This is a genomic window from Streptomyces sp. NRRL S-1022 (genome assembly GCF_000720135.1).
Taxonomy (GTDB): Bacteria; Actinomycetota; Actinomycetes; order Streptomycetales; family Streptomycetaceae; genus Streptomyces.
Genome location: NZ_JOIU01000019.1, coordinates 1 through 230,686, shown reverse-complemented (window position 1 = coordinate 230,686; position 230,686 = coordinate 1). Strand labels below are relative to the sequence as shown.

The 230,686-nt window shown below is 72.1% G+C and carries 190 protein-coding genes, 5 tRNA genes, 2 pseudogenes and 1 riboswitch (1 of these 198 cut by a window edge); of the genes and pseudogenes, 132 read left to right on the top strand and 65 right to left on the bottom strand.

Annotated features, from left to right (window positions below; translation table 11 throughout):
- Positions 1 to 200, bottom strand: the 5' portion of a protein-coding gene (locus tag IG05_RS0126930) for a DUF397 domain-containing protein (RefSeq protein WP_030346581.1). 43 nt of this gene lie to the left of the window's left edge; the window shows 200 of its 243 coding nt (coding positions 1–200); the start codon lies at positions 198 to 200; its stop codon lies beyond the left edge, outside the window.
- A complete protein-coding gene (locus IG05_RS0126925) occupies positions 197 to 1,018 on the bottom strand; it encodes a helix-turn-helix domain-containing protein (RefSeq protein WP_030346579.1) in 822 nt (273 codons plus the stop codon). The genes IG05_RS0126930 and IG05_RS0126925 overlap by 4 nt, the downstream gene beginning before the upstream one ends.
- A 112-nt stretch (positions 1,019 to 1,130) precedes the next feature.
- Here IG05_RS0126925 and IG05_RS0126920 point away from each other — a divergent pair, with 112 nt between their 5' ends.
- The gene (locus IG05_RS0126920; protein ID WP_030346578.1) at positions 1,131 to 1,565 is read left to right on the top strand and encodes an ATP-binding protein; all 435 of its coding nucleotides are present in this window, start codon (positions 1,131 to 1,133) and stop codon (positions 1,563 to 1,565) included.
- Between the two features lie 1,409 nt (positions 1,566 to 2,974).
- Here IG05_RS0126920 and IG05_RS0126915 read toward each other — a convergent pair.
- Entirely contained in the window at positions 2,975 to 3,580 is a 606-nt protein-coding gene (locus IG05_RS0126915) for a YceI family protein (protein ID WP_030346577.1), read from the bottom strand.
- Between the two features lie 243 nt (positions 3,581 to 3,823).
- Here IG05_RS0126915 and IG05_RS0126910 point away from each other — a divergent pair, with 243 nt between their 5' ends.
- The 4 genes from IG05_RS0126910 to IG05_RS0126895 all read left to right on the top strand — a co-directional run bounded on the left by IG05_RS0126910 (position 3,824) and on the right by IG05_RS0126895 (position 8,647).
- A complete protein-coding gene (locus IG05_RS0126910) occupies positions 3,824 to 4,330 on the top strand; it encodes a hypothetical protein (protein WP_030346576.1) in 507 nt (168 codons plus the stop codon).
- Between the two features lie 36 nt (positions 4,331 to 4,366).
- The gene (locus IG05_RS0126905) at positions 4,367 to 6,670 is read left to right on the top strand and encodes a polysaccharide lyase 8 family protein (RefSeq protein ID WP_030346575.1); all 2,304 of its coding nucleotides are present in this window, start codon (positions 4,367 to 4,369) and stop codon (positions 6,668 to 6,670) included.
- Between the two features lie 154 nt (positions 6,671 to 6,824).
- Complete coding sequence (locus IG05_RS0126900) at positions 6,825 to 8,420, top strand: acyl-CoA carboxylase subunit beta (RefSeq protein ID WP_030346573.1); 1,596 nt, start codon at positions 6,825 to 6,827, stop codon at positions 8,418 to 8,420.
- A 35-nt stretch (positions 8,421 to 8,455) separates the two neighbouring features.
- On the top strand, positions 8,456 to 8,647 hold the full coding sequence (locus IG05_RS0126895; RefSeq protein ID WP_030346572.1) for an acyl-CoA carboxylase subunit epsilon: 192 nt from the start codon (positions 8,456 to 8,458) through the stop codon (positions 8,645 to 8,647).
- A gap of 60 nt (positions 8,648 to 8,707) precedes the next feature.
- On the opposite strand, the gene IG05_RS0126890 is transcribed toward IG05_RS0126895, so the two are convergent.
- From IG05_RS0126890 to IG05_RS0126850, 9 genes are all read right to left on the bottom strand, one after another.
- Complete coding sequence (locus tag IG05_RS0126890) at positions 8,708 to 11,788, bottom strand: NACHT domain-containing protein (RefSeq protein WP_030346571.1); 3,081 nt, start codon at positions 11,786 to 11,788, stop codon at positions 8,708 to 8,710.
- A gap of 91 nt (positions 11,789 to 11,879) precedes the next feature.
- On the bottom strand, positions 11,880 to 12,149 hold the full coding sequence (locus tag IG05_RS0126885; protein WP_030346570.1) for an ATP/GTP-binding protein: 270 nt from the start codon (positions 12,147 to 12,149) through the stop codon (positions 11,880 to 11,882).
- On the bottom strand, positions 12,130 to 12,705 hold the full coding sequence (locus IG05_RS0126880) for a DUF742 domain-containing protein (RefSeq protein WP_030346568.1): 576 nt from the start codon (positions 12,703 to 12,705) through the stop codon (positions 12,130 to 12,132). Before IG05_RS0126880 ends, IG05_RS0126885 begins: the two co-directional genes overlap by 20 nt.
- Before the next feature lie 94 nt (positions 12,706 to 12,799).
- The gene (locus IG05_RS0126875) at positions 12,800 to 13,213 is read right to left on the bottom strand and encodes a roadblock/LC7 domain-containing protein (protein WP_004983065.1); all 414 of its coding nucleotides are present in this window, start codon (positions 13,211 to 13,213) and stop codon (positions 12,800 to 12,802) included.
- A gap of 10 nt (positions 13,214 to 13,223) precedes the next feature.
- Complete coding sequence (locus IG05_RS0126870) at positions 13,224 to 16,442, bottom strand: nitrate- and nitrite sensing domain-containing protein (RefSeq protein WP_199808388.1); 3,219 nt, start codon at positions 16,440 to 16,442, stop codon at positions 13,224 to 13,226.
- 398 nt (positions 16,443 to 16,840) lie between these two features.
- Entirely contained in the window at positions 16,841 to 17,140 is a 300-nt protein-coding gene (locus IG05_RS0126865; RefSeq protein WP_051790297.1) for an ATP/GTP-binding protein, read from the bottom strand.
- Positions 17,121 to 17,519 carry a DUF742 domain-containing protein gene (locus IG05_RS0126860; RefSeq protein WP_009190816.1) on the bottom strand — a complete coding sequence of 133 codons (399 nt, stop codon included), beginning with the start codon at positions 17,517 to 17,519 and terminating at the stop codon, positions 17,121 to 17,123. Before IG05_RS0126860 ends, IG05_RS0126865 begins: the two co-directional genes overlap by 20 nt.
- A 111-nt stretch (positions 17,520 to 17,630) precedes the next feature.
- The gene (locus IG05_RS0126855; RefSeq protein ID WP_030346561.1) at positions 17,631 to 18,044 is read right to left on the bottom strand and encodes a roadblock/LC7 domain-containing protein; all 414 of its coding nucleotides are present in this window, start codon (positions 18,042 to 18,044) and stop codon (positions 17,631 to 17,633) included.
- Between the two features lie 9 nt (positions 18,045 to 18,053).
- Complete coding sequence (locus IG05_RS0126850; RefSeq protein ID WP_030346559.1) at positions 18,054 to 21,830, bottom strand: nitrate- and nitrite sensing domain-containing protein; 3,777 nt, start codon at positions 21,828 to 21,830, stop codon at positions 18,054 to 18,056.
- A 571-nt stretch (positions 21,831 to 22,401) separates the two neighbouring features.
- Here IG05_RS0126850 and IG05_RS0126845 point away from each other — a divergent pair.
- The 10 genes from IG05_RS0126845 (at position 22,402) to IG05_RS0126800 (ending at position 27,195) form a co-directional block, all read left to right on the top strand.
- On the top strand, positions 22,402 to 22,596 hold the full coding sequence (locus tag IG05_RS0126845) for a hypothetical protein (protein WP_030346557.1): 195 nt from the start codon (positions 22,402 to 22,404) through the stop codon (positions 22,594 to 22,596).
- A 237-nt stretch (positions 22,597 to 22,833) separates the two neighbouring features.
- The gene (locus IG05_RS0126840) at positions 22,834 to 23,619 is read left to right on the top strand and encodes a fumarylacetoacetate hydrolase family protein (RefSeq protein ID WP_030346555.1); all 786 of its coding nucleotides are present in this window, start codon (positions 22,834 to 22,836) and stop codon (positions 23,617 to 23,619) included.
- The gene (gene gltX, locus IG05_RS0126835; RefSeq protein ID WP_078894505.1) at positions 23,612 to 25,096 is read left to right on the top strand and encodes a glutamate--tRNA ligase; all 1,485 of its coding nucleotides are present in this window, start codon (positions 23,612 to 23,614) and stop codon (positions 25,094 to 25,096) included. Before IG05_RS0126840 ends, gltX begins: the two co-directional genes overlap by 8 nt.
- Before the next feature lie 116 nt (positions 25,097 to 25,212).
- Positions 25,213 to 25,875: a DUF4241 domain-containing protein gene (locus IG05_RS0126830; protein ID WP_030346552.1), complete on the top strand. Its 663-nt coding sequence runs from the start codon at positions 25,213 to 25,215 to the stop codon at positions 25,873 to 25,875.
- A gap of 35 nt (positions 25,876 to 25,910) precedes the next feature.
- Positions 25,911 to 26,642 carry an HAD family hydrolase gene (locus IG05_RS0126825; protein WP_030346551.1) on the top strand — a complete coding sequence of 244 codons (732 nt, stop codon included), beginning with the start codon at positions 25,911 to 25,913 and terminating at the stop codon, positions 26,640 to 26,642.
- 91 nt (positions 26,643 to 26,733) lie between these two features.
- Positions 26,734 to 26,805, top strand: a tRNA-Gln gene (locus IG05_RS0126820).
- A 21-nt stretch (positions 26,806 to 26,826) separates the two neighbouring features.
- Positions 26,827 to 26,899: transfer RNA gene (locus IG05_RS0126815), tRNA-Glu, on the top strand.
- Positions 26,900 to 26,928: 29 nt separating this feature from the next.
- Positions 26,929 to 27,001 (top strand) — tRNA-Glu (locus tag IG05_RS0126810).
- Positions 27,002 to 27,022: 21 nt separating this feature from the next.
- Positions 27,023 to 27,094 (top strand) — tRNA-Gln (locus IG05_RS0126805).
- A gap of 28 nt (positions 27,095 to 27,122) precedes the next feature.
- Positions 27,123 to 27,195, top strand: a tRNA-Glu gene (locus tag IG05_RS0126800).
- Between the two features lie 51 nt (positions 27,196 to 27,246).
- Here IG05_RS0126800 and IG05_RS0126795 read toward each other — a convergent pair.
- Positions 27,247 to 27,891, bottom strand: coding sequence for a MerR family transcriptional regulator (locus IG05_RS0126795; RefSeq protein WP_030346549.1), 645 nt, complete (start codon positions 27,889 to 27,891; stop codon positions 27,247 to 27,249).
- Between the two features lie 80 nt (positions 27,892 to 27,971).
- Here IG05_RS0126795 and IG05_RS0126790 point away from each other — a divergent pair, with 80 nt between their 5' ends.
- Positions 27,972 to 28,469, top strand: coding sequence for a DUF4188 domain-containing protein (locus IG05_RS0126790; RefSeq protein ID WP_030346548.1), 498 nt, complete (start codon positions 27,972 to 27,974; stop codon positions 28,467 to 28,469).
- Positions 28,470 to 28,594: 125 nt separating this feature from the next.
- Here IG05_RS0126790 and ndgR read toward each other — a convergent pair whose 3' ends face one another.
- Positions 28,595 to 29,311, bottom strand: coding sequence for an IclR family transcriptional regulator NdgR (gene ndgR, locus IG05_RS0126785; protein ID WP_009320373.1), 717 nt, complete (start codon positions 29,309 to 29,311; stop codon positions 28,595 to 28,597).
- A 206-nt stretch (positions 29,312 to 29,517) separates the two neighbouring features.
- On the opposite strand from ndgR, the gene leuC reads away from it, so the two are divergent.
- The 4 genes from leuC to IG05_RS0126765 all read left to right on the top strand — a co-directional run bounded on the left by leuC (position 29,518) and on the right by IG05_RS0126765 (position 32,849).
- Positions 29,518 to 30,945, top strand: a complete 1,428-nt coding sequence (leuC, locus tag IG05_RS0126780) for a 3-isopropylmalate dehydratase large subunit (protein WP_030346545.1) — start codon at positions 29,518 to 29,520, stop codon at positions 30,943 to 30,945.
- Positions 30,946 to 30,947: 2 nt separating this feature from the next.
- Positions 30,948 to 31,541 (top strand): 3-isopropylmalate dehydratase small subunit, encoded by a 594-nt coding sequence (gene leuD / locus IG05_RS0126775; protein ID WP_030346543.1) that lies wholly within the window; start codon positions 30,948 to 30,950, stop codon positions 31,539 to 31,541.
- A gap of 275 nt (positions 31,542 to 31,816) precedes the next feature.
- Positions 31,817 to 32,047 (top strand): hypothetical protein, encoded by a 231-nt coding sequence (locus tag IG05_RS0126770; protein WP_030346541.1) that lies wholly within the window; start codon positions 31,817 to 31,819, stop codon positions 32,045 to 32,047.
- A gap of 136 nt (positions 32,048 to 32,183) precedes the next feature.
- Positions 32,184 to 32,849, top strand: coding sequence for an HU family DNA-binding protein (locus IG05_RS0126765; protein ID WP_030346540.1), 666 nt, complete (start codon positions 32,184 to 32,186; stop codon positions 32,847 to 32,849).
- Positions 32,850 to 32,920: 71 nt separating this feature from the next.
- Here the strand turns inward: IG05_RS0126765 and IG05_RS49490 are convergent, their stop codons facing one another.
- Entirely contained in the window at positions 32,921 to 33,124 is a 204-nt protein-coding gene (locus IG05_RS49490) for a hypothetical protein (protein WP_030346539.1), read from the bottom strand.
- 5 nt (positions 33,125 to 33,129) lie between these two features.
- Positions 33,130 to 33,834 (bottom strand): 2-phospho-L-lactate guanylyltransferase, encoded by a 705-nt coding sequence (gene cofC, locus IG05_RS0126755; protein WP_051790293.1) that lies wholly within the window; start codon positions 33,832 to 33,834, stop codon positions 33,130 to 33,132.
- A gap of 152 nt (positions 33,835 to 33,986) precedes the next feature.
- Between cofC and IG05_RS0126750 the strand changes: the two genes are divergently transcribed.
- From IG05_RS0126750 to IG05_RS0126740, 3 genes are all read left to right on the top strand, one after another.
- Positions 33,987 to 34,766, top strand: coding sequence for a lysophospholipid acyltransferase family protein (locus tag IG05_RS0126750; protein WP_030346536.1), 780 nt, complete (start codon positions 33,987 to 33,989; stop codon positions 34,764 to 34,766).
- Positions 34,763 to 35,773 carry an NAD(P)H-dependent glycerol-3-phosphate dehydrogenase gene (locus tag IG05_RS0126745; protein ID WP_030346534.1) on the top strand — a complete coding sequence of 337 codons (1,011 nt, stop codon included), beginning with the start codon at positions 34,763 to 34,765 and terminating at the stop codon, positions 35,771 to 35,773. The genes IG05_RS0126750 and IG05_RS0126745 overlap by 4 nt, the downstream gene beginning before the upstream one ends.
- A 126-nt stretch (positions 35,774 to 35,899) precedes the next feature.
- Positions 35,900 to 37,057 (top strand): D-alanine--D-alanine ligase family protein, encoded by a 1,158-nt coding sequence (locus IG05_RS0126740; RefSeq protein WP_030346532.1) that lies wholly within the window; start codon positions 35,900 to 35,902, stop codon positions 37,055 to 37,057.
- Between the two features lie 11 nt (positions 37,058 to 37,068).
- Here IG05_RS0126740 and IG05_RS0126735 read toward each other — a convergent pair whose 3' ends face one another.
- Both IG05_RS0126735 and IG05_RS0126730 read right to left on the bottom strand, forming a co-directional pair.
- On the bottom strand, positions 37,069 to 37,590 hold the full coding sequence (locus IG05_RS0126735) for a DUF3515 domain-containing protein (RefSeq protein ID WP_030346531.1): 522 nt from the start codon (positions 37,588 to 37,590) through the stop codon (positions 37,069 to 37,071).
- A 20-nt stretch (positions 37,591 to 37,610) separates the two neighbouring features.
- The gene (locus tag IG05_RS0126730; protein WP_030346529.1) at positions 37,611 to 37,844 is read right to left on the bottom strand and encodes an Lrp/AsnC family transcriptional regulator; all 234 of its coding nucleotides are present in this window, start codon (positions 37,842 to 37,844) and stop codon (positions 37,611 to 37,613) included.
- A 204-nt stretch (positions 37,845 to 38,048) separates the two neighbouring features.
- On the opposite strand from IG05_RS0126730, the gene IG05_RS0126725 reads away from it, so the two are divergent.
- Together IG05_RS0126725 and thiD are read left to right on the top strand one after the other, a co-directional pair.
- On the top strand, positions 38,049 to 39,014 hold the full coding sequence (locus tag IG05_RS0126725; RefSeq protein WP_030346526.1) for a thiamine-phosphate kinase: 966 nt from the start codon (positions 38,049 to 38,051) through the stop codon (positions 39,012 to 39,014).
- Positions 39,011 to 39,805, top strand: a complete 795-nt coding sequence (thiD, locus tag IG05_RS0126720; protein ID WP_030346524.1) for a bifunctional hydroxymethylpyrimidine kinase/phosphomethylpyrimidine kinase — start codon at positions 39,011 to 39,013, stop codon at positions 39,803 to 39,805. Before IG05_RS0126725 ends, thiD begins: the two co-directional genes overlap by 4 nt.
- 4 nt (positions 39,806 to 39,809) lie before the next feature.
- Here thiD and IG05_RS0126715 read toward each other — a convergent pair whose 3' ends face one another.
- The 3 genes from IG05_RS0126715 to rpmB form a co-directional block, all read right to left on the bottom strand.
- Positions 39,810 to 41,012 carry an FAD-dependent monooxygenase gene (locus IG05_RS0126715; protein ID WP_030346523.1) on the bottom strand — a complete coding sequence of 401 codons (1,203 nt, stop codon included), beginning with the start codon at positions 41,010 to 41,012 and terminating at the stop codon, positions 39,810 to 39,812.
- A gap of 35 nt (positions 41,013 to 41,047) precedes the next feature.
- Positions 41,048 to 44,074 (bottom strand): ATP-binding protein, encoded by a 3,027-nt coding sequence (locus IG05_RS0126710; protein ID WP_030346522.1) that lies wholly within the window; start codon positions 44,072 to 44,074, stop codon positions 41,048 to 41,050.
- A gap of 116 nt (positions 44,075 to 44,190) precedes the next feature.
- A complete protein-coding gene (gene rpmB, locus IG05_RS0126705) occupies positions 44,191 to 44,376 on the bottom strand; it encodes a 50S ribosomal protein L28 (RefSeq protein WP_004924906.1) in 186 nt (61 codons plus the stop codon).
- 258 nt (positions 44,377 to 44,634) lie between these two features.
- On the opposite strand from rpmB, the gene IG05_RS0126700 reads away from it, so the two are divergent.
- Positions 44,635 to 46,338: a DAK2 domain-containing protein gene (locus tag IG05_RS0126700; RefSeq protein WP_030346519.1), complete on the top strand. Its 1,704-nt coding sequence runs from the start codon at positions 44,635 to 44,637 to the stop codon at positions 46,336 to 46,338.
- Between the two features lie 58 nt (positions 46,339 to 46,396).
- On the opposite strand, the gene IG05_RS0126695 is transcribed toward IG05_RS0126700, so the two are convergent.
- Positions 46,397 to 49,351, bottom strand: a complete 2,955-nt coding sequence (locus IG05_RS0126695) for a hypothetical protein (RefSeq protein ID WP_030346517.1) — start codon at positions 49,349 to 49,351, stop codon at positions 46,397 to 46,399.
- Positions 49,348 to 51,186, bottom strand: coding sequence for an HSP90 family protein (locus IG05_RS0126690; protein WP_078894503.1), 1,839 nt, complete (start codon positions 51,184 to 51,186; stop codon positions 49,348 to 49,350). Before IG05_RS0126690 ends, IG05_RS0126695 begins: the two co-directional genes overlap by 4 nt.
- 198 nt (positions 51,187 to 51,384) lie before the next feature.
- On the opposite strand from IG05_RS0126690, the gene recG reads away from it, so the two are divergent.
- From recG to mutM, 8 genes are all read left to right on the top strand, one after another.
- Positions 51,385 to 53,592 carry an ATP-dependent DNA helicase RecG gene (gene recG / locus IG05_RS0126685; RefSeq protein WP_030346514.1) on the top strand — a complete coding sequence of 736 codons (2,208 nt, stop codon included), beginning with the start codon at positions 51,385 to 51,387 and terminating at the stop codon, positions 53,590 to 53,592.
- A 100-nt stretch (positions 53,593 to 53,692) separates the two neighbouring features.
- Positions 53,693 to 54,280, top strand: a complete 588-nt coding sequence (rsmD, locus tag IG05_RS0126680) for a 16S rRNA (guanine(966)-N(2))-methyltransferase RsmD (RefSeq protein ID WP_030346512.1) — start codon at positions 53,693 to 53,695, stop codon at positions 54,278 to 54,280.
- A 26-nt stretch (positions 54,281 to 54,306) separates the two neighbouring features.
- A complete protein-coding gene (gene coaD, locus IG05_RS0126675) occupies positions 54,307 to 54,786 on the top strand; it encodes a pantetheine-phosphate adenylyltransferase (protein ID WP_030346511.1) in 480 nt (159 codons plus the stop codon).
- A gap of 57 nt (positions 54,787 to 54,843) precedes the next feature.
- Positions 54,844 to 55,944 carry an ATP synthase F0 subunit B gene (locus IG05_RS0126670; protein ID WP_030346509.1) on the top strand — a complete coding sequence of 367 codons (1,101 nt, stop codon included), beginning with the start codon at positions 54,844 to 54,846 and terminating at the stop codon, positions 55,942 to 55,944.
- Positions 55,945 to 56,073: 129 nt separating this feature from the next.
- Positions 56,074 to 56,718 (top strand): YceD family protein, encoded by a 645-nt coding sequence (locus IG05_RS0126665; RefSeq protein ID WP_030346507.1) that lies wholly within the window; start codon positions 56,074 to 56,076, stop codon positions 56,716 to 56,718.
- Between the two features lie 2 nt (positions 56,719 to 56,720).
- Positions 56,721 to 56,894, top strand: coding sequence for a 50S ribosomal protein L32 (rpmF, locus tag IG05_RS0126660; protein ID WP_003951102.1), 174 nt, complete (start codon positions 56,721 to 56,723; stop codon positions 56,892 to 56,894).
- Between the two features lie 19 nt (positions 56,895 to 56,913).
- Positions 56,914 to 57,753, top strand: a complete 840-nt coding sequence (rnc, locus tag IG05_RS0126655; protein WP_030346505.1) for a ribonuclease III — start codon at positions 56,914 to 56,916, stop codon at positions 57,751 to 57,753.
- 91 nt (positions 57,754 to 57,844) lie between these two features.
- Positions 57,845 to 58,705 carry a bifunctional DNA-formamidopyrimidine glycosylase/DNA-(apurinic or apyrimidinic site) lyase gene (gene mutM, locus IG05_RS0126650; RefSeq protein WP_030346503.1) on the top strand — a complete coding sequence of 287 codons (861 nt, stop codon included), beginning with the start codon at positions 57,845 to 57,847 and terminating at the stop codon, positions 58,703 to 58,705.
- Here the strand turns inward: mutM and IG05_RS0126645 are convergent.
- Positions 58,678 to 59,073, bottom strand: coding sequence for a winged helix-turn-helix transcriptional regulator (locus IG05_RS0126645; protein WP_030346501.1), 396 nt, complete (start codon positions 59,071 to 59,073; stop codon positions 58,678 to 58,680). The two genes, mutM and IG05_RS0126645, sit on opposite strands and share 28 nt — an antisense overlap.
- A 137-nt stretch (positions 59,074 to 59,210) precedes the next feature.
- Between IG05_RS0126645 and IG05_RS0126640 the strand changes: the two genes are divergently transcribed.
- Positions 59,211 to 59,795 carry a flavodoxin family protein gene (locus IG05_RS0126640; RefSeq protein ID WP_030346499.1) on the top strand — a complete coding sequence of 195 codons (585 nt, stop codon included), beginning with the start codon at positions 59,211 to 59,213 and terminating at the stop codon, positions 59,793 to 59,795.
- Positions 59,796 to 59,946: 151 nt separating this feature from the next.
- Here the strand turns inward: IG05_RS0126640 and IG05_RS43850 are convergent, their stop codons facing one another.
- Both IG05_RS43850 and IG05_RS0126630 read right to left on the bottom strand, forming a co-directional pair.
- Entirely contained in the window at positions 59,947 to 60,555 is a 609-nt protein-coding gene (locus tag IG05_RS43850; protein WP_030346497.1) for a DUF3566 domain-containing protein, read from the bottom strand.
- Positions 60,556 to 60,997: 442 nt separating this feature from the next.
- Positions 60,998 to 62,218: a CAP domain-containing protein gene (locus IG05_RS0126630; RefSeq protein WP_030346496.1), complete on the bottom strand. Its 1,221-nt coding sequence runs from the start codon at positions 62,216 to 62,218 to the stop codon at positions 60,998 to 61,000.
- 196 nt (positions 62,219 to 62,414) lie between these two features.
- Between IG05_RS0126630 and IG05_RS0126625 the strand changes: the two genes are divergently transcribed.
- The 4 genes from IG05_RS0126625 to IG05_RS0126610 all read left to right on the top strand — a co-directional run bounded on the left by IG05_RS0126625 (position 62,415) and on the right by IG05_RS0126610 (position 68,842).
- Complete coding sequence (locus IG05_RS0126625; protein WP_030346495.1) at positions 62,415 to 62,696, top strand: acylphosphatase; 282 nt, start codon at positions 62,415 to 62,417, stop codon at positions 62,694 to 62,696.
- Positions 62,697 to 63,075: 379 nt separating this feature from the next.
- Entirely contained in the window at positions 63,076 to 63,279 is a 204-nt protein-coding gene (locus IG05_RS0126620; protein ID WP_030346494.1) for a hypothetical protein, read from the top strand.
- Positions 63,280 to 63,524: 245 nt separating this feature from the next.
- Positions 63,525 to 67,247 (top strand): AAA family ATPase, encoded by a 3,723-nt coding sequence (locus IG05_RS0126615; RefSeq protein ID WP_030346492.1) that lies wholly within the window; start codon positions 63,525 to 63,527, stop codon positions 67,245 to 67,247.
- Between the two features lie 179 nt (positions 67,248 to 67,426).
- On the top strand, positions 67,427 to 68,842 hold the full coding sequence (locus IG05_RS0126610) for a sugar porter family MFS transporter (RefSeq protein ID WP_030346490.1): 1,416 nt from the start codon (positions 67,427 to 67,429) through the stop codon (positions 68,840 to 68,842).
- 170 nt (positions 68,843 to 69,012) lie between these two features.
- Here the strand turns inward: IG05_RS0126610 and IG05_RS0126605 are convergent, their stop codons facing one another.
- Positions 69,013 to 69,984, bottom strand: a complete 972-nt coding sequence (locus tag IG05_RS0126605) for an LLM class flavin-dependent oxidoreductase (RefSeq protein ID WP_030346488.1) — start codon at positions 69,982 to 69,984, stop codon at positions 69,013 to 69,015.
- 145 nt (positions 69,985 to 70,129) lie between these two features.
- Positions 70,130 to 71,587 (bottom strand): cytosine permease, encoded by a 1,458-nt coding sequence (locus IG05_RS0126600; protein WP_030346485.1) that lies wholly within the window; start codon positions 71,585 to 71,587, stop codon positions 70,130 to 70,132.
- 170 nt (positions 71,588 to 71,757) lie between these two features.
- Here IG05_RS0126600 and ftsY point away from each other — a divergent pair, with 170 nt between their 5' ends.
- A complete protein-coding gene (gene ftsY, locus IG05_RS0126595) occupies positions 71,758 to 72,960 on the top strand; it encodes a signal recognition particle-docking protein FtsY (RefSeq protein ID WP_030346484.1) in 1,203 nt (400 codons plus the stop codon).
- A gap of 92 nt (positions 72,961 to 73,052) precedes the next feature.
- On the opposite strand, the gene IG05_RS0126590 is transcribed toward ftsY, so the two are convergent.
- Positions 73,053 to 73,709 carry a bifunctional DNA primase/polymerase gene (locus IG05_RS0126590; protein WP_030346482.1) on the bottom strand — a complete coding sequence of 219 codons (657 nt, stop codon included), beginning with the start codon at positions 73,707 to 73,709 and terminating at the stop codon, positions 73,053 to 73,055.
- A gap of 456 nt (positions 73,710 to 74,165) precedes the next feature.
- Between IG05_RS0126590 and IG05_RS0126585 the strand changes: the two genes are divergently transcribed.
- The 6 genes from IG05_RS0126585 (at position 74,166) to ftsH (ending at position 83,943) form a co-directional block, all read left to right on the top strand.
- Positions 74,166 to 75,644 carry a hypothetical protein gene (locus IG05_RS0126585; RefSeq protein WP_030346479.1) on the top strand — a complete coding sequence of 493 codons (1,479 nt, stop codon included), beginning with the start codon at positions 74,166 to 74,168 and terminating at the stop codon, positions 75,642 to 75,644.
- Positions 75,645 to 76,046: 402 nt separating this feature from the next.
- Complete coding sequence (locus tag IG05_RS0126580) at positions 76,047 to 77,387, top strand: ammonium transporter (RefSeq protein WP_030346477.1); 1,341 nt, start codon at positions 76,047 to 76,049, stop codon at positions 77,385 to 77,387.
- Positions 77,384 to 77,722 (top strand): P-II family nitrogen regulator, encoded by a 339-nt coding sequence (locus IG05_RS0126575; RefSeq protein WP_030346475.1) that lies wholly within the window; start codon positions 77,384 to 77,386, stop codon positions 77,720 to 77,722. The genes IG05_RS0126580 and IG05_RS0126575 overlap by 4 nt, the downstream gene beginning before the upstream one ends.
- A gap of 55 nt (positions 77,723 to 77,777) precedes the next feature.
- Positions 77,778 to 80,237, top strand: coding sequence for a [protein-PII] uridylyltransferase (locus IG05_RS0126570; protein ID WP_030346472.1), 2,460 nt, complete (start codon positions 77,778 to 77,780; stop codon positions 80,235 to 80,237).
- A 127-nt stretch (positions 80,238 to 80,364) separates the two neighbouring features.
- Complete coding sequence (gene ffh / locus IG05_RS0126565) at positions 80,365 to 81,918, top strand: signal recognition particle protein (RefSeq protein WP_030346471.1); 1,554 nt, start codon at positions 80,365 to 80,367, stop codon at positions 81,916 to 81,918.
- Positions 81,919 to 82,008: 90 nt separating this feature from the next.
- Entirely contained in the window at positions 82,009 to 83,943 is a 1,935-nt protein-coding gene (gene ftsH / locus IG05_RS0126560; RefSeq protein ID WP_030346470.1) for an ATP-dependent zinc metalloprotease FtsH, read from the top strand.
- Positions 83,944 to 83,950: 7 nt separating this feature from the next.
- On the opposite strand, the gene IG05_RS0126555 is transcribed toward ftsH, so the two are convergent.
- Positions 83,951 to 84,835, bottom strand: a complete 885-nt coding sequence (locus IG05_RS0126555) for a class I SAM-dependent methyltransferase (protein WP_199808387.1) — start codon at positions 84,833 to 84,835, stop codon at positions 83,951 to 83,953.
- A gap of 542 nt (positions 84,836 to 85,377) precedes the next feature.
- Between IG05_RS0126555 and IG05_RS0126550 the strand changes: the two genes are divergently transcribed.
- From IG05_RS0126550 to IG05_RS0126470, 17 genes are all read left to right on the top strand, one after another.
- On the top strand, positions 85,378 to 85,974 hold the full coding sequence (locus tag IG05_RS0126550; protein ID WP_030346467.1) for a hypothetical protein: 597 nt from the start codon (positions 85,378 to 85,380) through the stop codon (positions 85,972 to 85,974).
- Between the two features lie 296 nt (positions 85,975 to 86,270).
- Positions 86,271 to 86,699, top strand: coding sequence for a 30S ribosomal protein S16 (rpsP, locus tag IG05_RS0126545; protein ID WP_030346465.1), 429 nt, complete (start codon positions 86,271 to 86,273; stop codon positions 86,697 to 86,699).
- A 5-nt stretch (positions 86,700 to 86,704) separates the two neighbouring features.
- Complete coding sequence (locus tag IG05_RS0126540) at positions 86,705 to 86,944, top strand: RNA-binding protein (protein ID WP_005479813.1); 240 nt, start codon at positions 86,705 to 86,707, stop codon at positions 86,942 to 86,944.
- Positions 86,945 to 87,077: 133 nt separating this feature from the next.
- Positions 87,078 to 87,623, top strand: coding sequence for a ribosome maturation factor RimM (gene rimM / locus IG05_RS0126535; RefSeq protein WP_030346462.1), 546 nt, complete (start codon positions 87,078 to 87,080; stop codon positions 87,621 to 87,623).
- On the top strand, positions 87,620 to 88,453 hold the full coding sequence (gene trmD, locus IG05_RS0126530; RefSeq protein ID WP_030346461.1) for a tRNA (guanosine(37)-N1)-methyltransferase TrmD: 834 nt from the start codon (positions 87,620 to 87,622) through the stop codon (positions 88,451 to 88,453). Before rimM ends, trmD begins: the two co-directional genes overlap by 4 nt.
- Before the next feature lie 135 nt (positions 88,454 to 88,588).
- A complete protein-coding gene (gene rplS / locus IG05_RS0126525; protein WP_030346458.1) occupies positions 88,589 to 88,939 on the top strand; it encodes a 50S ribosomal protein L19 in 351 nt (116 codons plus the stop codon).
- Between the two features lie 45 nt (positions 88,940 to 88,984).
- Positions 88,985 to 89,686, top strand: a complete 702-nt coding sequence (gene lepB, locus IG05_RS0126520) for a signal peptidase I (RefSeq protein WP_030346455.1) — start codon at positions 88,985 to 88,987, stop codon at positions 89,684 to 89,686.
- Positions 89,679 to 90,770, top strand: coding sequence for a signal peptidase I (lepB, locus tag IG05_RS0126515; protein WP_030346453.1), 1,092 nt, complete (start codon positions 89,679 to 89,681; stop codon positions 90,768 to 90,770). The genes lepB (IG05_RS0126520) and lepB (IG05_RS0126515) overlap by 8 nt, the downstream gene beginning before the upstream one ends.
- A complete protein-coding gene (lepB, locus tag IG05_RS0126510; protein WP_107051422.1) occupies positions 90,658 to 91,641 on the top strand; it encodes a signal peptidase I in 984 nt (327 codons plus the stop codon). Before lepB (IG05_RS0126515) ends, lepB (IG05_RS0126510) begins: the two co-directional genes overlap by 113 nt.
- A gap of 63 nt (positions 91,642 to 91,704) precedes the next feature.
- Positions 91,705 to 92,487: a signal peptidase I gene (lepB, locus tag IG05_RS0126505; protein WP_030346449.1), complete on the top strand. Its 783-nt coding sequence runs from the start codon at positions 91,705 to 91,707 to the stop codon at positions 92,485 to 92,487.
- Complete coding sequence (locus tag IG05_RS0126500; protein ID WP_030346447.1) at positions 92,477 to 93,007, top strand: NUDIX hydrolase; 531 nt, start codon at positions 92,477 to 92,479, stop codon at positions 93,005 to 93,007. Before lepB (IG05_RS0126505) ends, IG05_RS0126500 begins: the two co-directional genes overlap by 11 nt.
- Positions 93,008 to 93,063: 56 nt before the next feature.
- The gene (locus IG05_RS0126495) at positions 93,064 to 93,372 is read left to right on the top strand and encodes a DUF2469 domain-containing protein (RefSeq protein WP_014675276.1); all 309 of its coding nucleotides are present in this window, start codon (positions 93,064 to 93,066) and stop codon (positions 93,370 to 93,372) included.
- Between the two features lie 126 nt (positions 93,373 to 93,498).
- Complete coding sequence (locus IG05_RS0126490) at positions 93,499 to 93,861, top strand: YraN family protein (protein WP_030346445.1); 363 nt, start codon at positions 93,499 to 93,501, stop codon at positions 93,859 to 93,861.
- Complete coding sequence (locus tag IG05_RS0126485) at positions 93,862 to 95,487, top strand: YifB family Mg chelatase-like AAA ATPase (RefSeq protein WP_030346443.1); 1,626 nt, start codon at positions 93,862 to 93,864, stop codon at positions 95,485 to 95,487.
- Positions 95,484 to 96,644 carry a DNA-processing protein DprA gene (gene dprA / locus IG05_RS0126480; protein WP_030346441.1) on the top strand — a complete coding sequence of 387 codons (1,161 nt, stop codon included), beginning with the start codon at positions 95,484 to 95,486 and terminating at the stop codon, positions 96,642 to 96,644. Before IG05_RS0126485 ends, dprA begins: the two co-directional genes overlap by 4 nt.
- Before the next feature lie 312 nt (positions 96,645 to 96,956).
- The gene (whiG, locus tag IG05_RS0126475) at positions 96,957 to 97,799 is read left to right on the top strand and encodes an RNA polymerase sigma factor WhiG (RefSeq protein WP_030346440.1); all 843 of its coding nucleotides are present in this window, start codon (positions 96,957 to 96,959) and stop codon (positions 97,797 to 97,799) included.
- Between the two features lie 64 nt (positions 97,800 to 97,863).
- A complete protein-coding gene (locus IG05_RS0126470; RefSeq protein ID WP_030346438.1) occupies positions 97,864 to 98,421 on the top strand; it encodes a TetR/AcrR family transcriptional regulator in 558 nt (185 codons plus the stop codon).
- Positions 98,422 to 98,508: 87 nt separating this feature from the next.
- Here IG05_RS0126470 and IG05_RS0126465 read toward each other — a convergent pair whose 3' ends face one another.
- Positions 98,509 to 99,054: a murein hydrolase activator EnvC family protein gene (locus tag IG05_RS0126465; RefSeq protein WP_030346436.1), complete on the bottom strand. Its 546-nt coding sequence runs from the start codon at positions 99,052 to 99,054 to the stop codon at positions 98,509 to 98,511.
- 274 nt (positions 99,055 to 99,328) lie between these two features.
- Between IG05_RS0126465 and rpsB the strand changes: the two genes are divergently transcribed.
- From rpsB to IG05_RS0126400, 13 genes are all read left to right on the top strand, one after another.
- Positions 99,329 to 100,234, top strand: coding sequence for a 30S ribosomal protein S2 (gene rpsB, locus IG05_RS0126460; RefSeq protein ID WP_030346435.1), 906 nt, complete (start codon positions 99,329 to 99,331; stop codon positions 100,232 to 100,234).
- Positions 100,235 to 100,418: 184 nt separating this feature from the next.
- Positions 100,419 to 101,255, top strand: a complete 837-nt coding sequence (gene tsf / locus IG05_RS0126455; RefSeq protein WP_030346434.1) for a translation elongation factor Ts — start codon at positions 100,419 to 100,421, stop codon at positions 101,253 to 101,255.
- A 204-nt stretch (positions 101,256 to 101,459) separates the two neighbouring features.
- Positions 101,460 to 102,218: a UMP kinase gene (gene pyrH, locus IG05_RS0126450; RefSeq protein ID WP_030346433.1), complete on the top strand. Its 759-nt coding sequence runs from the start codon at positions 101,460 to 101,462 to the stop codon at positions 102,216 to 102,218.
- Positions 102,219 to 102,392: 174 nt separating this feature from the next.
- Positions 102,393 to 102,950: a ribosome recycling factor gene (frr, locus tag IG05_RS0126445; protein WP_030346432.1), complete on the top strand. Its 558-nt coding sequence runs from the start codon at positions 102,393 to 102,395 to the stop codon at positions 102,948 to 102,950.
- Positions 102,950 to 104,104, top strand: a complete 1,155-nt coding sequence (locus tag IG05_RS0126440) for a phosphatidate cytidylyltransferase (RefSeq protein ID WP_078894497.1) — start codon at positions 102,950 to 102,952, stop codon at positions 104,102 to 104,104. Before frr ends, IG05_RS0126440 begins: the two co-directional genes overlap by 1 nt.
- Positions 104,105 to 104,326: 222 nt before the next feature.
- On the top strand, positions 104,327 to 105,565 hold the full coding sequence (locus IG05_RS0126435) for a cytochrome P450 (RefSeq protein WP_030346429.1): 1,239 nt from the start codon (positions 104,327 to 104,329) through the stop codon (positions 105,563 to 105,565).
- 40 nt (positions 105,566 to 105,605) lie between these two features.
- Complete coding sequence (locus tag IG05_RS0126430) at positions 105,606 to 105,794, top strand: hypothetical protein (RefSeq protein WP_030346428.1); 189 nt, start codon at positions 105,606 to 105,608, stop codon at positions 105,792 to 105,794.
- A 490-nt stretch (positions 105,795 to 106,284) separates the two neighbouring features.
- Positions 106,285 to 106,911, top strand: a complete 627-nt coding sequence (locus IG05_RS0126425; RefSeq protein WP_030346426.1) for a hypothetical protein — start codon at positions 106,285 to 106,287, stop codon at positions 106,909 to 106,911.
- Between the two features lie 169 nt (positions 106,912 to 107,080).
- Positions 107,081 to 108,187, top strand: a complete 1,107-nt coding sequence (gene rlmN, locus IG05_RS0126420) for a 23S rRNA (adenine(2503)-C(2))-methyltransferase RlmN (protein ID WP_030346424.1) — start codon at positions 107,081 to 107,083, stop codon at positions 108,185 to 108,187.
- A gap of 41 nt (positions 108,188 to 108,228) precedes the next feature.
- A riboswitch (TPP riboswitch) is annotated at positions 108,229 to 108,335 on the top strand.
- An 81-nt stretch (positions 108,336 to 108,416) separates the two neighbouring features.
- Positions 108,417 to 109,490: a thiamine ABC transporter substrate-binding protein gene (locus IG05_RS0126415; RefSeq protein WP_030346422.1), complete on the top strand. Its 1,074-nt coding sequence runs from the start codon at positions 108,417 to 108,419 to the stop codon at positions 109,488 to 109,490.
- Between the two features lie 47 nt (positions 109,491 to 109,537).
- Positions 109,538 to 111,139, top strand: coding sequence for an ABC transporter permease (locus IG05_RS0126410; protein ID WP_030346420.1), 1,602 nt, complete (start codon positions 109,538 to 109,540; stop codon positions 111,137 to 111,139).
- The gene (locus IG05_RS0126405) at positions 111,140 to 112,159 is read left to right on the top strand and encodes an ABC transporter ATP-binding protein (protein WP_030346418.1); all 1,020 of its coding nucleotides are present in this window, start codon (positions 111,140 to 111,142) and stop codon (positions 112,157 to 112,159) included.
- A 23-nt stretch (positions 112,160 to 112,182) separates the two neighbouring features.
- Positions 112,183 to 112,980 carry a maleylpyruvate isomerase family mycothiol-dependent enzyme gene (locus IG05_RS0126400; protein ID WP_030346417.1) on the top strand — a complete coding sequence of 266 codons (798 nt, stop codon included), beginning with the start codon at positions 112,183 to 112,185 and terminating at the stop codon, positions 112,978 to 112,980.
- A 75-nt stretch (positions 112,981 to 113,055) separates the two neighbouring features.
- Here IG05_RS0126400 and IG05_RS0126395 read toward each other — a convergent pair whose 3' ends face one another.
- The 6 genes from IG05_RS0126395 to IG05_RS0126370 form a co-directional block, all read right to left on the bottom strand.
- Positions 113,056 to 113,754, bottom strand: a complete 699-nt coding sequence (locus IG05_RS0126395) for an LAETG motif-containing sortase-dependent surface protein (RefSeq protein ID WP_199808386.1) — start codon at positions 113,752 to 113,754, stop codon at positions 113,056 to 113,058.
- A gap of 198 nt (positions 113,755 to 113,952) precedes the next feature.
- Entirely contained in the window at positions 113,953 to 114,360 is a 408-nt protein-coding gene (locus tag IG05_RS0126390; RefSeq protein WP_030346414.1) for a VOC family protein, read from the bottom strand.
- A gap of 124 nt (positions 114,361 to 114,484) precedes the next feature.
- Positions 114,485 to 116,116, bottom strand: coding sequence for a hypothetical protein (locus IG05_RS0126385; RefSeq protein ID WP_030346413.1), 1,632 nt, complete (start codon positions 116,114 to 116,116; stop codon positions 114,485 to 114,487).
- Positions 116,098 to 116,838 (bottom strand): ABC transporter ATP-binding protein, encoded by a 741-nt coding sequence (locus IG05_RS0126380; protein ID WP_030346412.1) that lies wholly within the window; start codon positions 116,836 to 116,838, stop codon positions 116,098 to 116,100. The genes IG05_RS0126385 and IG05_RS0126380 overlap by 19 nt, the downstream gene beginning before the upstream one ends.
- Positions 116,839 to 117,047: 209 nt before the next feature.
- On the bottom strand, positions 117,048 to 118,412 hold the full coding sequence (locus tag IG05_RS0126375) for an aspartate aminotransferase family protein (protein WP_030346411.1): 1,365 nt from the start codon (positions 118,410 to 118,412) through the stop codon (positions 117,048 to 117,050).
- A gap of 19 nt (positions 118,413 to 118,431) precedes the next feature.
- The gene (locus IG05_RS0126370; RefSeq protein WP_030346409.1) at positions 118,432 to 118,953 is read right to left on the bottom strand and encodes an Lrp/AsnC family transcriptional regulator; all 522 of its coding nucleotides are present in this window, start codon (positions 118,951 to 118,953) and stop codon (positions 118,432 to 118,434) included.
- Between the two features lie 170 nt (positions 118,954 to 119,123).
- Between IG05_RS0126370 and IG05_RS0126365 the strand changes: the two genes are divergently transcribed.
- Both IG05_RS0126365 and IG05_RS0126360 read left to right on the top strand, forming a co-directional pair.
- Positions 119,124 to 120,563: a gamma-aminobutyraldehyde dehydrogenase gene (locus tag IG05_RS0126365; protein WP_030346407.1), complete on the top strand. Its 1,440-nt coding sequence runs from the start codon at positions 119,124 to 119,126 to the stop codon at positions 120,561 to 120,563.
- Between the two features lie 158 nt (positions 120,564 to 120,721).
- Positions 120,722 to 121,921 carry a polyamine ABC transporter substrate-binding protein gene (locus IG05_RS0126360; protein WP_030346405.1) on the top strand — a complete coding sequence of 400 codons (1,200 nt, stop codon included), beginning with the start codon at positions 120,722 to 120,724 and terminating at the stop codon, positions 121,919 to 121,921.
- Between the two features lie 6 nt (positions 121,922 to 121,927).
- Here the strand turns inward: IG05_RS0126360 and IG05_RS0126355 are convergent, their stop codons facing one another.
- From IG05_RS0126355 to IG05_RS0126315, 8 genes are all read right to left on the bottom strand, one after another.
- On the bottom strand, positions 121,928 to 122,797 hold the full coding sequence (locus IG05_RS0126355) for a carbohydrate ABC transporter permease (protein ID WP_030346404.1): 870 nt from the start codon (positions 122,795 to 122,797) through the stop codon (positions 121,928 to 121,930).
- On the bottom strand, positions 122,794 to 123,756 hold the full coding sequence (locus IG05_RS0126350; protein ID WP_030346402.1) for a carbohydrate ABC transporter permease: 963 nt from the start codon (positions 123,754 to 123,756) through the stop codon (positions 122,794 to 122,796). The genes IG05_RS0126355 and IG05_RS0126350 overlap by 4 nt, the downstream gene beginning before the upstream one ends.
- On the bottom strand, positions 123,750 to 125,084 hold the full coding sequence (locus IG05_RS0126345; protein WP_234336038.1) for an ABC transporter substrate-binding protein: 1,335 nt from the start codon (positions 125,082 to 125,084) through the stop codon (positions 123,750 to 123,752). Before IG05_RS0126345 ends, IG05_RS0126350 begins: the two co-directional genes overlap by 7 nt.
- On the bottom strand, positions 125,081 to 126,061 hold the full coding sequence (locus tag IG05_RS0126340) for a GNAT family N-acetyltransferase (protein ID WP_030346398.1): 981 nt from the start codon (positions 126,059 to 126,061) through the stop codon (positions 125,081 to 125,083). The genes IG05_RS0126345 and IG05_RS0126340 overlap by 4 nt, the downstream gene beginning before the upstream one ends.
- Before the next feature lie 21 nt (positions 126,062 to 126,082).
- Entirely contained in the window at positions 126,083 to 127,267 is a 1,185-nt protein-coding gene (locus tag IG05_RS0126335) for an exo-beta-N-acetylmuramidase NamZ domain-containing protein (RefSeq protein ID WP_030346396.1), read from the bottom strand.
- Between the two features lie 310 nt (positions 127,268 to 127,577).
- Positions 127,578 to 128,714 (bottom strand): serine hydrolase domain-containing protein, encoded by a 1,137-nt coding sequence (locus IG05_RS0126325; RefSeq protein WP_030346393.1) that lies wholly within the window; start codon positions 128,712 to 128,714, stop codon positions 127,578 to 127,580.
- A gap of 158 nt (positions 128,715 to 128,872) precedes the next feature.
- Positions 128,873 to 129,589, bottom strand: a complete 717-nt coding sequence (locus IG05_RS0126320; protein WP_037814808.1) for a glycerophosphodiester phosphodiesterase — start codon at positions 129,587 to 129,589, stop codon at positions 128,873 to 128,875.
- A gap of 20 nt (positions 129,590 to 129,609) precedes the next feature.
- The gene (locus IG05_RS0126315; RefSeq protein WP_107051428.1) at positions 129,610 to 130,827 is read right to left on the bottom strand and encodes an adenosine deaminase; all 1,218 of its coding nucleotides are present in this window, start codon (positions 130,825 to 130,827) and stop codon (positions 129,610 to 129,612) included.
- A 663-nt stretch (positions 130,828 to 131,490) separates the two neighbouring features.
- Here IG05_RS0126315 and IG05_RS0126310 point away from each other — a divergent pair.
- A complete protein-coding gene (locus IG05_RS0126310; RefSeq protein ID WP_030346388.1) occupies positions 131,491 to 131,892 on the top strand; it encodes a DUF4190 domain-containing protein in 402 nt (133 codons plus the stop codon).
- A gap of 280 nt (positions 131,893 to 132,172) precedes the next feature.
- Here the strand turns inward: IG05_RS0126310 and IG05_RS0126300 are convergent, their stop codons facing one another.
- Positions 132,173 to 132,736, bottom strand: coding sequence for an NADAR family protein (locus IG05_RS0126300; protein WP_037814776.1), 564 nt, complete (start codon positions 132,734 to 132,736; stop codon positions 132,173 to 132,175).
- Between the two features lie 209 nt (positions 132,737 to 132,945).
- Here IG05_RS0126300 and IG05_RS0126295 point away from each other — a divergent pair, with 209 nt between their 5' ends.
- From IG05_RS0126295 to IG05_RS0126260, 8 genes are all read left to right on the top strand, one after another.
- Positions 132,946 to 134,481, top strand: coding sequence for a gamma-aminobutyraldehyde dehydrogenase (locus IG05_RS0126295; RefSeq protein WP_030346385.1), 1,536 nt, complete (start codon positions 132,946 to 132,948; stop codon positions 134,479 to 134,481).
- A 53-nt stretch (positions 134,482 to 134,534) separates the two neighbouring features.
- Complete coding sequence (locus tag IG05_RS0126290) at positions 134,535 to 135,782, top strand: polyamine ABC transporter substrate-binding protein (RefSeq protein WP_030346383.1); 1,248 nt, start codon at positions 134,535 to 134,537, stop codon at positions 135,780 to 135,782.
- A complete protein-coding gene (locus IG05_RS0126285) occupies positions 135,779 to 136,939 on the top strand; it encodes an ABC transporter ATP-binding protein (protein ID WP_030346381.1) in 1,161 nt (386 codons plus the stop codon). The genes IG05_RS0126290 and IG05_RS0126285 overlap by 4 nt, the downstream gene beginning before the upstream one ends.
- Complete coding sequence (locus IG05_RS0126280) at positions 136,939 to 137,868, top strand: ABC transporter permease (protein WP_030346380.1); 930 nt, start codon at positions 136,939 to 136,941, stop codon at positions 137,866 to 137,868. Before IG05_RS0126285 ends, IG05_RS0126280 begins: the two co-directional genes overlap by 1 nt.
- Entirely contained in the window at positions 137,869 to 138,669 is an 801-nt protein-coding gene (locus tag IG05_RS0126275) for an ABC transporter permease (protein ID WP_030346378.1), read from the top strand. It begins immediately after the preceding gene.
- A gap of 38 nt (positions 138,670 to 138,707) precedes the next feature.
- Positions 138,708 to 140,138 (top strand): NAD(P)/FAD-dependent oxidoreductase, encoded by a 1,431-nt coding sequence (locus tag IG05_RS0126270; RefSeq protein WP_030346376.1) that lies wholly within the window; start codon positions 138,708 to 138,710, stop codon positions 140,136 to 140,138.
- 144 nt (positions 140,139 to 140,282) lie between these two features.
- Entirely contained in the window at positions 140,283 to 140,789 is a 507-nt protein-coding gene (locus IG05_RS0126265) for a hypothetical protein (protein WP_051790289.1), read from the top strand.
- A gap of 83 nt (positions 140,790 to 140,872) precedes the next feature.
- Positions 140,873 to 142,681 (top strand): chitinase, encoded by a 1,809-nt coding sequence (locus tag IG05_RS0126260; protein WP_030346373.1) that lies wholly within the window; start codon positions 140,873 to 140,875, stop codon positions 142,679 to 142,681.
- On the opposite strand, the pseudogene IG05_RS45720 reads toward IG05_RS0126260, so the two are convergent.
- Together IG05_RS45720 and gabT are read right to left on the bottom strand one after the other, a co-directional pair.
- Positions 142,623 to 143,285, bottom strand: a pseudogene (locus IG05_RS45720) (phosphatase PAP2 family protein); the annotation flags it as partial. The gene IG05_RS0126260 and the pseudogene IG05_RS45720 overlap by 59 nt on opposite strands.
- A gap of 385 nt (positions 143,286 to 143,670) precedes the next feature.
- On the bottom strand, positions 143,671 to 145,005 hold the full coding sequence (gene gabT, locus IG05_RS0126255) for a 4-aminobutyrate--2-oxoglutarate transaminase (protein ID WP_030346371.1): 1,335 nt from the start codon (positions 145,003 to 145,005) through the stop codon (positions 143,671 to 143,673).
- A 291-nt stretch (positions 145,006 to 145,296) separates the two neighbouring features.
- On the opposite strand from gabT, the gene IG05_RS0126250 reads away from it, so the two are divergent.
- The 3 genes from IG05_RS0126250 to IG05_RS0126240 all read left to right on the top strand — a co-directional run bounded on the left by IG05_RS0126250 (position 145,297) and on the right by IG05_RS0126240 (position 150,758).
- A complete protein-coding gene (locus IG05_RS0126250; RefSeq protein WP_030346370.1) occupies positions 145,297 to 147,444 on the top strand; it encodes a hypothetical protein in 2,148 nt (715 codons plus the stop codon).
- 120 nt (positions 147,445 to 147,564) lie between these two features.
- Positions 147,565 to 149,142 carry a PucR family transcriptional regulator gene (locus tag IG05_RS0126245; protein WP_030346369.1) on the top strand — a complete coding sequence of 526 codons (1,578 nt, stop codon included), beginning with the start codon at positions 147,565 to 147,567 and terminating at the stop codon, positions 149,140 to 149,142.
- Between the two features lie 170 nt (positions 149,143 to 149,312).
- The gene (locus IG05_RS0126240; RefSeq protein ID WP_030346368.1) at positions 149,313 to 150,758 is read left to right on the top strand and encodes an aldehyde dehydrogenase family protein; all 1,446 of its coding nucleotides are present in this window, start codon (positions 149,313 to 149,315) and stop codon (positions 150,756 to 150,758) included.
- Between the two features lie 160 nt (positions 150,759 to 150,918).
- Here IG05_RS0126240 and IG05_RS0126235 read toward each other — a convergent pair whose 3' ends face one another.
- Positions 150,919 to 153,753: a glycoside hydrolase family 3 C-terminal domain-containing protein gene (locus IG05_RS0126235; protein WP_030346367.1), complete on the bottom strand. Its 2,835-nt coding sequence runs from the start codon at positions 153,751 to 153,753 to the stop codon at positions 150,919 to 150,921.
- 334 nt (positions 153,754 to 154,087) lie between these two features.
- Here IG05_RS0126235 and IG05_RS0126230 point away from each other — a divergent pair, with 334 nt between their 5' ends.
- Genes IG05_RS0126230 through IG05_RS0126205 form a run of 6 tightly spaced genes read left to right on the top strand, consistent with a single transcriptional unit; the run spans position 154,088 to position 162,711 of the window.
- A complete protein-coding gene (locus IG05_RS0126230) occupies positions 154,088 to 155,785 on the top strand; it encodes an extracellular solute-binding protein (RefSeq protein WP_030346366.1) in 1,698 nt (565 codons plus the stop codon).
- A 27-nt stretch (positions 155,786 to 155,812) separates the two neighbouring features.
- Positions 155,813 to 156,847, top strand: coding sequence for an ABC transporter permease (locus IG05_RS0126225; RefSeq protein WP_030346364.1), 1,035 nt, complete (start codon positions 155,813 to 155,815; stop codon positions 156,845 to 156,847).
- A complete protein-coding gene (locus IG05_RS0126220; RefSeq protein WP_030346362.1) occupies positions 156,844 to 157,779 on the top strand; it encodes a carbohydrate ABC transporter permease in 936 nt (311 codons plus the stop codon). The genes IG05_RS0126225 and IG05_RS0126220 overlap by 4 nt, the downstream gene beginning before the upstream one ends.
- Positions 157,776 to 159,773 (top strand): beta-galactosidase, encoded by a 1,998-nt coding sequence (locus tag IG05_RS0126215; protein ID WP_030346361.1) that lies wholly within the window; start codon positions 157,776 to 157,778, stop codon positions 159,771 to 159,773. Before IG05_RS0126220 ends, IG05_RS0126215 begins: the two co-directional genes overlap by 4 nt.
- Positions 159,770 to 161,962, top strand: coding sequence for a glycosyl hydrolase family 95 catalytic domain-containing protein (locus tag IG05_RS0126210; protein ID WP_030346359.1), 2,193 nt, complete (start codon positions 159,770 to 159,772; stop codon positions 161,960 to 161,962). Before IG05_RS0126215 ends, IG05_RS0126210 begins: the two co-directional genes overlap by 4 nt.
- A gap of 35 nt (positions 161,963 to 161,997) precedes the next feature.
- A complete protein-coding gene (locus IG05_RS0126205) occupies positions 161,998 to 162,711 on the top strand; it encodes a glycoside hydrolase family 12 protein (protein ID WP_030346357.1) in 714 nt (237 codons plus the stop codon).
- A 60-nt stretch (positions 162,712 to 162,771) separates the two neighbouring features.
- Here IG05_RS0126205 and IG05_RS0126200 read toward each other — a convergent pair whose 3' ends face one another.
- Positions 162,772 to 163,785 carry a LacI family DNA-binding transcriptional regulator gene (locus tag IG05_RS0126200; protein ID WP_030346356.1) on the bottom strand — a complete coding sequence of 338 codons (1,014 nt, stop codon included), beginning with the start codon at positions 163,783 to 163,785 and terminating at the stop codon, positions 162,772 to 162,774.
- A gap of 399 nt (positions 163,786 to 164,184) precedes the next feature.
- On the opposite strand from IG05_RS0126200, the gene IG05_RS0126195 reads away from it, so the two are divergent.
- Positions 164,185 to 166,119: an acyl-CoA dehydrogenase family protein gene (locus IG05_RS0126195; protein ID WP_030346354.1), complete on the top strand. Its 1,935-nt coding sequence runs from the start codon at positions 164,185 to 164,187 to the stop codon at positions 166,117 to 166,119.
- On the opposite strand, the gene IG05_RS0126190 is transcribed toward IG05_RS0126195, so the two are convergent.
- Entirely contained in the window at positions 166,116 to 166,574 is a 459-nt protein-coding gene (locus IG05_RS0126190; protein WP_030346352.1) for a lamin tail domain-containing protein, read from the bottom strand. The genes IG05_RS0126195 and IG05_RS0126190 overlap by 4 nt on opposite strands.
- Positions 166,575 to 166,722: 148 nt before the next feature.
- Here IG05_RS0126190 and dxr point away from each other — a divergent pair, with 148 nt between their 5' ends.
- The 6 genes and pseudogenes from dxr (at position 166,723) to IG05_RS0126160 (ending at position 173,448) form a co-directional block, all read left to right on the top strand.
- Positions 166,723 to 167,994: a 1-deoxy-D-xylulose-5-phosphate reductoisomerase gene (gene dxr, locus IG05_RS0126185; protein WP_030346351.1), complete on the top strand. Its 1,272-nt coding sequence runs from the start codon at positions 166,723 to 166,725 to the stop codon at positions 167,992 to 167,994.
- Entirely contained in the window at positions 167,991 to 169,295 is a 1,305-nt protein-coding gene (locus tag IG05_RS0126180) for a M50 family metallopeptidase (protein WP_030346349.1), read from the top strand. The genes dxr and IG05_RS0126180 overlap by 4 nt, the downstream gene beginning before the upstream one ends.
- Before the next feature lie 205 nt (positions 169,296 to 169,500).
- Positions 169,501 to 170,154, top strand: a pseudogene (locus IG05_RS0126175) (flavodoxin-dependent (E)-4-hydroxy-3-methylbut-2-enyl-diphosphate synthase); the annotation flags it as partial.
- Between the two features lie 118 nt (positions 170,155 to 170,272).
- On the top strand, positions 170,273 to 171,121 hold the full coding sequence (locus tag IG05_RS0126170) for a GNAT family N-acetyltransferase (RefSeq protein WP_030346346.1): 849 nt from the start codon (positions 170,273 to 170,275) through the stop codon (positions 171,119 to 171,121).
- Positions 171,122 to 171,141: 20 nt separating this feature from the next.
- Positions 171,142 to 171,672 (top strand): GNAT family N-acetyltransferase, encoded by a 531-nt coding sequence (locus IG05_RS0126165; RefSeq protein ID WP_030346344.1) that lies wholly within the window; start codon positions 171,142 to 171,144, stop codon positions 171,670 to 171,672.
- 72 nt (positions 171,673 to 171,744) lie between these two features.
- Positions 171,745 to 173,448, top strand: coding sequence for a proline--tRNA ligase (locus IG05_RS0126160; RefSeq protein WP_030346343.1), 1,704 nt, complete (start codon positions 171,745 to 171,747; stop codon positions 173,446 to 173,448).
- Positions 173,449 to 174,183: 735 nt separating this feature from the next.
- Here IG05_RS0126160 and IG05_RS0126155 read toward each other — a convergent pair.
- From IG05_RS0126155 to IG05_RS0126145, 3 genes are all read right to left on the bottom strand, one after another.
- Positions 174,184 to 175,092, bottom strand: a complete 909-nt coding sequence (locus IG05_RS0126155; RefSeq protein WP_030346341.1) for an aminoglycoside phosphotransferase family protein — start codon at positions 175,090 to 175,092, stop codon at positions 174,184 to 174,186.
- Positions 175,093 to 175,335: 243 nt separating this feature from the next.
- Positions 175,336 to 175,818, bottom strand: a complete 483-nt coding sequence (locus IG05_RS0126150; RefSeq protein WP_030346339.1) for a ferritin-like domain-containing protein — start codon at positions 175,816 to 175,818, stop codon at positions 175,336 to 175,338.
- Positions 175,815 to 176,348 carry a hypothetical protein gene (locus IG05_RS0126145; protein ID WP_030346338.1) on the bottom strand — a complete coding sequence of 178 codons (534 nt, stop codon included), beginning with the start codon at positions 176,346 to 176,348 and terminating at the stop codon, positions 175,815 to 175,817. The genes IG05_RS0126150 and IG05_RS0126145 overlap by 4 nt, the downstream gene beginning before the upstream one ends.
- 249 nt (positions 176,349 to 176,597) lie before the next feature.
- Between IG05_RS0126145 and rimP the strand changes: the two genes are divergently transcribed.
- From rimP to IG05_RS0126100, 9 genes are all read left to right on the top strand, one after another.
- Positions 176,598 to 177,116, top strand: a complete 519-nt coding sequence (rimP, locus tag IG05_RS0126140) for a ribosome maturation factor RimP (RefSeq protein ID WP_030346336.1) — start codon at positions 176,598 to 176,600, stop codon at positions 177,114 to 177,116.
- Positions 177,117 to 177,118: 2 nt separating this feature from the next.
- Complete coding sequence (nusA, locus tag IG05_RS0126135) at positions 177,119 to 178,105, top strand: transcription termination factor NusA (RefSeq protein ID WP_030346335.1); 987 nt, start codon at positions 177,119 to 177,121, stop codon at positions 178,103 to 178,105.
- A 110-nt stretch (positions 178,106 to 178,215) separates the two neighbouring features.
- On the top strand, positions 178,216 to 178,512 hold the full coding sequence (locus tag IG05_RS0126130) for a YlxR family protein (RefSeq protein ID WP_037814771.1): 297 nt from the start codon (positions 178,216 to 178,218) through the stop codon (positions 178,510 to 178,512).
- A 145-nt stretch (positions 178,513 to 178,657) separates the two neighbouring features.
- A complete protein-coding gene (infB, locus tag IG05_RS45705) occupies positions 178,658 to 181,744 on the top strand; it encodes a translation initiation factor IF-2 (protein ID WP_078894493.1) in 3,087 nt (1,028 codons plus the stop codon).
- A 210-nt stretch (positions 181,745 to 181,954) separates the two neighbouring features.
- Positions 181,955 to 182,248 (top strand): DUF503 domain-containing protein, encoded by a 294-nt coding sequence (locus IG05_RS0126120; RefSeq protein WP_030346330.1) that lies wholly within the window; start codon positions 181,955 to 181,957, stop codon positions 182,246 to 182,248.
- 41 nt (positions 182,249 to 182,289) lie between these two features.
- Complete coding sequence (gene rbfA, locus IG05_RS0126115) at positions 182,290 to 182,745, top strand: 30S ribosome-binding factor RbfA (RefSeq protein WP_030346328.1); 456 nt, start codon at positions 182,290 to 182,292, stop codon at positions 182,743 to 182,745.
- Complete coding sequence (truB, locus tag IG05_RS0126110) at positions 182,742 to 183,647, top strand: tRNA pseudouridine(55) synthase TruB (protein WP_030346327.1); 906 nt, start codon at positions 182,742 to 182,744, stop codon at positions 183,645 to 183,647. Before rbfA ends, truB begins: the two co-directional genes overlap by 4 nt.
- 264 nt (positions 183,648 to 183,911) lie before the next feature.
- Positions 183,912 to 188,108: a serine protease gene (locus IG05_RS47080; RefSeq protein WP_107051421.1), complete on the top strand. Its 4,197-nt coding sequence runs from the start codon at positions 183,912 to 183,914 to the stop codon at positions 188,106 to 188,108.
- A gap of 130 nt (positions 188,109 to 188,238) precedes the next feature.
- The gene (locus tag IG05_RS0126100) at positions 188,239 to 189,186 is read left to right on the top strand and encodes a bifunctional riboflavin kinase/FAD synthetase (RefSeq protein ID WP_030346324.1); all 948 of its coding nucleotides are present in this window, start codon (positions 188,239 to 188,241) and stop codon (positions 189,184 to 189,186) included.
- A 72-nt stretch (positions 189,187 to 189,258) separates the two neighbouring features.
- Here the strand turns inward: IG05_RS0126100 and IG05_RS0126095 are convergent, their stop codons facing one another.
- From IG05_RS0126095 to eccE, 3 genes are all read right to left on the bottom strand, one after another.
- Positions 189,259 to 192,615: an SCO5717 family growth-regulating ATPase gene (locus IG05_RS0126095; protein WP_030346322.1), complete on the bottom strand. Its 3,357-nt coding sequence runs from the start codon at positions 192,613 to 192,615 to the stop codon at positions 189,259 to 189,261.
- Positions 192,616 to 192,914: 299 nt separating this feature from the next.
- Positions 192,915 to 193,694, bottom strand: a complete 780-nt coding sequence (locus tag IG05_RS0126090) for a hypothetical protein (protein WP_420707628.1) — start codon at positions 193,692 to 193,694, stop codon at positions 192,915 to 192,917.
- 2 nt (positions 193,695 to 193,696) lie between these two features.
- The gene (gene eccE / locus IG05_RS0126085) at positions 193,697 to 195,034 is read right to left on the bottom strand and encodes a type VII secretion protein EccE (RefSeq protein ID WP_078894489.1); all 1,338 of its coding nucleotides are present in this window, start codon (positions 195,032 to 195,034) and stop codon (positions 193,697 to 193,699) included.
- A gap of 197 nt (positions 195,035 to 195,231) precedes the next feature.
- Between eccE and eccB the strand changes: the two genes are divergently transcribed.
- From eccB to IG05_RS0126070, 3 genes are read left to right on the top strand one after another with little or no spacing between them, the layout of a single operon-like run.
- Positions 195,232 to 196,761 carry a type VII secretion protein EccB gene (gene eccB, locus IG05_RS0126080; RefSeq protein ID WP_030346318.1) on the top strand — a complete coding sequence of 510 codons (1,530 nt, stop codon included), beginning with the start codon at positions 195,232 to 195,234 and terminating at the stop codon, positions 196,759 to 196,761.
- Between the two features lie 11 nt (positions 196,762 to 196,772).
- Positions 196,773 to 198,014 (top strand): type VII secretion-associated serine protease mycosin, encoded by a 1,242-nt coding sequence (gene mycP / locus IG05_RS0126075; RefSeq protein WP_030346316.1) that lies wholly within the window; start codon positions 196,773 to 196,775, stop codon positions 198,012 to 198,014.
- Positions 198,014 to 198,622: a hypothetical protein gene (locus IG05_RS0126070; RefSeq protein WP_051790286.1), complete on the top strand. Its 609-nt coding sequence runs from the start codon at positions 198,014 to 198,016 to the stop codon at positions 198,620 to 198,622. The genes mycP and IG05_RS0126070 overlap by 1 nt, the downstream gene beginning before the upstream one ends.
- A 70-nt stretch (positions 198,623 to 198,692) precedes the next feature.
- Here the strand turns inward: IG05_RS0126070 and IG05_RS0126065 are convergent, their stop codons facing one another.
- The 4 genes from IG05_RS0126065 to IG05_RS0126050 all read right to left on the bottom strand — a co-directional run bounded on the left by IG05_RS0126065 (position 198,693) and on the right by IG05_RS0126050 (position 202,771).
- The gene (locus tag IG05_RS0126065; RefSeq protein ID WP_030346313.1) at positions 198,693 to 199,229 is read right to left on the bottom strand and encodes a hypothetical protein; all 537 of its coding nucleotides are present in this window, start codon (positions 199,227 to 199,229) and stop codon (positions 198,693 to 198,695) included.
- 100 nt (positions 199,230 to 199,329) lie between these two features.
- A complete protein-coding gene (locus tag IG05_RS0126060; protein ID WP_158839026.1) occupies positions 199,330 to 199,914 on the bottom strand; it encodes a hypothetical protein in 585 nt (194 codons plus the stop codon).
- A complete protein-coding gene (locus IG05_RS0126055) occupies positions 199,889 to 202,180 on the bottom strand; it encodes a hypothetical protein (protein ID WP_030346310.1) in 2,292 nt (763 codons plus the stop codon). The genes IG05_RS0126060 and IG05_RS0126055 overlap by 26 nt, the downstream gene beginning before the upstream one ends.
- A gap of 69 nt (positions 202,181 to 202,249) precedes the next feature.
- The gene (locus IG05_RS0126050) at positions 202,250 to 202,771 is read right to left on the bottom strand and encodes a hypothetical protein (protein WP_030346308.1); all 522 of its coding nucleotides are present in this window, start codon (positions 202,769 to 202,771) and stop codon (positions 202,250 to 202,252) included.
- A 518-nt stretch (positions 202,772 to 203,289) separates the two neighbouring features.
- Between IG05_RS0126050 and IG05_RS0126045 the strand changes: the two genes are divergently transcribed.
- The 8 genes from IG05_RS0126045 (at position 203,290) to IG05_RS0126010 (ending at position 213,260) form a co-directional block, all read left to right on the top strand.
- Positions 203,290 to 203,757 carry a hypothetical protein gene (locus IG05_RS0126045; RefSeq protein ID WP_234336036.1) on the top strand — a complete coding sequence of 156 codons (468 nt, stop codon included), beginning with the start codon at positions 203,290 to 203,292 and terminating at the stop codon, positions 203,755 to 203,757.
- Positions 203,750 to 205,555 carry a WXG100 family type VII secretion target gene (locus IG05_RS0126040; RefSeq protein WP_030346305.1) on the top strand — a complete coding sequence of 602 codons (1,806 nt, stop codon included), beginning with the start codon at positions 203,750 to 203,752 and terminating at the stop codon, positions 205,553 to 205,555. Before IG05_RS0126045 ends, IG05_RS0126040 begins: the two co-directional genes overlap by 8 nt.
- A gap of 151 nt (positions 205,556 to 205,706) precedes the next feature.
- Entirely contained in the window at positions 205,707 to 206,870 is a 1,164-nt protein-coding gene (locus tag IG05_RS0126035) for a S8 family serine peptidase (protein ID WP_030346304.1), read from the top strand.
- A gap of 118 nt (positions 206,871 to 206,988) precedes the next feature.
- Positions 206,989 to 207,330 (top strand): WXG100 family type VII secretion target, encoded by a 342-nt coding sequence (locus IG05_RS0126030; protein WP_030346302.1) that lies wholly within the window; start codon positions 206,989 to 206,991, stop codon positions 207,328 to 207,330.
- Positions 207,331 to 207,368: 38 nt separating this feature from the next.
- On the top strand, positions 207,369 to 207,671 hold the full coding sequence (locus IG05_RS0126025; protein ID WP_030346300.1) for a WXG100 family type VII secretion target: 303 nt from the start codon (positions 207,369 to 207,371) through the stop codon (positions 207,669 to 207,671).
- Positions 207,672 to 207,929: 258 nt separating this feature from the next.
- Complete coding sequence (locus IG05_RS0126020) at positions 207,930 to 208,880, top strand: serine/threonine protein kinase (RefSeq protein ID WP_051790283.1); 951 nt, start codon at positions 207,930 to 207,932, stop codon at positions 208,878 to 208,880.
- A gap of 5 nt (positions 208,881 to 208,885) precedes the next feature.
- A complete protein-coding gene (locus tag IG05_RS0126015) occupies positions 208,886 to 211,093 on the top strand; it encodes a protein kinase domain-containing protein (RefSeq protein WP_030346296.1) in 2,208 nt (735 codons plus the stop codon).
- A gap of 37 nt (positions 211,094 to 211,130) precedes the next feature.
- Entirely contained in the window at positions 211,131 to 213,260 is a 2,130-nt protein-coding gene (locus IG05_RS0126010) for a protein kinase domain-containing protein (RefSeq protein ID WP_030346295.1), read from the top strand.
- An 84-nt stretch (positions 213,261 to 213,344) separates the two neighbouring features.
- Here IG05_RS0126010 and eccCa read toward each other — a convergent pair whose 3' ends face one another.
- Positions 213,345 to 217,310: a type VII secretion protein EccCa gene (eccCa, locus tag IG05_RS0126005; protein ID WP_030346293.1), complete on the bottom strand. Its 3,966-nt coding sequence runs from the start codon at positions 217,308 to 217,310 to the stop codon at positions 213,345 to 213,347.
- A 344-nt stretch (positions 217,311 to 217,654) separates the two neighbouring features.
- Between eccCa and eccD the strand changes: the two genes are divergently transcribed.
- Positions 217,655 to 219,166, top strand: a complete 1,512-nt coding sequence (gene eccD / locus IG05_RS0126000; protein WP_037814763.1) for a type VII secretion integral membrane protein EccD — start codon at positions 217,655 to 217,657, stop codon at positions 219,164 to 219,166.
- A 75-nt stretch (positions 219,167 to 219,241) separates the two neighbouring features.
- On the opposite strand, the gene IG05_RS0125995 is transcribed toward eccD, so the two are convergent.
- Complete coding sequence (locus tag IG05_RS0125995) at positions 219,242 to 219,535, bottom strand: DUF397 domain-containing protein (RefSeq protein WP_030346287.1); 294 nt, start codon at positions 219,533 to 219,535, stop codon at positions 219,242 to 219,244.
- 267 nt (positions 219,536 to 219,802) lie between these two features.
- Between IG05_RS0125995 and rpsO the strand changes: the two genes are divergently transcribed.
- The 5 genes from rpsO (at position 219,803) to IG05_RS0125970 (ending at position 225,319) form a co-directional block, all read left to right on the top strand.
- The gene (rpsO, locus tag IG05_RS0125990) at positions 219,803 to 220,090 is read left to right on the top strand and encodes a 30S ribosomal protein S15 (RefSeq protein WP_030041128.1); all 288 of its coding nucleotides are present in this window, start codon (positions 219,803 to 219,805) and stop codon (positions 220,088 to 220,090) included.
- Between the two features lie 390 nt (positions 220,091 to 220,480).
- A complete protein-coding gene (locus IG05_RS0125985; protein ID WP_030346286.1) occupies positions 220,481 to 222,700 on the top strand; it encodes a polyribonucleotide nucleotidyltransferase in 2,220 nt (739 codons plus the stop codon).
- A complete protein-coding gene (locus tag IG05_RS0125980) occupies positions 222,697 to 224,076 on the top strand; it encodes a M16 family metallopeptidase (RefSeq protein WP_030346285.1) in 1,380 nt (459 codons plus the stop codon). The genes IG05_RS0125985 and IG05_RS0125980 overlap by 4 nt, the downstream gene beginning before the upstream one ends.
- A gap of 26 nt (positions 224,077 to 224,102) precedes the next feature.
- Positions 224,103 to 224,855: a 4-hydroxy-tetrahydrodipicolinate reductase gene (gene dapB / locus IG05_RS0125975; protein ID WP_030346284.1), complete on the top strand. Its 753-nt coding sequence runs from the start codon at positions 224,103 to 224,105 to the stop codon at positions 224,853 to 224,855.
- 11 nt (positions 224,856 to 224,866) lie between these two features.
- On the top strand, positions 224,867 to 225,319 hold the full coding sequence (locus IG05_RS0125970; RefSeq protein ID WP_030346282.1) for a tetratricopeptide repeat protein: 453 nt from the start codon (positions 224,867 to 224,869) through the stop codon (positions 225,317 to 225,319).
- 361 nt (positions 225,320 to 225,680) lie between these two features.
- On the opposite strand, the gene IG05_RS0125965 is transcribed toward IG05_RS0125970, so the two are convergent.
- Positions 225,681 to 226,235, bottom strand: coding sequence for a hypothetical protein (locus IG05_RS0125965; RefSeq protein WP_030346280.1), 555 nt, complete (start codon positions 226,233 to 226,235; stop codon positions 225,681 to 225,683).
- A gap of 91 nt (positions 226,236 to 226,326) precedes the next feature.
- Positions 226,327 to 226,563, bottom strand: coding sequence for a hypothetical protein (locus IG05_RS0125960; protein ID WP_030346279.1), 237 nt, complete (start codon positions 226,561 to 226,563; stop codon positions 226,327 to 226,329).
- A gap of 174 nt (positions 226,564 to 226,737) precedes the next feature.
- Here IG05_RS0125960 and thyX point away from each other — a divergent pair, with 174 nt between their 5' ends.
- The 3 genes from thyX to IG05_RS0125945 all read left to right on the top strand — a co-directional run bounded on the left by thyX (position 226,738) and on the right by IG05_RS0125945 (position 230,439).
- A complete protein-coding gene (gene thyX / locus IG05_RS0125955; RefSeq protein WP_030346277.1) occupies positions 226,738 to 227,487 on the top strand; it encodes an FAD-dependent thymidylate synthase in 750 nt (249 codons plus the stop codon).
- Positions 227,488 to 227,697: 210 nt separating this feature from the next.
- Complete coding sequence (dapA, locus tag IG05_RS0125950; protein ID WP_030346275.1) at positions 227,698 to 228,597, top strand: 4-hydroxy-tetrahydrodipicolinate synthase; 900 nt, start codon at positions 227,698 to 227,700, stop codon at positions 228,595 to 228,597.
- Positions 228,598 to 228,753: 156 nt separating this feature from the next.
- A complete protein-coding gene (locus IG05_RS0125945) occupies positions 228,754 to 230,439 on the top strand; it encodes a ribonuclease J (RefSeq protein ID WP_030346274.1) in 1,686 nt (561 codons plus the stop codon).
- Positions 230,440 to 230,686 lie beyond the last annotated feature (247 nt).

Here is a 230,686-nt window from a genome sequence, read left to right as displayed (position 1 = left end):
GAGAGGGTGAGGGTGGGGCCGGCGGGGGTCTTGGAGTCACGGATGTGGATGGTGGAGGCGGTGGTGGCTACTTCCAGGCAGTTGCCGCCTTCGCTGCCGCTGTGGCTGGACTTGCGCCAGGTGTAGGCGAGTTCGAGGCAGTCGCCGCCCTCACTGCCGCTGTAGCTGGACTTGAACCACGCCAGTGCTGCGGTGTTCATGACTCTCCTAGCAGTCCCGTCAGGAAGCGCTCGCGCTCGTCGCAGGAGAGCGCCTGAGTCCGCAGCATCCCATACTTGTGGTGGTAGTCGCTGACCTCTTCTGGGTCATCGATGAGGAAGCTGGCGCGCTGAACTTCCAGGTAGACGAGTCGTTCGTGTTCCGGAGTCTCCAAGAGCACCATGGGTCCGTCGAGGGCTGCGTGAGGAGTCGGATGCGTCGGCATGATCTGGAAGCTCATGTGCGCCGGGGTGGTGTACTCCAGGATCTGCCGAAACTGCTCACGTATGACGTCCGGCCCACCTACCGGCCGCCGCAAGATGCCTTCCTCCATGATGAAGTGCCCCACGGGAGGCCTCTCCCGCTGCCAGATCAGCTGCCGTTCCATGCGGGCCTGAACCCACTGTTCAGCCGTCTCGGTCCCCAGCGCCGGGTAGCGATAGTTGAACACTGCGCGGCAGTACTCGGGAGTCTGCAGCAGCCCGGGAACCGCCAGGCTCTGGTACGACAGGATCCCGACCGCCTCCTGCTCGTGATCGATGAGCCCCTGCGCGAACTGCACGATCCGATCCCGTACCGGCAGCTTGGCGACGACCACCGTTAACGCCCCGCCCGTGCCGAGGAGTTCATCGAACTGCTCGGCCCGGTCCGGCTGGAGGGCGAGCCTCCCCTGCTCGATGGAGCGCACCGTGTCCCCGGCGAGGTTCGCCGCCTCCGCGAACTGTTCCTGCGTGAGACGCGCCTTCTTCCGGAAGTGCGCCACCAGCGCACCGACCGCGTACCACGAACCGACCTTCTTGGGCCTCGTCGCCACGTGCATGGCCGTACCTTTCCCCCGTACGCACCCGCAGCTCTCGTAGTGGACTCGTAGCGATGAGGACTACGACTTCACTCACTGACCCAGTGTAGTGACGCACAGTGACACTCGCGTCATGGACGAGGAACCCCAACACCCCCGGACGCGCCAGACGTTCTACCGCCGCGACCGCAGGTCGGTGCGGCTCGCGAGGGAGTTCGCACGGGAGACACTGACCGACTGGACCAGGACCGAGCGCAGCGACGAGCTGCTGTGCGTGAGCGAGTTGGCGACCAACGCCCTCGTCCACGGCGTCCCCGCCGGCTGCGGCTTCCACCCCCGACTGACGCTGCACGGGGACGGTGTCTTGAGGGTGGAGGTGCACGACAGCGGCCCGGGTGAGGTCCGCGCCCCGGAGACGTCCCCGGAAGCGGAACGCGGCCGGGGCCTGCTGCTGGTGGCGGCCTTGGCGGACAAGTGGGGGGTGGGGGAGCGGAACCCGGGGAAATTCGTGTGGTGCGAGTTCGCGGCGCGGGGGGAGGGGGTGACCGTTCCGGGTCGGCTGCGGTGACCCGGTGCGGTGGCGTGACCGTGGGGCCGCCCGCTTCTCGGCGATTGTCGTGCTTCCGCGAGCCGAGTCAAGGGCGCTACGCGTCGCCTGCGGCGATCGGCCTACGGCCGCCCCTTGACACGACTCGCTCCAGCACAAGGGAGAAGCGAGCGGGCGGCCCGGAAAGACGGTGGCCGGCGGGGTCGGCGACTTCCCGGCACTGTGACGGCACCGCCACCGGCCGGACGCGTCCGCGCCTCGCCCGCACGCCGGGTGGGCTAAGCGGCTTCCGGCTCGGTGGGTGTGGCGCGCTCGCGCCTCGCCTGCACGCCGAGACGGCTTGGCGGCTCCGGCCCGGCGGGTGAAAGGGGGGGTGGGGCAGTGGAGGCGGGCGGAAGGAGGGGCGACGGCGCCCCAACGGCCTCGCTGGTCAAGCGGGGACGACCCATCAGCCCCTCTGGTCACACGGCTGAGGTGATTGGCGGATTCGGGCCACTCCGCCGACCGGCACTGCCCGCTCACCTGGCCCATTGCCGCCAGTCCCGACAGTTGCTTGCCAATGACGGTGGGAGGGGCGATCTCCCGAAGGGAGGTTGCTGGACTGCCCTCACCGGACGGCCCAAGCGCGCCCACGACGGCCCTCCGGGCCCCATCCCCCGGCCGCTCGCCGCCAAGCCCACCCGGCGTGCTGGCGAGGTGCGACCGCGCACCCCGCCCACCGGGCGTTCGCCGCCAATCTCACCCGGCGTGCTGGGGAGGTGCGACCGCGCCCCACCCTCCGGGCGGGGAGCCGCCAAGCCCGCCCGGCGTGCCGGCGAGGTGCGATCGCGCACCCCGCCCACCGGGCGTTCGTCGCCAGTCTCGCCCGGCGTGCCGGCGAGGTGCGACCGCGCACCCCGCCCACCGGCCGCTCGCCGCCAATCTCGCCCGGCGTGCTGGCGAGGCGCGACCGCGCACCCCGCCCCCCGGGCGTTCGCCCCCAATCGCGCCCGGCATCCATGCCAGGCGCGACCGCGCCCCACCCTCCGGGTGGGGAGCCGCTTAGCCCGCCCGGCGTGCCGGCGAGGTGCGACCGCGCCCCACCCTCCGGGCCGGAAGTCGCTTAGCCGACCCGGCGTCCTTGCGAGGCGCGGCTGCGCACCCCCGCCGACGGTGCTGGGCGGCATGCCCGAGGGCCCGGTGCCGGGCTGGGCCACTGCTCTTTCGGGTCGCTCGCTCGCTTCTGATCCGGGCTGGAGCGGGCCGGGTCAAGGGTGGGCCGGAGGGCCATCGCCGAAGGCGACGCGCAGCGCCCTTGACGCGGACCGCGGAAGCACGACACTGGCCCAGAAGCGAGCGGCCCCACGGCCACTTGTCGCCGCCCGGGGGCTCGCCCACCCCCGGTCGCCCATCCCCACGGCCACCTGCCCCTGACGCCCCCCCCGAGCACCTCACGCCTGCTTGATGGCCGAGATGTCGAAGACCAGCTTGATCTTGTCGGAGACCAGGACGCCGCCCGTCTCCAGGGCCGCGTTCCAGGTCAGGCCCCACTCGGAGCGCAGGATCTCGGCCTTGCCCTCGAAGCCGACGCGCTGGTTGCCGAAGGGGTCCTGGGCGGAGCCGTTGAACTCCAGGTCGATGGTGAGCGGCTTGGTGACGCCGAGCAGGGAGAGGTCGCCGGTGATGCGGTAGTCGTCGCCGCCGAGGGACTCCGCCTTGGTGGAGCGGAACGTCATCGTCGGGAACTCGTCGATCTTGAAGAAGTCGGAGGACTTCAGGTGGCCGTCGCGGTCGGCGTTGCCGGTCTCGATGCTCGCCACCTGGACGTCGAGCGTGGCGGTGGACTTCGCGGGGTCGGCGCCGTCCAGGTGCAGCGTGCCGGTGAAGTCCTGGAAGCTGCCCTTGACGTTGGTGACCATGGCGTGCCGGGCGACGAAACCGATCGAGCTGTGGGCCGGGTCGATCGTGTAGTCGCCGGTCAGCGCGGTCAGATCGGGGGCGGCCGCGGCCTGCGCGGCGGGGGCGGGGGTGGTGTCCTTGCGGCTGAAGATGCCCATGACGTGCTCCTACGGATGACGAGTGCGGTACGAAACGGCTTGTTGAACGTTGAACGAACCCCGTGACTCAGAAGGTAGACCCATTCGGTTCAAAATTCAACATCATCCGCAACGTGTTCACATCCTTACCTGAAGTCACCACGCGCGGCACCCTGGCGCACGTCCCACGCACTCGGGCACCATCTGCCTGCACCACCTGCACAGCCGACCCCAGCAAGCATGGCCCACCGCAGGAAGGTCCCCATGAACCCGCTGAAGCCCCGCGCGCTCCTCACCGCGCTCGCCCTCGTCGTCGCCCCGGGCGTCGCCGTCCTCGGCACCGCGACCGACGCCTTCGCCGTCACCAAGATCAGTCACGCCACCGCCACCCAGATGTTCCGCGATGTCGGCATCACGTGGTCGTCCTCCGGCAACTGCTCCGACCGCTACAACTCCACCTGTACGTCCTTCGAGCAGCTCAACCTCGCCACCGCCCAGGGTGCCCAGACGCTCAAGCGGTCCAGCGGCTGCGCGCTCAACATCACCGGCGGCACCGAGACCGGCCACGCCTCCGGCACCTACTCCCACTGGAACGGCTACAAGCTCGACTACGGCAAGAACACGTGCGTGACGTCGTACATCAAGAACAACTTCGGCTACATCGGCCTCCGCGGCGACGGCGCCCCGCAGTACCAGTCCGGCTCCGGCAACATCTACGCCGACGAGGGCAGCCACTGGGACGTCCTCTACTACAACTGCGGCGGCTGCTGAGCCGGGAGCCGAGGAGAGAGGGCGGTGACCGGCCCCATGGGCATGACCCGACGCGCACTGCTGCTGGCCGCCGCCCTCGCCGCCACCGCGGCGCCGGGCGCCCGGGCGGCCGACGACCCGTACGACACCCTGCGCCGCCGCTGGCTCGGCATCTCCCTGGGCACGGGGTACGACCCGGCCGCCGAGCCGTACGCCTCCCGGCTCGCCCAACTCGGCGCGCGCGCAAGGGAATACCGGGAGAGCATGGTCCCCGCTCCCGCGTCGCTCTGGCCGGGGCACCCCTTCGACCCGCCCTCCGGCATCACCTTCAGCTACGGCCGGCTGTGGACCATGACCCAGGCCTACGTCCAGGCCGGCACGGGCACCACCGGCGACCCGGGCCTCCTCGCCGACGTCCTGCGCGGGCTCGACCACCTCTCGGCCACCGTCTACCACCCCGCCACCACCCGCTACGGCAACTGGTGGGAGTGGCAGATCGGCAGCCCCCGGCTGCTGACGGACATCACCGCCGCCCTGTACGAGCGCCTCGGCGCGGAGAGGATCGCCGCGGCCTGCGCGGCCGTCGACCACTTCGTGCCGGACGCCGTGCTCACCGACTACTCTGGCACCTCCACCGGTGCCAACCGCGTCGACCTGTGCCGCTCGGTCGCCCTGCGCGGCATCCTCGGCCGCAGCCCGCAGAAGATCACCCTCGCCCGCGACGCCCTCTCGCCCGTCTTCCCGTACGTCACGAAGGGCGACGGCCTCTACGCCGACGGCTCCTTCGTCCAGCACACCTGGGTCTCCTACTCGGGCACGTACGGCCAGGTCCTGCTCGACGGCCTCGGGCGGCTGTTCGCGCTGCTCGCCGGGTCGGCCTGGGAGATCACCGACCCCGCCCGGCAGAACGTCCTGGACAGCGTCGAGCACGCCTACGCCCCCCTGATCCACGACGGGCTGGTGGCGGACTGCGTCAACGGCCGCGCGATCAGCCGGGGTCACCAGCGCTCCGACGACCTGCACGTGCTGCGCAGCGACCACTACCACGGGCAGGCCCTGATCGCCGACATCGCCCTCCTCGCCGCCGGCGCGAGCGAGGCCGAGCGCGAGCGCTGGTACGGCCGTATCAAGGGCTGGATCCAACGGGACACCGTGGTACCGGTGCTGACGTCGGACCAGTTCGAGGTCGCCGATCTGGCACGGCTGCACGCCGTCGCGGCCTCGCCCGCGCCCGCCGCCCCCGAACCCCTCGGCCACCGCCTCTTCCCGGCCATGGACCGTGCCGTCCACCGCACCCCCCGGTTCACCGCCGCCCTCGCCATGGCCAGCGACCGCATCGCCCACTACGAGTGCGGCAACGGCGAGAACCCGCGCGGCTGGCACACCGGTTCGGGCATGCTCTCCTGGTGGCCGCGGGGCCGCGGCGACCAGTACACCGACTGGTACTGGCCCACCGTCGACTGGTACCGGCTGCCCGGCACCACCGTCTCGACCAAGCGGCTGCCCGACCGGGCCGGCGGCGAGTGGGGCGCGCCCAAGCCGGACGTGCGCTGGGTCGGCGGCACCACCGACGGCACGTACGCCGCGGTCGGCCAGCACCTCAAGGGCCTCGGCTCCACCCTTGAGGCCCGCAAGTCCTGGTTCTTCCTCGACGACGCCGTGGTCTGCCTGGGCGCCGGGATCAGCTGCGCCGACGGCGTGCCCGTCGAGACCGTCGTGGACAACCGCAACCTGGGCGAGAACGGCACCGAGACCTTCGTGCGCGCCGCACGCTGGGCCCACCTGGAGGGCCACGGCGGCTGGCTCCTGCCCTGCGGGGGCGAACTGCGCACCCTGCGCGAGGACCGCACCGGCGCCTGGTCCGACATCAACACCGCCGGCACCGACGAGCGGCGCACCCGGCGCTGGCAGACCCTCTGGCTCGACCACGGTACCGACCCGGCGGCCGCCGGCTACGCCTACGTCCTGCTGCCCGGCGCCTCCCGCGCGCGGACCGCCGCCCGGGCCGCCGACCGGCACTGGCTGTCCGTCCTCGCCAACGACACCACCGCCCAGGCCGTCGCCGTACCCCGCCTGGGCCTGACCGCGTGCACCTTCTGGCGGGCCGGTACGGTGGGGGACGTGGCCGCCTCGGCCGGCGCGAGCGTGCTCGTGGTCCGGCGGGGCCGTACGGCCACCCTCCACATCAGCGAGCCGCCCCGCAGCGGGGCTCCGCTGGAGCTGGTCTGGAACCATCCGGTGCGCGCGGTGATCCGGGCCGACGACAGCGTCCAGGTCCGGTCGGCTGACGGCCGTCTGAGGCTCCTTGTCACTCCGGGGATGGCATGTGCCACCCATGAATGTGAGGTGGCTCTCAGCTGATGACTTTGTCGCTCCCCTACAACGAGTCGGCCTCCTGAGCAGTCGGAACGGCTGCATGTCGCCACGGTTCTGTTCACTGGCACCAGGAAAACGGCCCGGAGACTGTACAGAGTCGACGGCTCGCTTTTCTTGATGTCCTTCGTAAGGTCGCTACATGACCGTTTTGGAAGAGACGACGGGTGAGCCGACCGGTGAGCCGACGGACGCACGCGGACGGGTCGCCGAACTGCACGAGATCCGTGCCCGGGCCGTGGCCGGCCCGAGCGGGAAGGCGACCGAGGCGCAGCACGCCAAGGGCAAGCTGACGGCGCGGGAGCGGATCGAGCTGCTCCTCGACCCCGGGTCCTTCCAGGAGGTCGAGCAGCTGCGCCGGCACCGGGCGACCGGCTTCGGCCTGGAGGCGAAGAAGCCGTACACCGACGGTGTCATCACCGGCTGGGGCACGGTCGAGGGCCGTACGGTCTTCGTCTACGCCCACGACTTCCGGATCTTCGGCGGCGCGCTGGGCGAGGCCCACGCCACCAAGATCCACAAGATCATGGACATGGCCATCGCGGCCGGGGCCCCGCTGGTGTCGCTGAACGACGGCGCGGGCGCCCGCATCCAGGAGGGCGTCTCGGCCCTCGCCGGCTACGGCGGCATCTTCCAGCGCAACACCAAGGCGTCCGGTGTCATCCCGCAGATCTCGGTGATGCTCGGCCCGTGCGCGGGCGGCGCGGCCTACAGTCCCGCCCTCACGGACTTCGTCTTCATGGTCCGTGAGACCTCCCAGATGTTCATCACCGGCCCCGACGTGGTCAAGGCCGTGACGGGCGAGGAGATCACCCAGAACGGCCTGGGCGGCGCCGACGTCCACGCGGAGACCTCCGGCGTCTGCCACTTCGCGTACGACGACGAGGAGACGTGCATCGCCGAGGTGCGCTACCTCCTCTCGCTGCTCCCGCAGAACAACCGCGAGAACCCGCCGCGGGCCGAGTCCACGGACCCGGTCGACCGCCGCAGCGACGTGCTGCTGGACCTGGTCCCCGCGGACGGCAACCGGCCGTACGACATGGCCAAGGTCATCGAGGAGATCGTCGACGACGGCGAGTACCTGGAGGTCCACGAGCGCTGGGCGCGCAACATCATCTGCGCCCTGGCCCGGCTGGACGGCCAGGTCGTCGGCATCATCGCCAACCAGCCGCAGGTGCTGGCGGGCGTGCTGGACATCGAGGCCTCGGAAAAAGCTGCGCGCTTTGTCCAGATGTGTGACGCTTTCAACATCCCGATCGTCACCTTCCTGGACGTCCCCGGGTTCCTCCCCGGTGTCGACCAGGAGCACGGCGGAATCATCCGCCACGGCGCGAAGCTGCTGTACGCCTACTGCAACGCGACCGTGCCGAGGATCTCGCTCATCCTGCGCAAGGCGTACGGAGGTGCCTACATCGTCATGGACTCCCAGTCGATCGGCGCCGACCTCACCTACGCCTGGCCGACGAACGAGATCGCCGTCATGGGCGCGGAGGGCGCGGCCAACGTCATCTTCCGCCGGCAGATCGCCGACGCCGAGGACCCCGAGGCCATGCGGCAGAAGATGGTCAAGGAGTACAAGGCCGAGCTGATGCACCCGTACTACGCGGCCGAGCGGGGCCTGGTCGACGACGTGATCGACCCCGCCGAGACCCGCGAGGTGCTCGTGAAGTCCCTGGCGATGCTGCACACCAAGCACGCCGACCTGCCTTCCCGCAAGCACGGCAACCCCCCGCAGTAACCCAGCGGACACCTCTCTCACGGAGACTGACACCCATGAGCACTCCTGACATCCGCGTCGAGAAGGGCCACGCCGAGCCCGAGGAAGTCGCCGCCATCACGGCCATCCTCATGGCCCGCGCCGCCGCCCGCCCCGAGCCTTCGGCGACCCACCGGATCCGCGCGAAGGCAGGCTGGCGCCGCCTGGAGCGCGAGCCCGGCTTCCGGGCCCCGCACAGCTGGCACTGAGGTCCAGCGCTTGACCTACGGCCCCGCCACTCCGTTCGGGAGGGCGGGGCTGCGGTGTGCTCAGGTCGAAGTCACGGTGACGCCTGCGAGGTCGGGGGCGGCGACGGGGCCTTCAGGGGTCTCGCACTCACGTAGCTCCAGCCTCCTCAGGCGGGTCAGCGTGCGCATGCCGTCGAGGCCGTCCCGCAGGAGGCAGCGGGTCAGTCTGAGGAGGCTGAGTTCTGGGCAGGCCGAAACCAGGCGGCGGGGCAGGTCCCGAGTCTCGAAGTCGTGGAGCAGCAGGCCACGCAACCTGGCCAGAGGGGCGAGTTCGGGCAGGTCGCTGCGGACTACACCGAAGAGGTGCAAGTACTCGACGCCGCTGAACCGGCTCAGGAAGCCCAGCCCGGTTCCCGCTGTGACGTGGGTGAGGGCCAGCGAGGACAGCTGCGGCAGGACCGGGAAACCGTCAACGGCATCGGGGTCCGACAGAGGTAGCTGCAGCAGTTGCAGGGCGGGCAGGGCGGCCAGAGCTTCCGGATGCCGGATCGACGCTTCACCGACCAGCTGGAAGAACTCCAGCTCAGGATGCTCCTTCAGCGCAGACAGGTCAGCTGTGTCGCGGACGCTGCACGCGACTTCGCGGAGCGGGGGGAATGCACTGAGAGCGGACAGGTCCTGGAGGGGGAACTTGATCCACAGCGAGGTCAGCGATCTGAACCGTACCGCCGCCTGCAGCTGGGCCGAGTGCGTGAGCACCACCGAATGCTGCTCCAGCGGAAGCCCGCTCATCACCCGATCGGCGTAAGCGTCCGCGTCGAAATACGCCCACGCGTCGATGAGCGCGGACACCACGTCCCGACGACCGTCCTGCGCGTAGCCCTCCAGCAGACCCAGGGCCTGCTCCCCGCCGATCAGCGCCACCGTCCGTACCGTCTGTACCGCCGCCTTCGACGACAGCTCGGCCAGTGACCGCGGCAGCCTGCGCAGCAGACCCGTGCCGACCGCCGCCAGCGCCGGCGGGTCCGTCTGCCGGCGCGGCGGCAGCAGCGCGGACACCGCCTCCTCCAGGCGCCCGGCCAGCCCCTCGGAGGCCTCCGGCACCGTCTCCTGGCAGGCCGCCGCCAGCAGCCGCAGCTTCCTGCCGTACCGGGGCTCCTCCCGGGCCCGGTCCAGGATGCCGCCCAGCAGTTCCTCCCGCTGGGGGCGGTTCGCGTGGCCCGCCGCCATGACGATGGTCTCGCGCCACAGGTCCAGGTGGGCCCGCTCGACCAGGTTGCCGATGCGGTCCTCCTCCGTCGCCTCCTCGGCGGCCAGGTACTCCTGGAAGGTGCGGTGGACGAAGTCCAGGCGGCCCTCGGCGGGGGAGCGCAGGATCCCCGAGCGGTCCCGCAGCTGTTCCAGGACCGTGCCGCCGTCCTGTTCGTCCAGGTGCCGCATGCCCGCGAGCCGCCTGCCGACGTGCACGGCCGCCTGCTCCAGCCCGATCTCGCTGCGGTTGTTGTCGGACAGCCGCCACGCCAGGTCCCGGAGCAGCACCAGCTTGTCGTTGAGGCTCAGCCGGCCGTCCATCGCGCTCGGCACGTTCCGGTCCGCGTCCCGTTCGTGGACCAGCGCGTGCAGGGCGTTGCGGTACAGCTCCATCCGGTCCCGCGGGAGCCGGCTGCCCCGGTTCAGGTGCATCGCGCACAGCATGGCCGCGAGCAACGGCGTACCCGCGAGGGACTGGAGGTGCGGGCGGTCCTTCAGGCTGGTCAGCAACGACTGCTCGTAGCGCGGGAGTTCCTCCACCGCGCACGGGAGGTCGTCGTCCAGCTCCCGTACCGCCCGGTGCCACTGCCGTACGAAAGCCGCCAGGTCCGGCGGCGCCATGCGGTCCAGGTGGAGCGCGGTGAACCCCTCGCGCCGCAACCAGTCGGCACGCGCCGCCGCCGGACGCGAGGTGACGACGACGCGGACATCGCCGTACGCCGCCAGCAGCCGGCGCAGCCACTCCCGCACGCCCCGCCGCTCGCCGTCCAGCAGTTCATCGACGCCGTCGATCAGCAGCAGGGCGTTGCCGTCGGCGAGCCTGCGTTCGACCCAGGCCTTCGGCATCACCCCGGTGATCTGGCCGGCCACCGAGTCCAGCATCGCCTCGGGCCTCGGCAGCTCCCGGCCGCTGTACTCGCGCAGCTTCACCAACACCGGTGTCAGGCCGTTCCAGTCGGCCAGCTCGCCGGTGAACGCGCCGCGCGCCGCCGTCACCGCCAGCCAGCGCAGCAGCGTCGTCTTGCCCGAACCCGCCTCGCCGCGCAGCAGCACGCGGGTGGCTCCGCCCAGGGCCGCCTCCGCCCGCATGCCGGCGCTCTCACCGCCGGGCTCCTCCCAGTCGCTCATGTCGGGCCGCAGCACCGGCAGGGAGCGGGCCGGGCCGCGCCGGCTGCCGTCGTCACCCGTGGCGCGCAGGCTGACGTACGCCACCGACAGCCGTACCTGCGCGCCCGCCCGGTCCGACGTGCGCCGGAACAGCTCCACCTCGTCCAGGGTCGTGCTGAGCAGCTCCAGGTAGCGGCGCCGGAAGTCGCCGTCCCGGTCCGTCCCCTCGGGGGCGAACAGGGACCGGTCGGGCAGCCGCTCCAGCACCCGCGCGATCTCCGCGCCCAGGGACGTCGTACGGCCCAGCAGTTCGGTCAGCGCGCGTTCCTCGAAGACCGGCAGTCCCTGCACGATGCGCACGTAGTACTCGACGCACTCCGCGAACAGCACCTCGAACAGCCGGCTCTCCGCCTCGCCGAGCCCCGCGGGCGGCGCCACGGCTTCCGTCACCCGCCGCACGATCTGCGCCGGACTCACGTCCGCGGCCAGCACCGCCTCGTCCGACAGGTCCGCCGCCGCGAACGTGTCGCACACCGCGTCGACCACGGCCTGCCGGCCGCTCTCCTCCAGGCCGGGGAACTCCCGCTCCAGGAACGGCGCCAGCCGGTCGTACACCGCGTCCGCCATCTCCTCGAACTGCCGCTGCACGCCCCGCTGGAAGCGGAGCCCCGACACCCGCAGCCGGATCAGCTCGGCCATGTCCATGCGGCGTTCCTGCTCCCGCCGCCTGCCCCCGAGCCACATCTGGGCCGCGGCCTTCGCCACGGTCGACCCCAGCCGTAACGCAGCCGCTTCGGCGACCATCGCCACCCCCTCCCGTGCGTCGTCCAGTGTGGCACCGGGGTACGACGAAGGGGCCCTCTCCGTGGGAAAGGGCCCCTTCACACGGGAACGGCTAGCGCAGTCGGGCCATCAGGGCGTGCTCCACGAGCGTGATCAGTGCGCTCTTGGCGTCCGCGCGGTGGCGGGCGTCGGTCGTGATGATCGGGGTGTCCGGGCCGATCTGGAGCGCCTCGCGCACTTCCTCCGCCTCTGTGCGCAGCGGGTTGATCTCCGAGACGGCGCCGACGAACGTGGTCTTGCCCACGCCGAAGCCGCCCGCCACCACGATCTTCGCGGAGGTGGTGGAGCGGGAAGGACCGCCGCTAGAGCTTGCGAAGTCCACTGAGCACCCTTTCGAGCAGTGTCACGTCTGGCTGGCCGCCGGCGTTCTCGTCGCCGCCGGGCTGATGGATGGCGACCAGGCCCGCCTCCGCCAAGTCGGCGACGAGAATCCTGGCCACGCCGAGGGGGATGGTCAGCAGGGCCGAGACCTCGGCCACCGACTTGATCTCCCGGCACAGGTTGCAGATCCGCTGATGCTCGGGCAGCTGGCCCTGCATCTGGTGCGGAGCGGCGGTGGTGTGCACCAGCGCCTCGATGGCGAGCTGGTAGCGCGGGCGGGTCCGGCCGCCGGTCATGGCGTACGGCCGCACCAGGGGGTTGTTGGCCGCCGCGGCCGGAGCCGGCTCGGGGCGGCGCTGCGGCTGGACCGGCTGGATCCGCGGGGCCGGGGGCTGGTCGTACGGCGACGGGCCGGGTCCCTGCGGGGCGTACGGCTGCCGGTGGCTGGGTGCGGAGGGGAAGTTGTACCGGTTCGCCGAACCGTCGCCCTGGCCTTGGCCCTGGGCAGGGCCGTAAGACCAGTTGCCCGAAGACGAACCGCCTGGGGGTGTTGCCACTTTCTCCTCCTCCGACTGCGCCGGGCACCCATCCGTGTGGAGCCGCGTCCCGAAACCTTACGGCCCCGGGACGCGAATACGCACCGTCCGATAATTAGTTGAGAAGGCTTCCCTGGAGCTCCGCACGGAGATCCGGGGTGAGGACCGTGCCCGCGCGGTCCACCAGAAGTGCCATCTCGTACCCGATGAGACCGATGTCCGCCTCCGGATGGGCCAGCACGGCCAGCGAGGAACCGTCGGAGATGGACATGATGAAGAGGAATCCGCGCTCCATCTCCACAACCGTCTGATTCACGCTGCCCCCCTCGAAGATCCGGGAGGCGCCTGCCGTCAGAGACGTCAGACCGGAGGCGACGGCCGCGAGCTGGTCGGCGCGGTCGCGGGGAAAGCCTTCGGACATCGCCAGAAGGAGTCCGTCGGCGGAGACCACCACCGTGTGGGACACCCCCGGGGTGTTGTCCACGAAGTTGGTGATCAACCAGTTCAGGTTCTGTGCCGCCTGGCTCATCGGGCTCACACTAACGCTCCTGGTTGTAGGTGCTGTCAGGACCGAAGCCCTGGCCGTTCGTTTCACTGCCTGCGCTGCGTCCGCGCTGGACGCCCCGGCGCAGGTTGCTCAGCCTGCCCCGGACGTCCTCCGGGGCGCGGGAGACCTGCGGGCCTCCCTGGGGGGTGGTTTCGGCGGAACCCTCGACCAGATTGGCCTTGGGCACCCGCCGGGGCAGACCGGAGGCGGTGACCCCGCCTGCCTTGGGCTTGCGGAGCTGCGAGGCCTGCTGCCACCGCTCGTCGTTGGCCGAGCGCCAGTTGCTGTCGCCACTCGCCCCCGGCGCGTTGCCCGGTGCGGGAGCCGGCGCTTCCTGCTGCCCGCGCGCCGTGCCGTTCGCGGAGCCGGCGCCGTGGGAACCGCTCGCGTGGGATCCGCGGCGGGGCAGCCCGGCGTCGGTCAGCGCGTGTGCGGCGGGGGAGGCCGTTCCCGGACGGTCGAAGCCTACGCCGTTCCGCTCACTCGCGTCAGCGGCCTGCGGGGATTCCGTTTCCGGAGCGTACTGGGCCGGATAGCCGTTCTGGTAGCCGTCCTGCCGGGGCCAGTCGTCCTGGTAGGACGGCGCCTGGGCAGGCTCCGCATACGGGGCCGAGGGCTCCGGGTAACCGCCGTTCGGGGAGTAGCCCTCGTGCTGCGCGGGCTCCCCGCCCTGCGGGTAGTACTGCTCGTCGTACGACTGCTCGTACTGCTGCCGCTCGTACGACGGCTGCTGCTGCTCCTCGTACGCCGGCGCCTCGTACGCCTGCTGGGGCTGCTCCTCGTACGGCTGCCGCTGCTGCTCCTGGTACGCCGACGGCTCGTACGCCTGGCGCTGCTGCTCGTCGTACGCCTGCTGCTCGCCGGGCTCCTGGCCGTGGGTCTGGGCCTCCAGCGCTGCGCGGCGCCCCTCGCGCATCAGCGAGCGGCCGACGGGGTCCAGGTCGCGGGGGTCGTCGGGGACCTCCGTGTACCGGCTGTCGTCGAAGCCCAGCTCGGCGGCGGTGCGCAGCGGCGGCGGCTGCTGCTGGCCGAAGCTCTCACCCTGGAACTGCTGCTCCGGGATGATCTGCGAGACGGTGAACTCCTCGCGGTCCAGCGGGGCCTCGCCGCCACCGCCGTGCGTGATCGCGTCCGGCAGCATGACCAGGGAGGTCGTACCGGCCTGCTCGCCCGAGGGGCGCAGCTGGACCCGGATGCCGTGCCGGTCGGACAGCCGGCCGACCACGAACAGGCCCATGCGCTGGGAGATCGCGGCGTCCACGGTCGGCGGGTTGGCCAGCTTGTGGTTGATGTCCGCGAAGTCCTCGGCGGTCAGGCCGATGCCCTTGTCGTGGATCTCGATCATGACGCGGCCGTCGGGCAGCCGGGTCGCGGTGACGCGGACCTTGGTCTGCGGGGAGGAGAACGTGGTGGCGTTCTCCAGCAGCTCGGCCAGCAGGTGCACGAGGTCGGTGACCGCGCGGCCGTGGATCTCGGCCTCCGGGACGCCGGACAGCTCGATGCGCTCGTACTGCTCCACCTCGGAGGAGGCGGCGCGCAGCACGTCGACCAGCGGGACCGGCTGGTCCCAGCGGCGGCCGGGCTCCTCGCCGGCGAGGACCAGGAGGTTCTCGCCGTTGCGGCGCATACGGGTCGCCAGGTGGTCCAGCCTGAAGAGGTTCTCCAGCTGGTCCGGGTCGGCCTCGTTGTTCTCCAGGTCGGTGATCAGGGTCAGCTGGCCCTCGATCAGCGACTGGTTGCGGCGCGACAGGTTGGTGAAGATCGCGTTGATGTTGCCCCGCAGCAGCGCCTGCTCGGAGGCGAGCCGGACCGCCTCGCGGTGGACCTGGTCGAAGGCGCGGGCGACCTCGCCGATCTCGTCCTTGGTGGTGATCGGGATCGGCGCGACCCGGGTGTCGACCCGGCCGGGGTCGGTACGGGAGAGCTGGTCGACCAGCATCGGCAGCCGCTGCTCGGCGATGCCGAAGGCGGCATTGCGCAGCTGGCGCATCGCGCGGCTCATCTGGCGGGCGACCGCACCGGCCAGGATGAAGGCGAGCAGCAGGGCCACCACGACGACGGCACCGGTGATGAACGCCGAGGTCTTGGCGTCGTCGGCGATGTCCGAGGCCTCGTTCACCGCCTTGTCGGCCATGTCCGACTCGATCTGGCGGTAGGCCTTGTACTTGAGGGTGTTGACCGCCCACCAGTTGTCGGCGGTGACGCCCCCGGCGGCCAGCTCGTCACGGGTGAGCGTGCTGGTGTCCTTCATGGTGGCGAGCGCGCCCACCATCTTCGTCGGGTCGGCCGACGCGGCGCCCTTGCCGCCCTGGGACTTCTGGGCCATGGCCGCGGCGTCCGACTTGACCTTGTTCTCCAGGTCGGTCAGCTTCTGCGCGTCGGCCTCGGTGCCACCGCCGATGTACTCCTCGCGGGCGATGCGCTCCAGGTAGGCGTACGAGGACAGGGAGACCCGCTGGGTCGCCAGGTTCGGGGCGTCCGGGCCGGGCTTGACCAGCAGGTGCGTGCCGATCGACCGCTCCAGGGACAGCGCCGCCTTGGTCAGCGAGATCGCGTAGACGGTACGGCCGTAGGAGGTGATGTTGCCGGTGCCCAGACCGAGTTCGTTGGCGAACTCCATGAGGGGGTGGGCGAGCGCGACGTAGCCCTCTTCGGTCTTCACCCCGGTCATCGCGGGGGTGTACGCCGCCTGCCGCAGCTGGGCCAGCTTGGGCTCGACCTCGCGGAACAGCGTCAGCCGGCGCTTGAGGCCGGCCTCGGCCGGCATGTCCTTGGCCGCCTCGTCGAAGCCGTCGGCGGCCTGGTCGGTGGCCTTGCGGGCGTCGGCGACGGTCTGCTTGCTGGCCGCGTCCTTCTTGTTCAGCAGCAGCGGAGCCGCGGTGACGTCGCGCTCGCTCTCCAGCGCGTCGGCGTAGGTCAGGGCGGCGCGCACCAGACGGGCGGTGTTCTCGGCGTCGCGGGCCTGCTGCCAGGTGTCGATGGAGCTCTTCACCTGGAAGCCGCCCATGACCAGACCGACCGCCACGGGTATGAGCAGGATCGCGTTCAGCCGGGTCGGCACCCGCCAGTTGCGCGGGGAGAAACGGCCGCCGCTGGGCGCGGGAGTGGCCGCCGGTTCCGTTCCGGAAACGGGGGTGGGCGCCGCAGCGCGCGGCGGCGGGGTGAAGTTGCCCCGCGCCGACGGCTCGGGACCGTTCTTGCTTCGCCTCACTCGACCAACAACCTCTCGGCGGTCGGCACCTACGTCGTGCCGCAGTCTCTCAGAGCCCGGTTCGCCATCGACCACCAGTACGTACGCGGTACGTCCTCAGTACGTCTTCGACCATTGGGCAGTTCAGGCATTCCAGCACGTGGACCAGCGCACTTCCAAACAGTGGAAAGCCCGTGATGAAGCCGTTGTAAGCGCAAGATAAAACGGTCATAAAGAGCGAGCCCCGCCAAAACGCGGGGCGTTCGTGCGCACAGCGGCACCACGCGACCGCGTCGCGTGGCGATACCCGGGGATTCCTCTGCCGAACTGTTATGAACGCCGGAGCCGACCGTGTCAAAGGCCACAGTCGGCTCCGATCTCCTGACGGCAACTGCCGTAGGACCCGTCGTACTTGAGTGCTACTTCAAGCGCGCCATCAGGGCGTGCTCCACGAGCGTGATCAGCGCGCTCTTTGCATCCGCACGGTGTCGGGCGTCGGTCGTGATGATCGGGGTGTCCGGCCCGATCTGGAGCGCCTCGCGCACTTCCTCCGGGGCGTAGGGCTGCTGTCCGTCGAAGCCGTTGAGGGCCTCTGTGCGCAGCGGGTTGATCTCCGAGACGGCGCCGACGAACGTGGTCTTGCCCACGCCGAAGCCGCCCGCCACCACGATCTTCGCGGAGGTGGTGGCCCGGCCCGCGTCAGAGCTTGCGAAGTCCACTGAGCACCCTTTCGAGCAGCGTCACATCCGGAGCGCCGCCGTTGTTCTCGTCGCCACCCGGCTGGTGGATGGCGACCAGGCCGGCCTCGGCGAGGTCGGCCACCAGGATCCGGGCCACGCCCAGCGGCATGGCCAGCAGCGCCGAGACCTCCGCGACCGACTTGACCTCGCGGCACAGGTGGCAGATGCGCTGGTGCTCCGGAAGGAGCCCCATGAGTGCTGCCGGGTCGGCCGTGGTGCTGATCAGCGCCTCGATGGCGAGCTGGTAGCGGGGCCTGGTCCGGCCGCCGGTCATGGCGTAGGGCCTCACCAGCGGCTGGTCGCCCTCGTCCCCGTACGGCTCCGCGTACGGATCATGATGGGCGGTGGGCGGGGTCATGAATCCTCCGGGCGGGACAGCAAGTCGGTCAGTCAAGCCGTCTGACGGGGCCGGTGGGGGGATTGTGGCGGCCGGACGGTGTTTTGGTGAGGTGGGTGGTGCCGGGGGCGGTCAGTGGAGCAGACTGCCCTGGAGTTCGGCGCGCAGGTCCGGGGTGAGTACCGCACCCGCGCGGTCGACGAGCAGTGCCATCTCGTAGCCGACGAGACCGATGTCCGCATCGGGGTGGGCCAGTACCGCGAGGGACGACCCGTCCGAGATGGACATCAGGAAGAGGAACCCGCGCTCCATCTCGACGACCGTCTGCGCCACCGTGCCGCCCTCGAAGATCCGGGACGCCCCGGCCGTCAACGAGGTCAGCCCGGACGCGACGGCCGCCAGCTGGTCGGCGCGGTCCCGCGGGAAACCTTCGGACATCGCCAGCAGAAGGCCGTCGGCGGAGACCACCACTGTGTGCGACACCCCGGGGGTGTTGTCCACGAAGTTGGTGATCAACCAGTTCAGGTTCTGTGCCGCCTGGCTCATCGGACTCAACTAACGCTCCTGCTGGTGAGTGGGGCTCGGGAAGCTGCCGGTCTGGCCGCTGCCGGCCTGACGGCCCTGAGCGATGCCCCGACGAAGATTGGTCAGCCGTCCGCGTACGTCGTCAGGCGCACGCGAGACCTGCGGACCGGCTTGGTGCTGTTGCTGCTGGGCGGTGCCCGGGACGAGGTTCGCCCGGGGCACCCGGCGCGGCAGGCCGGAGGTGGTGACCCCGCCGGCCGCGGGCTGCCGGACGCGTTCTGCCTGCCGGACGAGTTCGTCGTTCGGCGAGGTGCGCCAGGAGCCGGTGTTCTGTGCGGACCGCTGCGGAGCCGGCGCGGGTGCCTGCTGCTGCCGCGGTGCGGGAGCGTTCTCCTGCCGCGGTGCGGGGGAGTTCTCCTGCTGACCGTGGAACCAGTTGGTCTCCAGTGTGTCGTACAGCGGGGTACGGCCGTCACCCGGGCTGCTGGCCGGCGGCAGCGCCTCCGGCTCCTGGCGGACCGGGCGCTGCTGCGGCGCGGGCGGGCGCGGGGCACCGAAGTCGCCCCGGCCGGCCGGCTGCGGACGGTCGAACTGGCCGGTGTGGCCGGGGTTCTGGCGGCCCGGGAGGGCGTGCTGCCCGGTGGAGCCGCCGTCGTAACCGCCGTCGTAAGCCTGCGGGGCCTGCGGGGCCGGGAACTGGCCCGTGCTCTGCGGGTCGTTGGCCGGCTGTCCGGGCGCCGGCGTGCCGAACACGTCGGAGCGGACGTACGCGTCGCCGCCCTGCTGGGTGCCGGGACCCTCGAAGGGACCCGGCTGCCTGCCCTGGTCGGGACGCGCGAACTGCCCGGTCTGCTGGAGGTTGTCGGGACGCGCGAACTGGCCCGTCTGCTGGGCGGTGTCCGGGCGGGCGAACTGGCCGGTGTGCGAGCCGCCCGCGCCGTTCGGCTCGGCGCGCGGGAACTCGCCCGTCGCGGCCGGGCCCTGGGCGTCGATCCGGGGCATCTCCGAGGTCGAGCCCGGACCCTGCCGGTCGTCCACCCGCGGCATGCGTGCGGTCTGCGTCGGGTCCTGCTCGTCGTGACCGCGGGGGGTGTCCATCGCGGCCCGCGACAGCGGGGCTTCGCTCCAGTCCGGGGTGCGGGACTGCGGGTCACCGCCGGGCAGCTCGGCCCGCGGGCCGCCGCGCGGCGGCAGCTGGGGCTGGCGGCCCTGGTCCGCGGGAGCGCCGGACCGCCTGCGGCCACGGCCGCCGCCGAAGGCGTCCTGCTGCGGCCCACCCGGGCCGGCGGCCTGCAGGCCCTGCGGGGCACCCGGCGCCTGACCGCCGAAGCCGGCCGGCGCGGGACGGTTCTGCTGGGGGCCGCCGGGGCCGCCCTGCGGACCGCGCGCTCCGCCCGGCGCACCGGGACGGCCGCCCTGGCCCGTGCCGGGCAGCGCGGCCCGGGGACCCTGGGCCGGGCCGACCTGGCCGCGCGGGCCGGGGCCGGAACCGAGCAGACCACCGCCGGCCGGGGCGCCGCCGGGGTTGCCGTTCTGCCGGCGGGCCGCTGCCGCACCGGCGGCGGCCTGCGCGGCGGCGGGACCACCGGTGGACCCGGGCGCGCCGGGCTTGCCGGGAACGGGCTTCCGGCCGCCCTGGGCGACGTCCACGGGGAGCATGACCAGCGCGGTCGTACCACCGGAGTCGGACGGGCGCAGCTGGATGCGGATGCCGTGGCGCTGGGACAGCCGGCCGACCACGAACAGACCCATGCGGCGGGAGACGGAGACGTCCACGGTGGGCGGCGAGGCGAGCCGCTCGTTGATCGCCGCGAGGTCCTCGGGGGAGAGGCCGATACCGGTGTCGTGGATCTCGATCAGCACGCGGCCGTCGGGCAGCGCGTGACCGGTGACCTTGACCTTGGTCTGCGGCGAGGAGAACGAGGTCGCGTTCTCCAGCAGCTCGGCGAGCAGGTGTACGAGGTCGTTGACCACGCGGCCGGCCACTTCGGTGGTCGGCACGGCGGCCAGCTCGATGCGCTCGTACTGCTCCACCTCGGACGCGGCGGCGCGGAGCACGTCGACCAGCGGGACCGGACGGGTCCAGCGGCGGCCCGGCTCCTCACCGGCGAGGACGAGGAGGTTCTCACCGTTACGGCGCATACGCGTGGCGAGGTGGTCCAGCTTGAACAGCGAGGACAGCTGGTCCGGGTCGGCCTCGCGGGACTCCAGCTCGGAGATCAGCGACAGCTGGCGCTGGATCAGACCCTGGGAGCGGCGCGAGAGGTTGGTGAACATCGCGTTGACGTTGCCCCGCAGCAGGGCCTGCTCGGCGGCGAGGCGGACCGCCTCGCGGTGCACGTCGTCGAAGGCCGCGGCCACCTGGCCGATCTCGTCCCGGGAGTGCACACCGACCGACTCCACCGAGGTGTCGACGTCCTGCGGGTCGGACTCGGAGAGCTGCTTGACCAGCTCGGGCAGCCGGTCCTGGGCGACCTTGGTCGCGGTCTCCTGGAGCCGGCGCAGCGAGCGGATCATGGACCGGGCCACGACGAACGCGCCGACGAGCGACACACCGAGGACGAGCAGGATCAGCGCACCGGAGATGATGGCGTCACGCTGGGTGGCGCTCTTCAGCTCACGCGCCTTCTGCTCCATCTCCTCCAGCAGCGTGTGCTCGATCTTCTTCATCTGCTCGATCTTGGACGAGCTGTCGTCCACCCAGTCCTTGTAGGACCGCGCCGGCAGCTGCTGCAGGCCGTCGGGGGACTCGAACGAGCGCTTGGCGTAGGTGTCCGCGGCCTCGATCGTCGGGTTGCCCTCGTCGATCGGCTTCAGCAGCTCCTCGGCGTTCTGGTCCGCGTAGATCTTCCGGAAGATCGCCAGCTCGGAGTTCTCGCTCTCGTACGCCGACTGGCCGTAGAGGCGGTCGTTCTCGGAGAGGTCGCCCTTGGTGTCGGTGGTCGCGGGCAGCGCGGCGGCGATCATCGCGCGCTGCACGGACGCGTACTCCTTGGCGGTGGAGAAGGCCGCCAGGGCGCGGGTGCGGGAGATCATCTCCGGGTTGCTGGACGCCTCGGCCATGTCCTGGGACAGGCCGATCAGCTGGCTGATGAGCCGGTGGTAGGACTCGACCGTCTGGGAGGCGTTCTCCTTGGACCCGTAGGCCTTCTGGCGGATCTTGGCGAGGTCGTCGAGCTGGTTGGCCAGGCCGACGAGCGCGTCGCGCACGCCCTGCAGGTTGCCGTCCTTGCTCGCGGCGTCGATCTCCTCGGAGGAGTCGAGGAAGTTCTCGCGGGCCCGGTCCGTCTTCTGCTGGTACGCCTTGATCTGGTAGTCGTTCTTCTTCAGACCGCCGTGGGCCAGCGGGCCGGCGGACTGGTCGCGCTCCTCCTGGAGCGCCATCGCCAGTTCGGTGGCCTGCTTGGTCATCTCCGTCAGCAGCTTCATGTTGTCGAGCTGCTGGATGTCGTTCATGTTCTCGTTGATGCGCAGCGCGCCCAGCGAGGTCGCCGCGACCACGGGCAGCGCGAGCAGCGACACCAGGCGCGTGGAGATGCGCCAGTTGCGCAGCGCCAGCCGCGAACCCGTGCTGGTCGGGCTCTGCGCGGGCTTCGCCGACGGCGTGGGGCCGGCCGAGGGCGTCGCGGTCGTGGAAGCCGATGCGGCGGACCCGCCCGGGCGTCCGCGCTCACCGCCGTCTCCGGCCTGGGCCTGGCCCGGGTTCTGGGCGTGCTGGGGCGAGGAGCTGACGGCCTTGGGGCCAGTCCCGCCGTGCGGCTCCGGCTCCGCCGAAGCGCTGCCATCCCTCTTGAAACGTCCCTGCACTAGCGTCGCAACCTCTGGACCAGGCGCCCCTCCGCGCGAACGGAGGGACACGGTGTCGGCGTTGTGGTGAGCGCCCTGAATACGCCCCCCGGGTGGTCTTGAGTGACCGGCCGCTGGTTCCCCCCTATCTCGCCGCCACTCGGCGCTGTACGCGCCCCCAGTGCGCCGGCTCGATCCTGCGGCGGTCCGTGGAATTCCAGCACAGTGCAGGATCTCCAACAAGGGCAGTGGACCGAGCTGTGACCTCCGTGACCCCCTGTGAGGGGTGTGTCACCGGCCGTGGAACCGGTTTCAGGGCATAACGGGCATACCCCGGTGAGTCGCTGCTCGGGGTCCGGTGTCCCAGTCGCCATGATCAGGAGCGGAATGGCCGCTTCAGGGGGTCAATGTCCGTTTCCGTGAGGCGAGTTGAGGGTCGGAATTGACCGATTTGCCCGTGAGGTCGTGAGCAAACTCACACGCACATCAGGGGGAGTTGGCGGCTTCGCCGGGGAATCGGATGTTTAGCCTGGCGCTTTACAAGAGGGACGACTCTGCCAACCACGCGACCAGAGGGCACAGGACGACAACGGTGAAGACGACGATGATGTTCCGCAACATAGCCAACCCGCGACGCACGACCCTGGCGCACCTGACGGACGCCGGCGAGCTGCACACGCCCGAGCTGCCGGAGCACTCCGTCGACCTCCCCGCCCAGACGGCCAACCCCCGCCGCACCGTCCTCATGGAGGTCCCGGCCGGCGCGGGCGTCCCGGCCGGCGAGTAATCCGGCGCCTCCCCGGGCCCGGGGAGGCGCCGACGGTTCCACCGAGCGCGGCCGAGGGATCGGGTGACTCCCTCCGGCCGCGCTCGCGTTTTTCCCGGCGTTTTCCGCACGGCGGCCCACAAGCTCCGATGACCCGCCTCTGACCTGCGCCGATGCCCCCAGAAGCGAACAACTTCGCATAGCTCCGTTAACCTGAGGCGTCAGTACGCCGGTTCTCAGTGAGGGGCGCAGGATCCCGTGCGCATCGCCAGGTTCTCCATCGACGGGAACGTAGCCTTCGGCGCGGTCGAGGGCGACAAGCAGGACGAACTCGTCCTCGACATCATCAAGGGCATTCCGTTCGCGGACTACGAGCTGTCCGGTACGAAGGTGCCGCTCGGCAAGGTCAGACTGCTCCCGCCGGTGCTCCCCAACAAGGTCGTGGCCTTCGGCCGCAACTACGCCGAGCACGCGCGCGAGCTGGGCAACGAGGTGCCGGACGCCCCCTTCGCCTTCTTCAAGCCGTCCACCTCGGTGATCGGCCCCGGCGACGACATCCAGTACCCCTCCTTCACCGAGGAACTGCACCACGAGGCCGAGCTGGCCGTGGTCATCGGCCGCATGTGCCGAGAGGTCCCGCGCGACCGCGTCAAGGACGTGATCTTCGGCTACACCTGCGCCAACGACGTCACCGCCCGCGATGTGCAGAAGCGCGAGAAGCAGTGGGCCCGGGCCAAGGGCTTCGACACCTCCTGCCCGCTCGGCCCCTGGGTGGAGACGGACATCGACCTCGCCCGCGCGAACGACCTCACCGTGCAGCTCACCGTCAACGGCGAACAGCGGCAGCTGGGACGCACGAGCGAGATGATCCACCGCATCGAGGACCTGATCGTCAACATCTCCGAGGCCATGACGCTGCTGCCCGGCGACGTCATCCTCACCGGCACCCCCGCGGGGGTCGGCCCCCTGCACGTCGGCGACGAGGTCGCCGTCACCATCGAAGGCATCGGCACTCTCACCAACAAGGTTGTCAAGCGTGGCTAGCGCACCCGGCTCCCCCGTACGCGTCCGTTTCTGTCCCTCGCCCACCGGTAATCCCCACGTGGGCCTGGTCCGCACCGCCCTGTTCAACTGGGCGTTCGCCCGGCACCACCAGGGCACCCTGGTCTTCCGCATCGAGGACACCGACGCGGCCCGCGACTCGGAGGAGTCGTACAACCAGCTGCTCGACGCGATGCGCTGGCTCGGCTTCGACTGGGACGAGGGCCCCGAGGTCGGCGGCCCGCACGCCCCGTACCGCCAGTCGCAGCGCATGGACATCTACGCGGACGTCGCCCGCAAGCTGCTGGACGCCGGCCACGCCTACCACTGCTACTGCTCCCAGGAGGAGCTGGACAGCCGCCGCGAGGCCGCCCGCGCCGCCGGCAAGCCGTCCGGCTACGACGGCCACTGCCGCGAGCTGACCGCCGAACAGGTCGAGGAGTACCAGGCCCAGGGCCGTACCCCGATCGTCCGCTTCCGGATGCCCGACGAGACGATCACCTTCACCGACCTGGTCCGCGGCGAGCTGACCTTCACCCCGGAGAACGTGCCCGACTACGGCATCGTCCGGGCGAACGGCGCCCCGCTGTACACGCTGGTCAACCCGGTCGACGACGCGCTGATGGACATCACCCACGTGCTGCGCGGCGAGGACCTGCTGTCCTCCACCCCGCGCCAGGTCGCCCTGTACAAGGCGCTGACGGAGCTGGGCATCGCCAAGCAGACCCCCGCCTTCGGCCACCTGCCGTACGTGATGGGCGAGGGCAACAAGAAGCTCTCCAAGCGCGACCCCCAGGCCTCCCTGAACCTCTACCGCGAGCGCGGCTTCCTGCCCGAGGGCCTGCTCAACTACCTGTCGCTGCTGGGCTGGTCGCTCTCGGCGGACCAGGACATCTTCTCGATCGAGGAGATGGTCGCGGCCTTCGACATCTCCGACGTGAACCCCAACCCGGCGCGCTTCGACCTGAAGAAGTGCGAGGCGATCAACGCCGACCACATCCGCATGCTGGACGTGAAGGAGTTCACCGAGCGCTGCCGCCCCTGGCTGAGGGCCCCGTTCGCCCCCTGGGCGCCGGAGGACTTCGACGAGTCGAAGTGGCAGGCGATCGCCCCGCACGCCCAGACCCGCGTGAAGGTCCTGTCGGAGATCACCGACAACGTCGACTTCCTCTTCCTGCCGGAGCCGGTCTTCGACGAGGCCTCGTGGACCAAGGCGATGAAGGAGGGCTCCGACGCCCTGCTGCGCACGGCCCGCGAGAAGCTGGAGTCCGCCGACTGGACCTCCCCCGAGTCCCTCAAGGAGGCCGTCCTGGCCGCCGGCGAGGCCCACGGCCTCAAGCTCGGCAAGGCCCAGGCCCCGGTCCGCGTGGCCGTCACCGGCCGCACGGTCGGCCTGCCGCTCTTCGAGTCGCTGGAGGTCCTGGGCAAGGAGAAGACGCTGGCCCGCGTCGACGCGGCGCTGGCCAGGCTGACGGCGTAGTCGCGCGCGCACCCGAGGGGGCGGTGGCCGTACCGGCTGCCGCCCCCTCGGGCTTGTCGGTGGGCCGCACTAGTGTTCCGGCCCACACGACGAGCAAGATCGAGAAGGGCGCCGTCATGCCGATGAGTCCGCGGGACTACACCTGGCTGTTCACACCGGGCAGCACTTTCAGCTTCGAGACCGGCACCCAGGGCGTGATCCACCTGGCCGACGGCGGCGAGCTGGACCTGCCCACCGGCCGGGTCGTCGCCTGCGACCCGTTCGTCCACCTCGGCAGCGGCGACGTGGAGCCCTTCACGGCCACCGTGGCGCCCGGCCGCTACCGCGTCGACGCGGCCGTCGCGACCCTCGCCCGGCCCGGCGAGCCCCCGTCCGGCCACCCGCACCTGCGCGTGGCCGCGGCCCGCCTGGTCATCCGCGACGAGCCGGCCGTCACCTGGGAACCGGCCCTGCGCCCCGGCCAGGACCCGGCCGGGCTCGACGACGACGAGTTCTTCGGGTACGGCGTCGACGCCGGCACCGGCTGCTTCTACGATGCCTCGGCCGAGGAGGCGTTCCCGGAGACCGAGGAGGAGGAAGGGCCGCTGTGGGACGCGTTCGAGAGCAGCGACTGGTCGCCGGGGCCGTTCCTGGTCACGTCCACCACCGGCGGTCACACCCTGGCCGCGTTCACCTCGGGCTGGGGCGACGGCTTCTATCCCACCTGGACGGGCCGCTCGGCCTCGGGTGAGATCACCTGCTTCGTGACGGACTTCTTCGTGGCCCCGGACCCCGCGTAGTCCGCCCCGGCCGGTCCGGCGGTACCGTCGGACCCATGACGATCCGAGCCGTGCTCTGGGACGTGGACGACACCCTGTTCGACTACACGACCGCGGACCGCGAGGGCATGCGGGCGCACCTGGCGGCCGAGGGGCTGCTCGCCGGGTACGACAGCCCGGAGCAGGCCCTGGTGCGCTGGCGGGAGATCACGGAGCGCCAGTGGGCGCGGTACGCGGCGGGGGAGTGCTCGTTCCAGGAGCAGCGGCGCGACCGCGTGCGGGTGTTCCTCGGCACGGAAGCGACCGACGCCGAGGCCGACGCCTGGTTCCAGCGGTACGCCGGGCACTACGAGGCCGCCTGGAGCGTCTTCCCGGACGTCCTGCCCGCCCTGGAGGCGCTCTCCGCCAGCCACCGGCACGCGGTGCTGTCCAACTCCAGCCTCGCCGTCCAGGAGCGCAAGCTGCGCACCCTCGGTCTGCTCGACCGGTTCGAGTCCGTGCTGTGCGCCGCCGAGCTGGGCGTCTCCAAGCCGGAGCCGGGCGCCTTCCTGGCGTCCTGCGAGGCACTGGGGCTGCCGCCGCACGAGGTGGCGTACGTCGGGGACCACCCCGAGATCGACGGCCGGGGCGCCGCCGAGGCCGGACTGCTGTCCGTGTGGATCGACCGCGGGACGGGCGTCGTACGGGCCGTCGGGGAGGTCGTCTGCCGCCGGATCTCCACCCTCGCCGAACTCCCGGCGCTCGTCCGCGCGGATACCCGTTTTGGAGCCCCGTCCACCTTCGGGTAATGTTCTTCCTGCGCCGAGGGGAGCGGGCCGAAAGGCCGGAGCCCTGAGGAGCAGACTAGAACGAGAACCCCGCAGGGGGATTGAGTTCCAGTGGCCTATGGTGTAATTGGCAGCACGACTGATTCTGGTTCAGTTAGTCTTGGTTCGAGTCCAGGTAGGCCAGCTCGCAGAGCTTATCTGCAAAGCCCCCGTTGTGTAGCGGCCTAGCACGCTGCCCTCTCAAGGCAGTAGCGCCGGTTCGAATCCGGTCGGGGGTACTGATCTCGATCTTGTCGGGATCGCTAGGGCCCCCGTTGTGTAGCGGCCTAGCACGCCGCCCTCTCAAGGCGGTAGCGCCGGTTCGAATCCGGTCGGGGGTACTGACTGGTCTAAACCATCATTGGTCTATGGTGTAATTGGCAGCACGACTGATTCTGGTTCAGTTAGTCTTGGTTCGAGTCCAGGTAGACCAGCTCGGACCTGCGGAAACGCAGAGTCCAGGCCCCCGTTGTGTAGCGGCCTAGCACGCCGCCCTCTCAAGGCGGTAGCGCCGGTTCGAATCCGGTCGGGGGTACGCAGAGGGAAGGCCCTCCACTTCGGTGGGGGGCCTTCGTCGTGCCGGACGCTACTCGAAGCCGTACCGCCGGGCCGACTCCTCCTCCTGGGCCAGCCGGCGCAGGGCCTGCAGCATCGGCTCGGTCAGCACCGCGCCCAGCACAGCCGTCTCCACCTTCTCCGCCTCCGACGGACGGGTCTCCACGAAGTCCAGGTCGAGCCTCGCCGCCCGGTGCATCAACTCGGCATAGGCGACGAGCAGTTCGCTGCCCCAGTCGTAGCCGAGCCGGCGGAACGCGGCCACCGCCACCACCAGGGAGCGGTACGCGGGGGAGATCGTCGTCAGCAGCCGCGCGTTCGACCAGCCCAGCCGGTCCAGCAGCTCGTCCGCCTCCCGGCGCGCGGCCCGGACGTACTCGTCGTCCTCGTCCGGCTCCGGCACCTGCGGCAGCGCCCACAGGGCCGCCCCCAGCCGGATCGTGCGGCCCAGGGACTCGTCGTCGACGTTGCGCAGCACCTCCCGGACCGTGGCCACCGGCAGCCCGCCGACCTGGATCATCGCGCGCACCAGCCGCAGCCGGCGCAGATGCCCGTCGTCGTACTCCGCCGTCGTCGTGTTGATCTGGCGGCCCGGCGGCAACAGGCCCTCGCGCAGGTAGTACTTGATCGTGGCGGTGGCCACACCGCTGCGTCTGCTCAGCTCGGCAAGCCGCATGTCTTGCGCGCCTCCTTGGATACCGCCACTATCCAAGCACCGGCCGTTGGATAGTGCCGCTCACCGACGAGGGGGAAGTCATGGTGTCCCGTACGACCGCCGACGCGAAGGGTGACGTCGTCGTCCTGCTGATAGGCATGCGCATCAACCGCTTCCGGGCCGTCCACCTGTGGCTGCCGGTGCTGTTCGCGATGCTGCGCATGCTGCGCGAGCTGGCGAAGGACCCCGCGCGCGGGCTGCGCGCCAAGGTGCTGCTGACGGCGTCACCGCGCACCTACTACGTCGTGCAGTACTGGGAGTCCAAGGAGAAGCTGTACGCCTACGCGACCGCGCCCGACGCCTTCCACCACGAGGTCTGGGCGCGGATCAACCGCAAGGAGCGGGCCGGGAAGCTGCGCGGCGAGGTCGGGATCTGGCACGAGTCGTACGTCGTGCCGGAGGGGTCGTACGAGGCGGTCTACGGGGACATGCCGGCGTTCGGGCTGGCCGCCGCGCACGGGCAGGTGCCGCTCGCGGCGCGCGGGCGGTACGCGAAGGACCGGTTCGCCTACCGGTCGGGGGAGGGCGCGGGCGCCTGAGTGCGGCGAAGCCGCACGTCGTACGGACGGCCTGGCGCCCCCGGTCTCACTGCCCCGCCCCCGGGAAGGAGCCGCCGCGGCGTTGAGGCGGGCCCTTCCCGGGGGCGGGGTTACTGCTCGCCGGCTCAGCCCGAGCGGCGCAGGGCCTCCGAGAGGCGGGCCGCGGCGTCGATGACCGCCTGGGCGTGCATGCGGCCCGGGTGACGGGTCAGGCGCTCGATGGGGCCCGAGACGGACACGGCGGCCACCACGCGGTTGGAGGGGCCGCGCACGGGCGCGGAGACGGACGCGACGCCCGGCTCGCGCTCGCCGATGGACTGGGCCCAGCCGCGCCGCCGTACGCCCGACAGGGCCGTCGCCGTGAAACGGGCGCCCTGAAGGCCCCGGTGCAGGCGCTCGGGCTCCTCCCAGGCCATCAGGATCTGCGCCGAGGAGCCGGCCTTCATGGTCAGCGTGGAGCCGACCGGGACGGTGTCCCGCAGGCCGGACAGGCGTTCCGCCGCGGCCACGCAGATCCGCATGTCGCCCTGGCGACGGTAGAGCTGCGCGCTCTCGCCGGTGACATCACGGAGGTGGGTGAGCACGGGGCCCGCCGTCGCGAGCAGGCGGTCCTCGCCCGCCGCCGCCGCGAGCTCCGCGAGGCGCGGGCCGAGGATGAACCGGCCCTGCATGTCGCGTGCCACCATGCGGTGGTGTTCCAGGGCCACGGCCAGGCGGTGGGCCGTGGGTCGTGCCAGTCCGGTGGCCCCGACCAGACCCGCGAGGGTGGCCGGACCGGACTCCAGAGCGCTCAGGACGAGGGCCGCCTTGTCCAGAACGCCGACGCCGCTACTGTTGTCCATGCAACGATACTCACGTCTCACTCTGTGAAACGCAAGTTCAATTTTCCGTGGAACGCGCCACCCTGGAATCACACAGCGGCCCGCAGACCAACGGGCCTGGCGGTGGACGCCCGGAATCACGACGTTCAGGGGCCCCGAGAAGGGCAGCCACCGTCCTCAAGATCTCTAGTTGGGTCGGTGGACGCTTGCCGGCCGGAGGGAAAGCGATGGGTAGGACACTCGCGGAGAAGGTCTGGGACGACCACGTCGTCCGGCGCGCCGAGGGCGAGCCCGACCTCCTCTACATCGATCTGCACCTGCTGCACGAGGTGACCAGCCCCCAGGCCTTCGACGGTCTGCGCAAGAGCGGCCGGACGGTGCGTCGCCTCGACCTCACCATCGCCACCGAGGACCACAACACCCCCACCCTCGACATCGACAAGCCCATCGCCGACCCGGTCTCCCGGGCCCAGCTGGAGACGCTGCGCAAGAACTGCGCCGAGTTCGGCGTGCGGCTGCACCCGCTCGGCGACGTCGAGCAGGGCGTCGTGCACGTCGTCGGCCCGCAGCTGGGTCTGACCCAGCCCGGCACCACCGTCGTCTGCGGCGACTCCCACACCTCCACGCACGGCGCCTTCGGCGCGCTGGCGTTCGGCATCGGCACCTCGCAGGTCGAGCACGTGCTGGCCACCCAGACGCTGCCGCTGGCCCGCCCGAAGACCATGGCGATCACGGTCGAAGGCGAGCTGCCCGACGGCGTCACCGCCAAGGACCTGATCCTGGCGATCATCGCGCGGATCGGCACCGGCGGCGGCCAGGGCTACATCCTGGAGTACCGCGGTTCCGCCATCGAGAAGCTCTCGATGGAGGCCCGGATGACCATCTGCAACATGTCGATCGAGGCCGGCGCCCGCGCGGGCATGATCGCCCCCGACGAGACCACCTTCGCCTACCTCAAGGGCCGCCCGCACGCCCCCGAGGGCGCCGACTGGGACGCCGCGGTCGCGTACTGGAAGACGCTGCGCACCGACGAGGACGCCGTCTTCGACGCCGAGGTCGTCATCGACGCCACCGAGCTGTCGCCGTTCGTCACCTGGGGCACCAACCCCGGGCAGGGCGCGCCGCTTTCGGCGGACGTCCCCGACCCGGCTTCGTACGAAGACGCTTCGGAGCGGTTCGCCGCCGAAAAGGCCCTGGAGTACATGGGGTTGGAGGCCGGCCAGCCGCTGCGCTCCATCGAGGTGGACACCGTCTTCGTAGGCTCCTGCACCAACGGCCGCATCGAGGACCTGCGCGCCGCCGCGGACCTGCTGCGGGGCCGCAAAGTCGCCGACGGGGTACGGATGCTGGTCGTCCCGGGCTCCGCGCGCGTGGGTCTGCAGGCCGTCTCCGAGGGCCTGGACGTGGTCTTCAAGGAGGCCGGCGCCGAATGGCGGCACGCGGGCTGCTCGATGTGCCTCGGCATGAACCCGGACCAGCTGGCCCCGGGCGAGCGCTCCGCCTCCACCTCCAACCGCAACTTCGAGGGCCGGCAGGGCAAGGGCGGTCGTACGCACCTGGTGTCGCCGCAGGTCGCGGCGGCCACCGCCGTCCTCGGCCACCTGGCCTCCCCGGCCGACCTGACCGACGTCCCCGCGCCCGCTGGAGCCCGATAACCATGGAAGCCTTCACCACCCACACCGGCCGGGCCGTCCCGCTGCGCCGCAGCAACGTCGACACCGACCAGATCATCCCTGCTCACTGGCTCAAGAAGGTCACCCGGGACGGCTTCGAGGACGGATTGTTCGAGGCCTGGCGCAAGGACCCGGAGTTCGTCCTCAACCGCCCCGAGCGGCAGGGCGCCACCGTCCTGGTCGCCGGCCCCGACTTCGGCACCGGCTCCTCCCGCGAGCACGCCGTCTGGGCGCTGCAGAACTACGGCTTCAAGGCCGTGATCTCCTCCCGCTTCGCCGACATCTTCCGCGGCAACTCGCTGAAGAACGGCCTGCTCACGGTCGTGCTCGACCAGCAGACCGTGGACGCGCTGTGGGAGCTGACCGAACAGGACCCCACTGCTGAGGTCACTGTGGACCTTGAGGCGCGTGAGGTCCGCGCCGAGGGCATCACCGCCTCCTTCGAGCTGGACGAGAACTCCCGCTGGCGGCTGCTGAACGGCCTGGACGACATCTCCATCACGCTCCAGAACGAGGCCGACATCGCCACCTACGAGTCGAAGCGCCCCGCCTACAAGCCGCGGACGCTCCAGGTCTGATCCGGGCCCCCGCGGACCCCCGGACCGGGTCGGATTTCGGCCACCGCAACACCCCCTCTGTACCCCCGATCGCCACGATTGGGGGTACAGCCATGTCTGCACCCGAACGGCCCTGCGACCAAGCCCAGCTCAGCCCAACTGCCCACGTTAGGACGGCCGTTGTTTGGGTACGTGAGTGCTGTGTTCGCGTCCACCGCAAGTGCCTGGAAGGCCATTTGAGGCGGCAGTTGCCCCCTGCGCAGGCGACAACTCGCCCCAGATGGCACAATCTGTGCATGGAACACGACGGCCAACTCCAGCTCTATACGGCGGTCGCGAACCAGCTCAAGGAAGCGCACGCAAAGGTGCGCGCACTGCAAGTCCCGGAGGGCGTACGGATGGCGCTGACCCGGAAGCTGCTGGTCATTACGGCCGCGGCCAAGCACGATCTCGCCGACGCGGCAAGGCGGCTCGATCGGTTCACGGCGGACCTCGACGCGGGTCGCATCCCCGAAGAGGACCGCTGAACCGTCCGGGACGGCCGAGTCCGTTGCGGCACGAGGGTGATAAGCCCGTTTCGTGTTTGATTTGCGGTATATATCTGCCTAACGTGCGAAAAAGCTTGAACACTTTCGTTCTGGCGAAGTCTCCGAAGGGGAAGACGTGAACAAGGCGCAGCTCGTAGAAGCGATTGCCGACAAGGTGGGTGGCCGCCAGCAGGCCGCCGACGCTGTCGATCATGTCCTGGACGCCATCGTCCGCGCGGTCGTCGCGGGCGAGCGGGTCTCGGTCACCGGCTTCGGGTCCTTCGAGAAGGTGGACCGTCCCGCCCGCTACGCCCGCAACCCCCAGACGGGCGAGCGGGTTCGGGTCAAGAAGACCTCCGTGCCGCGCTTCCGCGCCGGTCAGGGCTTCAAGGACCTGGTGAGCGGCTCGAAGAAGCTGCCGCGCGGTGGCGAGGTCGCCGTGAAGAAGGCGCCCAAGGGCAGCCTGTCCGGCCCGCCGCCCACCATCGCCAAGGCCGTCGGCAAGAAGGCCGCCGCCAAGAAGACGGCCGGTGCGGCCAAGAAGACCACGGCGGCGAAGAAGACGACGCCCGCGAAGAAGACCACGGCCACCGCCAAGAAGACCACGGCGAAGAAGGCGCCCGCCGCCAAGAAGACCACCACGGCGACCGCCAAGACCGCCGCGACGAAGACCGCCGCGAAGAAGACCACGGCGAAGAAGGCCCCGGCGAAGAAGGTGACCGCCAAGAAGGCCCCGGCGAAGAAGTCGACGGCCCGCAAGACCACCGCGAAGAAGACCACCGCCCGCAAGGCGACGTCGTAGGACCGCCAGGGCATTCACGCGCCGGGCCGGACTCCCCAGGGGAGCCCGGCCCGCGGTGTGTACAAGGGCGGTCAGAAGGTCTGGAGGGTGACGAGAGTGATCCGGAGGGTGCCCCCCTCGCCCTCCGTCTCGATCCGCACGCGTTGCCCGGGGCGCAGCAGCCGCAGGTCTCCGGCGTCGAACGCGGCGCGGTCGAACGGCACCGGGGTGCCGTCGTCGAGGAGCACCTGCCCGCTGCGGGTCTCCGGGTCGTAGGTGAACGCGGTGGCTTGCATGGCCGTCAGCGTAGTGGCTCCGGCCGCCGGCCGCCGGGGCCGCCCGCCGCCGGACGCGGGGCCGCCGGGGCCGGCCGGGCGCCCACCGCCAGGGCCGCCGACACCGCCGCCGTGTGCGGCCCCACCCCGAGGGCCAGCGCCGCCCGCAGATCCTGACCGGTGTCCACGTCCTGCCGGACGGAATCGACCCCAGCCAGCGCGAGTTCCGCCGCGCCCGACGCCCGGTGCCGCATGCGGGAATGCACGCCGAACACCGGACGCAATTCACGGTCACCGGCCGCCGCCAGCAAAGTCGTGCCCACCTCGGCCGCATCGGTGAGAAAAGCCCGGGGGAATTCCGCGGCGGCGCTCAGCACCCGGGACAGTTCCGCCGGACGCAGGGCCGGCAGATCGGCGTTCAGGGCCGCGACCGCAGCGCCGGGGCGTATGTCCCGTACGACCGCCGCGCCGTGCGCCAGGGCGGCGTTCAGGCCGCCGCCGGGGACGTCCGGGACGATCCGCGCCCCCAGCGCCGCCAGCTCCCGGCCGGCCAGCTCGTCGTCCGTGACGACCGCCACATCCGACACCGCCGGGCAGGCCAGGGCCGCGGCCACCGTGTCCTGCGCGAACGCCAGCGCCAGCGCCGGGCGTACCCCGTCGTCGGCGGTGTCCGCGAGCCTGCTCTTGGCCCGCGCCAAGGGCTTCAGGGGGATGACCAAGGTCCACTGCACCGGCGTACCGTCCCTCTCTCGTCCCGCACATTGTCCCCGGGTCATCCGGCGCCGCGGGGAGCGGGGCGTACGGTGTTCTCGACAGACCGGCGGCCCGGGGCCAGACTTGTGCGGCCCCCGCCGGGGTGGCAGCCCTAGAGGAAGGTGTCCTTGTGTCCCGCCGCAGAATCGGCTTCTGGTACCGCTTCGCCGCGGTGCTCTGCAAACCGCCGCTGGTGGTTCTGATCAAGCGGGACTGGCGTGGAATGGAGCACATTCCGGCCGAGGGCGGATTTATCACCGCGGTGAACCACAATTCCCACCTGGACCCCTTCGCGTACGCGCACTACCAGTACAACACCGGGCGGGTCCCGCGATTCCTGGCGAAGAGCGGGCTTTTCAAGAAGGGATTCGTCGGAGCCGCCATGCGCGGCACCGGACAGATCCCCGTCTACCGCGAGTCCACGGACGCCCTGAGCGCCTTCCGGGCCGCCATCGACGCCGTCGAGCGCGGCGAGTGCGTGGCCTTCTACCCCGAGGGCACCCTCACCCGCGACCCGGACGGCTGGCCCATGACCGGCAAGACCGGCGCCGCCCGCGTCGCCCTGCAGACCAAGTGCCCGGTCATCCCGGTCGCCCAGTGGGGCGCCAACGAACTGCTGCCGCCGTACGCCAGGAAGCCCAGCCTCTTCCCGCGCAAGACGCACCGCGTGCTGGCGGGCCCGCCGGTGGACCTCTCCCGTTTCTACGGCAAGGAGATGACGCCGGAGGTGCTGAAGGAGGCCACCGAGGTCATCATGGCCGCCATCACCCGCCAGCTGGAGCAGATCCGCGGCGAGAAGGCGCCCGAGAGGCCGTACGACCCGCGCCGTGAGCGGATCGAGCAGCGCCGCCGCACCCAGGCGCAGACGCAGGCAAGGCAGGCCAGGCAAGCGGAAGGGCAGAGCAAGTGAGCAAGCCTGTGCGGGCGGCCGTCATGGGCACCGGTTCGTGGGGCACCGCCTTCGGCATGGTCCTCGCCGACGCCGGCTGCGACGTGACCCTGTGGGCCCGCCGCGCGGAGCTGGCCGAGGCGGTCAACTCCACCCGGACCAACCCCGACTACCTGCCCGGCGTGGAACTCCCGGAGAACCTGCGCGCCACCGCCGACGCGGCCGAGGCGCTCCGGGACGCGGACTTCACCGTGCTCGCCATCCCCTCCCAGACCCTGCGCGCCAACCTCGCCGAGTGGTCCCCGCTGCTCGCCCCGGACACCGTCCTGGTCTCCCTGATGAAGGGCGTCGAACTCGGCTCCACCATGCGGATGAGCGAGGTCGTCGAGGACGTCGCCAAGGTGGGCGCAGACCGGATCGCGGTCGTCACCGGACCCAACCTGGCCCGCGAGATCGCCGCCCGCATGCCCGCCCTCGCCGTCGTGGCCTGCACCGACGAGCGGGTCGCCCAGCGGCTCCAGGCCGCCTGCCACACGCCGTACTTCCGGCCGTACACCAACACCGACGTGGTCGGCTGCGAACTGGCCGGCGCGGTCAAGAACGTCATCGGCCTCGCGGTCGGCATCGCCGACGGCATGGGACTCGGTGACAACGCCAAGGGCTCGCTCATCACCCGCGGCCTCGCCGAGACCACCCGGCTCGGCCTCGCGATGGGCGCAGACCCGCTGACCTTCTCCGGTCTGGCGGGACTGGGCGACCTGGTGGCCACCTGCTCCTCGCCGCTGTCCCGGAACCACACCTTCGGCACCAACCTCGGCAAGGGCATGTCCCTGGAGGAGACGATCGCGGTCACCCGGCAGACCGCCGAGGGCGTCAAGTCCTGCGAGTCCGTGCTGGATCTGGCCCGCCGGCACGGAGTCGAGATGCCGATCACCGAGACGGTCGTCGGCATCGTGCACGAGGGCAAGTCGCCGGTCGCCGCGCTCAAGGAGCTGATGGCGCGCAGCGCCAAGCCCGAACGCCGCTGAGAGCGGCCCCGGGCGGTCCGTCCCGGGCCCGTCGCGCGACGCTGTGCGACCGTCCGCGCGACGCTGAGCGACCGCCCGGGAGGGCGCGCTGACTTGGCCGCTACCTCCGGGTACTCTCAACGCGATATGAGCACCGAGAACCTTCCCCACAGCCCCGAGCAGCCGTCGCGCAAGCCGCGCGTGGCCGTCGTGTTCGGCGGGCGCAGCTCCGAACACGGGATCTCCGTGGTCACCGCGGGCGCCGTCCTCAAGGCCATCGACCGGACGAAGTACGACGTCCTGCCGATCGGCATCACCTCGGACGGCCGCTGGGCGCTGACGGCCGACGAGCCGGAGCGGATGGCCATCACCGACCGCCGTACCCCCAGCGTGGCCGAGCTGGCGGAGTCGCACGAGGGCGGCGTGGTGCTCCCCGTCGACCCCGCGAACCGCGAGGTCGTCTACAGCGAGCCCGGCTCCGTGCCCAAGGCCCTCGGCGAGGTCGACGTGGTCTTCCCGGTGCTCCACGGCCCCTACGGCGAGGACGGCACCCTGCAGGGCCTGCTGGAGCTGTCCGGGGTGCCGTACGTCGGCTCGGGCGTGCTCGCCTCGGCCGTCGGCCAGGACAAGGAGTACATGAAGCGGGTGTTCACCTCCTTCGGGCTCAAGGTCGGCCCGTACCTGGTGATCCGCCCCCGCGAGTGGGCGCAGGACGAGTCCGCCGCCCGCAAGCGGATCATCGACTTCGCCGGTGAGCACGGCTGGCCGCTGTTCGTGAAGCCCGCGCGCGCGGGTTCCTCCATCGGCATCACCAAGGTCGACGACCTGTCCGGGCTGGACGAGGCGATCGCCGAGGCGCAGTCCCACGACCCGAAGATCCTGATCGAGGCGGCCCTGCGGGGCCGCGAGATCGAGTGCGGCGTGCTGGAGTTCGAGGACGGGCCGCGCGCCTCCGTCCCGGCCGAGATCCCGCCGCCGGACGCGCACGCGTACTACGACTTCGAGGCCAAGTACATCGACTCCACGCCCGGCGTCGTCCCGGCCCCGCTCACTCCTGAGCAGACCGCCGAGGTGCAGGGGCTCGCCGTCGAGGCGTTCGAGGCGGCCTCCTGCGAGGGCCTGGTCCGCGCGGACTTCTTCCTCACCGAGGACGGCGAGTTCGTGATCAACGAGATCAACACCATGCCCGGCTTCACGCCGATCTCGATGTACCCGCAGATGTGGCAGGCGAGCGGGATCAGCTACCCCGAGCTGGTCGACCGCCTGGTGCAGGCGGCGCTGCGCCGCTCCACCGGACTGCGCTGACCCGCGGCCGTTCAGTACCGCATGGAGGCGAGCCCCTCGGGGATCGCCTTCTTGACGGCCGACGCCAGGTCCATCAGCACCTGGGCGCTGTCGTCCGCCCCGGACAGCTTCTTCGGCAGGGTCACCTGCACGTACGCGCGACGACCGGACGTGGTGAACCGCCACGTCCCGTCGTCCTCCTTCTCCATCAGCCACTCCACCCCGTTGACCCCGCCGCCGACCGCGTCCGGGTCGTCACCGAGGGCGACCTTGGGATCGACCATCTTCGGCGGCCGGACGATGCCGCAGCGCAGTATGATCGCCGGGCTTCCCCAGCCCGCCGTGTAGGCGGACCGGGGCTCGGGGTCCTGGCGGCTCGCGCCGTTCACCTTCCGCGGCAGCACCTTGTCCAGATCCCGGCAGAGCGGGGCGGTCTTCGCGTCGGGGGTGGGAACGGCCACGGTGTCGCTGTCGCCTGCGGAGGAGCAGCCCGCGACCACGACCAGCAGGGCCGGCGCGAGCAGGGCGAGAGGCCGGTGACGGAAGATGTTCACCGGCCAAGCGTAGACGGGGGCTACAGATGCACGACCGGACAGGTCAGGGTGCGCGTGATGCCGTCCACCTGCTGGACCTTGGCGACCACCATGCGACCGAGTTCGTCGACGGTGTCCGCCTGGGCGCGCACGATGACGTCGTACGGACCCGTCACGTCCTCGGCCTGGAGGACTCCGGAAATCTTGGCGATCGTCTCGGCGACGGTCGACGCCTTGCCGACCTCCGTCTGGATCAGGATGTACGCCTGTACCACGGAACCTCCAAGGCGGCCACGAGGATCATGTGGGGAAGAGGAACGCCACGGTATCGCGTTGCCGCACCCCGCGGGGAGACCCGCGGGGACCGGGCTTGCGCGCCAGGGTGCAGGCACGACAGGAGTTGACGGTCACCTCGACCGTATCGGGGACACTGGGGACGCGCTACCGGGCAGGGCACGGCACAGAAGGGGCTTGAGGCAATGAAGGGCACAGTGGGTGAGCTAGGTGAGTTCGGGCTCATCAGGGAGCTGACCTCCCGTCTCACCACCACCCCGGCGGTCCGGGTGGGCCCCGGCGACGACGCCGCGGTGGTCGCCGCCCCCGACCGCCGGGTGGTGGCGAGCACCGACATCCTGCTGGAGGGCCGGCACTTCCGCCGCGACTGGTCCACGGCCTACGACGTCGGCCGCAAGGCCGCCGCGCAGAACCTCGCCGACATCGCCGCGATGGGCGCCGTACCGACCGCCCTGCTGCTGGGCCTGGTCGTCCCGGCCGAGCTGCCGGTCACCTGGCCGACCGAGCTGATGGACGGCCTGCGCGACGAGTGCCAGGTCGCGGGCGCCTCCGTGGTCGGCGGGGACGTCGTACGCGGCGACACGATCATGGTGTCGATCACCGCGCTCGGCGATCTGCGCAACCAGGAGCCCGTCACGCGCGCGGGTGCCCAGCCCGGCGACCTGGTGGCCGTCACCGGCTGGCTCGGCTGGTCCGCGGCCGGGTACGCCGTGCTCGCCCGCGGTTTCCGTTCGCCGCGTGCCTTCGTGGAGGCCCACCGGCGCCCCGAGCCGCCGTACCACGCGGGCCCGGCCGCCGCCGCGCTCGGCGCCACCGCGATGTGCGACGTCAGCGACGGCCTGATCGCCGACCTCGGGCACATCGCCGAGGCCAGCAAGGTCCGCATCGACATCCGCTCCGGCGCCATCGACATCCCGACGCAGATGCACGACATCGGGCAGGCCGTCGGCGTGGACCCGCTGCAGTGGGTGCTGAGCGGGGGAGAGGACCACGCCATCGTGGCGACCTTCCCGCCGGACGCCAAGCTGCCGGCCCGCTGGAAGGTCATCGGCGAGGTCCTCAACCCCTCCGCGCTGCCCCAGGTGACCGTCGACGGGGCGCCCTGGACCAGCAAGGGCGGCTGGGACCACTTCGGGGACATCGAGTCGTGATCCCCCGTGTCCTGACCGTGGCCGGGTCGGACTCCGGCGGCGGCGCCGGCATCCAGGCCGACCTGAAGACCATGCTCGCCCTCGGCGTGCACGGCATGAGCGTGCTCACCGCGGTGACCGCGCAGAACTCCACGGGCGTCCAGGGCGCCTGGGAGCTGCCGGTGGAAGCGGTCCGGGCCCAGTACCGCAGCGTCGTGGACGACATCGGCGTCCAGGCCGTGAAGACCGGCATGCTGGCCTCCGCCGAACTGGTCGGGGCGGTCGCCGAGTTGATCTCCGGTACGGACGCGCCGGCCGTCGTCGACCCGGTCGGCGTCTCCAAGCACGGCGACCCGCTGCTGGCGGCCTCCGCCCTGGACTCCGTGCGGACCCGGCTGCTGCCGGTGGCGACCGTGGCCACCCCGAACCTCGACGAGGTCGCCCAACTCACCGGCGTCCGCGTCCGGTCCGAGGACGATCTGCGAACGGCCGCCGCGGCCGTGCTGGAGTTCGGGCCGCGCTGGGTGCTGATCAAGGGCGGACACCTCGCGGGCGACGCCGTGGACCTGCTCACCGACGGCACGGAGGAACACCTGCTGCGGGCCCCCCGCCTCGACAACCGGCACACCCACGGCACCGGCTGCACCCTCGCCTCCGCGATCGCCTGCGGTCTGGCGCGGGGGCGGTCCGTGCCGGAGGCGGTCGTCGCGGCCAAGGAGTACGTCACCGGGGCGATCGCGGCCGGGTTCGCCCTCGGCGCCGGCATCGGCCCCGTCGACCACGGGTGGGCGCTGCGGCGGGACGGCCGCTGAGGGCTCAGGCGGGATACTCCGGCAGTTCGATCGCGGTCGCCGCCTTCTGCGTCAGCCGCTTGAAGAACCCGGCCAGCGGCCGGGAGGCGAGCAGCCGGTACGTCCGGTCCCGGCTGCGGATGCGCCGCTCGGTGGGCGGGGCGAAGAACGGCCCCGCGTTGCCGGAGATCTTCTGGCAGCCCTTGGCGAAGTCCCGGATCCGGCTCTCGTAGGCGGCCAGCGCCACCCGGTGGTCGCCGTCCGCCAGGGCCAGCTCACCGGCGAGGACATGGGCGGCGACGATCGCCACGCCCGTCCCCATGCCGCCCATCGTCGCCCCGTACCCGGCGTCCCCGAGCAGCGCCACCCGGCCCCGGGTGAGCCGGTCGACGTGGATCTGCGCGATGGCGTCGAAGTACAGGTCGTCCGCCGCCGCGAGGCCCTTGAGCACGGCCGGCGTCTCCCAGCCCATCCCGGTGAACCGTTCGGTGAGGATCCGCTTCTGCGCCGCGACGTCCCGGCGGTCGTACGCCAGCCGCCCGGACCGGAACACCAGCAGCGCGCCGGCCCGCTCCGGATCGCCGTCGTAGTTGTTCATGCAGACGCAGCGGCCGGGCTCGCTGTAGAGGCGGCCGGTGCGGTTCAGGCCCAGGTGGTTGGGAAGGCTGAAGCCGGCCACGTAGTGGTCCAGGAAGCGCAGGTGGCCGGACTCGTCGCCGAAGACCAGGCGGCGGGTGTCCGAGTGCAGGCCGTCGGCGCCGACGACCAGGTCGAAGCGGCGGGGCGCGCCGCGCTCGAAGGCGGCCTCGACGCCCCGGCCGGTGTCGGTCAGCGCCGTGACGGAGTCGCCGAAGACGTACTCCACCGCGTCCTTGGTGCGCTCGTACATGATCCGCGCCAGGTCGCCGCGGAAGATCTCCACGTCGCCGCTCATCAGCTCCGCGGGCAGGTCCACGCGCGGAGTGCCGTCAGCGGCGACGACGCTCTGCCGGCCCATGTGCGTCCGGTGGGCCCACACCTCCTCCCAGATGCCCATCGAGGTGAGCACCGTGCGGTGCACGTGCCCGCGGAAGTCGACGGCGAAGCCGCCGGCGCGCAGGGCGGGCGCCTTCTCGACGACCGTGACCCGAGCGCCGTGGCGGACCAGGTTCAGGGCGAGGGCGGGACCGGCGACGCTGGCGCCGGAGATCAGGACGGACAGATGGCGGAGGCGGTGTGTCTTCGTCATGCCGGCCACTGTCCCGGGCCCCGCTTACCGTGCGCCTACCGTTCGCTGACCGCCGCCGACCGCAGGCCGCGGCCCTGTTCGTAGGCGGCGGCGTAGGCCGCCGCGGACAGGCAGGCGCGCGTGTGCCGCGTCGTCCGGGCGACGTCCGGGTCGCCGGGCAGGGCCGCGCCGCGCAGGCCCGCGGCGGCGCCGAGGAGTTCGGCCGCCCGCTCCGGGCGCGGGGCGAGGGCCGCGAGCGCGTCGGCGACATCGGCGAGCAGGAGCGTGTCGCGCGACTCCAGGGCCTGCGCACGGGCCTGGGCGAGCCGTTCCCCGGCGGTGTCCCGGTCGCCCTCGGCGGCGGCCGTACGGCCCAGCCCGATGAGGATCCGCACCGTCTCGCCGACGCTGAACCAGGTGGCCGCGCAGGCCTCCAGGGCGTTCTCGTAGTGCACGCGCGCGCGTGCCGTGTCCCCGGCCAGCCGGGCCGTGTCCCCCAGGCCGCGCAGCGCACCGGCCACCTTGTCGCCCGCCCCGGCGGTACGGGCCAGCTCGCCGGAGCGCGTGAAATGCGCGGCGGCCTCCTCAGGCGCCCCCTGGGCCAGCAGCACCACCGCCCGCGTGCGCAGCAGGTCCGCGGTCTCCTCCGGCGCGTCCAGCTCCCGGACGTGGACCAGGCCCTCGTCCAGCAGGGCCAGCGCCCGCGCGTACTCGCCCCGGCCGTACGCGAACCCGCCCAGCGGATCGAGGCAGTTGGCCATGCCCCAGCGGTCGCCGGTGCCGCAAAAGCCCTGCCACGCGCGCGTGAAGCCCGCCTCCGCGTCGGCGGGCCGCCCCGCGAACAGCGCCTGGTAGGCGAGGCCCACGTCCAGCAGGGCCAGGCCCCACGGCTCCCGGCCCAGCTGCACGCGCACGCCCTCGTCCGCGGTCGGCTGCGGACCGCCCGTGAGGGACCACAGGATCACCGTGAACGGCAGCCGCAGCGGGCGGTCGAACGAGTCCATGAGGGCGGCCACGCGCGCGATCAGACCGGCGTCCTCCGGGTCGTCGCCCCGCCCGGAGACGGCGTTCATCGCGCACAGCGCGTACTCCTCGGCCAGCCCGGGCGGCGGCTCCGCGCCGACCGCCGCGAGCAGTGCCCGGGCACCCGGCACGCGGTCGCCGTGCAGTCCGCGCAGCCGCCGGAACCAGGTCAGCGCGGCCGTCAGCCGCAGCGCGTCCCGCGGTGCCGTCCGCGTCAGGTACCGCAGCGCCGCGTCCAGGTTCTCCTGCTCGGCGGCCAGCCGCTCCAGCCAGCGCACCTGGTCCGCGCCCCGCAGCAACGGCTCCGCCCGCTCGGCCAGCCGCAGGTAGTAGGCGGCGTGCGCCGCGCGCAGGTGCTCGGGGTCCGGCTGCCGGCGGTCGGTGAGCGACTCCGCCGCGAAGGCGCGGATGGTCTCCAGCATGCGGTAGCGGCCGTCGGAGACCTCCAGGAAGGACTTCTCCACCAGGGACGCCAGCGGGTCCTCCGGGTACGGCACCCCACACACGGCCGCGACGGCGTCGAGGGTGGCGCCGCCCGCGAAGACGGTCAGTCTGCCCGCCAGGTCCCGTTCCCCGGCGTCCAGCAGCTCCCAGCTCCACTCGACCACCGCGCGCAGGGTGCGGTGCCGGGGCGCTTTGGCCCGGTCCCCGCGCGCGAGCACCCGGAACCGGTCGTGCAGCCGGTCCGCCAGCTCGTCCACGGAGAGGGTGCGCAGCCGCGCCGCGGCCAGCTCGATCGCCAGCGGGAGCCCGTCCAGCGCCCGGCAGATCTCCGGCACGCGCGCGTGGCCGCCGAAATCGGGCCGTACCGCGCGCGCCCGGTCCAGCAGCAGCCGTACCGCCGGCTCCTCGGGCAGCGGCGGCACCGGCACCAGCACCTCGCCGGTGATGCCCAGCGACTCCCGGCCGGTCGCCAGCACGCGGACCCCGGGACAGGCGGCCAGGAGCAGTGCGGCCGTCCGCGCGGCCGCCTCGACGAGGTGCTCGCAGTTGTCGAGCACCAGCAGCACCTCACGGTCCGCCAGTGCCTCCAGCAGCCGGTCCAGGGCGTTGGCCGCCGGGCTGCGGAAGCCGTCCCGCACCCCGAGCGCCGCCAGCACCGCGTACGGGATCCGGGCGCCGTCGGCGAGCGGCGCCAGCTCGACCAGACAGACCCCGGCGCCGGTGCGGGCACGGGCCGCCTCCAGCGCGAGCCGGGTCTTGCCGACGCCTCCGGGACCGGTCAGCGTCACCAGCCGGGACCCGGCCAGCGCCCGGTCGATCCGGGCCAGCTCCGTCTCGCGGCCCACGAAGCGGGTGAGCTGGGCCGGGAGCCGGGGCCGGGCCGGGGCGCCGGTGCCGTCCCGGAGCAGCCGGAGGTGGAGCGCGGACAGCCCGGGCGACGGGTCGGCGCCCAGCTCGTCGGCGAGCGTGCGCCGGGCCTCCCCGAACACGGCCAGCGCCTCGGCGGGCCGCCCGGCCGCGTGCAGGGCCCGCATCAGCTGCCCGTACAGCCGCTCGTCCAGCGGCCGCTCCCGCAGCAGCGCCCGCAGCTCGGGCACCAGCTCCGGGCCGCCCCCGGTGCCCAGCTCGGCCTCGATCCGGTCCTGTACGACGGCCAGCCGCAGCTCCTCCAGCCGGGCCCGGTCGGCGTGCGCGTCCGGCAGGTCGGGCAGCGCGGGGCCGCGCCACAGCGCGAGGGCGTCGCGCAGCAGGGCCGCCGCGCGCGGGTGGTCGCCGGCCGTGAGCGCGCCGCGGCCCTCGGTGGCCAGCCGGGCGAAACGGTGGGCGTCGACGGTGTCCGGGCCGACGGCGAGGGTGTAGCCCGCGGGGACGGCGTCGATGCGGGTGTGCGGCGCGAGCCGCCGGCGCAGCCGGGAGATCTGCGACTGGAGGGCGCCCAGGGCCCCGGCGGGCGGTTCGGCACCGTACAGGCCGTCCAGGAGGCGCTCGACGGGGACCGGGCGGCCGGCGTCGAGGAGCAGCAGGGTGAGCAGGGCGCGGGGCCGGGGGCCGCCGGGGTCGACGGGGGTGCCGTCGCCGGTGTGGATCTGGGTGGGGCCCAGGATGCCGAAGCGCATTCCGTGGATTCTGGCAGCCCGGAACCGTTCGCGGGTACGGCAAAAAGCCGGCCCACCCGGAGGTGGACCGGCTCAGTGCAGCGAACCAGGCAGTGGCCGCGCGCTCAGCTGTAGCGTCAGCGCGAGACCTTGCCGGCCTTGATGCACGAGGTGCAGGCGTTCACGCGCTTCGGCGTCCCGCCGACCACGGTACGCACACGCTGGATGTTCGGGTTCCAGCGGCGGGGCGTACGGCGGTGCGAGTGCGAGATGTTGTTGCCGAAGCCCGGCCCCTTGCCGCAGACGTCGCAGTTGGCAGCCACGGGTCACTCCAAAGACTTCAGATGCACTTACGGTTGATCCCGGCATGCCGGGATCGAGATCCTAAGACCTGAATCTGAGTGGCGTTGCCAGGGGGAATGGCCCGATCGGGATCGGGCAACCGGAGCAGCATACAACGACTGCGTCCGTACAGCGAAACTACCATGGCAGATCAGGCCCCCGCTCCCGGCCCTCCTCCGGAACCCGGCGATCCGGGGTCTACGCTGCGTCCCACGTCCAGCCAGCTCAGGGAGGCGCAGGTGGCGCAGGTGCCGCAGACATTCCTCGATGCTCTCGCGGTGCGCACCTGGTGCGGTCTGGCGCTCCGGGCCCTGGGGCGGGCCCGTGAGGAGATCGACGCGATCAACGTCTATCCGGTGGCCGACGGCGACACCGGGACCAATCTCTACCTGACGCTGGAGTCCGCGGCGACGGCCGTGGAGGCGGTGTTCGCCGGGTACGGGACCGGCTGCGCCGAGCCCGCACTGGCGGACGCGGTACGGGCCATGGCCCACGGGGCGCTCATCGGGGCCCGCGGCAACTCCGGGACGATCCTCGCGCAGCTGCTGCGCGGCATGGCGCAGGTCCTCGCGGACGCCGGTGACGCCGCTCACACCGACGGCCCGGCGCTGCGGCTGGCCCTGCGCCGGGCCGCCGACTCCGCCCGGCAGGCCGTGGCCCACCCCGTCGAGGGCACGGTGCTGACGGTCGCCTCGGCCGCCGCCGACGCCGCCGAGGGGGCCGGGGGCGACTGCGGGACGGTCGCGCGCGCCGCCTACGAGGGCGCGCGGGCCGCCCTGGCGGCGACCCCGGGCCAGCTGGCCGTGCTGGAGCGGGCCGGCGTGGTCGACGCGGGCGGGCGCGGGCTGGTGGCGGTGCTGGGCGCGCTGGTGGAGGCGGTCACGGGGGAGGCGGTGCGGGAGATCCCGTCGCGCGGGGTCCCGTGGTCCCCGGGGACCGCAGCGGAAGCCCACGCGCGCGTGGAGGAGGTCCCGGGGTGCGGGACCGAGGGCGGCCCGTGCGCCGACGCGGCCGGCGCGGACGGGCCCGCGTTCGAGGTGATCTACCTGCTGGAGGCCGACGACACGGCCGTGACCCGGCTGCGCGCGCGGCTGGACGCCCTCGGGGACTCCCTGGTCGTGGTCGGCGGCGACGGCCTGTGGAACGTCCATGTGCACGTCGACGACGCCGGCGCCGCCGTGGAGGCCGGCGTGGAGGCCGGGCGGCCGTACCGGATCCGGATCACCCACTTCGGGCTCGGGGACGTGCACACCGGCCGGGAGCGTCCGCCGCGCGAGCGGGCCCAGCGCGCGGTCGTCGCCGTAGTACCGGGTGAGGGCCTGGCCGGTTTGTACACCGAGGCCGGCGCGACCACCGTCCTCGCGCGCCCCGGGGAGCCGCCCGCCAGCGGGGAACTGGTGCAGGCGGTACGGCGCGCCCACGCGCGCGAGGTCGTCCTGCTGCCCAACGACGCCGAGCTGCGCCACACGGCCGCCGCCGCGGCCGAGCAGGCCCGCACCGAGGGCATCCGGGTGGCCCTGATCCCGACCCGCTCGGCGGTCCAGGGCATCGCCGCGCTCGCGGTGCACGAGCCGGAGCGCCGCTTCGACGAGGACGTCGTCCAGATGACCTCGGCGGCGGGCGCCACCCGGTACGCCGAGGTCGCCGTCGCCGAGCACGAGTCGTGGACGACGGCCGGCATCTGCCAGGCCGGGGACGTGCTCGGTCTGATCGACGGCGACGTGGCGGTGATCGGCACGGACGTCACCGCCACCGCCCGGACCGTCCTGGACCGCATGCTCCAGGCCGGCGGCGAGCTGGTCACGCTGGTCGTCGGCGACGAGGCGCCGCGGACCGTCGCCACCCACCTGGAGACCCACGTACGCGAGACCTACCTGGCCGTGGACACGGTGGTGTACCACGGCGGCCGGCAGGGAGCCCTGCTGCTCGTCGGCGTGGAGTGAGCCGCCCCCTGCTCCGGCCCGGCCGGACGAGGCCGCGTCGCGCGAGCCCGCCCCCGCGTCAGCCCTGTTCCGGCTCCTCCGGTGCCGACGCCTCTCGCACCGCCTCCAGCATCTGGGTCGCCTCCTCGCGCCGGGTGCGGACCGTCTCGTCGGTGTCGTCGGCGCCCTCGTAGGCCGCGAGCACCGCACGCGCGTGTGCCGCCGCCCGCGCCGGACGGCCGAGGTCCGCCTCCAGCCAGCCCGCGCCCAGTTCCGCTCCGGTACGGCCGTGCAGCCCGGCCGCGCCGAGCCCGGCGAACACCGACACGGCCCGGGTCATCTGCTCCAGCGCCGCCTCGAACGCGGCCCGGATCGCCGCGTCCTCGGCCTCCTCGGACGCCGAGCGGGCCAGCAGCTCCGCGAACTGCCGGTGGGTGCCGCCCAGTTCCGCGGCCGGCTCCTCCCGGTCCGCGCCCCGCGCCGCCGCCAGTGCCGCCTCGCCCTCCCGGACCGCCTCCGCCATCAGCGCGCGGGCGTGCCCCGCCCCGCGCTCCCCGCCCAGCGCCAGCCAGGCCCGGGCGCGCAGCGAGCGGACCAGGAACTGGGCGTTGCCGAGCGTGCGCCACAGATCGCCCGCGCGCGCGTAGGCCCGGTCCGCCTCCTCGTCCAGCCCCGCGCTGCCCAGCGACTCGGCCGCGAGGTGGGCGAGGGTGGCGTGGTCCTGCTGCTCCGGCCAGTGCCGGGCCAGCTCCGCGGCCTTGAGCCGCTGTTCCGCGGCGGCCCGGTGCTCGCCCAGCTCGCCCAGGCAGTCCCCGAGCCACCAGCGGGCCTGCACCACCAGCCCGTCACCGTGCGTCTCGGCGCTCAGGTCGGCCAGCGCGGACTCCAGCACCTCGGCGGCCTCCGCGTACCGGCCCCGGCGCAGCAGGAAACCGCCCAGCTGCTGCCGCGCCCACGCGCCCAGGGTGCCGCTCTCGCCGGCCTCGTCGGCCCAGTGCGCGGCCTCCAGCGCGTGCTCGGCCGCCTCGGCGGGCGCGTCCCGGCCGCCGAGCACCTCGGCGAGCTGGAGGTGCAGCTGGGCCCGCCCGACCGGCTCCACGTACGGCCCGCCGTGCTCCAGGGCCGCCCGCAGTGCCCGCTCGGCCCCGGCCGGGTCACCGGCCTGGTGGGCCAGGGCGGCGACCTGCACCTCGTACTCGACCGCGAACCACGGCAGCCCGGCCGTCACGTACCCGTCGGCGGCCCGCCGGAACAGGTCCGCCGCCCGCTCCGCGTCCCCGGTGAGCGCGGCGAGTTCGGCGAGCATCGCCCGCGCCTCGGCGGCCCGTGCCGCCAGCCGCACATCGTCCCCGCCGTGTCCCTCGACGAGCGCCAGCACCTCCCGCACCGCCGCCTCGGCGTCCCCGACGGCCTGCCCGGCCTCCCGTTCGGCGCCCCGGCCGGCGGCCTCGTGCACCCGCCGCATCAGGATCCGCGCCCGGCCCATCACCACCGACGCGGTCTGCCGCACCCCGGTGCCCCCGGCGGCGTACAGCGCGAGCACCTCGTCGTACAGGCCGGTGACCGCGGCGAGGGCCGCCTCCACCTCTCCTGCCAGCGCGCGGACGTACGCCCCACGCGCGCGTGCCGCCAGCGCCTCCCCGGGGTCGCCCGCCTCCGCGTACAGCTCCGCCGCCCGGTCGAACAGGGGGACTCCCTCGGGGCCGCGGGCCATCGCCTCGTGGTCGGCGATCTCCGCGCGGGCACGCGGTTCGAGACCGGCGCCGTCCGGTACGGCCCGCGCGAGGGCCGCCCACGCCTCCAGGGCGTGCGGCCGCAGGGTGTCCGACAGCCGCCGGGCCTCGGCGAGCAGGGCGGCCACGCCGGGCTCCTCGGGGGCCTCCGGTGCCGGGGGCGCGGCCACCGGCGCCGGAGCGGGGCGGACCGTACGCACGCCCAGCGGCAGCCGCTCCGCCAGCGGGCGCCGGGCCATCCGCGCGCGGATCCGGTCGCCGACCGCGGACGTGCCGTTGCGGCGGTCGAACCGCTCGGCGAGTTCCTCGGCCTCCGCGCGCGCGTGCTCACCGAGTTCCCGCGCGGTCCAGGTCCGCCCGGCCGGCCCCGGCACCCGCTGCCCGCCGAGACCCAGCTCGGTCAGCCGGTCCATGAGCAGCGTCACCACGGCCATGAAGTCCAGCCGGCTGCTCGGATGCCCGGTGTCCGTGAAGTACGCCGGCCGCTCGGCCAGCAGTTCGAGACCGCGCGCCTCGTTCCCGGTCAGCGCGCAGAACTCCACGTGGTCGGCGTACGCGCCGCGCATGCTCTCCATGGGCCGCACCAGCCGGACCCCGCGCAGATGGTGGGCCCGGGCCTCCTCGGTGCGGCCGAGGCGCAGCAGCGGGGCCAGCGAGGAGGCGAGCACCGTGTGCGGCTCGTGCGCGCAGGCGAACTCGCCCTCCAGCACCGGCCGCCACAGCTCCAGAGCCTCGGCGTCCCTGCCGCACCGCACCTGCCAGACGCCCTGCGCGTGCAGCTCGCAGGCGGGGCAGTCGGCCATCCGGTCCCGGTCGGCGGCCAGCCACGCCGCGTACGCCCGTTCCGCGCGCGGGAGGTCCCCGATGTGCGCGGCCACACTCAACTCGGCACTGCGCACCGCGCGTTCCGAGTACCCGGCGAGCCGGTAGCGGTGCTCCATCTCGCCGAGCCACTTCTCGACCGAGGCGAGCGGGACGTGCGGCTGGTCCAGCATGCCCGCCGACATCCACTTGAAGACCCAGTGCAGCGAGTGCGCCTCGTCCTCGTCGAAGTCCTCCGGCCGTTCGTCCCACAGGCGCAGCAGCCGCGCGAACGGGACGAACATCTTATCCTTCTCGGAGCTGTAGTTGTAGACCTTCAGCTGGTGCCCGAGCGCCTCGATCACGGCGAGCGGGACGTTCAACTGCTCGGCCTCGGCCAGCAGCTGCTCCGCGCGCGCGTTGCGGGCCGGCCCCTCCGGTTCCGCGGAGTTCGCCGCCAGCGCCCGGCGCAGCGCGTCGAAGTCGGTGATCCCGCTCATCGTCCGTCCTCCTCCCCGTGGGTCGCCCAGGCGAGCAGCCCGATGAACGCCCGGTTCAGCAGCGCCGAGTCGGCCGGCCGCAGCGGGCGCTGGGCCATCAGCAGGGCCTGTCCGTACAGCGACTCGGTGGCGGTGCCGATCAGGTCCGGGTCGCCGAGCGAACCGATGCGCCGGACCAGCGGGTTGAGGTGGTTGAGCACCAGACGCGCGCGCGGGGCGCCGCCGCGCAGCGAGCCCAGGATTCCCGCCCACAGGTCGTCGGCCTGCTCCTCGGCCGCCGCGCGGGCCTGCTCGTGCCGGGCGGCCCGGTCGTCCAGGTGCAGCGCGGGCACGGAGAGGGGGTGGAAGGCCCGCAGGACGACGTCACAGCCCAGGGGATCGAGGGTCGCGCGCGCGGTGGCCAGGAAACCGGCCAGCGCCAGCTCCTCGCCCGGGTCGACGGCGTCCAGGTGGGCGGTCACGGTGTCCGCGTCCAGCTCGGCGACCACCGTCCCCGGCCGCACCCGCGGCAGCGCCTCGACCAGCTCGCTGTCGTAGGTGTAGCCGCCGTTGACCACGCCGACGCCCTGCGCCGAGGCGATCGGCGCGACCTGCCGGTACTCCTCGACGGTCCGGGTGAAGTGCACCACCGGGTGCCGCCGCGCGAACTCCTCCAGGGACAGCTGCCCGTCGGTCGTCTCGAACGGCAGCCACGGCAGCATCGTGCGCAGCATCTCCCCGTCATGCCTGGCCAGGGACTTCACTCCCAGGTGGTGCACGGCGAGGAAGGCCGACAGCCGCTCCGGGTCACCGGCGGCGAGCCCGGTCAGCCACGACCGGATCCGCGTCCCGAGCGCGTCCCGCACGGCGGCGAGCGTCTCGTCCTCGTACAGCGCCTCGCGCGAGGCGGTGGGCCGCAGGCTGTCGGTGTCCAGGACGCAGCGCACGAAGAACGCCCAGTCGGGAAGCAGCTGTTCGGCCCGCTCGGTGAGCAGCATGCCCTTCAGGTGCACCCGGTGGCCGGCCCGCCGGGCCGGGCTGACCGCCGCCGGCAGCACGTACGCCACCCCGCGGATCCCGGCCAGCGGCACGTCCAGGTCGATCGAGTCCAGCGGGGTGAAGCCGAACAGCTCCCGGCAGTGCCGGGCCAGCGCCACCCGCCGCCCGGCGGGACTCGGGTGGGCCCGGTCCCAGGGCGCGGGCAGGTCGGTGACCGGCTCGTCGCCGACCCGGACGTCGTAGGGCAGCAGCGAGCCGAAGTCCCGGGCCAGGTCGCGGACCCGCTCGGGCGCCAGCCACTCGGCGGCGCCGGCCCGCGCCGTCAGGTACACCGTCGTGCCCGGCTCGGGCCGCTCGGCGTCGGGCAGCGTGCGCACGGTGTACGAGCCGTCGTCCCGGGCCGTCCACTCCACGGGCGGCGCCCCGGGCGTACGGGCGCTGCGGCTGACCACGCGGATCCGCTCGGCGACGACGAAGCAGGCCAGCAGTCCGATGCCGAACTGGCCGAGGAAGTCCGCCCGGGCCTCGTGCAGGCCCTCGGCCCGTTTGGAGCTGCGTCCGATGGTGGCCAGCAGGCTGTGCACGTCCGGCTCGGTGAGTCCGACGCCGGTGTCCTCCACGCGCAGGGCGCCGTCCGCCGCGTGCAGCCGGATCCGCGCCGGGGCGTCCGGTTCGGCGGCCCGGCGGGCGGTGACGGCGTCCACGGCGTTCTGCAGCAGCTCGCGCAGGTAGACCTTGGGGCTGGAGTAGAGGTGGTGGGAGAGCAGGTCCACCAGGCCGCGCAGGTCGACCTGGAAGCTGTGAGGTGGGTGGGGTGACTGGGATGCCTGGGGTGCCTGAGAGGTCTGGGAGTCCATCGTCACTGCGCCGGAGGGGGGCGTGCGTGCGGCGCGGGGTCGGGCGGTCCCGTCGGGGCGGTGACCGCGAAGGATGGCCGGAGCGCGCCATCCTAAGCCGGAAAAGCCCGCCTGACCAGGAGTTTCCCTGATGTTTACAGCGCCTCGGGCGGAACGGCCGGGACAGCGTCTACGGCATTGTCAGTGCCGTGGTGTGCAATGGATCTCGTGCCCGCACTGCAAGAACCGCTCAAGAAGGTGCTCGGCCCCGCCACCGCGAAGGTGATGGCCGAGCACCTCGGCCTGCACACCGTCGGCGACCTCCTGCACCACTATCCCCGCAGATACGAGGAGCGCGGCCAGCTCACCCACCTCGCCGACCTCCCCATGGACGAGCACGTCACGGTGGTCGCCCAGGTCGCCGACGCCCGCCTGCACACCTTCGCCTCGGCCAAGGCCCCCCGCGGCAAGGGCCAGCGCCTTGAGGTCACCATCACCGACGGCAGCGGCCGGCTCCAGCTCGTGTTCTTCGGCAACGGCGTCCACAAGCCGCACAAGGAGCTGCTGCCGGGCACCCGCGCGATGTTCGCCGGCAAGGTCTCCCTCTTCAACCGCCGCCTCCAACTCGCCCACCCGGCCTACGAGCTGCTCCGAGGGGAGGGCGAGGAGGCGATCGAGACCTGGGCCGGCGCCCTGATCCCCCTCTACCCCGCCACCGCCAAACTGGAGTCCTGGAAGATCGGCAAGGCGGTGCAGACGGTCCTGCCCAGCGCCCAGGAGGCCCTCGACCCGCTCCCGGACTCCCTCCGCGCCGGCCGCGGCCTGCTCCCGCTCCCCGAGGCCCTGCTCAAGATCCACCGCCCGCACACCAAGGCCGACGTCGCCGCCGCCCGCGACCGCCTGAAGTGGGACGAGGCCTTCGTCCTCCAGGTCGCCCTGGCCCGCCGCCGGCACGCCGACACCCTGCTGCCCGCCGTCCCCCGCGTCCCGGCGGCCGACGGTCTCCTCGCGGCCTTCGACGACCGCCTCCCGTTCACCCTCACCGAGGGCCAGCAGAAGGTCTCCGCGGAGATCTTCGCCGACCTGGCCGCCACCCACCCGATGCACCGGCTGCTGCAAGGAGAGGTCGGCTCCGGCAAGACCCTGGTGGCCCTGCGCGCCATGCTCGCCGTGGTCGACGCCGGCGGCCAGGCGGCCATGCTCGCGCCCACCGAGGTCCTCGCCCAGCAGCACCACCGCTCGGTCACCGAGATGATGGGCGAACTCGCCGAGGGCGGGATGCTGGGCGGCGCCGAGCACGCCACCAAGGTCACCCTGCTCACCGGCTCCATGGGCACCGCCGCCCGCCGTCAGGCCCTGCTCGACCTGGCCACCGGCGAGGCGGGCATCGTCATCGGCACCCACGCCCTCATCGAGGACAAGGTCCAGTTCCACGACCTCGGCCTGGTCGTGGTGGACGAACAGCACCGCTTCGGCGTCGAACAGCGCGACGCCCTGCGCGGCAAGGGCAAACAGCCCCCGCACCTGCTCGTCATGACGGCCACCCCGATCCCGCGCACGGTCGCGATGACGGTCTTCGGCGACCTGGAGACCTCGGTCCTCGACCAGCTCCCGGCCGGCCGCTCCCCGATCGCCAGCCATGTCGTCCCGGCCGCCGACAAGCCCCACTTCCTCGCCCGCGCCTGGGAGCGGGTGCGCGAGGAGGTGGCGAACGGCCACCAGGCGTACGTGGTGTGCCCGCGCATCGGCGACGAGGAGGACGACCCGAAGAAGGCCGGCAAGAAGAAGTCGGCCGAGGACGAGGCGGAGAAGCGCCCGCCGCTCGCGGTCCTCGACGTGGCCGACCAGCTGGGCCGCGGCCCCCTCAAGGGCCTGAGGGTCGAGGTGCTGCACGGCCGGATGCACCCGGACGACAAGGACGCCGTCATGCGCCGCTTCGCCGCCGGCGAGACCGACGTCCTGGTCGCCACCACCGTGATCGAGGTCGGCGTCAACGTCCCCAACGCCACGGCCATGGTCATCATGGACGCCGACCGCTTCGGCGTCTCCCAGCTCCACCAGCTGCGCGGCCGGGTCGGCCGCGGCTCCGCCCCCGGTCTGTGCCTCCTGGTCACCGAGATGCCCGAGGCCGCCGCCGCCCGCCAGCGCCTGGGAGCCGTCGCCTCCACCCTCGACGGCTTCGAACTCTCCCGCATCGACCTCGAACAGCGCCGCGAGGGCGACGTCCTCGGCCAGGCCCAGTCCGGCGCCCGCTCCAGCCTCCGGGTCCTGGCGGTCATCGAGGACGAGGAGGTCATCGCCGAGGCGAGGGAGGAAGCGGCGGCGGTCGTGGCGGCCGACCCCGAGCTGGAACGGCTCCCGGGTCTGCGGACGGCGTTGGAGGCCCTCCTGGACGAGGAGAGGGAGCAGTACCTGGAGAAGGGCTGAGGTGCCGCGTCCCCGAGGGGGACGCGGGCCACCTCGCGGGCGACCACGACGGACCGCCTGCCAGACTGAATCCCTAACCACCCCCGGACAAGGACTGAAGATGACCCGCGTGATCGCCGGCAGGGCAGGAGGCCGTCGCCTCGCGGTACCGCCCGGCACCGGAACCCGGCCGACGTCAGACCGTGCCCGCGAAGGTCTCTTCTCCACCTGGCAGTCCCTCCTCGGCGGCCCCCTGGACGGCGAGCGGGTCCTCGACCTCTACGCCGGCTCGGGCGCCGTGGGCCTGGAGGCCCTGTCCCGGGGCGCGGGCCACACCCTGCTGGTCGAGGCGGACGCCCGCGCCGCGCGGATCGTGAGGGAGAACGTGCGGAGCCTGGGCCTGCCCGGCGCCGAGGTCAGAGCGGGCAAAGCGGAACAGATCATCCGCCAGCCCGCCCCGGAGGCGCCGTACGACCTGGTCTTTCTCGACCCGCCGTACGCCGTCACGGACGACGATCTTCGGGAGATTCTGCTCACACTCGCCTCGGAAGGCTGGCTCGCTGAGCAAGCGCTCGTCACCGTGGAGCGCAGCACCAGAGGCGGCGCATTCCACTGGCCGGACGGTTTCGAGGCGATCAAGTCCCGTCGCTACGGCGAGGGAACGTTTTGGTACGGTCGCGCCGCCTCTACGTGCGAAGACGCACGATGACCGGACCGGAGAGCGAGGGATCACAAGTGCGCCGCGCCGTCTGTCCCGGGTCGTTCGACCCGATCACCAACGGACACCTCGACATCATCGCCCGGGCCTCCCGTCTCTATGACGAGGTCTACGTCGCGGTGATGATCAACAAGTCCAAGAAGGGCCTGTTCGAGATCGAGGAGCGGATCGAGCTGATCCGCCAGGTCACCACCGACTACACCAACGTCCGGGTCGAGGCCTTCCACGGCCTCCTCGTCGACTTCTGCAAGCAGCGCGACATCCCCGCCATCGTCAAGGGCCTGCGCGCCGTCAGCGACTTCGACTACGAACTCCAGATGGCCCAGATGAACGTCGGCCTCACCGGCGTCGAAACGCTGTTCGTGCCCACCAACCCCACCTACAGCTTCCTCTCCTCCTCCCTCGTCAAGGAGGTCGCGGCCTGGGGCGGCGACGTCTCCCACCTGGTGCCCGCCCCCGTGATGGAGGCCCTGAACGAACGCCTGCGCAAGGACTGATGGGGCTACAGTCGTCCCGTCCGTCTCCAACCCGGCTGTAGAGAGTGGCGAGCACAGGTGGACGTGCAGAAGAAGCTCGACGAGATCGTCTCCACGGTCTCGGGCGCCCGGTCCATGCCCATGTCGGCGTCGTGCGTGGTCAACCGCGCCGAGCTGCTCGCGATGCTCGAAGAGCTGCGCCAGGCGCTGCCCGGCTCCCTCGCCCAGGCGCAGGAGCTGATCGGCGGCCGTGAGCAGATGGTCGAGCAGGCCCGGCTGGAGGCCGAGCGGATCATCGAGAACGCGCACGCGGAGCGCGGTTCGCTGATCTCCGACACCGAGATCGCCCGCCGCTCCCAGGCCGAGGCCGACCGGATCCTCGCCGAGGCCCGCCAGGAGGCCGAGGAGATCCGCGCCGAGGCCGACGACTACGTCGACTCCAAGCTCGCCAACTTCGAGGTCGTCCTCACCAAGACCCTCGGCTCCGTCGGCCGCGGCCGCGAGAAGCTCCTCGGCACCGGCCCCGGCCTGGACGAGAACGGCTACGAGGACGACGACGCCCCCGAGCGCAGCCACGACCCGCAGACCCTGCGCCAGAACGCCGACCAGTACGTCGACGCCAAGCTCGGCGCCTTCGAGGCGGTCCTCGCCAAGACCCTGGAGGCCGTCGGCCGCGGCCGGCAGAAGCTGCACGGCCGGATCGCCACCGACGACCTCGGCGCCCTCGCCGACGACACAACGACCTTCCAGCACTCCAGTGACGCCGACTACCTCGCCGACCTCGCCGCCCTCGCGGACAGCGACCGCGCGGCGGAACGGCAGCAGGAGCGGCCGGAGCCGGCCCAGCCGTCGTACGCCCCGCAGCCCGCCTACGGCTACGAGCAGCAGCCGGACCCGTACGGGGGCTTCCCGCGGCAGCCGGAGTACGCCCCGCAGCAGGACCCGTACGGCTACCAGCAGGCCGACCCCTACGCGTACCCCGGCTACGAGCCCCAGCAGGCCGCCTACGACCCGCAGCAGACCCACGGGTCGCACCAGCCCCAGCCCCAGCAGCCCCAGCAGCAGGGCCGGCAGGAGGACCCGCAGCAGGGCTACGCCCTCGACGAGACCAGCCTCTTCGACACGAGCATGATCAGCGCGGAGCAGCTGAGGGCGTACGAGCAGGGCCGGGGCCTGTAGCCGCACCGGATTGGGCGCTGAGCGAAAGGTCAAGTATCCTGGCTCTTCGGTCGCGCGTATATCCGCGATCGCCGCTGCCCGGAACACCTGCGGGCGGCGTCCCTCCGAGTTCGCAGATCGAAAGCAGGAATGGCTTCCAACGCCCGCCTCGACCACCGCAACCCCCTCGTGTTCGATACGCACGAGCTGGGTCGGCGTCCTGGCGCGCTGCAGCGCCTGACCCGCGAGATCGACGCTCCGAGGGATCTCGGCATCCAGGGGGTCATCGGAGTGCCGGAGGGCGCCCCGGTGGAACTCGACCTCCGCCTCGAGTCGGTCCTGGAAGGGGTGCTTGTCACAGGCACCGCCCGTGCAGCGGCCGAGGGGGAGTGCGTAAGGTGTCTGGAGCCGGTCGAGCTGGAGCTCGAAGCGGACTTCCAGGAGCTGTTCTCGTACCCTGACGCCGACGACCGGGGCCGTGTGATCGCGGAACCGGGCGACGACGCCGAGGACGACGAGGACAGGTTCTTCATCGAGGACGGCCTGTTCGACCTCGAACCCGTGCTGCGTGATGCGGTGGTGCTCGCACTGCCGATGCAGCCGGTGTGCCAGGACGACTGCCCGGGCCTGTGCTCCGAGTGCGGAGTGCGGCTCGCGGACGACCCGGACCACCACCATGACGCCGTCGACATCCGTTGGGCGGCTTTGCAGGGACTCGCCGGTTCGACGACGGACGGCGAGAAGGACGAGATGAGCGGCGCCGAAGCGGGCGTCGACGAGAAGCAGGAGAAGTAGCCGTGGCTGTTCCGAAGCGGAAGATGTCGCGCAGCAACACGCGCCACCGCCGGTCGCAGTGGAAGGCTGCGGTCCCCACCCTGGTTGCGTGCGAGCGCTGCCACGAGCCCAAGCAGCAGCACATCGCGTGCCCGTCGTGCGGCACCTACAACAAGCGCCAGGTCCTCGAGGTCTGAGCGGCTGGTGAGAGGCACTGTGTCCACGCCGAAGAAGAACTCAGCGGACAACCAGGCCTCGTCCCACACGCTTCTGGAAGGGCGGCTCGGCTATCAGCTGGAGTCCGCCCTTCTGGTGCGTGCGCTGACCCACCGTTCCTACGCGTACGAGAACGGCGGTCTGCCGACGAACGAGCGGCTGGAGTTCCTCGGAGACTCCGTGCTCGGCCTCGTCGTCACGGACACGCTGTACCGCACCCACCCCGACCTGCCCGAAGGCCAGCTGGCCAAGTTGCGGGCCGCGGTGGTCAACTCGCGTGCGCTGGCGGAAGTGGGTCGCGGTCTCGACCTGGGCGCCTTCATCCGGCTCGGCCGGGGTGAAGAGGGCACGGGCGGCCGGGACAAGGCATCCATCCTCGCCGACACCCTGGAAGCGGTGATCGGTGCGGTCTATCTCGACCAGGGCCTCGACGCGGCCTCCGAACTGGTGCACCGCCTGTTCGACCCGCTGATCGAGAAGTCCTCCAACCTGGGCGCCGGCCTGGACTGGAAGACGTCGCTCCAGGAGCTGACCGCGATCGAGGGGCTCGGCGTGCCCGAGTACCTGGTCACGGAGACCGGCCCCGACCACGAGAAGACCTTCACTGCTGCCGCCCGCGTCGGAGGCGTCTCGTACGGCACCGGCACCGGCCGCAGCAAGAAGGAGGCGGAGCAGCAAGCCGCCGAGTCCGCCTGGCGGTCCATCCGGGCCGCCGCGGACGAGCGGGCCGAGGCGGCCAAGGAGGCGGCCACGGCGGCCAAGGAGCCGGCCGAGGAACCCGTGAGGGAGACGGCCGACGAAGCCCTCGCGGGCGGAGACCCGTCGTCCGCCACCGCCTGAGCAAGCAGGACGCGAGCGCCCGCCCGGCCGTCGACGCCGGGACGGGCGCTCGGTTCGTCCACCGGTCCGTACGGTTCTGACAGGGGGCCCGATGCCCGAGTTGCCCGAGGTCGAGGTCGTCCGGCGGGGCCTGGAGCGCTGGGTCGCGCACCGGACCGTCGCCGAGACCGAGGTGCTGCACCCGCGTGCCGTGCGCCGGCACGTCGCCGGCCCGGAGGACTTCGCGCACCGGCTCAAGGGGCACCACATCGGCACCCCCCGGCGGCGCGGCAAGTATCTCTGGCTGCCGCTGGAGGAGACGAACCAGTCCGTCCTCGCCCACCTCGGCATGAGCGGCCAGCTGCTGGTCCAGCCGCACGAGGCGCCGGACGAGAAGCACCTGCGCATCCGGGTCCGGTTCGCCGACACCGTCGGCACCGAACTCCGCTTCGTCGACCAGCGCACCTTCGGCGGTCTGTCGCTGCACGACAACACCCCCGAGGGCCTGCCCGACGTCATCGCGCACATCGCCCGCGACCCCCTCGACCCGCTCTTCGACGACGAGGCCTTCCACCAGGCGCTGCGCCGCAAGCGGACCACCATCAAGCGGGCCCTGCTGGACCAGTCGCTGATCAGCGGGGTCGGCAACATCTACGCGGACGAGGCCCTGTGGCGCGCCCGCCTGCACTACGAACGCCCGACGGCCACCTTCACCCGCCCGGCCACGGCGGAGCTGCTCGGGCACATCCGGGACGTGATGAACGCGGCCCTCGCCGTCGGCGGCACCAGCTTCGACAGCCTGTACGTCAACGTCAACGGCGAGTCCGGCTACTTCGACCGCTCCCTGGACGCGTACGGCCGCGAGGGCCTGCCCTGCAAGCGCTGCGGCACCCCCATGCGGCGCCGCCCCTGGATGAACCGGTCCAGCTACTTCTGCCCGAAGTGTCAGAGGGCGCCGCGCGTCTCGTCGTAACGCGCGCGGGACGCCAGGACGTCGTCCATCGCGCCCTCCACGCAGTGGATGAGCGCCAGCAGCCGTTCGGCGACCTGCCGACCGAGGGGCGTCAGCTCGTAGTCCACGCGGGGCGGGTTGGTCGGCTGGGCCTCGCGGTGCACCAGGCCGTCGCGCTCCAGCGCGTGCAGCGTCTGGGACAGCATCTTCTCGCTCACCCCGTCGACGCGCCGGCGCAGCTCGTTGAAGCGCAGCGAGCCCTCGTACAGCGCGCCGAGCGTCAGCCCGCCCCAGCGGCCCGTGACGTGCTCCAGCGTGACGCGCGAGGGGCAGGCCTTGGCGAAGACGTTGTAGGCGAGGTCGTCCTGGTCCTGGGTGGTGGCGCTCATAGCAGCAGAGTACGCCCGCGCAGCGCTCACTGCCAGGTTGCACTAACCAGAAGTTAGTGCTTTCCTTTCGTCATCGCTTACGAGCCGCTCGCTCCGCCGAGCTGCCGCCTTCCCTTGCTCTTTTCCGAGGAGTCCGCATGACCACGCCCGTCGTCTCCATCGCCTACCACTCCGGCTACGGCCACACCGCCGTGCTCGCCGAGGCCGTGCGCGCCGGCGCCCTCGACGCGGGAGCGGAGGTGCACCTGATCAAGGTCGACGAGATCACCGAGGAGCAGTGGGAGACGCTGGACCGCTCCGACGCGATCGTGTTCGGCTCGCCCACCTACATGGGCACCGCCTCCGGCGCCTTCCACGTCTTCGCCGAGGCCAGCTCCAAGCGCTGGTTCGGCCAGGACTGGCAGGACAAGCTGGCCGCCGGCTTCACCAACTCCGCCTCCAAGAGCGGCGACAAGCTGCACACCCTGCAGTTCTTCCAGACGCTCGCCGCCCAGCACGGCATGCACTGGGTCAACCTCGGTCTGCTCCCCGGCTGGAACAGCAGCACCGCCTCCGAGAACGACCTCAACCGCCTCGGCTTCTTCGCCGGCGCCGCCGCCCAGAGCAACAACGACCAGGGCCCGGAGGGTGTCCACAAGGCCGACGTGGCCACCGCCGAGCACCTGGGCCGCCGGGTGGCCGAGACGGCGAAGATCTTCACCCGCGGCCGCGCCGCCGCGTAACCCTCCCGCGAGCGGGCTCGGTGCCCGGAGGAGGGGCGGGCCGGTCCCGGCCCGCGGCGGGTGAGCGGCCGGCGTCGCGGTCAACGCCGCGGGCTGGGGCTCGGGCCGCGGCCGGGCCCGACGGCCGACGGCGCCGGAGAGCGGTCCGGTTTCACCCGGGCGGCTTCGCTCTTCGCCCGCTTTCATCCAGGTCCCCTCGGTTGCCCGCGAGACCGGGCGTGAGGGGGGCACGGGACGGGTCCGCGGCCGTCTTCCCGCCCCCGGACTGCCCGGGTGGGAGCCCGGACCGGAGGCTGCGGCGGGCGGGGAGCCGGCCGGCTTCGGCACCGGGCCGGAGGGTGTCGCCGTGACGCAGCCGGGAGAGGCGCCCCGCGGCGGTGAGGTCGACCGGAAGACGGGCGTGCAGCCGCTGCAGGACGCGGGTGTGCAGTCGCGTCATGAGCCGGAGCGCCCGGGCGGCCGGTGCCGCACCGCCCGGATCATCGGTCAGGGCCACCTCGACACCGCCGCTGAACTGGGCGGTGTAGTTGTACATGAAGCTGCACAGACATGCCAGGGCGGTGCCCAGGAAGACCTCCAGGGTGACGACCACGGCGGCGACGTACAGCGTCACGGAGGGCGTCGGCCACGCGCCCGGGATCAGGACGTCCAGAACGACCGACGCGGTGAGCACCGAGCCGAGGGCACCCGCCCCCAGCCCGCCCAGGAAGAGGAAACTCATCACCGTGACCGACCACGGGTTGGTCTCGACGATGCGCACGCGGGCGGACCGGCGCGGTGGGGGAGCGTGCGGGAGAATCCGCTCAGGGGCCGGCGCCCGCCGGGGCGACTGGGGTCCGGGTACCGTCGGGGTGCGCACCGTCGATGCCGTCACGCTGCGGGATCCGATCCTCGACGGCCGCGTACGGACTGTGCTGCGGGTCCTGATGCGCTGGGTTCGGCTCATGTCCACTCCCTGATTGGTCCGCACCTGCGACGGTAGGGGCAGATGTGCGGCCGCGCATCTCGATGGTGACTGTGAGTCACCATCGGACGGGCATGCGCCCGCCAGGCTCTCCGCCACTCCACGGGGACGGCCCGGACACGGCTCAGGCGGGCTCCTGGCCCCCCGGCCCGGGTCGCCTCAGAACCCGAACGTCCGCGGGCGTCTCAGTACCCGATCGTCCCCGGGCGTCTCGGGACCCGAACGTTCCGCGGGCGTCTCAGTACCCGAAGTCCTGCGTCCACCAAGGGCCGCCCGGGCCGAAGTGGACGCCGACGCCGAGGGTCTTGAAGTCGGGGTTCAGTATGTTGGCGCGGTGGCCGGGGCTGTTCATCCAGGACTGCATCACGGCCGCCGCGTCGGCCTGGCCGCGGGCTATGTTCTCGCCGCCGAGTTCGGTGATCCCGGCCGACGCGGCCCGGTCCCACGGCGTCCTGCCGTCCGGGTCGGTGTGGTCGAAGAAGCCCCGCGCGGCCATGTCGTCGCTGAACGACTCCGCCAGCCTCGTGAGTGAGGAGTTCGCCGCCAGCGGGCTGCGGCCGGCCTTCGCCCGCTCCTCGTTGACCAGCTTCAGCACCTCGGCCGCGACGGCGGCCTCCCGCGACACCGTCACCGGCGTCGAGGCCGGCGCCGGCGCCTTGGTGGCCGTACGGGACGGGGTGCTCCTCGGCTCGGCGGACGCGGCCGGGGTGGCGGGCGCGGCCGGGGTGGCGCGCCGGGCCGGCGTCTTCTTCGGCGCGGGCTTCGGGGCCGCCCTCTTCGACGGGGTCGCCGTGGCGGAAGGCCGCTTGGGCGCCGTCACCGGCGCCGACTTGGAAGCGGAGGGGGACGGGGCGGTGGACGGAGAGGTGGAGGCGGAGGCGGAGGGAGAGACCGAGGGAGAGGCCGAGGCGGACGGGCTCGGGGAGGTCCGGCGCCCGGCGTCGCCCCCGGCGGGCGTGGGGGCCGGGCTGTCGGCGCTGCCCGAGGTGCCGCCCTGCTCGCTGGCCGTGTTGCCGGGGGTGCGCGGGGCCTGCACCTGCTCGCCGCCGGTGGTCCGGCTCCCGCCGCCGAGCTGGTAGTGGCCCAGGCCCGGCACCACGCCGGCGGCCACCGCGGCCGTACCGAGGGCCACGGCCGCCGACACACCGAGCAGACCGGCGCGCACCGGCCGGCCGGACCCTCCGCGCCGGCGACGGCCGCTGGACGGCCCGCCGGAGCCGGAGTCCGAGGGGGAGGCGGGGCCGTCCTCCGTCGCGAACAGGTAGGCCTGCGCCTTGGCGGTGGCCTCGGCGTAGGCCTCCGGGTTCAGGTAGGGCGCGATGCCCGTGGGTATCTGCCGTCCCCCCGCGGACGAGAGCCAGGGGTCCTCGCTTCCGGAGCCGGAGCGCTGCGCGTGACCGACCCCCGTGGCGCGGCCCGTGGCGGCGCGGCCGGCGGCGGAGCGTCGGTGGCGTCCCATGTCCTTGCCCTCTTCCTCGTGCTCGCGGTCGAGCCGGTGCCGCAGGGCGAGCGACTCGCTGCTGAGTGACTCCCTCGGGCCGGCCCGGCTCACTCGATCGAGTGAGTTTCATATGCAATTCAGTGCGTCCGGACGGTACCCCATGGCGTCGCGGGGCGATGTGTCCCGAGCGACACCGGCCGGTTAGGTTGCACCCATGAGCGAGGAAGTACGACTGGTCGCCTGGGTCCGTGGACACGTGCAGGGCGTGGGTTTCCGCTGGTTCACGCGTGCCAAGGCGCTGGAGATCGGCGGGCTGAGTGGCTTTGCTCTCAATTTGGCCGACGGCCGGGTCCAGGTGGTCGCGGAGGGCGCGCGGGAGGGCTGCGAGGGCTTGCTGGACTGGCTCCAGGGCAGCGACACGCCCGGGCGCGTGGACGGCGTCACCGAGATCTGGGACACACCCCGTGGCGGTTACGACGGCTTCGCCGTCCGCTGAGCCGGGGCCGCACGGGCCCGCGTCCGGGCCCGCGGCAAGCTGCCGGGGGCATGTGCGGAAACGGAAACGCCCTGGTGGTTGCCAACAGAGGCGGGGCATGGCAGGCTCCGCTGGTACTGCTGGTCGCCACGCCCTGAGGGCCCGGAGGAGTCGCAGCGCCGCCGTTCTTCCGGCCGCGCACCCCGGTTCGCCCCCCAATACAGGGCGTGATCGTGTTGACCGTCAAACTTTTTGGTGAGACGCTGAAAGCCCCGCGCACCTTAGCTGTTTGGCATGGAACAACAGCAGAGCAACACCCGGATGTGCCAAGCACCGCGGGTGCGAATCCCTCACGACCCAACCGCATCGGTCGGTCACTCAGTGTGGAGGACCATCCATCATGGCAAAGGCGCTTCTCGGTTACGTCGGCGGCTCCGACCCTCGACTCCTCGCCGAGATGCGACGGCTGCAGCAGCGCGTGCAGGACCTGGAGTCCGAGCTTGGTCGGATCCAGGCGGAGAACGAAGCGCTGACGGCTGCCGCCTCTCAGGACAGGATCATGGAGAGCATCGACGCACACCAGGCGGAGCCTGCGCTCACCTGATTCGCTGCAAAGCTCCACAACAGCAGTCACAGCGATCTGTGCCCGTATCAACCGCTCAGTTGATCGGACGACTGAAACCCAGTCGTCAGAGTCTGCAAGGGACGCTTCGGCGTCCCTTCTTTCTTTCCCCCCGCATCCTTTCACCCTCTTCAACGTCTGGTGTGCCCTGCATGTTCAATGACGAAACCGCGGGGGTTGCGAGGGTTAATGGAGTGAGATAGCGGCGGCGGGTAGAGTCCAGCGGCGTGCACCTCAAGGCCCTGACCCTCCGCGGCTTCAAGTCGTTCGCCTCGGCGACCACGCTCCGGTTCGAACCAGGGATCACATGTGTCGTCGGACCGAACGGCTCGGGCAAGTCCAACGTCGTGGACGCGCTCAGCTGGGTCATGGGCGAGCAGGGCGCCAAGTCGCTGCGCGGCGGCAAGATGGAGGACGTCATCTTCGCCGGCACCACCGGCCGCCCGCCGCTGGGCCGCGCCGAGGTGTCCCTGACCATCGACAACTCCGACGGGGCGCTGCCCATCGAGTACGCCGAGGTCACCATCACGCGGATCATGTTCCGCAACGGCGGCAGCGAGTACCAGATCAACGGCGACACCTGCCGCCTCCTCGACATCCAGGAACTCCTCTCCGACTCCGGCATCGGCCGCGAGATGCATGTCATCGTCGGCCAGGGCCAGCTCGACTCCGTCCTGCACGCCGACCCCATGGGCCGCCGCGCCTTCATCGAGGAGGCGGCCGGCGTTCTCAAGCACCGCAAGCGCAAGGAGAAGGCGCTGCGGAAACTGGACGCGATGCAGGCCAACCTCGCGCGCGTCCAGGACCTCACCGACGAGCTGCGCCGCCAGCTCAAGCCCCTGGGCCGCCAGGCGGCGGTGGCCCGCCGGGCCGCCGTCATCCAGGCCGACCTCCGCGACGCCCGCCTGCGCCTCCTCGCCGACGACCTCGTCCGGCTGCGCGAAGCCCTCCGGGCCGAGATCGCCGACGAGGCCGCCCTGAAGGAGCGCAAGGAGACCGCCGAGCAGGAGCTGAAGAACGCCCTGCACCGCGAGTCCCTGCTGGAGGACGAGGTCCGCCGGCTCACCCCGCGCCTCCAGCGCGCCCAGCAGACCTGGTACGAGCTGTCCCAGCTGGCCGAGCGGGTGCGCGGCACCGTCTCGCTGGCCGACGCCCGGGTCAAGAGCGCCACCTCCGCCCCGCCCGAGGAACGGCGCGGCCGCGACCCGGAGGACCTGGAGCGCGAGGCCGCCCGCGTCCGTGAACAGGAGGCCGAGCTGGAGGCCGCCCTGGAAGCGGCCCAGCACGCGCTGGACGACACCGTCGCCCACCGCGCCGAACTGGAGCGCGAGCTGGCGGTCGAGGAGCGCCGGCTCAGGGACGTCGCCCGCGCCATCGCTGACCGCCGCGAAGGGCTGGCCCGCCTCTCCGGGCAGGTCAACGCGGCCCGCTCGCGCGCCGCCTCCGCCCAGGCCGAGATCGACCGGCTGGCCACGGCCCGCGACGAGGCACAGGAACGCGCGGTGCGCGCCCAGGAGGAGTACGAGACCCTGCAGACCGAGGTCGACGGCCTCGACGCCGGCGACGCCGACCTGGCCGAGCAGCATGAGCGCGCGAAACGGCAGCTCGCCGAGGCCGACACCGCCATGAGCGCGGCCCGCGAGGCGGTCACCGCGGCCGAACGCCGGCGCGCCGCGACCCAGGCCCGCCACGAGGCGCTGGCCCTGGGCCTCCGGCGCAAGGACGGCACCGGCATACTGCTGGGCGCCCGCGACCGGCTCACCGGGATCCTGGGACCGGCGGCCGAGCTGCTGAGCATCACCCCGGGCTACGAGATCCCCCTGGCCGCGGCCCTCGGCACGGCCGCGGACGCGATCGCCGTGACCACCCCCGCGGCAGCGGCCGAGGCGATCACCCTCCTGCGCAAACAGGACGGAGGCAGAGCGACCCTCCTCCTGTCGGGCACCCCGGAGGAAGCACCCCGCAGCGGCGCGGGGTACGGCGCGAGCAACCACGGCGGAGGGTCAGCCGACGGCGACGGCCGGACGCCCGGCAGGGGCGCGGGGTACGGCGCGATCAGCCACGACGCGCCCGCGGACAACCGACCGCCCGCAGACAGCCGACCGCCCGCAGACAGCCGACCGCCCGAGGACAGCCGGCCGCCCGCCGCCTCCCGGTACGCCGCCGACCTCGTCCGCGGCCCCGCCGACCTCATGCCCGCCGTACGCAGGCTGCTGCGCGGCATCGTCGTGGTGGGCACCCTGGACGACGCCGAGGCCCTGGTCTACGCCCACCCGGAGCTGACCGCCGTGACCGCCGAGGGCGACCTCCTCGGCGGCCACTTCGCGCACGGCGGCTCCGCCGGCGCCCCCAGCCTGCTGGAGGTGCAGGCCTCCGTGGACGAGGCCGCCGCCGAGCTGGCCGAGCTGGAGGTGCGCTGCCGGGAGCTGGCCGAAGCGCAGCGGACCGCGGCCGGGCAGCGCGAAGGGGCCGCGGCCCTCGTGGAAGAGCTCGCGGAGCGCCGGCGGGCCGCCGACCGGGAGAAGTCGGCCGTGGCCCAGCAGCTCGGCCGGCTGGCCGGGCAGGCGCGGGGTGCCGCCGGCGAGGCCGAGCGGTCTGCCGCGGCGGCGGCCCGTGCGCAGGAGGCGCTGGAGAAGGCCGTGCAGGAGGCCGAGGAGCTGGCCGAGCGGCTGGCCGTCGCCGAGGAGATGCCGGTGGAGGAGGAGCCGGACACCTCGGTGCGGGACCGGCTCGCCGCCGACGGCGCCAACGCCCGGCAGACCGAGATGGAGGCCCGCCTCCAGGTCCGTACGCACGAGGAGCGGGTCAAGGGGCTCGCCGGCCGCGCCGACGCGCTGGACCGGGCGGCCCGCGCGGAGCGCGAGGCACGCGCGCGTGCCGAGCAGCGGCGGGCCCGGCTGCGCCACGAGGCGGCGGTCGCCGAGGCCGTCGCCTCCGGCGCCCGGCAGCTGCTCGCGCACGTCGAGGTGTCCCTCGCCCGCGCCGGTCAGGAGCGCTCCGCCGCCGAGGCCGCCAAGGCCCGCGGCGAGCAGGAACTGGCCGCCGCCCGGACGGCGGGCCGTGAACTGAAGGCCGAACTCGACAAGTTGACGGATTCGGTTCACCGGGGCGAGGTACTCGGTGCGGAGAAGCGGCTGCGCATAGAGCAGCTGGAGACCAGGGCGCTGGAGGAGCTGGGTGTCGAACCGGAGGGACTGGTGGCGGAGTACGGCCCGTACCAGCTCGTGCCGCCCGCGCCCCCCGCCGACGGCGAGCAGCTGCCCGAGGACCCCGAGCACCCGCGGAACCAGCCGCGTCCCTTCGTCCGCGCCGAGCAGGAGAAACGGCTCAAGGCGGCCGAGCGGGCGTACCAGCAGCTGGGCAAGGTCAACCCGCTGGCGCTGGAGGAGTTCGCGGCGCTGGAGGAGCGGCACAAGTTCCTGAGCGAGCAGCTGGAGGACCTGAAGAAGACCCGCGCGGACCTGCTCCAGGTGGTCAAGGAGGTCGACGAGCGCGTCGAGCAGGTGTTCACGGAGGCCTACCGGGACACCGCCCGCGAGTTCGAGGGCGTCTTCAGCCGGCTGTTCCCGGGCGGTGAGGGCCGCCTGGTGCTGACCGACCCCGGCAACATGCTCACCACGGGCGTGGACGTCGAGGCGCGGCCGCCGGGCAAGAAGGTCAAGCGGCTCTCCCTGCTCTCGGGCGGCGAGCGCTCGCTGACGGCCGTCGCGCTGCTGGTGTCGATCTTCAAGGCCCGGCCGAGCCCGTTCTACGTCATGGACGAGGTCGAGGCGGCGCTGGACGACACCAACCTGCAGCGGCTGATCCGGATCATGCAGGAGCTGCAGGAGGCCTCCCAGCTGATCGTGATCACGCACCAGAAGCGCACGATGGAGGTCGCCGACGCGCTCTACGGCGTATCCATGCAGGGTGACGGTGTGTCGAAGGTCATCTCCCAGCGTCTGCGGTAACTGTCTGTTCAAGAAGTGAACACAACCCTCTCGGGCATATCTCAAAGCTCACAGTCATTGAACTATTGACTTCGAAACTTGAAGGCATAGTCTCTGCAACGTTGCTTTTACCTTCAGGTGTCACCACCTGAGAGGGCTCACCCCACACGGCAGCGTTGCCGTGGCCCGAGGAGAAACACGTGACCAGCACAGCGCAGGCACCTCAGCCAGGAGCCAGGACGGCTCACCCCGAACATCTCGGGCACGTCATCTTCATCGCAGCGGCCGCCGCCATGGGCGGTTTCCTCTTCGGCTACGACAGCTCCGTGATCAACGGCGCCGTCGAGGCCATCCGGGGCCGTTACGACATCGGATCCGCCGCCCTGGCCCAGGTCATCGCGATCGCCCTGATCGGCTGTGCCATCGGCGCCGCCACCGCGGGCCGCATCGCCGACCGCATCGGCCGCATCCGGTGCATGCAGATCGCCGCCGTCCTCTTCACGATCAGCGCCGTCGGCTCCGCACTGCCCTTCGCGCTGTGGGACCTCGCCTTCTGGCGCATCGTCGGCGGCTTCGCCATCGGCATGGCCTCCGTGATCGGCCCGGCCTACATCGCCGAGGTCGCCCCGCCCGCCTACCGCGGCCGGCTCGGCTCCTTCCAGCAGGCCGCGATCGTCGTCGGCATCGCCATCTCCCAGCTGGTCAACTGGGGCCTGCTCAACGCCGCCGGCGGCGACCAGCGCGGCAAGCTGATGGGCCTGGAGGCCTGGCAGGTCATGCTCGGTGTGATGGTCGTCCCGGCCGTCCTCTACGGCCTGCTCTCCTTCGCGATCCCCGAGTCCCCGCGCTTCCTGCTCTCCGTCGGCAAGCGGGACCGCGCCCGGGCGATCCTCGCCGAGGTCGAGGGTGACATCGACCTGGACGCCCGCGTGAGCGAGATCGAGCTCGCCATGAAGAGCGAGCACAGGTCGAGCTTCCGCGACCTGCTCGGCGGCGGCTTCTTCTTCAAGCCGATCGTCTGGGTCGGTATCGGCCTGTCGGTCTTCCAGCAGTTCGTCGGCATCAACGTCGCGTTCTACTACTCCTCGACGCTGTGGCAGTCGGTCGGTGTCGACCCGACGGACTCGTTCTTCTACTCCTTCACCACGTCGATCATCAACATCGTCGGCACCGTGATCGCGATGATCTTCGTGGACCGCGTCGGCCGCAAGCCGCTCGCGCTCATCGGCTCGGTCGGCATGGCCGTCGGCCTCGCGCTGGAGGCCTGGGCGTTCAGCTACGACCTGGTCGGCGGCAAGCTCCCGAGCGCGCAGGGCTGGACCGCCCTGATCGCCGCCCACGTGTTCGTCCTCTTCTTCGCCCTGTCCTGGGGTGTGGTCGTCTGGGTCATGCTCGGCGAGATGTTCCCGAACCGGCTCCGCGCCGCCGCCCTGGGCGTGGCCGCCGCCGCGCAGTGGATCGCCAACTGGGCCATCACCGCGAGCTTCCCGTCGCTGGCCGACTGGAGCCTCTCCGGCACCTACGTGATCTACACCGTCTTCGCCGCGCTCTCCGTCCCGTTCGTCCTGAAGTTCGTCAAGGAGACGAAGGGCAAGTCCCTGGAGGAGATGGGCTGAGCCTCGTAGCGAGGCCCCCCGCACTCGGGGAGAAGGGCCAAGTCCCCGCTGCCCCTCTCCTCGTACCGTCCGCCGCCCCCGGCCCGGCCACTGCCCGGACCGGGGGCGGCGGTGTCGTACGGCCCGGTGCCCGCGGCGGGAGGCGGGCGCCGGGCCGCCGCACGCGCGGCTCAGTCCGACAGGGCCGGCAGGACCCGCTCCGCGAAGAGCCTCAGGCTGCGCCAGCCCTCTGCCACCGGCATCCCGCCCGCCAGCGGGTGCAGTACCAGGCTGTCCAGGCCCTGGGCCACGCACTGCTCCGGGGTGAGGATCCGGTACACGCCCTCGGCGCGCAGCTCCGCCACGGTCGTGGCGGCGGACCGCACCGCCGAGCGGACACCGGCCGGCTGCCAGGAGGCGTAGGTCCGGGCCTCGTGCAGGAAGTGCCCGCCGTACGCGGCCCAGGCCCGGTCCGGGTCCTCGGCGAGGTGGAGCAGCGGGGTCTCGGCGGCCGGCATCATCGTCCAGCCCTCCGTGCCGTACGCGGTGAGCTGCTCCTTGTAGTACGCCTCCAGCTCCGGCAGGTGCGCGCTCGGGAAGAACGGCAGGCCCAGCCGGGCGGCCCGGCGGGCGGCGGCCTTCGAGGAACCGCCGACCAGCAGCAGCGGATGCGGATCGGTGTACGGGCGCGGGGTGAGCCGTACCCTGCGGCCCCGGTAGGTGAACTCCTCGCCGGTCCACGCCGCCAGCAGCGTCTCCAGCAGCTCGTCCTGGAGCCGGCCCCGGCGCTGCCAGTCCACGCCGAACAGGCCGTACTCCTCGGGCCGGTAGCCGATGCCCGCCACGGTCACCAGCCGGCCGCCGCTCAGCAGGTCGAGGACGGCGATGTCCTCGGCCAGCCGCAGCGGGTCGTGCAGCGGGCCGATCACCGCCGACACCGTCACCGCGATCCGGCGGGTCGCCCCGAACACCGCGCCCGCGAAGGTGAACGGCGACGGCAGCCAGTTGTTCTCCGCGCCGTGGTGCTCCTCGGTCTGCACGGTGGCGATCCCGTGGTCGTCGGCGTACGCGGCCATCTCCAGGGCGGCCCGGTAACGGGCGGAGAGGGCGGCGGGAGCGGCGCCGGGAGCGACGAGGTTGAAACGGACGACCGTGACGGGCATGGGAAGGTCCCCCTCCGGTGCGCTGCGATGGAGGGGGACCTTAGCTGACGAGGCGTCAGATCGCCAGGGGATCAGGGCTGCGGGACGACCGGTCCTGTGCACGCCGGGGAGGGGGCACGGGACCGGCGCGGCCGGCCGGGGTGTGTCACACGCCGGCGGTCTCGCGTTCCCCGGCCGGCTCGGCCGGTTCGGCCGTCCCGGACGGGCGGGCCACCGGCTTCGGCAGGACCAGGTAGAGCACGCCCGACACCACGATGGTCGCGACCCAGCCGAGGCCGTACTCGCCGATCACGTTGTTCGCCGCCAGCGGGCCGGTGAACCAGTCCGAGGTGGTGAACAGCAGGCCCGACACCAGGCCGATCGCCCAGGCGGCCACGGCCGCGGGGGAGAAGCCGCCCCGGTACCAGTAGGCGCTGGTGCGGCCGGTGTCGGCCATGGCCCGGCCGTCGTACTCGGTGCGGCGCAGCATGTCCGCGCCGAACACGCCGACCCAGGCGGAGAACGCGACGGCCAGCAGCGACAGGAAGGCGATGAACGAGCCCATGAAGCTCGTCGCCACCAGCATCAGCACCCCGCCGAAGACCAGCGAGATCACGGCGTTGACGGAGACCGCCCAGTGCCGCGGCACCTTGAAGCCGAGCGTCTGCGCGGTGAAGCCCGCCGAGTACATCGACATCGAGTTGATCAGCAGCATGCCGATCAGCGCGATGCACAGGTACGGCACGGCGATCCAGGTCGGCAGGATCTCGCCCAGGAAGGACACCGGGTCGCTCGCCGAGGCCAGGTCCGGCGTGCCGACCGCCATCACCGCGCCCATCAGGACCATCGGCAGCACGACGACACCGGCGCCGCCCACCGCCGTCCCCACGATCGCCCTGGAGGAGGCCGTGCGCGGCAGGTAGCGGGTGAAGTCCGGGGCGGACGGGATCCAGCTGACGCCGCCCGCCGCGATCATGCCGATGCCGGTGATCACCGCGGCCGTGGAGCCGGCGCTCTGGTCCAGCACCTTCGACCAGTCGGTGTTCGCCACCAGGTACCCCAGCACCAGCACCGAGAAGACGCCGAAGAGGTAGGTCGCGTACTTGTTGCACTTCTGCACGGCGTTGATGCCGAGCCCCGAGATCGCGAAGGTCGCGACGACGAACACCAGCAGCATCACCATGTCCAGCACGCTGTCGGCCTTCAGCCCGAACAGGATGTCCAGGATGGTGAGCATCGCGTAGGCGCCGGTCACCGCGTTGATGGTCTCCCAGCCCCAGCGCGCGACCCAGATCAGCGCACCGGGCAGCAGATTGCCGCGCTGCCCGAAGACCGCCCGCGACAGCGCCATGCCGGGCGCGCCGCCCCGCTTGCCCGCGATGCCGATCAGACCGACCAGGCCGTACGACACGATCGGCGCCGCCACCGCTACGACCAGCGCCTGCCAGATGTTCAGGTGGTACGCCACGACCAGGCTCGCGCCCATGGTCAGCAGCAGCACGCTGATGTTCGCGCCGACCCAGGTGGGGAACAGCTCCCGGGTCCGCGCGGTGCGCTCGTGGTCGGGGACCTGTTCGATGCCGCGGGTTTCGAGAGCGCCTTCGGTCTCGACGGTTTTGCTCATGAAAGAGGTGCCAGACGTGGGGGGACAGGGTGACGAGGGGACTCTACGCGCGTGGATGGAATCGCCACCATCGTACTTTGCTCCGAGTCCTTGCATTAAGTGGCCTTTGTCTCTCGGAGAAACCCACAAACGAGGCTCCGGGGAACCCCATGGCCGATACTGGTCGGGTTATGGAAACCGTCATCCTTGCTGTAGTCATCGCCGTGGTCGTGCTCGGCGCGCTCGGCGGGCTGATCGTGGGCAGCCGGCGCCGGAAGCCGCTGCCCCCGCCGCCCCCGAAGACGCCCGACATCACCGCGCCCCCGGCCGAGCCGCACGTCGGCGACGAGGCCGAGACGCCGCGCGACGAACCGCGCCGGACGATCGAGGAGGTGGATCTTCCCGGCGGCCCCGCACCGGTCGTCGTAGAGGAGCCCCCTGTTGTCGAGGTTCCCGGGATCGAGGTCCCGGAGCCCACCGCGGGCCGGCTCGTCCGGCTGCGCACCCGCCTGTCCCGCTCGCAGAACGCCCTCGGCAAGGGCCTGCTCACGCTGCTGTCCCGCGAGCACCTCGACGAGGACACCTGGGAGGAGATCGAGGACACGCTGCTCACCGCCGACGTCGGCGTGCAGCCCACCCAGGAACTGGTCGAGCGCCTGCGCGAACGCGTCAGGGTGCTCGGCACCCGCACCCCCGAGGAGCTGCGCGGCCTGCTGCGCGAAGAGCTGCTCACCCTGGTCGGCACCGACGCCGACCGCACGGTGAAGACCGAGCCCGAGGGCCGCAAGCCCGGCATCGTGATGGTCGTCGGCGTCAACGGCACCGGCAAGACCACCACCACCGGCAAGCTCGCCCGCGTGCTCGTCGCCGACGGCCGCACGGTCGTCCTCGGCGCCGCCGACACCTTCCGGGCCGCCGCCGCCGACCAGCTCCAGACCTGGGGCGAGCGCGTCGGCGCCTACACCGTGCGCGGACCGGAGGCCGGCGACCCCGCCTCCGTCGCCTTCGACGCGGTCAAGGAAGGCAAGGAGATGGGCGTCGACGTGGTGCTCATCGACACCGCGGGCCGCCTGCACACCAAGACCGGGCTCATGGACGAGCTGGGCAAGGTCAAGCGGGTCGTGGAGAAGCACGCGCCGCTCGACGAGGTGCTGCTCGTGCTGGACGCCACCACCGGCCAGAACGGCCTGGTGCAGGCCCGGGTCTTCGCCGAGGTCGTGGACATCACCGGCATCGTGCTGACCAAGCTGGACGGCACCGCGAAGGGCGGCATCGTCGTCGCGGTGCAGCGCGAGCTGGGCGTGCCGGTGAAGCTGATCGGGCTCGGCGAGGGCGCGGACGACCTCGCGCCGTTCGAGCCCGAGGCGTTCGTGGACGCCCTGATCGGTGACTGACCACCACCTCGGAACGCTTCGAGGTGGTCGGCGGAAAGCTCCCGCCCCCGCGGTGCAGTCGGGGACGGGAGCTTCGTCGTGTCCGGCCCCGCCTACGCCCGTGACCGGTGCGCCACGTACGCGAGCGTGCCCAGCAGCAGCCGGGCCGCCGGAGGCCGCGTCGCCGAGTCCAGCGCGGGCGGGCGCAGCCAGCGCACCGGGCCCAGGCCGCCCCGGTCGGAGGGCGGCGCGGTGATGTACGCGCCGGGGCCGAGGCCGCGCAGGTCCAGGGCGGCCGGGTCGTCCCAGCCCATGCGGTAGAGCAGCCGGGGGAGGCCGGCGGCGGCGCCGGGCGCGACGAAGAAGTGGGCGCGGCCGTCCGGGGTGGCGGTCACCGGGCCGAGGGGGAGGCCCATGCGCTCCAGCCGGACCAGCGCGCGACGGCCGGCCGGCTCCGCGACCTCCAGGACGTCGAAGGCCTGTCCCACCGGCAGCATCACCGAGGCGCCCGGGACCTCGGACCAGGCCTTGGTCACCTCGTCCAGCGTGGCCCCGGCCGGCACCGGTGGCGCGAACTCCAGCGGATGCGCGCCGGGCGCCGGGCAGTCGGACCGCCCGCAGGAGCAGACGCCCCCGGCGGCCCGCGCCCCCGGCACCACGTCCCAGCCCCACAGGCCGGTGAACTCGGCGACGGCGGTGCAGTCCGCGGTACGGCCGCGCCGACGCGTGCCGGAACGGATCTCGCGGATGCCGCCGATCGTGAAGCCCATGCCCCCTCCAACGGGTCCAGCGCGCCGGTGGTTACGACACGGAGTGAGACGGAAGCGGAACGTAACGCTACGGCTCCGCCTTCCCTTGGTGGTGCGGGGGCACGGCGGCGCCTTGAAGCGCGACCGGTGGCACAGCGGGGCATATGCGCCCCCGTGTGCGTCACTCCGCCCACTTCCGGCTGTCCTCTGTCAAGTGAATCGCGTGCCGGCCACCGTGAGTTCATTCGAAGGGGTGGCGAATGGTGGCGTTTCAGGGATTCCCGTGGCTGGACGGGTGATCGTAGGATTACTGTGAGTGTGCGAGCCCTGGGGGCACATGCCCCGCGGGTATGCCGGAGGCAAGTCGTCAACTCGTTCGAAGGGTGAGAACCGGCGGACGGGGAGCCGTATTTACCGGCATTCTGATAGGGCTTGGCGCACCAGGCGACAAGTGGTCTCAGGGATGGGGGCGTTCCAGTGGGCGGCAACGGCGGTAGCGGGACGAACGCTGACAAGCGCCCCAATGAGCTGCTCGGCTCGTGGTTCGTGCGCAGCGGCTGGTCCAAGGGCGAGCTGGCCCGCCAAGTGAACCGCCGGGCGCGCCAGCTGGGCGCCAACCACATCTCCACCGACACCTCGCGGGTGCGCCGCTGGCTGGACGGGGAGAACCCGCGTGAACCGATCCCGCGCATCCTCTCCGAGCTGTTCTCCGAGCGCTTCGGGTGCGTGGTCTCCATCGAGGACCTCGGCCTGCGCGCCGCCCGCCAGTCGCCCGCCGCCTCCGGAGTGGACCTGCCCTGGACGGCCCCGCAGACGGTCGCCCTGCTCGGCGAGTTCTCGCGCAGCGACCTGATGCTCGCCCGGCGCGGCTTCCTCGGCACCTCGCTCGCCCTGTCCGCCGGCCCCTCCCTCATCGAGCCCATGCAGCGCTGGCTCGTGCCCGCGTCGGCCTCCCCGGTCCCGCCCGAGCCCCAGCCCGCCCTGGACTCCCGGCGGCCGGGCCGGCTCTCCAAACCCGAGCTGGACCTGCTGGAGTCCACCACGCGCATGTTCCGCCAGTGGGACGCCCAGTGCGGCGGCGGCCTGCGCCGCAAGGCGGTCGTCGGCCAGCTGCACGAGGTCACCGACCTGCTCCAGGAACCCCAGCCCGAGTCCACCAGCCGCAAGCTGTTCCAGGTCGCCGCCGAGCTGGCCGAACTGGCCGGCTGGATGAGTTACGACGTCGGCCTCCAGGCCACCGCGCAGAAGTACTTCGTGCTCGCCCTGCACGCCGCCAAGGAAGCCGGCGACAAGCCGCTCGGCTCGTACGTCCTGTCCAGCATGAGCCGCCAGATGATCCACCTCGGCCGGCCCGAGGACGCCCTGGAACTGATCCACCTCGCGCAGTACGGCAGCCGCGACTGCGCGAGCCCGCGCACCCAGGCCATGCTGTATGCGATGGAGGCCCGCGCCTACGCCAACATGGGCCAGCCCGGCAAGACCAAGCGTGCCGTCCGGATGGCCGAGGACACCTTCGCCGAGGCCGACGAGTGGGACGAGCCGGATCCCGACTGGATCCGCTTCTTCTCCGAGGCCGAGCTGTACGGCGAGAACTCCCACTCCTACCGTGACCTCGCCTACGTCGCCGGCCGCAGCCCCACCTACGCCTCCCTGGCCGAGCCGCTGATGCGCAAGGCGGTGGAGAAGTTCGCCGAGGACGCGGAGCACCAGCGGTCGTACGCCCTCAACCTCATCGGCATGGCCACCGTGCACCTGCTCCAGCGCGAGCCCGAGCAGAGCACCGCCTACGCCTCGCGCGCCATGCAGATCGCCAAAAAGGTCCGCTCCGAGCGTGTGAACACTCGTATCCGAAAGACGGTCGACACGGCCGTCCGGGACTACGGCGACCTCGCCGCCGTGGTCGACCTCTCCGAGCAGCTCGCCGTCGACCTGCCGGAGAACGCCGAGGCCGTCTGACCCCGCGGCCCCCGGTCCCCGGCCGCGGCCGGTCCTCCCGAACTGCCCGACTCGGCTCCCCCATGCCAGGTCATCGGAAGGCCCGCCGCGGCCGGTCTCTTGTGTGCGCCCGAACCGGCGCCGCTCCCGCGGACGTGGTGCCGGCCGACGTGGTTCCCGCAGGAATGGTCGTGGTCGTGCTCATGATGGTTGCGTGACGATAACGATCGGCGGGCCCGGAATCCGGCGCTTCATCCACGCGTAACACGCACGGCGCCCTTGTCACCCCGGCGAAACAACGAGGGGCTTCCACCGAAACCGCGCTGCGCGAATCTCATGGCGCATAACCGGCCCACCCCCCGACCCGACCGGACCGCTCAGGCACCGCCCGCACGGGGCCGCACAACCGACGAGGAGACGCCGATGGCACCAGCCATCATGCTTGCGGCGGACGCACCCAAGTTGTCGTCCGCCAACACAGGCTTCATGCTCATCTGTTCCGCCCTGGTGATGCTCATGACTCCGGGACTGGCCTTCTTCTACGGGGGCATGGTCCGCGTCAAGAGCACGCTGAACATGCTGATGATGAGCTTCATCAGCCTCGGGATCGTCACCATCCTGTGGGTGCTGTACGGCTTCTCCCTCGCCTTCGGCACCGGCAGCAGCCTCCTCGGCTGGAACGCCGACTGGATCGGCCTCAGCAACATCGGCCTCACCGAGCTCTGGGACGGCTACACCATCCCGGTCTTCGTGTTCATGGTCTTCCAGCTGATGTTCGCGATCATCACCCCGGCCCTGATCAGCGGCGCCCTGGCCGACCGGGTCAAGTTCTCCGCCTGGGCCCTCTTCGTCGCCCTGTGGGTCACGATCGTCTACGTCCCGGTCGCCCACTGGGTCTGGGGCGCCGACGGCTGGGCCTACAAGCTCGGCGTGATCGACTTCGCGGGCGGTACGGCGGTCCACATCAACGCCGGTGCGGCGGCGCTCGGTGTCATCCTCGTCATCGGCAAGCGCGTCGGCTTCAAGCGTGACCCCATGCGCCCGCACAGCCTCCCGCTGGTCATGCTCGGCGCCGGTCTGCTCTGGTTCGGCTGGTTCGGTTTCAACGCCGGCTCCTGGCTCGGCAACGACGACGGCGTCGGCGCGCTGATGTTCGTCAACACCCAGGTCGCCACGGCCGCCGCCATGCTGGCCTGGCTCGCCTACGAGAAGATCCGGCACGGCGCGTTCACCACGCTCGGCGCCGCCTCCGGCGCGGTCGCCGGTCTGGTCGCCATCACCCCGTCGGGCGGCGCTGTCTCCCCGCTCGGCGCGATCGCCGTCGGCGCCATCGCCGGTGTCGCCTGCGCCGCGGCCGTGGGCCTGAAGTTCAAGTGGGGCTACGACGACTCCCTCGACGTCGTCGGCGTCCACATGGTCGGCGGCATCATCGGCTCCCTGCTGATCGGCTTCTTCGCCACCGGCAAGGGCCAGTCCACCGCCACGGGCGTGTTCTACGGCGACCACACCTTCACCCAGCTGTGGAAGCAGTGCGCCGGTGTCTTCGCGGTCCTCGCCTACTCCCTGATCGTCTCCGCCGTCCTCGCCTTCCTCCTCGACAGGACCCTCGGCATGCGGGTCACCGAGGACGAGGAGATCTCCGGCATCGACCAGGCCGAGCACGCCGAGACCGCATACGACTTCAGCGGCGCCGGCGGCGGCGTCACCGGGTCCCTCGCCGCCCCGGCCCCGGCCGCCGCGCAGAACAGGAAGGTGGACGCATGAAGCTCATCACCGCCGTCGTGAAGCCCCACCGGCTCGACGAGATCAAGGAAGCCCTCCAGGCCTTCGGCGTCCACGGCCTCACGGTCACCGAGGCCAGCGGCTACGGCCGGCAGCGCGGCCACACCGAGGTCTACCGCGGCGCCGAGTACACCGTCGACCTCGTCCCCAAGATCCGCATCGAGGTGCTGGCCGAGGACGACGACGCCGACCAGCTGATCGAGGTCGTCGTCAAGGCGGCCCGCACTGGCAAGATCGGGGACGGCAAGGTCTGGTCCCTGCCCGTGGAGACCGCCGTACGGGTCCGCACGGGCGAGCGGGGGCCGGACGCGCTCTGACGGAGCAGAATCCGAGTCAGGGGAAAGCCGGGGGAAACAGGACAGGAGTCGCCGGGTGACGGGTACGGATGTGCGCAAAGAGACGGAAGACTCGGGACCCGGCGGCTACGCGGCGGCCCGGCTGCGCCTCCTCACCGAGGGGGCGCGGTCCGGGCCGCCGCGCCGTACCGCCCTGTCGGAACTGACCGACGACTGGCTCGCCGGACTGTTCGGTGCGGCGGCGGGCGCGGCGCACGGCGTCTCGCTCGTGGCCGTCGGCGGCTACGGCCGCGGGGAGCTCTCCCCGCGCAGCGACCTCGACCTGGTCCTGCTGCACGACGGCTCCGACCCCGCCGCCGTGGCCGCCCTCGCCGACCGCATCTGGTACCCCGTCTGGGACCTCGGCCTCGCCCTCGACCACTCCGTGCGCACCCCCGCCGAGGCCCGCAGGACGGCCGGCGAGGACCTCAAGGTCCATCTCGGCCTGCTGGACGCCCGCCACCTCGCCGGCGACGCCGGGCTCACCGCCGGCCTGCGCACCGCCGCCCTCACCGACTGGCGCAACCAGGCCCCCGGACGCCTCCCCGAACTACAGGAGCTGTGCGCCGAACGCGCCGCCCGCCAGGGCGAACTGCAGTACCTGCTGGAACCCGACCTCAAGGAGGCCCGCGGAGGCCTGCGCGACGCCACCGCCCTGCGCGCCGTCGCCGCCTCCTGGCTCGCCGACGCCCCGCGCGAGGGCCTGGCGGACGCCCGCCGCCGCCTGCTCGACGTACGGGACGCCCTGCACCTGGCCACCGGCCGCGCCACCGACCGGCTCGCCCTCCAGGAACAGGACCAGGTCGCCGCCGAGCTGGACCTGCTCGACGCCGACACCCTGCTGCGGCAGGTCTACGAAGCGGCGCGCGTGATCGCGTACGCCAGCGACGTCACCTGGCGCGAAGTGGGGCGCGTCCTGCGCTCGCGCGCCGTCCGGCCGCGCCTGCGCGCCATGCTGGGCGGCGGCAAGCCGGTGACCGAGCGTTCCCCGCTCGCCGAGGGCGTGGTCGAACAGGACGGCGAGGTGGTGCTCGCCCGCGCCGCACGCCCCGAACGCGATCCCGTGCTCCCGCTGCGCGCCGCGGCCGCCGCCGCCCAGGCCGGCCTCCCGCTCTCCCTGCACGCCGTGCGTCGCATGGCCGCCACCGGGCGCCCGCTGCCCACGCCCTGGCCCGCCGAGGCCCGCGAACAGCTCGTCACCCTGCTCGGCTCCGGCCGCCCCACGATCGAGGTCTGGGAGGCGCTGGAGGCCGAGGGCCTGATCACCCGCCTGCTCCCCGACTGGGAACGGGTCCGCTGCCGCCCCCAGCGCAACGCCGTCCACATCTGGACGGTCGACCGGCACCTGATCGAGACCGCCGCCCGCGCCTCCGAACTCACCCGCCGGGTCAGCCGCCCCGACCTGCTCCTGGTCGCCGCCCTGCTGCACGACATCGGCAAGGGCTGGCCCGGTGACCACTCGGTGGCCGGCGAGATCATCGCCAGGGACGTCGCCGCGCGCATCGGCTTCGACCGGGCGGACGTGGCCGTGCTCTCGCTGCTGGTCCGCCACCACCTGCTGCTCGTCGAGACGGCCACCCGCCGTGACCTGGACGATCCCGCCACCGTCCGCTCCGTGGCCGAGGCGGTCGGCAGCCAGAGCACCCTGGAACTGCTGCACGCCCTCACCGAGGCCGACGCCCTCGCCACCGGCCCGGCAGCCTGGTCCTCCTGGCGCGGCTCCCTCGTCGCCGACCTCGTGCGGCGCGTCTCCGCCGTGCTCGCCGGGGCCGCCCCCGACGAGCCCGAGCCGGCCGCGCCCACCGCCGAGCAGGAACGCCTCGCCATCGAGGCCTTCCGCACCGGCGGCCCGGTCCTCGCCCTGCGCGCCCAGCCCGAACCGGTCACCGAGGAGCCGTCCGGCGACCCGGAACCCCTGGGTGTCGAACTCCTCATCGCCGTGCCCGACCAGCCCGGCGTCCTCCCCGCCGTCGCCGGCGTCCTCGCGGTGCACCGCCTCACCGTCCGCACGGCGGAACTGCGCGCCGTCAGCCTGCCGGACGACATGGACGACATGGACGACGAGGGCGCGGTCCTGCTGCTCAACTGGCGGGTCGCCGCCGAGTACGGCTCCCTGCCCCAGGCGGCCCGGCTCCGCAGCGACCTGGTCCGCGCCCTGGACGGCAGCCTCGACATCGCCGGCCGCCTCGCCGAGCGCGACGCGGCCTACCCGCGCCGCCGCGGCTGGACCGCCCCGCCGCCCCGCGTCACGGTCGCCCCGGCCGCCTCCCACCACGCCACGGTCATCGAGGTCCGCACCCAGGACGCCCCGGGCCTGCTCCACCGCATCGGCACGGCCCTGGAGAAGGCGGGCGTACGGGTCCGGAGCATGCACGTGAGCACCCTGGGTTCCAACGCGGTCGACGCGTTCTACGTCACCACGGGCGCCGGCACCCCCCTGCCGGCCGCGGACGCGTCCTCGCTGGCGCAGGTGCTGGAGGAGACCCTGCGGGCCTGACCTTCCGGTCCGTGCCCGTCGGCCCGGTCCCGCTCGCCGAACCGCGCAGGCGGGGACGATTTGCTTGCGGGGCCGGATACCCTGGAAGACGCTCAGACCGCCCCCGACACCGAGGACCGAAGCCGCCGTGTTCGATACTCTTTCCGACCGCCTCAGCGCGACTTTCAAAAACCTCCGCGGGAAGGGCCGGCTGAGCGAAGCGGACATCGACGCCACGGCCCGGGAAATCCGCATCGCTCTTCTCGAAGCCGACGTCGCTCTCCCCGTCGTCCGCGCGTTCATCAAGAACCTCAAGGAGCGCGCGCTCGGTGCCGAGGTCTCCAAGGCGCTGAACCCCGCCCAGCAGGTCCTCAAGATCGTCAACGAGGAACTGATCACCATCCTCGGCGGTGAGACCCGGCGGCTGCGGTTCGCCAAGCAGCCGCCCACCGTGATCATGCTGGCCGGCCTCCAGGGTGCCGGCAAGACCACCCTCGCGGGCAAGCTCGGCCGGTGGCTGAAGGAGCAGGGCCACTCGCCGCTGCTGGTCGCCGCCGACCTCCAGCGCCCGAACGCCGTCAACCAGCTGAGCGTCGTCGCCGAGCGCGCCGGCGTCGCGGTGTACGCGCCGGAGCCGGGCAACGGCGTGGGCGACCCGGTGAAGGTCGCCAAGGACTCCATCGACTTCGCGCGGTCCAAGGTCCACGACATCGTGATCGTGGACACCGCCGGCCGCCTCGGTATCGACGCCGAGATGATGCAGCAGGCCGCGGACATCCGCGACGCCGTCTCCCCGGACGAGATCCTGTTCGTCGTCGACGCGATGATCGGCCAGGACGCCGTCAACACCGCCGAGGCCTTCCGCGACGGCGTCGGCTTCGACGGCGTGGTCCTGTCCAAGCTCGACGGTGACGCCCGCGGTGGCGCCGCCCTGTCCATCCGGCAGGTCACCGGCAAGCCGATCATGTTCGCGTCGAACGGCGAGAAGCTGGACGACTTCGACGCGTTCCACCCGGACCGGATGGCCTCCCGCATCCTCGACATGGGTGACCTGCTCACCCTGATCGAGCAGGCGGAGAAGACGTTCAGCCAGGAAGAGGCCCAGAAGATGGCCTCCAAGCTGGCGTCGAAGAAGGGCCAGGACTTCACCCTGGACGACTTCCTGTCCCAGATGGAGCAGGTCAGGAAGATGGGCAGCATCTCGAAGCTGCTCGGGATGCTGCCCGGCATGGGCCAGATCAAGGACCAGATCAACAACATCGACGAGCGCGACGTGGACCGCACCGCCGCGATCATCAAGTCGATGACCCCGGCAGAGCGCCAGGACCCGACGATCATCAACGGCTCCCGCCGCGCCCGTATCGCCCGTGGTTCCGGCGTCGAGGTCAGCGCCGTGAAGAACCTGGTCGAGCGGTTCTTCGAGGCCCGCAAGATGATGTCCCGCATGGCCCAGGGCGGGATGCCGGGCATGCCGGGGATGCCGGGCATGGGCGGCGGCCCCGGCCGGCAGAAGAAGCAGCAGAAGAAGGCCAAGGGCAAGCAGCGCTCCGGCAACCCGATGAAGCGCAAGCAGCAGGAGCTGGAGGAGGCCGCCCGCCGGGCCGCCGCCGCGGTGGAGGGCGGCAACGCCTTCGGTCTGCCGGGCCAGCAGGGCGGCCAGGACTTCGAGCTGCCCGACGAGTTCAAGAAGTTCATGGGCTGAGTCCCGTGCGCACGGCCTGAGGGGCGCCTCCTTCCGCGGGGGGCGCCCCTTGCGCGTGCCGAGGGCCGCCGGGTGTCGTAACGTCCAGATATGAGCGATGCGGCGCCACCCCGCAAGACGCCTGATCAGCCGTGGCGCGCCGAGGGCACACCGGACGAGTCCCCCCGGCGGCCGGGCCGGCTCCGGGGCGGCAAGTGGTGGGGCCTGCTCGCCACCGCGGTGATCGTCTTCGTGCTGGCCTACGTCGGGCTGCACTACTTCGGCCAGGGCAACGAGCCGACGATCTCGTACACGGAGTTCAGCCGGCAGGTCGGCGCGGGCAACGTCGCCAAGATCTACTCCAAGGGCGACGCGATCCAGGGCGAGCTCAGGAGCGCCCGTGCCAACCCCGAGGGCGGCGGCGACTACACCAAGTTCAAGACGCAGCGGCCGGCCTTCGCCGCGGACCGGCTGTGGCAGAACCTGAGCAGCCACGGGGTCACGGTGACCGCGCAGCCGGTGGTGCAGGAACGCAGCTTCGTGGCCAACGCGCTGATCTCCCTGATCCCGATCGTGGTGCTGGTCGTGGTGTGGGTCCTCGTCTCACGGCGGCTCGGCGGGTCCCTGCCGGGCGCGGGCGGGCTGTTCGGGCGCCGGGCGCCACCCAGGCCGGTCGGGCTGCGGCCGGGCACCGGGCGTACGACCTTCGCGGACGTGGCCGGCATCGACGAGGTCAAGGGCGAACTGGACGACGTCGTCGACTTCCTGGAGCACCCGGACGTCTACCGCAGGATGGGCGCGAAGCTGCCCCGCGGTGTGCTGCTCTCCGGGCCGCCCGGCACCGGCAAGACCCTGCTCGCCCGGGCGGTCGCGGGGGAGGCCGGTGTGCCGTTCTTCTCGGCCTCGGCGTCGGAGTTCATCGAGATGATCGTGGGCGTCGGCGCGTCCCGCGTCCGCGAACTGTTCGCCGAGGCCCGCAAGGTGGCGCCCTCGATCATCTTCATCGACGAGATCGACACCATCGGACGCGCGCGCGGCGGCAGTTCCGCGATGAGCGGCCACGACGAGCGCGAACAGACGCTGAACCAGATCCTCACGGAGATGGACGGCTTCTCGGGCTCGGAGGGCGTGATCGTCATCGCGGCGACCAACCGCGCGGACATCCTGGACCCGGCGCTGACCCGTCCCGGCCGCTTCGACCGGGTGGTCACCGTGTCCCCGCCGGACCGCGGCGGCCGCGAGGCGATCCTGCGCATCCACACCCGGCAGATCCCGCTCGCACCCGACGTGGACCTGACCCAGGTGGCCCGGGTGACCCCGGGCATGACCGGCGCGGATCTGGCCAACCTCGCCAACGAGGCCGCTCTGCTCGCGGTCAAACGCAAGCAGGAGCAGGTGACCGGCGCCCATCTGTCCGAGGCGCTGGAGAAGGTGCAGCTGGGCGCCGAACGCACGCTGATCATGCCGGAGGACGACCGCCGCCGTACCGCGTACCACGAGAGCGGCCACGCCCTGCTCGGCATGCTGCAGCCCGGCGCCGACCCCGTCCGCAAGATCACCATCGTGCCGCGCGGCCGGGCGCTCGGCGTGACCATGTCCACCCCCGAGGTGGAGCGGTACGCGCACTCCGAGGAGTACCTGCGCGGGCGCATCATCGGCGCGCTCGGCGGCATGGCGGCGGAGGAGGTCGTCTACGGGGTCGTCACGACCGGTGCGGAGAACGACCTCGAACAGGTCACCAACATCGCGCGCGGGATGGTGGGCCGCTGGGGCATGAGCGAACGCGTCGGCCGGCTGTCCGCCCTGCCCAGCGACGCCCAGCAGGCCTACGGGCTGTCCGCCGCCCCGCAGACCCTGGACGTCATCGACTCCGAGATGCGGCGGATCGTGGACGAGTGCTACGCGGAGGCGTGCCACAAGCTCCGTGACCACCGGGGCCGGCTGGACGCGCTGGCGCAGGCGCTGCTGGAGACGGAGACGCTGGACGAGGCCGACGCGTACCGGATCGCCGGGATCACGCGCCTCACCAAGGGCGGCGAGAGCTGAAGCCCGGTCAGGGCACGCGGGCGATCAGGTAGCGGAAGACGTTCGGCATCCACACGGTGCCGTCCGGGCGCCGGTGCGGGTGCAGGGCCTCCGTCAGCTCCTTGTCCACCTGCTTGGCGTCGGTCGCGGCGATCGCGGCGTCGAAGAGACCGGTGGACAGCAGTCCGCGGACCGCGCTGTCGAGGTCGGCGTACCCGAACGGGCAGGCGACCCGCCCCGAGCCGTCCGGTTTCAGCCCGGCCCGTCCGGCGGCCTCCTCCAGGTCGTCGCGCCGGACGGCCCGCGGGCTGCGCGCGCCGCCCACCGGATCGGCCAGTTTGGTGGCTACGCGCAACACCGAGGCGGTGGCGCAGCGCTCCGGCGGTCCCCAGCCGGCCAGCACCACGGCGGCCCCGCGGCCGGCCAGCGGCAACGCGCCGGCGAGCAGCCCGGCGAGCCCCTCGGAGTCGCCCGCGAGGCCGCCGATCGGCTCGAAGGCGGTCACGAGCGTGTAGCCGGCCGGATCCGCGCCGGCCGCGTGCGCGGGCGGCCCGGCGGGCGGGCCGTCCAGGAGAGCCGCCGCCGTACGCGCGCGCGGGCCGCCGCTGCCGCCGGGCGGCGGCCCCGGCAGCAGGCGTTCGCGTGCCAGGGCGAGCCGTTCGGGGGAGGCCGGCTCGACACCGGTGACGGCGGCGCCCCTGGAGGCCGCCATCAGCAGGGCGAGCCCGGAACCGCAGCGCAGGCCCAGCAGACGGGTGGCGGGGCCCACGTCGAGTCGGTCGTACACGGCTTCGTAGAGCGGTACGAGCATCCGCTCCTGGATCTCCGACCAGTCACGCGCGCGTGCGCTCCGGTCCACGCGGGCCGCGGAGCCCGTATGAGACAGGTGCTGCCGCACGAGCGTAGGTGTCATAGGTATGCGCCCCAATCCGCCGACAGTTCGCCGCTGCGCCCGGTTGCGTGGCCCCCGTGCCGGGCGTGCGCCCTTCCCACGTATGCCAGGTAACTCCCGGCTCGCGGTGCCGTCCAGGGGTCGTGGGGCCCGGCTTGGGGTGCGGACACGGGTGTGGCGAGATTTCACGTCCCGGCAACCTGGAGGGCCCCGCGGTGTCCGGTCCGCGGGAGGGCCGGGGCGGAGCCGGGGACGGGCCGGTGACCGGGGGTGCGGGGGTGCCGGGTAACGTCACGGGCGCCGTGGACGCTGTCCGGAGTGGGGGCCGGTGCGGGAAGCGGCCGAAACACCTCTTGCGCAGCGGCCGGCCGTCGTCGCACCGGGACTCCCGGGCGGTGCGTAGCGCGGACTACGCACCAGCTTGGTACGAGCTGTAACGCTTCTCCGCAGATCAGCGCACCCGCCCTCGTCCAGACGCATCAGTGCCAACTGACGGGTACGTGCAAATTATTTGGGATGCCCCGGAATAGGAACACAGCGGCACCCCCGCTCGTTGTCATTACGTGAGCACGACACAGACACCACCTGTTCTCGCCGCAGAGCTGGCGCAGGCGTGGGCCGACATTCAGCGGTACCACCCCGAACTGCCGGACCTTGCCGCGCCAGAATCCCTGATCGGGGAGTCGTCGTCCGCGTGCGGTCACGAACTCTCCTTCGAGCGGCTCCTCCACGAGGCAGTCCACGGCATCGCCGCCGCCCGCGGTATCCGTGACACCTCCCGGGCGGGCCGCTACCACAACCGCCGTTTCCTCGCGATCGCCGAGGAACTGGGCCTGGACCACCCCGAGGAGCCGCACCCGAGCAGCGGTTTCTCGCTGGTCACGCTGAACGCCGAGGCGAAGCGGCGGTACCGCCCGACCATCGAGCGGCTGCAGCGCGCGCTGAAGGCCCACACCGTGGCGACCTCGGCCGACACCACCCGCACCTTCCGCGGCCCGGCCGCCCGGCACGGCTCCTCCGGCGGCGGTGTCCGGGTCAAGGCGGTGTGCGACTGCGGGCGCAACGTCCGGGTGGTGCCCTCGGTCCTGGCCCAGGCCCCCATCGTCTGCGGCGGCTGCGGCAAGCCGTTCCGGATCCCGGAGGTCATGGGGGCGGCATAGGCCCACGGCTGCTCGTGGCAGCCGTGAGCCGCGGCCGGTATCCGCACCGCACCGGGCGGCGCACCCGACGCGACTTCACCTCCGCGCCGGGTGCCGATCCGGCCTGCCCGCGTCCGGCTTGCTCCACCCTCGGCCCGGAGCGGCCCCCGGCGTGTGGCAGAATGGCTAGCTGTACTCGACAGCCGCACAGGACCCCTCTCTCCTCCGGCTGACGCGTCCATCGGGCACTCGGGTACCGCAACCCCACGCGGCAACTTGCCGTGCCCAACCACGTCAATCCAGGAGAACCCACTCCCGTGGCAGTCAAGATCAAGCTGAAGCGTCTGGGCAAGATCCGTTCGCCTCACTACCGCATCGTCGTCGCCGACTCCCGTACCCGCCGTGACGGCCGGGCCATCGAGGAGATCGGCAAGTACCACCCGACCTACAACCCGTCGGTCATCGAGGTGGACGCCGAGCGTGTGGCGTACTGGCTCGGTGTCGGCGCCCAGCCGACCGAGCCCGTGCTCGCCATCCTGAAGAAGACCGGCGACTGGCAGAAGTTCAAGGGCGAGCCGGCTCCCGCGCCGCTGCTCGTCGCCGAGCCGAAGCCGGCCCGTCCGTCGTTCGAGGCCTTCACCGGTGAGGACGAGGGCAAGGGTGAGGCGATCACCCAGAAGAAGAAGGCCGAGAAGAAGGACGAGGCGGCCGCCGAGTCGTCGGCGTCTGAGTCGACCGAGGCCTGAGCAGCATGCTCGAAGAGGCGCTTGAGCACCTCGTGAAGGGCATCGTCGACAACCCCGACGATGTGCAGGTCGCCTCGCGCGACCTGCGTCGCGGGCGTGTGCTTGAGGTCCGGGTGCATCCGGACGACCTCGGCAAGGTGATCGGCCGCAACGGCCGCACCGCGCGCGCCCTGCGCACCGTCGTGGGCGCCATCGGCGGTCGCGGTGTCCGCGTCGACCTCGTCGACGTGGACCACGTCCGCTGACGCTTCATCGCAACCGGCTCGGGCCGGGGAGGGCCACTGGCCGTCCCCGGCCCGCAGTCGTATGAGCAGGACGCACACGAGCAGGACGCGTACGAGCAGGACGCGAGCAGCAGATGACAGGAGAATTGGACACGTGCAGCTGGTAGTCGCACGGATCGGCCGTGCCCATGGCATCAAGGGCGAGGTCACCGTCGAGGTACGCACCGACGAGCCGGAGCTCCGGCTCGCGCCCGGCGCCGTACTCGCCACGGACCCCGCCTCCGCGGGACCGCTGACCATCGAGACGGGACGCGTCCACAGCGGTCGCCTCCTGCTGCGCTTCGAGGGCGTCACCGACCGCAACGCCGCCGAGGCACTGCGCAACACCCTGCTGATCGCCGAGGTGGACCCCGACGAGCTGCCGGAGGACGAGGACGAGTTCTACGACCACCAGCTGATCGACCTCGACGTGGTCACCGAGGACGGCACCGAGGTCGGCCGGATCACCGAGATCTCGCACCTGCCCACGCAGGACCTGTTCATCGTGGAGCGCCCGGACGGCAGCGAGGTGATGATCCCGTTCGTGGAGGAGATCGTCACCGAGATCGACCTGGAGGAGCAGAGGGCGGTCATCGCCCCGCCCCCGGGCCTGATCGACGACCGCGCGGAGATCGCCTCGTCGAGGGACGACAGCGCATGAGACTCGACGTCGTCACGATCTTCCCCGAGTACCTGGAGCCCCTGAACGTCTCCCTCGTCGGCAAGGCACGCGCGCGCGGCCAGCTGAACGTCCACGTGCACGACCTGCGGGACTGGACGTACGACCGGCACAACACGGTGGACGACACGCCTTACGGCGGCGGCCCCGGCATGGTCATGAAGACCGACCCGTGGGGCGACGCCCTGGACACGGTCCTCGCCGACGGCTACGAGACCGGCGCCGGTGCCCCCGCGCTCATCGTCCCCACCCCGAGCGGCCGGCCCTTCACCCAGGAACTGGCCGTCGAGCTGTCCGAGCGGCCCTGGCTGATCTTCACGCCGGCCCGCTACGAGGGCATCGACCGGCGCGTGACCGACGAGTACGCGACCCGGATGCCGGTCTACGAGGTCTCCATCGGCGACTACGTCCTCGCCGGCGGCGAGGCGGCCGTACTCGTCGTCACGGAGGCCGTCGCCCGGCTGCTGCCCGGGGTCCTCGGCAACGCCGAGTCCCACCGTGACGACTCCTTCGCGCCCGGCGCGATGGCCGGCCTCCTCGAAGGCCCCGTCTACACCAAGCCGCCCGTCTGGCGCGGCCGGGACATCCCCGAGGTGCTGCTGAGCGGCCACCACGGAAAGATCGCCCGCTGGCGCCGCGACGAGGCCCTGAAGCGCACCACCCTCAACCGTCCCGACCTGATCGAGCGCTGCGACCCCAAGGCCTTCGACAAGAAGGACCGCGAGATGCTCTCCATCCTGGGCTGGGAACCGGACCCGGACGGTGAACCGCACGGCCGATTTTGGCGGCGGGCCGGGGGCGTGGAAGAATAGACCGCTGTTGTGCGCCCGTCCGGTGTGCGCCCCTGCCACAGGGGGACACGACGCCCGCCCCGACCCGCACGGCAGACCTCTTGGAACCCTAGTTTCCGTTGATGACCTGTGGCATCAGCGAGGAAAGCAGACGAAATGTCTCACCTGCTCGACTCCGTCGACTCCGCGTCGCTGCGCAGCGACATCCCGGCCTTCCGTCCGGGTGACACCGTCAACGTCCACGTCCGCGTCATCGAGGGCAACCGCTCCCGTGTGCAGCAGTTCAAGGGCGTTGTCATCCGCCGCCAGGGCTCCGGTGTCCGCGAGACCTTCACGGTCCGCAAGGTCTCGTTCTCCGTCGGCGTCGAGCGCACCTTCCCGGTGCACACCCCGATCGTCGAGAAGATCGAGCTGGTCACCCGTGGTGACGTGCGCCGCGCCAAGCTGTACTACCTCCGTGACCTGCGCGGCAAGGCCGCGAAGATCAAGGAGAAGCGCGAGAACTGAGCGCTTTCCCGGGGTCACAGCGGAGCCGGATAGCATCTGGCTCCGATGGACACCGAAGCACAGCCGACGGAACGCGACCGCTCCTCCCCTCCCGGTACTCCGGGGCCGGAGGGCCGGTCGCGTTTCGCGTTGGTGTCGCGGGTCGCCGACCGGCTCCCGGGCGGCCGGATCACCCTCGCCGCCCTCGCCGGCCTGGCGTTCCTGCTGCTCCTCAACGCCTTCGTGGTGCAGCCGTTCGAGATTCCGAGCGGATCCATGGAGCGGGGTTTGAGGATCGGGGACCGCGTTCTCGTAAACAAGGTCGCGTACCGTTTCGGTGCCCAGCCCCGTCGCGGTGACGTGATTGTGTTCGACGGCACCGGGTATTTCGGGGACGCCGACTACATCAAGCGCGTGGTCGGTGTGGGGGGAGACCATGTGGTGTGCTGCGACAGGAACGGGAGGATCGAGGTGAACGGCCGGCCGGTCGACGAGACGGCGTTCCTCTATCCCGGGGACAGCGCCTCCAGTGTGCCCTTCGACGTCGCCGTGCCCCCCGGCCGTCTGTTCGTCCTCGGCGACCACCGCGGCGACTCCAGCGACTCCCGTGACCACCTCGGCTCGCCCGGCGGCGGCATGATCCCCGTCGGCGACGTCATCGGCCGGGCCGACTGGATCGTGTGGCCGTACTCCCACTGGACGCGTCTGACCCGGCCGTCCGCCTACGCGCGCGTGCCCGCCGCCCCCGCGGGGGGCGCCCATGGGTAACCGCGGCAAACCGCGCGGCGTGCCCGTCACGCCCGCCGACAACCTGCTGCCCACCGGCTCGCGCCGCACCTCCGCGCCCGGCGGTGGCCGCACGCGCGCGGAGCGCCGCAAACTCCAGCGCAAGGTCAAGCGCAAGCGCAGACGGTCGGCCGTCCGGGAGATCCCCCTGCTGGTCGGTGTCGCCGTCCTCATCGCGCTCGTGCTGAAGACGTTCCTCGTCCAGGCGTTCGTGATCCCGTCCGGGTCCATGGAACAGACCATCCGGATCGGTGACCGGGTCCTGGTCGACAAGTTCACCCCGTGGTTCGGCTCCAAGCCGCAGCGCGGGGACGTCGTCGTCTTCCACGACCCGGGCGGCTGGCTCGCGGGGGAGCAGACCGCCAAGAAGAACGACCCCGTCGTGGTCAAGCAGTTCAAAGAGGGCCTCACCTTCATCGGCCTGCTGCCGTCCGACAACGAGAAAGACCTGATCAAGCGGGTCATCGGAGTCGGCGGGGACCACGTCAAGTGCTGCGACGCGCAAGGCCGCGTCACCGTCAACGGCGTCCCGCTCACCGAGGGCGACTACCTGTACCCGGGGGACGTGCCGTCCACCATGCCCTTCGACATCACCGTCCCCAAGGGCCGGCTGTGGATGATGGGCGACCACCGGGGCAACTCCGCGGACTCCCGCTCCCACCAGGACACGCCCTACGGCGGCACGGTCTCCGAGGACTCGGTGGTCGGCCGGGCCATGGTCATTGGCTGGCCCCTCGGGCACTGGACGCGTCTGGAAGAACCTAAAACCTTTGCAAGCGTCACCGACTCGGTGTCGGGAACGACCGCTGCTCCCCAGCCGTCGCATAGGGTTGCCTACGAGAATCCGAACGGAACGACCCACCTCCCGACCCCTGCGGAACTCCCGCTCGTTATGGGAGTGGTGGGCCTGCACCGCGTGCGGGGCAGGCGGCGGCACAGAGTGAGGAGTTGGCGTGGGGGATGTGGCGGTTGGCGCACGGTCGGGACACGACGGCGAGGAGCACCGCGGGCACCCCGTGGAGCCGGACGTTCCCGTACCGGACGGCGCCATGACCTCCGGGAATGAGCAGGCCGCGGGCGACGACGGCACACCGGACGGCGAGCAGCGGCCCCGTGCCGCGGACACGGACGAGGCGGCACGCCGGTCCAGGAAGCCGCGCTCCTTCTGGAAGGAGCTGCCGATCCTGATCGGCATCGCGCTGGTCCTGGCGCTGCTGATCAAGACGTTCCTCGTCCAGGCGTTCTCGATCCCGTCCGACTCGATGCAGAACACCCTCCAGCAGGGTGACCGGGTCCTGGTCGACAAGCTCACCCCGTGGTTCGGCTCCAAGCCCGAGCGCGGCGAGGTCGTCGTCTTCCACGACCCGGACAACTGGCTCGCGGGCGAGCCGACGCCGACTCCGAACCCGGTGCAGAAGGTCCTCAGCTGGATCGGCCTGATGCCGTCGGCGGAGGAGAAGGACCTGATCAAGCGGGTGATCGGAGTCGGCGGCGACACGGTCGAGTGCAAGGGCAGCGGCCCGCTGAAGGTCAACGGCAAGGCGCTCAACGAGCCGTTCGTCTACCCGGGCAACACGCCGTGCAGTGTGGACGACCAGGGCGGCCAGTTCAAGGTGAAGGTCCCCAAGGGCTACATCTGGGTTATGGGCGACCACCGTCAGAACTCCCGCGACTCCCGGTACAACCAGTCCGACAGGAACCACGGCATGGTGCCCGTCGACAAGGTCGTGGGACGCGCCATCGTCAAGGCCTGGCCGATCAACCGCTGGGGCACCCTGCCGGTCCCGGACACCTTCGACCAGCCCGGCCTCGACCGGCAGTCCTCCGCGGCCGCATCCCTGACGGCGGCCCCGCAGGGCATCGCCGTCGCGGCGGTCCTCCCGGTGGCGCTGTGGCGGCGCCGGCGTACGGACCGGCCGGAGGCCGCGAACCGCTGACGGCCCCGGGCAGCGGAAAGAGGGGCTGCCCCGGTCCGGTACCGCCGGGTAGGGTGCGGGTCCATGGGTGGCGAGAGCATGACGCGTACGGCCCCGCAAGGCGGCGGCACCGGCACGGCACCGGCCGGCGGCCGGCTCGGGCAGCGGCTGTCCGGACTGGCGGTGGCGCTGGGTCTGGTGCTGTTCCTCGGCGGCTTCGCCTGGGGAGCGCTGGTCTACCGGCCGTACACCGTGCCCACCAGCTCCATGACCCCCACCATCGACGCCGGTGACCGGGTGCTCGCCCAGCGCGTCGACGGCGGCGAGGTGCGGCGCGGTGACGTGGTCGTCTTCGAGGACAAGACCTGGGTCACCAACGCCAAGGTGGTCAAGCGGGTGGTGGCCGTCGGCGGTGACACCGTCTCCTGTTGCACCGACGGCAAGCTGACCGTCAACGGCAAGCAGATCGACGAGCCGTACCTGCCCGAGGGCAGCCTGGCCGAGATCAAGAACTTCGGCACGGTGACCGTGCCCGAGGGCCGGCTGTTCCTGCTCGGCGACGAACGCCAGGGCTCCCTGGACTCCACCGCCCACCTCACCGACGCGGTCAAGGGGACCGTCGCGCGCACCGCCGTGTCCGCCCGCGTGGACGCCGTGGTCTGGCCCTGGAAGGGCATGCTCAAGCGCCCCACCGGCTTCGAGACGCTCGGCGCCCTCTCCCAGCCCGGTCCGCTGCGCACGATCGAGCTGCTGGTCGCGGCCGGCGCGGTCCTGGTGCTCGGTGGCGGCGCGTACGGCCCGATCGCCGGGCGCCTGCACCGCTCCCGCACCCGCACCGCCCGCCCGGAGGCGGCCGGTGCCCGCTGACGCCACACGGCCGGCGGGTCAGGCGCACGACACCGGAGGCGGGCTGCGCAAGGTGGCCCGGGTGGTACTCCTCGACCCGGACGACCGCATCCTGCTCCTGCACGGCCACGAGCCGGACGACCCGGCCGACGACTGGTGGTTCACGCCCGGCGGCGGCCTGGAGGGCGCCGAGACGCGCGAGGAGGCCGCGCTGCGGGAACTCGCCGAGGAGACCGGCATCACCGACGTCCGGCTGGGCCCCGTGCTCTGGCGGCGGCGGTGCTCGTTCCCGTTCGCGGGGCGCCGCTGGGACCAGGACGAGTGGTACTACCTGGCCCGTACGACCCAGACGGCGACCGCGGCCACGGGGCTGACGGAGCTGGAGCGGCGCAGTGTCGCCGGAGCGCGCTGGTGGACGTGTCAGGAACTGACCCGGGCACATGAGACGGTGTATCCGACCAGACTCGCCGAGCTGCTGCGCACGCTGCTCGTCGAAGGTCCCCCGGCCACGCCCGTGACCCTCGACACGGAAATCGTCTGAGGGGCACCGGGACTGGCGCACAATGGGGGGATCGCACGGCTGAAGGGGAACATGCCATGAGCGCCGAGGACCTCGAAAAGTACGAGACCGAGATGGAGCTGAAGCTCTACCGGGAGTACCGAGATGTCGTCGGTCTGTTCAAATACGTGATCGAGACCGAGCGACGGTTCTACCTCACCAACGACTACGAGATGCAGGTGCATTCGGTTCAGGGAGAGGTGTTCTTCGAGGTCACCATGGCCGATGCCTGGGTCTGGGACATGTACCGGCCGGCTCGCTTCGTCAAGCAGGTCCGGGTCCTTACGTTCAAGGACGTGAACATCGAGGAGCTGAACAAGAGCGACCTGGAGCTGCCGGGCGGGTGACGCCCGCTCTCCCGGGTGACGTCCGCCCTCCCGGGTGAGGGAGTTTTCCACAACCGCCGGGTCGTCCACCAAGATCAACACCGGTGGGCGGGATGCGTGACGGTTGGCGCCTGAGGAGGTGCCGACATGAACGCACGAGAAGCAATCGGCAGGTACGGCGAGGACCTGGCCGCCCGGCGGCTCGCCGAGGCCGGTATGACGATCCTGGAGCGCAACTGGCGCTGCGGACGGTCCGGCGAGATCGACATCGTGGCGCGGGACGGGGACGCGCTGGTCGTCTGCGAGGTGAAGACCCGCACGGGCGGGGAGTACGAACACCCGATGGCCGCGGTGACCCCCGAGAAGGCGGCCCGGCTCCGCGAACTGGCCGGGCGCTGGATCCAGGCCCACGGAGGAGCCCCGCCGGGTGGCGTCCGCATCGACCTCGTCGGCGTCCTCCTGCCCCGGCGCGGCGCCCCGTCCGTCGAACACGCGCGGGGGGTGGCCTGAATGGCCTTCGCCCGTACGTGCTCCGTGGCCCTGGTCGGCGTCGAGGGCGTGGTCGTCGAGGTCCAGGCCGACCTCGAACCCGGCGTCGCCGCCTTCACCCTGGTGGGCCTCCCGGACAAAAGCCTGACCGAAAGCCGGGACCGGGTGCGGGCGGCGGTGGTGAACTCGGGCGGCGAGTGGCCGCAGAAGAAGCTCACCGTCGGACTCAGCCCGGCCTCGGTCCCCAAAGCCGGCTCGGGCTTCGACCTCGCCGTCGCCTGCGCGGTGCTCGGCGCCGCCGAGCGGATCGATCCCCGGGTCCTCGCCGACATCGTCATGATCGGAGAGCTGGGCCTGGACGGCCGGGTGCGCCCCGTGCGGGGCATCCTGCCGGCCGTCCTCGCGGCGGCCGACGCGGGATACGAACAGGTGGTCGTTCCCCAATGCGCTGCCGCCGAGGCCGCGCTGGTCCCCGGCGTGTCCGTGCTGGGCGTGCGCAGTCTGCGGCAGCTCATCGCGGTCCTGACCGAGGAGCCCGTACCCGACGAGGCACCGGACGAACAGGGACGTCCCGATCCCCTCCTGGCCGGGCTTCGGGTACCGGGCACGGGCGCCGCCACCGGCATGCACAGCATCGGCGCCGCACAGCACGACCACGACCACGACCTGGCGGACGTCGTGGGACAGATCTCCGCCCGTACGGCCGTGGAGGTGGCCGCCGCCGGCGGACACCACCTCTTCCTGGAGGGGCCGCCCGGCGCGGGCAAGACCATGCTCGCCGAACGCCTGCCCGCCGTCCTCCCCCGGCTCAGCCGGGAAGACTCGCTGGAAGTCACGGCCGTGCACTCGGTCGCCGGACTGCTGCCCCCGGGCAAGCCGCTCATCGACGTCGCGCCCTACTGCGCCCCGCACCACTCGGCCACGATGCAGTCACTCGTCGGCGGCGGCCCGGGCGTCGCCCGCCCCGGGGCGGTGTCCCTCGCCCACCGCGGTGTGCTGTTCCTCGACGAGGCACCCGAGTTCCACGGCCAGACCCTCGACGCGCTGCGGCAGCCCCTGGAGTCGGGACACGTCGTCATCGCACGCAGCGCCGGCGTGGTCCGGTTCCCGGCCCGGTTCCTGATGGTCCTGGCCGCCAATCCCTGTCCCTGCGGACGGTTCTCCCTGCGCGACTCCCTGTGCGAGTGTCCGCCGTCGGCGATCCGCCGGTACCAGTCCCGGCTGTCCGGACCGCTGCTGGACCGGGTAGACCTGCGCGTCGAGGTCGACCCGGTCACCCGGGCCCAGCTCACCGAGCCCGGCGCCCGCGGAGAGTCCACGGCGACCGTGGCCGACCGGGTACGGCAGGCCCGCGAGCGGGCGGCGGCCCGTCTCGCCGGCACCCCGTGGCGCACCAACAGCGAGGTGCCGGGCCGCGAACTGCGCAGCCGGTACCACGCCGTCACCGGGGCGATGGACGAGGCGGAACGCAACCTGGAACGGGGCGTGCTCACCGCCCGCGGCATCGACCGCGTCCTGCGCGTCGCCTGGACGGTCGCCGACCTCGTCGGACACGACCGCCCGGACGCGACCGACGTCGCCCTGGCCCTGCAGCTGCGCACCGGAGTCCCCCGGGGGGTGCCGATGGCCATCGGGGCCCTGACATGACGGGCGAGGAGGAACCCGGCGCCGAGCGCCTCGGGCGGGTCTTTCTCGGGCGGGTGGTGGAGCCGGGGGACGAGGTTGGGGGGCGGTGGGTGCGGGAGTTCGGGGTGGGGGAGGTGGTGCGGCGGCTGCGGTGCGGTGGGGACGCGTTGCCGGGGGTGAGCGCGAGCCGGTGGGCGGGACTCGTCGCGCGGGCCCGGCGGGCCGAGCCGGAGCGGGACCTGGAGGCCGCCCGGGCCACCGGGGCGCGGTTCGTGTGCCCGGGGGACGGAGAGTGGCCCGCGCAGCTCGACGACCTGGGGGACGCCCGGCCCCTCGGACTGTGGGTGCGCGGCCGGCCGCACCTGCGGATGTGGGCGCTGCGCTCCGTGGCCGTCGTGGGCGCCCGCGCCTGCACCGAGTACGGCACCCACGCCGCGGCCACCCTCGCCTCCGGACTCGCCGAACGCGGCTGGGTCGTCGTGTCGGGCGGCGCCTACGGGATCGACGGGTCGGCCCACCGGGGCGCCCTCGCCGCCCGCGGTGCCACCGTCGCCGTCCTGGCCTGCGGTGTCGACCAGCCCTACCCCCGCGGCCACGCCGCCCTGATCGGCCGGATCGCCGACCAGGGGCTGGTCGTGGGCGAGCTGCCGCCGGGCGACCACCCGACCCCCAGCCGGTTCATCCTCCGCAACCGGGTCATCGCCGCGCTCACCAGGGGCACCGTCGTCGTGGAGGCGGCCTGCCGCAGCGGCTCGCTGGCCACCGCGCGGGCCGCCCAGCGCCTCGGCCGGTACACCATGGGCGTACCCGGCCCGGTCACCAGCGCCCTCTCCGCAGGCGTGCACGAACTGCTGCGCGGCGAGGCCACCCTGGTCACCGACGCCACGGAGGTCGTCGAACTCGTGGGCGAGATGGGTGATCTGGCGCCGCCCCGGCGGGGCCCCGTCCTCCCGCGTGACCTGCTGGAACCGGCCGCGCGAACCGTCCTCGCCGCCCTGCCCGGCAACCGCGCCGCCCCCGCCGACGAGATCGCGCTCGGCGCGCGCACCACCCGTGACGAGGCGATCGCGAGACTGTACGAACTCCGAGCACTTGGTTACGTCGAACGACATGGCGACGGCTGGAAGTTGACACGCCAGGCGATGACCTCGGTCCGGGGCGGCCGGCCGCCATGTTGACCCACCGTGTTCGGCCGTCCGGGGGAACCCCCGACGGCCTTGGGGTTTCCCGGAGTTGGTGCCCGCGACCGGTCACGCAGAGCGATTCGTGGCCCGTGGTCACCCTCCCGACGCGAGCGCCCCGCGCACGGGTGGTGCCGCACTGTTCGCGCACCGCGACACCTCAGTCACGCTACGCTCACAAAGGCGACGGCGCAGATCGCGCCAACCCGGCATCAGACAGTCACCTCACCCAAGCAGCCCACCTCCACCCACCCCACCCACCCCGCAGCACTTCACGGCACTTCACGGCAGAACGGCACAAGGCGACGAATGCCCCAGCACACCTCCGGGTCCGACCGGGCGGCGATCCCCCCAGCCGCCCGCGACGGTGGCAGCGTGCGACCGCCCGCACCCTCGACGCTCGACGAGCTGTGGCGGTCGTACAAGGCGACGGGGGACGACCGGCTGCGGGAGCAGCTGATCCTGCACTACTCGCCGCTGGTCAAGTACGTGGCGGGCCGGGTGAGCGTCGGGCTGCCGCCCAACGTGGAGCAGGCCGACTTCGTCTCCTCCGGGGTGTTCGGGCTGATCGACGCGATCGAGAAGTTCGACATCGACCGGGAGATCAAGTTCGAGACGTACGCCATCACCCGGATCCGCGGCGCGATGATCGACGAGCTGCGGGCGCTGGACTGGATCCCCCGCTCGGTCCGGCAGAAGGCGCGGAACGTCGAGCGGGCCTACGCCACCCTGGAGGCGCGGCTGCGGCGTACGCCGACCGAGGGGGAGGTCGCCGGCGAGCTGGGCATCGAGGTCGACGAACTGCACGCCGTGTTCAGCCAGTTGTCGCTGGCCAACGTGGTCGCGCTGGAGGAGCTGCTGCACGTCGGCGGCGAGGGCGGGGACCGGCTGAGCCTGATGGACACACTGGAGGACACCGCCGCCGACAACCCGGTGGAGGTGGCCGAGGACCGGGAGCTGCGGCGATTCCTGGCGCGGGCGATCAACACGCTGCCCGAGCGGGAGAAGACCGTGGTGACCCTGTACTACTACGAGGGGCTGACCCTCGCCGAGATCGGCAACGTGCTCGGTGTCACCGAGAGCCGGGTCAGCCAGATCCACACCAAGTCGGTGCTGCAGCTGCGGGCCAAGCTGGCGAGCTTCGGACGCTGAGTCCTCCCTTCCGGCGGAGCGCGTCCGTAAAGTGGGCGACGTGCCAAGGATTCGAGCGGCCTCCGTGGCCGAACACCGGTCGATGCAGCGAGCCGCCCTGCTGGACGCGGCTCGGTCCCTGCTGTCCGAGGGCGGGACGGACGCGCTGACCTTCCCCGCGCTGGCCGAGCGGACGGGGCTGGCGCGGTCGTCCGTGTACGAGTACTTCCGCTCCCGGGCCGCCGTGGTCGAGGAGCTGTGCGAGGTCGACTTCCCGGTGTGGGCGGCGGAGGTCGGGGCGGCGATGGAGGGTGCCGACTCGGCCGAGGGCAAGGTCGAGGCGTACGTGCGGCAGCAGCTGGCGCTGGTGGGGGACCGGCGGCACCGGGCGGTCGTGGCCATCTCGGCGAGTGAGCTGGACGCCGGCGCCCGGGAGAAGATCCGCGCGGCCCACGGCGGGCTGGTCGCGATGCTCGGCGAGGCGCTGGAGGAGCTGGGCCACGTACAGCCCCGGCTGGCGGCGATGCTGCTGCAGGGAGTGGTGGACGCCGCGGTGCGCAGGATCGAACTGGGCGCGGCGGAACATCCCGAGGCGGTGACGGAGGCGGCGGTGTCCATGGCCCTGCGGGGTGTGAAGGGCTGAGCGCTGCCTACGGGCGCCGTACACCGGCGCCCGCCGGTTGCCGCCCGGCCTGCCCGGCCCTGCCCCGCCCCAGCCCTCCGGCCTGCCCTAAGGGGTGACCGGCAGCAGTCTCGATGGCCCTCTCGCCAGCAGCCACGGGGGGAGCAGGGCCAAGGGGTCCAGGTAGGTCTCGCCGCGCAGCAGGCCCCAGTGGACGCACGGTGCCGGCCCGCAGTGGGAGCCGGCGGCCTCCACCGACCCCACCGCCTCGCCCGCCGCCACCTCGTCCCCCTTCGCCACCGACGGGCGCACCGGCTCGTACGTGGTCCGCAGGTCCGTGCCGGTCAGGGCCACCGAGACCACGCCCCGCCCGGCAACCCGCCCCGCGAACAGCACCCGGCCGGCCGCCACCGCCCGCACCGGCGCCCCGGGCGGGGCGCCGAGGTCCACCCCCCGGTGCCCGGGGCCGTACACCGTCGCCGGCGGCTCCCAGCCGCGCAGCACCGGCGGCCGTACGCCCACCGGCCAGGACCGGCCGAGGGCCGGGACCGGCCCCGCCACGGGCGGCGGCGGGGGGTCCGCCCGGGCCTGCGGGGCGAGCAGGGCCGCCGCCGACGCGAGCAGCAGAGCCGTCCACACCATCACGAATCGCATGTCCCCCACGGTCCCGCACCCCGCCGATCAGCACCGGAACCTGTGGACCACTCGCCGGTTGTGGACAGTGGCGTCACCCGGTACCTCGACGGTCCCGTACACTTCTTCTGGCGATCCGGGTCACCGGGTCGACTTCGCACGCCCCGGTACGGCAGCCGGCAACGGTTCGTACCAAGCGCCCCTCGGTCCTTTGTGGCACGGCGCATCGCGGGCGTCAGGCGCGACCGCCGTCCGGCGGGCGCGGCACAACCGAGAACAACGAGGAGAAACGGCCATGGCCGTCGTCACGATGCGGGAGCTGCTGGAGAGCGGCGTCCACTTCGGTCACCAGACCCGTCGCTGGAACCCGAAGATGAAGCGCTTCATCTTCACCGAGCGCAACGGCATCTACATCATCGACCTGCTCCAGTCGCTGTCGTACATCGACCGCGCCTACGAGTTCGTCAAGGAGACCGTCGCCCACGGCGGCACGGTCATGTTCGTCGGCACGAAGAAGCAGGCGCAGGAGGCCATCGCCGAGCAGGCCACCCGCGTCGGCATGCCCTACGTCAACCAGCGCTGGCTGGGCGGCATGCTCACCAACTTCTCGACCGTCTACAAGCGTCTGCAGCGCCTCAAGGAGCTTGAGCAGATCGACTTCGAGGACGTCGCCGCGTCCGGTCTGACCAAGAAGGAGCTTCTCGTGCTCTCGCGCGAGAAGGCCAAGCTGGAGAAGACCCTCGGTGGTATCCGCGAGATGCAGAAGGTGCCCAGCGCCGTCTGGATCGTGGACACCAAGAAGGAGCACATCGCCGTTGGTGAGGCCCGGAAGCTGAACATCCCGGTCGTCGCGATCCTCGACACCAACTGCGACCCCGACGAGGTCGACTACAAGATCCCGGGCAACGACGACGCGATCCGCTCCGTCACCCTGCTCACCCGCGTGATCGCCGACGCCGTCGCCGAGGGCCTCATCGCCCGCTCCGGCGTCGCCACCGGCGACAAGGGCGAGAAGGCCGCGGGCGAGCCGCTCGCCGAGTGGGAGCGCGACCTGCTCGAAGGTGAGAAGAAGGACGAGGCTCCGGCCGCCGAGGCTCCGGCTGCCGAGGCTCCGGCCGCCGAGGCCGCTCCGGCCGAGGCCGCTGCCGCCGAGGCTGCTCCGGCCGAGGCCGAGAAGGCCGCCGAGGGCGAGCAGGCCTGACGCAGGTCCGTCAGCGATCGACGGCGGGGGCGGCACCGCTTCACCAGCGCCTTCCGGCGCGGTGAAGTCCGCCCCCGCTGTTCACCCGTAGGTCGGCACGGCGTACGCGTTCCCCGTCTCCACGGGGAACGCACACGTGCGGATCCAGAAGATCTCCCAGACTTCGAGAAAGACTCACAGACTCATGGCGAACTACACCGCCGCCGACGTCAAGAAGCTCCGTGAGCTGACCGGCGCCGGCATGATGGACTGCAAGAAGGCGCTGGACGAGGCCGAGGGCAACGTCGAGAAGGCCGTCGAGGCGCTGCGCATCAAGGGCCAGAAGGGCGTCGCCAAGCGCGAGGGCCGCTCCGCCGAGAACGGCGCCGTGGTCTCCATCATCGCCGACGACAACTCCTCCGGCGTCCTCGTCGAGCTGAAGTGCGAGACGGACTTCGTCGCCAAGGGCGAGAAGTTCCAGGCCGTGGCCAACGCCATCGCCGAGCACGTCGCCAAGACGAACCCGGCCGACCTCGAGGCTCTGCTCGCCTCCGAGATCGAGTCCGGCAAGACCGTCCAGGCGTTCGTGGACGAGGCCAACGCCAACCTCGGCGAGAAGATCGTCCTGGACCGCTTCGCGCAGTTCGCCGACGGCTACGTCACCGCGTACATGCACCGCACCATGCCCGACCTGCCCCCGCAGATCGGTGTCCTGGTCGAGCTGGACAAGCCGAACGCCGAGGTCGCCAAGGGCGTCGCCCAGCACATCGCCGCCTTCGCGCCGAAGTACCTCTCCAAGGAGGAGATCCCGGCCGAGGTCGTCGAGTCCGAGCGCCGCATCGCCGAGGAGACCACCCGCGCCGAGGGCAAGCCCGAGGCCGCGATCGCCAAGATCGTCGAGGGTCGTCTGAACGGCTTCTTCAAGGACGCCACGCTGCTCGGCCAGCCGTACGCCCTCGACAACAAGAAGTCGGTCCAGAAGGTCCTGGACGAGGCCGGTGTCACCCTGAAGCGCTTCTCGCGCATCAAGGTCGGCATCTGAGTCCGTACCGCGATCGACCGCGACCCGGCGAGACATTCTCGATAGGGTCGAGAGCAGTCGTCCGCGCACACCGCCACACCCCGGCGTGAGGCGGACGGCAGCAGATCTGACGAGGAGGCCATTGCCGCGCATGGGAGCGAAAAGCAACCCCACCGGCAGTGGCCTTCTTCGTATGTGCAACACGTGAAAGAGGCGGGATCCCCCATGACGACCAAGGCCCAGAAGAGCGACGACGGCAAAGTACGCGGCCGGTTTCTGCTGAAGCTGTCCGGAGAGGCCTTCTCCGGTGGCGGGGGCCTGGGCGTCGACCCGGACGTGGTGCACAAGATCGCCCGTGAGATCGCGGCCGTCGTGCGTGACGGCGCCCAGGTCGCGGTCGTCATCGGCGGCGGCAACTTCTTCCGCGGCGCCGAACTCCAGCAGCGCGGCATGGACCGCGCCCGCTCCGACTACATGGGCATGCTCGGCACCGTGATGAACTGCCTCGCCCTCCAGGACTTCCTGGAGAAGGAGGGCATCCAGTCCCGCGTGCAGACCGCCATCACCATGGGCCAGGTCGCCGAGCCGTACATCCCGCTGCGCGCCGTGCGCCACCTGGAGAAGGGCCGCGTGGTCATCTTCGGCGCCGGTATGGGCATGCCCTACTTCTCCACCGACACCACCGCCGCCCAGCGCGCCCTGGAGATCGACGCCGAGGCACTGCTCATGGGCAAGAACGGCGTGGACGGGGTCTACGACTCCGACCCCAAGACCAACCCCGACGCCGTCAAGTTCGACGCCCTCGGCTACGGCGAGGTCATCACCCGTGACCTCAAGGTCGCCGACGCCACCGCCATCACGCTGTGCCGCGACAACAAGCTCCCGATCCTGGTCTTCGAGCTGCTCGCGGAGGGCAATATCGCCCGCGCCGTCAAGGGTGAGAAGATCGGCACCCTGGTGGGTGAAGCGGGCAGCCGGGACTGACCCGGGATCAACCCGGCCGGTCGGTGCGGCCCTGTGAGGGGCCGGACCCCGGCCGGGGGATGGACAATGTCCTGCCGGTCGGGAACCGTGCAGGAAGAAGACGCGACGCAGCCGGCCGCCGACCGACTTCAGGAACCGCAGCCGGGCCTTACTCAAGACACGCAGGAGCAAGTGGTGATCGAAGAGACCCTCCTCGAGGCCGAGGAGAAGATGGAGAAGGCCGTCGTGGTCGCCAAGGAGGACTTCGCCGCGATCCGCACCGGGCGTGCGCACCCGGCGATGTTCAACAAGATCGTGGCCGAGTACTACGGTGCCCCGACGCCGATCAACCAGCTGGCCTCGTTCTCCGTGCCGGAGCCGCGCATGGCGGTCGTGACCCCGTTCGACAAGACCGCGCTGCGCAACATCGAGCAGGCGATCCGCGACTCCGACCTGGGCGTCAACCCCAGCAACGACGGCAACATCATCCGAGTGGTGTTCCCCGAGCTGACCGAGGAGCGCCGCCGCGAGTACATCAAGGTCGCCAAGAGCAAGGGCGAGGACGCCAAGGTGTCGATCCGCTCCGTGCGCCGCAAGGCCAAGGACGCCATCGACAAGCTGATCAAGGACGGCGAGGTCGGCGAGGACGAGGGCCGTCGTGCGGAGAAGGAGCTCGACGACACCACGGCGAAGTACGTCGCCCAGGTGGACGAGCTGCTCAAGCACAAGGAAGCGGAGCTGCTCGAAGTCTGATGAGCGACTCTTCCTGGGGAGCGCCGCCAGCGGCGGGCCAGGCCGGGTACTGGGGGCCCACCGGGGGCGGCCCCGCCCAGCCTGTCCCGGGGGCTGTCCCGGCGGGTCCCGCGTACGATGCGCCTGAGGCGCAGCAGACTCGCCCCATGCCCATCGTGCCCGGTGTACCCGGCGTACCCGCGTACGGCGGAGACCAGGACGACGACCGGGGGGCCGCTCGGCTGATGAGCGGCCCCTTGTTCCGAGACGAGACGTTGCAGGCCCGGGAACTCCCGGCCGAGAAACAGAACCCGGAGCCCATGCCCGACGCCCCGCAGCCGGCGCCAGCGCCGCAGAAGAAGAGCGCGGGCCGTGACCTGAGCGCGGCCATAGGCGTCGGGGTCGGGCTCGGTGTGGTGATCGTCGCCTCGCTGTTCATCGTCAAGGCCGTGTTCGTCGGTGTGGTCGCGGTCGCCGTCGTCGTCGGCCTGTGGGAGCTGACCAGCAGGCTCCAGGAGCGCAAGGGCATCAAGGCACCGCTGGTGCCGCTCGCGCTCGGCGGTGCCGCGATGGTCGTCGCCGGCTATGTGCGCGGCGTCGAGGGCGCGTGGGTCGCCATGGCGCTGACGGCCCTGGCCACGCTGGTCTGGCGCATGACGGAACCACCGGAGGGCTACCTCAAGGACGTCACGGCCGGCGTCTTCGCGGCGTTCTACGTGCCCTTCCTGGCCACGTTCGTCGCGCTGATGCTCACCGCCGACGACGGCCCCTGGCGGGTGCTCACCTTCCTGCTGCTGACGGTCGTCAGCGACACCGGTGCCTACGCGGTCGGCTGGCGGTTCGGCAGGCACAAGCTCGCCCCGCGCATCAGCCCCGGCAAGACCCGCGAGGGTCTGATGGGCGCGGTGCTGTTCGCGATGGTCGCGGGCGCGCTGTGCATGCAGTTCCTGATCGACGACGGCAGCTGGTGGCAGGGCCTGGTGCTGGGCCTCGCGGTCGCGGCCAGCGCCACGCTGGGCGACCTCGGCGAGTCCATGATCAAGCGGGACCTCGGCATCAAGGACATGGGCACCCTGCTCCCCGGGCACGGCGGCATCATGGACCGGCTCGACTCGCTGCTGCCGACGGCTCCGGTGGTGTGGCTGCTCATGGTGGTCTTCGTCGGCTCGGCGTGAGCGGTACGGCACCACGCGGTACGGCCTCAGGCCCCCGCCCTGGACACAGGGCGGGGGCCGCCGTCGTACCGGGGACAACCCGTACCCGTACCCCCGCCCGGGCTCGACCGCGCCCGCACCCGGATGCCGCAGCACGAATCGGCGGCCGGAACCCGCGCACGGCAGACTCCCTCACAGGACGGCGGTACCACCGCCCCGGCGACGCAGCAGGGAGTGTGCCCCATGCCTCTCGACCCCGCCCCCGCCCCGCCCGGCCGGGCCGCCGCCCCGCCGGTGCGCTGCTGGGCCGTCGAGGACCTGCCCGGACTCGACCCCGACCCCTTCCTGGACGAGCTGCTGCGCGAGGAGCCGGTCACCCGGATCAGACTGCCGTACGGCGACGGGCACGCCTGGCTGGTCACCCGGTACGAGGACGTCCGCTTCGTCACCTCCGACCCGCGCTTCTCCCGGGAACGGGTCGTCGGCCGCGACGTCACCAGCATGCGCCCGGTGCCGGTGGCCTCCCAGACGGCGGCCCTGCAGTACATCGATCCGCCCCGGCACACGCGGCTGCGCCGGGTCGTGGCCCGCGCGTTCACCGGCGGGAGCATGCAGCGGATGCGGCCCCTCGCCGAGCGCCGGGCCGCCGAACTGCTGGACGGCATGCGGCGCGCCGGCCCGCCCGCCGACCTCATGGAACACCTGCACGGCCCGTTCCCGCTCGCCGTGCTCCGCGACTTCCTCGGGGTCGAGGAGCAGGACTGGCACCGCTGGGCGGAGACGGGCGAGGCCCTGCTGTCCGCGGGCGCCGAGGCCGGGGAGCGGGCCCGGGAGGCCGCCCGGACCACCCGCGCCCGGATCACCGAGCTGCTCCGGCGTCGCCGTACGGAACCCCGCGACGACCTGGCCGGAGTGCTGGCGCAGGCCGCGGCGGCGGGTGAGATCACCGACGACGAGGCCCTCTCCCTCGCCATCGCGGTGCAGGTCAGCGGCGGCCACGCGGTCCGCAGCAACAGCGGTTCGATGATGTACGCGCTGCTCACCCACCCCGAGCAGCTGGACCGGCTGCGCCGGGAGCCGGAGCTGCTGCCCCGGGCGGTGGAGGAACTGTTCCGCTACGTCCCGCACCGCAACGGCGTCGGCATCCCGCGGATCGCGACCGAGGACGTCAGGGTCGGCGGCCGGCTGATCCGGGCCGGTGACGTGGTCTACAACGCCTACGTCGCCGCCAACCGCGACCCCGCGGTGTTCCCCGAGCCCGACGCCCTGGACTTCGACCGCGACAGCCCCGCCCACCTGGCGTTCGGCCACGGCCCGCATCACTGCCTGGCCGCCGTCATGGCCCGTATGGAGGCCGAGGTCATGATCGGCTCGGTCCTCGCCGGCTTCCCCGGCATCCGGCTGGCCGTGCCACCGCAGGACGTCGCGTTCCAGCGCCGGGGCCTGATCCGCGGACCGAGGACACTGCCCGTGACGTGGTGAGGCGGTGTATGGCAAGGTACGCGTGTACCAAGGGGGGAACATGATCTTTCTGCTGCTCGGCATCCTGGCCCTCGCCATCGGCGGCTGCGTCTGCGTGGTCTGGGCGGAACGCGGCGGCCCCCGCTGGGTCCGCGTCGTCGCGATCATCATGCGCACGGCGGGCGAACTGCTGAGCAGCAGCACCCAGCAGAGCCGGCGCCGCAGGTCGAGCAGCAGCAGCGACGACTAGGACCCCTCGTCACCGCCTGGGAAAGCCCCTTACCAGCGCGTTCGGCGCGAACAGGGGGCTGGGTACGGGCACTGGGCCGTCAGACTCGCACAGCCGCCCTCTTCTTCTCAGCCGGGCCGCTCAGCGCCGTCGGGGGAACTTCCACCCGTTCTGACGGAGCTTGAAAAGGACGAACACTCCGCACAGCGCCCACACGCCCAGGAAGGCCCATCTGAACCACGGGGGGCCTTGCCAGCGCTCCGCCAGTTGAACCGATGCCGCGTAGTAAGGGGTCATCCCTCGCGCGTGCCCGGCTGCACCGGCAGGAACACGCGGTCGCTGGATGTTGAAGTTGCGCGTCGACAGGCGCCGACAGCTCGGCAGCAGGTCGGTTGTGGCTGTTCCGGGAACGAGCGTGCGCGGCAGTGCCCTGGCCGGATCGCCCCCTTGTGCGCCCTTCGTGTACGTGTCACACAGTTGAGAGGCGGGGCCTGGGGGAGGGGAGCACTGCATGTCGGTGTTGGGTGGCTACCCGGTTGGGCCGTCGGCCTGGGCCGTCGAGCGCTTCGGGCGGCATGCCGGCGCGCTTGCCGCTGCGATACCGGTGCAGCTGGCCAAGGCACACGGGAAGGCGCATGCCGCGCACCTCGCCGCGGGGCTGAAGAAGCGGAGCCCGTACGGTGTCGCCTTTGCGGGTCTGGTGCGCGAGAACCTGGCGGAAACGGCGCGTGAGCTGGGGGAAGCCGTCAGAGACGTACGCGGGTACGAGTATGCGGTGATCAACGATCACGCACTCTTCCCGTTCCGGTACGCGGACCGGCCGAGGCCCCCGGATCGGGCCCGGCTGCCGGCCAATGCGTCGCCCACTCGGCACCGGTTGCTCCGGGCGCACGGGCCGCAGCCTCCGGAAGCCCTGTTCGACGTCGACGAGGACCTTGTTACAGAGGAGTACCTGGGGCTGCACGGGGCGTTCGAGGAGCTGGGAGCTTCCACCAGGTTGGTCTGTGTCTTCTTCACGGCCGACGCCGAGAACGGCATCCACGCCATCCACTGGGGGGACGCCCACCTGGAGCCCGACCGGACCTTCACATGGCCCTACCGGGAACAGCTCCCCGTCGCTCCCGTCAAACCGGAGTGAGGGGTGGCCACCGCTGCCTGGACACGGCCGGTCGCGAGGTGACCGAGTCCTGAGCCGTCGGCTGGGCCGTCCGAAGCTGACCAACCCTGACGGTCGGCACCCGTGGGTGACCGTCCCCACCCCGCTCCGGCCGCGGCGGCCGGAGTCGATCTGCGACACTGGATGCACCATGCCCAAGCCCGGAGAACTCACATTTGTCGCGCCGCGCGGAGCCAAGAAGCCGCCGCGGCATCTCGCCGACCTCACGCCCGCTGAGCGCAAGGACGCGGTGGCCGGGATCGGTGAGAAGCCGTTCCGTGCCAAGCAGCTCTCGCAGCACTACTTCGCGCGGTACGCGCACGACCCGGAGCAGTGGACCGACATCCCCGCCGGTTCGCGTGCCAAGCTCCAGGAAGCGCTGTTCCCGGAGCTGATGACGGTCGTCCGGCACCTGTCGACCGACGAGGGGACGACCCGCAAGACGCTGTGGCGGCTGTTCGACGGGACGCTGGTCGAGTCCGTGCTGATGCGGTACCCGGACCGGGTCACCATGTGCATCAGCTCGCAGGCGGGCTGCGGGATGAACTGCCCGTTCTGCGCGACCGGGCAGGCGGGTCTGGACCGGAACCTGTCCACCGCCGAGATCGTCCACCAGATCGTCGACGGGATGCGGGCGCTGCGGGACGGCGAGGTGCCCGGCGGCCCCGCGCGGCTGTCGAACATCGTCTTCATGGGCATGGGTGAGCCGCTCGCGAACTACAAGCGGGTCGTCGGCGCGATCCGCGCGCTCACCGATCCCGCCCCGGACGGGCTGGGGCTGTCGCAGCGCGGGATCACCGTGTCCACGGTCGGGCTCGTGCCGGCCATCCACCGCTTCGCCGACGAGGGCTTCAAGTGCCGGCTGGCGATCTCCCTGCACGCCCCCGACGACGAGCTGCGCGACACCCTCGTCCCCGTGAACACGCGGTGGAAGGTGCGCGAGGTGCTCGACGCCGGGTTCGAGTACGTCGAGAAGAGCGGCCGGCGCCTGTCCATCGAGTACGCGCTGATCCGGGACATCAACGACCAGGCCTGGCGCGGTGACCGGCTCGGGCGGCTGCTCAAGGGCAGGCCCGTGCACGTCAACCTCATCCCGCTGAACCCGACCCCGGGGTCGAAGTGGACCGCGTCCCGGCCCGAGGACGAGAAGGCGTTCGTCGAGGCCATCGCGGCGCACGGGGTGCCCGTGACCGTCCGGGACACCCGTGGTCAGGAGATCGACGGGGCCTGCGGACAGCTCGCGGCCACCGAGCGGTAATCTGAGCCCGTCGGCACAACTTCATACCGGCCAACATCTGCATATTCCGACAGGGGAGCGCCACAGCGCTGAGAGTGCGGCAACCGGCCGCAGACCCTCTGAACCTCGCCCAGGTCATTCTGGGTAGGAAGTTCGGTCACCACTCAAGCTGTTGCGCCCTGCCCGGGCCTCCCTCGCGGAGCCCGGGCAGGGCCGCGTCTCTTCCTGGCCAACCCCAGGAGGACATCCAGTGCACAACAAGACCCTCGTGGCCGTCGCGGTCGGGCTCGGCCTGACCACACTGTCCGCGTGCGGCTCGTCGGACACCGCGAGCGGCCCGGACTCCAAGACCGTCACCCTGGTCAGCCACAACTCGTGGGCCGTCTCGAAGAAGGTCCTGAAGGACTTCGAGAAGCAGTCCGGCTACAAGGTCAGGGTCCTGGAGGACGGCGACGCCGGGCAGGCCGTCAACAAGGCGATCCTGACCAAGGACAACCCGCAGGGCGACGTCTTCTTCGGCGTCGACAACACGCTCCTCTCCCGCGCCCTGGACAACGGCCTGTTCCAGCCGTACACCGCCAAGGGCCTGGACAAGGTCGGCGCCCCCTACCAGCTCGACAAGGACAAGCACCGGGTGACGCCCGTCGACTACGGCGACATCTGCGTCAACTACGACAAGGCGTACTTCAGCGAGCACAAGCTGACCCCGCCGCGGTCCTTCGCCGACCTGGCCAAGCCGCAGTACAAGAACCTCCTCGTCACGGAGAACGCCGCCACCTCCTCGCCCGGCCTCGGCTTCCTGCTCGGCAGCGCCGCGACGTTCGGCGACCACGGGTGGCAGGACTACTGGAAGAAGCTCAAGGCCAACGGCGTCAAGGTCGTCGACGGCTGGGACCAGGCCTACTACCAGGAGTTCTCGGGATCGTCGGAGGGGAAGAAGGCCGGCGGTGACCGGCCGCTCGTGGTGTCGTACGCCTCCTCGCCGCCCGCCGAGGTGATCTACGCCAAGAAGCGGCCCAGCACCGCTCCGACCGGCGTCGCGACCGGCACCTGCTTCCGGCAGATCGAGTTCGCCGGGCTGCTGGGCAACGCGAGGAACCCCGAGGGCGCCAAGGCGTTCATCGACTTCCTGGTCTCCAGGGAGTTCCAGGAGGACATGCCGCTGAACATGTTCGTCTACCCGGTGCTGCGGGGCGCCGAGGTGCCCGCCGAGTTCACCGAGTACGGGCCGGCCGCGAAGGACCCCGGGACCATGGCCCCCGGCAAGATCGCCGCCAACCGTGACCAGTGGGTCAAGTCGTGGACCTCGCTCGTACTGAAGTAGCGGCCCGCAGGCGCCGGCGCAGGGGGAACGCGGCGCGGCTCGGCCTCATGGCCCTGCCCGTCGCGTTCTTCGCGCTGTTCTTCGCCTGGCCCGTCGCCGCGATCGTCGCGCGCGGGCTGAAGACGGACGGCACCTGGCGGTGGGGGCGGATCGCGGACGTCGTCAGCCAGCCGGACATCCGGCACGTGCTGTGGTTCACCACCTGGCAGGCGCTCGCCTCCACCGTGCTCACCCTGCTGCTCGCCCTGCCCGCCGCCTACGTCCTCGCCCGCCTGGACTTCCCCGGGAGGCAGCTGCTGCGGGCCGTGGTCACCGTCCCGTTCGTGCTGCCGACCGTCGTCGCCGGCAGCGCCTTCCTCGCCCTGGTCGGCCGCCACGGTCTGCTGGACCAGCTGTGGGGGGTGCGGCTGGACACCACGGTGTGGGCGATCCTGCTGGCCCACGTCTTCTTCAACTACGCGGTCGTCGTACGGACCGTCGGCGGGCTGTGGGCCCAGCTCGACCCCCGGCAGGAGGAGGCCGCCCGGATGCTGGGCGCCTCGCCCCTGCGGGCCTGGCGGAAGGTGACCCTGCCCGCGCTCGCGCCCGCCGTGGCCGCCGCCGCTCTCATGGTCTTCCTGTTCACCTTCACCTCCTTCGGTGTGGTGCAGATCCTCGGCGGTCCCACCTTCTCCACCGTCGAAGTGGAGATCTACCGGCAGACCTCCGAGGTCTTCGACCTGTCCACGGCCGCAGTGCTCACCCTGGTCCAGTTCGCGGCCGTCGGCGCGATCCTCGCCGTGCACGCCTGGACGGTACGGCGCCGGGAGACCGCCCTCCGGCTCGTGGACCCGAACACCACCGCCCGGCGCCCGCGCGGCGCCGGCCAGTGGGCGCTGCTCGCCGGCGTCCTCGTCACCATCGCCCTGCTGCTGGTCCTGCCGCCGGCCGTCCTGGTCCGCCGTTCCCTCGACGCCCCCGGCCTCGGCTACTACCGGGCGCTGACGAACGCCGACGGCGGTACGTTCCTGGTGGCGCCCGTGCACGCGGTGTGGACCTCGCTGGAGTACGCCGTCGCCGCCACCGCCATCGCCGTGGTGATCGGAGGTCTCGCCGCCGCCGCCCTGGCCCGCCGGGACGCCGGGCGGCTGGTGCGGGGCTTCGACGCGCTGCTGATGCTGCCGCTCGGGGTGTCCGCGGTGACCGTCGGCTTCGGTTTCCTGATCGCCCTGGACAAGCCGCCGCTGGACCTGCGCCAGACCTGGATCCTGGTGCCGCTCGCCCAGGCGCTGGTCGGCGCCCCCTTCGTCGTACGGACCATGCTGCCGGTGCTGCGCGCGGTGGACGTACGGCTCCGGGAGGCGGCGGCCGTGCTCGGGGCCTCGCCCTGGCGGGTGTGGCGGGAGGTGGACCTGCCGCTGGTGCGGCGGGCGCTGCTGGTCGCGGCCGGTTTCGCGTTCGCCGTGTCGCTGGGCGAGTTCGGGGCGACCGTGTTCATCGCCCGGCCCGACAACCCCACGCTCCCGGTCGCCGTGGCCCGGCTGCTGAGCCGCCCCGGTGACCTCAACTACGGTCAGGCGATGGCCCTTTCGACGATTCTGATGGTGGTGTGCGCGGTCGCGCTGCTGATCCTGGAGCGGCTGCGCACCGACCGGACGGGGGAGTTCTAGATGCTGCTGAGCCTGGATGGCGCGACCGTGCGCTTCGGCGGGCGGGCGGTGCTCGACGCCGTCGGCCTGGAGGTCGCCGAGCACGAGGTGGTGTGCGTCCTCGGGCCCAGTGGCAGCGGGAAGTCGACCCTGCTGCGGGTGGTGGCGGGGCTGCAACCCCTGCACGCCGGGCGGGTGTTGCTGGACGGCCGCGACCAGGCCGGGGTGCCCGCGCACCGGCGCGGGGTCGGCCTGATGTTCCAGGACCACCAGCTCTTCCCGCAGCGGGACGTCCGCGCGAACGTGGCGTTCGGGCCGCGCATGCACGGCGTCGCCAAGGGCGAACGGGACGCCGAGGTCGGCCAGTTGCTCCAGCTGGTCGGGCTGCCGGGGGCCGCCCGGCGGGCCGTGGCCTCCCTGTCCGGCGGCGAGCAGCAGCGGGTGGCCCTCGCCCGGGCGCTCGCGCCCCGGCCCCGGCTGCTCATGCTGGACGAGCCGCTCGGCCAGCTCGACCGCTCGCTGCGGGAGCGGCTGGTGGTCGAACTGCGGGAGCTGTTCGGCCGGCTGGGCACCACCGTGCTCGCCGTGACCCACGACCAGGGCGAGGCGTTCGCACTGGCCGACCGGGTGGTGGTGATGCGCGACGGGCGGATCGCGCAGACCGGGACGCCGCTGGAGGTGTGGCAGCGGCCCGCCGACGCGTTCGTGGCCCGCTTCCTCGGCTTCGAGAACGTGGTCCCGGCGACCGTCGCCGGTACGGCCGCCGACAGCCCGTGGGGCAAGCTGCCGGTGCCGGACGGCTCCGCGCAGGGCAGCCGCACGGTCCTCGTCCGGCCGGCCGGGGTCCGGCTGGTGCCGGCCGACCAGGGCCTGCCCTGCACGGTGACGGCGCGCACGTTCAAGGGCACCCATGTGGCCGTCCACCTCCAGCCGGCGGACGGCCCGCGGCTGGAGGCGGCCTGCGCGCTGCGGGACGCGCCCGAGCCCGGCGCCCCGGTCGGCGTGGAGTTCGACGTGGCGGAAACCCTCGTGCTGGACTGATCACCCGGCCCTAGGGTGAGGTCATGCCTGTGCTCACACATGACCGTTACTGTGACGAAATCGCCGACCAGGTCGACCGGTTGAGGGCCGTGGTGACCTCCGGTGCCGATCTGTCGGCGACCGTGCCGACCTGCCCGGACTGGTCGCTGGAGGACCTCGTACGGCACATGGGAGGCGCCCTGCGCTGGGTGGACGCCCTGGTGCGCACCCGGGCGCAGGAGAACATCCCGGAGGAGCAGGTGCCGCTCGCCGGCGGGCCGCCCGGGCGCGGTGACGCGGCGGCCCTGGACGAGTGGCTCGGGCAGAGCGGTGAGCTGGTCGTCGGCGCGCTGCGCGAGGCCGGTCCCGAGGCGGGGGTGTGGGCCTGGGCCGGGACGCCGACCTCCGGCTTCTGGGCCCGCCGTATGGCCCACGAGATCACCGTGCACCGGGCCGACGCCACGCTCGCCGCCGGGCTGCCCTACGAGGTGGCGCCGGACATCGCCGCCGACGCGCTGGACGAGTGGCTGCAGATCGTCGAGTGGGCGCAGCGAAACCTGCCGCGGGACCCGGCGAAGGACCTGCGCCGGCCGGGGGCCGGCATCCATCTGCACGCCACCGACGCCGGCCCGGAGCTGAACGCCGAGTGGCTGGTCGAGCTGGGCGCGGACGGGATGAGCTGGCGGCGCGGGCACGAGAAGGCCACGGTCGCCCTGCGCGGCCCGCTCACCTCGGTGCTGCTGGCCTTCTACCGCCGGCTGCCGCTGGACGCGCCCGGCCTCGAAGTGCTCGGTGAGCGGGAGGTGCTGGAGTTCTGGCTGGAGCGGGCCACCTTCGGCTGACGCACCCCGGCCCGCCCCCGGGGACAGCGGGGCGGGCCGGGGTGCGGCGGTACGGGCCGGGGTACGCGGTGCGGATCAGCCCTGGCGGCCCGTGCCGCGCCGGCGCATGCCGAACCAGACCGCGCCGCCGCCGACGGCGACCAGGGCCGCCGCGAGGCCGGCGATCAGGCCGGTGTTGGAGCCGGCACCGGTCTCGGCGAGGTTGGAGTCACCGGCCGCCGGGGACGGGGCGTTCCCGGAGCTGCCGGCCGGAGCGGAGCTGGACGCCGAGGCCGACGGGGCGGGGGGTGCGGGCTGCGCCGGGGCGGACTTGGACGGGGACGGGGACGCGGAGGGGGCCGGCGACGTGCTGGCCGTCGGCTTCGGTTTCTGGCTCTCCTCGGTCTTGCAGGCGGTGGACGGGGTCACCAGGTCGGGCTTGATGTCCTGGTCGACGTTGGCGGCCTTGATGTGGACCCGGTAGGTGGCGCTGGGCTTCCAGTTCTCGGGGAAGGAGACCTCGACGCCCTCCTTCGACCCCTTGACCGGCTGCTCGCCGACCTTCGTCTCGACCCCGCCGTCCCCCTGGAGGAAGACGCTGACCGTGCCTTCGGCGGCGGAGGGGTCGGTGTCGGTGACGACGATGAGGCCCTTGGCGCCGTCGCACCTGGCTTCGGCGGAGAAGTCCTTGATGTTGCATGCGAGGGCGGAGCCGGACAGGCCCAGCACCAGCGCCGCCGACCCGGAGGCGACACCCAGCACGCGCACGGAACGGCGTACGCTACGGCGAGTCATGGACAACGTTTGTCCTTTACAGAGAGCAATTGCGGGGGGTGGTGAGGGGCTTGGGGCGACGGATGAGGCTACGCCCCAGAACCCCCGGGAGGCTCACAGGTTTATAAGCGCCTCGTGAGCAGTGTCAACGCGTCCGCCGTCAACGGCTGTTGACTTTGCCGTCTTATTAACCACCCCGACGTTTGGCCCCCTTCCGCGTCAGCCCTGGACGGCCGCCGGGTCCATCCACACGACCTCCCAGCTGTGGCCGTCGAGGTCGTCGAAGGCCCGGCCGTACATGAAGCCGTGGTCCTGGGTGCGGCCGCTCGCGGTGCCGCCCGCCGCGACCGCCCTGTCGACCAGTTCGTCCACCTTCGCGCGGCTCTCGGCGCTCAGACAGATCAGCACCTCGCTGGTCGTCGTCGCGTCGGCGATCTCCTTCTTGGTGAAGGTCGCGTAGAACGGCTTGGTCAGCAGCATCGCCACGATGGTGTCGCTGATCACCACGGACGCCGCGTCCTCGTTGCTGAACTGCGGGTTGATCGAGTAGCCGAGTTCGGTGAAGAACTCCTTCGAGGCGTCGAGGTCGTTCACGGGCAGGTTCACGAAGATCATCTGCTGGTACATGCGGGGTCTCCCGTCCGGGTGGTGCGTGGTTCGTCGCGTTCGGTGGGTAGACCGGCGGCCCGCGCCGGACTCATCGGCGGTCGCCCCCCTTTTTTTCCCACTCAGCGGCTCAGGGCTCAGCGGTTCAGTGGCTCAGCGGCAGGGCCGACAGCACGGCGATCGCCAGGGTGAGCGGGCCGAACAGGGCCAGCAGGGCCGCCGCGCGCAGGACGGCGGCCCCGCGCAGCATGGCGGCGGGGGCGCCGAGGCCGAGCAGCGCGGCCGTGGTGCCGGCGCGGCACTGGCGGGCCTCCACGGCCGTGGTGAGCAGGGTGGCGAGCGTGGAGCCGGCGACGACGAGCGCGCCGAGGGCGGACAGCGGGCCGAAGACGGCGGCCGGCCCGCCGCGCAGGGCGGTCAGAGCGTAGCCGGCGGACGCCACCGCGCAGACCACGCCGAGGGGCCGGCCGATCCGGGCGGCCTCCGCCATCAGGACCCGGCCGGAGAGCAGCCGCAGCGCACCGGGGCGGCTGCACTGCACGAGCCGGCCGCACAGGTGGGTCAGACCGGGCGAGCCCAGCACGAGACCGGCGGCGGTGAGCAGCCAGCCGAGGAGTACGACGAGGGAGGGAGCGGGCTCGGTACGGCCGGCGTAGGCCTGCGCGGCCAGTCCGGCGGTGACGAGCGCGACCCCCCAGGGGAGGCCGACGGGCGTATCGGAGGCGGGTGCCTGCACGGCGTCCGGGGCGGCGGGCTCGGGCTCGGGCTCGGCCGCGGGGCCCGGCGCCATGGGGGCGCCGCCCGTCTGCCCCCACGCCCGGCTCCGCTCACGCACGGGCAGCCCCATCACCTCGACGACACGCCCGGTCACGGCCGGTGCGCCGCGGGCGGGACACGGATCGGCTGCGGCCGGTGCGCCACCCCCGGCCCCTGCGCCGTCAGTCCCTTCGGTCCCCTCGGTACCCTCGGCCGGTGCGGTGCCCTCGGCCGGTGCGGTGCCCGCCGGCCGGCGGCCGAAGCGGGCTCCGAACCTCCTGTACGTCCCGACCGCGGTGGTCGGTGCGCCGCCGCCGGAACGCGCACCGGTCCCGGCCGCACCCTCGGAAGACGCACCGGTCCCGCCGCCCTCCGTCGTTTCGCCGGCCGTCGGCCGGCGGCCGGAGCGGGCGCCGAACCTGCCGTACGTCCCGAACGTCTCCCGGCCCGTCGGGTCGCCGTGGGCGCCGAAGCGGCCGAAGCGGCGGGTGGCCCGCTGCGCGGGGCGGGGGTCTTTCGGGCGGAGGGCCAGGGCGACCGTCGTGGTGGCCGTGGCGGGGAGAAGCAGGAGGAGGGTCACGGTGCCCGGGACGGGGAGGGGGTGACCGGCGGCCAGGAAGCCCGCTGCCGCGCGGTCGAAGGGCAGGCCCGTGAGGTCGCCGCGCAGGTGCAGGAAGACCAGCAGGGCGAGCATCGAGCCCAGGGTGCAGGACAGGGCCGTCGTCAGCGCGGAGACCGCCATCAGGCGGGCCGGCCCCAGGCCCACGGCGGACAGGCCGGGCCGCGGCCGGGTGCCGGGGTCGGTGCGGGCGACCGCGACCGCGAGGTACACCGTGGCGGCGAGCGGCAGCACGCACCAGGCCAGCCGCAGCGCGGCGGCGTCCGCGGCCTCGGGGCGGCCGAGGGCGTGGCCGAGGCAGGACAGCAGGAGGAAACCGGTGCCCGCCGAGGCCGCGGCCACCAGCAGGCGGCGCAGCTGGACGGCGGGCCGGGCGGCGCGGGTCAGACGGAGAGCGAGCACGCGGCCCGGCCCTCCGTGTCGGGGGCGTCCGGCAGGTGCACGGTGTGCACGCGCCGCCCGTCCAGCAGGTGCACGGTCCGGTCGGCGAGGGCGGCGGTGTCGGGGTCGTGCGTGGCGAGGACGACCGTGATGCCGTGCGAGCGGGCCGCCGCGGTGAGCGTGCGCAGGACGTGGGCGCGGTCCGCGCGGTGCAGCGGGGCGGTGGGCTCGTCGGCGAAGAGGACCGAGGGCCCGGGGGCGAGCGCGCGGGCGATCGCGACCCGCTGGCGCTCGGCGTGCTGCAGCGCGTGCGGGCGGCTGCGGGCCTTGTCGCCGACGTCCAGGCGCTCCAGCCACTCCAGCGCGGCCACCTTGGCCCGGCGACGGCCGGCGCCGCGCAGCATCAGCGGGAGCGCGGCGTTCTCCCAGACGTTCAGCTCGGGGATGAGGACCGGTTCGGGGTCGATCCAGCCGAAGCGGTTCCGGCGCAGCCGCTCGCGGGCCATCGGGCCGAGCGTGTGCACGGGGGAGCTGTTGAACCAGACCTCGCCGGAGCCCACCGGCACCAGGCCGGACAGGCAGCGCAGCAGGGTGGTCTTGCCGCTGCCGCGCGGGCCGCTGACGGCGAGGATCTCGCCCTCCCGCACGCCGAGCGAGATCCCGGTGAGTCCGGGGGAGCCGTCGCGGTGCGTGAAGTGCAGGGAGCGTGCCCAGAGCACGTCGTTGTCCGGCGGGGCCTCCATGGCGTACACCTCGGTTCTGATCCGTTTTCCCGCTGTCCGTTCCCCCGTCCGGGGGAACGAGAGCTGGGCCGATCGGTCACAGGAACGCTAGGCAGCCGCAGGCGGGAGGCCGGACAGCACACGGCCCCGGGCCGCCGTTCTCACTCGAACGGAGGGCACCGGGGCCGGGGCGGTCATCCTGTCGGATGATCAGAGCTTCGACCGGATGATCAGAGCTTCGTCCACGCCTCCGTGAGGGTGGCGCGCAGGATCTGCTCGATCTCGTCGAACGTCTCCTGGTTGGAGATCAGCGGCGGGGCCAGCTGGATCACCGGGTCGCCGCGGTCGTCGGCACGGCAGTACAGGCCGTTGTCGAACAGCGCCTTGGAGAGGAAGCCGTACAGGACGCGCTCGGTCTCCTCGTCGTTGAAGGACTCCTTGGTGTTCTTGTCCTTCACCAGCTCGATGCCGTAGAAGAAGCCGTTGCCGCGGACGTCGCCGACGATCGGCAGGTCGTGCAGCTTCTGCAGCGTGGAGAGGAAGGCGCCCTCGTTGTCGAGGACGTGCTGGTTCAGCTTCTCCTTCTCGAACAGGTCGAGGTTGGCGAGGCCGACCGCCGCGGAGACCGGGTGGCCGCCGAAGGTGTAGCCGTGCAGGAAGGTGTTGTCGCCCTTGTAGAACGGCTCGGCGAGCCGGTCGGAGACGATGCACGCGCCGATCGGGGAGTAGCCCGAGGTCATGCCCTTGGCGCAGGTGATCATGTCCGGGACGTAGCCGAACTTGTCGCAGGCGAACGTCGTGCCGAGGCGGCCGAAGGCACAGATGACCTCGTCCGACACGAGCAGCACGTCGTACTGGTCGCAGATCTCGCGCACGCGCCGGAAGTAGCCGGGCGGCGGCGGGAAGCAGCCGCCGGCGTTCTGCACCGGCTCCAGGAACACCGCGGCGACGGTGTCCGGGCCCTCGAAGAGGATCTGCTGCTCGATCTGGTCGGCGGCCCAGCGGCCGAAGGCCTCCGGGTCGTCGCCGTGGATCGGGGCGCGGTAGATGTTGGTGTTCGGGACCTTGTGCGCGCCCGGCACCAGCGGCTCGAAGGGGGCCTTCAGCGCCGGCAGGCCGGTGATCGACAGGGCGCCCTGCGGGGTGCCGTGGTAGGCGACCGCGCGGGAGATGACCTTGTACTTGGTCGGCTTGCCCTGGAGCTTGAAGTACTGCTTGGCGAGCTTCCAGGCGGTCTCGACGGCCTCGCCGCCGCCGGTGGTGAAGAAGACCTTGTTCAGGTCGCCCGGGGCCTGGTCGGCGAGCCGCTCGGCCAGCTCGACGGCCTTCGGGTGGGCGTAGGACCACACCGGGAAGAAGGCCAGCTCCTGGGCCTGCTTGAACGCGGTCTCGGCGAGTTCCGTACGGCCGTGACCGGCCTGGACCACGAACAGACCCGCGAGACCGTCGAGGTAGCGCTTGCCCTTGTCGTCGTAGATGTAGGTGCCCTCACCCCGGACGATGGTCGGCACGGGTGAGTTCTCGTACGAGGACATGCGGGTGAAGTGCATCCACAGGTGGTCGTACGCGGTGCGGCTGAGGTCCTTGGTGCTCACGGTTATCGGGTCCTCACGGTTATCGGGTTCCCCACATGTAGGTCTGCTTCTTCAGCTTGAGGTAGACGAAGCTTTCGGTGGAGCGCACTCCGGGCAGGGACCGGATGCGTTTGTTGATGACGTCCAGCAGGTGGTCGTCGTCCTCGCAGACGATCTCGGCGAGGATGTCGAACGAGCCCGCGGTCATCACCACGTACTCGACTTCCGACATGTCGGTCAGCGCGTCCGCGATCTTCTCGACATCACCCTCGGCGTTGATCCCGACCATCGCCTGCCGGCGGAAGCCCACGGTGAGCGGGTCCGTGACGGCGACGATCTGCATCACACCCTGGTCCAGCAGCTTCTGCACGCGCTGGCGCACGGCCGCCTCGGACAGGCCGACGGCCTTGCCGATCGCTGCGTACGGCCGGCGGCCGTCCTCCTGGAGCTGCTGGATGATGGCGAGGGAGACGGCGTCCAGCTGGGGACTGCCGCCGTTCCTGGACTCGCGGGACGAGTCCCTCTGGTCTGCGCTTCGACTGGCCACGACCTCACTGTGCACGACGTATCGACAGTTTCGCAAGGCCCGATCGATGAAATTCGTTGTTTACGAGACCCGAGCTTGCGGATTTCGCAGAACCGACGGCGGTGGGGGTGTTGAAAACGTGGGTGCGGCGACTAGGGTGGGTGTCTCAGTGATTGGACAGCTTGAACCAGATCAGGAGGCCGGCAGTGAGCACCGAGCTGCGTCGTCTGCGCAACTACATCGACGGTGAGTTCCGGGACGCCGCCGACGGACGGACCACCGAGGTGGTCAACCCAGCGACGGGCGAGGCGTACGCGACCGCGCCGCTGTCCGGGCAGGCGGACGTGGACGCCGCCATGGAGGCCGCCGCCCGCGCCTTCCCGGGCTGGCGCGACACCACGCCGGCCGAGCGGCAGAAGGCCCTCCTGAAGATCGCGGACGCGTTCGAGGAGCGCGCCGAGGAGCTGATCGCGGCCGAGGTGGAGAACACCGGCAAGCCGGTCGGGCTCACCCGCTCCGAGGAGATCCCGCCGATGGTCGACCAGATCCGCTTCTTCGCGGGTGCGGCCCGGATGCTGGAGGGCCGCTCGGCCGGCGAGTACATGGACGGGATGACCTCGATCATCCGCCGCGAGCCGGTCGGCGTCTGCGCCCAGGTCGCGCCGTGGAACTACCCGATGATGATGGCCGTGTGGAAGTTCGCCCCGGCCATCGCCGCGGGCAACACGGTCGTCCTGAAGCCGTCGGACACCACCCCGGCCTCGACCGTCCTGATCGCCGACATCATCGGCTCGGTCCTGCCCAAGGGCGTCTTCAACGTCATCTGCGGCGACCGCGACACCGGCCGCATGATGGTCGAGCACGAGACCCCGGCGATGGCCTCCATCACCGGCTCCGTACGCGCCGGCATGTCCGTCGCCGAGTCCGCCTCCAAGGACCTCAAGCGGGTCCACCTGGAGCTGGGCGGCAAGGCCCCCGTCGTCGTCTTCGAGGACACCGACATCGCCAAGGCCGTCGAGGACATCTCGGTGGCGGGCTTCTTCAACGCCGGCCAGGACTGTACGGCCGCGACCCGCGTCCTCGTCCAGGAGTCCATCCACGACGAGTTCGTGGCCGCGCTCGCGAAGGCCGCGTCCGAGACGAAGACGGGTCAGCCGGACGACGAGGACGTGCTCTTCGGCCCGCTGAACAACCCGAACCAGCTGAAGCAGGTCGCCGGCTTCATCGACCGGCTGCCGGCCCACGCCAAGGTCGAGGCGGGCGGCCAGCAGGTCGGCGACAAGGGCTACTTCTACGCCCCGACCGTCGTCTCCGGCCTGAAGCAGGACGACGAGATCGTCCAGAACGAGGTCTTCGGCCCGGTCATCACCGTCCAGTCCTTCACCGACGAGGACCAGGCCGTCGAGTGGGCCAACGGCGTCGAGTACGCCCTCGCCTCCTCGGTGTGGACCAAGGACCACGCCCGCGCGATGCGCATGTCCAAGAAGCTCGACTTCGGCTGCGTGTGGATCAACACCCACATCCCGCTGGTCGCCGAGATGCCGCACGGCGGCTTCAAGAAGTCCGGCTACGGCAAGGACCTGTCGGCGTACGGCTTCGAGGACTACACGCGGATCAAGCACGTGATGACCTCGCTGGACGGCTGAGTGCCGTGAACACCCGGAGCGGCCCGGACAGGAGACCTCCCTGTCCGGGCCGCTCCGCGTCCGTGCCGCCGGGTGATCGACAGAGTGTCCCCGCGGCGGCGGTCCGCTCGACGCGGCGTCGATTGTCCCCCCGGGCGGCGGGGCGGCATCCTTCCGGGGTGCCCAAGACTTCCTCCCGTACGTCGCAGCCGTCCCGCCGTTCCTTCCTCGCCGCGCTCGGCGGCGCCGCCGGTGTCGGCGCCCTGGCCGGCTGCGGGGTGCCCGCCGCCTACGTCGAGCCCGGTGACCGGGCCGTCACCGACATGTCCGCGGCCGAACACAAGCTGACCTGGGCCAACTGGCCGCTCTACATCGACACCGCCGACGACGACCCCGGCCGGCGGCCCACGCTGGAGGCCTTCGGGAAGCGCACCGGCATCTCCGTCGACTACGTCGAGGAGATCAACGACAACGACGAGTTCTTCGGGAAGATCAGCCCCGCGCTGATGAACCACCGGTCCACCGGCCGCGACCTGATCGTCATCAGCGACTGGATGTGCGCCCGGTACGTCCGGCTGGGCTGGGTGCAGGAGATGGACCGCGCCCGCCAGCCGAACGTGGCCCGCCACCTCGACCCGCTGCTCCGCTCGCCCGCCTTCGACAAGGGCCGCCGCTTCACCGTGCCGTGGCAGTCCGGCATCACCGGCATCGCCTACGACCGCCGCAGGCTCGGCCGCGAGATACGCGGTGTCGCCGACCTGTGGGCGCCGGACCTCAAGGGCCGGGTGACCCTGCTGTCCGGTCTGGACGAGGCGTTCGCGCTGCTCATGCAGGGCAACGGCGTCGACGTCACCCGCTGGACCCCGGACGACTTCCACCGGGTCTGCGAGCGGGTGGAGCGCGAGGTCCGGCGCGGCCAGATCCGCCGGTTCACCGGCAACGACTACACCAAGGACCTGGTCAGCGGGGACGTCCTCGCCTGCCAGGCGTACTCCGGCGACGTCATCCAGCTCCAGGCGGACAACCCCGACATCCGCTTCGTCGTCCCCGAGGAGGGCGCCGAGCTGTGGTCGGACTCCCTGATGATCCCGAACCGGGCCCGCCACAAGGCCAACGCCGAGCGCCTGATCGACTACTACTACGACCCCGAGGTCGCCGCGGAGCTGGCCGCCTGGGTCACCTACGTCTGCCCGGTGCCGGCCGCCCGCGCGATCCTGGCCGCGGCCGGTGACAGGGACACCGCGGCCCTCGCCGACAACCCGCTGATCTTCCCCGAAGCCGACCGCGCCCTGCGCGAGCGGCTCGCCGTCGCCCGGGACATCACGGCCACGGAACGCGTCGAGTTCGCCGAGCGCTGGAACAGGATCGTGGGGCTGTAGACCGGCTCACTTCAGGCCGCTGAGCATCACACCGCGGATGTAGTGCTTCTGCAGCAGCAGGAAGAGCAGCAGGACCGGCAGGATGCTCAGGACGAGGCCGGCCATGACGACGGGCATGGTGCGGGCCGGGTCGACGTGGTCCTGCAGCAGCTGGATGCCGACCGGCAGCGTCATCACGTCCGGGTTCGCGGTCGAGACGAGCAGCGCCCAGATGTACTCGTTCCAGGCGTCGACGAAGGTCAGCAGCCCGAGCGTCACCAGGACCGGCCCGGTCTGCGGGACCACGATCCGCCACCACACGGTGAACTCCCCGGCGCCGTCGATGCGCGCGGCCTCCAGTACCTCGTCGGGGACCGCCACCATGAACTGGCGCATCAGGAAGATCCCGAAGCCGTTGACGAGGAACGGCACGGTGAGCGCCACGATGCTGACGGTCAGGCCCGCGCCGCCGCGCCCGAACAGGTCGTTGCCGCCCGCCAGCGGCCAGTGCACCAGGATCAGGAAGCGCGGGACGAAAAAGAGGAACGGCGGGAACATCATCGTGACCAGGACCAGGCGGAAGACGAAGTCCCGGCCCGGGAAGCGGAGTTTGGCCAGCGCGTAGCCGGCCAGCGAGGACGTGAGCAGGACCGAGCAGGTGATCACGGCGGTGGCGACGACGCTGTTGCGGAACAGCACCGGAAGGTCCAGCTGCTCGATGGCCGCCCGGTAGTTGGACAGGTCGAAGGCCTCCGGCAGGAACCGGTACGGCAGCGTCCCGGCCTCACCGGGGCCCTTGAAGGACGTCATCACCATGTCGAGGAACGGCACCACCGTGAGCACGGCGCCGGTCACCACCACCAGGTACGACAGCCACGGGAAACGGCGGCGGGTCATGCGTCCTCCCCCTTGCGCCGGAAGATCCACAACTGGGCCAGGGTGACCGCGAGGACCACCAGGAACAGCACGAAGGCCGCGGCGCTCGCGGCGCCCCAGTCGCCGTAGGAGAAGGCCTGTCGGTACATCTCCAGCGCGGCCACGTCGGTGGCGTCGCCCGGGCCGCCCTTGGTCATCACGATGATCAGCGCGAACGACTGCAGACCGGTGAGGAACTGGGTGACGCACACGAACAGCAGCGACGGCCGCAGCAGCGGCAGGGTGATGCAGAAGAAGACGGTGACCGCTCCGGCGCCGTCGAGCGCGGCGGCCTCGTAGTACGACTCGGGTACGGCCTTCAGCCCGGCGGTCAGGACGAGGATCGCCGAGCCCAGCGAGGCCCACGCCTGGACGACCACGACCGAGGGCAGTGCGGTGCCGGGGTCCGCGAGGAACGCCACCGAGCCGGCGCCGAGGGCGTTGAGGACGCCGTTGACCAGGCCGCCCGGCTCGTACATGTACTTCCACACGTTGCCGACGGCCACGACGGTCGTGACGATCGGCAGGAAGTACAGCGTGCGCCACAGCCCCTGGAACCGCAGCCGGTCGATGCAGCCGGCGACGAGCACGGACCCGGCGAGCGCGAGCGCCACGGTGCCGAGGGCGAACAGCAGCGTGTTGGTGAGGACCGGGGTGAGGAACGTCGATCCGGCCGCGAACAGGGCGGTGAAGTTGTCCATGCCGACCGGTTCGATGCCGCCCAGGTCGAAACCGGTCCAGCTGGACAGCGACAGCAGCAGCGCGAAGCCGAGCGGCAGGACGAGGAAGACGGCGAAGAACAGCAGCGCCGGCGCCAGGAACAGGTAGGCGACGACGCTCTGGCGGCGCCTGCGCCGACTGCCGCCGCCGGCCTCGGGCGCCGCCGGCCGCGCGCCCTGATCCGCCCGTCCGGTCGGCTCCGGCGCCAGGATGTTCACCACGCCCGCGACACCTCCTGGTCGACCTGGCGGCGGATGGTGCTCAGGGCCTGGGCGACCGACTGCTGCCCCGTCCACATCGCCTCGATGTTCGTGCGCAGCAGCGACTTGGCCCGCTGCGCACCCGGCACGTTCGGCTCCGGCACCGCGTACCCCAGCGCGTCCAGGAACGGGCGCAGATTCGGGTCCCGGCCGGTGCCGCCCGCGCCCAGCAGCCTGCGCATGTCGTCGGCCCGGCCGGTCAGCGAACCGACCGACACCTGGAGGGCGCTTATCCGGGTCGCCGGGACGCCCTTGACCGTCACTCTCCCGGTGTTCAGCCAGCGCAGGAACTCCCAGGCCTCGCGCGGGTGCCGGCTGGCCGTGTTGACCCCGAGCATGAAGCCGGTGCAGAGCGTGGCGGGCCGGTCGCCGGCCCGGGGGACCGGCACGGGCGCGACCCCGACGTCCCGGTAGTCCCGGCCCATCAGGGTCTTCAGGCTGCCCGACCACCAGCCGGCGCTCACCACCATCGCGACCTGCCCGGACGCGAACGCCCGGTAGACGTTGACGCCGGGATCGCTCGCCCCCTCGGCCACCAGGCGGTGCTCCAGAGCGAACACGGACCGCCCGGCCGGGGAGTCGATCGCGGTGCTCCGGCCGTCCTCGGACACGAACGTCCCGCCGGCCGCGTTGAGCAGGGCGAGGGTCTGGCCGACGGTGGTGGAGTCGTCGTACGTCGACAGCCCGAACCCCTGGACCAGCGTGTTGCCGTACCGGTCCCGGCGGGTGGTGCGGTACGCGGTGTCCTCCAGCTCCCGCCAGGTGCGCGGCGGGCCGTCGACGCCGGCCGCGCGCAGCAGCCGCTTGTTGTAGTACAGGGCGTACGTCTGCACCTCGGTCGGATAGCCGTAGACCGTGCCGCCCACCGAGGCGGCGCCGACCGCCGCCGTGCCGTAGCCGCGCCGGATCTCCGCGGCGTGCCCGGGCGGGGCGGGCCGCAGGACGCCGGCCTGCACCAGCTGGCCGTTCCACAGGCAGTACGGGTGGAGGATGTCGGCGCCCTGCCCGGCGGCCTGCCGGACCATGAACGTGGTCAGCAGGTCGGAGAACTCGACGGCCGTCGTCTCCACCTTGACCCGGTCGTGCGTGGCGTTCCACTCGTCCACCGGGCCGCGCAGCGCCTCCTTCAGCTCGCCGCTGGCGTAGTGGGAGAGCAGGGTGAGGACGACCGGGTCCCCGGGCCGCCCGGTGCCCCGGTGCGGCGCGGCGCAGCCGGCGGTGAGCAGCGCCGAGGGCAGCGCCAGCGCGAAGTGACGGCGGCTCAGACCGCCGCGGGGGGACGGTCTCACCGGGCGGTCTCCCGGCGCAGCACGCGGAACACCCGGGTCGTGCGGAAGCCGGCCGTGCGGTACAGGTGGGCCGCGGGGGAGCGCTCGCCGGTCCACAGGAACCACGCGGAGTGCGCGCCGCGCGCCCGCATCCGCTCCAGGACCAGGTGCAGCAGGACCTTGCCGAGTCCGGTGCCGCGCATCTCCTCCAGCACGCCGAACGGGCCGAACCGCTCGTCCGCCGACTCGTACGCGCCGTGCATCGCCCACCCGGCCAGCCGGCCCGAGGGGTCCCGGACGACCACGATCCGGTCGAGCGGTGTGCCCGCGGCCAGGCACTCCCGGATCGCCCGCGCCCAGTCGGCGCCGAAGTGCCTCCCGGCGAGCGCGACGAGGTCCACCAGGTCGTCGTCGCAGGGGGTGGCGAACCGGTGGCCCCGTGCCGCCAGTTCGTCCCGCCGGTGCGCCACGTCGTCCGGGAGGCGATAGCCGACCAGGGAGCGGTCCATCGCCGCCGCCTCGTACAGCGGGCGGAAGCCCAGGGAGGCGAGGAGCCCGGCCGCTTCCGGGTACGCCTCGGCGTCCAGGCCGGGCAGCACGTAGTTCGGGGTGTACGAGGAGAAGTCCACCCGGGTGCGGCCGTGGCCGTGCAGCCAGTCGAGGGCCTCGGTCAGCAGCCGGCGGCCGAGGCCGCGCCCGCGGGCGGCCGGGTCCACGAAGAAGAACGGGATCCACCCCTGTGCCGGCTCCAGGTCGGTGCCGGCCATCGGGGTCAGCCGCCGTACCGCGTAGGCGGCGCCGACGACCCGGTCCCCGTCGACGGCGACCCGCAGCCCTTCGGGGTCGAAGTTGGCGTCGAGCAGCACCAGGGAGCGGAAGCGGTCCGCGGCGACGGGGTCGGCCGGTGCGCTGCGGCGCCACGCCTCCACCAGCCGCGGGCCGTCGCCGACGCGGAAGCCGCGGATCCCGGTCCGGGGTGTCGTCGTGCGAACGGTCATCGACGGGGGTCCTTCCCGGTCTCAGGGGTAGAGCAGCGCGTCGTCGCCGGCCCACCGGCCCGGCGGTGCCGGCGGATCGCACAGCGGCAGCGGGTCCTCGCCCGCGTCGACGGCCCGCCGCAGCCGGTCGGACCCCCACAGCAGGTCGATGAAGTGCCGCCCGCCGGCCTCCGCGGGGGGCCGCCAGGCGAAGTCGTCCGGGTACAGCCGGCGCAGCGTGGCGAGCATCGCGACGGCGGTGCGTACGGGGGCGAAGGCGGTGCGGTCGGTGAGGTGGAGCTGGACCCCGCGCAGCGGCCGTCCGGCGTGCCGGTGGAAGGCCGGTGTGAACCGCAGTTCGCGGAAGCGCACTCCGGGCAGGCCCAGTGCGGCGAGCGCCGGCGCGAACCGGCCGTCGACGTACGGCGCCCCGATGATCTCGAACGGCTGCGTGGTGCCCCGGCCCTCGGAGAGGTTCGTCCCCTCGAACAGACAGGTGCCCGGGTAGACGGCGGCCGTGGCGGGTGTCGGCATGTTCGGCGAGGGCGCGACCCACGGCAGGCCGGTGGCCTCGGCGGTGGTGGCGCGCCGCCAGCCGGCCGCCTCGATCACCGTCAGGCCGGCCGCGCGGCCGGCCGCCTGGGGCACGACGGAGGCGTTGAGCCACCGGGCCAGTTCACCGCAGGTGAGGCCGTGCCGTACCGGGATCGGCGCCCGCCCGACGAAGCTCGCCCACGCCGGATCGAGCGGCGGGCCCTCGCTGACGAGCCCGCCCAGGGGATTGGGCCGGTCGGCGACCACGAACCGGACACCCGTACGGGCCGCCGAGACCATCAGGTCGGACATCGTCCACACGTAGGTGTAGAACCTCGCCCCGACGTCCTGGAGGTCGTACACCAGGGCGTCGACGCCGCTGCCGGTCAGCAGTTTGTCGAGGCGTTCGCCGTCGCACCGGTAGGTGTCGTGGACCGGCAGCCCTGTGACGGGGTCCGTGCGGGTGTCCTCGCTCTCGCCGGCCTGGCCGGTGCCGTGCAGCCCGTGCTCGGGACCGAACAGGGCGACCAGCCGCGCGCCGGCCTCCAGCAGCGCGGGCGCGGCCGGGCGCAGGTCGGGCAGGACGCCGGTGTGGTTGGTCACCAGCCCGAGCCGGCCGGGCCCGGCGAGCGAGGGCGCCGCGTGCAGGCGTGCGATCCCGGGCGTCACCGCGCAGCGGCCGTCCCTGCCCATGCCCTGCCCCCGTCTGCCGGTGACCTCTCGAAGCGGTGGGGGGAATGTACTGGCATGTCCGGTAATTCCGCAATAACGACGTGCCGTTCCATGGGTTTCGACGCCACCGCCTTCCCGCCGGTCCGCGAAGTGCGCCGGACCGAGGATGCCTTGCGGGCGCCGTCCGTCCCGGAGCACCTGCCCGGGCCGGCGGCGTGGATCACCCGGGTGCGGGAGGGCTGGACACGGCCGACGCCCGATACCCCTTCGCCCGGTACGGCACCGGTACGGAAGAGGATCGGGCGACCGGAGGACCTCGGCGCGCCGTCCGTCAGCGGTTGAACGCGGGGAACGCGAAGCGCTGGGCGACGGCCAGGCCGTCGCCCTTCGCGTCCGTGGAGTTCACCGAGTAGACCAGGGTGCGGGACAGGTCCGGCGTCGCCGCGATCACCGTCGCGTACCCCGGCCGGGAACCCGTCTTGCCCCAGATCACCTTGCCGTTCGCCTCGAACCGCTCCAGCGCCGCGCCGTACCGCGCCCCGGGCACGTCCGGCAGCGTGAACATCTCCCGCAACTGCGGCTCGGGCACCACCCGGCCCCGGAACAGCCCCACCAGCAGCCGCTCCAGGTCGGCGGTAGTGGAGATCAGGTCACCGGCTGCCCAGCGGTCGGACATGTTCCAGTCGGTCACGTCGACCAGCTTGCCGTCGATCCAGTCGTAACCCCGGTCGTGCGGCCCGTGGATCCGCGGGTCCGCGCCGGCCGGGAAGGAGCTGTGCCGCATGCCGAGCGGCCGGAAGACGCGCACCGCGGCCTGGTGCGCGTACGAGTCACCGGTCACCTTCTCGATGAGCATGCCGAGCACGGTGTAGTGGATGTTGCCGTAGCTCTGCTGCGTACCCGGCGCGGACGCCGGGCCCTCCGCCACGGAGGCCGCCACCACTTGGCGGGGCGTCAGCGTCTCGAAGCGGTGCGAATAACCGTCCTCCACGGTGTCGCCGAGGGACGCGCCCGGGCGCAGGCCGCTGGTGTAGTTCAGCAACTGCCGTACGGTGATCGGCGCGAACTCCTCCGTGAGCAGGCCCGGCAGGTACCGCTGCACGGTGCCGTCCAGGTCGATCCGGCCCTCCGCGGCCAGTTGCAGCACGATCGACGCCGTCACCACCTTCGTCACCGAACCGGCCCGGAACCGCGCGTTCTCCAGGGCCGGCGCCCCGGTCCGGACGTCGCGCACGCCGGCCGTCCCGCGCCAGGTCCCGTCGCCGCCGACGCGCAGCAGCGCCGCGGTGGCGTCGTGGTCGGGCAGCCCGGCGATCGCGGCGGCGAGGGCCTCGGAGTCCGGGCCGGCCGTGGCCCGGGCGGACGCCGGGGGCGCGGACGCGGCGAACGCCGGTGCGGCCAGCGGGCCGGCGGCCAGCGCGGTGACGACGGCGGTGGTCAGGAGGACGGAACGACGGGTGGGGCGCATACGGGGCTCCTCGAACGACGTTTCGGCGCCGGAAGACGCTTCGTGATCATCTTCCGGGGCCGGGAGCGGACCGCGGATCCTCACCGAGGAGGGCGCACGACCCTGGCCCGTCCCCGATCAACCAGCCCCAAAGCTAGGGGAGTTGTCCGGGACAGCCCCTACGGGTGGGCGGCACGCGGAGCGGCGGGCCGGTCCGCGGTGCGCAGGGCGTGCAGGACGTCGACCCGGTTCGTCGTGATCGAGTCGACGCCCAGATCCAGCAGGCGGCTCATCGAGCGGCGGGTGTCCGGGGTCCACACCGACAGCAGCAGGCCGTCGTGGTGGACGCGGGCCGTCAGCTCCCGGCTCACCAGGGGAAAGCGGTAGTTGAGCCAGCGCGGGCGGATCGCGGCCAGCAGTGCGGGCCGGGGCGGGGCCAGGGTCGTCCAGGTCAGGGCGATCTCGGCGGCCGGGTCGGCGGCGCGGACGGCCAGCATCGCCTCGGCGTGCGCGCAGTAGTAGACGCGGTCCTGGGCCCCGCTCTGCCGGACCGCGTCCAGGGTCCGCTCCACCGTGCGGCGGCCGACCGGCCCGCACAGGTCGACCATCACCCTGCTGTCCCCGGTCGCGGCCAGCGCCTCCGCCAGCGTCGGCACCCCGCCCGCCGTGAGCCCGCGCAGCTCGTCGGCGGACAGCGCGCCCAGCGGCCGGTCGACCTCCCACAGCCGCCGCAGCGTGTCGTCGTGCAGCAGCACGGGCACGCCGTCGCGGGTGAGCCGGACGTCGACCTCGACGGCGTCCGCGCCCCGGCCGAGCGCGGACCGCAGCGAGTCGAGGGTGTTCTCGGTGAAACGGTAGGGGTCGCCGCGGTGGGCCACGGCGGTCACGGTCTGCATGGCCCCCATTGTGCTGGGTGTCAGGCTGCCGGCCACGCGGCGGTGTAGGTGTCGATCTCCGCGATGATCCGCGCCTTGCCCGCCGGGTCCAGGAAGGAGGCCTCGACCGCGTTCCTGGCGAGGTCCGCCAGGCCGCGCTCGTCCAGGTCCAGCAGCCGGGCGGCCACCGCGTACTCGTTGTTCAGGTCGGTGCCGAACATCGGCGGGTCGTCGGAGTTGACCGTGACCGGCACGCCGGCCCGGACGAACTCCCTGATCGGGTGCTCTTCCAGGGCGCGGACCGCGCGGGTGGCGATGTTGGAGGTCGGGCACACCTCCAGCGCGATGCGGTGCTCGGCGAGGTGGGCGAGCAGCCGGGGGTCCCGGGCGGAGCTGGTGCCGTGCCCGATGCGCTCGGCGCGCAGGTCGGTCAGCGCGTCCCACACCGTCTCCGGGCCGGTCGTCTCCCCGGCGTGCGGGACGGAGCGCAGGCCGGCGGCGATGGCCCGGTCGAAGTACGGCTTGAACTGCGGCCGGGGTACGCCGATCTCCGGCCCGCCGAGCCCGAACGACACCAGGCCCTCCGGGCGGACCCGGTCCTCGGTGGCCAGCCGGGTGGTCTCCTCGGCCGCCTCCAGGCCCGCCTCGCCGGGGATGTCGAAGCACCAGCGCAGTACGGTCCCGAACTCGGCCTCGGCCGCCTTCCGGGCGTCCTCGATCGCGTCCATGAACGCGCGCTCGTCGATGCCGCGGCGGGTGGAGGAGAAGGGGGTGATGGTCAGCTCGGCGTACCGCACCTGCTGCCGGGCCATGTCACGGGCCACCTCGTAGGTGAGCAGCCGGACGTCCTCCGGGGTGCGGATGAGGTCCACGACCGAGAGGTACACCTCGATGAAGTGCGCGAAGTCGGTGAACGTGAAGTAGTCGGCCAGGGCCTCGGGGTCGGTGGGGACCATGGAGTCGGGGTGGCGGGCGGCCAGTTCCGAGACGATGCGGGGGGAGGCGGAGCCGACGTGGTGGACGTGCAGTTCGGCCTTGGGCAGCCCGGCGATGAAGGTGTGCAGATCGCGGTCGGCGGTGCCGGTGGCGGGTACGGAGCTGTCGGTCAAGGGGGCCTCCCCGGGACGGGCGCCCGCGGCGGAGACGGTGGCCCGTCGTCCGTGGTGCGGGCGCGGTGATCGGCTGATCGGTGACGCGGGATCATCGTAGGCCCCGGGCCACCGCCTCCCGCCCTGCCCGTAGCATGACGGGACGTCCAGCGAGGGGGTCCTTCCACCATGTCCGACGAGGCGCCGCAGCCCGTACCCGCCCCACACCCGACCGGACCCGACCAGGCGCGACCCCGCCTGTCCCTGGCGAAGGAAGGGGAACAGGGGCCGACGGGGGCGGAGCCGGCGGCGAGGGGCGGGTGGCAGCCGACGCCGGGGGACCAGCAGGCTCCGGGAGCGGGCCGGGCGGCACCGGTGGCGGACGCGGCCGTGCCGGCGGCGGGCCGGTGGACGCCGCCTGAGACGGGCGACGCGGTGCCGGGAGCGGACCGGGAATCGGCCCAGGACGCCGTTCCGGGCACCGGCTCCGTCCACGACGCGATACCGGGCACCGGTTCTGTCCACGCTCAGGACCAGGCAGCCGTCCCCCGATCCGTCCCGGCTCCCGGAACCGTGCACGATCAGCAGACGCTGACCTCCTTGCCGGCGGCCGCGCCGGCCGACGCCGGCCGTGCGGGCTGGGCCAGCCCGGCCGGCGGATTCGCACCCCCGGCTCCCGGGCCGACCGCGCAGCAGCCGAACCCGTTCACACCTCCCACCGCCGCGCCGCAGCCGAACCCCTTCGCGCCCCCGACTCCCGGGCCGACCGCACCGCAGCCGAACCCCTTCGCACCCCCGGTGCACCCCTTCCCCCCGCACGCGGGCACGGAAGCGGTGCCTCCGCCGCCCATCGCGCCGGACGGTCCCGGCCAGGTGCCCTACGGCTACCCGGGCCCCACGGCGGCGTACGGCTACCCGGCCCCGCAGCAGACCCCGTACGCGCCGTACCCCGTCGGCACCGGCTACGGCTGGCCCGGCATGCAGGCGCCTGCGAGCAACGGCATGGGGACCGCCTCGCTGGTGCTGGGCATCATCTCGGCGGTCGGCTTCATCGCGTGGCCCGTCGCCTTCGTGCTGGGCGTCCTGGCCCTGATCTTCGGCGGGATCGGGCGGGGCAAGGCCGCACGCGGCGAGGCGACGAACCCGGGCGTGGCCCTCGCCGGCATCATCTGCGGCGCCGTGGGGGTCGTCCTGGTGCTGGGCGTGTTCGCCGTGGTCATCGCGGCGCGCGGCTGACGCCGAGGCCAAGCGGCCGGGTCTGTCGAGGCCGGCCGACGAGGCCGGCCCGAAGGCCACGGGTGAGCTGCCCGACAGCAGGCAGCAGGCAGTCGGTACCGACAACCCGCAGCCGGCAGCTGGTCACCCGGCACCGAGCAGCTGCCGGTCGGCACCGGCACGGCACCGCACTGACACGCACCTGCCCGCTCTCTGCCCGCCTGTCCGCTCCCTGCCCGGCACCAGTCCCCAGCCCCACCCCGTCGCCCCGTGCCCCCCCGTCCGCCCAGGCCCCGCAGGGCTACGCGCCGGCCCCCGCCAGCCGTTCCCGTGCCTCCATCAGCGCGAAGCCCAGCAGGTTCTGGCCCCGCCAGCGCTCCGGGTCCGCGGCCGCCTCGTCGTCCGCCGCCAGGCCGATGCCCCATATACGGTCCAGGGGGCTCGCCTCCACCAGGACCCGGTCCCCGGTGCCCAGCAGGAACAGCCCGAGGTCGTCATGGGCGGCGAACTTGTGCAGGCTGCCCTCGACCACCAGCCGGAACCGCTCCCGCTCCCAGGTCCCCTCGTCGAAGCCCCGCACCAGCCGCCCCGCCTTCTTCGCCTCGGCGGGATGCTCCGCGGCCAGCACCTGCCGCTCCGCCTCCGCGTCCCCGAAGAGCCGGGCCTTGCCGGCCATCATCCAGTGCTCGGCCGTCGCGTACTCCACCCCGTCCACCACGAACGGTGCGGGCCACCACTGGCTGAGACAGCTCGCGCCGACCCCGCCGTCCGGCCGCGGCCGGTGCCCCCAGAAGTAGAGGTACCTGATCCGGGACCCCGCCCGGATCTCCCTGATCAGCGAGGCCACTCCGTCGATCTTTCCCATGCACGCGAGTCTGGCACGCACCACTGACACTCCGTCCGCCCTTTTCCGCGGCGACTCGACACCTGGTCGACAGATTCCGTCGCGTAACCAAAAGGCAACAACGGAATCCCTTGTTAGGGCCCTATGGCTCTGTCAGGATCGGCACTCAAATCGAGCTGGAGCTACGCCACCCGCCCCCCAGGACGGGGTGCACGGCGGAGGAGAGCGACATGCACAACCCGGGCACCGCCACCCCGGAACGATTTCCCGCGCAGGACCGTTTCGCGGACGGCGCGCAATTCATCGCCGGCCGGCCCGCCAAGGGCACTTCGGGCCGCCGTCACACCGTGATCGACCCCGCCACCGGCGCGGAGGTGTACACCTACGAGCTGGCCGGCACCGACGACGTCGACGCGGCCGTCGCCGCCGCACGCGCGGCCTTCCCGGAGTGGGCCGCCACCACCCCGGGCGAGCGCTCGGACGCCCTGCACCGGTTCGCAGCCGTGCTGGCCGACCGCGCGGAGGAGTTCGCCCGCGCGGAGTCCCTCCAGTGCGGCAAGCCGCTGAAGCTGACCCGCGAGTTCGACGTGCCGGGCACCATCGACAACACCGCCTTCTTCGCGGGTGCCGCCCGGCACCTGCAGGGGCAGTCGGCCGGGGAGTACTCGGGCGACCACACGTCGTACGTCCGGCGTGAGCCCATCGGTGTCGTCGGCTCCATCGCGCCCTGGAACTACCCGCTCCAGATGGCCGCCTGGAAGATCCTCCCGGCGGTCGCCGCGGGCAACACCGTCGTGCTGAAACCCGCCGAGACGACCCCGCTGACCTCGCTGCTGTTCGCGCAGGCCGCCACGGACGCGGGCATCCCGGACGGGGTGATCAACATCGTCACCGGCACCGGGAAGGAGGCCGGTGAGCACCTGGTCGGGCACCCCGACGTCGCCATGACCTCCTTCACGGGGTCCACCGCGGTCGGCAGGCGCGTCGCCGAGATCGCCACCGCCACCGTCAAGCGGCTGCACCTGGAGCTGGGCGGCAAGGCGCCCTTCGTCGTCTTCGACGACGCCGACCTGACCGCCGCCGTGCACGGCGCGGTCGCGGGCGCGCTCATCAACACCGGGCAGGACTGCACGGCCGCCACGCGCGCGTACGTGCAGCGCCCGCTGTACGAGGCGTTCGTGGAGCGGACGGCCGCGCTGATGGAGACGGTCCGGCTCGGGGACCCGTTCGCACCCGGTACCGACCTCGGCCCGCTGATCTCGCACGTCCAGCGCGACCGGGTCGCCGCCTTCGTGGACCGGGCGCGCGCCTACGCACGCGTGGTCACCGGCGGCGAGGCCCCGCAGGGGGACCTGAAGGACGGCGCCTACTACCGGCCCACGCTGATCGCCGACGCGGCCCAGGACAGCGAGATCGTCCAGTCGGAGATCTTCGGCCCCGTACTGGTCGTACTGCCGTTCGACGGCGATGATGAAGGAATCCGGCTGGCCAACGACACCCCCTACGGCCTCGCCGCCTCCGCGTGGAGCACGAACGTCTATCGCGCGAACCGGGCCACCCGCGAGATCAAGGCGGGCTGCGTCTGGGTCAACGACCACATCCCGATCATCAGCGAGATGCCGCACGGCGGCTACAAGGCCTCGGGCTTCGGCAAGGACATGTCGGCGTACTCCTTCGAGGAGTACACGCAGGTCAAACACGTAATGTTCGACAACACCGCGGTGGCCGAGAAGGACTGGCACCGCACCGTCTTCGGGGACCGCTAGAGACCGACCCGGCCACCGACCAGGCCGCTCCCTCCCGAAAGGGCACCACGCGCATGGAGCAGTACGAGCCCGACCGTCTGACCCCGCCCCAAGCGGCCGCCCTGCGGCGCAGCCTCCGCAATGGCAGGGCCGCCCTGACCCGCCGGTCGCTGCTGCGGGCCTCCGCGACCGGCGCGCTCGCAGCCGGCGGTCTCGGGGCGCTCAGCGGCTGCGGGATCCCCGCGGCCGGCAAGACGCAGGGCGGCACCTCCGCCCAGGACCACTCGGCGCGCGAGAAGACGGTGAACTTCTCCAACTGGACCGAGTACATCGACGTCGACGCCGGCGGCAAGCACCACCCGACGCTCGACACCTTCCGCCGGCGGACCGGGATCACGGTCGACTACACCGAGGACATCAACGACAACAACGAGTTCTTCGGCAAGATCAAGCCGCAGCTCGCCGCGGGCCAGGACACCGGCCGGGACATCATCGTCCTCACCGACTGGCTGGCCGCCCGGCTGATCCGCCTCGGCTGGGTGCAGAAGCTCGACCCGTCGAACCTGCCGCACGCGTACACCAACCTCTCGGCCCAGTTCCGCAACCCCGACTGGGACCCCGGGCGGGCGTACTCGTACCCCTGGCAGGGCATCTCCACCGTCATCGCCTACAACAAGAAGGCGCTCGACGGCATCGAGGTGAAGTCGGTCTCCGACCTGCTCGACAACCCCCGGCTCAAGGGGCGCGTCGGCTTCCTGTCGGAGATGCGGGACTCCGTCGGCATGACCCTGCTCGACATGGGCAAGGACCCGGCGAGGTTCACCGACGACGACTTCGACGCGGCGATCGCCCGCCTCCAGAAGGCCGTCGACAAGGGCCAGATCCGCCGCTTCACCGGCAACGACTACACCTCCGACCTGACCAAGGGCGACCTCGCGGCCTGCGTCGCCTGGGCGGGTGACGTGGTCCAGCTCAAGTCGGACAGCCCGGACGTCGACTTCGTCATCCCGGACAGCGGCTACATGACGTCGACCGACAACATGTGCGTCCCCAACAAGGCACGGCACAAGACGAACGCCGAGCGGCTCATCGACTTCTACTACGAGCCCGAGCAGGCCGCCGCGCTCGCCGCGTACATCAACTACGTGACGCCGGTCGACGGTGTGAAGCCCTACCTTGCGAAGATCGACAAGGACGCGGCGGAGAACCCGCTGATCGTCCCCGACAAGGCCATGCAGGCGAAGTCCCATGCCTTCCGCTCCCTGAGCCAGAAGGAAGAGACCGCCTACGAAGAGAAGTTCGCGAAGCTCACAGGGGCGTGACGACGATGAAGACGACACCGGACAACAGCGGCGACGTCCGCCTCTCCGGCATCTCCAAGACCTACGGCTCCTTCACCGCCGTACACCCGCTGGACCTGACCGTGCCCGAGGGCTCCTTCTTCGCCCTGCTCGGCGCCTCCGGCTGCGGCAAGACCACCACCCTGCGCATGATCGCCGGTCTGGAGGAACCTTCCTCCGGGACCGTGCGCCTCGGCGACCAGGACGTCACCCACCTGCCGCCGTACAAGCGGCCGGTCAACACGGTCTTCCAGTCCTACGCCCTCTTCCCGCACCTCGACATCTTCGAGAACGTCGCCTTCGGCCTGCGCCGGCGCGGCATCAAGAGCGTGAAGAAGCAGGTCGAGGAGATGCTGGAGCTGGTCCAGCTGGGCGAGCAGGCCCGCAAGAAGCCGCACCAGCTCTCCGGTGGCCAGCAGCAGCGGGTCGCGGTGGCCCGCGCACTGATCAACCACCCGAAGGTGCTCCTGCTCGACGAGCCGCTCGGCGCCCTCGACCTCAAGCTGCGCCGCCAGATGCAGCTGGAGCTCAAGCGCATCCAGACCGAGGTCGGCATCACCTTCGTGCACGTCACGCACGACCAGGAGGAGGCCATGACCATGGCCGACACGGTCGCCGTGATGAACGCGGGCCGGGTGGAGCAGCTCGGTTCGCCGGCCGACCTGTACGAGAACCCGCAGAGCACCTTCGTCGCGAACTTCCTCGGCACCTCCAACCTCATCGAGGCGGAGGTCGACACGAAGAACGGCGACGACCTCGTGCTCAAGGCGGGCGGCGGCAAGCTGGTGCTGCCCGAGGCGCGCTGTTCGGCCCCCACCACGGCCGGCGGCAAGGTCCTGGTCGGCATCCGCCCGGAGAAGATCTCCCTCACCCACGCCGACGACGCGGGCGACATCCCGGCGGGCCGCAACCGCCTCACCGGCAAGATCGCCGACGCCAGCTTCATCGGTGTCTCCACGCAGTACGTCATCGACAGCCCCGTCTGCGACGAACTCGCGGTGTACGTCCAGAACGTCGAGCGGGACGGCCGGCTCGTCCCCGGCGCCGACGTCGTCCTGCACTGGAGCCCGGCCCACACCTTCGGGCTGGACGCCACCCAGGACATCGATGCGGGCACCGAGGAAGAGGTCGCCGCCTGATGTCCACCCTCACCGAGGCGCCCCCGCCTCTCGCCCCCGCGACCCCGGAGAAGAAGCCCCCGCGCAGGCGCGGCCGGTTCACGCCGTACTGGCTGCTGCTGCCCGGCATGCTCTGGCTGATCGTCTTCTTCGCGCTGCCGATGCTCTACCAGGCCTCCACCTCCGTGCAGCAGGGCTCCCTGGAGGAGGGCTACAAGGTCACCTGGCACTTCGCGACCTACTGGGACGCGCTGTCCGCGTACTGGCCGCAGTTCCTGCGGTCCGTGTTCTACGCCGCCGCCGCGACCGTGCTGTGCCTGCTGCTCGGCTATCCGCTGGCCTACCTCATCGCCTTCCGCGCCGGCCGCTGGAAGAACCTGATCATGATCCTGGTGATCGCGCCGTTCTTCACCAGCTTCCTGATCCGCACCCTGGCCTGGAAGACGATCCTCGCCGACAACGGCGTGGTCGTGCACACACTGAACTCGCTGCACGTCCTGGACCTCACCGACTGGCTCGGCTGGACGGCCGGCGACCGCGTCCTCGCCACCCCGCTCGCGGTGGTGTGCGGCCTGACGTACAATTTCCTGCCGTTCATGATCCTGCCGCTGTACACCTCGCTGGAGCGGATCGACGGACGGCTGCACGAGGCGGCCGGCGACCTGTACGCCAGGCCGTGGACCACCTTCCGCAAGGTCACCTTCCCGCTGTCCATGCCGGGCGTGGTCTCCGGGACCCTGCTGACCTTCATCCCGGCGGCCGGTGACTACGTCAACGCCGAACTCCTCGGCTCCACCGACACCCGCATGATCGGCAACGTCATCCAGACGCAGTTCCTGCGCATCCTGGACTACCCGACGGCCGCGGCGCTGTCCTTCATCCTCATGGCCGCGATCCTGGCCATGGTCACGCTCTACATCCGCCGGTCCGGGACGGAGGACCTGGTCTAAATGCCCTTCGTCAACTGGCTCAAGCGCCGTCTCGTCGTCATCGCCGGACTGCTGACGCTCGCCTATCTGCTGCTGCCCAACGTCGTCGTCACGGTGTTCTCCTTCAACAGACCGAAGGGGCGCTTCAACTACGAGTGGCAGCAGTTCTCCACGGACGCCTGGCGGGACCCGTGCGGCGTCGCCGACATGTGCGGCTCGCTGTCCCTCAGCCTCCAGATCGCCGTGTGGGCCACGGTCGGCGCCACCGTCCTCGGCACGATGATCTCCTTCGCGCTGGTCCGCTACCGCTTCCGCGCGCGCGGCGCCGTCAACTCGCTGATCTTCCTGCCGATGGCGATGCCCGAGGTCGTCATGGCCGCCTCGCTGCTCACCCTGTTCCTCAACATGGGCGCCCAGCTGGGCTTCTGGACGATCCTGATCGCCCACATCATGTTCTGCCTGAGCTTCGTCGTCACCGCCGTCAAGGCGCGCGTGATGTCGATGGACCCGCGTCTCGAAGAGGCCGCCCGCGACCTGTACGCCGGTCCCGTGCAGACCTTCGTGCGGGTCACCCTGCCCATCGCGGCCCCCGGGATCGCCGCGGGCGCGCTGCTCTCCTTCGCGCTCTCCTTCGACGATTTCATCATCACCAATTTCAACGCCGGTTCCACCGTCACCTTCCCCATGTTCGTCTGGGGGTCGGCACAGCGCGGAACGCCCGTGCAGATCAATGTGATCGGTACGGCCATGTTCCTCGTCGCCGTGCTGCTCGTCCTGACCTCGATGCTCATCAACAATCGCCGGAACAAGCAAAAGGCATAGCGGCCTTTTCGGGAATTCCTCTGTAGGGAGTTGAAATCATGGCCCCAAGCGCCATGAGCCGTGGAAAAGACAACTGGATCGCCTCTCTCTCCGAAGCCCAGCCGGTCCCGTACTGGCTGGAAGACCCCGGAAAGCCGCACGCCGAGCCCGCCCTCACCGGCACCGAGACCTGCGACCTGCTGGTCGTCGGCGGCGGCTACAGCGGACTGTGGACCGCGCTGAACGCCAAGGAGCGCGACCCGCAGCGCGACGTGGTGCTGCTGGAAGGCCGCGAGGTGGGCTGGGCCGCCTCGGGCCGCAACGGCGGCTTCTGCGCCGCCTCCCTCACGCACGGCCTGCCCAACGGGCTGGCCCGCTGGCCCGACGAGATCCACGCGCTGGAGGAGCTGGGCCGGCGCAACCTCGACGAGATCGAGGCGGCGATCGCCCGGCACGGCATCGACTGCGAGTTCGAACGCACCGGCGAGATCGACGTCGCCACCGAGACCTACCAGGCCTGGGAGCTGCGCGACTGGCACCGGCAGCTGGAGGACAAGGGGCTCGCGGACGGCATCGAGTTCCTGGACGCCGACGCCGTGCGCGAGCAGGTGAACTCGCCCACCTTCGAGGCGGGCCTGTGGGACCGCCGGGGCGTTGCCATGCTGCACCCGGCCAAGCTGGCCTGGGGGCTGAAGAAGGCCTGCCTGGCGCTCGGGGTGCGGGTGTACGAGCACACACCCGCCCTGACCCTGAAGAGCTACGGCGCCGGAACGGCCGTACGCGCCCCGTACGGCGTCGTGCGCGCCCGCAAAGTCGCCCTCGCCACCAACGTCTTCCCGAGCCTGCTGCGCCGCGTGCGCTCGTACACCGTCCCGGTCTACGACTACGCGCTGATGACCGAGCCGCTCAGCACCGACCAGCTCGCCGCGATCGGCTGGAAGAACAGACAGGGCCTCGGGGATTCGGCGAACCAGTTCCACTACTTCCGGCTGTCCGCCGACAACCGCATCCTGTGGGGCGGCTACGACGCGATCTACCCCTACGGCGGCCGGGTCCGCGCCGAGTACGACGACCGGCCCGAGACCTACGCCAAGCTCGCGGGCCACTTCTTCACCTGCTTCCCGCAGCTGGAGGGCGTCCGCTTCACCCACGCCTGGGGCGGCGCGATCGACACCTGCTCCCGCTTCTCGGCGTTCTTCGGCACCGCCCACCAGGGCCGGGTGGCCTACGCGGCGGGCTACACGGGCCTCGGCGTCGGCGCGAGCCGGTTCGGGGCGGACGTGATGCTGGACCTGCTGGACGGGGAACGCACCGAGCGGACCGAGCTGGAGATGGTCCGCAAGAAGCCGCTGCCGTTCCCGCCGGAGCCGTTCGCCTGGACCGGGATCGCCCTCACCAAGTGGTCCCTGGCCCGCGCGGACGCCCACGGGGGCCGACGCAACCTGTGGCTGCGCACGATGGACCGCCTCGGGCTGGGCTTCGACAGCTGAGGGACTCGTACGCGCTCCTCGCGGTGCCGTCCCCTCCGGGGCCGGTCACCCGAAAAGGAGCCCGGAACCCGCGTAATGGCCGCCGTGAACCTCCCTCTCCCTCGTGACGCTAACCGCGTCCGCGAACGAGAGGGAGGCTTCTGGATGACTGGGGCGAAGACCGCGGTCGAATGGCTGGCATCCGCCGCACCGGACCCCGAGGCCTGCCGCCGGGAGTGGGAACGCAGCCCTCTCGGGGTCGCCCTGCTGCCCGCCGGCAAGGCGTGGGACGTCCTGATCCTGCCGGGGGACCTCGGCTACCCGACCCTGGACGTGCTCACCCGCGTCCTGGACCGACCCGGCCCGGTGCTCGCCGACTTCGGCGACAACCGGGTCGGGTTCTTCGTGCCCCCGGGCACCGCGGCCCGCTGGCTCGGAACCGGCATCCGTACCGCGGGGGCCGGCACCTGGATCGTCGTACCGTACCCGGGCCGGGCGGCCCGCGGTGTGCGCTGGCTGGTGCCGCCGGACGGCTCCGGCACGCTGACCGACCCGGCGCTGCTGGAACTGGCGATGCACGAGGCGGCCGCGGGGCCGGTCGGGCGGGGGGACGCAGGGCCGGGCGGGCGAGGGGACGCAGGGCCGGGCGGGCGAGGGGAGGGGGACGGGTAGCGCCCGGACGTCTTGACAAGAGGATTGGTCTGGACCAAGTTGTGTGCGCTCCGTCCCGCCACTCCCCGACCCCGGAGGCCCTCGTGGACCGCGCCCGACGTCCCAGATCCGTCCTAGCCGTGCTCACGGCCGCGCTGCTGGCCGTGCCCGGTGTCACCGCGCTCTCGTCGGCCGCCCGTGCGGCCGACGCGGACGTCGCGGTCAACGGCGGCTTCGAGTCCGGCCTGACCGGATGGACCTGCACGGCCGGCACGACCGTCGACTCCCCGGTGCACAGCGGACGTTCCGCGCTGCAGGCCACCCCGGCGGGCGGCGACAACGCCCAGTGCTCCCAGACGGTGGCCGTCCAGCCCGACGCGCAGTACACCCTGTCCGGCTACGTCCGCGGCTCCTACGTCTACCTCGGCGCGTCCGGCACCGGCACCACCGACGTCTCCGCCTGGACCCAGTCCGCCCCCGACTGGCAGAAACTGAGCACCACCTTCCGCACCGGCCCCTCCACCACCAAGGTCACCGTCTACACCCACGGCTGGTACGGCACCGGCGCCTACCAGGCCGACGACATCAGCCTGGTCGGCCCCGGCGGCAGCGGCACCGGACAGCCGCCCGCCGCTCCGGCCGGCCTCAAGACCACGTCCGTGACCTCGTCCTCCGTCGGCCTGTCCTGGTCGGCGGTGACCGGCGCGACGAGCTACGCCGTCTACCGCGACGGGACCCGGGTCCAGACGGTGACCGGCACCTCGGCGACCGTGTCCGGCCTCGCGGCCTCGACGGCGTACAGCTTCCAGGTGGCCGCGGTCAACACCGCCGGCGAGTCCGCGAAGTCCGCGGCCATCACCGCCACCACCGGCACCGGTACCGGCGGCGGCCCGTCCGACCTGCCCGCCCACGCCCTCGTCGGCTACCTGCACGCCGGCTTCGCCAACGGCGCCGGCTACACCCGCCTCGCCGACGTCCCCGACAGCTGGGACGTCATCGACCTGGCCTTCGGCGAGCCGACCTCGGTCACCTCCGGGGACATCCGCTTCGACCGCTGCCCGGTCACCGAGTGCCCCGGTGTGGAGAGCGACGCCGACTTCAAGGCCGCGATCAAGGCCAAGCAGGCCGCCGGCAAGAAGGTGCTGATCTCGATCGGCGGCCAGAACGGCCAGGTCCAGCTGACGACGACGGCAGCCCGGGACGCCTTCGTCTCCTCCGTCTCGAAGATCATCGACACCTGGGGCCTGGACGGCCTCGACATCGACTTCGAGGGCCACTCCCTGTCCCTGAACGCGAACGACACGGACTTCAGGAACCCCACCACGCCCGTGATCGTGAACCTGATCTCGGCCCTGAAGACCCTGAAGGCCAAGTACGGCGCGAAGTTCGTGCTGAGCATGGCCCCGGAGACCTTCTTCGTGCAGAACGGCTACCAGTACTACGGCACCGGCAAGTGGGGCGGCCAGGACCCCCGCTGCGGCGCGTACCTCCCGGTGATCCACGCCCTGCGCGACGATCTGACCCTCCTGCACGTCCAGGACTACAACTCGGGTCCGATCATGGGCCTGGACAACCAGTACCACTCCATGGGCGGCGCCGAGTTCCACATCGCCATGACCGACATGCTGCTCACCGGCTTCCCGGTGGCCGGCGACCCGGACAACGCCTTCCCGCCGCTGCGCCCCGACCAGGTCGCGATCGGCATGCCGGCGTCGACGAACGCGGGCAACGGCTACGTCTCGCCGGCCGAGGTCACCCGGACCCTGGACTGCCTGACGAAGAGGACGAACTGCGGCTCGTACGCCACCCACGAGACCTGGCCTGCGCTGCGGGGTCTGATGACGTGGTCGGTGAACTGGGACCGTTTCGCGAACTGGGAGTTCCAGAAGACCTTCGACGGCTACTTCGGCTGACACCCGGCACCAGGGACAGGGCGGCCAGCAGCACGGTGCACAGGCACCAGCTGGCCACGACGTCCAGCGGCCAGTGGTAGCCGTGCCGGACCAGTCCGTAGGACACCCCGAGGACCAGCACCGCACAGCCGGCCACCAGCGAGCGGCGGGCCGCGGGGGAGCGGAGCCAGGGCAGCAGGAGCAGGGCCGCCGAGCCGTAGGCGACCGCCGCCGTGGCCGTGTGACCGGACGGGAAGTAGCCGACGCCCGGGGGCATCACCGGTGTCCCCGGGCGCGCGGTCCAGTCCTTCAGCGGTACGACGATCGCCGGGACCAGCGCCATCAGCAGGGCCGCGGCGAGCGGCGGCAGCCACCACCGCCCGGCCCCGGCGGCCCGGCCCCGCCACAGGAGGTGGACGAGGACCAGCGCCAGGACCGGGACGGCGACCTGGACGTTCCCCAGGTCGGACAGCAGCTCGGCGAACCGGTCCGGACGGACCAGCGCCCGGCTCAGGCGGGCGTCCAGGCGCAGCAGCGGGCCGTGCGCCACGACCTGCCAGGTGATCAGCGCGAGGAGGACGGCCGGGAGGGCGAGGAGCGGGGCGCGGCGGACTACGGTCGACACGGCGCCCAGCTTGGCAGACGTACCCGTGAATACGGGGAAGGAGGTCGGCCGCCCCGGAACAGGGGGGGGTGGTTCCGAGGCGGCCGTCCGGACCGGAACGTCGCTCGCCCCGGGGGGTTTGGGGCGGCGACCGTCCGATCGGTGAGGAGATCCCGGAGCCGTCAGGCGCCGGTTGTGTGCGCGAGGGCACGACCAGGTCGAAGCTGGGGAGGCCCCGGCCCGGCGTCCGCCCACAGTCCCCTGTGAGCGGGTGTATCTCTCATCTGGAGAGAACCTACGGCAGGCCGGGGCGGTTCGGCAGGCGGAATCGGCTCCCGTCATCCACCCCGCACACCTTCTTCACACGGCCTGCCGCAGGCGCCCCTCAGCCGCGGGGGCCCGCCGCTCAGATGCGCGCGAAGGCCTGCTCGATGATGTCGAGGCCCTCGTTCAGGAGGTCCTCGCCGATGACCAGCGGGGGCAGGAAGCGGAGCACGTTGCCGTAGGTGCCGCAGGTGAGGACCAGCAGACCCTCGGCGTGGCAGGCCTTGGCGAGCGCGGCGGTGGCCTCCGGGTTCGGCTCCTTGGTGGCGCGGTCCTTGACCAGCTCGATCGCGATCATGGCACCGCGTCCGCGCACGTCACCGATGACGTCGAACTTCTCGGCCATGGCGGTGAGGCGACCCTTCATGATCTCCTCGATGCGCTTGGCCTTGCCGTTGAGGTCCAGCTCCTTCATCGTCTCGATGGCGCCGAGCGCACCGGCGCAGGCGACCGGGTTGCCGCCGTACGTACCACCGAGGCCGCCCGCGTGCGCGGCGTCCATGATCTCGGCGCGGCCGGTCACGGCGGCGAGCGGCAGACCGCCGGCGATGCCCTTGGCGGTGGTGATCAGGTCCGGGACGATGCCCTCGTCCTCACAGGCGAACCACTGCCCGGTCCGGCAGAAGCCGGACTGGATCTCGTCGGCGACGAAGACGATGCCGTTGTCGTTGGCGAACTTCACGATCTCCGGCAGGAAGCCCTTGGCCGGCTCGATGAAGCCGCCCTCGCCGAGGACCGGCTCGATGATGATCGCGGCGACGTTGTCCGGGCCGACCTGCTTGGTGATCTGGTCGATGGCCTGCGCGGCGGCCTCCGGGCCGGCGTTCTCCGGGCCGGTCGGCCAGCGGTACGCGTACGCGACGGGCACGCGGTACACCTCGGGCGCGAACGGCCCGAAGCCGTGCTTGTACGGCATGTTCTTCGCCGTCAGCGCCATGGTGAGGTTGGTCCGGCCGTGGTAACCGTGGTCGAACACGACCACGGCCTGCCGCTTGGTGTACGCACGCGCGATCTTGACGGCGTTCTCGACGGCCTCGGCGCCGGAGTTGAACAGCGCGGACTTCTTGGCGTGGTCACCCGGGGTCAGCTCGGCCAGCGCCTCCGCGACCTCCACGTAGCCCTCGTACGGGGTGACCATGAAACAGGTGTGGGTGAAGTCGGCGAGCTGGGCGGAGGCCCGGCGCACGACGGCCTCGGCGGAGGCGCCGACGCTCGTCACCGCGATACCGGAGCCGAAGTCGATGAGCCGGTTGCCGTCGACGTCCTCGATGATGCCGCCGCCCGCGCGCGCGGTGAACACGGGCAGCACGGAGCCCACGCCCTGCGCGACCACGGCGGTACGGCGGGCCTGAAGCTCCTGCGACTTCGGGCCGGGGATGGCGGTGACGACGCGGCGCTCCTGCGGAAGTGCGGTCATGGGGGGCTCCCTGATGATCTTGCGTACCGGGCGGTCCCGGGCGGTTCCGGGCGGTGCGTTTTCGGACGCATACCTTCTTTTCTCGCAGGCTAAGACCGGTTCCGGGGGGTGGGCATGCTCCATGTGGGCGTTGTCCGCGGCTCCCGTTGTCCGCCGTGGACATAGCCCACCCGGGCGGGCCCGGCCCCTTACGGCCACGTAAGCGGTGAACTCCCCTTGCGGGGGCGTTAGATTGGCTCGCTGATGACGGACGGAACGGCGGACGGACGCGCTGGTCAGGGGGCAAGGTCGATGGACAGCGACAGCACGCGGATCCCACGCGGCACGCACACGAACCCTGTACCACGCCCGACACCGCCACCCGCGGGGGCGGCGGTACCGCCCATGCCGGCGGGCGCACCGCCGGCGCCCTCGGCGCCGCCCGGCGCGCCGCCAAAACCGGATGGCTCTCCCTTCCTCACCTGGCTGCGGACCCCCCGCCCGGAGGCCGCGCTGGGTGTGTGGCGCCTCGGGCACCGCCCCCGGCCCGCACAGGAGCCCGAGCAGATCCCGACGCGGCAGCTGATCAGCGGTGCGCTGATCGCCTTCCTCGTGGGCTGGCTGGTGTGGTCCCTGCTGTGGAACGGCTACCTCGGCACCTGGTGGGTGCTGCCCCTGGAGCTGTTCACGCCCGACTCCTGGCGTCAGGGCAACGATCGCATCGGCAACGCGATCCTCTGGTACTCGTACTACTCCGTCATCGCCCTCGCCATCCTTCTGGTCGTCGGCCGCCTCGGCCGCTGGGGGGAGGTCTGGCGCCGCTACGGGCCGAGCGCCTGGCGCCCCTCCGTGCCCGCGGAAGCCCCCCAGCCCGCCCCCGACCAGGACCCCGTCGAATGGCCGCAGCTGCGGCAGGCCGGGGCGTATGAGGCTGCTGAGCGACTGGCTGCCGAGGCGAAGGCCGGGCTGATGCGGGACGTGGACCACGCGCGGATCAGCCGGGCCTGGCAGAGCGTACGGTCCGGCCGGCACACCCTGGCCGGCTTCACCGGCGCCGTACTGCAGAACGGCGCCGCCGCCTGCCCGCACCCCTCCGGCGACCGCGACCTGCCCGCCCGGCACGCCCGGCACGACCTGCTCACCGGCCAGGTCCGGCTCGGCACCACCGCCGACGACCCCCGCAACCCCTACCACTACCGCGGTGCCGGCCTCGCCCTCGGCCCCGAGCTGCTCGGCACCTCGCTGCTCGCCGTCGGCCCGGCCGGCTCGGGGAAGACCGGCGCGCTGGTCCGACCGCTCGCCGAGTCCCTGTGCCTGCACGCCCTGGCCGGCCGCGCGGCGGTCGTGGTGGTCGGCGCGGCGGGCACCGGCCTCGGCCCGGGGGAGGCCTACGACGTCGTCGTCCGCGTCGGCCACCCCGACTCCGTGTACGACCTCGACCTGTACGGCGGCACCACCGACCCCGACGAGGCCGCCGCCATACTCGCCGAGGCCCTCGTCGGCGACCTCGCCGACCCGCACCCCGGCAGCGACAGCCGCCGCTCCACCACCGTCCTGGCTCAGTTGCTCGGCCCCTTCCGAGCCGTCCACGACCGTTTCCCCTCCGTACCGGAGCTGCGGCAGCTGCTCGACGGCGCCCCCGGCCCGCTGGCCGCTCTGCGCAAGGGCCTGACCGACGCCGGGCAGGCCTCGCTGCTCAGGGAACTCGACGCCCGGGAGCGGCAGATGGCCCACCCGGGCGATGTCGGCACGGTCCTCGCCGACCGGATCGCCCTGCTCGACCGGCCCGCCTTCGCCGCCTTCTTCGACACCTCCGGGCAGAGCCGGCCGTTCTCGCTGCGGGCCCTCGACCACCCGGTGCGGGTCCGTATCGACCTGCCCCAGCGCGGCCACGCCGACGCCTCCCGGATCCTGGCCCGGCTGGTCCTCGCCCAGTTCACGGCCTCCGTGACGGTGCGGGAGGACCGGTCGCTCTTCGCCTGCCTGCTGCTCGACGACGCCACCGGGGTCGTCACGCCGGAGGCCGTGCGCGGTATCCAGCGGCTGCGCAGCGCCAACGCCGGCTCGGTGCTCACGCTGCGCACACTGGACGACGTACCCCGGCCGCTGCGCGGCCCGCTGCTCGGTGCCACCGGCTGCCGGATGGCGCTGTCCGGGCTCACCCCCTGGGACGGACAGGACTTCGCCGAGGTGTGGGGCAAGGAGTGGACCGAGACCCGGGACGTCACCGACCGGCAGATCATCGCCGAGACCCCGGCCGGCAAGGCCGTGCACATGCTGCGCCGGGTCATCACCGGCCAGGCGCCCACCGCGCGCGCCGTCACCGTGCGGCAGGTCGAGCGGGAGCGGTGGTCGGCTTCCGAGTTGGCTCACGGGGTGCCGCCGGGGCACGCCGTGTTGTCGTTGACCACCGTGCAGGGCGAGCACGCGCCGCCGTTGCTGGTGGACCTGCGGGGGTGAGAGGCGGGCGCGGGCTCGTACGGTGAGGCAGAATCGGGGTGGGCCGTTCATACACGACGGCCAAAAGATCACCGCCAGAGATCACCGGGATCGACGGATCTCCCTCACCGTGAAGGCCCCATGCCTCCGACTCTCACCTCGCTCGTCCACCACTCCGCGCTCAAGCTGACCGTGCGCGCGGGCGAGGACCGCCTGGACGTGCCCGTCCGCTGGGCGCACGTCAGCGAGCTGGCCGACCCCGTGCCCTACATGGAGGGCGGCGAGCTGCTCCTGATCACCGCGCTCAAGCTGGACGCGGAGGATCCGGAGGCCATGCGGCGGTACGTGCGGCGGCTCGTCGGCGCGGGGGTGGTCGGGCTCGGCTTCGCCGTCGGGGTGAACTACGAGGAGATCCCCGAGGCCCTGGTCGACGCCTGCGCGCAGGAGGGGCTGCCGCTGCTGGAGGTCCCCCGCCGCACCCCCTTCCTCGCCATCAGCAAGGCCGTCTCCGCGGCGATCGCCGCCGACCAGTACCGGGCGGTCACGGCGGGCTTCGCCGCCCAGCGCGAGCTGACCAGGCAGGCGCTGACCGCCGGCCCCGAGGGCGTGCTCACCGTGCTCGCCGCCCAGGTCGACGGCTGGGCCGCGCTGTACGACGCCTCGGGTGCCGTCGTCGCCGCGGCCCCGGAGTGGGCCGGCCGCCGCGCCGCCCGGCTCACCACCGAGGTGGAGCGGCTGCGGGAGCGGCCCGCCCCCGCGTCCTCCGTCGTCGGCGGCCCCGAGCACGAGGACCGGGTGGAGCTGCACAGCCTCGGCACCGGCCGGCGCCCGCGCGCCGCGCTCGCCGTGGGGACGGCCGCCGCGCTCGGCACCGCCGAGCGGTACGCCGTCCACTCCGCCATCGCCCTGCTGACCCTCACCACCGAACGCTCCCGCTCCCTGCACGCGGCCGAACAGCGCGTCGGCACGGCGGTGCTGCGCATGCTGCTCGCCGGGGAGCCCGACCACGCCCGGGCGGTCGCCGGGGACCTGTACGGCGGGCTGCTGGACGCCCCGTTCCGGATGATCGTCGCCGAGTCGGGGTCGGGTACGGCGGGCGAACCGCTGAGCGGACTCGCGGAGGCCGTGGAGTCCGCCGCGGCGCGCGCCGGAGAGGCCGTACTGGTGGTGCCGGAGGGGGAGCGGCTGGTGGTGCTGGCCGCGGACGAGGGCGCGGCGGTGGCCGCGTGCGCCGCGTACGCGGCGGCGCGGGAGGCCGAGCGCGCGGTGGCCGAGCAGGGCCGGGTGGAGGAGGACGCGCCGGTCGTCGGTCTGTCCGCGCCCGCCGGGCCGATCGCGGCGGCAGCGGCGTACAAGCAGGCCGAGCAGGCGCTGTCGGTGGCGCGGCGGCGGGGCCGGGTGTTCGTGGAGCACGAGCAGCTGGCCGCCGGGTCCGTCCTGCCGCTGCTGGCCGACGACGCGGTGAAGGCGTTCGCCGACGGGCTGCTGCGCGCGCTGCACGAGCACGACGCGACGGGCCGCGGGGACCTGGTCGCCTCGTTGCGCGCGTGGCTGTCCCGGCACGGGCAGTGGGACGCCGCCGCGGCCGACCTGGGGGTCCACCGGCACACCCTGCGCTACCGGATGCGGCGCGTGGAGGAGATCCTGGGGCGCAGCCTGGACGACCCGGACGTGCGGATGGAGCTGTGGCTGGCGCTGAAGGCGACCTCCACGGAGTAGTGCGCGAGCGGTGCGCAGCGCCGGGCCGTCCGAGCCGAGTAGTCCAAACAGTAGTGCCGCGGCCGTGTACTGCTACGACTCGGACAAGCGACCCCCGGCCGCCCCCGTCCTACCGTGGACCACGCAAGGCAAGCAGCACACCCCCAACGCGGAAGGGCCGGGACTCGTACATGACTTCCACCCATGCCTTCTGGCTCGCCGGCCGCCAGGTCACCGGCGAGGACACCTTCGACGTCACCTCCCCGTGGGACGGCCGGCTCGTCGGCAAGGTCAGCGTGCCGACCGACGCCCAGGTCGAGGAGGCCGTGGCCGCCGCGTACGCCGTCCGCGAGGACTTCGCCGCCACCCCGGCGCACGTCCGCGCCGCCGCGCTCGACCACGTCAGCAAGCGGCTGGCCGAGCGCACCGAGGAGATCGCCCAGCTGATCTCCGGCGAGAACGGCAAGCCGGTCAAGTGGGCCCGCGGCGAGGTCGGCCGCGCCGTCTCGGTGTTCCGGTTCGCCGCCGAGGAGGCCCGCCGGTTCAACGGCGGCGAGGCCCAGCGGCTGGACACGGACGCCGGCGGCCAGGGTCGGCTCGCGCTCACCCGCCGCTTCCCGAAGGGTGTCGTGCTCGGCATCGCGCCGTTCAACTTCCCGCTGAACCTGTGCGCCCACAAGGTCGCCCCGGCGATCGCGGCCGGCGCCCCGATCATCCTGAAGCCGGCCCCGGCCACCCCGCTGTCCGGCCTGATCCTCGGCGAGCTGCTCGCCGAGACCGACCTGCCGGCCGGGTCGTGGAGCATCCTGCCGGTGCCGAACGACAAGATGCCCGCCCTCGTCCAGGACGAGCGGCTGCCGGTCATCTCGTTCACGGGTTCCGAGAAGGTCGGCTACGCGATCATGGACTCGGTGCCGCGCAAGCACTGCACGCTGGAGCTGGGCGGCAACGGCGCCGCGGTCGTCCTCGGCGACTTCGCCTCCGACGCCGACCTGGACTGGGCCGCGACCCGCATCGCGACCTTCTCCAACTACCAGGGCGGCCAGTCCTGCATCTCCGTGCAGCGCGTCATCGCGGACGCCTCCGTCTACGACCGCCTGCTGCCCCGCATCGTCGCCGCCGTCGAGGCCCAGGTCACCGGCGATCCCACCGACGACAAGACCGACGTCGGCCCGCTGGTCAGCGAGGACGCCGCCCAGCGCGTCGAGTCCTGGGTCAAGGAGGCCGTGGAGGCCGGCGCCACCCTGCTCACCGGCGGTGACCGGGACGGTGCCTCCTACGCGCCGACCGTGCTCACCGACGTACCGGCGGACACCACCCTCGCCCGCGAGGAGGTCTTCGGGCCGGTCCTCACCGTGCAGAAGGTGAACGGCGAGGCCGAGGCGTTCGCCGCCGTCAACGACTCCAAGTACGGCCTCCAGGCGGGCGTGTTCACCCACGACCTGCAGGTCGCCTTCCGTGCCCACCGCGCCCTGGAGGTCGGCGGTGTGGTGATCGGCGACGTCCCGTCCTACCGCGCCGACCAGATGCCGTACGGCGGCGCCAAGCAGTCCGGCGTGGGCCGCGAAGGCGTCCGGTTCGCGATGGAGGACTACACCTACGAGCGCGTGCTGGTCCTCACCGGTCTCGCGCTCTGACCTGCCACGGACAGGTCGGCAACGGAACGGCCGCAGCCCACTGTGCGGGGGCTGCGGCCGTTCGCCGTTTCCGGGCCGGCGCGGTGACGGAGGCCGAAGGGGCCCGGCACCGCTGCCTTCCGGTGCCGGGCCCCTCCTGGTGTCGCGCCTTCGCGGACCCTCAACCGGAGAAGCCGACGTGCGCGAGCCGCAGCGGGCCGCGCAGTCTGAGATGGACGTCGTGGACGCCCTCGGCGACCAGGCCGGCGGCCAGGGTGGTGTACGTGTAGGCGTCGGCCGTGGGGGTCCGAAGGCCCAGGGACGCCACCACGGGACCGCCGTCCAGGGCGAGTTCCACGGTGCCCGCGCCCGCCACCCGCGCGGTCACCTCGCGCACGCCCGCGCCGAAGTCGCAGGCCCGGTAGACCACTTCGGCCGTGCCGTCGTGGGCCGGGGTCACCGCGTCGCCCGCCGTCCGCGTCCGGTCCACGATCGCGATGCCGGACTGCTCGTCGAAGCCGGCGCCGGGCAGGCCCCGTTCCACGACCGCGCGGGGAGCCGGGGCCGCCCCGTCCAGGTGCACCGTCGTCCGCAGGCGCACGTCCTCGCTTGAGGCGCCCACCAGCAGCTCGTACGGGCCCCGCTCCAGGCGCCGGCCGCCCTGCCGCACGTCCCAGAACTCCAGCGCGGTAAGCGGGACCTCGAAGGAGACGGCGGCCGTCCCGCCGGGGGCGAGCGTGATGCGGCGGTGCTCCAGCAGCTCGCGGCGCGGCCGGGGCACCGACGGGTCCACCGCCCGGCCGTAGAGCTGGACCACCTCGTCCGCCGTCCGTTCCCCGGTGTTGGTGACCGTGCAGCTGACCAGCACCGAGCCGGCCTCCACCCGGACCGCCAGTCCGGCGTACCCGAAGGACGCGTAGGACAGGCCGTGGCCGAAGGGGAAGAGCGGGGTGCCCTCGAAGTAGAGGTAGGTCTGGCGGCTGCCGATCACGTCGTAGTCGAGCAGGTCGGGCAGGTCGGCGTCGGCGGCGTACCAGGTCTGGGGCAGGCGGCCGGCCGGGGAGACGTCGCCGGCCAGCACCCGGGCCAGGGCCGTGCCCGCCGCCTGGCCGCCGTGCGCCGTCCACAGCGCGGCCGGCAGCCGGGCCGTGTCCACCGCGTACGGGTAGGCCGACACCAGCACCAGGACGGTGCGCGGGTTGGCGGCCCGGGCCGCGCGCAGCAGCCGCCGCTGGTGCTCCGGCAGCAGCAGGGTCGTACGGTCCTCGGTCTCCCGGCCGTTGATGTGCGGGTCGTTGCCCGCCATCACCAGGACGACGTCCGCCCCGGCCGCCGCCCGGGCCACGGCGTCCTCGCCCCGCTCGACCGTTACCACCTCGAAGACGTCGCCGGTCCCGGCAACCTTCACCCCGTCGGCGGCGACCCGGACATGGCGGCCCGTGCCCAGATGCCGGAGGAGGTGACCGCCGCGGTGCGGTTCGAGACGGAAGGTCTCCTGGACGACCCAGCCACCGGGCTGGTCGGCGGAGGCGCGCAGGAAGCCGTCCTCGGCGACCGAGAGGTAGCGGCCGTCGGGGGCGCGCAGGGTCAGCACCCCCTCGCCCCAGTCGGCCAGCGCGAACTCGGTGCCGGTCGCGTCGGTGGTGAGCGGGGGCAGATCGGTACGGCCGGACAGCAGCGCGGGGTCCAGCGCGCCCTCTGCGCCCCGCGCCCGGCCGGGGGCGTCCGCCGCCGGCACGGACAGGAAGGCGCCCGCCGCCGCCCGCAGCCGGACGCGGTCCACGCCCTCCGCGAACTCCACGCGCTCCGCGCCGAACCGCTCGTACAGGCCCTCCAGGGGGGTGGAGCGGTGCAGCAGGGTGCCGCTGTACCAGTCGAGTTTGCACTCGTCGGCGAGCAGGCCGACGACCGCGATCCGGGTATCCGGGGCGAGGGGCAGCAGGCCGTCGTCGTTCTTCAGCAGCACGACCGCCTGCTCGGCGGCCTCCCGCGCGAGGGCCCGGTGGGCGGGGGTGTCGAACTCGCCGGTGGCGGCGTGCGGGTCGTAGTGCGGGTCGAACTCGCCGAGCCGGAAGCGGACGGAGAGCTGGCGGCGGACCGCGGCGTCGAGGTCGGCCTCCGTCAGCAGGCCCTGCTCCAGGGCCCCCGCGACCCGCGCGGTGATCGTCGAGGAGTCCGTGCCGTGGTCGGTGAAGCTGTCCACGCCGGCCAGCAGGGCCGCCGCGGTGGCCTCCTCATGGGTGTCGTAGTAGTGCTCGGCGTCGACCAGGTTGGACGGCGCGCCCGCGTCCGAGCAGACCAGCAGCTCCTCGTCGGTCCAGGTGCGCAGATGCTCGCGCAGATACGGGGAGAGGTGGTTGGGGCGGCCGTTGACCAGGTTGTAGGCGGGCATCACCCCGGCCACCGCGCCCGCCTCGACCGTGTCCCGGAAGGCGCGCAGGTCGTACTCGTGCAGCACCCGGGGGCGGACGGAGGCGGACGAGGTGGCCCGGTCGGTCTCGTTGTTGTGCGCCAGCCAGTGCTTCAGCACGGGTGCGGTGCGCCAGTACCGGGGATGGTCGCCGCGCAGGCCGTGCGTGTACGCCGTGGCGATGGCCGAGGTCAGCTTCGGGTCCTCCGCGTAGCCCTCCTCGTTGCGGCCCCACAGGGGGTGGCGCAGCAGGTTGACCGTCGGCGACCAGACGTTGAGGCCGACCCGGTCGTCCCGGGTGCGCATCGCCCGGGCCTCCTTGGACACCGCCTCCCCGATCCGCCGCACCAGGTCCGGGTTCCAGGTCGCGCCGAGGCCGACGGCCTGCGGGAACACGGTCGCCGGTCCCATCCAGGCGACGCCGTGCAGGGCCTCCTGGCCGGTCCGCCAGGCGGCGATGCCCAGCCGCTGGACGGCGGGCGCGTACTGGTGCAGGAAGGAGATCTTCTCGGCCACGGTCAGCCGCGCCACCAGGTCGTCGATGCGCTTCGCGAACGGCAGCTGCGGATCCCGGAAAGGCGGGGTGGACGGCGGGTCAACGGTCACGAGTGGTTCCCCTTGCAAATGGAGCGGCGCGACATCTTCGAAGCGCTTCGATGCTCATTCGGCCGCAGCCCGGTGTCAAGGTGCCGACCCCGAAGCCGACGGACTTGCGCCCGAGATGCAAGGAGCCGTGGACAGTTCGGCGAACCGCCGGACCTCCCAGGAATCTTGGGAACGACCCTTGTGCGCCCCCAGGTGTTCACTTAACCTCGCAGCAACATCGAAGCGCTTCGACTGTCTCCTCGCAGACGCGCTTCCGCTCAGCCGGATCCACTGAAGACACCGCAGCCGACGGCCCACCGCCGGGTGTCCTGGTGCGCCATGAAGGGTTGACGCAATGACGCCGAACGCCGCCTCCTCCGCCTCCTCCGGCACCAGCCGGAGAAGCTTCCTCGCCTCCACGGCGGTCGCCGCCGCGGCGGTCGCGGGCGGGATGCCGCTGCTCTCCGCCTGCGGCGGTGCGGACAACGGCACGCGGGAAGGCACCACCTCGGGCAAGAACGCCAGGAAGATCCTGCCCGCCTACGTGGCCAGCGGCGTGGTGAAGCCGGACATCCCGGCCAAGAACGGCTCGGCGACGGGCTTCACGGCCAGGCTCGACGTCGGCACCCTCAAGTCCTCGGTCCCCACCAGGCTCGGCAAGGGCGGCAAGGTCACCGTCATGTCGCCGTTCTGGGGCTCGCCGCCGAAGCAGGGCAACCCGTACTACACGTCGATGAACGACCTGATCGGCGTCGACGTCCAGTGGCGCAACCAGGACGGCAACACCTACGACCAGAAGCTCGGCGCGGTCCTCGCCTCCAGCGACATCCCGGACGTGGTGGTGGTCCCCGGCTGGAACATGACCGGCAGGATCCCCAGCGCCGTCATCGGCAAGTTCGCCGATCTCGGCCCGTACCTGTCGGGGGACAAGGTCAAGGAGTACGCGAACCTCGCGGCGATCCCCAGCGACGCCTGGCAGCGGTCCATCTTCGGCGGCAGGCTGATGGGCCTGCCGATGCCCGCCCCCTACGTCCAGAACATCGTGCCCCTCTACCGGCAGGACATCTTCGACAAGGAGGGCTACGAGGTCCCGAAGTCCGCCGACGAGTTCACGGCCCTGTGCAAGGAGATCACCTCTCCCCGGGCCAAGCGGTGGGCCTGCGGTGACATGAAGTGGACCGCGTTCAACACCTTCGGCGTGATCAGCGGCGGGGAGAAGTCGCTCGGCTGGACCACGGCCGACGGCAAGATGATCAACCGCATCGAGACCCCGGAGTACCTGGAAGCCCTGGAGTGGGCGCGCAAGCTGATGGCCGCCGGCTACGTCCACCCCCAGTTCAAGCTGGGCAAGAGCCAGATCGGCGACCCGACCCCGCTGTTCACCTCCGGCGAGTTCCTGATCTGGAACAACGACATCTCCAACTGGTACGGGGTACAGGCCTCCCAGCTCACCCAGAACCCCGGCTTCAAGGTCTGGGGCATGGACCTGTGGGCCCACGACGGCGGTGACCCCGTGTTCTGGGCCGCGAACCCGGCCGGCATCTTCGCCTTCGTCAACAAGAAGGCCTCCGAGTCCGTCGTCCGCGACGTGCTGGCGGTGGCCAACGTCACCGCCGCGCCGTACGGCACCAAGGAGTGGATGATGACCAACTACGGCGTCGAGGGCACGCACTACACGCTCAAGAACGGACTGCCCGTCAAGAACGACAAGGGCAACAACGAGGTCACCAATGCCTTCGTCATGATCGCGAGCCCCGCCGCGACCATCGCGCACCCGGACCTCCCGGACTACACCAAGGGCATGGTCGAGTGGCAGCAGCGGGTCGGTTCCGCCACCAGGAAGTCGTCCTTCTGGGGCCTGCAGATCACCGAGCCCTCCCGTTACACCAACCTCAGCGACGACTTCGAGCAGCTTGAGGACGACATCGTCCGCGGCCACAAGAAGATCGGCGACATGCAGCAGGCCATCTCCGACTGGAGGAGCAGGGGCGGGGACAAGCTGCGCGACTGGTACAAGAAGCTGCTCGACGAGAACGGCCCGGCGGCGAGCTGACCAGGCTCCGGAGCAAGGAGAACAGCCGTGTCCCACAGCACGGTGCCTCGGAGCGGCGCCGAGGCCGATACGCCCGCGAAGACCCCGGTGGCGTCCGCCGGCACCCCCGGCGCCCGGGAGCGACGAGACCCGGGCAAGCCGGACCTCCGGCTCCGGTTCAGACGCGACCGGGCCCTGATCCTCATGACGCTGCCGGCCGTCGTGCTGCTCCTGGTCTTCAACTACCTGCCGGTCCTCGGCAACGTCGTCGCCTTCCAGGACTACGACCCCTACATCAGCGACAACGGCATCGTCTCCATCCTGCACAGCCCCTTCGTGGGCCTGGACAACTTCCAGCGGATCTTCGAGGACCCCGGCTTCCGCAACGCCGTCCAGAACACCCTGGTGCTGTTCTTCCTCCAGCTCGTGCTGTTCTTCCCGGTCCCGGTGCTGCTCGCGCTGCTCATCAACAGCGTGGTCCGGCCCCGGGTGCGGGCGGTCGCGCAGGCCGTGCTCTACCTGCCGCACTTCTTCTCCTGGGTGCTGGTCATCGCCGTCTTCCAGCAGATGTTCGGCGGCGCCGGGATGCTCTCCCAGCTGCTGCGGCAGCACGGGTACGACGGCCTCGACATCATGACCGACCCGCACACCTTCCCGTTCCTGGTCACCGCCCAGAGCGTGTGGAAGGACGCCGGGTGGGGGATCATCGTCTTCCTCGCCGCGCTGGCCTCGGTCCCCCAGGACCTCTACGAAGCCGCCGCGATGGACGGCGCCGGACGCCGGCGCCGCATGTGGCACGTCACCCTGCCCGCGCTGCGGCCGGTGATCGCCCTGCTCCTCGCGCTGCGCGTCGGCGACGCCCTGACCGTCGGCTTCGAACAGATCCTGCTGCAACGCGACGCCGTCGGACCGGACGCCGGGGAGATCCTCGACACCTTCGTGTGGTGGAACGGCGTGCGCAACCAGGACTTCGGCTACGCGGCCGCGGCCGGACTGGTCAAGGGCGTGGTCAGCATCGGCCTGGTCCTCGCCGCGAACAAGGTGGCCCATCTCATGGGCGAGCAGGGGGTGTACAAGAAGTGACCACCGTCGTCGACGAACCGGTGGGCAGGCCGAACCGATGGGCCGCGCCCGAGCGCCCGGCGTGGGAGGAGGAGCCCACGAAGGCCGGCCTCGTGGGCAAGGGCCTGGTCCTCTCGTTCGCCTGCCTGGCGGTCCTCTTCCCGCTGTGGATCGTGGTCGTCACCAGCCTCTCCTCCCGCAGGACCATCGACGAGGCGGGCGGCCTGGTGATCGTGCCCAAGGGCATCACCTTCATCGCCTACCGGGAGTTGCTCAGCGGCGGCCAGGTCACCCGCGCCACGATCGTCAGCGTCCTCGTCACCCTGGCCGGCACGCTGTTCTCGATGACGGTGTCCGTCCTGTGCGCCTACGGCCTGTCCCGCAGCGGCTCGCTCGCCCACCGCTGGATCCTGATGACGCTGCTCGCGACCATGTTCTTCAGCGCCGGCCTCATCCCCACCTATCTCCTGGTGCAGTCGCTCGGCCTGTCGGACACCTATCTCGCGCTGATCCTGCCGAGCGCGGTGAGCGTCTTCAACATCCTGGTGCTGCGCGGCTTCTTCATGGGGATCTCGCCGGAACTCACCGACAGCGCGCGCATCGACGGCGCCGGCGACTTCCGGATCCTCTGGCAGATCGTCATGCCGCTGTCCCGCGCCGTCCTGGCGGTGATCACGCTGTTCTACGCCGTCGGATACTGGAGCGCCTGGTTCAACGCCTCGATCTACCTGAACGACCAGGACAAGATGCCGTTGCAGAACGTCATGATCCAGCTCGTGCAGAGGCAGCAGCAGCCGGTCGGTCTCGGCCAGGCCATCCGGACCGGCCAGCTGTCGGGACTGGCCATCCAGATGGCGGTCATGGTGATGGCGCTGCTGCCGGTCGCCGTGCTGTCGCCGTTCGTCCAGAAGCACTTCAAGAAGGGGATGCTGACGGGGGCGGTGAAGGGGTGACACGAGCCGAACGGGGGGCCGGCGGGAAGCCGGCCCTCGCCGACGCCACCCGGGGCCGCATCCTCTTCGGCGGCGACTACAACCCCGAGCAGTGGCCGGAGGAGACCTGGCAGGACGACGTCCGGCTGATGAAGGACGCCGGCGTCAACTCCGTCACGCTCGGCGTGTTCTCCTGGGCCAGGCTCGAACCCGAGCCGGGAGCACGCGAGTTCGGCTGGCTGGACCGGCTGATGGACCTCATGCACGCCCACGGCATCGGCGTCGTCCTGGCCACGCCCACCAGCTCCCCGCCGCCCTGGATGGGCCGGCTGCACCCGGACACCCTGCCCCGGGACGCCGACGGCCGCATCGAGTGGTGGGGCGGCCGGCAGCACTTCTCGCACTCCAGCGCCACCTACCGGCGGTACGCCGCCGCCATCACCGAGGACCTGGCGGCCCGCTACGCCGGCCATCCGGCCCTCACCCTGTGGCACATCAACAACGAGTACTGCACCTTCGACCACGGCGACGAGGCCGCCGCCGCCTTCCGCCGCTGGCTGCGCGCGAGGTACGGCACCCTGGGCGCCCTCAACTCCGCCTGGGGCACAGCCTTCTGGAGCCAGGGCTACGACACCTGGGACGGCATCCTGCCCCCGCGCCGCGCCCACTACCTGAAGAACCCCGGCCAGGTGCTGGACTTCCGGCGGTTCACCTCCGACATGCTCCTGGAGTGCTTCACCGCCGAGCGGGAGATCGTCCGCCGGCACTCCCCGCACATCCCGGTCACCACCAACTTCATGCCGCTGTGGACGGGGCAGGACGGGTGGCGCTGGGCCGAGGAGGAGGACGTCGTCTCCGTCGACCTCTACCCCGACCCGCGCGATCCGCTGGGCGCGCAGCGCGGGGCGCTCGTGCAGGACCTCACCCGTTCACAGGCGCGCGGGCCGTGGATGCTGATGGAACAGGCCGCCGGACCGGTCAACTGGCGGGGCGTGAACCACCCCAAGCCGCGCGGCCTCAACCGCCTGTGGTCCTTCCAGGCCGTGGCCCGCGGCGCCGACGCCGTCTGCTACTTCCAGTGGCGCCAGTCCCGGCAGGGAGCGGAGAAGTTCCACTCCGGGATGGTCGGCCACGCGGGGGAGGAGGGGCGCACCTTCCAGGAGGTCAAGCAGCTGGGCGCCGAACTCGCGGACCTGTCGGCCGCGGTGGCGGGCGCGCGGATCACCGCCGACGTCGCGGTCCTGCACGACTGGCACTCCTGGTGGGCCGGTGACCACGAAGGCCGGCTGTCGGCCCTGGTCGACCTGCCCGAGGTGCTCACCGCCTGGCACCGGGCCCTGTGGGAGGCGCACCTCACCACCGACTTCGCCCACCCGGAACACGACCTGTCGGGCTACCGGCTCGTCGTCGCCCCCCAGCTGTACCTGCTCACCGACGCCGCCATCGCCAACCTCCTCGCGTACGTCCGCGGCGGCGGCACCCTCGTCTGCGGCTTCCACACCGGCGTCGCCGACGAGGACGACCGGGTCCGGGCCGGCGGCATGGACGCCCGGCTGCGCGAGCTGTTCGGCATCCGCACCCTGCACGAGTGGTGGCCGCTGGAGGCGGGGGAGACCGTGACGTGCGAGGGCTTCGACGGCACGCTGTGGTCGGAGGAGATCGAGCCGGAGCCCGGCGCCGCCGAGACCGTGCCGTACCGGGGCGGCGAACTGGACGGGCTGCCCGCCGTGCTGCACCGGGGCCGCGCCTGGTACCTCTCCACGCTGCCCGAACCCGGGGCGCTGCGCTCCCTGCTGGCCGGCATCGCCGCCGGGGCGGGGGTGCGGCCGGTGCTGGACGGGCTCCCGGCGGGCGTCGAGGCGGTACGCCGCGGCGAGCTGCTGTTCCTGCTCAACCACGGGCGGGAGCCGGTCACCGTGCCGGTGCCGGGCACCCACCGCGAGCTGCTCGGCGGCACGGACGTCACGGACACGGTCACCCTGGGCCGCTACGGCGTGGCGGTGCTGCGGCCATGAGCGGTACGCCGGTCCACGGCACCTGGGAGCCGGCCCCGGCCGCCCGCTGGGAGGACGCCTTCCTGAGCGGGAACGGCCACCACGGCGCCTTGGTGTTCGGTGACCCGAACGATGAACGGGTGATCGTCACCCAGCACACGCTGGTCCGGCCCAACGGCGGCGAGCACGCCCGGCCGCCCCGGCTGGCCGCCGCCCTGTCCGCGGTGCAGGACCGGCTGCTCGCCGGCGACCTCACCGCCGCCGAGAGCCTCACCGACGGCCGGCCGCTGCAGTGGGTGCAGCCCTTCCACCCCGCCTTCCAGGTCCGCGTGCGCCGCCGCACGGACGACGGCCGGTACGTCCGCCGTGCCCTCGACTTCACCACCGGCGAGGCCACGGCGGTCCGCGGCGACGCCCGCAGCCGCGTCTTCGTCTCCCGCGCGGACGACGTGATCGTCCACGAGATCACCGGCGGCGACCTCGACATCCGCCTGGACCACCGGCTGCCCGGCGCCCCGGCCGGACTGCGCGTCGGCCACGGCACGCTGCTCACCCCCGAGGGCGCCCTGCTGAGCCTGCGCGCCCGCTACCCGGACAGCGACCGCGCCTGCACCGGCGTGACCCTGGTCGCCGTCTGCGGCGGCCGGACCGAACTCGTCCCGCCGGGCGTCCGCGTCACCGGCGCCCGCTCGGTACTGCTGCTCACCCGGGTGCGCCGGCACACCGGCGAGGCCGACGTGGTCGCCGAGACCCGGCTGCTCCAGGCCCTGCCCGACGGCACCGGCCGGCCCTACGACCACCTCCTCGCCCGGCACCTGGACCGGCACCGCCCCGCCTACCTGCGGGTCGGCCTCGACCTCGGCGCCGACCCGGCCGAGCGCGCCCTGCCCGGCTCCGAGCTGCTGACCCGCCCGGACAGCCCGGCCCTGGTGGAGCGGCTCTTCGCCGCCGGCCGCTACCACCTGCTCTCCAGCAGCGGGCTCAACCCGCCCCGGCTCACCGGGCTGTGGACCGGCGACTGGGACACCGCCTGGTCGGGCGCGTTCACCACGAACGCCAACCTCAACCTCCAAACCGCCGCCGCGCCCGCCGCCGCCCTGCCCGAGGTCACGGAGGCACTGGCCGCGCTGGTCGAGCGGCAGCTGCCGGACTGGCGGGCCAACGCCCGCGCGATCTTCGGCACCCGGGGCGCGGTCGCGCCCACCCACACCGACGGCGAGTCGGGGTACACCTACCACTTCGACCGCGCCTACCCGCTCCAGCTGTGGACCGCCGGTGCCGACTGGCTGCTCAAACCGCTCGTCGACCACGACGAGATCCGCGGCGAGCAGGATCCGCGCACCGCCGCCGCCCTGGCCGAGGCGGCGCTCTTCTACGAGGACTTCCTCACCCGCACCGACGCCGACGGCCACCTGGTCGTCGTCCCCTCCTACTCGCCCGAGAACCGCCCCGCGAACGGCAGCTGGGGCGCGCTCAACGCGGCCATGGACCTCTCCGCCGCCCGCCACACCCTGCGCACGGCCGCCCGCTACCACCCCGGGCACGCCGACCGCTGGCGCGCCCTGGCCGACCGCGTACCCCCGCACCGCATCAACGCCGACGGCGCCCTCGCCGAATGGGCCTGGCCCGGCCTGGAGGACGCCTACGACCACCGCCACCTCAGCCACCTCTACGGCGTCTGGCCGTTGGAGGAGATCACCCCGTACGACACCCCGCGCCTGGCCGCCGCCGCCCACCGGGCGCTCGTCCTGCGCGGCACGGAGAACGACTCGGCCCACGGCCACCTGCACCAGGCCCTGATCGCCGCCCGCCTGCGGGACCCGGAACACGCCGGCCGGGCCCTGCGCCGGGTCCTCGGCGGCGACTTCTTCCACGCCTCCCTGATGAGCGCCCACTACCCGCACCGGGAGGTCTACAACGCGGACGCCGCGCACACCCTGCCGGGCGTGCTGATCGAACTGCTCGTGCAGTCCACGCCGGACCGGCTCGTCCTGCTGCCCGCCGTCCCGGACAGCTTCCCGCGCGGCGAACTGCGCGGAGTGCGCACCCGGTTCGGCGCGGAGGTCGACCTCGCCTGGGACCCGGCGGGCGCCCGGGCCGTCGTACGGCCGGGCCGCACCCTCCGCGTCGAACTGCGGACTTCCTCCGGCGCCGGGCCCCTCGACCTCGTCGCCGGAGAAGACCGCGTCCTCACCCTGGGGGCGCGGTGAACGGAACAACTCCCCCCACCCATGGAAGGGACACCATGGCAGCAAGCACGCTCGGCAGGGCCGTCAAGGTCCTGCTCGCCCCCGCCCTCGCCCTCGGCGCCACCGTCGGTCTCGCCTCGGCACCCGCCTCCGCCGCCGTCTGGAACTCCTGCGACCAGTGGGGCAGCACCAGCCTGAACGGCTACACCCTCTACAACAACATCTGGGGTTCGGGCGCCGGCAGCCAGTGCGTCTGGGCCAACTCCGGCACCAACTGGGGCGTCTGGGCGAACCACCCCGACACCGGCGGGATCAAGTCGTACCCCGACGCCAAGAAGACGGTCGGCAAGCAGGTCGCCTCGCTGACCTCGCTGACCAGCACCTACAACGTCACCGTCCCGTCGTCCGGCGCGTACAACACGTCCTACGACATCTGGGACACCGGCCACAAGTACGAGGTCATGCTCTGGGTCAACAAGACCGGGGCCGTCGGCCCGCTCGGCACCGCGCAGGGCACGGTCACCCTCGGGGGCGCCACCTGGACCGTCTACAAGGGCAACAACGGCTCCAACGACGTCTTCTCGTTCATCCGCAGCTCCAACTCCAGCTCCGGCACGGTGAACATCCTGCCGATCCTGAAGTGGATCAAGGACACCAAGGGCTGGTTCGGCAACGTCACCATCGGCGACGTCCAGTTCGGCTACGAGATCACGTCCGCCTCCGGAGGCCTGAACTTCACCACCAACAACCTGACCGTCAGCGGCAGTTGACCACGGGGGCCGGCTCCCTCACGGGGGCCGGCACCTCTGTTCGGGGCGCGAGGGGCGGGGTCAGGACGCGGCCGGCGCCGGTCCCGTACTGGTCCGCACCGTCAGCTCGGGCGCGAGCAGCACGACCTCGTCGCCACCCCGCCCGTCCAGCTTGGCCACCAGGTGCTCCACGGCCTGCCGGCCCATCTCCTGGGCGGGGATGGCGGCCGAGGTCAGCCGCACGGAGGCCTGGACGGCGACCTGGTCCGGGCAGATCGCGACCACGGAGACGTCCTCGGGCACGGCCCGGCCCTGCTGGCGCAGCAGCGCGAGCAGCGGCTCCACCGCCGACTCGTTCTGCACGACGAACCCGGTCGTGCCCGGGCGCTCGTCCAAGATCCGGGCCAGGGTGAGGGCCATCGCGTCGTACCCGCCCTCGCACGGCCGGTGCAGCAGCCGAAGGCCCCTCTCGCGGGCCCGGGTGCGCAGTCCGTCGAGGGTGCGCTCGGCGAAGCCGGTGTGCCGCTCGTAGACCGCCGGGGCCTCGCCGATGACGGCGACGTCACGGTGACCGAGCCGCGCGAGGTGCTCCACGCACAGCGCGCCGGTCGCGTTCCAGTCCAGGTCCACGCAGGTCAGGCCGGTGGTGTCGGCGGGCAGGCCGATGAGCACGCAGGGCTGGTCGGTTCCCCGCAGCAGTGGCAGCCGCTCGTCCTCCAGCTCGACGTCCATCAGGATCATCGCGTCGGCCAGCCCGCTGCCGGTGACCCGGCGCACCGCGTCGGGGCCCTCCTCGCCGGTGAGCAGCAGGACGTCGTAGCCGTGCGTGCGGGCCGTGGTGGCCACCGCGATGGCGATCTCCATCATCACCGGCACGTACATGTCGGTACGCAGCGGGATCATCAGCGCGATGATGTTCGACCGTTTGCCGGCCAGGGCGCGGGCGCCCGCGTTGGGGTGGTAGCCGAGTTCCCGGATGCTCTGCTCGACCCGCTGCCGGGTGGCGGCCGAGATGGACCGCTTGCCGCTGAGGACGTAGCTCACCGTGCTCGCCGAGACTCCGGCGTGCCGGGCGACCTCGGCAAGGGTGACCATCCAGCTCTCCAAGCTTGTGAAGCGCTTCGACACCGCGCGTATCCGACAGAGTAAGTGAGGGTGGGAATGACCTTAACGCCAAGGGAACCGAGGTGTCCATAGGCAGTCGAAGCGCTTCGACAGTGAACTATCCGACACAGCCGCCCGGGCCTGCCGTCCCGGACGCGTCCCGCCACCTGACCGGGCCACCCGTTCGGCCCAAGTCTCCGCCACGGGATCCGGCGCCGGGAGAATCCCGGGCCCGGGGCGCCCCGGCAGCGCCCCCCGCCCGGCCGGGATCGGCGGAGCGGACGCGCGAGGGGTGGTGGGCCCGGCCCGTTTCGGGTACCAACGATCCAGTAGCACTGGTCGGTAACGAACGGTCCCAGTCGTCCCTCTTTGCGGCGAGGTGAGCCTCACATGACCGCCACCACCCCACGCACCACCGTCACCGAGCGCGAGGCCCGCAGGGTGGCGGAGGCCGCCCGGGAACAGGACTGGCGCAAGCCCAGCTTCGCCAAGGAACTGTTCCTCGGGCGCTTCCGGCTCGACCTCATCCACCCCCACCCGCTCCCCGACGAGGAATCCGTCCGGCGCGGCGAGGAGTTCCTGGCGAAGCTGCGCGCCTTCTGCGAGACGGAGATCGACTCCGCCCGCATCGAGCGCGAGGCCCGCATCCCCGACGCGGTCGTGGCGGGCCTGAAGGAACTCGGCGCCCTCGGCATGAAGATCGACACCAAGTACGGCGGTCTCGGTCTCAGCCAGCTCTACTACAACAAGGCCCTCGCCCTGGTCGGCTCCGTCAGCCCCGCCGTCGGCGCGCTGCTCTCCGCCCACCAGTCGATCGGCGTCCCGCAGCCGCTGAAGCTGTTCGGCACCCAGGAGCAGAAGGACACCTTCCTGCCCCGCTGCGCCCGCACCGACATCTCCGCGTTCCTGCTCACCGAGCCGGACGTGGGCTCCGACCCGGCCCGCCTGGCCACCACGGCCGTACCCGACGGCGACGACTACGTCCTCGACGGCGTGAAGCTGTGGACCACCAACGGCGTGGCCGCCGACCTGCTCGTGGTCATGGCACGGGTGCCGAAGTCGGAGGGGCACAAGGGCGGCATCACCGCGTTCGTCGTGGAGGCCACCGCCCAGGGCGTCACCGTGGAGAACCGCAACGCCTTCATGGGGCTGCGCGGCATCGAGAACGGCGTCACCCGCTTCCACCGGGTGCGGGTCCCGGCTTCCGGCCGGATCGGCCCCGAGGGCGCCGGCCTGAAGATCGCGCTGACGACGCTGAACACCGGGCGGCTGTCGCTGCCCGCGATGTGCGCGGGCGCCGGCAAGTGGTGCCTGAAGATCGCCCGCGAGTGGTCGGCGGAGCGCGAGCAGTGGGGCAAGCCGGTCGCGCTGCACGAGGCCGTCGGCTCCAAGATCAGTTTCATCGCGGCCACCACGTTCGCGCTGGAGGCCGTGGTCGACCTGTCCTCGCAGATGGCCGACGAGGACCGCAACGACATCCGCATCGAGGCCGCCCTCGCCAAGCTCTACGGCTCCGAGATGGCCTGGACGATGGCCGACGAGCTGGTCCAGATCCGCGGCGGGCGCGGCTACGAGACGGCCGAGTCGCTGCGGGCGCGCGGCGAACGTCCGGTCCCGGCCGAGCAGATGCTGCGCGACCTGCGGATCAACCGCATCTTCGAGGGCTCCACGGAGATCATGCACCTGCTGATCGCCCGCGAGGCCGTCGACGCCCACCTCTCGGTCGCCGGCGACCTCATCGACCCCGACAAGCCGCTGTCCGCCAAGGCGAAGGCGGGCGCGAACGCGGGCGTCTTCTACGCCAGGTGGCTGCCGAAACTGGTCGCCGGACCGGGTCAGCTGCCCACGGCGTACGGCGAGTTCAAGCACGGCATCGACCTCTCCGGGCACCTGCGCTACGTCGAGCGCACGGCCCGCAAACTCGCCCGGTCCACCTTCTACGCCATGTCCCGCTGGCAGGGCCGGATGGAGACCAAGCAGGGCTTCCTCGGCCGGATCGTGGACATCGGCGCCGAACTGTTCGCGATGAGCGCGGCCTGTGTCCGCGCCGAGCGGCTGTGGCGGGAGGGCGAGCACGGCCGCGAGGCGTACCAGCTCGCCGACGCCTTCTGCCGCCAGGCCCGCATCCGGGTGGACGAACTCTTCGGCCGGCTGTGGAGCAACACCGACGACCTGGACCGCAAGGTGGTCCGGGGCGTCCTCGCCGGCGCCTACACCTGGCTGGAGGAGGGCGTCCTCGACCCGTCGGGCGAGGGCCCGTGGATCGCGGACGCGACCCCCGGACCCGCCACGCGCGAGAACGCCCGCCGTCCGTTCGGGAGCTAGCAGTACTTGTCGCTCGGGTCCCGCGTCGTCCAGGAGCAGGTGTCGGCCTTGCTGCCGCTCGCCTTGGTCAGGGTCGCCGTGTCCTTGTCGTTGTTCCAGACGTAGGCACGGCGGCCCTGGTACTTGTCCGACGCGGTGTCCGAGCCGCTGCCGGTGCGGACCTTCAGGTACTTCCCGGCGCCGATCCTGACGTTGCCGAAGACGTACCGGTGGTTGGAGGCGTCCTTCAGCACCCAGCCCTTGAGCGAGACCGCCGAGCCGCCGGTGTTCTTGAGCTGCACCCACTCGGCGTTCAGGCTCTTGTTGGAGCGGTTGTCGCTGCCGGGGCTGTCGAACCACACGTGGTGGATCTGCACGCCCCCGGCGGCCTCGGCCGGGGTGCTGAGCAGGGTGCCGGTGAGCAGGGCCGCGCCGGCGAGGGCGGGCAGGGCAGCGCGTATGCGCACAGTACGCATGGAGAGATCCCCCCAGGATGTCGTCCGCGAATCGTGTGAAACGAAGTGTTATCACATGATCTTCACGATGACTCCACAACGGCCGGAGAGGCACTCGGTCGAGGGACGCGCTGTCCGGGCCGCCGCCGCTTGCGGCCACAATGGGAGGATGACCGACAGTCCCGCCCGTCCGGCGCCCCTCGCCGACCCGCACCTCGTCTACGACCCCGCCCCCGGGGACGGCCCCAGGGACGTGGTGATCCTCGGCTCCACCGGATCCATCGGCACCCAGGCCATCGACCTCGTGCTGCGCAACCCCGACCGCTTCCGGGTCACCGCCCTCTCCGCGAACGGCGGCCGGGTGGCCCTCCTCGCCGAGCAGGCGCACCGGCTGCGGGTGCGGACCGTCGCGGTCGCCCGCGAGGACGTCGTACCCGCGCTGCGCGAGGCGCTCGCCGCCGAGTACGGCAGCGGGGAGCCGCTGCCCGAGATCCTCGCCGGACCGGAGGCGGCCACCCAGGTCGCCGCCTCGGCCTGCCACACCGTGCTCAACGGCATCACCGGCTCGATCGGGCTCGCCCCGACCCTCGCCGCCCTGGAGGCGGGCCGCACCCTCGCGCTCGCCAACAAGGAGTCGCTGATCGTGGGCGGCCCGCTGGTCACGGCCCTCGCCAAGCCCGGCCAGATCATCCCGGTCGACTCCGAGCACGCGGCGCTCTTCCAGGCGCTCGCCGCCGGCACCCGGGCCGACGTCCGCAAGCTCGTCGTCACCGCCTCCGGCGGCCCCTTCCGCGGCCGGAGCAGGGACGAGCTGGCGCACGTCACCGTCGCCGACGCCCTCGCCCACCCCACCTGGGCGATGGGCCCGGTGATCACGGTCAACTCCGCGACCCTGGTCAACAAGGGACTGGAGGTCATCGAGGCACATCTGCTCTACGACATTCCCTTCGACCGCATTGAGGTGGTCGTGCACCCGCAGTCGTATGTCCACTCGATGGTCGAGTTCACCGACGGATCCACGATCGCCCAGGCGACGCCCCCGGACATGCGCGGGCCCATCGCCATCGGTCTGGGCTGGCCCGAACGCGTCCCCGGCGCGGCGCCCGCCTTCGACTGGAGCAAGGCCTCCGGCTGGGAGTTCTTCCCGCTGGACGACGAGGCCTTCCCCGCGGTGAACCTCGCCCGGCACGTGGGGCGGCTCGCGGGCACGGCTCCGGCGGTGTTCAATGCCGCCAACGAGGAGTGCGTCGCGGCCTTCCTGGACGGCGCGCTGCCCTTCAACGGGATCATGGAGACCGTCACCCGGGTGGTCGAGGAGCACGGCACCCCGGTCACGGGAACCTCGCTCACCGTGTCGGACGTCCTCGAAGCGGAGACCTGGGCACGGGCCCGGGCCCGCGAACTCACAGCCACGACGGCGACCGCGGAGGCGCGTGCATGACGACCTTGATGTTCATCCTCGGCATAGTGGTCTTCGCGGTGGGCCTGCTCGTCTCGATCGCGTGGCACGAGCTGGGGCACCTGTCCACGGCCAAGCTCTTCGGCATCCGCGTCCCGCAGTACATGGTCGGCTTCGGCCCGACCATCTGGTCGCGGAACAAGGGCGATACCGAGTACGGCATCAAGGCGATCCCGCTCGGCGGCTACATCCGCATGATCGGGATGTTCCCGCCCGACGACTCCGGCCGGGTCACCGCCCGCTCCACCTCCCCGTGGCGCGGCATGATCGAGGACGCCCGCTCGGCGGCCTTCGAGGAACTCAAGCCGGGTGACGAGACGCGCATGTTCTACACGCGCAAGCCGTGGAAGCGGGTCATCGTCATGTTCGCGGGCCCCTTCATGAACCTGGTGCTCGCGGTCGCCCTGTTCCTCACCGTGCTGATGGGCTTCGGCATCCAGCAGCAGACCACCACCGTCTCCTCCGTCTCGCCCTGCGTCATCGCGCAGAGCGAGCACCGCGACAGCTGCAAGAAGTCCGACCCGGCCTCCCCGGCCGAGGCCGCCGGCATCAGGAAGCGCGACACGATCGTCTCCTTCGACGGCAAGCCGACCAAGGACTGGAACACCCTGTCGGACCTCATCCGGGTCAGCGCGGGCAAGACCGTGCCGGTCGTCGTCGAGCGGGACGGCAGGCAGCTCACCCTGCACGCGAAGATCGCCACCAACATGGTCGCCAAGAAGGACTCCGGCGGCGGGTACGTCCAGGGCCAGTACGTGAAGGCCGGCTTCCTCGGCTTCAGCGCCGCCACCGGCGTCGTCAGGCAGGACTTCGGCGAGTCCGTGACCTGGATGACCGACCGGGTCGGCGACGCCGTCGACTCCCTCGTCGCCCTGCCCGGCAAGATCCCGGCCCTGTGGGACGCCGCCTTCGGCGACGGCCCGCGCGAACCGGACTCCCCGATGGGCATCGTTGGCGCGGCCCGGGTCACCGGCGAGATCGCCACCCTGGACATCCCCGCCTCGCAGCAGCTGGCGATGTTCGTCTTCGTCCTCGCCGGCTTCAACCTCTCCCTGTTCCTGTTCAACATGCTCCCGCTGCTCCCGCTCGACGGCGGGCACATCGCGGGCGCCCTGTGGGAGTCGCTGCGGCGGAACCTGGCCCGGGTGCTGCGCCGGCCCGACCCCGGTCCGTTCGACGTCGCCAAGCTGATGCCGGTGGCGTACGTGGTGGCCGGGATCTTCGTCTGCTTCACCGTCCTGGTCCTGATCGCCGACGTGGTCAACCCGGTGAAAATCTCCTAGCCACCCCTCGTTCACGGCGGCCCGGAACCCGGTGGTTCCGGGCCGCCTCCCATCGGGTGGCATTGCGGGAGGGATGTGCTGACGCCCGGGCCGGTGCCGTAATCTCGAAGCCTGGAGCCCGCCGTTCACGGGACCGGACCTTGATCCACGACTTGGGGTTGCACAGCAGATGACTGCGATTTCTCTCGGCATGCCGTCCGTTCCCGAGTCGGCCCTGTGGGAGGCGTCCCTCTTCGAGGAGCACGACTTCCGCGACATCAAGATCTCGGTCAAGCACAACGACCCCGTCGTCATGATCGAGGCCTACCGCCAGCTCGCCGAGAGCTGCGACTACCCCCTCCACCTCGGCGTCACCGAGGCCGGCCCCGCCTTCCAGGGCACGATCAAGTCGGCCGTCGCCTTCGGCGCCCTGCTCTCCCAGGGCATCGGCGACACCATCCGCGTCTCCCTGTCGGCCCCGCCCGTCGAGGAGGTCAAGGTCGGCCTCCAGATCCTCCAGTCGCTCGGCCTGCGCCAGCGCGGCCTGGAGATCGTCTCCTGCCCGTCCTGCGGCCGTGCCCAGGTCGACGTGTACAAGCTCGCCGAGGAGGTCACCGCCGGCCTCACCGGCATGGAGGTCCCCCTCCGCGTCGCCGTCATGGGCTGCGTCGTCAACGGCCCCGGCGAGGCCCGCGAGGCCGATCTCGGCGTCGCCTCCGGCAACGGCAAGGGCCAGATCTTCGTCAAGGGCGAGGTCATCAAGACCGTCCCCGAGTCGAAGATCGTGGAGACCCTGATCGAGGAGGCCATGAAGCTCGCCGAGCAGATGGAGAAGGACGGCGTCACCTCCGGCGAGCCCTCGGTGTCGGTGGCGGGCTGACCCCCGGGCGAGGAGTCCGCCTGCCGGGCCCGCACCCCCCGGGACCGGGGGCGGCGCGGCGGAATTCCGGCAGGTACAGTGCGTGGATCAGGCAATGTCCGACCGTGAGGCCCCGCACGTGCTGACCCAGACCACCTCCCGGGTCCTGGAACCGAGTGACCTGGACGCCGCGCTCGCCGTCCTCGACCGCGAGCCGGTCGCCAACGCCTTCGTGACCTCCCGGGTCCAGGTCGCGGGACTCGACCCGTGGCGCCTCGGCGGCGAGATGTGGGGCTGGTACGAGGACGGCATGCTCACGTCCCTGTGCTACGCGGGCGCCAACCTCGTCCCCATCTGCGCCACCCCCCGCGCGGTCCGCGCCTTCGCCGACCGCGCCCGGCGGGCCGGCCGGCGCTGCTCCTCCATCGTCGGCCCCGCCGAGGCCACCTCCCTGCTGTGGCGGCTGCTGGAACCGCACTGGGGCCCGGCCCGCGAGGTCCGCGCCCGCCAGCCGCTGATGGTCACCGACCGCATGCCGGCCGGCATCGCCCCCGACCCGAACGTCCGCCGCGTCCGCAAGGACGAGATGGAAACGATCATGCCGGCGTGCGTCGCGATGTTCACGGAGGAGGTCGGCGTATCGCCGCTCGCGGGTGACGGCGGGCTGCTGTACCAGGCCCGGGTCGCCGAACTCGTCGGCTCCGGCCGCTCCTTCGCGCGTGTCGACGACCGGGGCCGGGTCGTGTTCAAGGCGGAGATCGGCGCCGCGACCCCGCACGCCTGCCAGATCCAGGGCGTCTGGGTGGCCCCCGAGTACCGGGGGAGCGGCCTCGCGGCCCCCGGCATGGCGGCGGTCCTGCGCTACGCCCTGGCGGACTTCGCCCCCGTGGCCAGCCTCTACGTGAACGACTTCAACACGGCGGCGCGCAGGACGTACCGCAGGGTGGGCTTCCAAGAGGTGGGAGCCTTCATGAGCGTTCTGTTCTGACCGCCCTGTACGCTCCCGGCATGGACCTCGTGATCGGCCCCCTGGACCTCACTGCCCACGTGGACGAGGCCCTGACCGTCCAGGCCGTCGCCTTCGGGCTCGGCCCGGAGGAGGTCGCCGTCCGCCGGCAGATCGTCCAGCGCCACATGCAGTACGACGGCGCACGGGCCCTCGGCGCCACCAGCCGCGGACGGCTGGTCGGATTCGTCTACGGCATGCCCAACAGCCGTACGCACTGGTGGTCCACCGTCGTGGAGCCCTACCTCCGTGCCAACGGCAACGACCTCTGGCTCGACGACTCCTTCGTCATCACCGAACTGCACGTCCACCCCGACCACCAGAACCACGGCATCGGCCGGCGCCTGATCACCACCATCACCGACACCGCCGACGAACCCCGCTCGATCCTCTCCGCGATCGACACCGACAGCCCCGCCCGCGGCCTGTACCACTCCCTCGGCTACGTCGACCTCGCCCGCCGGGTGCATTTCCCGAGCGCACAGCGGCCGTACGCCGTGATGGGCGCCCCGCTGCCGCTGCGCAGGCGCTGACCGATTTCCACCGGCGCGGGCGGCCCGGTTAATCTCCTGCCAACACCCTTGTCCGGCAGGAGTACGAGAACCATGGCCAATGCACCGGTCCAGCGCATGTCCCAGTTGATGGCGAAGACGCTGCGCGACGACCCGGCCGACGCCGAGGTCCTCAGCCACAAGCTGCTCGTCCGCGCCGGCTACGTCCGCCGCACGGCCGCCGGCATCTGGAGCTGGCTGCCCCTCGGCAAGAAGGTCCTCGCCAACGTGGAGCGCATCGTCCGCGAGGAGATGGACGCCATCGGCGCCCAGGAGGTCTCGCTGCCCGCCCTGCTGCCGCGCGAGCCCTACGAGGCCACCGGCCGCTGGGACGAGTACGGCCAGGAGCTGTTCCGGCTCCAGGACCGCAAGGGCGGCGACTACCTCCTCGGCCCCACCCACGAGGAGATCTTCACCCTCCTGGTCAAGGACCAGTGCACGTCCTACAAGGACCTGCCGGTGATCCTCTACCAGATCCAGACCAAGTTCCGCGACGAGGCCCGCCCCCGCGCCGGCATCCTGCGCGGCCGCGAGTTCCTGATGAAGGACTCGTACTCCTTCGACCTGGAGGACGAGGGCCTCGCCCGGTCCTACGCCCTGCACCGCGAGGCCTACCAGCGGGTCTTCGAACGCCTCGGCCTCGACTACCGCATCTGCGCCGCCACCGCCGGCGCCATGGGCGGCTCCAGGTCCGAGGAGTTCCTCGCCCCGGCCGAGGCCGGCGAGGACACCTTCGCCGACTGCCCCCACTGCGACTTCGCCGCCAACACGGAGGCGATCACCTACGAGCTGAAGCCGGCCGACGGCTCGGCCGTGCCCGCGCTGGAGGAGATCCCCACCCCCGACACCCCGACCATCGAGACCCTGGCCGCCTCGCTGGGCGTCCCGGCCTCCGCCACGCTGAAGAACCTCCTGGTCAAGGTGGACGGCGAGATCGTCGCCGTGGGCGTGCCCGGCGACCGCGAGGTGGACATGGGCAAGGTCGAGGCGCACTTCGCCCCGGCCGCCGTCGAGATGGTCACCGAGGCCGACTTCGCCGAGCGCTCCGACCTGGTCCGCGGCTACGTCGGACCGCAGGGCCTGGGCGAGAAGGTCACCTACATCGCCGACCCGCGCGTGGCCCCCGGCACCTCCTGGATCACCGGCGCCAACAAGGAGCACACGCACGCGAAGAACGTCGTCGCCGGCCGTGACTTCGAGGTCGACGCGTACGTGGACGTCGTGGTCGTGCAGGACGGCGACCCCTGCCCCAAGTGCGGCACCGGCCTCAAGCTGGACCGCGCCATCGAGATCGGCCACATCTTCCAGCTGGGCCGCAAGTACACCGACGCCCTCAAGCTGGACGTCCTCGGCCAGAACGGCAAGCCGGTCCGCGTCACCATGGGCTCCTACGGCATCGGCGTCTCCCGCGCCGTCGCCGCGCTCGCCGAGCAGACCGCCGACGACAAGGGCCTGGTCTGGCCCAAGGAGGTCGCCCCGGCCGACGTGCACGTCGTCGCCGCCGGCAAGGCCCTGCAGACCGAGCTGGCCCTCGACGTCGCCGGGAAGCTCGCCGCCGCGGGCGTCCGCGTGCTGGTGGACGACCGGGCCGGGGTGTCCCCGGGCGTGAAGTTCACCGACGCCGAGCTGATCGGCGTGCCCTGGATCCTGGTCGCCGGCCGCCGCTCCGGCGAGGGCGTCCTGGAGCTGAAGGACCGCAGGACCGGCGAGCGCGAGGAACTCCCGGTCGAGGACGCGATCGCCCGCCTCACGGCCTGACGGCGCGGACGGCGGCGCTCACGACCGTGCGCGCCGCCACGCCTCGCGGGAGAGCGTCCAGTACTCCCGGGTCCCGAGGTGACGGAGAAGACGGTGCCGTGACGGGCCCGCGCCCCGGCGACGGTGGCCCGGCCGGACTCCAGCCGGCACCGCCGGTCCGGGGCGGGCGAGGGCATCCGCGACCCGGACGTGAGGCACGCCAGGGGCTCCGGGATCCGCTCGCCGGGGTGCCACGGGTCGTCCCACTGCACGGTGAGCGACGGATCGTCCAGCTCGGGCGCCGGCATGCGCGGCCCGTCGGCCCCAGGCCCCTGTCCCGCTGGTACTCCAGGGCGTACCGCAGCCCGCCGCGCTCGCCGGTGTCCGGGCCCTCGCCCCAGTGGCCGAGGTGCGCCCGGCCGATGTCCCGCAGCACCGGCGCCACCCCGCGCGGTGCCCCGTAGCAGGCGACGACGTCCATCCGGCAGTCCACCACCACGAGGTCCTCGGATTGGTCGCGGAGATCGGGCTGCCGGGGACCGCGGCAGGCGTCGCTGAACCGCGGCAGCGCCGGCTCCAGTGAGGGCAGGCGCCGCCAAGCCGGCCACCCGCCGGCGCAGGGACCGCTCCACCGCCTCCCGCCGCTGCTGTACCGCCGCCGACGCGTTCGCCGTCGTCCGGCTCCGAGGCGGAGCAGCCCGCCCCCAGGGCCGCACGGGCCCGGCTGCCCAGGCACCCGAGTACGCCTGCTCATGCCTACAGCCAGGCCGCGAACTCCAGCAGCAGCTCCGCGTCCTTCTCCCGGCCGACCCGCCGGGCCCGCACCCCGGACTCCACCGCCCGGAACAGCGTCCAGCCGCGCAGCCGTTCCTGGTCCACCTCCAGCGACTCCGCGAGCCGCTTGATCCGGCGCCGGGTGGTGGCCGGCCCGGACGCCGTCGCGATCAGGTCCTCCACCCGGTCCCGCACCAGCCGGGCCAGGTCGAAGGCGCTCTCGCCGACCACCGGGTCCGGGCCGACCGCGAGCCAGTGCATCCGGTCCCCGCCGAGCACCTTGCTCTGCCGGAACGTGCCGTGCAGCAGCAGCTGCTCCGGCGGCGCGGCCAGCAGCTCCTCACGGGCGGCCAGCGCCGCCTCCACCAGCGGCGCCGCCTCCGGGTCGGTCCCGGCGCTCGCCCGCATCGCCGCCGCCTGCCGTCCGGTGCGCTCGGCGACGGTCTCGAAGACGTGCCCGGCCGGCGGCTCCACCCACAGCCGGCGCAGCGTCCCCGCCGCCTCCAGCAGCGCCTTCGCCTCCGGCAGCGACCGGACCGACACGTCGGGGTGCAGCCGCTCCAGCAGCAGCACCCCGTCCTCCGCCTCGTCCGCCCCGGTCTCCAGCAGCTGTACGGCGCCCAGCCCGCCCCAGTGCGCCAGCGCCGCCCGCTCGCTCTCCGGGCGGGCCCGCGGCGGCGCCAGCTTCAGCACGGCCGGGGTGCCGTCCGCCCGCCGCACCAGCATCACCAGGCTGCTGCGCCCGCCGGGCACCTGCACCCGTTCCACGGTCAACTCGCGCCGGGCGACGGCCCGCTCGGCCACCGCGGGCAGCCGCGCCAGCCAGTCGTCCCCGGCCGGTGCCGTCTCACCGAGCGCCCGCACCAGGCGCTGCGGTGCTTCGAAAGCCATGCGCGAGTCGTTCCCTTCCTGTCACCTGCTGTCGGGCCTGCTCCGGCGCCGCGTCGTACGGCACGCCACCGCCGGTGTTCACCGTGCCGCCGGGGCGGACGGCGAGGAGGTCGTGCCGGCCGCGCCCGTCTGTCCGCCGGCCCGCTCGGCGAGCCCAGGGAAGGCTACGCTCTTCCCATTCCAGCGCATCGCCCGCTCCGGGGCCGTCCCGTGCGGCCGTGTCGTGCGGGCCGCGGCCGGTGGCTACCGTGTCGCCGGGGCGGACGGTGACGGGGTGGTGCCGGCCGCGCCGGTCTGTCCGCCGGCCCGCTCGGCGAGCCCGGGGAAGGCTACGCTCTCCCCGCTCCAGCGCACCGCCCGCACCGCGGCCTCGCGCAGCGCTCCGGCCGCGTCGGTCCGCCGTGCGCCGGTGGCCGCCCGGACCAGGTCCGAGTACACCCCGGCCAGCCGCTCCTCCAGCCGCGCGGCCAGCCGCACCGCGGCGGCCCCGTCCCGGACCGGGAACGGCAGCGCGTACCCGGCGCTCGCGGCGACCGGGGTGCCGCCCAGGTCACGCACGGCGCGCACCAGCGCGTCCCGGCGCGCCCGGTGCGCGTCGTACGCCGTCCGCGCCTCGGTCCGCCGCCGCTGCTCGATCCGTCCGCCGACGACGCCGTACCCGTAGACTGCCGCGTGCTCCGCCGCCAGCGCCGCCTGCAGCGCGGTCAGCTCCGCTCCGTCGCTCACCTGGACCCCTCCGTCAGCAGGTACGCGTGCGCGGCCCCGGCGGCCGCGACCGACGCCAGCAGCCGGGCCAGCTCGCCCGGCACCTCCAGCAGCTCCTTGGCGCGCCGGTCGGCGAGGGCCCGCTCGGCGGCGACGAGCCCCGCGACGGCGTCCTTCTCAGCGGCCGGCACGGCCACGGCGGACGGCGACGCCGTAGTGGTGGCCGATGCGGTGCCGGACGCGGTGCCCGATGCGGTCGCGGTGGCCGCCGAGCCCTCCTCGAAGGCCGCCGCGTGCGCCGCGACCTGGGCCCGCAGCGGACGCAGCCGCTCCGCCAGCCCGGGATGCGCGGCGAGCACCGCGTCGTAGTGCCCCAGCAGCCCCCGGCTGTCCCGGGCCGCACGCGCGCGGGCCCGGGCGGTGGCCGACGGACCCGTGCCGGCGTCGTCGGGGCCGGCCGAGCAGCCGGCCAGGAGGGCGGCCCCGGCGGCCGAGGCGAGCAGGGATCTTCTGCGCGGCCCCGAGGGGATGCGCGACGGGGGGTACGGCACGGCTGACGTCCTCGGGGGGCTCGTACGAACACACGGGCGGGAACCGGCCCGCCGGTGATCACGGTACCCGCGCACCCCCTCGCTTCATATCACCGGCTCACACAGCCCGTCCGAGGGTCACGTGCTGTGATGACATGCGGCTCCGTGCCCACCCATGGAGGGGACAGCAACACCCTCCGCGACCGGATACCCTTTGACCAGACACGCGACCCATCCCACAACAGCACACGCGGCCGAGGAGTCACCCGGATGAGCACCACCCAGAGCGAGAGGCTGCGAGAGCTGCTGGAACCGCTCGTCACCTCCCAGGGGCTGGATCTCGAAGAGATCGCCGTGGACTCCGTCGGACGCAAGCGGGTGCTGCGCGTGGTCGTCGACTCCGACACCGGAGCCGATCTGGACGCCATCGCCGATGTGAGCCGCGCGCTCTCGGCGAAGCTCGACGAGACCAACGCGATGGGTGACGCCGCGTACGACCTGGAGGTCGGAACCCCCGGCGCGGAGCGCCTCCTCACCGAGCACCGGCACTTCGTGCGCGCGACCGACCGGCTCGTGAAGTTCCAGCTCGCCGAGGGCGGCGAGCTGCTCGCCCGGATCCTGGACGTCGACGACGAGGGCGTCGACGTCGAGGTGCCCGGAGTCAAGGGCCGCAAGGCCACGAGCCGCAGGCTCGGCTTCCCGGAGATCGCCAGGGCGCGCGTGCAGGTCGAGTTCAACCGCAAGGACGACAAGGTCAAGAAGGACCTGAAGGAAGAGGAGGAGGCGTAGCCGTGGACATCGACATGAGCGCCCTGCGGGGCTTGGTTCGGGAGAAGGAGATCTCCTTCGACCTGCTGGTCGAGGCGATCGAGTCGGCCCTCCTCATCGCCTACCACCGCACCGAGGGAAGCCGCCGACACGCGCGCGTGGAGCTCAACCGGGAGACCGGGCATGTGACCGTGTGGGCGAAGGAGGACCCCGAGGACCTCACGGAGGGCCAGGAGCCCCGCGAGTTCGACGACACCCCGTCCGGCTTCGGCCGTATCGCCGCGACCACCGCCAAGCAGGTGATCCTGCAGCGGCTGCGCGACGCCGAGGACGACGCGACGCTCGGCGAGTACGCCGGCCGCGAGGGCGACATCGTCACCGGAGTGGTCCAGCAGGGCCGCGACCCGAAGAACGTGCTCGTGGACATCGGCAAGCTGGAGGCCATCCTGCCGGTGCAGGAGCAGGTGCCCGGCGAGACCTACCCGCACGGCATGCGCCTGCGGTCGTACGTCGTCCGGGTGGCCAAGGGTGTCCGCGGCCCGTCCGTGACCCTCTCCCGGACCCACCCCAACCTGGTGAAGAAGCTCTTCGCCCTGGAGGTGCCGGAGATCGCCGACGGCTCGGTGGAGATCGCCGCGATCGCCCGTGAGGCCGGTCACCGCACCAAGATCGCCGTACGGTCCACCCGTTCGGGCCTGAACGCCAAGGGCGCCTGCATCGGCCCCATGGGCGGCCGGGTCCGCAACGTGATGGGCGAGCTGAACGGCGAGAAGATCGACATCGTCGACTGGTCGGACGACCCGGCCGAGATGGTGGCGAACGCCCTGTCACCCGCTCGGGTGAGCAAGGTGGAGGTCGTGGACATGGCCGCCCGCTCCGCGCGGGTGACCGTGCCGGACTACCAGCTGTCGCTGGCGATCGGCAAGGAGGGCCAGAACGCCCGCCTCGCCGCCCGCCTCACCGGCTGGCGGATCGACATCCGGCCGGACACCGAGCAGACCGGGGAGTAGGACCGCCGGGCGGGGAATAGATCCGAGCCGCCCGGCGCTGAGATCACGACAACGGCCGTTCGATTCTTGCCCCAAAGGGGTGAGGTCGGTACGGGGAGGTAGACTTAACTGTGTCTGGCCGGACGCACACCCGAGTATGCCCTGAACGCACCTGTGTGGGGTGCCGGGAGCGGGCGGCCAAGAGCGATCTCCTGCGGATCGTGAGGATCGAGGACGCGTGCGCCCCCGATCCTCGCGGTACGCTGCCCGGCCGGGGTGCGTACGTGCACCCCGCCCAGGTCTGTCTCGACCAGGCGGTTCGCCGCCGGGCGTTCCCGCGGGCACTGCGCGTCCCGGGACCGCTCGACACAAAGGCGTTGCGCCGATACGTCGAGCAGACAACAGTTGCCGAGCAGGCAACGCCGTAAGACGAGCCGTACGGAACCCCGTGCGGCCTGGTACCTCGCGAGTCGAAAGCAGGTCGAGATTGCGATGAGCACTCGATGAGTACGCGATGAGTACGCCCATGAACTAGCGACGGTCCGGCTTCAACCCGGACCTCAAAGGAGCGAAGTGGCTAAGGTCCGGGTATACGAACTCGCCAAGGAGTTCGGTGTCGAGAGCAAGGTCGTCATGGCCAAGCTCCAGGAACTCGGTGAATTCGTCCGTTCGGCGTCTTCGACCATCGAAGCGCCGGTTGTACGTAAGCTGACCGACGCCTTCCAGGGTGGTGGCAGCGGCAAGTCCGCCAAGCCCGCCCCGCGCAAGGCCGCCCCCAAGCCCGCCGCGCCCGCCCCGGCGCAGGCGGCACGTCCGGCTGCCCCGGCCCCCAGGCCGGCTGCCCCCAAGCCTCCGACGGCGCCCGCTGCCCAGCAGCCGGCCGCCCCGTCGGCCCCCTCGGCGCCCGCGCCGGCCGCTCCCGGCCCGCGTCCGGTGCCGGGTCCCAAGCCCGCGCCGCGCCCGGCCCCGGCCGCCCCGGAGTTCACCGCTCCGCCGGCCGCTCCGGCCGCGCAGCAGACCCCGCAGGCTCCGGCCGCCCAGGGTCCGCGTCCCGGCGCCCGCCCCGGTGCCCCGAAGCCCGGTGGCCGTCCGGCCGCCGGCGGTCAGGGCCAGCAGTCGGCCCGTCCCGGCCAGGGTGCTCCGCGCTCCGGTGGCCAGGCCGCCCGTCCGGGCGCCCGTCCGGCCGGTCCGCGTCCGGGTAACAACCCCTTCACCTCCGGTGGCAACGCCGGCATGGCCCGCCCGCAGGCCCCGCGCCCGCAGGGCGGCCCGCGTCCCGGCCCCGGCGGTGCCCCCGGCGCCGGTCCCCGTCCGCAGTCGCCCGGCGCCCAGGGCGCCGGTCCGCGTCCGCAGGCTCCGGGCGGTCCCCGCCCGACCCCGGGCTCGATGCCGCGTCCGCAGGGCGGTCCCCGTCCCGGCGGCGGCCCCGGCGGCCCGCGTCCGAACCCCGGCATGATGCCGCAGCGTCCCGCTGCGGGCCCGCGTCCGGGCGGTGGCCCCGGCGGCCGTGGCCCCGGTGGCGGCGGCGGTCGTCCCGGTGGCGGCGGCGGTCGTCCGGGCGGCGGCGGCTTCGCCGGTCGTCCGGGTGGCGGTGGCGGCGGCTTCGCCGGCCGTCCCGCGGGTCCCGGTGGCGGTGGCGGCGGTTTCGCCGGCCGTCCGGGTGGTCCCGGCGGTGGCGGCGGTGGCCGTCCCGGCTTCGGCGGTCGTCCGGGTGGTCCCGGTGGCCGTGGTGGCACGCAGGGCGCCTTCGGCCGTCCCGGCGGTCCCGCGCGCCGTGGCCGCAAGTCGAAGCGGCAGAGGCGCCAGGAGTACGAGGCCATGCAGGCCCCGAGCGTCGGCGGCGTGATGCTGCCGCGCGGCAACGGCGAGGCCATCCGCCTCTCCCGCGGCGCGTCGCTCACCGACTTCGCGGAGAAGATCAACGCCAACCCGGCGTCCCTCGTCGCGGTCATGATGAACCTCGGCGAGATGGTCACGGCCACGCAGTCCGTCTCCGACGAGACCCTGCAGCTCCTCGCCGACGAGATGAACTACACGATTCAGATCGTCAGCCCCGAGGAGGAGGACCGCGAGCTGCTCGAGTCCTTCGACATCGAGTTCGGTGAGGACGAGGGCTCCGAGGAGGACCTGGTCGTCCGTCCGCCGGTGGTGACCGTCATGGGTCACGTCGACCACGGTAAGACCCGACTGCTCGACGCGATCCGCAAGACGAACGTCATCGCGGGCGAGGCCGGCGGCATCACCCAGCACATCGGTGCCTACCAGGTCGCGACCGAGGTCAACGACGAAGAGCGCAAGATCACCTTCATCGACACCCCGGGTCACGAGGCGTTCACCGCCATGCGTGCCCGTGGTGCGAAGTCGACCGACATCGCGATCCTGGTCGTCGCGGCCAACGACGGCGTCATGCCGCAGACGGTCGAGGCGCTCAACCACGCCAAGGCGGCCGACGTCCCGATCGTCGTCGCGGTCAACAAGATCGACGTCGAGGGCGCCGACCCGACCAAGGTGCGCGGTCAGCTGACCGAGTACGGCCTGGTGGCCGAGGAGTACGGCGGCGACACCATGTTCGTCGACATCTCCGCCAAGCAGGGTCTGCACATCGACTCGCTGCTGGAGGCCGTGATCCTCACGGCCGACGCCTCGCTCGACCTGCGGGCCAACCCGAACCAGGACGCGCAGGGCATCTCGATCGAGTCCCGCCTCGACCGCGGCCGCGGTGCCGTGGCGACGGTCCTCGTCCAGCGAGGCACCCTGCGGGTCGGCGACACGATGGTCGTGGGCGACGCCTACGGTCGCGTGCGCGCCATGCTCGACGACAACGGCAACAACGTCGCCGAGGCCGGCCCGTCGACGCCGGTCCAGGTCCTGGGCCTGACCAACGTCCCGGGTGCGGGTGACAACTTCCTGGTGGTCGACGAGGACCGTACGGCCCGTCAGATCGCCGAGAAGCGCGCCGCCCGCGAGCGCAACGCGGCCTTCGCCAAGCGCACGCGCCGTGTCTCGCTGGAGGACCTGGACAAGGTGCTCAAGGCCGGCGAGGTCCAGCAGCTGAACCTGATCATCAAGGGTGACGCTTCTGGTTCCGTCGAGGCCCTGGAGTCCTCCCTGCTCCAGCTGGACGTCGGCGAAGAGGTCGACATCCGCGTCCTGCACCGCGGCGTCGGTGCGGTCACGGAGTCCGACATCGACCTGGCGATGGGCTCCGACGCCATCGTGATCGGCTTCAACGTCCGTGCGGCCGGCCGCGCGGCGCAGATGGCCGAGCGCGAGGGCGTGGACGTCCGGTACTACTCGGTCATCTACCAGGCGATCGAGGAGATCGAGGCGGCCCTCAAGGGCATGCTCAAGCCGGAGTACGAGGAGGTCGAGCTCGGCACGGCGGAGATCCGCGAGGTCTTCAAGTCGTCCAAGCTGGGCAACATCGCCGGTGTCCTGGTCCGCTCGGGCGAGGTCAAGCGCAACACCAAGGCGCGCCTCATCCGCGACGGCAAGGTGGTCGCGGAGAGCCTCACCATCTCCGGTCTGCGCCGCTTCAAGGACGACGTCACCGAGATCCGCGAAGGCTTCGAGGGTGGTATCAACCTCGGAAACTTCAACGACATCAAGGTCGACGACGTCATCGCGACGTACGAGATGCGCGAGAAGCCGCGGTCGTAACACGACCGACGGTGCCAGGGGCTGGCCGGCGGCACGCACGTGCCGCCGGCCAGCCCGGCCGTTCCCGGGGCACGCGCCCCGGGCGGCCGCGGCCCACGGTGCCGAAACCCTGTCGAGCCACCGGCGGGTACGCGGTACCGTTCTTGATGTCCCCGGCCACACGGACCCGGGGCCATCGATCCCGTACCGGCGGGTGAACCGGTTACACACATGTACGTGGGGACTCTGTCCTTCGACCTGCTCCTCGGCGACGTCCACTCGCTGAAGGAGAAGCGCTCCGTCGTCCGCCCGATCGTCGCCGAACTCCAGCGGAAGTACGCCGTGAGCGCGGCCGAGGTGGACCACGTGGACCTCCACCGGCGAGCGATCATCGGACTCGCCGTGGTCTCCGGCGACGTGGCGCACCTCACCGACGTACTGGACCGGTGCGAGCGGCTGGTCGCCGGCCGCCCCGAGGTGGAACTGCTGTCCGTGCGACGGCGGCTCCACGGCGACGACGACTGACCACGAAACGCAAGCAAGAAGAAAGAACGGGAGACGGACCAGTGGCCGACAACGCGCGGGCTAAAAGGCTGGCGGACCTCATCCGGGAGGTGGTGGCCCAGAAGCTGCAGCGCGGGATCAAGGACCCGCGGCTCGGCTCACACGTCACCATCACGGACACCCGGGTCACGGGTGACCTGCGGGAGGCGACCGTCTTCTACACGGTCTACGGCGACGACGAGGAGCGGCAGGCCGCCGCCGCGGGCCTGGAGAGCGCCAAGGGCGTCCTCCGCTCGGCCGTGGGAGCGGCCGCCGGGGTGAAGTTCACGCCGACCCTCACCTTCGTGGCGGACGCACTGCCGGACACCGCCCGGACCATCGAGGACCTCCTCGACAGGGCGCGCCAGTCCGACGAGAAGGTGCGCGAGGTGTCCGCGGGCGCCGCGTACGCCGGTGACGCGGACCCGTACCGCAAGCCGGGCGAGGAAGACGACGAGACGGACGACGCCGCCGAATGACCAGCAAGCCCACCCCGCCCGACGGCCTCGTCATCGTCGACAAGCCGTCGGGCTTCACTTCGCACGACGTGGTCGCCAAGATGCGCGGGATCGCGAGGACGCGGCGCGTCGGCCACGCCGGCACCCTGGACCCCATGGCGACCGGCGTCCTGGTCCTCGGGGTCGAACGCGCCACCAAGCTCCTCGGGCACCTCGCGCTCACCGAGAAGGAGTACCTGGGCACCGTCCGCCTGGGCCAGAGCACCCTCACCGACGACGCCGAGGGCGAGATCACCTCGTCCACCGACGCCTCCAAGGTGACCCGGGAGGCCATCGACGCCGGCATCGCCAAGCTCACCGGCGACATCATGCAGGTGCCGTCCAAGGTCAGCGCCATCAAGATCGACGGCGTGCGCTCGTACAAGCGGGCCCGCGAGGGCGAGGACTTCGAGATCCCCGCCCGCCCGGTGACCGTCTCCTCCTTCACGGTGTACGACGTCCGGGACGCGGTCGCCGAGGACGGCACACCCGTGATCGACCTGATCGTCTCCGTGGTCTGCTCCTCCGGCACCTACATCCGCGCCCTCGCCCGGGACCTGGGCGCCGGCCTCGGCGTCGGCGGCCACCTCACCGCGCTGCGCCGCACCCGCGTCGGGCCGTACAAGCTGGACGCGGCGAGGACGCTGGACCAGCTCCAGCAGGAGCTGACCGTGATGCCGATCGCCGACGCCGCGTCCGCCGCGTTCCCGCGCTGGGAGGTCGACGGCAGGCGGTCCCGGCTGCTGCTGAACGGCGTCCGGCTGGAGATCCCCGACGAGTACGCGGGCGCCGGTCCCGTGGCCGTGTTCGACCCCGAGGGCCGCTTCCTCGCGCTCGTCGAGGAGCACCGGGGCAAGGCCAAGAGCCTGGCCGTCTTCGGCTGACCGCTGCCGGGCCCGACGGGCCTTCTGCCGTGGAGCGGCGGCGGGCCACGGGCTCGTGCCCCTGCCGCCGCTCCACGGTCCCCCTCGGTTCCCCCACCCCTAGGGTTATCCAGCAGCCCCCGCGTATTCACCCGACCGGGCAGGCGCTCGGAGTGAACCGGGGGAGCGGAAGGGGGCGCGTTCACCGCGTGATCTGCCCCGCCGATCAACGTGCGCCTACCGTCGAGGTCAGGGCACGGGGACAGCGGGCGGGGAGGTACGGCGATGGCGGGACGGGGCCCGCGCACCGGAGGCGGGCGCCGGGAGCAGGAACGGGCGTGCGGGGAGCAGCCGTACGGGCAGTGCACGCACGGGTACGGGGACGGCGCGGCCGGCGGACTCGGCGTGGACGACGGCGCCGGCGGTGCCGATGCCGTCCTCGTACGGATCCGTGACCTGGCCGGGCGCCCCCGCGGGTACGGCTTCCTCGCCGACCACCACGGCACCCTGCTCACCAGCCACGAGGCCGTCGACGGCCTGCCCCGGCTGGTGCTGCACGCCCCCGGGGACCGCACCTGTGTGGTCCCCGCCGACGCGGTCACCCCGCTGCCGGCCCTGGACCTCGCCCTGGTGCGCACCGAGGGCCTCGGCATGGACCCGCTGCCGCTGTCCGTGCGGGAGCGGATCGCCACCGGCACCTACGTCCGGGTCGCCGCCGGCTGCTGGCGGGAGGCGCGGGTGCTGGCGGCCACCGAGGTGACGTACACCGCCACCCACGGCTTCCACCTGCTGGACGACGTGCTGGAGCTGGCCATCGGCACGGCCGGCCGGGACGCGCTCCGGCTCGGCGGCGGCGCGGCCGGGGGACCGGTGCTGGACGCCCGTACCGGCGCCGTCGTCGGCGTCCTCGGCACCGCCCTGCACACCGCCGAGCGGGACGCGGGCTTCGCGGTGCCGCTGCGGCCCGCCGACGCCGTCCTCGCCCGCCTCCTCGCCCGCAACGCGGCCACCGTGCCCGCCTACGGCGCCGACCTCAACCTCGCCGGCATCCTCCAGCTGACCACCACCTCCGTGGTCCAGGACGGCCCCCCGGACGCCCTCACCGGCCACCCGTGCGCCGTCGAACCGCTCGAACGCGCCGACACCGTCCGGGAGCTGGCCGCCTTCACCGCCGGCGACCGTCCCGTGCTCGGGCTCGTCGGCGCCCCCGGCAGCGGCCGTACGACGGAACTCGCGGCGCTCGCCGCCCGCCGTGCCCGGGACGAGCGGCCCGCCCCCACGCTGTGGCTGCGCGGCGCCGACCTCAAGGACACCGACGACTCGGTGGCCGACGCCGCCAGCCGCGCCCTGGAGCGCGCCGCCCGGATCGTCGCCGCGTCCCGCCGCGTGCGGCCCGAGGACCTCGGCGACACCAGCCCCGAACACGTGGCCCACCGCGCCGCCCGGGCCGGCCGGCCGCTCCTGCTGCTCCTCGACGGCCCCGAGGAGATGCCCCCCGTCCTCGCCCACCGCCTGCCCGCTTGGACCCGGGGCACGGCCGACTGGCTGCGCGAGACCGGCGCGCGCCTGGTGGTGGCCTGCCGCGAGGAGCACTGGGAACACACCGGCAACGCGTTCGCCGCGGACCTCCTCCACACCCCGGGGTACCCGCCGGCCGGCGCCCCCGAGGCGACCGCGACCGGCCGGGACGACTCCGGGGCCCGGGCGGACGACGGCGGAGGCGTGGCGGCTGGGTCCGTGGTTCCGAGCGGGAGTGTGGCGGCTGGGTCCGTGGCTCCGGGCGGGGGTACGGGCGGGAGTGTGGCGCCCGGGTCCGTGGCTTCGGGCGGGGGCGTCGAGTCACCTCAGGTGTCGGACGGCCCTGCTGGGGCGGTGGCGGCTGCCCCTGCCCCTGCCGCTCCGGCGGGCGACGACGGCGTGTGGACGGGGGCGCCGGCCGGTTCGGCCGTCACCGCTGACGCCGACGGGGTCGTACCCGTGCCCGTGCCGGCCGAATCCGGCTTTCCGCCGGGGGTGGTTGTGCCGGAGGGTGTCGGGTTTCCGGCGGGGGTGCGCCGGCCGGACGGACTCGGGTTTCCGGCGGGGGTGTCCGTGTCGGGCGGCCTCGGGTGTCCGGTGGAGGTGCCCGTGGCGGACGGTCCCGAGTTCCCGTCGGGATCGCGTGGGTCGAAGGGTCCGGCCGGCGCGGTCGACGGTGAACCGTCCACCGGGACCTCCGCGGCGTCCCACCGCCCGCGCAGGGGCCCGGGGACGTCCCACCGACCGCCCCAGGGCCCGGAGGAGCCGCTCCGCGCCTCCGACCCGCTTCCCCCCTGTGTGCGGCTCGGGGACTTCACCGTCGACGAGGGGCGGCGGGCGCGGGCGCGGTACGGCATTCCGGACGGGGTGCTGGCCGAGCGGGACGAGCGGCATCCGCTGGCGCTGCGACTGCTGGCCGAGGTCCGGGCGGCCGTACCCGACGCCCCGCCGGCCGGCCCCGTCGACCGGGACGACGTGTTCGCGGCCCACCTCGACCTGATGTGTCTGCGCGTCGCCGTCCGCCTCGCCGCGGCCGCCGGCCTGCGCGGCACGGCCGTCCGCCGGCTGGCCGCGCGGGTGGCCGGGCAGGTGCACGAGGCCGCCCGGCGCAGCCTCGGCGCGGGCCGGGGCGAGCTGGACCGGGAGTCGTTCGAGGCCGTGTTCCCGTGGGGACCCGCTCCGGCCCGGCTCGGCGGCGGCACCGGCTGGGCCTCCGCCGTCCTCGCCGAGGGACTCCTCGTGCCGGCCGGTGACGGCTACCGCTTCGCCCACGAGGAACTGGCCGACTGGATCCAGGGCATGCACCTGGACCTGGACGAGGCCCTGCGGGCCCTGGTGCACCACCCCGGCGAGCCGGACGACGGCCACGGCCCGGTCCCGGTGCCGCACCACCGCGTGGGCCCGGTCGTGCAGGCCCTGCTGCTCCTCGCCCGCCAGCACGGTCCCCGGCAACTGGTCGAGCGGCTCGGCGAGTTGGTCGAGGCGCTGGACCGCGACACGGGCTCCTGGTGGGCCGCCCGGCTGCTCGCCCGGACCCTCCAGCAGGTCCCGGACCCCACGCCGTACACCGAGGTGCTGCGCCTGCTCGCCGACCGTGTCGTCGCCTGGCGCCGCGCCCGGCGGACCGTACCGGCCGACTTCCGCCCCGCCTTTTGGACCGCCCTGCCCGTCCCGGCAGCCGAGCGCCTGCACCTGCTGCGCCGGCTCGTGCCGGCCGACCCGGCGCCGCCCACGGCCGGGGACCGCTATCTGGACGCCGTGGCCCGGCTGCTCGCCGCCGCCCCCGCCGTCGTACAGCCCCTGCTCACCCGCTGGTTCGCCGACGAGCGGCCGCTGCCCGCGACCCCGCACGCCACCGTGGCCACCGCCGCGCAGGCGCTGCTGCACACCCACCGGCACGGCGCCCTGGACGATCTCACCGAGGTACTGGTGGCCTGCGCGCACCGGCGCGCCGACGAGCTGCTCGCCGTCCTCGCCGAGGACGAGCCGCCGGCCCTCTGCCGGGCGGTCGGCCGCTGGGCGCACGACGAGCGCCCCGCCCGCCGGGTCGCGGCGGTGGCGTACGGGTTGCGCGCCGCCCCGCACGTCCGCTCGGCCGCCGACCGCGAGCTGCTGCGCCACGCCGCCCTCGCCCTGCTCGCCCGCCCCGCCGACTGCACCCTGCACGGCGGCGCCCTGGCCCTGCTGGTCCGTGACCCGGACACCCGCGACCGGTATCTGCCCGCCGCCCTCCGCCACTTCGCCGACGGCGACCCGCAGTTCCCGCCGAGCGCCCTGGCCCCGGCCCTCACCACGCACCCGGAACCGGTCCTGGAGGCATTCCGGGCCCGGCTGAGCGCCCCGGACGCCGGCCGCCCGGGCACCAGGGCGGTACTGCGCGGCCTCGCCGAGGTCACCACCCCGGCCCTCGCCCCGCGGGTCGCCGCCCTCCTGCGGGGAGCGGTGCGGCTGTGTCCGGAGACCGCCGGGCACGTCGCCGGCCACCTCGACCGCCGCCTCGAACAGGGCCCCACCGCCCGCCCCGTCCTGCTGCCCCTCGTCACCGGCCTGCTCGACGGTGGTCCGGAGCAGCTCCGCGCGGCCCTGGCCACCGTCCTCGCCGCCCCCGGTACGCCCGCCTCCCGCCCGCTCCGCCGTGAGCTGCTGGAGTTCCTGCTCGCCCGGGAACAGGACCCGGCCGTCCTGGACGCCGTGCTGCACGCGGCGGTGGCACCCGGGCGCGGCTGCGAGGACGAGGACGAGGTCCGCGGCCTCGTCCACCGCACCGGCCTGCTCCTCGTCGGCACACCCGAGGGCACCACCCGATTCGACCGCGGTCTGGCCGAGCTGGGCCGGCACGTGCCCGGCTTCGCCGCGCGCATGGCCCGCTGGCTGACCGACGCCCCGGACGACTGGGCAGCCGTCGTCGGCCCCGGCGCCCGCCGCATGATCGAGAACCTGGCGGGCGTGCGTGTACCGGCCTGAGCGGCGCCAGGAACGTGCGCCCCGTCACAGCCTCCATGCCGATGCCGGCGCGGCGCACCCGGCATGGCACCCTTAGACCTGCACAACGAGGTCAGGACAGACACGGACAAGGGTTCGAGGAGCGGTCACAGTGCAGCGCTGGCGTGGCTTGGAGGACATCCCCGAGGACTGGGGGCGCAGCGTCGTCACCATCGGTTCCTACGACGGCGTCCACCGCGGCCACCAGCTGATCATCAGGCACGCCGTCGACCGCGCCCGTGAACTGGGCGTTCCGGCCGTCGTGGTCACCTTCGACCCGCACCCCAGCGAGGTCGTCCGCCCCGGCAGCCACCCGCCGCTGCTGGCCCCGCACCACCGCCGTGCCGAACTGATGGCCGAGCTGGGCGTCGACGCGGTCCTCATCCTCCCCTTCACCACCGAGTTCTCGAAGCTGTCGCCCGCCGACTTCGTGGTGAAGGTGCTGGTGGACAAGCTGCACGCGAAGGCGGTCGTGGAGGGCCCGAACTTCCGCTTCGGCCACAAGGCCGCCGGGAACGTCGAGTTCCTCGCCGAGCAGGGCAAGGTGTACGACTTCGAGGTCGAGGTCGTCGACCTGTACGTCACCGGTGAGGCGGGCGGCGGCGAGCCGTTCTCCTCCACGCTGACCCGCCGCCTGGTCGCCGAGGGCGATCTCGCCGGCGCCCGCGAGATCCTGGGCCGTCCGCACCGGGTGGAGGGCGTCGTCGTCCGCGGTGCCCAGCGCGGCCGCGAGCTGGGCTTCCCGACCGCCAACGTCGAGACGCTCCCGCACACCGCCATCCCCGCCGACGGCGTGTACGCCGGCTATCTGCACGTCCAGGGCGAGGCCATGCCGGCCGCCATCTCCGTCGGCACGAACCCGCAGTTCGACGGCACCGAGCGCACGGTGGAGGCGTACGCCATCGACCGCGTCGGCCTCGACCTGTACGGCCTGCACGTCGCCGTCGACTTCCTCGCGTACGTGCGCGGCCAGGCGAAGTTCGACACGCTGGAGGACCTGCTGGAGCAGATGGCCGCGGATGTGCAGCGGTGCCGGGAGATCGTGGCGGCGGAGCAGTAAGCCGCTCGCTTCAAGAGGAAGGGGCGGCCGGTGCGATGAGCACCGGCCGCCCCTTCTCCGTCTTCCGCGGCCCTACTGCTGCGGCGGGGCCTGCGGGGGCTGCTGCCCAGGCTGCGGCTGACCGGGCTGGGGCTGGCCGGGCTGCGAGTGGTCCGGCTGCTGCGCGCCCGGATACGGCTGCTGCGGCGGGTACGGCTGCTGCGCCGGGGCGTACGGCTGACCAGGGGCCTGCGGGTACGGCTGACCGTGGCCGGGGGCCTGCGGGTACGGCTGTCCCGGCGTCTGCGGGTACGGCTGACCGGGCGTCTGCGGGTACGGCTGTCCCGGCGCCTGTGCGTACGGCTGTCCCGGGGCCTGCGGGTACGGCTGACCAGCGCCGTACGGCTGTCCCGGCGTCGCCTGGCCCGGCATCGGCGGGGCGGCCACCGGCGGCGGGTTGCCGTCGTTCGTCCACAGGCCGTGCGCCTGCTGGTGCCGGGTGAAGTCCTCGGCGATCATCGCGGCGAGGTTGAAGTACGCCTCGCGCGTCTTCGGCCGCATCATGTCGAGGTCGACCTCGGCACCGGCGGCCAGATGCTCGTCGAAGGGCACGACGACCACCCCGCGGGTCCGGGTCTCGAAGTGCGCCACGATGTCGTCGACCTTGATCATCTTGCCGGTCTCGCGCACCCCGGAGATCACGGTCAGCGACCGCGACACCAGGTCGGCGTACCCGTGCGCGGACAGCCAGTCCAGCGTCGTACTGGCGCTGCTCGCGCCGTCCACGGACGGCGTGGAGATGATGATGAGCTGGTCGGCGAGGTCCAGCACCCCGCGCATGGCGCTGTAGAGCAGGCCGGTGCCGGAGTCGGTCAGGATGACCGGGTACTGCCGGCCGAGCACGTCGATCGCGCGCCGGTAGTCCTCGTCGTTGAACGTGGTCGAGACGGCCGGGTCCACGTCGTTGGCGATGATCTCCAGGCCGGAGGGGGCCTGGGAGGTGAACCGCCGGATGTCCATGTAGGAGTTGAGGTACGGGATGGCCTGGACGAGGTCACGGATGGTGGCCCCGGTCTCCCGGCGCACCCGCCGCCCGAGCGTGCCGGCGTCCGGGTTGGCGTCGATGGCGAGGATCTTGTCCTGCCGCTCGGTGGCGAGGGTGGAGCCGAGTGCGGTGGTGGTCGTGGTCTTGCCGACACCGCCCTTGAGGCTGATGACCGCGATCCGGTAGCAGGACAGCACCGGCGTACGGATCAGCTCCAGCTTGCGCTGCCGCTCGGCCTCCTCCTTCTTGCCGCCGAGCTTGAACCGGCCGCCCGCCGCAGCGGGCCGCCCGCTCTTCGCCTTCTGCTTCTTGTTGTTGAGCAGCCGGTCCGAGGACAGCTCCACGGCGGCGGTGTAACCGAGCGGCGCGGCACCGGGATTGGTCGGCTGCCGCTGATCGTGCTGCACGGGCTGCGGCCAGGCGGCACCGGAGCGGGGGTCGACCGGGGGCTGGGGCGCCTGCGGAGCGCCCGGGACGGCGGGGTCGGGGGTCTGCGGGGGCTGCGGGAAGCCGTAACCGCCGGCCTGGGCCTGCGCGTTGGGGCCGCCCGGCTGGGGGAACCCGTAACCGCCCGGCGGAGTGGGTGCGTTGGGGGCCGGCTGCGGGGCGGGCGGCTGCGGGAAGCCGTAACCGACGGGCTGTGCCTGGGGGTTGGGGCCACTGGTCTGGGGGAAGCCGTAGCCGCTCGGCGGGGTGGGGGCACCGGGCGCCGGGTTCGGTACGGGCGCGCCGGGCTGGTACGGCTGGTGGGGGACCGGCTGTGCTGCGGGCGCGCCGGGCTGGTACGGCTGGCTCGGGGCCGGCTGCGCGGGTGCGCCGGGCTGGTTCGGCTGGTAGGGGGCCGGGCCGGGCTGGTGAGGGGCCTGGTGGGGCTGGTGCCACCCGGCGGGTGCGGGCTGCGGGGCCTGCGGCTGGAACGGCGGCTGCTGGCCGGGTACGCCGGCCGGACCCTGGGCGACCCCCGGCTGCGGCTGCTCACCGGGCATCGGCCCGGGCTGCTGCGGGGCGGCCGGCTGCTGCCCGGGCCACTGGGCCGCGGGGGCCGGGGCGGCGGGCTGGTACGACGGCGGCAGCGGGGGCAGCCCGTGCTGCGGCGCGGGCGACGGGGTCCAGCCGGGCTGGGGAGCCGGGGGAGCGGGGGGCACGGCGGGCCCGGGCTGGGGCACGCCGGGCTGGGACGTGCCGGAGTCGGGCGCGCCGGACTCGGGGGCGCCGGGCGACGGGAAGCCGTGGCCACCAGGGTGCGCGGCGGCGGGCTGCGCGGCAGGCTGAGGGCCGCCGGGCTGCGGGGCCGCGTCGGTGGTGGCGCTGTCGGCGGTGGCGCTGTCGGCCGGCGTGCCGTCCTCGGGCGCGCCGGGCTGCGGCGCGCTGCTGTGGGCCGCGTCGTCCGCCGGCGCCGGTACGCCGGAGACCCGCACGGGCTCGGCGGCATCCTCCGGCGCCTCGGCACGCAGTGCGTCGGCGCCACCCTCCTCGGCGCCACCCTGCTCGGCGTCGGCGGCGACGCCGGCACCCGGAGTGTCCGACCCCCCGGCGGACGCCTGCCCGTCCCCGTCGGCAGCGGCGGAACCCTCGGACCCCTCGGAACCGTCTGATCCGGCAGCCTCCGCCACCGCGCCCTCCGGCGAGGCGGCTTCCCCGCCCGCCTCGGACGCGTCCGAGGCGGAGCCCTCGGTTCCGGCGAAGCCCTCCGCACCGGACGAGGCCTCCGAGGCGTCACCCACGCCCGCGTCACCCGCCGCGGCCGTGGCCTTTCCGGAGCCGTCGCCGTCGCCCTCGGAGGGGGCCGGCGCTTCGGTGGCTGCCGCGCGCTCGGCGATCTCGGCCATCTGGCGCTTCAGGGCGACGGCGGAGAAGCGCATGGTCGCCCCGCTCTCCAGGTCCCCGTTGTCCGTCTCCGGCTCGACCGCGGGAGAGGGAGCCGGCGCCTCCTGCGAGGCCGTTCCGGGCTGCTGCGGCTCGAAGCCCTCGGGCAGCCGCGGCACAGGCACCGGCTCACCGGCCGGCGGCGCGGGCTGCGCGACCGGGGGAGCGTACGAGGCGCCGTGCGGCGGAGTGAACGACGCACCCTGCGCCGCCGGACCGTACGGAGTCCCCTGCGGCGGCGTGCCGGCCGGCGGTGGCGTCGGACCCGGCACGGGCGAACCCGTGGGGAAGGGCACACCTGGAGCGGCAGGAGCGGCGGGAGCGCCGGAGTTCCCCGCGGTCCCGGCGAATCCGCCCGCGCCGCCGGCACCGACGGCGCCGCCCGAGCCCCCGGCCGTACCGGACGCGTTCTGCGTGTACCAGGCGGGGGGAGCGTAGTCGATGGTGAACTCGCCGGTGGTCTCGACGGCCTCCGCGTCGGGCTGGTCATCGCCGGGTGTGTCCCAGCCCCCGCGCATCCCGTCCCGATCGCTGCTCACAGTTCCTCCTGGTGTGGTCGAGCACCCTCATGCCGTGCCGGGGCGACCATGTCGTGTCGTACCGAGTCGTCCGTAGTCGTCGGGCGGTCCGATGCACCGGCCTTCCCCCGGGGACACCGACGCCCGGCTCACGGGTCCTGTCATCGCGCCCACTCCCAGCCTAATCACCAAGAGCCGCACCTCGGCAGGCCCGTCCGCCTCTCCGCGCCCGCCCACCAGGTCACCGCGGGCCGGAAACACCCCGCCCGTCCCGCGGAACCGCCACGACAGCGTGAACAAAAGGGACAGGCATGGGCAGTTCAGTCCATCCGGCGGGGCGTGCCCAACAATCCGATCTCGGCGTCGGTGGGTTGGGTCAGCACATACTGCCGGTCACGGTCGGTGCACCACAGGGTGACACCGTCGGGCAGCGCGGGCAGCGACTCCACCTCGGTCCGCGACAGTCCCATCGTGCGCCCCAGTTCGGCCGCCTCGTCCGGCGAGACCCGCTGGATACCCGCGAGCCGCGCCTGCCGCAGCAGCCGGGGCGCGGCCGGGCTGAGATACGGCAGCAGGGTCAGCACCGACTGCCAGGGCCCGGACACCACCCGCCCGCGCGGCGGCCGCATACCGCAGTCCCGCACCACCAGCACCGGCGTTCCCGCGGAAGCCCCCTGCGGCGGCACCCGCCCGACGTCGTACACGGACAGGCCGTTCTGCCCGCCGCCCATGGCATGCACCATCTGCATCCACGCCTGCGGCCGCCCGGTCTCCACGGCGACGCGCGCGCCGGTGGCGGCGGAGCGCAGCGCCAGCACCTGCGCCGTCCACAGACCCCCGATCAGGACGACGTCGTACGGCGTGGGCCGGTTGATGCCCAGCACGGCCGGCTGTCCCTCGGCGTCGACACCGGCCACCACCCCGTCGTCCCCGATGGGCAGGGCGAGGGCGTCCAGCTGCTGCACGGACAGCCCGTGCCGGCCGTGGCGCGGTCCGAGCAGGCCGAGGCCGTGCCGCAGCCGCTCCAGCGCGCGCTGGGGACCGGACGGTTCCTGCGCCGCCCGTGCCGGCGCGCCCGGTGCCGGGGAAGTCGTCGGGATCGTCACCGCGCGCCTCCGAGAGGAAGAGTGGCCAGCATGCCGGGCAGTTGCTCACGGTCGAGGCGGGTCAGACCGGCCCCGGACCGGCGGGCCGCGTCCTCCAGCGCCCGCCGGGCCGCCACCAGCTCGTCGTCACTGCGCCCGGTCACCCGCAGGTGCCCGCACAGCGAAACCTCCTGCCGCTCACCGGGGGCGAGGGTCAGGCTGAACGTGGTGGCCAGGGCCGGTACGGCGGTGACCCCCGCGACGAACTGCGGCAGCGACTCCGAGCGTTCGCCGCCCAGTTGGGGCCAGCGCCGGATCCAGTACGTGGTGTGCCGCCGGTTGTCACAGCGCCAGCTGCGCCCGGATTCCTCCGTGCGCCGCTCCCGCGTCTCGCTGCGCCCCGCCTCGGCGGTGACCAGCGGATTGGCGCAGGCGGAGGTGGCGAGCGCGGCGACCAGCTCCTCCTCGTCCAGCACCCGGGCCCGGAACCCGGCGCCGGTCAGCCGGCTCGCCAGGTGGTCCGCGGCCCGCACCACGCACTTCTGGGCACCCGTCAGACCGCCGCCGCGCGCGGCCACGGCCTCCGCGCACAGCTCGGGGTCGAGCTTCAGCGCGATCCAGGTGATGCGCACGGCCGGGGCACCGGTCTGCTCCTGGAGCGGGAGGTAGTTGGCGACGGCCACGGACTGCTGGGGCAGGTGCAGCGCGGGCGCCGGCTGGGTGTGCAGCACGATCTGCGCCGACTCCAGACGGATCCCGTCCACCTCCAGCGCGTCCCGCACCAGCCCCAGCGGCAGCGGCTGCCGGCTCCGCTCGGCCCGCAGCGCGGTCGCGTCGGCCTCCACCTGGAGGACGGCCGTGACGAACGTGCCGTCACCGACGATCCCGACCGGCCGCCGGTCACGCGCGCCGTAGGAGTACGTGCGCAGGGCGGGCTCGCACTCCACCGCCGGGACCAGGCCCGGCTCAGTACCCGGAGGTATCGGGGTGCCGGCGGCCCGCTTCTGCCGCGCCCGCAGTTCCCGTGCGGTGGCCAGCCACTCCGGCAGGGAGCGGCCCCGCCGCCGTACGAAGGCCAGCAGGACCAGGGCCGGCGCGAGCACCGCGGCCGGTACCAGCACCGCCATCCCGACGGCCCAGCCGACGAGCAGCACGGCCGCCGCCAGCTCCACCAGCACGAGCCGTTGCAAACGGAACGAGCCGGCCCGGCCCGGCCGTTGCCTGAGGCCGAGCGTGACCTGCTGCCGCTCCCCGTCGCGCTGGGCGGACGCGCCGCGTGGCGGTGTCCCGGACCCGGCCGTGCGACCTGGCGCCGCCGACCGGCCGCGCGCTCGCGTCCGCGTTCCGGAAGCCATCACTCCATCCCCCCGTTTTGCTCACAACTCGCTGGAACCAGGCCACTGAACAAGGCCCTTGAGGGCCCAGGTACCCTACCCGCTCCACGAGGCCCGCTCCTTACCAGGCATAGTAGGGGCCGGGTCCGACAACGGAGGGCGGGGGAGCACGGTCCCCGGGCGCGCTCCGCGGGAGACACGGGGAGAAACAGGCACAGATGGCATCTCGGCGGGATCAACTCAACGCCTACACCTTCGCGAAGCGCCGCATGCTCGCGTCGTTCGTGCAGTCGTCACCGGATGCCTCCGACGAGGGGGCGCCCCGGCCGCTGCGCGCCATCCTGCCCGGCGCGGTCGTCGGTGCGGTCGTCCTCGCGGTGTTCGGCGCCTGGGGCATGTTCAAGCCGACCGCCCCGCAGGGCTGGGACGCCCCCGGGCAGAAGGTGATCATCGCCAGCAAGTCCACCACCCGGTACGTGGTGCTGAAGACCAAGGGCAAGACCCAGCTCCACCCGGTCCTGAACATGGCGTCCGCCAAGCTCGTCCTCGACACCCAGAGCGACGTCGACGTCGTCACCGTCGACGAGTCGATCCTCGACAACGGCAAGATCCCGCACGGCGTCACCATCGGCATCCCGTACGCCCCGGACCGGCTCCCCTCCGGCAAGGAGGCCGGCACGGCCAAGCAGTGGGCCGTCTGCGAGCGCCCGAGCGGCAGCGGCAGCTCCATCCAGAAGGCCGCCTTCGTCCTCGCCGAGCGCGACCAGGGCAAGCTCACCGACGCCGAGGAGAAGCTGCACGGCGGCCAGCTCCTCTACGTCGTCACCCCGGACAAGAAGCGGTACGTGGTCGACGCGCGCGGCTGGGCGTACCCGGTCGACGCCTCCGACAGCCTGTTGTTGCAGACGCTCGTGGGCGCGGACCGCACACCGCAGCAGGTGACCAAGGAGTGGATCGCGACCCTGCACCCCGGCGACGCGATCAGCTTCCCGCCCGTCGAGGGCGTCCCGGCCGCCCCCGCCCACGCCCCCGGGCAGCTGGACCCCCAGGCCAACCGCGTCGGCATGGTGCTCAGGGCTCCGGTCAACGGGCACGAGCAGTACTTCGTGGTGCTGCCCGGCCGGGTCGCCCCCGTCTCCGACTTCGTCGCCCAGCTCCTCCTCGTCAGCAAGGACCTGGTGAAGCTCGGCCAGACCGGACACCACCAGGAGGTCAGCGCGGGCGCCATCAACCGGGGCGCGCCGTTCGCCGCCGACCACAAGTGGCCCACCGCGAAGCCCACCGCGGTCAACAGCGCTTCCACGGCCGACGGCAGCCGCAACACCGTCTGCAACGTCCTGAACCACGTCGACCCCGGCAACGGCGACACCACCCTGAGCACCTGGGCGGGCACCGACTTCCCGGCGGTCCTGCCCACCGGCTCCTCCAGCGCGTACGTCACCGCGGGCTCCGGCCAGCTCTACCGCCAGTTCCAGGGCAGCGAGACCAAGGCGGGCCCGGTCTTCCTGGTCACCGACACCGGCCTGCGCTACGGCCTGCAGTCCAACGACGACAGCGCATCCGACGACAAGGGCATCGGTCTCACCGCGAAGCAGCGCAAGCAGCTGCAGCAGGAGGCCAAGCTGGCGCAGACCCGTCTCGGCTACGCCGACGTGAATCCCGCGCCGATCCCCGCGTCCTGGTCGGAGTTCCTGCCGACCGGCCCGCGTCTGTCGACCGCGGCGGCCCGCCAGCCGCAGGGCTCCTGAGGGGTACGACGATGACGTCCACGCTCCGCACCCGCACCGCACTGGTGACGGTCATGGCGGTGGCCGCCACCCTGTCGGCGGTGCCGGTGGCCGCGGCCGACTCCGCCTCCGACCAGTGCACGTTCTCCAAGTCGAACCACAAGTACGCCGGTACGCCCTGGTCCCTGCAGCGCGTCAACCTCGATGAGCTGTGGAGCCAGTCCAAGGGCCGGAACGTCAAGGTCGCCGTCATCGACACGGGCGTCGACACGGCCAACCCGCAGCTCACCCACGCCGTCGCGCCGGCCCTGGGGAACAACTTCCTGCCACGCAAGGACGGCAAGGGAGAGCCGATCGACCGGGGAAACGACAAGGGCACGACGGACACGGTGGGCCACGGCACCCGTGTGGCGGGCATCATCGCCGCCCGCCCCATGAAGGGCACGGGCTTCGTCGGGCTCGCCCCCGAGGCCACCATCGTCCCGATCAAGCAGAACGACGCGGAGGGGCACGGCACGGCCGGCACCCTCGCCCAGGCGATCCGGTACGCGATCCGGGTCAAGGCCGGCGTCATCAACATCTCCCAGGACACGGCCAACGCCATCGCGCCCGACGAGGACCTGCACCGGGCCGTCGACGAGGCACTGCGGGCCGGCATCGTCGTGGTCGCCTCCGCGGGCAACGACGGCGTGGACGGCAACGAGAAGAAGACCTACCCCGCCTCCTACGACGGCGTCCTCGCCGTAGCCGCGTCCGACCGCAACAACGAACGCGCGGCCTTCTCCCAGTCCGGTGACTTCGTCGGTGTGGCCGCCCCGGGCGTCGACATGATCTCCACGGTTCCGAAGGGCGGCCACTGCCCGGACAACGGCACCAGCTTCTCCGCCCCCTTCGTGGCCGGTGTGGCCGCGCTGATCAAGGCCAAACACGGCGACTGGACGCCCCGTGAGATCGTGGCCCAGATCGAGCAGACGGCCGAACGCTCCATCGCCGGCCACGACATCCGGGTCGGATGGGGCGTGGTGGATCCAGTCCGCGCCCTCACGGAGGACGATCACCCGATCGAGTCCCCCCGCCCCGACGCCGGCCTCACCCATGCGGAGGCCCCCACCCCCGCCACCCTCACCCTCGGCGAAACCCCCCAGGAACGCACGGCCCGCATCGCCACGTACGTCGCGATCGGCGTCGCGGTACTGGTGGCCGGACTCGGCGGAGGAGCGGTGGCCCTACGCGACGCACGACGCAGGCGCCGTGGCCGAATGCGGGTCGGGTAGTGGACGCGCTGACCAAGCTGAATGTGCTGGGCGTGGTCTTGTCCGCCGTGCTAGTGGCCATGGCTTGCGTGAAGACCGACCGGGTGCGCGCCTGGCGGGCGAACCTCAACCCGTCGGCTCCGGAGCTGCCCGGCTCCGCCTTCGTCGCCGCCCGCCTCATCTTTCTAGGGTTGGCGAGTATCGGCGTCTACACGTCCGTCCAGGGCTTCAACGTCTCCGATGACGTGTCCTGGAGCGATGGCGAGCTGACCACCGCGGTCCGACAAGCGACCGACGAGCTCGACGGTTTCACATTCCAGGCTGATGACGGGGGCAACCCTCTCCCCTTCACCGACTACGCATCGCTGCTCAAGGACAAGGTGATCCAGCACGGCGGCGGCGACGCACCGGAGTACGGGGTGACGACCGAACCCGCCGAAGGCAACACGCTCGACGACGCGTTCTTCACGGTCACCGGGGACGGCGCGGACCGCGCGTTGTGCGCCCACATCAAGCGCATCCGGTCGGAGAAGGACGACTACTCCCCACCGGGCATCGCCGGCGGAGAGGGAACGCTCACCTACCCGGGGTACCGGCTCGCGGCATCGGCACGTGACGGGGAGTGCTGACCTGCCTTCGTGCGCGATACCCAGCGTGTCCGACACACCCAGGCCGCCCGGGTTCTGCCATCTTGTCCGCTCAGCTTGAGGACGGCCTGATTCCGGCCGACGGCGCCTTGCCTCCCAGAGCCTCTTCGGCCCGTTGCGCGAAGACACCGGCGAATCGGGTGAGGAAGGAGTCCGCCATGTCGACGTGTGTACCCGACCAGGCCGTGGACAGCATGATGACGCTGCCCTTTCGGACAAGGATCGTCAGGCCTTTCGACCCCTTGACCGCCGATGGACTCAGCCCGACCACGGCATTTCGCTGATCTCCGAGTTTCCCGACCGGCAGGGCCTTCGGAGCCGGCATCCACCCCTTCCACGCCTTCCAGACGGTTCCGTAGGCGGCTTGGGCTGCGGCAGGGTCGCGGTACGTCTGGACCATGAAGGAGATGACCGGTCTTTTCTGCTGGTGAAACTCAGAAGCACCGACGAAGCGGACCCGCTTGCAGGAGCCTTGCTCGGCGTCCTCGGAACACCGAGCGAGACCCAGCGTCTTGGCCTTCTCCAGCGGATAGACGACTGGCTCGATGGTGGCTTCCCAGCCGGGCAAGGACGCAGCGTCCGGCAGCACCGCCCGTACCTGACCAGCATGCAGAGAGACAGGTTCTGCAGTTCCTCCACCACCACATCCGCTCACCAGGGCAACGGAGGCGGCCACAGCCCTGGCCGCCTTACGCGCATTCATCGGACCGTCCGACAGCCCCGGTGTATGCGGCCGCCAACTTCTTCATGGCGGAGACGTCACCGAGGTCCGGGTCGTGGACTCGCAGGGAGGTGAACAGGAGCTGTTCGTCGTGATGAGAGTTCTTGCAGCCTTTGACCAGTACAACAGCGCCTGTTCCGCTGTACAGGTTGCCGTCGGAGGACAATTGGGCTTTGTCCAGTTGTGGATTGCCCGATGCGACCGTGGCACTGGACGCACCCTCTGGCCACCATTCCACATTCGTCATCAGCGCCCACTTGCTGTCGACGTCCAGTCGGCAGATCTTCCTGGAGGGCACAGGACGTGTCTCCGACACACGGATTTTCTTGCCCGAGGGGAGGAACGGCGAGACCAGGTCGGGGTCGACCGGGACACCGCACAGCGCTCCGGGTACGTCGTATTCCTTCTGGTCGTCGGACCCCGAGCAGCCGACGACCAGACTGAGCATGCCGAGCGCCGCGGTGGTTGCCACTACTCGCCGAGCCATCGCATACTCCTGACTTTCTCCGACCGGCTTGACCTTGACATCAGATGTCCGTGACGAGTTCAGCACCGACGCGCTCCATGTAATCGCCACCTTCGAGAAATCCCTGGTTGGAAGACTGCTCCGCCCACGTGGAAACGTCACGATCGAGGTGGTACTGCTTGGCCGCATTGAAGGCAGCCGCACTCGTGTACTTCATGTTGGCCTGGGTACCGTTCTCCCAGTCCTCGCCCATCTTGGCACCGGCATCGTCCTTGGCACTGCCTTCGGCGTCCTTGAAGAGTTCCTCCAGCATCATGCTGGTGGCCGTACCGGCGACACCGCCCACCCCGGCGCCGACAGCCGGAGAGGCAATGAACGAGGTGCCGACACCGACGCCGGTGCCGACCGTTCCCGACAGCAGGTTCTTCCACTGGGCAACCGAGTGATCGAAATCCTTGTCCTCGACGTCAGCGGGTCCAGCGACCGCTTCGTTGCGCCCCATGGCAAGGGTTCCCGACACCTGGCCCGAGTGTCGTGCGATGTCCCGGACCGTGAGTTCCAAGTCGCGGTCGGGCCGCTGGCTTTCCGGCAGGTCCGGATTCAGGTGGTACTCCAGCAGCTTCCCCATGTACCTCTTCTGGCCCACCTCGACAGCGGCGTAGCCGTGAGGGTCCTGTCCGACGGCGAAGAGGAACCGCGAGACGTCGCGGTGGTTCACTTCGGCAGGCGTGCCCTGAACGGGGTACAGCTTCTGGAGACGTTCCCACGCGGCTTGACCTGCCGCGTCACCCTTCTCCGGATGCCGATCGACGTCGGTTGTGGCGCGATCGATGTCCGGAAGGTATTCCGATGCGATCTGGCCGATGTTGTCCGACATGTAACTGTGATCGGTGAGCCGCCCGTTGTCTTCCGAGATCGAGGACACGATGCTCTGGAACAGTTTTGCCTGACCTGGATCATGGGCCGGCGTGTCGTCGGTGGGCAGTTCACCCGCAGGATGGCCGGTCGCTGCGGCTTCCAGAGCGGATGCCAGGTCGTTGCGTCCATCGGTGCTCGCATCACCGCTGCCGTCGCTCTTGATTTCGTGCGGCCAATGGCGATCTTCGAACAGGTACTTGAAGTTGGAGACGGCGTGCTTGTGGTCGCTGTCCTTCGGGATGAAGTCGTCGTTGAAGAAGTCGGTGGCGGCGTCCGGATTGTTGGAGAGCCCCTTCAGGTATCCGCTCAGCGGATCCCAGCCCGAGTCGCCGCCCAGCCGGTTCAGATAGGGGTCGGAAGCCAAGCGTCCCCAGGCGGCATAGTTCCCGTCGTGCGTCAGCTTGCGCTCTGTCGCCATCAACTGCTTGCCGTAGTCGGCCATGAACGCATCGTCATAGTCCCCGCCGCGCATGAGGTTGCTCATGATTTGGAAGCCGATGACGTTCCTTCGGTGTCCGACCGGCTGGTCACCCAACTCGATGACGTCACGCTTCCACTGAGTCATGCTCGGTGTGTCGCTCTGACTCGCCGTGGCCAGTGTCAGCCCCAGGCTCTTCTGCAGTTCGTCGAACTCTTCCCGTCGATTGCGAGTGAGTTCCGGTGCCACCATGGGATCCGCGACGCCGGCCCAGAACTCCAGGGTCTTCTTCGCTCCGAGCGTGGTCGTGAAGCGTTCGGCGAACAGGGGATCGTCGTGGTACTTCTTCAAGCCGGCGTTCAGAAGGTCGAATTCCTTGACCGTGAGGTCCTCCGGATCCTGCCTCGCCAGCTTCGCCAACGTGTCGGCCTCCTTGACGGCCGCCGCCGCGGTGTCCCGGTCCTTGTAGCTGACGTCGGAGAAGCCCATCTTGGTCTGGTCGGCGATCGCCATGAGGACGGTCTTCGCTGTGTTGTCGCTCTCGGTAGCCTTGCCGAGGATGCTCTGGATCTCGTCCCGTAGGTCGTCGACGTCCTTCTGATTGGTCGCGCTCTTGTTGCCGCTCGGGTCCGAGTGCCAGTCGGGCCGTGTGTTGCCCATGACAGTGAACCCGCCGTCGCCGGTGTCCACGACGGTGAGGTCCCTCCCGTTGCCTCGCGAGACGGCGTCCGCCAGCTGCCGGTGGAACGACTTCAACTCGTCCCGGGTGTCGAGCAGGATCTTGTAGATGGTGGTGGCCTGCGTGTGGGCGTCTCCGAACTCGCCGGCCGTCTTGCCGATGAACTCCTTGGAGACCTTTGCGTTCACCCCGGCCCACTCGGCCTGGTTGGCGGCCTTGTGCAGGCTGTCCTCAGCGTCCTTCTTCAGGTCTGCGAGGTGCTTCACCAGCGTCGACCAGTCGGTGACGGCGTCGTCGAGCAACTTGAAGTTCGCGTGGTACAAGGCATTGAAGTTCATCGGCGGTCGTCCCAGGAGTAGCGGTGCCGGATGTGGTGATCGTCTGCGTCGTCGACAACTCAGGCGCGGCTAACCCTTCTTCTTGCCCTCGCCCTTTCCGTCGTCCCCGTAGTCGTTCTTCTCGCCCGGCGCCCCGACCCGTTCGTCGAACCCGTCGTCCAGTGCGTCGATGCTGCTCATCTGCCGCTGGATGTAGTGCTCGTCGTTCGCGTGCACGGCCTTGGTGACCTGCATGTGGTTGGCGATCTGGGCACAGGCGTCCATCAGGGACTTCAACTGCTCCTCCCACCGGTTCGACACGTGCTGGAGTCCGGCGCCGAGGGCGAAGCCCTGCTGGGAGAGGTCACCGGCCGCGCTGTCGCTGCTCGGGGTGGCCACGCGGGCCTTGTCCCAGAGCTGGTCGTAGAGGTGGTGGGCCGCGCTGCCGATCTTCTCCAGGTCCTTGTGACCCACCTTGAGGTCACCGGTCTTGCCGGGAAGGACATAGGGGCCGTACGTCCCACCGCCCCCGTCGACATGGTTGAGCTGCATGTGCGCCGACTGCCCCTGGACAGCCTGTGCCTTGAGCTGCTCCCACTCGTCCCATGCCATGGAAGGGCCCCTTCCCCCGTCGATGCTCCGGTGCCGGGTCAAGCTAGCAACCCACGTCGATAAAAATTTGCACCATGTCCGCTATACGCCATGTGTCGGCTGTGAAAGTTCGGCGGAGGTGCGCCCGTTTGCGCCCGTCGGCTGGTCGGCGCGGGCCTCGTCACGGCGGCCACCGGGCGCGGCACCGAACTGTTCGGCAACGCCGGGGCCGGCCCGCCCAAGGTGAGGTTTTGTGGATGCAAAGTTCCTCCCCCATGGAGCCCGAATCCACCGCACACCGTGCCCATGTGAAGTTTCTGAGCAGATGTCACCCCCCTTCTGTCGCGATTGGGCGCCTTGTCGGCATCCGGGTGTCATGAGTCGGTCACTTCGGGACAGCTTCGCAACTGAACCGTCGCGGAGTTCAGTTGGCCGCGATTTACACAGTGACTACAGTGGTCGGCGATAGATCGGTGGTGTGGCTGCGTGCCACCCGGTCTGTCCGGCTGTACCAACGGGGAAACGGGGAAGGGGTCGCGGTGAGCGGCGGTAGCGGCTCGGGTATGAGGCGCGGCATCGATGCGCTGGCGAAGTTCAAGAAGAAGGTGGACGACGCGCTGACGGCTTTCGAGGGTGCCCCCGGCAGTCCATCGAGGTTGGCGGAGCACAGGCTCAGCCCCAGTTCGTTCAGCGGCTCGAACATCCCCTTCAACGAGGCGACCGACCTGCACGGCAAGTACGAGCAGGTGCACGAGCGCCTCACCTCGCTGTCGAGGAACCTGGGTCTGCAGATCGAGGCCCTGACGCTCGCTGCGCACGCCGCCGATGTCACGTACGACGGTACGGAGGACGAGGTACGGCGCCGGTTCTGGGAGATCCGCTCGCACCTCGACGAGGAGCACCACAAGGCGACGCAGTCGAAGGACAAGGACGCCGGGAACAAGCCTGTCAAGGCTGCTGAGCACGGCGGCGACGACAAGTCTGCGGGGGCAGGTTCCATTGACTGACAACTGGCAGCAGCAGCCCGAGTACAAGGCCGACGTCGAGCAGGCCAACCGCCAGGTCGGCTTCGTCAACACGCTCAGCCGGCTGCAGAACGGGTTCCGGGGCACGCCGATCGGGGCGGCTCTGTCCATGGGCAGGACCGACTTCGAGGGTCACAACCTCAACGCGATGCTCGACCTGGTCCACCACGCCAACCCCGAGCACCTGGAGACGGCCAGCAAGGCCCTGTGGGACGCCCGTACGGCCATCCACGAGGCGGCGACGGATCTGGAGACCCACCTCAAGGGCGTCGACTGGGAGGGCGAGGGCGCGGAGCAGTTCCGCTCCTGGACCGACGGCCTGATCACCTGGACCAAGGGGCTCGCGACCTTCGCCGACGTCGCCGCCACCGAGATCTCCACCGCCGCCACCGGACTGGCCTCGGTGCGCAGTTCCATGCCCGCGGAACGGGACCCCCGTCCCGCGGACGAGCAGAAGCTCCCCACGGAACTCCCCAAGGCGAAGCAGGTCGACAGCAACCCCGACTACGCGACCGCGGTGAAGGTCGAGAAGAACCGGCAAGAGGCGATCAACCAGATGAACCGGTTGGCGTCCTTCTACTCGGTTTCCGCGATGGCACTGGGAATGGCGCTGGAGACCGACCCGAAGCCGTATACGCCTATTCCGGATGTGGGGGTGCCCCAGCCGTCGGGGCGTGAATGGCCGCGCCACTCGGGGTCAGCAGCACCCGCCTCTCTCGGTGGAGGCGCAGCGAGAAGCCACGGGAGCACGACGGGTAGCCACATCGAGCCGGTGACTTCAAGTGGTACCGGTGGCAGTGGTCACGTACCGCCCCTTAGGGAAGTCCACGAGCCCAGCACGCCCTCCGGTCACGAGGTCGGCACGGAGATCAACACCACGACCACCCTTCCGACCCAGACGCCCGCCACACCGCCCAGCTCTCCGACGCCGACTCTACCGACCACCAGTGGTGGCGGCCCGCTGCCCCCGCTCCCCACTGGGCCGATGGCGCCTCCTGTCGTGCCGACCGCCGGTCGTACCCCCGGCTACGGCCCGATCGGCCGGCTGCCGACCTCCGCGCAGGGGCGCACTGGTCCGTCGGGTACCGCGAGCGGTCGTGTGCCGCAGGTTCCGACGGGGCAGCCCGGTCGCTCCGTCGCCGGTGGCCGAGTGCCGCAGAGTCCCATCGGACAAGCGGGTCGTTCCGCCGCCGGCGGTCGGGTGCCGCAGGGGCCGACGGGCCAGCCCGCGCGTGCCACGGGCCGCGCGACCCCGGCTGGTCAGCCGGGTGCACGCGGGCCCGTCCAGTCCGGTCGCGCGCAAGTGGGTCGTCCTGTCACCGGTGGAACGCCGAGGACGACCAACACGCCTGGCGGACGCACAGGAGTGACCGGTCCCACCGGTCAGGCGCGTAACGGTGTCGTGGGCGGGAAGCCCGTCACGGGCCGTGGCTCCGGAGGGACGGCCAACCCCCGTGTGCCGCGCGGTATGGTCGTCGGCGCCGAGGAACCGGCCTCCTCCACGCCCACCAAGGGCAGCCTCGGTCAGCGAGGCGTCGTCGGTGCCCCTACGGCGAAGGCGGAACCCGGTGCGGGGCAGGCGGTACTGCGCTCGGCGAGCAACCCGGAAGGTGTGATCGGCGCGCCCCGCAACACCGGTGGTTCCCCGCTCAACGGCTCCGAGGCAGGCTCCAAGGGACTCGGTCGCGGAGCGGTGGGCGGACGTGCCGGCGGGGCTGCCGAGACGCACCGGCAGCGCCCGTCGCAGCAGCGGCGTGATGTGCCCGAGAAGAGCGACTGAGCGAGCGAGGACGTAGACAGGCATGAAGCCAGGGACCGGCCGACGCGGCACGAGGAATGCCCTGATGAGGCGCAACGCGAGACGGCTGTCTGCTGTCTGCTCGGTACTGGGCGCGCTGGCCATCGCATCGGCAGGACTGGCCCCCGGAGCCGTGGCTGCTGACGGCGGCCAGCCCAAGCAGTGGTATCTCGACGCGATGGGCGCCAAGGAGATATGGAAGTACAGCACCGGCAAGGGGGTGAAGGTCGCTGTCGTCGATACCGGAGTGAACCCGGACACGCCTTCGCTCAAGGGCCAGGTGCTTGTCGACGAGGTACCCAAAGCCGCGAAGTACCACGTCACCCAGGACTATGACGGCCATGGCACCTCGATTGCCGAAATAATCGCCGGTACCGGAGCCGACGGTAGCGTGAAGGGCCTGGCTCCCGAGGCGAAGATCATCCCCATCAGGGTGGGGCTTGACCAGCTGAGAGATGGGGACGAACGGGCAAAATCCCTCACCTCTGCCGAGGCGATCAGGGCTGCCGCTGACAGCGATGCCAAGATCATCAACATGTCCTATGGCAGCCGGTACTACAACTCAGAGGAAGAAGTAGCCCTCAAGTACGCCGCGTCCAAGGGCAAGCTGCTCTTTGCGTCCACGGGTAACACCGGAGACCAGGGGAACAAGCGGAACTATCCGTCCATGGATCCGTACGCTGTTGGTATCGGGGCCATCGACAAGACTGGAACCGTGGGCAATTTCTCCTCCTACGGCAACCAGGTCGACCTCGCGGCGCCGGGCCTCGACGTCCAGGGCTGGTGCGACAACACGTTCACGAAGTACTGCGCCGAGTCCGGTACGAGTGCCGCCTCCGCCATCGCCTCCGCCTCCGCCGCCCTCGTCTGGTCCGCTCACCCCGACTGGACGGCCAACCAGGTCCTGCGCTCCTTCATCGACACCGCCGGCCGGACCTGGGCCAAGAACAAGCCCAGCAAGTACCTCGGCTACGGCATCATCCGCCCGCGCCGGGTGCTGATCGACAAGGACATCGATCCGGGCCCGGCCAACAGGGACCCCCTCGCGGCCGAGAACGGGGCGGACCCGGACGAGGACATCACGGCCGGCGGGGGATCCTCGGCCACGCCCACCGACCGAGCGTCGGTGAAGCCGAACAAGAAGGCCGGTTCCGCCAACGGTCCCACCTCCGCCGCCGCGAAGGACACCGAGTCCGGCAGCGACACCCCAACCTGGGTGATCATCGGCGCCGCAGCCGCCGTACTACTCGTCGGAGGCGCCGGTTTCGCCGTGCTGCGCGCACGCCGTAACGCCTGAGCGGTCTCCCGCGTACCTGTTCATTCGCCGAGTGAGCAGCAGCCCGCTTGCCGCCCGCGCCGGTGCCTGACTCAGGCTCGGCGCCCGGCAAGGTCATTCCACGAAGAAAGGCACGGACATGGCGACGCAGCGCCAGAAGGTAAGCGACAAGGACATCATCCACCTCGAAAAGGAGCTGCTGCACCGTTTCGAGGGCATCAAGGGCCAGCTCAAGGAGCTCCAGGCCATCATCGACAGCCTTGAGGGCCACTGGAAGGGCATCGGCGCCGGCGCCTTCAACACCAAGCAGACCGAGATCAACGAGCGCATGGTGCGGATCGGCAACATCCTCGCCAAGTTCATCGAGGCCATGAGCACCACCCGGCGGATCAAGGACGGCACGGAGGACGAGGTCCGCTCGCAGGTGCAGAGCATCGACGTCGACCTCGGCGGCTCGCACTCGGCGCTGTCCAGCTACTGATCCCCACCTGGCCAACACTTCTCAGCAACGGAGCAATCATGGGCGTCAACAACAGCGGTGAGCTCGAGGTCACTTACGGCTCTCTCGACGAGACCGCCACGCGGCTGGCCGACCACGCGCAGCGACTGGAAGAGAGCCTGGAGGCCATCAAGCGGAAGGTCGCCGGCGTCGCCAGCATGTGGGAGGGCGAGGCCCACAACGCGTACACCGAGCAGCAGGCCGCCTGGGACCGTGAGGCTCACGGCATCCACGAGGCCCTCAAGGCCATCGGCAGGGTCGTGCACGCGGCCGGCGGTGACTACCAGGGCGGCGACCGGAAGGCCGCCGGCTACTTCATGTAAGCCGGCTTCACACGTCGGCCGGACCGGCCGGCGCAGCACGGCAGCGGGGTGGGCACGCACGGGAGGTGCCCACCCTCTGTCGTGCCGGTCGGCCCCGGTGCCAGGTACAAGCCTCAGCGGGATGTACAAGCCTCAGCAGGACGTACGAGCCTCAGCGAGACGTAAAAACCTGCGCGGGACGTGCACGCCCCAGCGCAACGAACAATTGCCCGGCGCAACGAACAAGCCCCAGCGCAACGAACGAGACCGGGACAGGACATGCATGCCACAGGGCGCGCCACGGACGTGGCCGCCGGGGGAGGAGCGGGCAGGGCCGCCGGGTCACGGCGGCGGGTGGGCCCGTACGTCGTGATCACCGCTCTGGACGACCCCCGTACCCGGGTCCCCGTCCCCGAGCGGCGGTACATCGCCCGCAGTGCCGACGGCCGGCACACCGTCCTGCTCTCCCTTCCGCACGAGGGCGCCGACCCGCGGCCCTTCCTCGCGGAAGCCGACGCGTCCCGCCACCTCCTCGGTCCCGCCTCCGCGCCCGCCACGGCCCTCGCAGCGCCCGGTGAGCCCGCCTGGTACGCCCGCCCCTACCTGCCCGTCCTCCCGCTGCCGACGGCCCTCGCCGTACACGGCGGCCCGCTGCCCGAGCGGACGGTACGCGCGCTCGGCGTGGCCCTCGCCGAGACCCTGGCGGTCCTGCACGGGCAGGGCCTGACCTTCGCGGGCGTGTCGCCCGCTGCCGTCCTGCTCGCCGCCGACGGCCCTCGCCTCTCCTGTTACGGCGCCGTACGGGCCGCCGCCCCGGACGGCACGCCCCGGTCCGGGCTGCCCGGCCTGGAGCCGGGCAGCCTGCCGCCGGAGCAGGCGACGGGCGGGCGCCCGCGCCCCCTGGGGGACGTGTACGCGCTCGGGGCGACGCTCGCGTACGCCGCCACCGGCCACACGGCCCCGGAGCGGGACGAGCTCCCGGCCGCCTTCCGTACCGTCATCGGCCGGTGCCTCACCCGTGATCCCGGCGCTCGTCCCCAGCTCGCCGAGCTGATCGACGCGTTGGCCGGCGGGGACCCGTCCGGTTCCGCCGCTCTCCTCGCCCCCGGCTGGCTGCCCGGACGGGTGATCGCCGCCCTCGCGCACCAGTCGGCGGCCCTGCTCACGGCGGAGATCCCGGCCGAGGCCGTGGCCGCGCCCCTCACCACCGCCACCCCCCACCGGGACTGACCGCCATGCCCTCTCCTCTCACCCACGACGATCCGGAGACGATCGGCCCCTACCGGCCCGTGGCCCGCCTCGGCAGCGGCGGTATGGGCACCGTCTACCTGGCCCGCAGCGCGGGCGGCCGTACCGTCGCGCTCAAGACGATGCACGCCCGCATCGCCTCCGACCCGGCCTTCCGCACCCGGTTCCGGCTGGAGACCGACGCGGCACGGGTCGTGGGGGAGCGGTACGGCGCGGGGATCGTCGACGCCGATCCACGGGCCGAGACGCCCTGGTTCGCCTCCGAGTACGTGCTCGGGCCGCCCCTCGACGAGGCCGTGGAGCTGTGCGGGCCCCTGCCCGAGGCGTCCGTGCGGGCGCTGGGGGCGGCGTTGTGCGGGGCGCTGGGGCAGTTGCACGGGTCCGATGTCGTCCACCGCGACCTCAAGCCGTCCAACGTCCTCGTCACCGCCTACGGGCCCAAGGTCATCGATTTCGGCATCGCCCGGGCGGCCGGCGACGAGCGGCTCACCCGGATCGGGGTCGCCGTCGGCACCCCGGCCTTCATGTCACCCGAGCAGGCGGGCGGGCAGGAGCACTCGACGGCGGGTGACGTGTTCGCGCTCGCCGGTCTGCTCGTCTTCGCCGCCGCCGGGCACCCGCCCTTCGGGCACGGGCAGGCGGCGGACCTCCTCTACCGGGTGCAGTACGGCGAGCCCGACCTGAGCGGGGTGCCCGCCGGCCTGGTGCCGGTGCTCGCGCAGTGCCTGGACAAGAATCCCTTCCGGCGGCCGACCACTTCCCTATTGGGCGCGGAACTCCACGACGGGTCCGGCGAGTTCGCCGACCACCTGCCCGCCGCGCTGCTCGCGGACATCGCACGCCGGGCGACCGAGGTCTGGCAGCTCACGCCGCACCGGCTGCCGGCGCCGCCCGAAGAGGCGGAGACGGCGGTGCCGCCTGCCGGCGCGCCCCCCTCCCGCCGGCGGCTGCTGATCGGCGGCGGGGCCGCGGCCCTGGCCGTGGCGGGTGGCGGGGCCGGGGCGTGGGCCTGGCGCGGGCGGGCCGGAGCGGGGCCGCGGGCCACGGCCGGCGGCGGTGACGGTTCGGTGCCGGCCAAGACCGACTCCGTCTGGCAGATCCAGGTCGGTGATCCGCCCGACGACACCGTGCCGGCGCAGCTCCACGCCGTCGGGGGCCTCGTGACCCTGGTGGCGGGCAAGGGCCTCGGGGGCGTCACCGCGCGGACCGGGCGCATCCAGTTCGCCTCGGACCAGATGGAGAACACCTGGCAGGTGGCCACCGACGGCCACCGTCTCATCAGGCTGGTGCAGGCGGACGGTGCCGGGAACAATGCCGGCAAGCCCGGCGGGTTCCCGCTGCTGCTCGCCTCCGTCGACCTGGTCACCGGCGAGGCGGGGGAGCCCTTCGCCCAGTACACCGACTTCAACGGTGTCCTGCCCCAGAACCAACTGGTGTGCACCGCCGACGGCGTCGCCTATGTGGCGGCCGGCCGCGGCGAGTTCTCCCTCCAGGGCTTCCTCGCCTCGCAGTCCTGGTCCCTGTTCGCCGTCGACATCTCCTCGGGCAGACGGCTGTGGACCGCACCGCTGCCCGCGCGGCGCCAGGGCTCCGCGCGGCTCTACTTCCTCGGCGCCGTGGTGGCCGGTCACCGGCTCGTGACCCTCCAGGAGGGCAACGACGGCGCCGTGCGGGCCGTCGTACGCGACACCCGGACGGGGACCGTCCGCTGGGAACGGCCGCTCGACGGGGTCGTACCGGACCGTGTGCGCCGGCCGCCGGCCGTCGACGAAGACCATCTGTACGTGGGGAGCGGGCCGCTGCGAGCCCTGCGCCTCGGCGACGGCAAGCTCGCCTGGGACACCACGTCGACGCATCCGGGGGCCGTGTACGGCCCCCCGGTGGTGAAGGACGACATCGTGTACGCGGCCCAGCAGGGCCACGGGCTCGTCGGCTTCTCCGACGACCGGGGGATCCTCATGTGGAAGGAGGAGGGCGGGCAGGGGGCCGGGGCCGACATCACCGCCGCGCCGGTGATCGGGCCCCGCTACATGTACAACAAGCGCGGTTCGCGGCTGTGGGCCATCGCCTGGAGTTCCACCGGTGCCCCGGTCCGGTCGTTCAGGACCACCGCCGACCGGTTCCTCGCCCACGAGGAGTCCGGGCTCGTCATCGCGCTGGGCGGCAGGTTCCTCGCGGCCTTCCCGCTGCAGTGAGCCGCCCTCCGGTGGAAAGAAGAGAAAGCGATCACAGATGAGACCCCTCGGGACCGGTGACCCGATCCGGCTCGGCCCGTACCGGCTGCTCGGTGTGCTGGGCGAAGGCGGCATGGGCAAGGTGTACGTCGGCCAGGACCACGCGGGCGCCGTCGCCGCCGTGAAGGTGCTCCGGCCCGAACTCGCCCATGACGCCGGCCTGGCCCGGCGATTCGTGCGCGAGGCGCTGGCGGCCCAGGCGGTGCGCAGCCCGGGTGTCGCGACCGTACTGGGCGCGCAGACCGAGGGCGGGCGGCCGTGGATCGCCACCGAGTTCCTCGCCGGGCCGACCCTGGACCAGGTCGTCGACCGGTACGGCGCGTTGGACGACGCGCGCCTGCGTGCCCTGGCCGCCTCCGTGGCCCGCACGCTGCGTGACATCCACGCCGCCGGTTTCGTCCACCGTGACCTCAAGCCGCCGAACATCGTGATCACCTCGGACGGGCCGAGGATCATCGACTTCGGTATCGCCCGTCCCGAACACGGCCTGACACTCACCACCACCGGGCAGATCCCGGTCACCCCGGGCTACGGCGCCCCCGAGCAGGTGCTCGGGCACCGGGTCACCTGGGCTGCCGACGTCTTCTCCCTCGGCGCCGTCCTCGTGTACGCGGCCACCGGCCACCGGGCGTTCGACGGCACCCACGTGGCCGCCGTCCAGTACGAGGTCGTCCACGGTGAGCCGCGCTGGCAGGGCCTCTCACCCGAGCAGTACACCCTGATCGCCCCCTGTCTGGCGAAGGACGCGGCGGCACGGCCCACCCCCGAGCAGATCGCCACGGCCTTCGCCCCGCCCAGGAAGGCGGGTGCGGTGTGGAAGCACGGGCCCGTCGCGGACGCGATCAAGGAGCGGGAGCGCGAGGTGCGGAACCTCGGCGCGCCGCTGCTGCCCACGGCGCGGGCCGGGACAGGACCGGGCCGGCGGCGCCTGGTGACCGGGCTGGCGGCCGGCGGATCCGTGCTCGCGGTGGGCGGCGCCGGGGCGGGCTGGTGGCTGCTGCGCGGTGGCGAGAGCGTCCGGCGACGACCGGACGGCCCGTTCGACTACCCGCCCGCCGTGAAGACACCGGCGGCACGACTGCTCTCCGCCGACCGCGGCGACTACGTCGTCGGAGGCTCTCCCACAGAGCTGTGGAGAGCGGATGACGTGACCGGTGCCAGGTCCCCGGCCCCCCTGCCGGTACGGGACGTCGTCATCGTCGGCCATCCGGTCAGCGGCGTGGCGGCGCTCGACGTCACCGACGGCAAGCGCCGCTGGAGCGCTCCGGAGATGAGGACGACGTCCCGCTGCCTGTCGCTGTCCGACCGGCTCGTCGTGGCCGCCGATGCCCACGGCACGCTGCACACCTTCGTCCCGGCCACCGGCAAGCCCAAGTGGACGGCGCAGGCGGACGCCGAGACGCTGCTGACTGCGGACACCGAAGCGGTCTACCTGCTGACGAAGGACCACCGGCTGCGTGCCGTGGGCCGCTCGGACGCCAGGATCCGCTGGACCGTGCGGCTGCCAGAGGACTTCCGCAGGAAGATCCTGCCCGAGCCGGTCGCCCACCAGGGCCGGCTCGTGATCACCACCTCCACGGGGCACGTCATGGCGGTGAACGCGGAGAACGGCCGTACGGAATGGACGGCCCACGACCTGACGGAGAAGCGGTCCCTCGTCCCGGCCGCCCACGACGGCATCGTCGTCCTGAACGGCAGGACGCTGTCAGGGCGCCGCGTCTCCGACGGAAAGCGACTGTGGGCGTACACGGAGAAGGCCTACTACGACGACAGCAGCAAGGAATGGGGCCGGCCCGCCATCCACGGCGATGCGGTGTACGCCCTCGGCTGCGACACCCAGAACTTCGGCTACCCGATGGCGTTCGACGTACGCAGCGGCAAGAAGCGGTGGGAAGGAGGGGTGGCGCTGACGAGCAACGACCATCCCATCCTCCGCCAGGGCCACGGTGTCTGGCTGCTGGACAACGGACCCGTACCCACGGTCTCGGCCACGGGCACCGAGAAGGACGCCCGGGAGACCTGGTCCTACAAACCCACCGACAGAGCCGCCTCCGCCACGTTCTCCACCGCCGGCAACCGCGTCTTCATGACGTGCGACAACACCCTCCTGGCCCTGCCGGTGTTCTGACGCCGCGTGAGCAGGGAACCCGGCGGCCGTTCGGCCGCCGGATCGGGGAGGTGCCGGTCGGGTGGGCCGGGCCGGCCGGCGCTCTCAGTACTCCACGTCCACCCATCCCGTCTGGACCAACGGCTTGCCGCGCTTGCGTGACACGAACACGCCCCGCCCGGCGGGCATCGGCCGGGGCCGTACCCCGCCGAGGACCTCGCCCTCGGCCGGGTCGCCGGCCAGGATGATGCCCTGCGCGCCGAGTTCCTTCATGCGCTGCATGAACGGCTCGTAGGAGGCGCGGCCCGCACCCGCGGACGAGCGGGCGATGATGAAGCGGACGCCGACGTCACGGGCGAAGGGCAGCATCTCCGTCAGGCCGCTCAGCGGGTTGCCGCTGGACGTGGAGACCAGGTCGTAGTCGTCGATGACGACGAACACCTGCGGGCCACGCCACCAGCTCCGGTCCCGCAGCTGCTGCGCGGTCACATCGGCCGTCGGGGTCCGGCGCTGCATGAGGTCGGCCAGGGCCGTCATGTGGTGGTCCATCTGGCTGGACATCGGGATGTACTCCGCCAGGTGCGTCGCCGGGGTGACGTCCAGCAGCGAGCGGCGGTTGTCCACCACGAAGAACTTCGCATCGTCGCCGCCGTACCGCAGCGACAACTGCTCGATCAGCAGCCGCAGCAGGTTGGACTTGCCGGACTCGCTCTCGCCGAAGACGAGGAAGAACGGGTCCTGGTCGAAGTCGACGAACACCGGCTCCAGGTTGTCCTCGTCCAGCGCGAAGGCGACGCCCCGCTGCGGGAACCGGTCGCCCGGCGGCAGCTTGGCGGCCTCCAGCCGGCGTGGCAGCAGCCGCACCTTGGGGGCGCCCGGCGCCTGCCAGTGGCGGGCGACCTCCGTGGTCAGCGCCGCCGTGGCCTCGGCCAGGTCGGTGTCGGAGGTCAGGCCGTCGATGCGCGGCACCGCCGCCATGAAGTGCAGCTTCTGGGGGGACAGACCGCGGCCGGGGACACCCGCGGGGACGTTCACCGCCACCTTGCGGTCGATCTCCGAGTCCATCACGTCACCCAGGCGGAGCTCCAGGCGGTTCATCAGGTGGTCCTTGAGGTTCGCCCGGACCTCCATCGAGCGCGACGCCGTGATGACCAGGTGGATGCCGTAGCCGAGGCCGCGGGCGGCGATGTCCAGGACCGCCGGCTCCAGTCCCTCGTAGTCCGTACGGAAGTTGCCCCAGCCGTCGATGACCAGGAAGACGTCACCCCACGGCTGGTCGGTGACCGGGATGTCGCCGCGGGCGCGCCGGGCACGGTAGTCGGCGATCGAGGCGATGCCGGCCGTACGGAAGTACTCCTCGCGCCGGGTGAGGACGCCGTAGACCTCGGAGACCGTGCGGCGCACCCGCTCCGGGTCCAGGCGCGAGGCGATGCCGCCGACGTGCGGGAGCCCGTCCACCGCGGCCATACCGCCGCCACCGAAGTCGAGGCCGTAGAACTGCACCTCGTGGGGGGTGTGCGTGAGGGCGAAGGAGCAGATGAGACTGCGCAGGAACGTCGACTTGCCGGACTGGGGGCCGCCGATGACCTGCATGTGGCCCGCCGCGCCCGAGAAGTCGAGCAGGAGGCGGTCACGACGCTGCTCGTAGGGCTTGTCGACCAGGCCGGCGGGTACCACCAGACGGCCCGCGCCCTCGTAGGCGGGCTGGGTCAGACCACGGCCCTGCACCGCCGTCAGGCCGGGCAGCAGCGCGTCCAGCGACGGCGGGCTCTCCAGCGGCGGCAGCCACACCTGGTGCGCGGCCGGTCCCTGCGCCTCCAGCCGGCGCACGATCACATCGAGGACCGTGTCGGCCAGCGCCTCGTCCACCTCCGGCACGGACTCGGTGCGCTGCCGCGGGATGGCGGTGTACTGCACCGGCACCTCGGCGGCCGTGAACAGCACGGGCCGCCGGTCCACCGGGAGCTGCCCGCCGGGCAGTGCCGCCCGCTGGGGCCCCGAGCGGTACACGCCGGAGACGTACGCCGCCTTGAAGCGGACCATCTCGTCCGTGCCGTACTTCAGGAAGCCGGAGCCGGGGACGTTCGGCAGCTCGTAGGCGTCCGGGACGCCGAGCGCGGCGCGTGACTCGGCCGCCGAGAACGTCCGCAGACCGACCCGGTACGACAGGTACGTCTCAAGCCCCCTGAGCCGTCCCTCCTCCAGACGCTGCGAGGCCAGCAGCAGGTGCACGCCCAGCGAACGGCCGATACGGCCGATCTGCACGAACATCTCGATGAAGTCCGGCTTCGCCGTCAGCAGCTCGCTGAACTCGTCGATCACCAGGACGAGGGACGGGATCGGCTGCAGCGGCGCACCCGCCGCGCGCGCCTTCTCGTAGTCGTGGATGTTGGCGTAGTTGCCCGCGTCGCGCAGCAGTTCCTGGCGGCGGTTCAGCTCACCGCGGATGGAGTCGCCCATGCGGTCGACCAGGGTGAGGTCGTCCGCGAGGTTGGTGATGACGGCCGCCACGTGCGGCATCTGGGACATGCCGGCGAAGGTCGCACCGCCCTTGAAGTCCGCGAGGACGAAGTTCAGCGTCTCGGAGGAGTGGGTCACGGCCAGACCGAGGACCAGCGTGCGCAGCAGCTCCGACTTGCCGGAACCGGTCGCGCCGACACACAGGCCGTGCGGACCCATGCCCTCCTGTGCCGCCTCCTTGAGGTCGAGCATCACGGGCCGGCCGTCCTCGCCGACACCGATCGGCACGCGCAGCCGCTCGGCGAGCGCGCGCGGCCGCCAGGTCCGCTTGGTGTCGACGGACGCCGCGTCGCCGAGGCCCAGCAGGTCGGTGAACTCCAGGTTGGCGAGCAGCGGTTCGTCGTCGTCGCCGCCCGCCGCCATGCGCAGCGGCGCCAGCTGCCGGGCCAGTGCCTCGGCGGTCTCGTAGGAGAGGGCGTCCGGGGTGCCCTCGTAGACCTCTCCGTGCCCCGACTCCAGGCGCAGCAGGCCGGGCTGCACGACGATGGACAGGTCGCCGCCCGCCGTCGTGAGATCGCCCGGCACCACCTCAAGCACCGTGACGCCCTGCAGCCCCTCCGGGTTGGCGAGCACCGAGTCCGGCAGCAGGGACAGGTCGTCCAGTACGAGCACGATGTGCGGCTCGTCCAGCAGCGGCGCGGCGCCGGGGTGGAAGCGCGGCCGGCCGGTCAGCCGGGCGGCGAGCAGGTCCTCCAGCTCCCGCGGGTCGGTGCCGATGAGCCGGCGGGAGCCCGCGCCGTCCACGGCACCGGACGCCTGCACGTGCGGCAGCCACTTCGCCCAGTCCCAGTGCGGCAGTGCCTCACGGCCCGCGGCCACCGCGATGACCAGGTCCTCGGGGGAGTGGAGCGAGGCCAGCGAGCCGACCAGGGCGCGGGCCGAGGCCCGTACGGACTGCGGTTCACCGCTCACCGTGACGTGGTAGAAGGCGCGCAACGACACCGCCATCGGCAGGTCGCCGACGGTGTTGTGCGCGGCCAGGAACCGCTGCATGGCGCCGGCGGTCAGCGGCTCCAGCTGCTCGACGGGACCCGTCTCCGGGGCGATGAGCGGCGTGGCCAGCGGCTGCGGGCCCAGGCCGATGCGGACGTGCGCGAAGTCCTCGTCGCCGGGCCGCCGCTCCCACACCCGGCTGCCCTCGGCGACGAGCGCCCACAGCTGCTCGGGGGAGGGGTGCAGGTAGTACTGCGCGTCCCGCTGCGACTTCGCCGTCTCCACGGCGGACTTGCGTGTCTGCGAGAGGTAACTGAGGTAGTCGCGGCGCATGTCGGCCAGCTGGCCCTGGGAGCCGCGGCGGAAGCGGACCACCATCGCGATGGACATGCCCACCGTCGAGGCGATCATGATCATGCCCATGATCTTCATGAACGGCTGGCCGTTCGTGAAGAAGAAGACCACAGAGCCGCCCATGCCCAGCGTGGGCAGGAGCTGCATGAGCACGCTCTCCTGGTGCCCCCGCGGAAGTTCCGGCGGTGGCTGGACAACGACCTCATCCGTGGGCACTTCGGACGGCAGCGCCCTAGGGGGGCGCTTCACGACAATCTGGCTCACCGCTCACCAATTCCCTTGCCCGACCCAGGCGTTCCGCCCGCCACCCCGTGTCCGGCGGGCGCAGGCCGCCGCGTGATCCTACTGAGTTCACCGGACCCGGGTGAGCGGTAGGGTGCCGGATGTTCGCGTGAGCACACGCCGAGCAGGCTGGAGATACCGGGGCAAACCCCTCAGTGAAGAGGGGGAACGGGCCCGGAATCCCGCCCTGCGGCACCCGGGTCGCCGCGCACCGGGCAAACCGGCACGGGACCTTCACGGCACGGACGCACCACCATCACCGAGTACGACACAGACGCACCATCACTGAGCACACCACCACCACTGAGGGGGAGCAGCAGGTGAGCATGACGGCCGCCGCCACCGGCGGACCCGGGACGGGAACCCCTTCCGGGTCCGGCACCGGACTCGGCTTCTGCCGGGTCACGATCGTCGCGCCGGACAGCCGTATCGACGTGGCACTGCCCGACGACGTCCCGGTCGCCGACCTCTACCCCGAGATCCTCCGGCTGTCCCAGCAGAGCCCCGAAGCGGGCGCCCCGGTCGGCTACCACCTCGTCCGCACCGACGGCACCGTGCTGGACAGCGCCCGCTCCTTCGCCGCCCAGCGCATTCTCGACGGCGAACTCCTCACCCTGCGCCCGTTCGCGGAGTCCCTGCCGCCGGCCGTCCACGACGACGTCGCCGAGGCCGTCGCCTCCTCCGTCGGCAGGCAGCACAAGCTGTGGAGCGGCGACCTGACCCGGGCCGCGGGCCTCGTCGGCGGCGGCGTGCTGCCCGCGCTGCTCGCCTTCGTCGCCTGGACCTCCGAGCCGCGCCACGACATGCACGGCCTGGCCGGCATCCTCGCCGCCGTCACCGGCATCCTCCTGGTCGTGCTCTCCGCGGTCCGGGCCCGCGTCTACGACGACCGCGGCTCGGCCGTCGCCCTCGGTCTCGGCGGACTGCCCAACATCGGCGTCGCCGGCAGCGGCCTGCTGCCGCTGAGCGCCGGCGAGGGCATCGGCAGACTGCAGTTCCTGCTGGCGTGCGCGGCCGTCCTCCTCGCCGCGCTGGTCCTCGCCCTGTCCTCACCCCACGGCGACGGCCCGTTCGTCGCCTTCGTCTTCGCCTCGGCCGTCGCCCTGGTCGTCGTCTTCGTCGCGACCCTCACCGACTGGTCCGCGACCGAGACGGCCGGCGTGTGCGCGCCCGTCGCCGTCGGCGCCCTGGCCTTCCTGCCCGGCATGTCGATGCGCTTCGCCCGGCTGCCGATCGGCTTCGAGAACCCCAGCAGCGGCACCCCCCGGGCCCCGCGTCCCGCCTACGGCGCCGACTCCTCCCCGCACGAGCCCCTGGACACCGAGCGCATCGAGGCACAGGCGCGGCGCGGCCACGAACTCCTCGTCGGCCTGGTGGGCGGCTGCGCGCTGCTCACCGTCGGAGCCTCGGCCGTGCTCGGTTTCTCCGACGACATCTGGGCCCAGCTGCTCGCGTTCGCCACCGGTGTCGCCATGCTCATGCGCGCGAGCCTCTTCCGCTACACCGCACAGGTCGCCTCCGTGCTGGCCGCCGGCCTGGCCGCGCTGGTACTGCTGGGCCTCGGCCTCGCCCTCAACCCGCCGCAGCACATCATGCGCGCGGCGCTGGCCGGTGACCGCGCCGACCTGGAGATCCGCACCATCTGGCTGATCGCGGCCATCGCCCTGGCCACCGCCCTGGTGACGGCGCTGGGCCTGATCCTGCCGCGCGGGGGGCTGACCCCCTTCTGGGGACGCTTCCTGGAGATCTGCGAGGGCTTCGTGCTGCTCACTCTGATCCCGCTCACCCTGGCGGTCTTCGACGTGTACGCGACGGCACGGTCGATGACCAGCAAATAGACGGCCGGCGGACGGACGGCCGGGCCCCGGCTCACGCGGAACCGGGGCCCGGCCGTCGTCGTCGGCGCGGCGCGCTCACTGCACGTCGAGCCCCCCGTTGTGAGCCATGGGCTTCAGATCGAACTCCCCGTCCCGGGCCCCCAGCACGAACGCCCGCCACTCCGCCTCGGTGTAGCGCAGCACGGTGGCCGGGTCGAGGGAGGACCGCATCGCCACCGCCCCGCCCGGCAGGTACGCGATCTCCACGCGCTCCTCGTGCTCCTCCGTGCCCGGTGCGCAGTGCCACTCGACGCCCGAGATGTCGAGCGCGTACAGCTCGTCGCGCTCCCGCTCCTTGCGCGCCTTGATCTCCGCTTCCGTTTCCGCCATCGTGCAGCGACCCCTTCCCGAGGTAGGTACGGTCCCGGCGCTCACCCTAGTGGCCGATGCGACCGCCTCAGGGGGGTTCGGAGACCGCGCGCAGGACCCCGGCGATCGCCTGGTACCCTGAGTGACGGCCGTTTGTGTACGCACCTCCGGAACCGCCGTGTTCTGGAGGCCGCGCCCAGCGGATCCCCGCCTCCCGAGTAACGGAAGCTCCCTCGAGATGTAGACCGGGGGCACTCGGTGGCACTCACCAGACTATGAGGAGTACGCGTGTCGCTCGACGCCGCTACGAAGAAGCAGATCATCTCCGAGTTCGGTACCAAGGAGGGTGACACCGGCTCCCCCGAGGTCCAGGTCGCCATGCTCTCCCGTCGGATCTCCGACCTGACGGAGCACCTCAAGACCCACAAGCACGACCACCACTCCCGTCGTGGCCTGCTGATCCTCGTCGGTCAGCGCCGTCGCCTGCTGCAGTACCTGGCGAAGAAGGACATCCAGCGCTTCCGTGCGCTGGTCGACCGCCTGGGCATCCGCCGCGGTGCGGCGGGCGCCAAGTAAGTCGCCGTGAGGGGAGCGGTTCCCGGAAGCACCCGGGAGTCGCTCCCTTTGCCGTATGCGGGCGCCTGCTCCGCCTGCGGAAACCCCCGTTGTGCGTGCGGGGACGTGCGGAGTGTCACTCACGCTTTGTAGTGTGGTAGCACAACGCAATACGCACGACACGGAACGACGTACGACACAGGTCGTGCGACACAGGTCGTACGACACCCAGAACGAGGAGGAGCGCATCCAGCCGCCGCCGGTCCTCGGTAGTGGCCCCCGGGGGGAAGCGAGCCCCGGGTGCTTCGATCGAAGACCGGCCCGCACCGCACGGAGCGCTTCTCCGCCACCGTCCCCCTGCCACACGGGCAGCCGAGGGACGAAAGACGACAAGTAACGGAGAAAACGCTAGTGGAGAACGAGACCCACTACGCCGAGGCCGTCATCGACAACGGCGCCTTCGGCACCCGCACCATCCGCTTCGAGACGGGCCGCCTGGCCAAGCAGGCCGCCGGCTCCGCCGTGGCGTACCTGGACGACGACACCATGGTGCTGTCGGCCACCACCGCCTCCAAGAACCCCAAGGACCAGCTCGACTTCTTCCCCCTGACGGTGGACGTCGAGGAGCGGATGTACGCCGCCGGCAAGATCCCCGGCAGCTTCTTCCGCCGTGAGGGCCGGCCGTCCGAGGACGCCATCCTCACCTGCCGCCTCATCGACCGCCCGCTGCGCCCGTCCTTCAAGAAGGGCCTGCGCAACGAGATCCAGGTCGTCGCCACGATCATGGCGCTCAACCCCGACCACCTGTACGACGTCGTGGCGATCAACGCCGCGTCCGCGTCGACGCAGCTGGCCGGCCTGCCCTTCTCCGGCCCGATCGGCGGCGTCCGCGTCGCGCTGATCCGCGGCCAGTGGGTCGCCTTCCCGACCCACACCGAGCTGGAGGACGCCGTCTTCGACATGGTCGTCGCCGGCCGTGTGCTGGAGGACGGCGACGTCGCGATCATGATGGTCGAGGCCGAGGCCACCGAGCAGACGATCAAGCTGGTCGAGGGCGGTGCCGAGGCGCCGACCGAGGAGATCGTCGCCGCCGGTCTTGAGGCCGCGAAGCCCTTCATCAAGGTCCTGTGCCGCGCCCAGGCCGACCTCGCCGCCAAGGCCGCCAAGCCGACCGCCGAGTTCCCGATCTTCCTGGACTACCAGGACGACGTGTTCGAGGCCCTGACCGCCGCCGTCCGCCCCGAGCTGGCCCAGGCGCTCACCATCGCCGGCAAGCAGGAGCGCGAGGCCGAGCTGGACCGCGTCAAGGGTCTGGCCGCCGAGAAGCTCCTGCCGGAGTTCGAGGGCCGCGAGAAGGAGATCTCCGCCGCGTACCGCTCGCTCACCAAGCAGCTGGTCCGCGAGCGCGTGATCAAGGAGAAGAAGCGCATCGACGGCCGCGGTGTCACCGACATCCGCACCCTGGCCGCCGAGGTCGAGGCCATCCCGCGGGTGCACGGCTCCGCGGTGTTCGAACGTGGCGAGACCCAGATCCTGGGCGTCACCACCCTCAACATGCTCCGCATGGAGCAGCAGCTGGACACCCTCTCCCCGGTGACCCGCAAGCGCTACATGCACAACTACAACTTCCCGCCGTACTCCACCGGCGAGACCGGCCGCGTCGGCTCCCCCAAGCGCCGCGAGATCGGCCACGGCGCCCTCGCCGAGCGCGCGCTCGTGCCGGTGCTGCCCGCGCGCGAGGAGTTCCCCTACGCGATCCGCCAGGTGTCCGAGGCGCTGAGCTCCAACGGCTCGACGTCCATGGGCTCGGTCTGCGCCTCCACCATGTCGCTGCTGAACGCCGGTGTGCCGCTCAAGGCCCCGGTCGCCGGTATCGCCATGGGCCTGATCTCCCAGGAGATCGACGGCGAGACGCACTACGTCACCCTCACCGACATCCTCGGTGCGGAGGACGCCTTCGGCGACATGGACTTCAAGGTCGCCGGCACCAAGGAGTTCGTGACCGCCCTCCAGCTCGACACCAAGCTGGACGGCATCCCCGCCTCCGTCCTCGCCGCGGCCCTCAAGCAGGCCCGCGACGCGCGTCTCCACATCCTCGACGTGATGATGGAGGCCATCGACCGGCCCGACGAGATGTCCCCGAACGCCCCGCGGATCATCACCGTCAAGATCCCGGTCGACAAGATCGGTGAGGTCATCGGCCCCAAGGGCAAGATGATCAACCAGATCCAGGAGGACACGGGCGCCGAGATCACCATCGAGGACGACGGCACGATCTACATCGGTGCCGCCGACGGTCCCTCGGCGGAGGCCGCCCGCGCCACGATCAACGGCATCGCCAACCCGACGATGCCCGAGGTCGGCGAGCGCTACCTGGGTACGGTCGTGAAGACGACCACCTTCGGCGCGTTCGTGTCCCTGCTGCCCGGCAAGGACGGTCTGCTGCACATCTCGCAGATCCGCAAGCTCGCCGGCGGCAAGCGCGTGGAGAACGTCGAGGACGTGCTCGGCGTGGGCCAGAAGGTCCAGGTCGAGATCGCCGAGATCGACTCCCGCGGCAAGCTCTCCCTCGTCCCGGTGATCGAGGGCGAAGAGGGCGACGACGAGGCGAAGGACGACGCCGAGCAGTGACGTCCCGTAGCTCGAAGGCGACGGCCCGCCCCTCCTCGGAGGCGCGGGCCGTCGCCCGTACCCAAACCCTGATCAAGGGCACGGCCGGCATCGGCACCGTGCGCAAGACCACCCTCCCGGGCGGGCTGCGCATCGTCACCGAGACGCTGCCCTCGGTCCGCTCCGCCACCTTCGGCATCTGGGCGCACGTCGGCTCCCGCGACGAGACCCCGGCCCTGAACGGCGCCACGCACTACCTGGAGCACCTGCTCTTCAAGGGGACCCGCCGCAGGTCCGCCCTGGACATCTCCGCCGCCCTCGACGCGGTCGGCGGCGAGATGAACGCGTTCACGGCCAAGGAGTACACGTGCTACTACGCACGCGTGCTCGACACCGACCTGCCCCTCGCCATCGACGTCGTCTGCGACATGCTGACCGGCTCGCTGATCCTCGAAGAGGACGTCGACGTCGAGCGCGGCGCGATCCTCGAAGAGATCGCCATGACCGAGGACGACCCGGGCGACTGTGTGCACGACCTGTTCGCGCACACCATGTTCGGCGACAACGCCCTCGGCCGCCCGGTCCTCGGCACGGTCGACACGGTCAACGCCCTCACCGCCGACCGCATCCGCCGCTTCTACCGGAAGCACTACGACCCGACCCACCTCGTGGTCGCCTGCGCCGGCAACACCGACCACGCCAAGGTCGTACGACAGGTCCGCGCGGCCTTCGAGAAGGCGGGCGCCCTGGGCAAGCCGGACGCGCAGCCCATCGCCCCGCGCGACGGCCGCCGTACGATCCGCGCCTCCGGCAAGGTGGAGCTGCTGGCCCGCAAGACCGAGCAGGCGCACGTCGTCCTCGGCATGCCCGGGCTCGCCCGCACCGACGACCGCCGCTGGGCCATGGGCGTGCTCAACACCGCCCTCGGCGGCGGCATGTCCTCCCGCCTCTTCCAGGAGGTCCGGGAGAAGCGCGGCCTCGCCTACAGCGTGTACTCCTACACCTCCGGCTTCGCCGACTGCGGCCTCTTCGGCGTCTACGCCGGCTGCCGGCCCAGCCAGGTGCACGACGTGCTGCGGATCTGCCGCGACGAACTCGACCACGTCGCGCAGAACGGCCTGTCCGACGACGAGATCGCCCGCGCCATCGGCCAGCTGAGGGGCTCCACGGTCCTGGGCCTGGAGGACACCGGCGCGCTGATGAACCGTATCGGCAAGAGCGAGCTGTGCTGGGGCGAGCAGATGTCCGTGGACGACATGCTGGCGAAGATAGCCGCGGTCACCCCGGACGAGGTCCGCTCCGTCGCCCGCGACATCCTGGGACAGCGCCCGTCGCTGTCGGTCATCGGCCCGCTCAAGGACAAGCAGGCCTCCCGCCTGCACGACGCGGTCGCCTGAAACACCACCGGTTAGGAAACAGGAACATGAGCAAGCTGCGCGTGGCGGTCCTCGGTGCCGGGGGCCGGATCGGGTCCGAGGCGGTCAAGGCGGTCGAGGCCGCCGAGGACATGGAGCTGGTCGCCGCCCTCGGCCGCGGCGACAAGCTGGAGACGCTGGCGGAGTCCGGCGCCCAGGTCGCCGTCGAGCTGACCACCCCGGCCTCGGTCATGGGCAACCTCGACTTCTGCGTGCGCCACGGCATCCACGCGGTCGTCGGTACGACGGGCTGGACCGACGAGCGCCTCGCGCAGCTGAAGGGCTGGCTGGCCCAGTCCCCGGAGACCGGCGTGCTCATCGCGCCGAACTTCTCCATCGGGGCCGTGCTGACGATGAAGTTCGCGCAGATCGCGGCGCCGTACTTCGAGTCGGTCGAGGTGGTCGAGCTGCACCACCCGAACAAGGTGGACGCCCCCTCCGGTACCGCCACGCGCACCGCCCAGCTCATCGCCGAGGCCCGCCGGACGGCCGGCACGGCACCCGCGCCGGACGCGACCGTCACCGCCCTCGACGGCGCCCGTGGCGCCAGCGTCGACGGCATCCCCGTGCACGCCGTCCGGCTGCGCGGCCTCCTGGCCCACCAGGAGGTCCTGCTCGGCGGCGAGGGCGAGACCCTCACCGTGCGGCACGACTCCCTCCACCACAGCAGCTTCATGCCGGGCATCCTGCTCGGCGCCCGCCGGGTGGTGACCGCTCCGGGCCTCACCTTCGGCCTGGAGCACTTCCTGGACCTGAGCTGACAGCCACTGCCATGCGCGCGAAGATCACCTACCTCGTCACGGCCGCCGTCCTGGTCTTCTACTTCGTCCTGGTCGGCAGCCGCGGCGTGATGCTCATCCAGGCCGGCACGCTCCTCACCGTCACCTTCGGGGTGGCGGTGCTGATCCTGCCGGTCATCGGCCTGTGGTTCCTCTGGAAGAACACCCAGTTCGTCCGCCGGGCCAACGCCCTCGCCGCGGAGCTGGAGGCCGAGGGCGGCCTGCCGGCCGACGAGCTGACCCGCCTGCCCAGCGGCCGCATCGACCGCGACTCGGCCGACGAGGTGTTCGCCAAGCGCAAGGCCGAGACGGAGTCGTCCCCCGACGACTGGCGCTGCTGGTTCCGCCTCGCCGTCGCCTACCACGACGCCCGCGACACCCCGCGTGCCCGCAAGGCCATGCAACGCGCGATAGCCCTCCACGCCGGCAGACCACCCCAGCCCTGACACCGGACGGGGTACGGCGGCCACCCACAGCCTCCGATCCCCCGGTGCCCGCCGCCCGCGCCGTGAGGTGTGACGGAGCCCTTCCGACTCCCGGCCGCCCTTACGCGCGAGGGCCGACGGCCACCGGCCGGAGCTCGGGATGGCGGCCCCGCGTGGGAGAGTCCGCTGCCCTCCGCCGGCCCGCACGGCTGCCGCGCGAGACGGGACGAAGGCTTCCCGGCTCCGGCCGGACTTCGAGCCCGGGATCCCGGGGGACAGCCCGCTGTCCTCCGCTGTGGCCGCCGTGTGCCCTGTGGCCCAGCCACGCCGAAGGGGCCGCCCCACCTCGCGGTGGGGCGGCCCCTTCGGGCGTGCTTGCGGGTCAGCCGCGGCCGTTCTCCGCCGCCCAGGCCTCCACCGCGTCCGCCGCCCGGTCGAAGGCGAGCGGGCGGCCGAGAAAGTCCAGGCCGTGGGTGGTGAGCAGGGGCGGGGTGTCCTCGGGCCGCCGGTCCTTGCGGACGAGCGCCAGCGCCTGCCCCTGTACCGTGCGCGGCAGCCCCAGCCAGCGCACCGGCTGCTGCACCGTCCGCACCGAGACGACCCGCGCCCATGGCACCGTCCGCGTCACCAGCAGACCGGTACGGCGCAGCCCGCGCCGGCTGACCCACACCCCCATGCGCAGCAGCCGCAGCGCGCCGACGACGATCACCAGCCCGACGCCGAGGACGGCCCCGGCGGTGGCCGGCGCGCCGGTCAGCGCGATGAGCACCGCGGTGAACAGCGCGACGGAGGCGAGCAGCAGCACCAGCGCCGCCAGCCCCACCCGCCAGGGTCCGGGCCGGTAGGGGCGCCGCCAGCGGTCGGGGTCGTCGTACGGCAGCGCACTCTCGGCCACCGAATCGAAGGCACGGTCGGCCGTCAGGAAGGACAGGGGCACGGCTGGTCCTCACTCGCTCCTCGCGCGGGCTGTGCCGTGAGGCTATCCGGCCGTCTTCCCGCTCACCAGCCTTGAGCGTCCGGAAGAGTACTCAGTGCCCCTGGGACGCCTGGGACTGCTGAGCCGGCGTACCGGAGGGCGCGGAGAGCGCCGGCGTGCCCAGGATCAGGGCGCCGGCGAGCCCGGCGACGAGGGTGAGGCCCAGCAGCCAGCGCCCGGCCATCTCGCCGAAGGACGCCCGCCTGCGGGGCGGGGGCGTGACATTACTGCGGAACCTGTCCGCCTCGGCCAGGAAGGCGAAGGGTACGGGCTCGCGCCGACGGAACATCGTGGGTGCCGCTCCTCTCAGGGTTTGTGATCGAACACGCAGACCTCACCGATACAGACGCGCGAGTGACACGAAAGGTGCCCATATCCGAAAAAATCTCGGGCGTCGCACGGGGCGAGGTGGTGTCCAGGGCCCGTCGGGTGCCCCCGTAAGGTGGTCGCAACCGCAGAAGTAATGGGAAGGATCCGTACCCCCGTGACCACCCCCGAGTCGCTCACGTTCCGCAGCGACGTCACCGTCGAGCTGGTGAAGTCCAGCGCTTCGGACGCCGACGTGCTCTTCGCCGCCCGCGTCTCCACCGCCGGCGAGCAGTCCCTGGAAGAGCTGAAGAAGGACCCCGAGCGCTCCAAGGGCCTGATCAACTTCCTGATGCGCGACCGGCACGGCAGCCCGTTCGAGCACAACTCGATGACCTTCTTCATCAGCGCCCCGATCTTCGTCTTCCGCGAGTTCATGCGGCACCGCGTCGGCTGGTCGTACAACGAGGAGTCCGGCCGCTACCGGGAGCTGGAGCCCGTCTTCTACGTCCCCGGCGCCGACCGCAAGCTCGTCCAGGAGGGCCGCCCGGGCAAGTACGTCTTCGTCGAGGGCACCCCGGCCCAGCACGAGGCGGTAACCGGCGCCCTGCGCGAGTCGTACGAGCAGTCGTACACGGCCTACCAGAAGATGCTCGCCGACGGCGTCGCCCGCGAGGTCGCCCGCGCCGCCCTCCCCGTCGGCCTCTACTCCTCGATGTACGCCACCTGCAACGCCCGCTCCCTGATGCACTTCCTCGGCCTGCGCACCCAGCACGAGCTGGCCAAGGTGCCGTCCTTCCCGCAGCGGGAGATCGAGATGGTGGGCGAGAAGATGGAGGCGGAGTGGGCGAAGCTCATGCCGCTGACGCACGCCGCCTACAACGCGAACGGGCGTGTGGCCCCGTAGCGAAGCCTTGTTCCCTTGCCGGAACGGATGTACGGGTCAGCCTGGCGAGGTGTCCGTATTGCGGCATTTAGAGAAGTTCATCTAGCCTGATCAAACGGACCCGGCACTGCTTGAACCCCCGAGCAGGCAGTGCCGGGCTCCTTCTTTGTCCTGACTTTCCCGATACCCCACGGGCACACCCCGCATCGCGTACCGAGTAGCGTGTTACCCATGGCTCCGACCTCGACTCCGCAGACCCCCTTCGGGCGGGTCCTCACCGCCATGGTCACGCCCTTCACGGCGGACGGCGCACTCGACCTCGACGGCGCGCAGCGGCTCGCCGCCCACCTGGTGGACGCAGGCAACGACGGCCTGATCGTCAACGGCACCACCGGCGAGTCCCCCACCACCAGTGACGCGGAGAAATCGGACCTGGTACGAGCCGTCCTGGAGGCCGTCGGCGACCGCGCCCACGTCGTCGCCGGCGTCGGAACCAACGACACCCACCACAGCGTCGAGCTGGCGCGCGAGGCCGAGCGCATCGGCGCCCACGGCCTGCTGGTCGTCACGCCGTACTACAACAAGCCCCCGCAGGAGGGCCTGTACCGGCACTTCACGGCCGTCGCGGACGCCACCGGCCTGCCGGTCATGCTCTACGACATCCCCGGTCGCAGCGGCGTCCCGATCAGCACCGAGACGCTCGTCCGGCTCGCAGAGCACCCCCGGATCGTCGCCAACAAGGACGCCAAGGGCGACCTCGGCCGCGCCAGCTGGGCCATCGCCCAGTCCGGCCTCGCCTGGTACTCCGGCGACGACATGCTGAACCTCCCGCTGCTCTCCGTGGGCGCGGTCGGCTTCGTCTCGGTCGTCGGCCACCTCGTCACCCCCGACCTGCGCGCCCTGGTGGACGCGTACGTCTCCGGCGACGTCGTCAAGGCCACCGAGATCCACCAGAAGCTGCTCCCGGTCTACACCGGCATGTTCCGTACCCAGGGCGTCATGACCACCAAGGCGGCACTCGCCCTCCAGGGCCTGCCCGCCGGACCGCTGCGCTCGCCCATGATCGAGTGCTCGCCCGAGGAGATCGCCCAGCTCAAGAGCGATCTTGCTGCCGGCGGGGTACAGCTCTGACTACAGACTTGGCACCACACGGGCTTCACAACTGAAGAACAACAGAAGAGGCGGGCCACCGGTGCCCGCACCCCACAACGACAACTGCTTCCGCACGAACGTCATGCGCGCCACGTGCCATACCGGTACGTGGCGCGTGTGGTTGAGGAGAGTCTTTTGAGTCATCCGCATCCTGAACTCGGCCCGCCGCCGCCGCTTTCCGAGGGCGGCCTGCGGGTCACCCCGCTCGGCGGGCTCGGTGAGATCGGCCGGAACATGACGGTCTTCGAGTACGGCGGCCGCCTGCTGATCGTCGACTGCGGAGTGCTCTTCCCCGAGGAGGAGCAGCCCGGAATCGACCTGATCCTGCCGGACTTCTCGTCCGTCCGGGACCGCCTCGACGACATCGAGGGCATCGTCCTCACGCACGGCCACGAGGACCACATCGGCGGCGTCCCCTACCTGCTCCGCGAGAAGCCGGACATCCCGCTGATCGGCTCCAAGCTGACCCTCGCCCTGATCGAGGCCAAGCTCCAGGAACACCGGATCCGTCCGTACACCCTGGAGGTGGCGGAGGGGAACCGTGAGCGCATCGGCCCCTTCGACTGCGAGTTCGTCGCCGTCAACCACTCGATCCCGGACGCCCTGGCCGTCGCCATCCGCACGCCCGCCGGCATGGTGGTGCACACCGGCGACTTCAAGATGGACCAGCTGCCGCTGGACAACCGACTCACCGACCTGCACGCATTCGCGCGGCTGAGCGAGGAGGGCATCGACCTCCTCCTCGCCGACTCGACGAACGCGGAGGTCCCGGGCTTCGTCCCGCCCGAGCGCGACATCTCCAACGTGCTGCGGCAGGTCTTCGCCGGTGCCGGCAAGCGGATCATCGTGGCGAGCTTCGCCAGTCACGTCCACCGCATCCAGCAGATCCTGGACGCGGCCCACGAGTACGGCCGCCGGGTCGCCTTCGTCGGCCGCTCCATGGTCCGGAACATGGGCATCGCCCGCGACCTGGGCTACCTGAAGGTCCCGCCGGGTCTGGTGGTGGACGTCAGGACACTGGACGACCTGCCCGACCACGAGGTGGTCCTGGTCTGCACGGGATCCCAGGGCGAGCCGATGGCGGCCCTGTCCCGCATGGCCAACCGCGACCACCAGATCCGCATCGTCGAGGGCGACACGGTCATCCTCGCCTCCTCGCTGATCCCCGGGAACGAGAACGCGGTCTACCGCGTGATCAACGGCCTGACCCGCTGGGGCGCCAACGTCGTCCACAAGGGCAACGCCAAGGTGCACGTTTCCGGCCACGCGTCCGCGGGCGAGCTGCTGTACTTCTACAACATCTGCCGCCCGAAGAACCTGATGCCGGTCCACGGCGAATGGCGCCACCTGCGGGCCAACGCCGAGCTGGGCGCCCTGACCGGTGTCCCGCACGACCGGATCGTCATCGCCGAGGACGGCGTGGCGGTCGACCTGATCGAGGGCAAGGCCAAGATCTCCGGCAAGGTCCAGGCCGGTTACGTCTACGTCGACGGGCTCTCGGTCGGCGACGTCGGCGAGCCGGCGCTCAAGGACCGCAAGATCCTCGGCGACGAGGGCATCATCTCGGTCTTCGTGGTCGTGGACGCCTCCACCGGCAAGATCACCGGCGGACCGCACGTCCAGGCGCGCGGCTCCGGCATCGAGGACTCGGCCTTCGCCGACGTCCTCCCGAAGATCACGGAGGTCCTGGAGCGGTCCGCCCAGGACGGCGTGGTGGAGCCCCACCAGCTCCAGCAGCTCATCCGCCGGACCCTCGGCAAGTGGGTCTCGGACACGTATCGCCGCAGGCCGATGATCCTGCCCGTGGTCGTGGAGGTCTGACGACCCGTCGGTGGTCACCAGGAGCGGGGCGCCTCGATTTGCATCGGGGCGCCCCGCTCCAGTACGTTTACGGCTCCGCCCAACCGGGAACCCCAGCACTTCACGTGCTGGACATGGATCCCCGGAGCGGGTGGGAAATCCGGCTCAGAACTTCTGATAAAGTCGGAACCGCCGGAAAGGGAAACGCGAGAGCGGGAACCTGGAAAGCACCGAGGAAATCGGATCGAGAAAAGATCTGATAGAGTCG

What these genes read in the sequence shown, in the direction of transcription:
- IG05_RS0126925 (WP_030346579.1), bottom strand. Translation starts at nt 1,018, where the DNA reads ATGCACGTGGCGACGAGGCCCAAGAAGGTCGGTTCGTGGTACGCGGTC.
- IG05_RS0126920 (WP_030346578.1), top strand. Translation starts at nt 1,131, where the DNA reads ATGGACGAGGAACCCCAACACCCCCGGACGCGCCAGACGTTCTACCGC.
- IG05_RS0126915 (WP_030346577.1), bottom strand. Translation starts at nt 3,580, where the DNA reads ATGGGCATCTTCAGCCGCAAGGACACCACCCCCGCCCCCGCCGCGCAG.
- IG05_RS0126910 (WP_030346576.1), top strand. Translation starts at nt 3,824, where the DNA reads ATGAACCCGCTGAAGCCCCGCGCGCTCCTCACCGCGCTCGCCCTCGTC.
- IG05_RS0126905 (WP_030346575.1), top strand. Translation starts at nt 4,367, where the DNA reads ATGGGCATGACCCGACGCGCACTGCTGCTGGCCGCCGCCCTCGCCGCC.
- IG05_RS0126900 (WP_030346573.1), top strand. Translation starts at nt 6,825, where the DNA reads ATGACCGTTTTGGAAGAGACGACGGGTGAGCCGACCGGTGAGCCGACG.
- IG05_RS0126895 (WP_030346572.1), top strand. Translation starts at nt 8,456, where the DNA reads ATGAGCACTCCTGACATCCGCGTCGAGAAGGGCCACGCCGAGCCCGAG.
- IG05_RS0126890 (WP_030346571.1), bottom strand. Translation starts at nt 11,788, where the DNA reads ATGGTCGCCGAAGCGGCTGCGTTACGGCTGGGGTCGACCGTGGCGAAG.
- IG05_RS0126875 (WP_004983065.1), bottom strand. Translation starts at nt 13,213, where the DNA reads ATGAGCCAGGCGGCACAGAACCTGAACTGGTTGATCACCAACTTCGTG.
- IG05_RS0126860 (WP_009190816.1), bottom strand. Translation starts at nt 17,519, where the DNA reads ATGACCCCGCCCACCGCCCATCATGATCCGTACGCGGAGCCGTACGGG.
- IG05_RS0126855 (WP_030346561.1), bottom strand. Translation starts at nt 18,044, where the DNA reads ATGAGCCAGGCGGCACAGAACCTGAACTGGTTGATCACCAACTTCGTG.
- IG05_RS0126830 (WP_030346552.1), top strand. Translation starts at nt 25,213, where the DNA reads ATGCCGATGAGTCCGCGGGACTACACCTGGCTGTTCACACCGGGCAGC.
- IG05_RS0126825 (WP_030346551.1), top strand. Translation starts at nt 25,911, where the DNA reads ATGACGATCCGAGCCGTGCTCTGGGACGTGGACGACACCCTGTTCGAC.
- IG05_RS0126795 (WP_030346549.1), bottom strand. Translation starts at nt 27,891, where the DNA reads ATGCGGCTTGCCGAGCTGAGCAGACGCAGCGGTGTGGCCACCGCCACG.
- IG05_RS0126790 (WP_030346548.1), top strand. Translation starts at nt 27,972, where the DNA reads ATGGTGTCCCGTACGACCGCCGACGCGAAGGGTGACGTCGTCGTCCTG.
- ndgR (WP_009320373.1), bottom strand. Translation starts at nt 29,311, where the DNA reads ATGGACAACAGTAGCGGCGTCGGCGTTCTGGACAAGGCGGCCCTCGTC.
- leuC (WP_030346545.1), top strand. Translation starts at nt 29,518, where the DNA reads ATGGGTAGGACACTCGCGGAGAAGGTCTGGGACGACCACGTCGTCCGG.
- leuD (WP_030346543.1), top strand. Translation starts at nt 30,948, where the DNA reads ATGGAAGCCTTCACCACCCACACCGGCCGGGCCGTCCCGCTGCGCCGC.
- IG05_RS0126770 (WP_030346541.1), top strand. Translation starts at nt 31,817, where the DNA reads ATGGAACACGACGGCCAACTCCAGCTCTATACGGCGGTCGCGAACCAG.
- IG05_RS49490 (WP_030346539.1), bottom strand. Translation starts at nt 33,124, where the DNA reads ATGCAAGCCACCGCGTTCACCTACGACCCGGAGACCCGCAGCGGGCAG.
- IG05_RS0126740 (WP_030346532.1), top strand. Translation starts at nt 35,900, where the DNA reads ATGAGCACCGAGAACCTTCCCCACAGCCCCGAGCAGCCGTCGCGCAAG.
- IG05_RS0126725 (WP_030346526.1), top strand. Translation starts at nt 38,049, where the DNA reads ATGAAGGGCACAGTGGGTGAGCTAGGTGAGTTCGGGCTCATCAGGGAG.
- IG05_RS0126715 (WP_030346523.1), bottom strand. Translation starts at nt 41,012, where the DNA reads ATGACGAAGACACACCGCCTCCGCCATCTGTCCGTCCTGATCTCCGGC.
- IG05_RS0126710 (WP_030346522.1), bottom strand. Translation starts at nt 44,074, where the DNA reads ATGCGCTTCGGCATCCTGGGCCCCACCCAGATCCACACCGGCGACGGC.
- IG05_RS0126695 (WP_030346517.1), bottom strand. Translation starts at nt 49,351, where the DNA reads ATGAGCGGGATCACCGACTTCGACGCGCTGCGCCGGGCGCTGGCGGCG.
- IG05_RS0126690 (WP_078894503.1), bottom strand. Translation starts at nt 51,186, where the DNA reads ATGGACTCCCAGACCTCTCAGGCACCCCAGGCATCCCAGTCACCCCAC.
- recG (WP_030346514.1), top strand. Translation starts at nt 51,385, where the DNA reads ATGGATCTCGTGCCCGCACTGCAAGAACCGCTCAAGAAGGTGCTCGGC.
- rsmD (WP_030346512.1), top strand. Translation starts at nt 53,693, where the DNA reads ATGACCCGCGTGATCGCCGGCAGGGCAGGAGGCCGTCGCCTCGCGGTA.
- IG05_RS0126665 (WP_030346507.1), top strand. Translation starts at nt 56,074, where the DNA reads ATGGCTTCCAACGCCCGCCTCGACCACCGCAACCCCCTCGTGTTCGAT.
- mutM (WP_030346503.1), top strand. Translation starts at nt 57,845, where the DNA reads ATGCCCGAGTTGCCCGAGGTCGAGGTCGTCCGGCGGGGCCTGGAGCGC.
- IG05_RS0126645 (WP_030346501.1), bottom strand. Translation starts at nt 59,073, where the DNA reads ATGAGCGCCACCACCCAGGACCAGGACGACCTCGCCTACAACGTCTTC.
- IG05_RS0126640 (WP_030346499.1), top strand. Translation starts at nt 59,211, where the DNA reads ATGACCACGCCCGTCGTCTCCATCGCCTACCACTCCGGCTACGGCCAC.
- IG05_RS0126630 (WP_030346496.1), bottom strand. Translation starts at nt 62,218, where the DNA reads ATGGGACGCCACCGACGCTCCGCCGCCGGCCGCGCCGCCACGGGCCGC.
- IG05_RS0126625 (WP_030346495.1), top strand. Translation starts at nt 62,415, where the DNA reads ATGAGCGAGGAAGTACGACTGGTCGCCTGGGTCCGTGGACACGTGCAG.
- IG05_RS0126620 (WP_030346494.1), top strand. Translation starts at nt 63,076, where the DNA reads ATGGCAAAGGCGCTTCTCGGTTACGTCGGCGGCTCCGACCCTCGACTC.
- IG05_RS0126605 (WP_030346488.1), bottom strand. Translation starts at nt 69,984, where the DNA reads ATGCCCGTCACGGTCGTCCGTTTCAACCTCGTCGCTCCCGGCGCCGCT.
- IG05_RS0126600 (WP_030346485.1), bottom strand. Translation starts at nt 71,587, where the DNA reads ATGAGCAAAACCGTCGAGACCGAAGGCGCTCTCGAAACCCGCGGCATC.
- ftsY (WP_030346484.1), top strand. Translation starts at nt 71,758, where the DNA reads ATGGAAACCGTCATCCTTGCTGTAGTCATCGCCGTGGTCGTGCTCGGC.
- IG05_RS0126590 (WP_030346482.1), bottom strand. Translation starts at nt 73,709, where the DNA reads ATGGGCTTCACGATCGGCGGCATCCGCGAGATCCGTTCCGGCACGCGT.
- IG05_RS0126580 (WP_030346477.1), top strand. Translation starts at nt 76,047, where the DNA reads ATGGCACCAGCCATCATGCTTGCGGCGGACGCACCCAAGTTGTCGTCC.
- IG05_RS0126575 (WP_030346475.1), top strand. Translation starts at nt 77,384, where the DNA reads ATGAAGCTCATCACCGCCGTCGTGAAGCCCCACCGGCTCGACGAGATC.
- ftsH (WP_030346470.1), top strand. Translation starts at nt 82,009, where the DNA reads ATGAGCGATGCGGCGCCACCCCGCAAGACGCCTGATCAGCCGTGGCGC.
- IG05_RS0126555 (WP_199808387.1), bottom strand. Translation starts at nt 84,835, where the DNA reads ATGACACCTACGCTCGTGCGGCAGCACCTGTCTCATACGGGCTCCGCG.
- IG05_RS0126540 (WP_005479813.1), top strand. Translation starts at nt 86,705, where the DNA reads ATGCTCGAAGAGGCGCTTGAGCACCTCGTGAAGGGCATCGTCGACAAC.
- trmD (WP_030346461.1), top strand. Translation starts at nt 87,620, where the DNA reads ATGAGACTCGACGTCGTCACGATCTTCCCCGAGTACCTGGAGCCCCTG.
- rplS (WP_030346458.1), top strand. Translation starts at nt 88,589, where the DNA reads ATGTCTCACCTGCTCGACTCCGTCGACTCCGCGTCGCTGCGCAGCGAC.
- lepB (WP_030346455.1), top strand. Translation starts at nt 88,985, where the DNA reads ATGGACACCGAAGCACAGCCGACGGAACGCGACCGCTCCTCCCCTCCC.
- lepB (WP_030346453.1), top strand. Translation starts at nt 89,679, where the DNA reads ATGGGTAACCGCGGCAAACCGCGCGGCGTGCCCGTCACGCCCGCCGAC.
- lepB (WP_030346449.1), top strand. Translation starts at nt 91,705, where the DNA reads ATGGGTGGCGAGAGCATGACGCGTACGGCCCCGCAAGGCGGCGGCACC.
- IG05_RS0126495 (WP_014675276.1), top strand. Translation starts at nt 93,064, where the DNA reads ATGAGCGCCGAGGACCTCGAAAAGTACGAGACCGAGATGGAGCTGAAG.
- IG05_RS0126490 (WP_030346445.1), top strand. Translation starts at nt 93,499, where the DNA reads ATGAACGCACGAGAAGCAATCGGCAGGTACGGCGAGGACCTGGCCGCC.
- IG05_RS0126485 (WP_030346443.1), top strand. Translation starts at nt 93,862, where the DNA reads ATGGCCTTCGCCCGTACGTGCTCCGTGGCCCTGGTCGGCGTCGAGGGC.
- dprA (WP_030346441.1), top strand. Translation starts at nt 95,484, where the DNA reads ATGACGGGCGAGGAGGAACCCGGCGCCGAGCGCCTCGGGCGGGTCTTT.
- whiG (WP_030346440.1), top strand. Translation starts at nt 96,957, where the DNA reads ATGCCCCAGCACACCTCCGGGTCCGACCGGGCGGCGATCCCCCCAGCC.
- IG05_RS0126465 (WP_030346436.1), bottom strand. Translation starts at nt 99,054, where the DNA reads ATGCGATTCGTGATGGTGTGGACGGCTCTGCTGCTCGCGTCGGCGGCG.
- rpsB (WP_030346435.1), top strand. Translation starts at nt 99,329, where the DNA reads ATGGCCGTCGTCACGATGCGGGAGCTGCTGGAGAGCGGCGTCCACTTC.
- tsf (WP_030346434.1), top strand. Translation starts at nt 100,419, where the DNA reads ATGGCGAACTACACCGCCGCCGACGTCAAGAAGCTCCGTGAGCTGACC.
- pyrH (WP_030346433.1), top strand. Translation starts at nt 101,460, where the DNA reads ATGACGACCAAGGCCCAGAAGAGCGACGACGGCAAAGTACGCGGCCGG.
- IG05_RS0126440 (WP_078894497.1), top strand. Translation starts at nt 102,950, where the DNA reads ATGAGCGACTCTTCCTGGGGAGCGCCGCCAGCGGCGGGCCAGGCCGGG.
- IG05_RS0126435 (WP_030346429.1), top strand. Translation starts at nt 104,327, where the DNA reads ATGCCTCTCGACCCCGCCCCCGCCCCGCCCGGCCGGGCCGCCGCCCCG.
- IG05_RS0126430 (WP_030346428.1), top strand. Translation starts at nt 105,606, where the DNA reads ATGATCTTTCTGCTGCTCGGCATCCTGGCCCTCGCCATCGGCGGCTGC.
- IG05_RS0126425 (WP_030346426.1), top strand. Translation starts at nt 106,285, where the DNA reads ATGTCGGTGTTGGGTGGCTACCCGGTTGGGCCGTCGGCCTGGGCCGTC.
- rlmN (WP_030346424.1), top strand. Translation starts at nt 107,081, where the DNA reads ATGCCCAAGCCCGGAGAACTCACATTTGTCGCGCCGCGCGGAGCCAAG.
- IG05_RS0126410 (WP_030346420.1), top strand. Translation starts at nt 109,538, where the DNA reads ATGGCCCTGCCCGTCGCGTTCTTCGCGCTGTTCTTCGCCTGGCCCGTC.
- IG05_RS0126405 (WP_030346418.1), top strand. Translation starts at nt 111,140, where the DNA reads ATGCTGCTGAGCCTGGATGGCGCGACCGTGCGCTTCGGCGGGCGGGCG.
- IG05_RS0126400 (WP_030346417.1), top strand. Translation starts at nt 112,183, where the DNA reads ATGCCTGTGCTCACACATGACCGTTACTGTGACGAAATCGCCGACCAG.
- IG05_RS0126395 (WP_199808386.1), bottom strand. Translation starts at nt 113,754, where the DNA reads ATGACTCGCCGTAGCGTACGCCGTTCCGTGCGCGTGCTGGGTGTCGCC.
- IG05_RS0126390 (WP_030346414.1), bottom strand. Translation starts at nt 114,360, where the DNA reads ATGTACCAGCAGATGATCTTCGTGAACCTGCCCGTGAACGACCTCGAC.
- IG05_RS0126380 (WP_030346412.1), bottom strand. Translation starts at nt 116,838, where the DNA reads ATGGAGGCCCCGCCGGACAACGACGTGCTCTGGGCACGCTCCCTGCAC.
- IG05_RS0126355 (WP_030346404.1), bottom strand. Translation starts at nt 122,797, where the DNA reads ATGACCCGCCGCCGTTTCCCGTGGCTGTCGTACCTGGTGGTGGTGACC.
- IG05_RS0126340 (WP_030346398.1), bottom strand. Translation starts at nt 126,061, where the DNA reads ATGACCGTTCGCACGACGACACCCCGGACCGGGATCCGCGGCTTCCGC.
- IG05_RS0126335 (WP_030346396.1), bottom strand. Translation starts at nt 127,267, where the DNA reads ATGGGCAGGGACGGCCGCTGCGCGGTGACGCCCGGGATCGCACGCCTG.
- IG05_RS0126325 (WP_030346393.1), bottom strand. Translation starts at nt 128,714, where the DNA reads ATGCGCCCCACCCGTCGTTCCGTCCTCCTGACCACCGCCGTCGTCACC.
- IG05_RS0126320 (WP_037814808.1), bottom strand. Translation starts at nt 129,589, where the DNA reads ATGCAGACCGTGACCGCCGTGGCCCACCGCGGCGACCCCTACCGTTTC.
- IG05_RS0126300 (WP_037814776.1), bottom strand. Translation starts at nt 132,736, where the DNA reads ATGGGAAAGATCGACGGAGTGGCCTCGCTGATCAGGGAGATCCGGGCG.
- IG05_RS0126295 (WP_030346385.1), top strand. Translation starts at nt 132,946, where the DNA reads ATGCACAACCCGGGCACCGCCACCCCGGAACGATTTCCCGCGCAGGAC.
- IG05_RS0126290 (WP_030346383.1), top strand. Translation starts at nt 134,535, where the DNA reads ATGGAGCAGTACGAGCCCGACCGTCTGACCCCGCCCCAAGCGGCCGCC.
- IG05_RS0126280 (WP_030346380.1), top strand. Translation starts at nt 136,939, where the DNA reads ATGTCCACCCTCACCGAGGCGCCCCCGCCTCTCGCCCCCGCGACCCCG.
- IG05_RS0126275 (WP_030346378.1), top strand. Translation starts at nt 137,869, where the DNA reads ATGCCCTTCGTCAACTGGCTCAAGCGCCGTCTCGTCGTCATCGCCGGA.
- IG05_RS0126270 (WP_030346376.1), top strand. Translation starts at nt 138,708, where the DNA reads ATGGCCCCAAGCGCCATGAGCCGTGGAAAAGACAACTGGATCGCCTCT.
- IG05_RS0126265 (WP_051790289.1), top strand. Translation starts at nt 140,283, where the DNA reads ATGACTGGGGCGAAGACCGCGGTCGAATGGCTGGCATCCGCCGCACCG.
- gabT (WP_030346371.1), bottom strand. Translation starts at nt 145,005, where the DNA reads ATGACCGCACTTCCGCAGGAGCGCCGCGTCGTCACCGCCATCCCCGGC.
- IG05_RS0126250 (WP_030346370.1), top strand. Translation starts at nt 145,297, where the DNA reads ATGGACAGCGACAGCACGCGGATCCCACGCGGCACGCACACGAACCCT.
- IG05_RS0126245 (WP_030346369.1), top strand. Translation starts at nt 147,565, where the DNA reads ATGCCTCCGACTCTCACCTCGCTCGTCCACCACTCCGCGCTCAAGCTG.
- IG05_RS0126240 (WP_030346368.1), top strand. Translation starts at nt 149,313, where the DNA reads ATGACTTCCACCCATGCCTTCTGGCTCGCCGGCCGCCAGGTCACCGGC.
- IG05_RS0126230 (WP_030346366.1), top strand. Translation starts at nt 154,088, where the DNA reads ATGACGCCGAACGCCGCCTCCTCCGCCTCCTCCGGCACCAGCCGGAGA.
- IG05_RS0126210 (WP_030346359.1), top strand. Translation starts at nt 159,770, where the DNA reads ATGAGCGGTACGCCGGTCCACGGCACCTGGGAGCCGGCCCCGGCCGCC.
- IG05_RS0126205 (WP_030346357.1), top strand. Translation starts at nt 161,998, where the DNA reads ATGGCAGCAAGCACGCTCGGCAGGGCCGTCAAGGTCCTGCTCGCCCCC.
- IG05_RS0126200 (WP_030346356.1), bottom strand. Translation starts at nt 163,785, where the DNA reads ATGGTCACCCTTGCCGAGGTCGCCCGGCACGCCGGAGTCTCGGCGAGC.
- IG05_RS0126195 (WP_030346354.1), top strand. Translation starts at nt 164,185, where the DNA reads ATGACCGCCACCACCCCACGCACCACCGTCACCGAGCGCGAGGCCCGC.
- IG05_RS0126190 (WP_030346352.1), bottom strand. Translation starts at nt 166,574, where the DNA reads ATGCGTACTGTGCGCATACGCGCTGCCCTGCCCGCCCTCGCCGGCGCG.
- dxr (WP_030346351.1), top strand. Translation starts at nt 166,723, where the DNA reads ATGACCGACAGTCCCGCCCGTCCGGCGCCCCTCGCCGACCCGCACCTC.
- IG05_RS0126180 (WP_030346349.1), top strand. Translation starts at nt 167,991, where the DNA reads ATGACGACCTTGATGTTCATCCTCGGCATAGTGGTCTTCGCGGTGGGC.
- IG05_RS0126165 (WP_030346344.1), top strand. Translation starts at nt 171,142, where the DNA reads ATGGACCTCGTGATCGGCCCCCTGGACCTCACTGCCCACGTGGACGAG.
- IG05_RS0126160 (WP_030346343.1), top strand. Translation starts at nt 171,745, where the DNA reads ATGGCCAATGCACCGGTCCAGCGCATGTCCCAGTTGATGGCGAAGACG.
- IG05_RS0126155 (WP_030346341.1), bottom strand. Translation starts at nt 175,092, where the DNA reads ATGGCTTTCGAAGCACCGCAGCGCCTGGTGCGGGCGCTCGGTGAGACG.
- rimP (WP_030346336.1), top strand. Translation starts at nt 176,598, where the DNA reads ATGAGCACCACCCAGAGCGAGAGGCTGCGAGAGCTGCTGGAACCGCTC.
- IG05_RS0126120 (WP_030346330.1), top strand. Translation starts at nt 181,955, where the DNA reads ATGTACGTGGGGACTCTGTCCTTCGACCTGCTCCTCGGCGACGTCCAC.
- truB (WP_030346327.1), top strand. Translation starts at nt 182,742, where the DNA reads ATGACCAGCAAGCCCACCCCGCCCGACGGCCTCGTCATCGTCGACAAG.
- IG05_RS47080 (WP_107051421.1), top strand. Translation starts at nt 183,912, where the DNA reads ATGGCGGGACGGGGCCCGCGCACCGGAGGCGGGCGCCGGGAGCAGGAA.
- eccE (WP_078894489.1), bottom strand. Translation starts at nt 195,034, where the DNA reads ATGGCTTCCGGAACGCGGACGCGAGCGCGCGGCCGGTCGGCGGCGCCA.
- eccB (WP_030346318.1), top strand. Translation starts at nt 195,232, where the DNA reads ATGGCATCTCGGCGGGATCAACTCAACGCCTACACCTTCGCGAAGCGC.
- mycP (WP_030346316.1), top strand. Translation starts at nt 196,773, where the DNA reads ATGACGTCCACGCTCCGCACCCGCACCGCACTGGTGACGGTCATGGCG.
- IG05_RS0126055 (WP_030346310.1), bottom strand. Translation starts at nt 202,180, where the DNA reads ATGAACTTCAATGCCTTGTACCACGCGAACTTCAAGTTGCTCGACGAC.
- IG05_RS0126050 (WP_030346308.1), bottom strand. Translation starts at nt 202,771, where the DNA reads ATGGCATGGGACGAGTGGGAGCAGCTCAAGGCACAGGCTGTCCAGGGG.
- IG05_RS0126030 (WP_030346302.1), top strand. Translation starts at nt 206,989, where the DNA reads ATGGCGACGCAGCGCCAGAAGGTAAGCGACAAGGACATCATCCACCTC.
- IG05_RS0126025 (WP_030346300.1), top strand. Translation starts at nt 207,369, where the DNA reads ATGGGCGTCAACAACAGCGGTGAGCTCGAGGTCACTTACGGCTCTCTC.
- IG05_RS0126020 (WP_051790283.1), top strand. Translation starts at nt 207,930, where the DNA reads ATGCATGCCACAGGGCGCGCCACGGACGTGGCCGCCGGGGGAGGAGCG.
- IG05_RS0126015 (WP_030346296.1), top strand. Translation starts at nt 208,886, where the DNA reads ATGCCCTCTCCTCTCACCCACGACGATCCGGAGACGATCGGCCCCTAC.
- IG05_RS0126010 (WP_030346295.1), top strand. Translation starts at nt 211,131, where the DNA reads ATGAGACCCCTCGGGACCGGTGACCCGATCCGGCTCGGCCCGTACCGG.
- eccD (WP_037814763.1), top strand. Translation starts at nt 217,655, where the DNA reads ATGACGGCCGCCGCCACCGGCGGACCCGGGACGGGAACCCCTTCCGGG.
- IG05_RS0125995 (WP_030346287.1), bottom strand. Translation starts at nt 219,535, where the DNA reads ATGGCGGAAACGGAAGCGGAGATCAAGGCGCGCAAGGAGCGGGAGCGC.
- dapB (WP_030346284.1), top strand. Translation starts at nt 224,103, where the DNA reads ATGAGCAAGCTGCGCGTGGCGGTCCTCGGTGCCGGGGGCCGGATCGGG.
- IG05_RS0125970 (WP_030346282.1), top strand. Translation starts at nt 224,867, where the DNA reads ATGCGCGCGAAGATCACCTACCTCGTCACGGCCGCCGTCCTGGTCTTC.
- IG05_RS0125960 (WP_030346279.1), bottom strand. Translation starts at nt 226,563, where the DNA reads ATGTTCCGTCGGCGCGAGCCCGTACCCTTCGCCTTCCTGGCCGAGGCG.
- thyX (WP_030346277.1), top strand. Translation starts at nt 226,738, where the DNA reads ATGGGAAGGATCCGTACCCCCGTGACCACCCCCGAGTCGCTCACGTTC.
- dapA (WP_030346275.1), top strand. Translation starts at nt 227,698, where the DNA reads ATGGCTCCGACCTCGACTCCGCAGACCCCCTTCGGGCGGGTCCTCACC.